This is a genomic window from Bacillus sp. OV166 (assembly GCF_900177675.1).
Taxonomy (GTDB): domain Bacteria; phylum Bacillota; class Bacilli; order Bacillales; family Cytobacillaceae; genus Neobacillus.
In genome coordinates this window covers 4,710,682-4,941,367 of sequence record NZ_FXWM01000001.1, presented here as the reverse complement: position 1 = coordinate 4,941,367, position 230,686 = coordinate 4,710,682, and the positions used below count along the sequence as shown (strand labels likewise).

General features: G+C 37.9%; 244 protein-coding genes, 1 other RNA gene and 1 riboswitch (2 of these 246 running past the window's edge). Of the genes, 202 read left to right on the top strand and 43 right to left on the bottom strand.

The genetic code is table 11. The features are described 5' to 3' along the window. The 22 genes from spoIIIAA to spo0A form a co-directional block, all read left to right on the top strand. Positions 1 to 838: the 3' portion of a stage III sporulation protein AA gene (gene spoIIIAA, locus CCK98_RS24270; RefSeq protein WP_088088929.1), read on the top strand. It extends 86 nt beyond the left edge of the window; the window shows 838 of its 924 coding nt (coding positions 87-924); its start codon lies off the left edge, out of view; it ends in the stop codon at positions 836 to 838. After that, the gene (gene spoIIIAB / locus CCK98_RS24265; protein WP_088088928.1) at positions 839 to 1,354 is read left to right on the top strand and encodes a stage III sporulation protein SpoIIIAB; all 516 of its coding nucleotides are present in this window, start codon (positions 839 to 841) and stop codon (positions 1,352 to 1,354) included. It abuts the gene before it with no gap. 11 nt (positions 1,355 to 1,365) lie between these two features. Next, the gene (gene spoIIIAC / locus CCK98_RS24260; RefSeq protein WP_066060661.1) at positions 1,366 to 1,569 is read left to right on the top strand and encodes a stage III sporulation protein AC; all 204 of its coding nucleotides are present in this window, start codon (positions 1,366 to 1,368) and stop codon (positions 1,567 to 1,569) included. Then, positions 1,526 to 1,975: a stage III sporulation protein AD gene (gene spoIIIAD / locus CCK98_RS24255; RefSeq protein WP_088088927.1), complete on the top strand. Its 450-nt coding sequence runs from the start codon at positions 1,526 to 1,528 to the stop codon at positions 1,973 to 1,975. Before spoIIIAC ends, spoIIIAD begins: the two co-directional genes overlap by 44 nt. Before the next feature lie 31 nt (positions 1,976 to 2,006). Next, a complete protein-coding gene (spoIIIAE, locus tag CCK98_RS24250; RefSeq protein WP_088088926.1) occupies positions 2,007 to 3,203 on the top strand; it encodes a stage III sporulation protein AE in 1,197 nt (398 codons plus the stop codon). An 11-nt stretch (positions 3,204 to 3,214) separates the two neighbouring features. Further along, positions 3,215 to 3,844 carry a stage III sporulation protein AF gene (gene spoIIIAF, locus CCK98_RS24245; RefSeq protein WP_088088925.1) on the top strand — a complete coding sequence of 210 codons (630 nt, stop codon included), beginning with the start codon at positions 3,215 to 3,217 and terminating at the stop codon, positions 3,842 to 3,844. Then, entirely contained in the window at positions 3,837 to 4,487 is a 651-nt protein-coding gene (gene spoIIIAG / locus CCK98_RS24240; protein WP_088088924.1) for a stage III sporulation protein AG, read from the top strand. The genes spoIIIAF and spoIIIAG overlap by 8 nt, the downstream gene beginning before the upstream one ends. Positions 4,488 to 4,502: 15 nt before the next feature. Beyond that, positions 4,503 to 5,054: a SpoIIIAH-like family protein gene (locus tag CCK98_RS24235; protein WP_088088923.1), complete on the top strand. Its 552-nt coding sequence runs from the start codon at positions 4,503 to 4,505 to the stop codon at positions 5,052 to 5,054. A gap of 250 nt (positions 5,055 to 5,304) precedes the next feature. Continuing rightward, on the top strand, positions 5,305 to 5,817 hold the full coding sequence (accB, locus tag CCK98_RS24230; RefSeq protein ID WP_088088922.1) for an acetyl-CoA carboxylase biotin carboxyl carrier protein: 513 nt from the start codon (positions 5,305 to 5,307) through the stop codon (positions 5,815 to 5,817). Positions 5,818 to 5,831: 14 nt separating this feature from the next. Then, the gene (gene accC, locus CCK98_RS24225) at positions 5,832 to 7,187 is read left to right on the top strand and encodes an acetyl-CoA carboxylase biotin carboxylase subunit (protein WP_088088921.1); all 1,356 of its coding nucleotides are present in this window, start codon (positions 5,832 to 5,834) and stop codon (positions 7,185 to 7,187) included. 18 nt (positions 7,188 to 7,205) lie between these two features. Beyond that, entirely contained in the window at positions 7,206 to 7,616 is a 411-nt protein-coding gene (locus CCK98_RS24220) for an Asp23/Gls24 family envelope stress response protein (protein ID WP_088088920.1), read from the top strand. 222 nt (positions 7,617 to 7,838) lie between these two features. Further along, positions 7,839 to 8,237: a transcription antitermination factor NusB gene (nusB, locus tag CCK98_RS24215; RefSeq protein WP_088088919.1), complete on the top strand. Its 399-nt coding sequence runs from the start codon at positions 7,839 to 7,841 to the stop codon at positions 8,235 to 8,237. A gap of 38 nt (positions 8,238 to 8,275) precedes the next feature. After that, positions 8,276 to 9,133, top strand: a complete 858-nt coding sequence (gene folD / locus CCK98_RS24210) for a bifunctional methylenetetrahydrofolate dehydrogenase/methenyltetrahydrofolate cyclohydrolase FolD (RefSeq protein WP_088088918.1) — start codon at positions 8,276 to 8,278, stop codon at positions 9,131 to 9,133. 106 nt (positions 9,134 to 9,239) lie between these two features. After that, positions 9,240 to 10,598 (top strand): exodeoxyribonuclease VII large subunit, encoded by a 1,359-nt coding sequence (gene xseA, locus CCK98_RS24205; protein WP_088088917.1) that lies wholly within the window; start codon positions 9,240 to 9,242, stop codon positions 10,596 to 10,598. After that, the gene (locus CCK98_RS24200; protein WP_088088916.1) at positions 10,588 to 10,821 is read left to right on the top strand and encodes an exodeoxyribonuclease VII small subunit; all 234 of its coding nucleotides are present in this window, start codon (positions 10,588 to 10,590) and stop codon (positions 10,819 to 10,821) included. The genes xseA and CCK98_RS24200 overlap by 11 nt, the downstream gene beginning before the upstream one ends. 3 nt (positions 10,822 to 10,824) lie before the next feature. Next, positions 10,825 to 11,718, top strand: coding sequence for a polyprenyl synthetase family protein (locus CCK98_RS24195; protein ID WP_088088915.1), 894 nt, complete (start codon positions 10,825 to 10,827; stop codon positions 11,716 to 11,718). 187 nt (positions 11,719 to 11,905) lie between these two features. Beyond that, positions 11,906 to 13,801, top strand: a complete 1,896-nt coding sequence (gene dxs, locus CCK98_RS24190; protein ID WP_088088914.1) for a 1-deoxy-D-xylulose-5-phosphate synthase — start codon at positions 11,906 to 11,908, stop codon at positions 13,799 to 13,801. A gap of 3 nt (positions 13,802 to 13,804) precedes the next feature. Beyond that, on the top strand, positions 13,805 to 14,644 hold the full coding sequence (locus CCK98_RS24185; protein WP_088088913.1) for a TlyA family RNA methyltransferase: 840 nt from the start codon (positions 13,805 to 13,807) through the stop codon (positions 14,642 to 14,644). Positions 14,645 to 14,794: 150 nt separating this feature from the next. Beyond that, positions 14,795 to 15,244 carry a transcriptional regulator AhrC/ArgR gene (ahrC, locus tag CCK98_RS24180; RefSeq protein ID WP_088088912.1) on the top strand — a complete coding sequence of 150 codons (450 nt, stop codon included), beginning with the start codon at positions 14,795 to 14,797 and terminating at the stop codon, positions 15,242 to 15,244. A 15-nt stretch (positions 15,245 to 15,259) separates the two neighbouring features. Beyond that, on the top strand, positions 15,260 to 16,969 hold the full coding sequence (gene recN / locus CCK98_RS24175; RefSeq protein WP_088088911.1) for a DNA repair protein RecN: 1,710 nt from the start codon (positions 15,260 to 15,262) through the stop codon (positions 16,967 to 16,969). A gap of 176 nt (positions 16,970 to 17,145) precedes the next feature. After that, entirely contained in the window at positions 17,146 to 18,435 is a 1,290-nt protein-coding gene (gene spoIVB / locus CCK98_RS24170; RefSeq protein ID WP_088088910.1) for a SpoIVB peptidase, read from the top strand. Positions 18,436 to 18,718: 283 nt separating this feature from the next. Next, a complete protein-coding gene (gene spo0A, locus CCK98_RS24165) occupies positions 18,719 to 19,510 on the top strand; it encodes a sporulation transcription factor Spo0A (RefSeq protein ID WP_088088909.1) in 792 nt (263 codons plus the stop codon). Between the two features lie 117 nt (positions 19,511 to 19,627). Here spo0A and CCK98_RS24160 read toward each other — a convergent pair whose 3' ends face one another. Then, complete coding sequence (locus tag CCK98_RS24160; RefSeq protein ID WP_088088908.1) at positions 19,628 to 19,768, bottom strand: YycC family protein; 141 nt, start codon at positions 19,766 to 19,768, stop codon at positions 19,628 to 19,630. Positions 19,769 to 19,806: 38 nt separating this feature from the next. Between CCK98_RS24160 and CCK98_RS24155 the strand changes: the two genes are divergently transcribed. Continuing rightward, positions 19,807 to 20,532: a glycerophosphodiester phosphodiesterase gene (locus CCK98_RS24155; RefSeq protein WP_088088907.1), complete on the top strand. Its 726-nt coding sequence runs from the start codon at positions 19,807 to 19,809 to the stop codon at positions 20,530 to 20,532. Between the two features lie 10 nt (positions 20,533 to 20,542). Here CCK98_RS24155 and CCK98_RS24150 read toward each other — a convergent pair whose 3' ends face one another. After that, complete coding sequence (locus CCK98_RS24150) at positions 20,543 to 20,782, bottom strand: DUF2627 domain-containing protein (protein WP_088088906.1); 240 nt, start codon at positions 20,780 to 20,782, stop codon at positions 20,543 to 20,545. A 185-nt stretch (positions 20,783 to 20,967) separates the two neighbouring features. Between CCK98_RS24150 and CCK98_RS24145 the strand changes: the two genes are divergently transcribed. The 19 genes from CCK98_RS24145 to CCK98_RS24055 all read left to right on the top strand — a co-directional run bounded on the left by CCK98_RS24145 (position 20,968) and on the right by CCK98_RS24055 (position 44,489). After that, entirely contained in the window at positions 20,968 to 23,043 is a 2,076-nt protein-coding gene (locus CCK98_RS24145; protein WP_088088905.1) for a sigma-54-dependent Fis family transcriptional regulator, read from the top strand. Between the two features lie 132 nt (positions 23,044 to 23,175). Beyond that, positions 23,176 to 24,087, top strand: a complete 912-nt coding sequence (gene yqiS, locus CCK98_RS24140; protein ID WP_088090537.1) for a phosphate butyryltransferase — start codon at positions 23,176 to 23,178, stop codon at positions 24,085 to 24,087. A 24-nt stretch (positions 24,088 to 24,111) separates the two neighbouring features. Then, positions 24,112 to 25,215 (top strand): branched-chain amino acid dehydrogenase, encoded by a 1,104-nt coding sequence (bcd, locus tag CCK98_RS24135; RefSeq protein ID WP_088088904.1) that lies wholly within the window; start codon positions 24,112 to 24,114, stop codon positions 25,213 to 25,215. Between the two features lie 223 nt (positions 25,216 to 25,438). After that, positions 25,439 to 26,542 (top strand): butyrate kinase, encoded by a 1,104-nt coding sequence (buk, locus tag CCK98_RS24130; protein WP_088088903.1) that lies wholly within the window; start codon positions 25,439 to 25,441, stop codon positions 26,540 to 26,542. A gap of 21 nt (positions 26,543 to 26,563) precedes the next feature. Further along, entirely contained in the window at positions 26,564 to 27,985 is a 1,422-nt protein-coding gene (gene lpdA / locus CCK98_RS24125) for a dihydrolipoyl dehydrogenase (protein ID WP_088088902.1), read from the top strand. Between the two features lie 183 nt (positions 27,986 to 28,168). Further along, positions 28,169 to 29,164: a thiamine pyrophosphate-dependent dehydrogenase E1 component subunit alpha gene (locus CCK98_RS24120; protein ID WP_088088901.1), complete on the top strand. Its 996-nt coding sequence runs from the start codon at positions 28,169 to 28,171 to the stop codon at positions 29,162 to 29,164. A gap of 12 nt (positions 29,165 to 29,176) precedes the next feature. Beyond that, positions 29,177 to 30,160 carry an alpha-ketoacid dehydrogenase subunit beta gene (locus CCK98_RS24115; RefSeq protein WP_088088900.1) on the top strand — a complete coding sequence of 328 codons (984 nt, stop codon included), beginning with the start codon at positions 29,177 to 29,179 and terminating at the stop codon, positions 30,158 to 30,160. A gap of 138 nt (positions 30,161 to 30,298) precedes the next feature. After that, the gene (locus CCK98_RS24110) at positions 30,299 to 31,597 is read left to right on the top strand and encodes a dihydrolipoamide acetyltransferase family protein (RefSeq protein WP_088088899.1); all 1,299 of its coding nucleotides are present in this window, start codon (positions 30,299 to 30,301) and stop codon (positions 31,595 to 31,597) included. A 129-nt stretch (positions 31,598 to 31,726) separates the two neighbouring features. Next, entirely contained in the window at positions 31,727 to 33,625 is a 1,899-nt protein-coding gene (locus CCK98_RS24105) for a methylmalonyl-CoA mutase subunit beta (protein ID WP_179195916.1), read from the top strand. Then, the gene (gene scpA, locus CCK98_RS24100) at positions 33,606 to 35,804 is read left to right on the top strand and encodes a methylmalonyl-CoA mutase (RefSeq protein WP_088088897.1); all 2,199 of its coding nucleotides are present in this window, start codon (positions 33,606 to 33,608) and stop codon (positions 35,802 to 35,804) included. Before CCK98_RS24105 ends, scpA begins: the two co-directional genes overlap by 20 nt. After that, entirely contained in the window at positions 35,804 to 36,928 is a 1,125-nt protein-coding gene (gene meaB, locus CCK98_RS24095) for a methylmalonyl Co-A mutase-associated GTPase MeaB (protein WP_088088896.1), read from the top strand. The genes scpA and meaB overlap by 1 nt, the downstream gene beginning before the upstream one ends. Before the next feature lie 84 nt (positions 36,929 to 37,012). Beyond that, positions 37,013 to 37,450 (top strand): BrxA/BrxB family bacilliredoxin, encoded by a 438-nt coding sequence (locus CCK98_RS24090; RefSeq protein WP_088088895.1) that lies wholly within the window; start codon positions 37,013 to 37,015, stop codon positions 37,448 to 37,450. 131 nt (positions 37,451 to 37,581) lie between these two features. After that, on the top strand, positions 37,582 to 38,754 hold the full coding sequence (locus tag CCK98_RS24085) for a M20 family metallopeptidase (protein ID WP_088088894.1): 1,173 nt from the start codon (positions 37,582 to 37,584) through the stop codon (positions 38,752 to 38,754). Positions 38,755 to 38,962: 208 nt separating this feature from the next. Further along, positions 38,963 to 39,739, top strand: coding sequence for an ABC transporter substrate-binding protein (locus CCK98_RS24080; RefSeq protein WP_088088893.1), 777 nt, complete (start codon positions 38,963 to 38,965; stop codon positions 39,737 to 39,739). A 62-nt stretch (positions 39,740 to 39,801) separates the two neighbouring features. Further along, positions 39,802 to 40,461, top strand: coding sequence for an amino acid ABC transporter permease (locus tag CCK98_RS24075; protein WP_088088892.1), 660 nt, complete (start codon positions 39,802 to 39,804; stop codon positions 40,459 to 40,461). After that, the gene (locus CCK98_RS24070; RefSeq protein WP_088088891.1) at positions 40,454 to 41,176 is read left to right on the top strand and encodes an amino acid ABC transporter ATP-binding protein; all 723 of its coding nucleotides are present in this window, start codon (positions 40,454 to 40,456) and stop codon (positions 41,174 to 41,176) included. The genes CCK98_RS24075 and CCK98_RS24070 overlap by 8 nt, the downstream gene beginning before the upstream one ends. Positions 41,177 to 41,287: 111 nt before the next feature. Then, positions 41,288 to 42,283: an aromatic acid exporter family protein gene (locus tag CCK98_RS24065; RefSeq protein ID WP_088088890.1), complete on the top strand. Its 996-nt coding sequence runs from the start codon at positions 41,288 to 41,290 to the stop codon at positions 42,281 to 42,283. A gap of 23 nt (positions 42,284 to 42,306) precedes the next feature. Beyond that, the gene (locus CCK98_RS24060; protein WP_088088889.1) at positions 42,307 to 42,819 is read left to right on the top strand and encodes a L,D-transpeptidase; all 513 of its coding nucleotides are present in this window, start codon (positions 42,307 to 42,309) and stop codon (positions 42,817 to 42,819) included. 308 nt (positions 42,820 to 43,127) lie between these two features. Further along, complete coding sequence (locus tag CCK98_RS24055) at positions 43,128 to 44,489, top strand: IS1182 family transposase (protein WP_088085959.1); 1,362 nt, start codon at positions 43,128 to 43,130, stop codon at positions 44,487 to 44,489. 139 nt (positions 44,490 to 44,628) lie between these two features. Here CCK98_RS24055 and prli42 read toward each other — a convergent pair whose 3' ends face one another. Further along, on the bottom strand, positions 44,629 to 44,727 hold the full coding sequence (prli42, locus tag CCK98_RS35620) for a stressosome-associated protein Prli42 (protein WP_179195915.1): 99 nt from the start codon (positions 44,725 to 44,727) through the stop codon (positions 44,629 to 44,631). Between the two features lie 161 nt (positions 44,728 to 44,888). Here prli42 and mce point away from each other — a divergent pair, with 161 nt between their 5' ends. From mce to CCK98_RS24035, 4 genes are all read left to right on the top strand, one after another. After that, a complete protein-coding gene (gene mce / locus CCK98_RS24050) occupies positions 44,889 to 45,302 on the top strand; it encodes a methylmalonyl-CoA epimerase (protein WP_088088888.1) in 414 nt (137 codons plus the stop codon). After that, entirely contained in the window at positions 45,303 to 46,853 is a 1,551-nt protein-coding gene (locus CCK98_RS24045; protein WP_088088887.1) for an acyl-CoA carboxylase subunit beta, read from the top strand. 225 nt (positions 46,854 to 47,078) lie between these two features. Further along, positions 47,079 to 48,200: a tripeptidase T gene (locus CCK98_RS24040; protein WP_088088886.1), complete on the top strand. Its 1,122-nt coding sequence runs from the start codon at positions 47,079 to 47,081 to the stop codon at positions 48,198 to 48,200. Between the two features lie 80 nt (positions 48,201 to 48,280). Next, a complete protein-coding gene (locus tag CCK98_RS24035; protein WP_088088885.1) occupies positions 48,281 to 49,558 on the top strand; it encodes a DNA polymerase IV in 1,278 nt (425 codons plus the stop codon). Positions 49,559 to 49,602: 44 nt separating this feature from the next. Here the strand turns inward: CCK98_RS24035 and zwf are convergent, their stop codons facing one another. Then, complete coding sequence (zwf, locus tag CCK98_RS24030; protein ID WP_088090536.1) at positions 49,603 to 51,072, bottom strand: glucose-6-phosphate dehydrogenase; 1,470 nt, start codon at positions 51,070 to 51,072, stop codon at positions 49,603 to 49,605. A 271-nt stretch (positions 51,073 to 51,343) separates the two neighbouring features. On the opposite strand from zwf, the gene rnz reads away from it, so the two are divergent. Continuing rightward, positions 51,344 to 52,270 (top strand): ribonuclease Z, encoded by a 927-nt coding sequence (gene rnz, locus CCK98_RS24025; RefSeq protein WP_088088884.1) that lies wholly within the window; start codon positions 51,344 to 51,346, stop codon positions 52,268 to 52,270. Positions 52,271 to 52,438: 168 nt separating this feature from the next. On the opposite strand, the gene namA is transcribed toward rnz, so the two are convergent. From namA to proC, 3 genes are all read right to left on the bottom strand, one after another. Beyond that, complete coding sequence (gene namA / locus CCK98_RS24020) at positions 52,439 to 53,455, bottom strand: NADPH dehydrogenase NamA (protein WP_088088883.1); 1,017 nt, start codon at positions 53,453 to 53,455, stop codon at positions 52,439 to 52,441. An 80-nt stretch (positions 53,456 to 53,535) separates the two neighbouring features. Beyond that, positions 53,536 to 54,675 carry a glycosyltransferase family 2 protein gene (locus CCK98_RS24015; protein ID WP_088088882.1) on the bottom strand — a complete coding sequence of 380 codons (1,140 nt, stop codon included), beginning with the start codon at positions 54,673 to 54,675 and terminating at the stop codon, positions 53,536 to 53,538. 59 nt (positions 54,676 to 54,734) lie between these two features. Beyond that, positions 54,735 to 55,580 (bottom strand): pyrroline-5-carboxylate reductase, encoded by an 846-nt coding sequence (gene proC / locus CCK98_RS24010; RefSeq protein WP_088088881.1) that lies wholly within the window; start codon positions 55,578 to 55,580, stop codon positions 54,735 to 54,737. A gap of 483 nt (positions 55,581 to 56,063) precedes the next feature. On the opposite strand from proC, the gene CCK98_RS24005 reads away from it, so the two are divergent. After that, positions 56,064 to 57,026, top strand: a complete 963-nt coding sequence (locus CCK98_RS24005) for an MBL fold metallo-hydrolase (RefSeq protein ID WP_088088880.1) — start codon at positions 56,064 to 56,066, stop codon at positions 57,024 to 57,026. Between the two features lie 30 nt (positions 57,027 to 57,056). Continuing rightward, entirely contained in the window at positions 57,057 to 57,854 is a 798-nt protein-coding gene (locus CCK98_RS24000; protein ID WP_088088879.1) for an SDR family oxidoreductase, read from the top strand. Positions 57,855 to 58,185: 331 nt separating this feature from the next. On the opposite strand, the gene CCK98_RS23995 is transcribed toward CCK98_RS24000, so the two are convergent. After that, complete coding sequence (locus tag CCK98_RS23995) at positions 58,186 to 58,377, bottom strand: YqzH family protein (RefSeq protein ID WP_088088878.1); 192 nt, start codon at positions 58,375 to 58,377, stop codon at positions 58,186 to 58,188. Between the two features lie 158 nt (positions 58,378 to 58,535). On the opposite strand from CCK98_RS23995, the gene CCK98_RS23990 reads away from it, so the two are divergent. The 3 genes from CCK98_RS23990 (at position 58,536) to CCK98_RS23980 (ending at position 60,625) form a co-directional block, all read left to right on the top strand. After that, the gene (locus tag CCK98_RS23990) at positions 58,536 to 59,795 is read left to right on the top strand and encodes a UV damage repair protein UvrX (RefSeq protein WP_088088877.1); all 1,260 of its coding nucleotides are present in this window, start codon (positions 58,536 to 58,538) and stop codon (positions 59,793 to 59,795) included. Positions 59,796 to 59,879: 84 nt separating this feature from the next. Then, on the top strand, positions 59,880 to 60,215 hold the full coding sequence (locus CCK98_RS23985) for a YolD-like family protein (protein WP_088088876.1): 336 nt from the start codon (positions 59,880 to 59,882) through the stop codon (positions 60,213 to 60,215). A gap of 77 nt (positions 60,216 to 60,292) precedes the next feature. After that, entirely contained in the window at positions 60,293 to 60,625 is a 333-nt protein-coding gene (locus tag CCK98_RS23980; RefSeq protein ID WP_088088875.1) for an iron-sulfur cluster biosynthesis family protein, read from the top strand. Between the two features lie 21 nt (positions 60,626 to 60,646). Here the strand turns inward: CCK98_RS23980 and CCK98_RS23975 are convergent, their stop codons facing one another. Together CCK98_RS23975 and CCK98_RS35615 are read right to left on the bottom strand one after the other, a co-directional pair. Beyond that, the gene (locus CCK98_RS23975) at positions 60,647 to 61,567 is read right to left on the bottom strand and encodes an alpha/beta hydrolase (RefSeq protein WP_088090535.1); all 921 of its coding nucleotides are present in this window, start codon (positions 61,565 to 61,567) and stop codon (positions 60,647 to 60,649) included. 133 nt (positions 61,568 to 61,700) lie between these two features. Next, the gene (locus CCK98_RS35615) at positions 61,701 to 61,841 is read right to left on the bottom strand and encodes a hypothetical protein (RefSeq protein ID WP_168244984.1); all 141 of its coding nucleotides are present in this window, start codon (positions 61,839 to 61,841) and stop codon (positions 61,701 to 61,703) included. Between the two features lie 360 nt (positions 61,842 to 62,201). On the opposite strand from CCK98_RS35615, the gene CCK98_RS23970 reads away from it, so the two are divergent. The 3 genes from CCK98_RS23970 to CCK98_RS23960 all read left to right on the top strand — a co-directional run bounded on the left by CCK98_RS23970 (position 62,202) and on the right by CCK98_RS23960 (position 63,953). Beyond that, positions 62,202 to 62,891: a CoA transferase subunit A gene (locus CCK98_RS23970; protein WP_088088874.1), complete on the top strand. Its 690-nt coding sequence runs from the start codon at positions 62,202 to 62,204 to the stop codon at positions 62,889 to 62,891. Positions 62,892 to 62,915: 24 nt separating this feature from the next. Then, positions 62,916 to 63,584 (top strand): 3-oxoacid CoA-transferase subunit B, encoded by a 669-nt coding sequence (locus CCK98_RS23965; protein WP_088088873.1) that lies wholly within the window; start codon positions 62,916 to 62,918, stop codon positions 63,582 to 63,584. Positions 63,585 to 63,698: 114 nt separating this feature from the next. After that, a complete protein-coding gene (locus tag CCK98_RS23960) occupies positions 63,699 to 63,953 on the top strand; it encodes a YqkE family protein (RefSeq protein ID WP_088088872.1) in 255 nt (84 codons plus the stop codon). Positions 63,954 to 63,991: 38 nt separating this feature from the next. Here CCK98_RS23960 and CCK98_RS23955 read toward each other — a convergent pair whose 3' ends face one another. Both CCK98_RS23955 and mciZ read right to left on the bottom strand, forming a co-directional pair. Further along, positions 63,992 to 64,903: an aldo/keto reductase gene (locus CCK98_RS23955; protein WP_088088871.1), complete on the bottom strand. Its 912-nt coding sequence runs from the start codon at positions 64,901 to 64,903 to the stop codon at positions 63,992 to 63,994. Positions 64,904 to 64,966: 63 nt separating this feature from the next. After that, positions 64,967 to 65,098 carry a Z-ring formation inhibitor MciZ gene (gene mciZ, locus CCK98_RS23950; RefSeq protein WP_088088870.1) on the bottom strand — a complete coding sequence of 44 codons (132 nt, stop codon included), beginning with the start codon at positions 65,096 to 65,098 and terminating at the stop codon, positions 64,967 to 64,969. Between the two features lie 71 nt (positions 65,099 to 65,169). Here mciZ and CCK98_RS23945 point away from each other — a divergent pair, with 71 nt between their 5' ends. The 19 genes from CCK98_RS23945 to lysA all read left to right on the top strand — a co-directional run bounded on the left by CCK98_RS23945 (position 65,170) and on the right by lysA (position 82,752). Beyond that, complete coding sequence (locus CCK98_RS23945) at positions 65,170 to 65,724, top strand: NUDIX hydrolase (protein WP_088088869.1); 555 nt, start codon at positions 65,170 to 65,172, stop codon at positions 65,722 to 65,724. Further along, complete coding sequence (locus CCK98_RS23940) at positions 65,721 to 66,884, top strand: endonuclease Q family protein (protein ID WP_088088868.1); 1,164 nt, start codon at positions 65,721 to 65,723, stop codon at positions 66,882 to 66,884. The genes CCK98_RS23945 and CCK98_RS23940 overlap by 4 nt, the downstream gene beginning before the upstream one ends. Positions 66,885 to 66,977: 93 nt before the next feature. Continuing rightward, positions 66,978 to 68,536 (top strand): IS3 family transposase gene (locus tag CCK98_RS23935; RefSeq protein WP_088087874.1). Its coding sequence is split into 2 segments (ribosomal slippage): positions 66,978 to 67,611 and positions 67,611 to 68,536, totalling 1,560 coding nucleotides; the frame shifts between segments, so codons are not numbered across the junction. Positions 68,537 to 68,689: 153 nt separating this feature from the next. Then, positions 68,690 to 69,337 carry a stage II sporulation protein M gene (gene spoIIM / locus CCK98_RS23930; RefSeq protein ID WP_088088867.1) on the top strand — a complete coding sequence of 216 codons (648 nt, stop codon included), beginning with the start codon at positions 68,690 to 68,692 and terminating at the stop codon, positions 69,335 to 69,337. Positions 69,338 to 69,455: 118 nt separating this feature from the next. Next, positions 69,456 to 69,920, top strand: a complete 465-nt coding sequence (locus CCK98_RS23925; RefSeq protein WP_088088866.1) for a Fur family transcriptional regulator — start codon at positions 69,456 to 69,458, stop codon at positions 69,918 to 69,920. Between the two features lie 318 nt (positions 69,921 to 70,238). Further along, positions 70,239 to 70,466: a YqzK family protein gene (locus tag CCK98_RS23920; RefSeq protein WP_088088865.1), complete on the top strand. Its 228-nt coding sequence runs from the start codon at positions 70,239 to 70,241 to the stop codon at positions 70,464 to 70,466. A gap of 5 nt (positions 70,467 to 70,471) precedes the next feature. After that, complete coding sequence (gene xerD, locus CCK98_RS23915) at positions 70,472 to 71,359, top strand: site-specific tyrosine recombinase XerD (RefSeq protein WP_088088864.1); 888 nt, start codon at positions 70,472 to 70,474, stop codon at positions 71,357 to 71,359. A gap of 221 nt (positions 71,360 to 71,580) precedes the next feature. After that, positions 71,581 to 72,777 carry a phosphopentomutase gene (gene deoB / locus CCK98_RS23910; protein ID WP_088088863.1) on the top strand — a complete coding sequence of 399 codons (1,197 nt, stop codon included), beginning with the start codon at positions 71,581 to 71,583 and terminating at the stop codon, positions 72,775 to 72,777. 2 nt (positions 72,778 to 72,779) lie between these two features. Then, complete coding sequence (locus CCK98_RS23905) at positions 72,780 to 73,598, top strand: purine-nucleoside phosphorylase (RefSeq protein ID WP_088088862.1); 819 nt, start codon at positions 72,780 to 72,782, stop codon at positions 73,596 to 73,598. 75 nt (positions 73,599 to 73,673) lie between these two features. After that, positions 73,674 to 74,978, top strand: a complete 1,305-nt coding sequence (locus tag CCK98_RS23900) for a pyrimidine-nucleoside phosphorylase (protein WP_088088861.1) — start codon at positions 73,674 to 73,676, stop codon at positions 74,976 to 74,978. Positions 74,979 to 75,122: 144 nt separating this feature from the next. Beyond that, positions 75,123 to 76,313: a D-alanyl-D-alanine carboxypeptidase family protein gene (locus CCK98_RS23895; RefSeq protein ID WP_088088860.1), complete on the top strand. Its 1,191-nt coding sequence runs from the start codon at positions 75,123 to 75,125 to the stop codon at positions 76,311 to 76,313. Between the two features lie 143 nt (positions 76,314 to 76,456). Further along, positions 76,457 to 76,807, top strand: coding sequence for an anti-sigma F factor antagonist (gene spoIIAA / locus CCK98_RS23890; protein ID WP_088088859.1), 351 nt, complete (start codon positions 76,457 to 76,459; stop codon positions 76,805 to 76,807). Beyond that, positions 76,808 to 77,248, top strand: coding sequence for an anti-sigma F factor (gene spoIIAB, locus CCK98_RS23885; RefSeq protein ID WP_088088858.1), 441 nt, complete (start codon positions 76,808 to 76,810; stop codon positions 77,246 to 77,248). It abuts the gene before it with no gap. Positions 77,249 to 77,260: 12 nt separating this feature from the next. After that, entirely contained in the window at positions 77,261 to 78,019 is a 759-nt protein-coding gene (gene sigF / locus CCK98_RS23880) for an RNA polymerase sporulation sigma factor SigF (protein WP_088088857.1), read from the top strand. 114 nt (positions 78,020 to 78,133) lie between these two features. Next, positions 78,134 to 78,754, top strand: a complete 621-nt coding sequence (locus tag CCK98_RS23875) for a stage V sporulation protein AA (protein ID WP_088090534.1) — start codon at positions 78,134 to 78,136, stop codon at positions 78,752 to 78,754. After that, a complete protein-coding gene (locus CCK98_RS23870; RefSeq protein WP_088088856.1) occupies positions 78,744 to 79,166 on the top strand; it encodes a stage V sporulation protein AB in 423 nt (140 codons plus the stop codon). Before CCK98_RS23875 ends, CCK98_RS23870 begins: the two co-directional genes overlap by 11 nt. 77 nt (positions 79,167 to 79,243) lie before the next feature. Further along, a complete protein-coding gene (locus tag CCK98_RS23865) occupies positions 79,244 to 79,813 on the top strand; it encodes a stage V sporulation protein AE (RefSeq protein WP_142292239.1) in 570 nt (189 codons plus the stop codon). After that, positions 79,800 to 81,290 (top strand): spore germination protein, encoded by a 1,491-nt coding sequence (locus CCK98_RS23860; protein WP_088088854.1) that lies wholly within the window; start codon positions 79,800 to 79,802, stop codon positions 81,288 to 81,290. Before CCK98_RS23865 ends, CCK98_RS23860 begins: the two co-directional genes overlap by 14 nt. A gap of 157 nt (positions 81,291 to 81,447) precedes the next feature. Beyond that, entirely contained in the window at positions 81,448 to 82,752 is a 1,305-nt protein-coding gene (gene lysA, locus CCK98_RS23855) for a diaminopimelate decarboxylase (protein ID WP_088088853.1), read from the top strand. Between the two features lie 45 nt (positions 82,753 to 82,797). Here the strand turns inward: lysA and CCK98_RS23850 are convergent, their stop codons facing one another. Further along, entirely contained in the window at positions 82,798 to 83,661 is an 864-nt protein-coding gene (locus tag CCK98_RS23850) for a DUF1002 domain-containing protein (protein WP_088088852.1), read from the bottom strand. 509 nt (positions 83,662 to 84,170) lie between these two features. Here CCK98_RS23850 and CCK98_RS23845 point away from each other — a divergent pair. After that, positions 84,171 to 84,521 (top strand): GNAT family N-acetyltransferase, encoded by a 351-nt coding sequence (locus tag CCK98_RS23845; RefSeq protein ID WP_088088851.1) that lies wholly within the window; start codon positions 84,171 to 84,173, stop codon positions 84,519 to 84,521. A gap of 31 nt (positions 84,522 to 84,552) precedes the next feature. On the opposite strand, the gene CCK98_RS23840 is transcribed toward CCK98_RS23845, so the two are convergent. After that, entirely contained in the window at positions 84,553 to 85,074 is a 522-nt protein-coding gene (locus CCK98_RS23840; protein WP_088088850.1) for a DUF309 domain-containing protein, read from the bottom strand. 184 nt (positions 85,075 to 85,258) lie between these two features. Further along, positions 85,259 to 85,351 carry a YjcZ family sporulation protein gene (locus CCK98_RS23835; protein WP_088088849.1) on the bottom strand — a complete coding sequence of 31 codons (93 nt, stop codon included), beginning with the start codon at positions 85,349 to 85,351 and terminating at the stop codon, positions 85,259 to 85,261. Positions 85,352 to 85,553: 202 nt separating this feature from the next. Between CCK98_RS23835 and CCK98_RS23830 the strand changes: the two genes are divergently transcribed. The 19 genes from CCK98_RS23830 to CCK98_RS23735 all read left to right on the top strand — a co-directional run bounded on the left by CCK98_RS23830 (position 85,554) and on the right by CCK98_RS23735 (position 104,459). Further along, positions 85,554 to 86,324: a segregation/condensation protein A gene (locus CCK98_RS23830; protein WP_088088848.1), complete on the top strand. Its 771-nt coding sequence runs from the start codon at positions 85,554 to 85,556 to the stop codon at positions 86,322 to 86,324. Continuing rightward, the gene (scpB, locus tag CCK98_RS23825) at positions 86,311 to 86,898 is read left to right on the top strand and encodes an SMC-Scp complex subunit ScpB (protein WP_088088847.1); all 588 of its coding nucleotides are present in this window, start codon (positions 86,311 to 86,313) and stop codon (positions 86,896 to 86,898) included. Before CCK98_RS23830 ends, scpB begins: the two co-directional genes overlap by 14 nt. 121 nt (positions 86,899 to 87,019) lie before the next feature. Further along, positions 87,020 to 87,439 (top strand): hypothetical protein, encoded by a 420-nt coding sequence (locus CCK98_RS23820; RefSeq protein WP_088088846.1) that lies wholly within the window; start codon positions 87,020 to 87,022, stop codon positions 87,437 to 87,439. Between the two features lie 39 nt (positions 87,440 to 87,478). Beyond that, entirely contained in the window at positions 87,479 to 87,967 is a 489-nt protein-coding gene (locus CCK98_RS23815) for a YpuI family protein (RefSeq protein ID WP_088088845.1), read from the top strand. A gap of 127 nt (positions 87,968 to 88,094) precedes the next feature. Beyond that, a complete protein-coding gene (locus tag CCK98_RS23810) occupies positions 88,095 to 88,985 on the top strand; it encodes a superoxide dismutase (RefSeq protein ID WP_088088844.1) in 891 nt (296 codons plus the stop codon). A 334-nt stretch (positions 88,986 to 89,319) separates the two neighbouring features. Beyond that, a complete protein-coding gene (locus tag CCK98_RS23800) occupies positions 89,320 to 90,465 on the top strand; it encodes a D-alanyl-D-alanine carboxypeptidase family protein (RefSeq protein ID WP_179195914.1) in 1,146 nt (381 codons plus the stop codon). Further along, entirely contained in the window at positions 90,458 to 91,045 is a 588-nt protein-coding gene (locus tag CCK98_RS23795) for a nucleoside recognition domain-containing protein (RefSeq protein ID WP_088088842.1), read from the top strand. The genes CCK98_RS23800 and CCK98_RS23795 overlap by 8 nt, the downstream gene beginning before the upstream one ends. A gap of 6 nt (positions 91,046 to 91,051) precedes the next feature. Then, positions 91,052 to 91,588, top strand: a complete 537-nt coding sequence (locus tag CCK98_RS23790) for a spore maturation protein (protein ID WP_088088841.1) — start codon at positions 91,052 to 91,054, stop codon at positions 91,586 to 91,588. 314 nt (positions 91,589 to 91,902) lie between these two features. Beyond that, complete coding sequence (locus CCK98_RS23785) at positions 91,903 to 93,264, top strand: IS1182 family transposase (RefSeq protein ID WP_088088840.1); 1,362 nt, start codon at positions 91,903 to 91,905, stop codon at positions 93,262 to 93,264. Between the two features lie 308 nt (positions 93,265 to 93,572). Further along, positions 93,573 to 94,310, top strand: a complete 738-nt coding sequence (rluB, locus tag CCK98_RS23780) for a 23S rRNA pseudouridine(2605) synthase RluB (protein ID WP_088088839.1) — start codon at positions 93,573 to 93,575, stop codon at positions 94,308 to 94,310. 98 nt (positions 94,311 to 94,408) lie between these two features. Beyond that, positions 94,409 to 94,933 carry a thiol-disulfide oxidoreductase ResA gene (gene resA, locus CCK98_RS23775; protein WP_088088838.1) on the top strand — a complete coding sequence of 175 codons (525 nt, stop codon included), beginning with the start codon at positions 94,409 to 94,411 and terminating at the stop codon, positions 94,931 to 94,933. Between the two features lie 19 nt (positions 94,934 to 94,952). After that, positions 94,953 to 96,587, top strand: coding sequence for a cytochrome c biogenesis protein ResB (locus CCK98_RS23770; RefSeq protein WP_088088837.1), 1,635 nt, complete (start codon positions 94,953 to 94,955; stop codon positions 96,585 to 96,587). Then, positions 96,588 to 97,772, top strand: coding sequence for a c-type cytochrome biogenesis protein CcsB (gene ccsB, locus CCK98_RS23765; RefSeq protein WP_088088836.1), 1,185 nt, complete (start codon positions 96,588 to 96,590; stop codon positions 97,770 to 97,772). It abuts the gene before it with no gap. Positions 97,773 to 97,950: 178 nt separating this feature from the next. Next, the gene (locus CCK98_RS23760) at positions 97,951 to 98,667 is read left to right on the top strand and encodes a response regulator transcription factor (protein WP_088088835.1); all 717 of its coding nucleotides are present in this window, start codon (positions 97,951 to 97,953) and stop codon (positions 98,665 to 98,667) included. Beyond that, a complete protein-coding gene (locus CCK98_RS23755) occupies positions 98,664 to 100,442 on the top strand; it encodes an ATP-binding protein (RefSeq protein WP_088088834.1) in 1,779 nt (592 codons plus the stop codon). The genes CCK98_RS23760 and CCK98_RS23755 overlap by 4 nt, the downstream gene beginning before the upstream one ends. Positions 100,443 to 100,819: 377 nt before the next feature. Further along, positions 100,820 to 101,371 (top strand): RNA polymerase sigma factor SigX, encoded by a 552-nt coding sequence (gene sigX / locus CCK98_RS23750; RefSeq protein WP_088088833.1) that lies wholly within the window; start codon positions 100,820 to 100,822, stop codon positions 101,369 to 101,371. Then, positions 101,346 to 102,521, top strand: coding sequence for a hypothetical protein (locus CCK98_RS23745; RefSeq protein ID WP_088088832.1), 1,176 nt, complete (start codon positions 101,346 to 101,348; stop codon positions 102,519 to 102,521). Before sigX ends, CCK98_RS23745 begins: the two co-directional genes overlap by 26 nt. Before the next feature lie 168 nt (positions 102,522 to 102,689). After that, the gene (locus CCK98_RS23740) at positions 102,690 to 103,445 is read left to right on the top strand and encodes a peptidoglycan DD-metalloendopeptidase family protein (RefSeq protein WP_256942452.1); all 756 of its coding nucleotides are present in this window, start codon (positions 102,690 to 102,692) and stop codon (positions 103,443 to 103,445) included. 131 nt (positions 103,446 to 103,576) lie between these two features. Further along, a riboswitch (FMN riboswitch) is annotated at positions 103,577 to 103,708 on the top strand. Positions 103,709 to 103,874: 166 nt separating this feature from the next. After that, positions 103,875 to 104,459, top strand: a complete 585-nt coding sequence (locus CCK98_RS23735) for an ECF transporter S component (protein WP_088088831.1) — start codon at positions 103,875 to 103,877, stop codon at positions 104,457 to 104,459. Positions 104,460 to 104,573: 114 nt separating this feature from the next. On the opposite strand, the gene CCK98_RS23730 is transcribed toward CCK98_RS23735, so the two are convergent. Further along, the gene (locus tag CCK98_RS23730) at positions 104,574 to 104,822 is read right to left on the bottom strand and encodes a ferredoxin (protein WP_024030326.1); all 249 of its coding nucleotides are present in this window, start codon (positions 104,820 to 104,822) and stop codon (positions 104,574 to 104,576) included. A 263-nt stretch (positions 104,823 to 105,085) separates the two neighbouring features. Between CCK98_RS23730 and CCK98_RS23725 the strand changes: the two genes are divergently transcribed. From CCK98_RS23725 to CCK98_RS23705, 5 genes are all read left to right on the top strand, one after another. Further along, positions 105,086 to 106,120, top strand: coding sequence for a helix-turn-helix domain-containing protein (locus tag CCK98_RS23725; protein WP_179195913.1), 1,035 nt, complete (start codon positions 105,086 to 105,088; stop codon positions 106,118 to 106,120). Next, positions 106,120 to 107,634, top strand: coding sequence for an ATP-dependent DNA helicase RecQ (locus CCK98_RS23720; protein ID WP_088088829.1), 1,515 nt, complete (start codon positions 106,120 to 106,122; stop codon positions 107,632 to 107,634). Before CCK98_RS23725 ends, CCK98_RS23720 begins: the two co-directional genes overlap by 1 nt. After that, a complete protein-coding gene (locus CCK98_RS23715; protein WP_088088828.1) occupies positions 107,631 to 108,218 on the top strand; it encodes a CPBP family intramembrane glutamic endopeptidase in 588 nt (195 codons plus the stop codon). The genes CCK98_RS23720 and CCK98_RS23715 overlap by 4 nt, the downstream gene beginning before the upstream one ends. Positions 108,219 to 108,232: 14 nt before the next feature. Next, positions 108,233 to 108,946, top strand: a complete 714-nt coding sequence (locus CCK98_RS23710) for a LysM peptidoglycan-binding domain-containing protein (protein ID WP_256942451.1) — start codon at positions 108,233 to 108,235, stop codon at positions 108,944 to 108,946. A 93-nt stretch (positions 108,947 to 109,039) separates the two neighbouring features. Further along, positions 109,040 to 109,495, top strand: coding sequence for a YpbF family protein (locus tag CCK98_RS23705; protein ID WP_088088827.1), 456 nt, complete (start codon positions 109,040 to 109,042; stop codon positions 109,493 to 109,495). 218 nt (positions 109,496 to 109,713) lie between these two features. Here the strand turns inward: CCK98_RS23705 and cotJC are convergent, their stop codons facing one another. From cotJC to CCK98_RS23690, 3 genes are read right to left on the bottom strand one after another with little or no spacing between them, the layout of a single operon-like run. Continuing rightward, positions 109,714 to 110,283, bottom strand: coding sequence for a spore coat protein CotJC (cotJC, locus tag CCK98_RS23700; protein WP_088088826.1), 570 nt, complete (start codon positions 110,281 to 110,283; stop codon positions 109,714 to 109,716). A gap of 21 nt (positions 110,284 to 110,304) precedes the next feature. After that, positions 110,305 to 110,565 carry a spore coat protein CotJB gene (locus CCK98_RS23695; RefSeq protein ID WP_088088825.1) on the bottom strand — a complete coding sequence of 87 codons (261 nt, stop codon included), beginning with the start codon at positions 110,563 to 110,565 and terminating at the stop codon, positions 110,305 to 110,307. Beyond that, positions 110,562 to 110,792, bottom strand: a complete 231-nt coding sequence (locus CCK98_RS23690) for a spore coat associated protein CotJA (protein WP_088088824.1) — start codon at positions 110,790 to 110,792, stop codon at positions 110,562 to 110,564. The genes CCK98_RS23695 and CCK98_RS23690 overlap by 4 nt, the downstream gene beginning before the upstream one ends. 148 nt (positions 110,793 to 110,940) lie before the next feature. Between CCK98_RS23690 and CCK98_RS23685 the strand changes: the two genes are divergently transcribed. The 15 genes from CCK98_RS23685 to fni all read left to right on the top strand — a co-directional run bounded on the left by CCK98_RS23685 (position 110,941) and on the right by fni (position 124,235). Further along, positions 110,941 to 111,417 (top strand): HPP family protein, encoded by a 477-nt coding sequence (locus CCK98_RS23685; protein WP_306298962.1) that lies wholly within the window; start codon positions 110,941 to 110,943, stop codon positions 111,415 to 111,417. Positions 111,418 to 111,630: 213 nt separating this feature from the next. Further along, a complete protein-coding gene (locus CCK98_RS23680) occupies positions 111,631 to 111,999 on the top strand; it encodes a hypothetical protein (RefSeq protein WP_088088823.1) in 369 nt (122 codons plus the stop codon). 24 nt (positions 112,000 to 112,023) lie between these two features. Continuing rightward, the gene (locus CCK98_RS23675; RefSeq protein WP_088088822.1) at positions 112,024 to 112,812 is read left to right on the top strand and encodes a metallophosphoesterase; all 789 of its coding nucleotides are present in this window, start codon (positions 112,024 to 112,026) and stop codon (positions 112,810 to 112,812) included. Between the two features lie 69 nt (positions 112,813 to 112,881). Next, the gene (locus tag CCK98_RS23670; RefSeq protein WP_088088821.1) at positions 112,882 to 113,463 is read left to right on the top strand and encodes a genetic competence negative regulator; all 582 of its coding nucleotides are present in this window, start codon (positions 112,882 to 112,884) and stop codon (positions 113,461 to 113,463) included. 241 nt (positions 113,464 to 113,704) lie between these two features. After that, positions 113,705 to 114,982, top strand: a complete 1,278-nt coding sequence (locus CCK98_RS23665; protein WP_088088820.1) for a Glu/Leu/Phe/Val dehydrogenase — start codon at positions 113,705 to 113,707, stop codon at positions 114,980 to 114,982. Positions 114,983 to 115,077: 95 nt separating this feature from the next. Next, positions 115,078 to 116,055, top strand: coding sequence for a YpdA family putative bacillithiol disulfide reductase (locus CCK98_RS23660; RefSeq protein WP_088088819.1), 978 nt, complete (start codon positions 115,078 to 115,080; stop codon positions 116,053 to 116,055). Positions 116,056 to 116,057: 2 nt separating this feature from the next. Then, the gene (locus CCK98_RS23655; protein ID WP_088088818.1) at positions 116,058 to 117,014 is read left to right on the top strand and encodes an asparaginase; all 957 of its coding nucleotides are present in this window, start codon (positions 116,058 to 116,060) and stop codon (positions 117,012 to 117,014) included. A gap of 114 nt (positions 117,015 to 117,128) precedes the next feature. Continuing rightward, entirely contained in the window at positions 117,129 to 117,818 is a 690-nt protein-coding gene (prsW, locus tag CCK98_RS23650) for a glutamic-type intramembrane protease PrsW (protein ID WP_088088817.1), read from the top strand. A gap of 146 nt (positions 117,819 to 117,964) precedes the next feature. Then, positions 117,965 to 118,822 (top strand): spore cortex-lytic enzyme, encoded by an 858-nt coding sequence (sleB, locus tag CCK98_RS23645; protein WP_373408546.1) that lies wholly within the window; start codon positions 117,965 to 117,967, stop codon positions 118,820 to 118,822. 14 nt (positions 118,823 to 118,836) lie between these two features. Further along, positions 118,837 to 120,186, top strand: coding sequence for a germination protein YpeB (gene ypeB / locus CCK98_RS23640; RefSeq protein WP_088088815.1), 1,350 nt, complete (start codon positions 118,837 to 118,839; stop codon positions 120,184 to 120,186). 79 nt (positions 120,187 to 120,265) lie between these two features. Beyond that, a complete protein-coding gene (locus tag CCK98_RS23635; RefSeq protein WP_088088814.1) occupies positions 120,266 to 120,445 on the top strand; it encodes a YpfB family protein in 180 nt (59 codons plus the stop codon). A 158-nt stretch (positions 120,446 to 120,603) separates the two neighbouring features. Then, entirely contained in the window at positions 120,604 to 121,278 is a 675-nt protein-coding gene (cmk, locus tag CCK98_RS23630) for a (d)CMP kinase (protein ID WP_088088813.1), read from the top strand. A gap of 2 nt (positions 121,279 to 121,280) precedes the next feature. Beyond that, positions 121,281 to 121,862, top strand: coding sequence for a 1-acyl-sn-glycerol-3-phosphate acyltransferase (locus CCK98_RS23625; RefSeq protein ID WP_088088812.1), 582 nt, complete (start codon positions 121,281 to 121,283; stop codon positions 121,860 to 121,862). A gap of 163 nt (positions 121,863 to 122,025) precedes the next feature. Beyond that, positions 122,026 to 123,165 carry a 30S ribosomal protein S1 gene (gene rpsA, locus CCK98_RS23620; protein WP_088088811.1) on the top strand — a complete coding sequence of 380 codons (1,140 nt, stop codon included), beginning with the start codon at positions 122,026 to 122,028 and terminating at the stop codon, positions 123,163 to 123,165. A gap of 11 nt (positions 123,166 to 123,176) precedes the next feature. Beyond that, on the top strand, positions 123,177 to 124,235 hold the full coding sequence (gene fni, locus CCK98_RS23615) for a type 2 isopentenyl-diphosphate Delta-isomerase (RefSeq protein ID WP_088088810.1): 1,059 nt from the start codon (positions 123,177 to 123,179) through the stop codon (positions 124,233 to 124,235). Positions 124,236 to 124,279: 44 nt separating this feature from the next. On the opposite strand, the gene CCK98_RS23610 is transcribed toward fni, so the two are convergent. Further along, positions 124,280 to 124,420 carry a YpzI family protein gene (locus CCK98_RS23610; RefSeq protein WP_088088809.1) on the bottom strand — a complete coding sequence of 47 codons (141 nt, stop codon included), beginning with the start codon at positions 124,418 to 124,420 and terminating at the stop codon, positions 124,280 to 124,282. A 108-nt stretch (positions 124,421 to 124,528) separates the two neighbouring features. Between CCK98_RS23610 and CCK98_RS23605 the strand changes: the two genes are divergently transcribed. From CCK98_RS23605 to ypjB, 28 genes are all read left to right on the top strand, one after another. Continuing rightward, positions 124,529 to 125,137: a hypothetical protein gene (locus CCK98_RS23605; protein ID WP_088088808.1), complete on the top strand. Its 609-nt coding sequence runs from the start codon at positions 124,529 to 124,531 to the stop codon at positions 125,135 to 125,137. 222 nt (positions 125,138 to 125,359) lie between these two features. After that, positions 125,360 to 126,670, top strand: a complete 1,311-nt coding sequence (der, locus tag CCK98_RS23600) for a ribosome biogenesis GTPase Der (RefSeq protein WP_088088807.1) — start codon at positions 125,360 to 125,362, stop codon at positions 126,668 to 126,670. A 24-nt stretch (positions 126,671 to 126,694) separates the two neighbouring features. Then, positions 126,695 to 127,750 (top strand): NAD(P)H-dependent glycerol-3-phosphate dehydrogenase, encoded by a 1,056-nt coding sequence (locus CCK98_RS23595; protein ID WP_088088806.1) that lies wholly within the window; start codon positions 126,695 to 126,697, stop codon positions 127,748 to 127,750. Positions 127,751 to 128,055: 305 nt separating this feature from the next. After that, a complete protein-coding gene (locus tag CCK98_RS23590; RefSeq protein WP_088088805.1) occupies positions 128,056 to 128,241 on the top strand; it encodes a DUF2768 domain-containing protein in 186 nt (61 codons plus the stop codon). A 34-nt stretch (positions 128,242 to 128,275) separates the two neighbouring features. Beyond that, positions 128,276 to 128,986 carry a hypothetical protein gene (locus CCK98_RS23585; RefSeq protein WP_088088804.1) on the top strand — a complete coding sequence of 237 codons (711 nt, stop codon included), beginning with the start codon at positions 128,276 to 128,278 and terminating at the stop codon, positions 128,984 to 128,986. Positions 128,987 to 129,272: 286 nt separating this feature from the next. Next, positions 129,273 to 130,751 carry a stage IV sporulation protein A gene (gene spoIVA, locus CCK98_RS23580; protein WP_088088803.1) on the top strand — a complete coding sequence of 493 codons (1,479 nt, stop codon included), beginning with the start codon at positions 129,273 to 129,275 and terminating at the stop codon, positions 130,749 to 130,751. Between the two features lie 394 nt (positions 130,752 to 131,145). Continuing rightward, positions 131,146 to 131,418, top strand: coding sequence for a non-specific DNA-binding protein Hbs (hbs, locus tag CCK98_RS23575; RefSeq protein ID WP_024030636.1), 273 nt, complete (start codon positions 131,146 to 131,148; stop codon positions 131,416 to 131,418). Positions 131,419 to 131,570: 152 nt separating this feature from the next. Beyond that, positions 131,571 to 132,137 carry a GTP cyclohydrolase I FolE gene (gene folE / locus CCK98_RS23570; RefSeq protein WP_088088802.1) on the top strand — a complete coding sequence of 189 codons (567 nt, stop codon included), beginning with the start codon at positions 131,571 to 131,573 and terminating at the stop codon, positions 132,135 to 132,137. A 32-nt stretch (positions 132,138 to 132,169) separates the two neighbouring features. After that, entirely contained in the window at positions 132,170 to 132,406 is a 237-nt protein-coding gene (gene mtrB / locus CCK98_RS23565; protein ID WP_088088801.1) for a trp RNA-binding attenuation protein MtrB, read from the top strand. A 212-nt stretch (positions 132,407 to 132,618) separates the two neighbouring features. Further along, positions 132,619 to 133,440: a heptaprenyl diphosphate synthase component 1 gene (locus CCK98_RS23560; RefSeq protein WP_256942450.1), complete on the top strand. Its 822-nt coding sequence runs from the start codon at positions 132,619 to 132,621 to the stop codon at positions 133,438 to 133,440. A gap of 7 nt (positions 133,441 to 133,447) precedes the next feature. Further along, positions 133,448 to 134,152, top strand: coding sequence for a demethylmenaquinone methyltransferase (locus CCK98_RS23555; protein WP_088088800.1), 705 nt, complete (start codon positions 133,448 to 133,450; stop codon positions 134,150 to 134,152). A 42-nt stretch (positions 134,153 to 134,194) separates the two neighbouring features. Continuing rightward, positions 134,195 to 135,157 (top strand): heptaprenyl diphosphate synthase component II, encoded by a 963-nt coding sequence (gene hepT / locus CCK98_RS23550; protein WP_088088799.1) that lies wholly within the window; start codon positions 134,195 to 134,197, stop codon positions 135,155 to 135,157. 99 nt (positions 135,158 to 135,256) lie between these two features. Continuing rightward, on the top strand, positions 135,257 to 135,703 hold the full coding sequence (gene ndk / locus CCK98_RS23545) for a nucleoside-diphosphate kinase (protein ID WP_088088798.1): 447 nt from the start codon (positions 135,257 to 135,259) through the stop codon (positions 135,701 to 135,703). Between the two features lie 176 nt (positions 135,704 to 135,879). After that, positions 135,880 to 137,052 (top strand): chorismate synthase, encoded by a 1,173-nt coding sequence (gene aroC / locus CCK98_RS23540; protein WP_088090529.1) that lies wholly within the window; start codon positions 135,880 to 135,882, stop codon positions 137,050 to 137,052. Then, positions 137,052 to 138,122 (top strand): 3-dehydroquinate synthase, encoded by a 1,071-nt coding sequence (aroB, locus tag CCK98_RS23535; RefSeq protein ID WP_088088797.1) that lies wholly within the window; start codon positions 137,052 to 137,054, stop codon positions 138,120 to 138,122. The genes aroC and aroB overlap by 1 nt, the downstream gene beginning before the upstream one ends. Positions 138,123 to 138,135: 13 nt before the next feature. Continuing rightward, positions 138,136 to 138,507 (top strand): chorismate mutase, encoded by a 372-nt coding sequence (aroH, locus tag CCK98_RS23530; protein ID WP_088088796.1) that lies wholly within the window; start codon positions 138,136 to 138,138, stop codon positions 138,505 to 138,507. 54 nt (positions 138,508 to 138,561) lie between these two features. Beyond that, positions 138,562 to 139,659 (top strand): histidinol-phosphate transaminase, encoded by a 1,098-nt coding sequence (gene hisC, locus CCK98_RS23525; RefSeq protein ID WP_088088795.1) that lies wholly within the window; start codon positions 138,562 to 138,564, stop codon positions 139,657 to 139,659. Between the two features lie 27 nt (positions 139,660 to 139,686). Then, positions 139,687 to 140,793 carry a prephenate dehydrogenase gene (locus CCK98_RS23520; protein ID WP_088088794.1) on the top strand — a complete coding sequence of 369 codons (1,107 nt, stop codon included), beginning with the start codon at positions 139,687 to 139,689 and terminating at the stop codon, positions 140,791 to 140,793. A 27-nt stretch (positions 140,794 to 140,820) separates the two neighbouring features. Beyond that, positions 140,821 to 142,110 (top strand): 3-phosphoshikimate 1-carboxyvinyltransferase, encoded by a 1,290-nt coding sequence (gene aroA, locus CCK98_RS23515; RefSeq protein ID WP_088088793.1) that lies wholly within the window; start codon positions 140,821 to 140,823, stop codon positions 142,108 to 142,110. A 140-nt stretch (positions 142,111 to 142,250) separates the two neighbouring features. Continuing rightward, positions 142,251 to 143,153, top strand: coding sequence for a hypothetical protein (locus tag CCK98_RS23510; RefSeq protein ID WP_088088792.1), 903 nt, complete (start codon positions 142,251 to 142,253; stop codon positions 143,151 to 143,153). 21 nt (positions 143,154 to 143,174) lie between these two features. Beyond that, a complete protein-coding gene (locus CCK98_RS23505; protein WP_088088791.1) occupies positions 143,175 to 144,440 on the top strand; it encodes a tetratricopeptide repeat protein in 1,266 nt (421 codons plus the stop codon). A 32-nt stretch (positions 144,441 to 144,472) separates the two neighbouring features. Continuing rightward, positions 144,473 to 145,039: a ReoY family proteolytic degradation factor gene (locus CCK98_RS23500; protein ID WP_088088790.1), complete on the top strand. Its 567-nt coding sequence runs from the start codon at positions 144,473 to 144,475 to the stop codon at positions 145,037 to 145,039. A 124-nt stretch (positions 145,040 to 145,163) separates the two neighbouring features. Next, complete coding sequence (locus tag CCK98_RS23495; protein WP_088088789.1) at positions 145,164 to 145,628, top strand: YpiF family protein; 465 nt, start codon at positions 145,164 to 145,166, stop codon at positions 145,626 to 145,628. 143 nt (positions 145,629 to 145,771) lie between these two features. After that, positions 145,772 to 146,278, top strand: coding sequence for a ubiquinol-cytochrome c reductase iron-sulfur subunit (locus CCK98_RS23490; protein ID WP_088088788.1), 507 nt, complete (start codon positions 145,772 to 145,774; stop codon positions 146,276 to 146,278). Positions 146,279 to 146,280: 2 nt separating this feature from the next. Continuing rightward, positions 146,281 to 146,955 (top strand): menaquinol-cytochrome c reductase cytochrome b subunit, encoded by a 675-nt coding sequence (gene qcrB / locus CCK98_RS23485; RefSeq protein WP_026563914.1) that lies wholly within the window; start codon positions 146,281 to 146,283, stop codon positions 146,953 to 146,955. A 63-nt stretch (positions 146,956 to 147,018) separates the two neighbouring features. Next, positions 147,019 to 147,792: a menaquinol-cytochrome c reductase cytochrome b/c subunit gene (locus tag CCK98_RS23480; protein ID WP_088088787.1), complete on the top strand. Its 774-nt coding sequence runs from the start codon at positions 147,019 to 147,021 to the stop codon at positions 147,790 to 147,792. 81 nt (positions 147,793 to 147,873) lie between these two features. Then, positions 147,874 to 148,467 (top strand): DUF1405 domain-containing protein, encoded by a 594-nt coding sequence (locus tag CCK98_RS23475; protein WP_088088786.1) that lies wholly within the window; start codon positions 147,874 to 147,876, stop codon positions 148,465 to 148,467. 66 nt (positions 148,468 to 148,533) lie between these two features. After that, positions 148,534 to 149,328 carry a sporulation protein YpjB gene (gene ypjB, locus CCK98_RS23470; RefSeq protein ID WP_251032678.1) on the top strand — a complete coding sequence of 265 codons (795 nt, stop codon included), beginning with the start codon at positions 148,534 to 148,536 and terminating at the stop codon, positions 149,326 to 149,328. A gap of 142 nt (positions 149,329 to 149,470) precedes the next feature. On the opposite strand, the gene CCK98_RS23465 is transcribed toward ypjB, so the two are convergent. Next, complete coding sequence (locus CCK98_RS23465) at positions 149,471 to 150,832, bottom strand: IS1182 family transposase (RefSeq protein WP_088085959.1); 1,362 nt, start codon at positions 150,830 to 150,832, stop codon at positions 149,471 to 149,473. Between the two features lie 307 nt (positions 150,833 to 151,139). Then, positions 151,140 to 152,012 carry a YitT family protein gene (locus CCK98_RS23460; protein WP_088088785.1) on the bottom strand — a complete coding sequence of 291 codons (873 nt, stop codon included), beginning with the start codon at positions 152,010 to 152,012 and terminating at the stop codon, positions 151,140 to 151,142. Positions 152,013 to 152,208: 196 nt separating this feature from the next. Here CCK98_RS23460 and CCK98_RS23455 point away from each other — a divergent pair, with 196 nt between their 5' ends. The 18 genes from CCK98_RS23455 (at position 152,209) to CCK98_RS23370 (ending at position 168,130) form a co-directional block, all read left to right on the top strand. Next, complete coding sequence (locus tag CCK98_RS23455) at positions 152,209 to 152,553, top strand: nucleotide pyrophosphohydrolase (RefSeq protein WP_088088784.1); 345 nt, start codon at positions 152,209 to 152,211, stop codon at positions 152,551 to 152,553. 5 nt (positions 152,554 to 152,558) lie between these two features. After that, the gene (gene dapB, locus CCK98_RS23450; protein WP_088088783.1) at positions 152,559 to 153,362 is read left to right on the top strand and encodes a 4-hydroxy-tetrahydrodipicolinate reductase; all 804 of its coding nucleotides are present in this window, start codon (positions 152,559 to 152,561) and stop codon (positions 153,360 to 153,362) included. An 11-nt stretch (positions 153,363 to 153,373) separates the two neighbouring features. Continuing rightward, entirely contained in the window at positions 153,374 to 153,790 is a 417-nt protein-coding gene (gene mgsA / locus CCK98_RS23445; RefSeq protein ID WP_088088782.1) for a methylglyoxal synthase, read from the top strand. After that, positions 153,783 to 154,493, top strand: coding sequence for a bacillithiol biosynthesis deacetylase BshB1 (gene bshB1, locus CCK98_RS23440; protein ID WP_088088781.1), 711 nt, complete (start codon positions 153,783 to 153,785; stop codon positions 154,491 to 154,493). Before mgsA ends, bshB1 begins: the two co-directional genes overlap by 8 nt. 2 nt (positions 154,494 to 154,495) lie before the next feature. Next, complete coding sequence (gene bshA / locus CCK98_RS23435; RefSeq protein ID WP_088088780.1) at positions 154,496 to 155,623, top strand: N-acetyl-alpha-D-glucosaminyl L-malate synthase BshA; 1,128 nt, start codon at positions 154,496 to 154,498, stop codon at positions 155,621 to 155,623. A gap of 11 nt (positions 155,624 to 155,634) precedes the next feature. Beyond that, positions 155,635 to 156,834: a CCA tRNA nucleotidyltransferase gene (locus CCK98_RS23430; RefSeq protein WP_088088779.1), complete on the top strand. Its 1,200-nt coding sequence runs from the start codon at positions 155,635 to 155,637 to the stop codon at positions 156,832 to 156,834. Then, complete coding sequence (locus CCK98_RS23425; RefSeq protein WP_088088778.1) at positions 156,819 to 157,796, top strand: biotin--[acetyl-CoA-carboxylase] ligase; 978 nt, start codon at positions 156,819 to 156,821, stop codon at positions 157,794 to 157,796. Before CCK98_RS23430 ends, CCK98_RS23425 begins: the two co-directional genes overlap by 16 nt. Before the next feature lie 242 nt (positions 157,797 to 158,038). Continuing rightward, the gene (gene panB / locus CCK98_RS23420) at positions 158,039 to 158,875 is read left to right on the top strand and encodes a 3-methyl-2-oxobutanoate hydroxymethyltransferase (protein ID WP_088088777.1); all 837 of its coding nucleotides are present in this window, start codon (positions 158,039 to 158,041) and stop codon (positions 158,873 to 158,875) included. Further along, positions 158,872 to 159,720, top strand: coding sequence for a pantoate--beta-alanine ligase (gene panC / locus CCK98_RS23415; RefSeq protein WP_088088776.1), 849 nt, complete (start codon positions 158,872 to 158,874; stop codon positions 159,718 to 159,720). The genes panB and panC overlap by 4 nt, the downstream gene beginning before the upstream one ends. A gap of 29 nt (positions 159,721 to 159,749) precedes the next feature. Further along, positions 159,750 to 160,133, top strand: coding sequence for an aspartate 1-decarboxylase (gene panD, locus CCK98_RS23410; RefSeq protein ID WP_088088775.1), 384 nt, complete (start codon positions 159,750 to 159,752; stop codon positions 160,131 to 160,133). A gap of 359 nt (positions 160,134 to 160,492) precedes the next feature. After that, a complete protein-coding gene (gene dinG / locus CCK98_RS23405) occupies positions 160,493 to 163,294 on the top strand; it encodes an ATP-dependent DNA helicase DinG (protein ID WP_088088774.1) in 2,802 nt (933 codons plus the stop codon). A gap of 78 nt (positions 163,295 to 163,372) precedes the next feature. After that, positions 163,373 to 164,227: an ATP-dependent DNA helicase gene (locus tag CCK98_RS23400; RefSeq protein WP_088088773.1), complete on the top strand. Its 855-nt coding sequence runs from the start codon at positions 163,373 to 163,375 to the stop codon at positions 164,225 to 164,227. A gap of 117 nt (positions 164,228 to 164,344) precedes the next feature. Beyond that, positions 164,345 to 164,515: a YpmA family protein gene (locus CCK98_RS23395; RefSeq protein ID WP_088088772.1), complete on the top strand. Its 171-nt coding sequence runs from the start codon at positions 164,345 to 164,347 to the stop codon at positions 164,513 to 164,515. Positions 164,516 to 164,530: 15 nt separating this feature from the next. Continuing rightward, positions 164,531 to 165,004, top strand: coding sequence for a DUF5590 domain-containing protein (locus CCK98_RS23390; RefSeq protein WP_088088771.1), 474 nt, complete (start codon positions 164,531 to 164,533; stop codon positions 165,002 to 165,004). Positions 165,005 to 165,037: 33 nt separating this feature from the next. Then, on the top strand, positions 165,038 to 166,234 hold the full coding sequence (locus CCK98_RS23385) for a pyridoxal phosphate-dependent aminotransferase (RefSeq protein ID WP_088090527.1): 1,197 nt from the start codon (positions 165,038 to 165,040) through the stop codon (positions 166,232 to 166,234). A gap of 115 nt (positions 166,235 to 166,349) precedes the next feature. After that, positions 166,350 to 167,051: a DnaD domain-containing protein gene (locus CCK98_RS23380; RefSeq protein ID WP_179195912.1), complete on the top strand. Its 702-nt coding sequence runs from the start codon at positions 166,350 to 166,352 to the stop codon at positions 167,049 to 167,051. Between the two features lie 61 nt (positions 167,052 to 167,112). Further along, the gene (nth, locus tag CCK98_RS23375) at positions 167,113 to 167,775 is read left to right on the top strand and encodes an endonuclease III (protein WP_088088770.1); all 663 of its coding nucleotides are present in this window, start codon (positions 167,113 to 167,115) and stop codon (positions 167,773 to 167,775) included. Continuing rightward, positions 167,768 to 168,130, top strand: coding sequence for a YpoC family protein (locus CCK98_RS23370; protein ID WP_088088769.1), 363 nt, complete (start codon positions 167,768 to 167,770; stop codon positions 168,128 to 168,130). Before nth ends, CCK98_RS23370 begins: the two co-directional genes overlap by 8 nt. Before the next feature lie 24 nt (positions 168,131 to 168,154). Here the strand turns inward: CCK98_RS23370 and CCK98_RS23365 are convergent, their stop codons facing one another. Both CCK98_RS23365 and recU read right to left on the bottom strand, forming a co-directional pair. Beyond that, entirely contained in the window at positions 168,155 to 170,806 is a 2,652-nt protein-coding gene (locus tag CCK98_RS23365; protein WP_088088768.1) for a transglycosylase domain-containing protein, read from the bottom strand. A 29-nt stretch (positions 170,807 to 170,835) separates the two neighbouring features. After that, positions 170,836 to 171,444, bottom strand: coding sequence for a Holliday junction resolvase RecU (gene recU / locus CCK98_RS23360; RefSeq protein ID WP_088088767.1), 609 nt, complete (start codon positions 171,442 to 171,444; stop codon positions 170,836 to 170,838). A 196-nt stretch (positions 171,445 to 171,640) separates the two neighbouring features. On the opposite strand from recU, the gene CCK98_RS23355 reads away from it, so the two are divergent. The 3 genes from CCK98_RS23355 to CCK98_RS23345 all read left to right on the top strand — a co-directional run bounded on the left by CCK98_RS23355 (position 171,641) and on the right by CCK98_RS23345 (position 173,771). Then, positions 171,641 to 172,618: a DUF2515 domain-containing protein gene (locus tag CCK98_RS23355; RefSeq protein WP_088088766.1), complete on the top strand. Its 978-nt coding sequence runs from the start codon at positions 171,641 to 171,643 to the stop codon at positions 172,616 to 172,618. Positions 172,619 to 172,969: 351 nt separating this feature from the next. Further along, on the top strand, positions 172,970 to 173,245 hold the full coding sequence (locus CCK98_RS23350) for a hypothetical protein (protein WP_088088765.1): 276 nt from the start codon (positions 172,970 to 172,972) through the stop codon (positions 173,243 to 173,245). Positions 173,246 to 173,414: 169 nt separating this feature from the next. Next, positions 173,415 to 173,771, top strand: coding sequence for a DUF1798 family protein (locus CCK98_RS23345; RefSeq protein WP_088088764.1), 357 nt, complete (start codon positions 173,415 to 173,417; stop codon positions 173,769 to 173,771). Between the two features lie 33 nt (positions 173,772 to 173,804). Here the strand turns inward: CCK98_RS23345 and yppF are convergent, their stop codons facing one another. After that, positions 173,805 to 174,014 (bottom strand): YppF family protein, encoded by a 210-nt coding sequence (yppF, locus tag CCK98_RS23340; protein WP_088088763.1) that lies wholly within the window; start codon positions 174,012 to 174,014, stop codon positions 173,805 to 173,807. A gap of 191 nt (positions 174,015 to 174,205) precedes the next feature. On the opposite strand from yppF, the gene CCK98_RS23335 reads away from it, so the two are divergent. Next, the gene (locus CCK98_RS23335; protein ID WP_088088762.1) at positions 174,206 to 174,769 is read left to right on the top strand and encodes a YppG family protein; all 564 of its coding nucleotides are present in this window, start codon (positions 174,206 to 174,208) and stop codon (positions 174,767 to 174,769) included. Between the two features lie 54 nt (positions 174,770 to 174,823). Here the strand turns inward: CCK98_RS23335 and CCK98_RS23330 are convergent, their stop codons facing one another. Beyond that, a complete protein-coding gene (locus tag CCK98_RS23330) occupies positions 174,824 to 175,306 on the bottom strand; it encodes an Hsp20/alpha crystallin family protein (RefSeq protein ID WP_088088761.1) in 483 nt (160 codons plus the stop codon). A 191-nt stretch (positions 175,307 to 175,497) separates the two neighbouring features. On the opposite strand from CCK98_RS23330, the gene hcp reads away from it, so the two are divergent. Beyond that, on the top strand, positions 175,498 to 176,796 hold the full coding sequence (gene hcp / locus CCK98_RS23325; RefSeq protein ID WP_088088760.1) for a hydroxylamine reductase: 1,299 nt from the start codon (positions 175,498 to 175,500) through the stop codon (positions 176,794 to 176,796). Between the two features lie 44 nt (positions 176,797 to 176,840). Here hcp and CCK98_RS23320 read toward each other — a convergent pair whose 3' ends face one another. Further along, positions 176,841 to 177,539, bottom strand: a complete 699-nt coding sequence (locus CCK98_RS23320; RefSeq protein WP_088088759.1) for a Crp/Fnr family transcriptional regulator — start codon at positions 177,537 to 177,539, stop codon at positions 176,841 to 176,843. A gap of 211 nt (positions 177,540 to 177,750) precedes the next feature. Between CCK98_RS23320 and CCK98_RS23315 the strand changes: the two genes are divergently transcribed. From CCK98_RS23315 to CCK98_RS23280, 8 genes are all read left to right on the top strand, one after another. Further along, positions 177,751 to 180,027, top strand: a complete 2,277-nt coding sequence (locus tag CCK98_RS23315; RefSeq protein ID WP_088088758.1) for a DEAD/DEAH box helicase — start codon at positions 177,751 to 177,753, stop codon at positions 180,025 to 180,027. A 17-nt stretch (positions 180,028 to 180,044) separates the two neighbouring features. Beyond that, positions 180,045 to 181,301 carry a ribonuclease H-like domain-containing protein gene (locus CCK98_RS23310; RefSeq protein WP_088088757.1) on the top strand — a complete coding sequence of 419 codons (1,257 nt, stop codon included), beginning with the start codon at positions 180,045 to 180,047 and terminating at the stop codon, positions 181,299 to 181,301. Positions 181,302 to 181,749: 448 nt separating this feature from the next. Beyond that, a complete protein-coding gene (locus CCK98_RS23305; RefSeq protein ID WP_088088756.1) occupies positions 181,750 to 182,244 on the top strand; it encodes a CotD family spore coat protein in 495 nt (164 codons plus the stop codon). Between the two features lie 130 nt (positions 182,245 to 182,374). Continuing rightward, positions 182,375 to 182,932 carry a DUF1273 domain-containing protein gene (locus tag CCK98_RS23300; protein ID WP_088088755.1) on the top strand — a complete coding sequence of 186 codons (558 nt, stop codon included), beginning with the start codon at positions 182,375 to 182,377 and terminating at the stop codon, positions 182,930 to 182,932. A 146-nt stretch (positions 182,933 to 183,078) separates the two neighbouring features. Beyond that, positions 183,079 to 183,381, top strand: a complete 303-nt coding sequence (gpsB, locus tag CCK98_RS23295; RefSeq protein WP_088088754.1) for a cell division regulator GpsB — start codon at positions 183,079 to 183,081, stop codon at positions 183,379 to 183,381. Between the two features lie 79 nt (positions 183,382 to 183,460). Further along, positions 183,461 to 183,866, top strand: an RNA gene (gene rnpB, locus CCK98_RS23290) — RNase P RNA component class B. Positions 183,867 to 184,038: 172 nt separating this feature from the next. Further along, positions 184,039 to 185,193, top strand: coding sequence for a class I SAM-dependent RNA methyltransferase (locus CCK98_RS23285; protein WP_088088753.1), 1,155 nt, complete (start codon positions 184,039 to 184,041; stop codon positions 185,191 to 185,193). A gap of 60 nt (positions 185,194 to 185,253) precedes the next feature. After that, entirely contained in the window at positions 185,254 to 187,176 is a 1,923-nt protein-coding gene (locus CCK98_RS23280) for an ATP-dependent DNA helicase (protein ID WP_088088752.1), read from the top strand. Positions 187,177 to 187,234: 58 nt separating this feature from the next. Here the strand turns inward: CCK98_RS23280 and CCK98_RS23275 are convergent, their stop codons facing one another. The 5 genes from CCK98_RS23275 to CCK98_RS23255 are packed head-to-tail and all read right to left on the bottom strand — an operon-like array spanning position 187,235 to position 190,007. Next, positions 187,235 to 187,534, bottom strand: coding sequence for a metal-sulfur cluster assembly factor (locus tag CCK98_RS23275; RefSeq protein ID WP_088088751.1), 300 nt, complete (start codon positions 187,532 to 187,534; stop codon positions 187,235 to 187,237). 13 nt (positions 187,535 to 187,547) lie between these two features. Further along, a complete protein-coding gene (locus CCK98_RS23270) occupies positions 187,548 to 188,792 on the bottom strand; it encodes a hypothetical protein (RefSeq protein ID WP_088088750.1) in 1,245 nt (414 codons plus the stop codon). A 14-nt stretch (positions 188,793 to 188,806) separates the two neighbouring features. Beyond that, on the bottom strand, positions 188,807 to 189,013 hold the full coding sequence (locus CCK98_RS23265; RefSeq protein ID WP_088088749.1) for a DUF2249 domain-containing protein: 207 nt from the start codon (positions 189,011 to 189,013) through the stop codon (positions 188,807 to 188,809). A gap of 21 nt (positions 189,014 to 189,034) precedes the next feature. Then, on the bottom strand, positions 189,035 to 189,268 hold the full coding sequence (locus CCK98_RS23260; protein WP_088088748.1) for a DUF2249 domain-containing protein: 234 nt from the start codon (positions 189,266 to 189,268) through the stop codon (positions 189,035 to 189,037). A 46-nt stretch (positions 189,269 to 189,314) separates the two neighbouring features. After that, a complete protein-coding gene (locus CCK98_RS23255) occupies positions 189,315 to 190,007 on the bottom strand; it encodes a Crp/Fnr family transcriptional regulator (RefSeq protein WP_088088747.1) in 693 nt (230 codons plus the stop codon). 225 nt (positions 190,008 to 190,232) lie between these two features. On the opposite strand from CCK98_RS23255, the gene CCK98_RS23250 reads away from it, so the two are divergent. Further along, positions 190,233 to 192,596, top strand: a complete 2,364-nt coding sequence (locus CCK98_RS23250; protein WP_088088746.1) for a nitric-oxide reductase large subunit — start codon at positions 190,233 to 190,235, stop codon at positions 192,594 to 192,596. Positions 192,597 to 192,614: 18 nt separating this feature from the next. On the opposite strand, the gene CCK98_RS35610 is transcribed toward CCK98_RS23250, so the two are convergent. Next, complete coding sequence (locus tag CCK98_RS35610; protein ID WP_179195911.1) at positions 192,615 to 192,767, bottom strand: hypothetical protein; 153 nt, start codon at positions 192,765 to 192,767, stop codon at positions 192,615 to 192,617. 117 nt (positions 192,768 to 192,884) lie between these two features. Here CCK98_RS35610 and CCK98_RS23245 point away from each other — a divergent pair, with 117 nt between their 5' ends. Next, positions 192,885 to 193,118, top strand: coding sequence for a DUF2249 domain-containing protein (locus tag CCK98_RS23245; protein WP_088088745.1), 234 nt, complete (start codon positions 192,885 to 192,887; stop codon positions 193,116 to 193,118). Between the two features lie 541 nt (positions 193,119 to 193,659). Beyond that, complete coding sequence (locus CCK98_RS23240) at positions 193,660 to 195,177, top strand: carboxypeptidase M32 (RefSeq protein WP_088088744.1); 1,518 nt, start codon at positions 193,660 to 193,662, stop codon at positions 195,175 to 195,177. Between the two features lie 224 nt (positions 195,178 to 195,401). Here the strand turns inward: CCK98_RS23240 and CCK98_RS23235 are convergent, their stop codons facing one another. The 3 genes from CCK98_RS23235 to CCK98_RS23225 are packed head-to-tail and all read right to left on the bottom strand — an operon-like array spanning position 195,402 to position 197,716. After that, positions 195,402 to 197,069: a b(o/a)3-type cytochrome-c oxidase subunit 1 gene (locus tag CCK98_RS23235; protein ID WP_088088743.1), complete on the bottom strand. Its 1,668-nt coding sequence runs from the start codon at positions 197,067 to 197,069 to the stop codon at positions 195,402 to 195,404. Then, entirely contained in the window at positions 197,069 to 197,545 is a 477-nt protein-coding gene (locus tag CCK98_RS23230; RefSeq protein ID WP_088088742.1) for a cytochrome c oxidase subunit II, read from the bottom strand. The genes CCK98_RS23235 and CCK98_RS23230 overlap by 1 nt, the downstream gene beginning before the upstream one ends. Positions 197,546 to 197,566: 21 nt before the next feature. Beyond that, a complete protein-coding gene (locus tag CCK98_RS23225) occupies positions 197,567 to 197,716 on the bottom strand; it encodes a cytochrome c oxidase subunit 2A (protein WP_088088741.1) in 150 nt (49 codons plus the stop codon). Positions 197,717 to 198,450: 734 nt separating this feature from the next. Here CCK98_RS23225 and CCK98_RS23220 point away from each other — a divergent pair. The 9 genes from CCK98_RS23220 to CCK98_RS23180 all read left to right on the top strand — a co-directional run bounded on the left by CCK98_RS23220 (position 198,451) and on the right by CCK98_RS23180 (position 209,869). Then, on the top strand, positions 198,451 to 199,539 hold the full coding sequence (locus CCK98_RS23220) for a type III polyketide synthase (protein ID WP_088088740.1): 1,089 nt from the start codon (positions 198,451 to 198,453) through the stop codon (positions 199,537 to 199,539). 1 nt (position 199,540) lies between these two features. Further along, positions 199,541 to 200,110 (top strand): isoprenylcysteine carboxyl methyltransferase family protein, encoded by a 570-nt coding sequence (locus CCK98_RS23215; protein ID WP_088088739.1) that lies wholly within the window; start codon positions 199,541 to 199,543, stop codon positions 200,108 to 200,110. A 29-nt stretch (positions 200,111 to 200,139) separates the two neighbouring features. Next, positions 200,140 to 200,298, top strand: coding sequence for a hypothetical protein (locus CCK98_RS35605; protein ID WP_179195910.1), 159 nt, complete (start codon positions 200,140 to 200,142; stop codon positions 200,296 to 200,298). A gap of 155 nt (positions 200,299 to 200,453) precedes the next feature. Further along, complete coding sequence (locus tag CCK98_RS23205) at positions 200,454 to 204,104, top strand: dynamin family protein (protein WP_088088737.1); 3,651 nt, start codon at positions 200,454 to 200,456, stop codon at positions 204,102 to 204,104. Between the two features lie 30 nt (positions 204,105 to 204,134). After that, positions 204,135 to 204,962 carry a sulfurtransferase gene (locus CCK98_RS23200; RefSeq protein ID WP_088088736.1) on the top strand — a complete coding sequence of 276 codons (828 nt, stop codon included), beginning with the start codon at positions 204,135 to 204,137 and terminating at the stop codon, positions 204,960 to 204,962. 71 nt (positions 204,963 to 205,033) lie between these two features. Then, on the top strand, positions 205,034 to 205,927 hold the full coding sequence (locus CCK98_RS23195) for a 5'-3' exonuclease H3TH domain-containing protein (protein ID WP_088088735.1): 894 nt from the start codon (positions 205,034 to 205,036) through the stop codon (positions 205,925 to 205,927). An 82-nt stretch (positions 205,928 to 206,009) separates the two neighbouring features. After that, positions 206,010 to 206,783 (top strand): serine/threonine-protein kinase, encoded by a 774-nt coding sequence (locus CCK98_RS23190; RefSeq protein WP_088088734.1) that lies wholly within the window; start codon positions 206,010 to 206,012, stop codon positions 206,781 to 206,783. A gap of 73 nt (positions 206,784 to 206,856) precedes the next feature. Next, positions 206,857 to 207,441: a hypothetical protein gene (locus CCK98_RS23185; RefSeq protein WP_088088733.1), complete on the top strand. Its 585-nt coding sequence runs from the start codon at positions 206,857 to 206,859 to the stop codon at positions 207,439 to 207,441. Between the two features lie 94 nt (positions 207,442 to 207,535). Then, positions 207,536 to 209,869 (top strand): YheC/YheD family protein, encoded by a 2,334-nt coding sequence (locus CCK98_RS23180; RefSeq protein WP_088088732.1) that lies wholly within the window; start codon positions 207,536 to 207,538, stop codon positions 209,867 to 209,869. 264 nt (positions 209,870 to 210,133) lie between these two features. Here the strand turns inward: CCK98_RS23180 and CCK98_RS23175 are convergent, their stop codons facing one another. Then, positions 210,134 to 210,640: a glycosyltransferase gene (locus CCK98_RS23175; RefSeq protein WP_088088731.1), complete on the bottom strand. Its 507-nt coding sequence runs from the start codon at positions 210,638 to 210,640 to the stop codon at positions 210,134 to 210,136. Positions 210,641 to 210,815: 175 nt separating this feature from the next. On the opposite strand from CCK98_RS23175, the gene CCK98_RS23170 reads away from it, so the two are divergent. Genes CCK98_RS23170 through CCK98_RS23160 form a run of 3 tightly spaced genes read left to right on the top strand, consistent with a single transcriptional unit; the run spans position 210,816 to position 214,185 of the window. Then, positions 210,816 to 211,901, top strand: coding sequence for a YheC/YheD family protein (locus tag CCK98_RS23170; RefSeq protein WP_088088730.1), 1,086 nt, complete (start codon positions 210,816 to 210,818; stop codon positions 211,899 to 211,901). Between the two features lie 24 nt (positions 211,902 to 211,925). Further along, on the top strand, positions 211,926 to 213,149 hold the full coding sequence (locus tag CCK98_RS23165; RefSeq protein ID WP_088088729.1) for an ATP-grasp domain-containing protein: 1,224 nt from the start codon (positions 211,926 to 211,928) through the stop codon (positions 213,147 to 213,149). A gap of 13 nt (positions 213,150 to 213,162) precedes the next feature. Then, entirely contained in the window at positions 213,163 to 214,185 is a 1,023-nt protein-coding gene (locus CCK98_RS23160; protein WP_179195909.1) for a YheC/YheD family protein, read from the top strand. A gap of 48 nt (positions 214,186 to 214,233) precedes the next feature. Here the strand turns inward: CCK98_RS23160 and sspL are convergent, their stop codons facing one another. Beyond that, the gene (gene sspL, locus CCK98_RS23155) at positions 214,234 to 214,371 is read right to left on the bottom strand and encodes a small, acid-soluble spore protein L (RefSeq protein ID WP_088088727.1); all 138 of its coding nucleotides are present in this window, start codon (positions 214,369 to 214,371) and stop codon (positions 214,234 to 214,236) included. 84 nt (positions 214,372 to 214,455) lie between these two features. Between sspL and CCK98_RS23150 the strand changes: the two genes are divergently transcribed. Then, positions 214,456 to 214,947 carry a divergent PAP2 family protein gene (locus tag CCK98_RS23150; protein ID WP_088088726.1) on the top strand — a complete coding sequence of 164 codons (492 nt, stop codon included), beginning with the start codon at positions 214,456 to 214,458 and terminating at the stop codon, positions 214,945 to 214,947. A gap of 28 nt (positions 214,948 to 214,975) precedes the next feature. Beyond that, on the top strand, positions 214,976 to 215,257 hold the full coding sequence (locus tag CCK98_RS23145; RefSeq protein ID WP_179195908.1) for a DUF6123 family protein: 282 nt from the start codon (positions 214,976 to 214,978) through the stop codon (positions 215,255 to 215,257). A 34-nt stretch (positions 215,258 to 215,291) separates the two neighbouring features. On the opposite strand, the gene CCK98_RS23140 is transcribed toward CCK98_RS23145, so the two are convergent. Then, positions 215,292 to 216,221, bottom strand: coding sequence for a DMT family transporter (locus CCK98_RS23140; protein ID WP_088088725.1), 930 nt, complete (start codon positions 216,219 to 216,221; stop codon positions 215,292 to 215,294). A gap of 6 nt (positions 216,222 to 216,227) precedes the next feature. Further along, entirely contained in the window at positions 216,228 to 216,635 is a 408-nt protein-coding gene (locus CCK98_RS23135) for a reverse transcriptase-like protein (protein ID WP_088088724.1), read from the bottom strand. Between the two features lie 201 nt (positions 216,636 to 216,836). Here CCK98_RS23135 and CCK98_RS23130 point away from each other — a divergent pair, with 201 nt between their 5' ends. Together CCK98_RS23130 and CCK98_RS23125 are read left to right on the top strand one after the other, a co-directional pair. Further along, entirely contained in the window at positions 216,837 to 217,493 is a 657-nt protein-coding gene (locus tag CCK98_RS23130; RefSeq protein ID WP_088088723.1) for a reverse transcriptase-like protein, read from the top strand. A 20-nt stretch (positions 217,494 to 217,513) separates the two neighbouring features. Continuing rightward, entirely contained in the window at positions 217,514 to 217,699 is a 186-nt protein-coding gene (locus CCK98_RS23125) for a zinc-finger domain-containing protein (RefSeq protein ID WP_088088722.1), read from the top strand. A gap of 74 nt (positions 217,700 to 217,773) precedes the next feature. Here CCK98_RS23125 and cspD read toward each other — a convergent pair whose 3' ends face one another. Further along, positions 217,774 to 217,974, bottom strand: coding sequence for a cold-shock protein CspD (cspD, locus tag CCK98_RS23120; RefSeq protein ID WP_026563856.1), 201 nt, complete (start codon positions 217,972 to 217,974; stop codon positions 217,774 to 217,776). Positions 217,975 to 218,248: 274 nt separating this feature from the next. On the opposite strand from cspD, the gene CCK98_RS23115 reads away from it, so the two are divergent. From CCK98_RS23115 to mntR, 3 genes are all read left to right on the top strand, one after another. After that, a complete protein-coding gene (locus CCK98_RS23115) occupies positions 218,249 to 218,533 on the top strand; it encodes a hypothetical protein (RefSeq protein WP_088088721.1) in 285 nt (94 codons plus the stop codon). A gap of 360 nt (positions 218,534 to 218,893) precedes the next feature. After that, positions 218,894 to 221,062: a DNA topoisomerase III gene (locus tag CCK98_RS23110; RefSeq protein ID WP_088088720.1), complete on the top strand. Its 2,169-nt coding sequence runs from the start codon at positions 218,894 to 218,896 to the stop codon at positions 221,060 to 221,062. 93 nt (positions 221,063 to 221,155) lie between these two features. Continuing rightward, complete coding sequence (gene mntR / locus CCK98_RS23105; protein ID WP_088088719.1) at positions 221,156 to 221,578, top strand: transcriptional regulator MntR; 423 nt, start codon at positions 221,156 to 221,158, stop codon at positions 221,576 to 221,578. 34 nt (positions 221,579 to 221,612) lie between these two features. Here the strand turns inward: mntR and CCK98_RS23100 are convergent, their stop codons facing one another. After that, positions 221,613 to 221,825: a DUF3892 domain-containing protein gene (locus tag CCK98_RS23100; protein ID WP_088088718.1), complete on the bottom strand. Its 213-nt coding sequence runs from the start codon at positions 221,823 to 221,825 to the stop codon at positions 221,613 to 221,615. Between the two features lie 128 nt (positions 221,826 to 221,953). Next, entirely contained in the window at positions 221,954 to 222,862 is a 909-nt protein-coding gene (metA, locus tag CCK98_RS23095) for a homoserine O-succinyltransferase (protein WP_088088717.1), read from the bottom strand. 240 nt (positions 222,863 to 223,102) lie between these two features. Here metA and CCK98_RS23090 point away from each other — a divergent pair, with 240 nt between their 5' ends. From CCK98_RS23090 to CCK98_RS23060, 7 genes are all read left to right on the top strand, one after another. After that, positions 223,103 to 224,791, top strand: a complete 1,689-nt coding sequence (locus CCK98_RS23090; protein ID WP_088088716.1) for a formate--tetrahydrofolate ligase — start codon at positions 223,103 to 223,105, stop codon at positions 224,789 to 224,791. Positions 224,792 to 224,890: 99 nt separating this feature from the next. Continuing rightward, a complete protein-coding gene (locus CCK98_RS23085) occupies positions 224,891 to 225,409 on the top strand; it encodes a hypothetical protein (RefSeq protein ID WP_088088715.1) in 519 nt (172 codons plus the stop codon). A 134-nt stretch (positions 225,410 to 225,543) separates the two neighbouring features. Then, positions 225,544 to 226,392, top strand: coding sequence for a DegV family protein (locus tag CCK98_RS23080; RefSeq protein ID WP_088088714.1), 849 nt, complete (start codon positions 225,544 to 225,546; stop codon positions 226,390 to 226,392). Positions 226,393 to 226,685: 293 nt separating this feature from the next. Next, positions 226,686 to 227,333, top strand: coding sequence for an HD domain-containing protein (locus tag CCK98_RS23075; RefSeq protein WP_088088713.1), 648 nt, complete (start codon positions 226,686 to 226,688; stop codon positions 227,331 to 227,333). Continuing rightward, positions 227,330 to 229,219 (top strand): ABC-F family ATP-binding cassette domain-containing protein, encoded by a 1,890-nt coding sequence (locus tag CCK98_RS23070; protein WP_088088712.1) that lies wholly within the window; start codon positions 227,330 to 227,332, stop codon positions 229,217 to 229,219. The genes CCK98_RS23075 and CCK98_RS23070 overlap by 4 nt, the downstream gene beginning before the upstream one ends. 107 nt (positions 229,220 to 229,326) lie before the next feature. Continuing rightward, on the top strand, positions 229,327 to 230,460 hold the full coding sequence (locus CCK98_RS23065; protein WP_088088711.1) for a conserved virulence factor C family protein: 1,134 nt from the start codon (positions 229,327 to 229,329) through the stop codon (positions 230,458 to 230,460). Between the two features lie 63 nt (positions 230,461 to 230,523). Further along, positions 230,524 to 230,686, top strand: the 5' portion of a protein-coding gene (locus CCK98_RS23060; RefSeq protein ID WP_088088710.1) for a BrxA/BrxB family bacilliredoxin. It continues 272 nt past the right edge of the window; the window shows 163 of its 435 coding nt (coding positions 1-163); its start codon is at positions 230,524 to 230,526; the stop codon falls past the right edge of the window.

Here is a 230,686-nt window from a genome sequence, read left to right as displayed (position 1 = left end):
AATCCGCATACGAATTAACCGACCGATTGAAATGACAATGAAAGGCGCACCCAGGTTTTTACCGTATATTGTCCAGCCTGATGATGCGTTTCACCTAATGAATAAAATAAGTCATTTCTCCATCTATACCCTCGAAGAGGAACTTAAGCAAGGATTTATAACTGTTTCCGGGGGCCATCGGATTGGGCTGGCTGGTAAGGTGATTCTTGAGGGTGGAAAGGTCAAGGCGATCAGGGACATTTCCTCTTTTAATATTCGGATAGCTAGGGAAAAGGTAGGGATAGCTGAACCAATTATCCCATATATCTATCAAGGAAATTGGATGCATACGATGGTGATTGGTCCGCCCCAAACTGGAAAAACAACATTACTGCGTGATATTGCAAGAATTGCATCCTCAGGTTACTTAGCAAGGGGCATACAGGCAAATAAGGTAGGGATTGTAGATGAACGAAGTGAAATTGCTGGATGTGTTAATGGGATACCGCAATTGACCTTTGGTGACCGTTTGGATGTGCTAGATGCCTGTCCGAAAGCTGAAGGAATGATGATGATGATTCGCTCGATGAGTCCAGATATTCTGGTTGTTGATGAAATAGGCCGGAAAGAAGACGCTGAAGCCATCCAAGAGGCTGTTCATGCGGGAATAAAGTTAATGATGACCACTCATGGGACGAGCATTGAAGAAGTTAGAAATAGACCATCTTTACGGACGATTCTTGATCAAAAAATTTTTCAACGTTTTGTTGTCCTTAGCAGGGCATCAGGACCAGGAACTATTACTCATATTTTAGATGGAAATGGTAAAGAAATGAATCAAAAAGTGAGAGTGACATAAATGATTAAGCTTATAGGCGCTGTATTCATAATTGTCGCAACAACATGGATCGGATTTGAGATTTCCAGACGTTTTAGTGAACGACCAAGGCAGCTCAGGGCATTAAGGACTGCACTACAATCACTTGAAGCAGAAATAATGTACGGTCATACGCCATTACATGAAGCAGCCAGAAGGTTAGCAGAACAGCTTTCAAAGCCGCTTTCAATCTTTTTTGAGTCCTTTTCCAAGAAATTAACGGACACCGAAACAACGGTAAGAGACGCTTGGGAAACGAGTTTAAGAGAAATATGGAATTCTACAGCATTAAAGCAGGGAGAATTTGAAATTATGAAGCAATTTGGGGAGACCCTGGGTCGACATGATCGTATGTCCCAGCAAAAACATATCATGCTGACACTAACACATCTTGAAAGAGAAGAGGCGGATGCAATTCAAGCCCAAGCAACATACGAAAAAATGATCAAGAGTCTCGGATTCTTATCAGGATTATTACTGATTATTTTATTATTTTAGGGGGAAATGCAATGGGGTTAGAAGTGGATATTATTTTTAAAATTGCTGGTGTGGGAATAGTTGTTGCCTTTTTGCATACCGTTCTTGACCAGGTGGGGAAAAAAGAATACGCACAGTGGGTAACGTTGTTTGGGTTTATCTATATATTATTTCAGGTAGCATCCATTGTGGATGATCTCTTCCAAAAAATTAAATCTGTATTTTTATATCAATAGAAGGGGGGTCCCTAAGATTGAAATCATAAAAATAGTTGGCATAGCTCTTGTAGCAACCTTTCTAGCTTTAATTGTGAAAGAACAAAAGCCGAATTTTGCATTCCTCTTAGTTGTCTTTGTAGGCTGTGTCATTTTCCTTTTTTTGGTGGGTAAAATTTATGAAATCATTCATATGCTTGAGAAACTGGCAGTGAATGCAAAAGTGAATATGGTTTATATCGAAACGATTTTAAAAATCATTGGAATTGCTTATATTGCAGAATTTGCCGCCCAGATTACAAAGGATGCTGGTCAGGGAGCACTCTCTTCTAAAATTGAATTAGCTGGAAAAATTATTATCCTTGCTATGGCGATTCCAATTCTAACTGTTTTGATTGAAACGATAATCAAACTTATTCCTAGTTGATGACAAACCTGAAAAAGAGGTGTAGATAGAATTGAAGCAGCGATTGCAGTTTATTCCTATTATAGTTCTTGTATTCTTTTTTTTATCCTTTACAGGTGTACAAGCTGCCGAAGAGACTAAAGACCCAAACCCTCTTTCACCGCAGGAGTTAGTTGATGCCCAGCTTAAATCCCTTGATATTACAGAACTCAAACAATTTTGGGAGGACATTACCTATAAATACGGGGGATTCCTTCCCGAAAGCCAGAAGGGGAGCTTGTATGACTTTGTTAGCGGCGAGAAGAAATTCTCTTTTAAACAATGGGGGCTGGGAATAGTAAAGTTTGCCTTTCAAGAGTTTGTTTCTAACGGGAAATTACTGGGGTCATTGATCATGCTAACCATCTTTAGTATGTTCCTTCAATCGATGCAGAATGCCTTCGAGAAAAGCGCGATTAGCAAGGTTGCATATTCAATCGTTTATATGGTCTTAGTCATAATTGCCCTGAATAGTTTCCATGTCGCCATCAGTTATACAAATGAAGCAATCGGATCGATGATCTCCTTTGTGCTAGCACTTGTTCCACTGTTACTCGCATTAATTGCAGCCTCTGGAGGTCTTATATCAGCAGCTTTCTTTCATCCGGTGATCTTGTTTTTAATGAATATAAGCGGTTTATTCATGCAGTATATTATCCTGCCTCTTCTGTTTCTAGCCACCTTGTTGAGTATTGTAAGCACGATGTCAGAACAGTATAAAGTGTCACAATTAGCTGCCCTGCTAAGAAACTGGAGCATTGGGTTAATGGGACTGTTCTTGACGGTGTTTCTAGGTGTTATATCAGTACAGGGAGCATCAGCAGCTGTAACAGATGGTGTTACGATTAGGACAGCGAAATTTGTAACCGGGAACTTTATACCTGTTATCGGCCGGATGTTTACAGATGCTACAGATACGGTGGTTAGTGCATCTGTCCTATTAAAAAATACAGTAGGCATTGCTGGTGTTGGTATCCTGCTTATCATTGTAGCCTTCCCAGCTATTAAAATCTTAATGATTGCCTTTATCTATAAATTCGCTGCCGCTATCTTGCAGCCATTAGGCGGCGGGCCAATCATTACCTGCTTAGATATTATTAGCAAGAGTGTCATTTATGTCTTTGCAGCTTTAGGAATCGTTTCACTGATGTTCTTTTTATGTATAACAGTTATAGTTGCGGCAGGAAACCTGACGATGATGATGAGATAGGGGGGATTCATATGGAATTTTTAATAGAGTGGGTAACGAATATTATTCTCTTTATCTTGTTAGCCACGGTAATTGATATGCTCCTCCCCAATTCAAGTATGCAAAAGTACACAAAAATGGTTACAGGACTCCTTTTAATTGCCATTATTCTTACCCCAATCTTTAAATTGATTTCCAAGGATTTTGAATCAGCAATGGGTTCGATCCCTTCATATCAAGCTTCTGGAGAAAAAAATATGAAAAATTCAATAGATTTAAAGAAAAAAGAAATACAAGCCCAACAACATGCATATATTTTAGAAGAAATGGCTGTCCAACTGAAAAAGGACGTGAAAGAGGAGTTGATGGAACAATACGGATTGGAGATAGCAAAAATTGATCTAGCTACAAATGAAGAAAGCGACCAAGCATTCCCAGACAACCTCCAAAAGGTTATGGTTCTTCTGAAGCAACCAGAAAATGAAGTGAAGACAGTCGAAGCGATCAAACAAGTCGAAATTAACACAGAAACACCTCTTCCATCTAAAAGCTCAACAGAAGAAGCTGAAAAAATTGCCGCTTTTCTTTCGCAAAAATGGAATGTGACCGAAAAAACAGTTGAAGTTTCGATTGAAGGGGGGATTAATAACCAAAATGAATAACAACCAGGGACCATTTTCATGGCTTAAAAAGGTGCTCAAAATAGAAGGTAAATCTGACAAGAAACCAGGGAAATACCAGTATATGCTTGTTGTTCTATGTATCGGTGCAGCGTTTATGCTTGTTGGCAATATTGTATTTAAAACAAATTCGAACTCAGCTGATACACCAGTTGCGACGAGTGAAAAAGTAGATTCGGAAGATGTACCGGCATTTGGTCTAAATAAGGGCTCAAGCAATAAGGCATTGGATAAATATGAAGAAAAATATGAAAATCAGCTTAAGAAAGCCCTTCAGGAAATGCTAGGGGTTAAAGATGTTACAGTTGTTGTCAATATTGATTCCAGTGATAAGAAAGTGCTTGAAAAAAATAGGGTTTCCAAATCACAAACGACTGAAGAAACAGATCGAGAAGGTGGGGAACGGAAAGTTGAGGAAGCCTCAATTGATGAACAACTAGTGATTATCCGTGAGGGTGAAAAAGAGGTTCCGATTGTAGTAGAAACGAAAAAACCTGAAATTCGCGGTGTCCTAGTGGTTGCGAAAGGCGCAGAGAATATACAAGTGAAAAAGTGGATTGTAGACGCAGTTACACGCGCTTTAGGTGTACCAAGTCACCGAGTTGCAGTCATGCCTAAAAAATAAAAGGGGTGTTTTCCTATGCTATTGAAAAAACAAACAGTTTGGTTATTAACGATGTTAAGTTTAGTAGTTGTATTATCTGTTTATTACATTACCTCTCCGGAACAGAAGAGTAATGATCTAGCTGCTGTTTCGCAAAAAGCGAAAGATCAAAATCAGGGTAAAACAAAAACGGAAGCTAAGGATGATAAAACAATTGTATCAACTGTTGCAGGTGATGAAGCGTTTGAAGAATTACGTATGAAGCTCGATGACCTAAGGAGCAAACAGCAAGAGGATTTAACGACGGAGCTGGCCTCCACAGATATTCCTGCGGTTGAGCGAAGTAAAGTAAAAGATCAAATGGACCAATTGAATCAAACGGCCAAAAAAGAAGAAATTCTTGAAACGTTAATTAAAACAATGGGCTATGAAGATGCATTAGTAAGAGCAGATGGTGAAAAAGTAAGAGTCACAGTTAAATCTAAGAAGAAACCTTCAGCAACTGAGGCCAATAAAATCATCTTACAGGTGAAAAAAGAAATTGGAGAAACCAATTATGTTGCAGTAGAATTCCAACCAACAAAATAAATGAAAACAAAAAAGGAAAGTCAACGACTTTCCTTTTTTGTTTTAATACCATGAAATAGGTTAAAATAATATGTTGAATGACAGCCAACTGTAAAAGTTCCCTTTTGTTAATAAAAATATTATGATAAGAGAGGAAGTATATGAGAGGGGAATTTCGATGGAGATAATTTCCATCATTGAACTTTCACTAGGTATTATCGTATAGTTATAGTAGTTAGTCATAATTTTGTAGTACGAGGGGTGTAACTCAATGTTAAAAGTACAAGAAATTCGCGAATTGATTAAATTAGTGGACCAATCAAGTATTGATGAATTTGTATATGAAAACGAAGGTTCAAAAATTAAAATGAAAAAAAATGGTGCAGTTACATATGTTTCACAAGTAAGTCCGGCTCCACAAGAAACTCAATTTGTATTACCAGCACAACCAGTCTTATCTACAGCAGCACCTTCCGTTCCTGTTCAGGAAGTAAACCAGGAAGTTCAAAAAGAAGAGACTGTTAAGCAAGCTGATACATCCAATCTTCATAAAATTGTTTCTCCAATGGTAGGGACTTTTTATGCTTCACCGACTCCAGACACTGACGCATATGTTAAACTGGGTTCTAATGTAACAACAGATTCGATTGTATGTATTGTGGAAGCTATGAAATTATTTAATGAAATTGAAGCTGAAATTAACGGCGAAATTGTTGAAATACTTGCTAAAAATGGACAATTAGTAGAATACGGACAGCCTTTATTTTTAGTAAAGCCTGAATAAGGAGCGATAACAGGATGATTAAAAAACTGTTAATTGCAAACAGAGGAGAAATTGCAGTTAGAATTATTCGAGCGTGCAGGGAAATGGGAATTGAATCTGTTGCCGTTTACTCGGAAGCGGATCGTGAAGCATTACATGTACAGCTCGCAGATGAAGCCTATTGCATTGGCCCTACTTCATCAAAAGACAGTTATTTAAATGTAACAAATCTAATTAGTGTGGCTAAGCTTACAGCTTGTGATGCCATTCACCCAGGGTATGGCTTTTTAGCCGAAAACGCAGATTTCGCAGAGCTTTGCCGCGAATGCAATATAACATTTGTGGGTCCAAGCCCAGAGGCCATTACAAGAATGGGTACTAAGGATATCGCAAGGGAGACTATGCGTGAAGCCGGGGTCCCAATTGTCCCAGGTTCAACTGGGATTATAAATGATATCGATGAGGCACTTGAACTTGTTAAAAAAATCCAATATCCAGTTATCATAAAAGCAACTGCTGGTGGAGGCGGCAAAGGGATTCGCGTTGCCAAGAACGAGCAGGAATTAATTAAAGGCATTAATATTACACAGCAGGAAGCCATGACAGCCTTTGGAAATCCTGGTGTTTACATTGAAAAATATATTGAGGATTTCCGTCATGTTGAAATTCAGGTCCTTGCTGACTCCTTTGGTAACACAATTCATTTAGGAGAAAGAGATTGCACAATCCAGCGAAGGCTGCAAAAGCTTCTTGAAGAATCACCATCACCAGCATTAGATGGGGAAATCCGAGAAGAAATGGGAAATGCAGCCGTAAAAGCTGCAAAAGCAGTTGATTATTCAGGTGCGGGAACGGTAGAATTTATATATGACTACCGCAATCGAAAGTTTTATTTTATGGAAATGAACACCAGAATTCAGGTGGAGCATCCTGTTACAGAAATGGTCACTGGAATCGATTTAATTAAAGAACAAATCCGGGTGGCTTCTGGAGAAAAGTTAAAGTTAAAACAACAGGATGTCACTTTTACAGGTTGGGCAATCGAATGTCGGATTAATGCCGAAAACCCAGAAAAGAATTTTCTTCCATCTGCAGGGAAAATCAACATGTACCTTCCACCTGGCGGGTTTGGCATACGTATTGATTCAGCAGCTTATCCAGGGTATACGATTCCGCCTTATTACGATTCTATGATTGCGAAGGTTATCGCATATGGGAACAGCAGGGAAGAGGCCATTTCAAGAATGAAACGTGCATTGAGTGAATTCGTTGTTGAAGGTATCCATACAACGATTCCGTTCCATTTAAAACTGCTAGATCATGAAAAGTTCGTCGAAGGCGGATTTAATACCAAATTCTTGGAATTGCATGATGTGATGAAGTCTGTTTAATATCTGGAGGTGTTATTAATGAGTGAGTTTAGTGTCTTGGAAATGGAACAAGGCAATAACGGACATGGGAAAATTGAAATTGCTCCTGAAGTGATTGAGGTTATTGCAGGCATTGCTGCTTCTGAGGTGGAAGGTGTAGCCTCGATGCGTGGTAATTTTGCAACAGGTGTGGTTGAGCGTTTAGGGAAGAAGAACCATGGTAAGGGCGTAAAAGTCGAATTAACAGAGTCAGGAATAAAAGTAGATGTCTATTGTATGATGAAGTTTGGAGTATCCATTCCTTCCGTTGCAGGAAAAGTGCAGGATAATATTCGTCAAGCATTGTTGAATATGACTGCCTTAGATGCTGAAGAAGTAAATATTCATGTGGTTGGGATACAATTTGAAAACCATAAGAATGAACCAGAGAGCATTGACACAGAGATCTAAAACTTGGAAACCAAAGGAGAAAATTCCTTTGGTTTTTCTTTATTTGCAAATAAGTCCTAAATAAAAGTGCTTACATATTGGAAAAATAACAACCTTAGAGTGCGAATCATTTTTAGTTATGCTATTATCGTTTATGTGCAACCTATTCGAATACTTATTTACTATTTATGTATGAAAAATAGACAAAAATTAATTAATATCTCTAAAGGAGTTAATTGTATAATGAAAAGAAGAACAGCAAGGGAAAAGGCATTACAGGCACTTTTTCAAATCGACATAAGCAACACTGAGCCATCAGCAGCGATTGAGCATGTATTGGAAGGAGAGGCGGGTGACGAGTACCTTTCTAAACTTGTTCTAGGGGTAGTCGAACAAAAAACCTTAATTGACAATTTAATCAGTGAAAATCTTGAAAAATGGTCCATAGAACGATTGGCAACGGTCGATCGAAATTTATTAAGAATAGCTACATACGAAATGAAGTTTTTCCGAAATGAAGTTCCGGAAAATGTTATTTTAGATGAAGCCATCGAAATAGCAAAAATATACGGTGATGACCAATCAAGTAAGTTTATTAATGGTGTTCTATCAAAGGTGAAACAAAAACTTCTTAACGATTAATTGATTGAACGCACTTAAGAACAAAAGGAGAAGTGAAAATGACGGCTACTATTATTGATGGAAAAGAAATTGCGGCAAAAAAAAGAATCGAAATCGCAGAAGAGGTTAGCAGAATAAAAAAACTTGGGGTAACTCCTGGATTAGCAGTTATTCTTGTTGGAAATAACCATGCTTCTCGGACATATGTAACAAATAAAGAAAAAGCCTGCCAAGAACTTGGGATGAACTCTGTTTTAATTGAAATGCCAGAGGGAGTTTCCGAAGAGGAATTACTTTCAAGAATTGAAGAATTAAATCAGGACGATCATATTCATGGCATTTTGGTTCAGCTGCCAATCCCCAAACACATTGACGAAAAAAAAGTAATTGAATCGATCTCCCCTAATAAGGATGTCGATGGGTTTCATCCGATTAATATCGGCAGGATGATGACAGGGCAGAATGCCTTCTTACCATGTACGCCGTACGGAATTATGGTGTTACTTGAAGAAACAGGTATCTCAATAGCAGGGAAGCATGTTGTCGTGGTTGGGAGAAGTAATATTGTCGGAAAGCCGGTCGGTCAATTATTTTTAAATCAACATGCAACTGTAACCTATTGTCATTCTAAAACTAAGGACCTAAAGTTCCATACAAACCAAGCGGATATCCTTATTGCTGCTGTTGGAATTCCGAATTTTATTACTGCGGAGCATGTAAAAGACGGTGCTGTCGTCATTGATGTTGGAATTAACCGTAATGAAGCCGGAAAGCTTTGCGGTGATGTAGCTTTTGCTGAGGTAAGCGAAAAAGCTGGATATATCACGCCTGTTCCAAAGGGAGTAGGACCGATGACCATTACCATGCTTATGTATAATACCTTAAAATCAGCTGCAGAAAGCCTAGACCGCAATTAAGTAGGAAATTGTCCTTATCTTTTATAAATATATAGAAGATAAGGACAGTTTTTCGCTAATCGAAGAGTTTTCATTTGACTATTGGTCGAATAAAAAGGAGTTACCTATGCAGGAACAAAGATATTTATCTGTGAATGCTTTAACCAAATACATAAAAAGAAAATTTGATGCGGATCCACATTTACGGGATGTTCACGTTAGAGGTGAAATTTCAAATTTCAAACAGCATTCGAGCGGTCATATGTATTTTACCTTAAAGGATGAAAAAGCCCGCATTCTTGCGGTTATGTTTTCGAGTCAGTCAAGGACAATGAAATTCACACCAGAAAATGGCATGAAAGTAATTGTTAGAGGTGAAATATCTGTTTATGAACCAAGTGGTCAATATCAAATATATATAAAAGAAATGCGGCCAGATGGTATAGGAGAATTGTTTTTAGCCTATGAACAGCTTAAACAAAGACTAGAATTAGAAGGATTATTTGCGATAGAAAATAAAAAGGCGATTCCTTTGTATCCCAAAACCGTTGGGGTGATTACCTCACCCACTGGAGCGGCGTTAAGGGATGTTATTACGACCATTAAAAGACGGTATCCCATCGCTAATATTCTTGTTTTTCCTGCCCTTGTACAGGGGGATCAAGCGGCTCCCTCTATTGCTAAGGCTATTGCTAAAGCAAATAGCATGAATGAAATTGATGTGCTAATCGTTGGACGCGGCGGGGGATCAATTGAGGAATTGTGGGCTTTTAATGAGGAACTCGTTGCCCGAGCGATATTTTCTTCAGACATCCCGATCATATCAGCCGTCGGACATGAAACCGACTTTACCATTGCTGATTTTGTAGCGGATTTACGCGCTCCGACCCCAACTGGTGCTGCAGAACTTGCCGTCCCACATATGGATGAGTTATTGGACAGGGTTTTACAGCGGCAAACTCGCCTTCTTCGGACGATGAAGGGTAAATTCCAGTTTGAAAAAGAACGATTAGCTCGTGTTCAGAAATCCTATGCCTTTCGCTATCCCCATCGATTATATGAACAAAAGCTGGAGCAGGTTGATAAACTAACGGAAATGCTGGTCCGCGGGACATCCAGGTTGTCCTTAATAAAAAAAGGGCAGCACGAAATTCTTTATAAACGCTTGCAGAGGAATCATCCGATTGAGGCATTACGAGAAGCACAAAAACGTTTAGACCTAACCAATAAAGAGATGAAACGTGCCATGCAGCAAGTACTTTCAAAAAAGCAAACAGAATTTGAAAGGATCCTTTCGACCTTAGGTGCGTTAAGCCCCTTGAAAATCATGGAACGTGGATATAGTTTAGCTTATTCGGAAGAAAACAGACTGATTAAAAGCATTAATCAAGTTAACATGAATGAGCGAGTTCAGATTCAATTAACGGATGGCAGTCTTTTCTGTAGAGTTGAGAATAGGAAGGAGAGCGAAAAACGTGACGAATGAAAAGAAAATTTCCTTTGAAGAGGCAATGACTAAATTGGAACGAATTGTGGATAAGCTTGAAGAAGGAGATGTACCGTTAGAAGAAGCGATCATCTTCTATAAAGAAGGTATGGAGCTGTCCAAACTTTGCCATGATAAATTAAAAAGTGTCGAAGAACAATTAACACAAATTATTACGGAGGACGGTCGGACGGAGAGTTTTACGATTGATGAGGAGGAATAAGACTTGGGAACCGGGTTACTAGATGTATTTGCACGAGAATATAAACTTCAGCTTGATTCGGAGCTTCGGACTCTGGTTAATAAGCTTGACGCCCCTCCTATTATTAAAGAATCAATGATCTATTCACTTGAAGCAGGAGGTAAACGAATTCGCCCCCTTTTATTATTCGCTACTCTAGAAGCATTTGGGGTAGACCCCAAAAATGGGCTTCTTGCTGCTTCGGCCATTGAGATGGTTCATACATATTCCCTAATCCACGACGATTTGCCAAGCATGGATAATGATGACCTTAGAAGAGGAAAACCCACAAATCATAAAGTTTTTGGTGATGCTATTGCGATTTTAGCAGGAGATGCTTTATTAACATATAGCTTTGAGGTAATCGGGAATATTCCATCTGAATTCGCTTCAGCAGATACAAAACTAAAATTAGTGATTGAGTTGGCAAAGGCTTCTGGAACGGAAGGAATGGTTGGCGGTCAAGTTGCAGATATGGAAGGAGAAGGGAAATCCTTAACTCTCGAAGAACTTGAGTATATACACATTCATAAAACGGGTAAGCTGCTCGGATTTAGCGTACTGGGAGGAGCAATAATGGCGGGTGCAAATCAGGAACAATTAAAAAATCTTTCCTCTTTCGCCCATCATCTAGGTCTCGCTTTTCAAATCCAAGATGATATTCTTGATTTGGTGGGGAATCAGCAATTGATTGGGAAACCTGTTGGTAGTGATACCTCCAATCATAAAAGTACGTATCCGCAGTTGTTATCGTTAGAAGGGGCAATTGCAGCCTTAAATAAACAAATAAACCTGTCGAAGCAATTTCTGGGTATGACAGGCTTGAATACGACCCTTTTGATGGAAATAACGGAATTAGTTGCTTCAAGAGACCATTAGAAAACGGTATTTGAGGCATTGAAATAAGTGTGTTATAATTGTTTTCATTGTAGAAATCGTTGTCAATGCCGTTATCACTCGCGTGTTAGCGGCTATTTTTTAATCAAAACTTAATTATTTAAATGTGTAATATAACACAATGGTAAAAAGAAGAATGCATAAAAGTATGAAAGTGAGTGGTCCAAACATGGATCTGTTATCAATAAAAGACCCAGCCTTTTTAAAAGGCATGTCGAAAATCGAATTAGAGGCTTTAAGTCAAGAAATTCGCACATTTTTGATTGAAAAGCTGTCTGTAACTGGAGGCCATATTGGACCGAATTTAGGTGTAGTCGAATTAACCATAGCCTTACATAAATGTTTTAACAGTCCTACAGATAAGATTATCTGGGATGTGGGACATCAATCTTATGTTCATAAAATATTAACGGGCAGAGCAAGTGAGTTTGATACTTTACGGCAATATAAAGGCTTATGCGGCTTCCCTAAACGGATTGAAAGCGAGCATGATGTTTGGGAAACAGGTCACAGTTCCACATCTCTTTCTGCGGCTATGGGAATGGCAATTGCTAGAGATTTAAAAAAGGAAAATTCATTTGTTATTCCAGTTATAGGCGACGGGGCTTTAACAGGTGGAATGGCGTTAGAAGCCTTAAATCATATTGGTCATGAGAAAAAAGATATGATTGTCATTTTAAATGATAATGAAATGTCAATCGCTCCTAATGTTGGTGCACTTCATAATATTCTTGGTCAATTGCGGACGGCTGGAAAGTATCAATGGGTGAAAGATGAGCTTGAAGTACTGTTGAAAAAAGTACCTGCAGTGGGCGGGAAATTAGCGGCAACCGCTGAAAGAGTGAAAGACAGCCTTAAATATTTATTTGTTTCCGGTATGTTTTTTGAAGAACTAGGATTTACCTATCTCGGCCCAATTGATGGTCATAATTTTGAAGCATTATTTGAGAACTTCAGCTATGCTAAAAAGACAGAAGGTCCGATTCTTCTTCATGTCATCACTAAAAAGGGAAAAGGCTATCAGCCGGCAGAAAGTGATAAAACAGGTACATGGCATGGAACTGGACCATATAAAATGGACACAGGTGCATTCGTAAAGCCGGTAAAAACACCGCCCCCTGCATGGAGCAGCCTTGTCAGTGAATCGGTTCGAAAGCTTGCCAGGACGGATGAAAGGATTGTGGCGATTACACCAGCTATGCCTGTTGGTTCTAAACTCGAAGGCTTTGCGAGTGAGTTCCCTGAGCGAATGTATGATGTAGGGATTGCAGAGCAGCATGCAGCGACAGTCGCTGCGGGATTAGCTACACAAAATATGAAGCCTTTTCTGGCGATCTACTCCACCTTTTTACAACGGGCTTATGATCAGGTGGTTCATGATATTTGCCGTCAAAACTTAAATGTCTTTATTGGAATCGACCGTGCTGGATTGGTGGGTGCGGATGGTGAAACCCATCAAGGAGTTTTTGATATTGCTTTTTTAAGGCATATCCCTAATATGGTGTTAATGATGCCAAAGGATGAAAATGAAGGTCAGCATATGGTTTACACCGCACTGAATTATAATGACGGTCCCATTGCCATGAGATTCCCGCGTGGGAATGGACTTGGTGTCCCATTGGATAAGGATTTTCAAGCCATTCCAATTGGGACGTGGGAGGTTCTTAAAGAGGGTGATGATGCGGCTATCCTAACCTTTGGAACCACCATTCCAATGGCCTTAGAAGCAGCTGAGGTGCTTGAAAAGAAGGGGATCTCCGTCAAAGTTGTTAATGCCCGGTTTATCAAGCCTTTGGATGAAAAAATGCTAACTCATCTACTTGTGAAAAATATGCCGATTCTTACCATTGAGGAAGCAGTTTTACAAGGGGGGTTTGGGAGTGCAGTTCTGGAGTACGCACAAACCCAAGGATTTTATCACGCGCACATCGACAGAATCGGAATCCCGGACCAATTTATTGAACATGGAGATGTTGACTCACTTCTTAAAGAAATTGGTTTAACGACGGAAGAAGTAATCAAACGGGTTTCTATACTAGCTAGAAAAAAACAACAAAGGGCTTAAAATATGAAAAATAAAGAACGGTTAGACGTTTTACTTGTAGAAAGAGGTTTAATTGAAACCAGAGAAAAAGCAAAACGAACGATTATGGCAGGGCTAGTTTATTCAAACGAAGAGCGGTTGGATAAACCAGGAGAAAAGGTGAAAACGGATATTCCACTTAGTATCAAAGGGAAGATCCTTCCGTATGTAAGCCGTGGTGGATTAAAGCTTGAAAAGGCTTTGAAGGTATTTGATGTGAGTGTTACAAACAAAGTATTGCTCGACATTGGATCTTCAACTGGCGGCTTTACCGATTGTGCATTACAGAACGGTGCAAAAATGTCCTATGCTTTGGATGTAGGCTATAATCAGCTTGCTTGGAAACTTAGACAGGATGAACGTGTCATAGTAATGGAGAGGACAAATTTCCGCTATGTTACACCTGCCGATTTAAATGGAGAGATGCCAAATTTCGCCACAATCGATGTATCGTTTATCTCCTTAACGTTGATATTACCTGTCTTAAAAACACTCTTAGTCCCTGGAAGTGACGTCATAGCACTAGTAAAACCGCAATTTGAGGCTGGACGTGAACAGGTTGGTAAAAAGGGGATCGTTCGTGATGAAAAAGTACATTTACAAGTAATTGATAAAATCATTAATTTTGCCTTTCAGCAAGGATACACAATAAAAAACTTATCCTTTTCACCAATCACTGGCGGGGATGGGAACATTGAGTACCTGCTCCATCTAAAATGGGAAGGGGAACGGGAAATTGGAGTTAATCAATTACTTGTCACCCCTATTGAAATTGTAAAGGAATCACACGTGGAATTTAAAACAAAACAAAATTCAGAAGGGTAGGCTGATGCTTATCCTTTTCTTCTTTTGGAATGAAAATTCCCCCTTTTTACACAAGAAAAAATGTACAAGCTTGTAAAAATCGGCTAACATGTGTATAAGAGCGTGTTAGTACATATTACTTAGATGTTTTAACTATTATGGGGTGAAACAATGAACAAGGGCCAACGCCATATTAAAATAAGAGAAATCATTGCTACTAATGATATCGAGACACAGGACGAGTTAGTGGATGAACTAAAGAGTGCTGGCTATAATGTAACACAAGCAACCGTTTCTAGGGATATTAAAGAATTACATCTTGTAAAGGTTCCATTAAGCGATGGACGTTATAAGTACAGCTTACCTGCTGACCAAAGATTTAATCCATTACAAAAGCTGAAAAGATCATTAATAGATGCGTTTGTACGGATTGATGCGGCAGGTCATTTGCTAGTCATGAAGTGCCTGCCAGGTAATGCCATGGCAATTGGCGCACTAATCGATAATCTCGATTGGGATGAAATATTAGGGACCATCTGTGGGGATGATACAATGTTAATCATTTGTCGAACTCCGGAAGATACTGAAGTTATTACAAACCGGTTCCTAGATATGCTTTAATTGGGGGAATGTTCCTTGTTAGCAGAATTATCAATTAAAAATTTCGCTATTATCGAAGCCTTATCTGTAACATTTACAAAGGGATTAACGGTTTTAACGGGTGAAACGGGTGCAGGTAAATCAATCATTATTGATGCTATTCATTTATTAGTTGGTGGCAGAGGGTCTGCAGAATTTGTTCGTCATGGAGAGGAAAAGGCGGAAATCGAAGGACTTTTTCAGATTGATGATAACAAACATCCGGTAATTGCTAAAGCTTTAGAATTCGGGATTGACATTGACGAAGGAACGGTTATCTTACGACGAGATATTGCCCAAACCGGTAAAAGTGTTTGCCGTGTGAATGGAAAGCTTGTGACAATTTCCATTCTCAGGGAAATCGGAGGAACACTCGTTGATATCCATGGTCAGCATGAGCATCAAGAGTTAATGGATGACTCAAGACACCTAACACTGCTAGATCAATTTGGAGCAGATGATATAGTACCTTCGCAAGGTGAATATCAGCAAGTATTTCGTCGTTATGAGCAAACCTTCCAAAAGTTAAAAGCATTAAGTGAAAATGATCAACAAACCGCCCATCGGTTAGATTTAATACAGTTTCAATTGGATGAAATTCAAAAGGCAAATTTAAAGCTCAATGAAGATGAAGATCTTTTTGAGGAAAAAAGAAAACTAACTAATTTCGAAAGAGTATTTGGAGCCATTCAGTCCAGCCATACAGCCTTGCAGGGAGAACAAAAAGGGCTGGATTGGATTAGTATGGTTATGGGACACCTAGAAGACGCTGCGGCACTTGATACGGCGTATAAAGACATCTACGAATCTGTCTCGAATAGCTACTACCAATTAGAAGATGCGGCGCGTGCTTTAAGAAATGAATTAGATATATTAGAGTTCGACCCGCACCGGTTACATGAAATCGAAGACCGGTTGAATGAAATTAATCAGCTCAAACGAAAATACGGAAAAACAATTCATGAAATATTAGAGTATGCTGCAAATATTGAAGAAGAAATTGAAACATTGCAAAATAAAGAAACACATATAAGCGAATTAGAAAAAGAATTAACTTCTGTAAAAAAAGACTTAATCCTTGAAGCGAAGCAGTTAACTGAAATTCGTCTTAAATGGGCTGATAAACTAACAAGGTTAATACATAAAGAATTAAAAGAATTGTATATGGCGAAAACTGTTTTTGAAATTCGTTTTGAATCAAATACCATTCAATTTACAAAAAACGGTGTAGACCATGTCGAATTTTTTATCTCAACTAACCCCGGAGAACCATTGAAGCCCTTATCAAAGGTTGCTTCTGGAGGGGAATTATCTAGAATTATGTTGGCATTAAAAAGTATTTTTTCCAAGCATCAAGGAGTAACATCTATTATTTTCGATGAGGTAGATACTGGTGTGAGCGGCAGGGTTGCCCAATCGATTGCGGAGAAAATCTATAAGGTGGCTGCCGAATCACAGGTTTTGTGTATTTCTCATCTGCCTCAAGTGGCAGCCATGGCTGATACTCATTTGTTTATTTCAAAGATCATAAAAGGGGGGAGAACGAAAACTTCTGTGACCCCGTTAGAGATTGATGAAAAAATTAATGAAATTGGCCGGATGATATCTGGAACAGAAATAACCGATCTCACTAAAAAACATGCAGAAGAATTATTACATTTAGCTGCAGAAAACAAAAAAAGTGGAAGTGCTTTGACAAGTCACTAAACTGAAACATTTGCCGTAAAAAGGCTAAAATTTCTATATTTTTAATAAAAATTGTAATGCTATCCATTTCGGGTAGCTTTTTTATGTAGAACCAAGTTATAAATGATTGTCAAGGAGGCAAAATTAAAGATGTAGCCATTTCAATGTAATGAAAAGAAGCGAGGAGAGTGAAGAATTTGAAGTTAGAAATAATTAGAAAGATTATTGGTGGAATTCTCCTTGTTTCATTAATTAGCCTTATTTTTTTTCAGCCTATACAGCAATACCTTGCGATACCTAAGATGATTACAGTTTTTGAAGGACAAGACTATAATTTTCAAAAGGCTGCCCCGGTATCAGCCGCTTTGGTTTCTCACAATTCAAATATTACACTTGATCAAGGAAAACATACGGTTTCAATGAAGGCAACTGAAAATGGAAAAAATGAAATGCTGTTAGAGTTTGCAGGGATTCCTATAAAAAAGGTTGACGTACGCGTCTTAAAGGATTTTAGAGTCATTCCAGGCGGCCAGTCAATCGGCGTAAAATTAAACACAGTCGGCGTTTTGGTTGTGGGCCACCATTTAATCAATACTATATCTGGAAAAAAATCTCCAGGTGAAATTGCAGGTATAAAAATTGGGGATATCATTACTGAAATTAACGGTAATAAAATTGAAAAAATGTCAGATGTAGCACCATTTGTACAAACCGCTGGACAAGAAGGAAAACCCCTCGATATGGTTATTAGTCGGGAAAGTGGAAAATTTACTACACAATTAACCCCATTAAAAGACAAAGGGGAAAATATTTATAAGCTTGGTTTATATATTAGAGATTCCGCTGCTGGAATTGGAACAATGACCTTTGTTCATCCACAATCTAAGAAATATGGTGCCCTTGGGCATGTAATATCAGACATGGATACAAAACAGCCAATTGTTGTTGAAGATGGACAAATTGTCCGGTCTACCGTAACTTCCATTGAAAAGGGAAGTAACGGAGACCCTGGTGAAAAACTTGCCCGCTTTTCTTCGGACCGAGAAATCGTTGGTAATATCCAAAAGAACAGCCCATTTGGTATTTTTGGTGAAATGGTAAAAGAATTAAAAAATGGTGTTATGGATAAACCACTTCCTATCGCATTATCACATCAAGTAAAAGAAGGACCTGCAAAGATATTAACGGTCGTTAATGATGACCAAGTAGAAGAATTTGATATCGAAATTGTCAGCACAATCCCGCAAAAGTTTCCAGCAACCAAAGGCATGGTAATAAAAGTAACGGACCCTAAGCTCCTTAAAAAAACAGGAGGTATTGTTCAAGGGATGAGCGGCAGCCCAATTATTCAAGATGGAAAACTAATTGGAGCAGTTACACATGTTTTTGTTAATGATCCAACCTCAGGATACGGGGTACACATTGAATGGATGTTAAATGAAGCTGGAATTAACATATATGAAATGCCAAAAAATAAAGCAAGTTAGGACATTGGAGCAAAATAGGAAAATCCCCCTATTTTGCTTTTTACATAAACATTTTTCGACAAAAAACATCCATATTTTAGAAATAACGCGTTTTACGTCGAAAAGGTGAGAAAAACAAAGATAAGATAAGATTTTATCACTATTTTAAGAAATATTAAAAAAATGAGAGGAATTTTTGTTGCATTGTCGAATTTCTAATTTAGAATAGAATTAGGAGAATACAACTGATTAGAAATGTTAGATGAAATAGATTTTATGATTTAAACCCGAGGAGGAACTAGAAGTGAAGAAAATTAAAGTTTGTGTCGTTGATGACAATAGGGAGCTAGTTGGATTATTAGAGGACTTTATTTCGTCCCAAGATGATATGGAAGTTGCAGGAATTGCTCATAATGGACAAGAGTGTCTAGAAATGTTATCGACAACCGACCCTGACGTTCTAGTTTTGGATATTATTATGCCGCATCTTGATGGTTTGGCTGTACTTGAGCGCCTCCGTGACCTTAAAAAAGGTGTACTTCCCAACGTCATTATGCTCACTGCCTTTGGTCAGGAAGATGTGACAAAAAAAGCAGTTGAACTTGGTGCTTCCTACTTTATTTTGAAACCATTTGATATGGAGAATTTAGGAAGCCATATTCGACAAGTTAGCGGAAATAACAATTCATTTACACGAAAATCAACATCAACAACTTATCGTTCTCAAACTGAGCAAAAACCTAAAAATTTGGATGCTAGTATTACAAGTATCATTCATGAAATTGGTGTCCCAGCACATATTAAAGGATATCTGTACTTACGTGAGGCCATTTCAATGGTATATAACGATATCGAACTTTTAGGGTCTATTACGAAAGTGTTGTATCCAGATATCGCCAAAAAATATAACACAACAGCGAGCCGTGTGGAAAGAGCGATCCGTCATGCTATTGAAGTGGCTTGGAGCCGGGGAAACATTGATTCCATTTCCTCGCTATTCGGATACACTGTCAGCATGTCTAAGGCAAAACCGACCAATTCTGAATTTATTGCCATGGTTGCGGATAAATTGAGGCTTGAACACAAGGCATCTTGAAATAATAATTAATTGTAAGCCTTCATCGAAAGAAATGAAGGCTATTTTTTTTCCGTAGGTTCTTTAAAAGTGGCTGTTGAATTCCGCTCTCAGGCGCCCCAATCAACATAGTGGAACTTAATTTTCCTTCTCTTTCTCCAATTCCATCAGTTTTTGGATGAGAATATGTTGGGGCATATGCATAATCTGTTCTATCGGCACATTTAACTTTTGGGAAAGCTTAATTGCTGTTTCTGTTGATAACTGTAATGGTTTCATTTGAAATTCCTCCAATTTGAAAGTTGGGAAGTGAAAATATGACTCAGATTTTTGCGCACCGTGGCTATTCGGCTTCTTTTGCAGAAAATACATTAGGAGCCTTTCGTGAAGCAGAAAAAGCAGGTGCAGACGGGTTAGAATTAGATGTTCAGTTAACAAAAGACGGCGAATTAGTTGTTATTCATGATGAAAAAGTCGACCGAACAACGAACGGGAATGGATTTGTAAAAGATTTCTTATATAAAGATCTTCGGAAATTGAATGCCAATCTAAAAAGCAAAAAAGAACCCATACCTGCATTAGCTGAAGTTCTTGAGTGGCTTACTTCCAATAGATTATTATGTAATATTGAATTAAAGAATGCGCTATTTCCCTATAAGGGAATGGAAGAAAAAGTAATTCAACTTGTTCGAAAATTTAATTTAATGGATCGGATTATTATTTCCTCTTTTAATCACTATAGTATTGTTTATAGTTACAGCCTAGCACCTGAAATTGAAATAGCCCCTCTTTTTCTTGAAGGCATCTACATGCCATGGATTTATTCCCAAGCGATCCGAGCAAAGGGGATCCATCCAAAATACTCAGTCATGTCTGATGATGTTATCATAAATACAATAAATAACGGGATTGCCGTACGGCCATATACTGTTAATAAAGAGATGGATATGCATCGCCTTTTTAATATTAATTGCACGGCGTTTATTACAGATGATCCAGTAAAAGCGTTAAAAATACGAAAACAATATGAAAAGAGACCGTAGTGGCCTCTTTTTATTTTGTATTTTTAAATCTTTTTTGAACCTTGCTTCTTTTTCGGTCTCGATGAAAGATAAAGCCTGCCACAAAACCTAGACCGCCGACAAAAAAGATAAGCCCAGCTAGAAATTGAATCAATAAATTAGGGAATGGGGCTTGTAAAATCCCGAATAACATATCACGCATTAATTTAATACCAACAGCGGCCAAAATTCCAGGAATCAATACTATGATGAGGGCAATTATTCGCTTCATAAATAAATCCTTCCAGTTTCAAAATTTACTGTAATATCATGTCATATTTAGATTATATCTCATCAAAATATTATTATATAGATAAAATTTGTCAAGGATTGTGATTGGTTATAAAATAGATATGAAAAAAGTTGCATATTTTTCTTAAGATGATATGAAAAAATTTTCTTAAAGGGGTAGAAAAAATGCAAAATGTCATGATTGTTGGTGCTGGAAAAGGTGGTACGGCAATCTTAAAAATTTTAAAAGAATCTGAAGTATTAAAAGTCAGTGTGGTAATTGATCGGAACATGGATGCACCGGGGGTTTTATTCGCTCAAGAAGAAGGGATAAAAACAGGGGAAGACTGGCGCCCATTTTTAGCAGAACCTATTGATATTATCATTGAAGTAACAGGAAATGATACTGTTTTCCATGAACTTAGAAAATCTAAAAGTCAAAATACCATTCTGATTCCAGGAACCGTTGCATTTCTGGTTGCAAAAATTATGCAAGAAAAAGAGGAGCTAATTGAAAAGCACAAAAATGAATCCTACCAGCAGGAACTAATCTTTAATGCTGCAAATGATGGAATGATCGTTATTGATAAGTATGGAAAGATCATTTTATTCAACAAACGGGCACAAGAAATCATGGGTGTAAAGAGTGAACAGGCAATTGGGAAATTTGTTGTTGATGTTATTCCAACAACAAGGCTGCCTCAAATTTTAGAAACAAGAAGAATTGAAGCAAACCAAGAAATGGTTCTGAGTAATGATAGAAAAATCATTACGACCCGTATTCCAATTATCGAGGAAAATGGGACTTTAATAGGTGCATTTGCTGTTTTTAAAGATATTACTGAGGTTGTTAATCTTGCTGAGGAACTTACGGACTTAAAGGAAATTCAAACCATGCTGCAAGCCATTATCCATTCTAGTGATGATGCAATATCTGTTGTGGATGAAAATGGCAGAGGCATTCTTATTAATCCAGCATACTCCCGTATTACTGGATTGTCCCATGATCAGATTATTGGTCAACCAGCTACAGCAGATATTTCTGAAGGGGAGAGTATGCACATGAAGGTGTTGCAAACCAGAAGAGCTGTACGCGGCGTTCCGATGAGAGTGGGGCCAAACAAACGAGAAGTAATCGTAAATGTGGCCCCGATTATCGTAAAAGGGAAATTAAAAGGCAGTGTTGGCGTTATTCATGATATGTCCGAAATAAAATCACTGAATAGAGAATTGAACCGCGCACGACAACTGATCCGCAAGCTTGAAGCGAAATATACCTTTGAGGATATAATTGCTCAATCTGATGAAATGATGCTCGCGATTGAACAAGCTAAACTAGGAGCGAAAACACCTGCAACCGTTCTCCTTAGGGGTGAATCAGGAACCGGGAAAGAATTGTTTGCCCATGCTATACATAATGCAAGCGACCGTAAATATAACAAATTTATTCGGGTCAATTGCGCAGCAATTTCGGAAACATTGTTAGAAAGTGAACTATTCGGCTATGAGGAAGGTGCTTTTTCTGGTGCAATGAGAGGAGGAAAAAGAGGCTTTTTCGAAGAAGCTAATAATGGGAGTATTTTTCTCGATGAAATTGGTGAACTTCCAGTGAATACGCAAGCAAAATTACTGAGAGTACTTCAAGAAAAAGAAATTATCCGAGTCGGTGGGACAAAGCCAATTTCCATTAATGTAAGAATTATTGCGGCAACTAATGTCAATTTAGAAAAGGGTATTGCTAAAGGCTCCTTTCGGGAAGACTTATATTATCGTTTAAATCGAATGCCAATCCATATCCCTCCATTAAGGAAGCGAAAAGAGGAAATTCCTCTTTTAAATGAGCGGCTTATTCAAAAAATAAGCCAGGATTATGGACGAAACGTTGAAGGAATCACACCGGCAGCGTTACACCAGTTAATGGACTATGACTGGCCAGGAAATGTTCGAGAATTAGAAAATATCCTTGGCAGAGCGATTATTTTTATGAATTATTATGAGCTCCTTATTGATGTTCATCATCTACCAGAGCTAAAAAATAAAAAAAGCACAAATGAACCTTCTTTAAGCTACAGTAATGATTCCTTTGTGATAGACCGTTCCTTATCAGATATGATGGATGAATATGAGACGAAAATTATTAAGCAGACACTTCTTCGCTTAAATGGAAATAAGACATTGACAGCGAAAACGCTGGGATTGTCTGTGAGGAATTTGTATTATAAGCTTGAAAAATACAACCTTGAAAAGAATAGCATGCAATAAATTTCATATTATGAAAAATGTTGCACACTTTAGAATGGAAAATAAAGCGTTTTCATAGTGGATTGGTTTGGCACGGAAATTGCATATTACATAATGGGAGTTGCAGTAAGAGGAGAAAGGGTTGATGACAACTTGTTGCTGGATTCACTAATTAACAAAGCAGCCCAAGTAAGTTCAAACACTGTTGCAGTTGCTGCTGCAGAAGATTTAGAAGTCATTGAAGCGGTTATAGCTGCATTAGACCGAAATATCGCCAATTTTATTCTATTTGGTGATGAAGAAAAAATAAATTCTATTATTGAATTAAAAAAACAGAAAACCATTAGCAATAATTATCTAAAAGTTATCAATGCCGATTCTAATGCTGCTGCTGCAGAATTAGCTGTGAAAGCAGTTTTTAACAAAGAAGCAAATGTCTTGATGAAAGGTAACATCCCAACCAATATTTTCTTAAAAGCTGTCTTGAATAAGGAATATGGACTTAGGACTGGGAATGTTTTATCACATATTGCTGCATTTGAGGTTCCTGGCTTCAATCGTTTTACGATTGTAACAGACGCTGCAATGAATATTGCTCCAGATTTAGAACAGAAAGCACAAATTATTAAAAACGCAGTTTCCCTTGCGAGGTCGATTGGAATAGAAATACCTAAAGTGGCCCCTATTGCTGCCGTGGAAGTAGTTAATCCGGCAATGCAGGCTACATTAGATGCAGCATTATTAACTGTGATGAATAAACGAGGACAAATATCTGATTGTATTGTAGATGGCCCGTTAGGTTTAGATAATGCCGTATCAACACTGGCTGCAGAACACAAAGGAATTCATAGTGAAGTGGCAGGAAATGCAGATATTTTATTAGTTCCAACTATCGAAGTAGGCAATGTATTATATAAATCATTAATATATTTCGCAAATGCAAAAGTCGGTGCGGTGATAGCCGGGGCAAAGGCACCAATTGTGTTAACGTCCAGAGCTGATTCTGCTGAAAGTAAGCTTTATTCTCTTGCACTGGCATTATGCTGTGCAACAACAAATAGATAGTCAATAATCGAGGAGGAATTTTACATGGAAATTTTCAAGTACTTAGAACAATACGATTATGAGCAAGTAGTATTCTGCCAGGATAAACAATCAGGATTAAAAGCAATTATTGCTATTCATGATACAACTTTAGGACCTGCTTTGGGTGGAACACGTATGTGGACATATGCATCTGAAGAAGCAGCAATAGAAGATGCACTACGCCTAGCAAAAGGAATGACTTATAAGAATGCTGCGGCAGGTTTAAATCTTGGTGGTGGTAAAACGGTTATCATCGGTGATCCTCGAAAAGATAAGAATGAAGAGATGTTCCGTGCATTCGGCCGTTACATCCAAGGCTTAAATGGCAGATATATTACAGCAGAAGATGTAGGCACAACAGTAGCTGACATGGATTTAATTCACGAAGAGACAGATTATGTGACGGGGATCTCTCCAGCATTTGGCTCATCAGGCAATCCTTCCCCTGTAACAGCATTCGGTGTTTATCGCGGAATGAAAGCAGCGGCGAAAGAGGCATTTGGATCTGATTCGCTTGAAGGAAAAGTAGTTGCCATTCAAGGTGTTGGAAATGTAGCCTATACACTTTGTGAATATTTGCATGAAGAAGGGGCTCAGCTCATTGTAACGGATATTAATAAAGAGGCTGTTAACCGTGCGGTAGAAGCATTTGGTGCACTTGCGGTAGACCCTGATGAAATTTATGGTGTAGAATGTGATATTTATGCGCCATGTGCTCTAGGAGCAACAATTAATGATGAAACGATTCCACAGCTAAAGGCAAAAGTTATTGCAGGTTCGGCAAACAATCAATTAAAAGATACCCGTCACGGTGATATCATCCATGAAATGGGAATTGTTTATGCTCCCGATTATGTTATTAATGCTGGCGGCGTAATCAATGTTGCTGATGAACTCTATGGTTACAACCAAGAACGGGCAATGAAAAAGGTTGAACAGCTCTATGCAACGATTGAAAAAGTAATCGCAATTTCAAAACGTGATGGTATTCCAACATACGTAGCAGCTAATCGGATGGCAGAAGAAAGAATTGCAAGGATTCGTAATTCAAGAAGCCAATTCCTGCAAAATGGCCACCATATCTTAAGTCATAGAATATCAAGATAAACAAGAAAAGCGGAAGCGCCCGTTTAGCGAAGTACACTAGCCGCGTGGCGCTGGAGCTAGACAGTTATCTAAATTCAAAGAGTTAAAATTTGGATTTACAAAAATAAATCCGCAGAGCGCTGAATGGGAATTCAGCGTCTTTGCCTTTCATAGGGCACTTATTGTTATATTAAATTACCATACGACTTCAATCATAAGAAATACAAATTGGAGGTCAAATACGTTGCAAGATAATGAATATCGGATTCTCGTCATCAACCCAGGCTCGACATCCACGAAAATTGGGGTTTTCGATAATGATATTTCCATTTTTGAAAAAACAATTCGTCATGATTCAGAGGATATAAACTCTTTTGCAAATATAATTGATCAATATGAATTTAGAAAATCGATAATTTTGGAAATACTGGATAATGAAGGGATAAATATTTCCAAACTGTCTGCAGTATGTGGCCGTGGAGGTTTGCTTAGACCCATTGAAGGTGGAACCTATGCCGTTAACGATGTGATGTTAGCGGATCTTCGGTCTGGTTATGCCGGACAGCATGCATCAAATCTTGGCGGAATCACTGCCTACGAAATCGCTTCTGGACTAAATATTCCCTCCTTCATCGTTGATCCTGTTGTTGTTGATGAGCTTGAACCACTAGCGAGAATTTCTGGATTTTCCTTAATTGAACGGAAAAGTATCTTTCATGCCTTGAATCAAAAAGCAGTCGCAAGAAGGGTAGCAAAGGAATTAGGGGAAAAATACAGTGACTTGAATTTAATTGTTACCCATATGGGTGGTGGGATTACCGTTGGTGTCCATAAACATGGTAAGGTAATTGATGTAAATAATGGTCTTCATGGGGATGGACCTTTTAGCCCTGAACGTGCTGGAACCGTTCCAGTTGGGGATTTAGTAGCACTTTGTTACTCGGGGCAATATTACCGTGAAGAAATAATGAAGATGCTTGTGGGCCAAGGTGGCCTTGTTGGCTACCTAGGAACTAATGATGCGGTAAAGGTAGAACAAAGAATAGCAGCTGGTGATGATGAGGCAAAGCTTGTATATGATGCAATGGCCTATCAAGTAGCAAAGGAAATTGGGGCTGCTAGTACTGTATTATCAGGAAAAGTAGATGCAATTATATTGACTGGAGGCCTTGCCTACGGAAAAGGATTTGTGAAATCTATCACCGATCGAATTAATTGGATTGCTGATGTTATTGTTCAGCCAGGGGAAAACGAACTTCAAGCCTTAGCTGAAGGAGCACTTCGAGTCTTACGAGGTGAAGAAGAGGAAAAAGTTTATCCAGGTAAATTTAAAACAGCTAAAATTTAAGGTACATGGGGAGGAAAGAAAATGGCACAAGAATATGATTTGGTCGTTCTTGGCGGGGGAACTGGTGGCTATGTAGCTGCCATTAGGGCCTCTCAGCTTGGATTGAAAACAGCTATTGTAGAAAAAGGAAAACTTGGCGGGACATGTTTACATAAAGGATGTATTCCAAGTAAAGCGCTCCTTAGAAGTGCGGAAGTTTATGCAACAACCAAACATAGTAAAGATTTTGGAGTTATCACAAGTGATGTAACGGTTGATTTTAGTTTAGTACAGGATCGGAAAAATAAAATAATTGATCAACTTCACAAAGGCGTTCAGCATTTAATGAAGCAGGGCAAAATCGATGTCTATGAGGGATTAGGCAGAATCTTGGGGCCATCCATCTTTTCACCGATGCCGGGTACAATTTCTGTTGAAATGAATAACGGGAAAGAAAATGAAATGCTGCTACCGAAAAATGTAATTGTTGCAACAGGTTCTAGACCGAGGACACTTCCAGGGCTTGAAATTGATGGAGAATATATAATGTCGTCTGATGAAGCATTGCAGTTAGAAACACTTCCAAGTTCCATCATTATTGTTGGTGGGGGTGTAATTGGAATTGAATGGGCGTCTATGTTATCTGATTTTGGTGTGACAGTAACGGTTATTGAGTATGCTGACCGCATTATTCCGACAGAAGACAAGGAAATCTCAAAAGAAATGCAGCGCTTAATGAAGAAAAAGGGAATTAAACTTGTTACAAGTGCAAAAGTGCTCCCAGAAACGTTGGTTAAGGATAATGGCGTGGCGATTTCTGCAGAAGTTAAAGGTGCTTTGAAAGAGTTTAAAGCAGAAAAAATTCTAGTTTCGGTTGGACGTCAAGCAAATACAGAAGGAATTGGGCTTGATAATACAGAAATACAAGTGGAGAAGGGTTTTATTTTAACAAATGAATTTTTTCAAACAAAAGAATCGCATATTTATGCGATTGGTGATGTGATTGGTGGATTACAACTGGCCCATGTTGCTTCACATGAAGGGATTGTAGCTGTTGAACATATCGCTGGGAAAGATCCTACTCCATTTGACTATAATTTAGTCTCTAGATGTATTTATAGTAATCCAGAAGTTTCAAGCGTCGGGATAACAGAAGATCAAGCAATAGAAAAAGGTCATAAAGTGAAAATTGGTAAGTTTTCTTTTCGTGCGATTGGGAAGGCACTTGTTTTTGGAGAATCTGATGGATTTGTAAAAATTGTTGCTGATGAGGAGTCCAATGATATTCTTGGGGTGCATATGATTGGTCCACATGTAACGGATATGATTACCGAGGCAGGGCTTGCGATGGTATTAGATGCGACACCTTGGGAAATTGCACATACAATTCATCCACACCCAACTTTGTCAGAGGCAATTGGTGAAGCTGCACTCGCAGTTGATGGGAAAGCAATCCATTCTTAAAAGAATTAATAAAAAACATTGTAAAGGTTTTTAGTGTCTAGCTGCAGCGCCTAGCCCCTCGAGGTCGCTTCGATCCTGTCGATGAATTCAAAAGAACGACTTCATCGGCAGGCTCTCCAGCGCTTGTCGGGGCTGATCAAGGCGCTTCCGCATTTCTATGAACAATTGGGAGGTAAGAACTAAATGACAGAAAAGCGTCATGATGCTTTAGGTTTAAGCGACGGAAAAGTATTGGAAATGTATGAAACTATGCTTTTAGCCCGCCGAATTGATGAACGGATGTGGTTATTGAACCGCGCTGGTAAAATACCATTTGTTATTTCTTGTCAAGGTCAAGAAGCAGCACAGGTGGGAGCGGCATTTGCACTAGATCGTGAAAAAGATTATGTTCTTCCATATTATCGTGATATGGGGGTAGTATTGGCTTTTGGTATGACTCCAAGGGAACTGATGCTATCCGGTTTTGCAAAAGCAGAAGACCCTAATTCTGGTAGTCGTCAAATGCCTGGCCATTTTGGCCAAAAGAAAAATCGGATTGTCACAGGTTCTTCGCCAGTTACAACTCAGGTACCACATGCAGTTGGAATTGCCCTTGCCGGGAAGATGGAAAGAAAAGACCTGGTTACGTTTGTAACATTTGGAGAGGGTTCCTCTAACCAAGGGGATTTCCATGAGGGGGCAAACTTTGCAGGTGTACATAAACTTCCAGTTATCTTCATGTGTGAAAATAACAAGTACGCGATCTCTGTCCCAATCGAAAAACAATTAGCGTGTGAAAAGGTTTCAGATCGTGCGATTGGATATGGTATGCCTGGCTTTACTGTTAATGGGAACGACCCATTAGAAGTTTATAAAGTCGTAAAGGAAGCAGCGGAGCGTGGCCGTCGTGGGGAAGGCCCTTCATTGATTGAAACCATATCGTATCGTCTAACTCCACACTCTTCTGATGATGACGACCGTTCCTACCGTGCTCCAGATGAGGTTGCAAAAGCCAAAACACAAGACCCAATTATAACTTTTGGGGCCTATTTAAAGGAAACTGGTGTCATGAATGATGAGTTGGAGAAGGAAATCAATGACCGCGTGATGAAGCAAGTGAATGAAGCGACTGACTATGCAGAAAATGCTCCGTATTCTGCACCGGAAGAAGCACTGAAATATGTTTATGCGGACTTGTAAGGGGGATGAAACATGGCGATAATTTCATATATTGATTCAATCACAATGGCAATGCGAGAAGAAATGGAACGAGATCCAAGGGTTTTTGTTCTTGGTGAAGATGTTGGCTTAAAAGGCGGTGTGTTTAAGGCGACGCAAGGATTGTATGAACAATTTGGGGAAGAGCGTGTCATTGATACACCTCTTGCCGAATCAGCAATTGCTGGGGTAGGAATCGGTGCAGCGATGTATGGCATGCGGCCGATTGCTGAAATGCAATTTGCCGACTTTATTATGCCGGCAGTTAATCAAATTATCTCGGAAGCTGCAAAAATCCGCTATCGCTCTAATAATGACTGGAGCTGTCCGATGGTTATTCGTGCACCATATGGCGGTGGTGTTCATGGTGCACTTTATCATTCCCAGTCAGTTGAAGCTATTTTTGCTAATCAGCCTGGATTGAAAATTGTGATGCCCTCCACACCTTACGATGCGAAGGGACTATTAAAAGCTGCCGTCCGTGACAATGATCCGGTATTATTCTTCGAACATAAACGGGCCTATCGATTAATCAAAGGTGAGGTCCCGACTGATGATTACACTCTTCCAATCGGAAAAGCGGATGTAAAGCGCCAGGGAGAAGATATTACTGTTATTACTTATGGTCTATGTGTTCATTTTGCCCTTCAAGCTGCTGAAAAATTAGCGAAGGATGGAATCTCAACACATATTCTTGATTTGAGGACTGTGTATCCACTTGATAAAGAAGCAATCATTGAAGCTGCATCGAAAACGGGTAAGGTCCTTCTTGTTACAGAAGACACAAAAGAAGGCAGCATTATTAGTGAAGTCTCTGCGATCATAGCTGAAAATTGCTTATTTGAATTAGATGCACCAATTATGCGCTTAGCTGGACCAGATGTACCGGCAATGCCGTATTCTCCAACAATGGAAAAATTCTTTATGGTAAATCCGGATAAAGTCGAAAAAGCCATGCGCGAATTAGCTGAGTATTAAACGAAAAGCGGAGGCACTTGTTCAGCCCCGACAGCTGCTTCCGGGCCTGACAGTGAAGTCGTTTTTTGACTTCATTGGCTGGACCGAAGCGACTCGAGGGGCTAGGCGCCGGAGCTGGACAATAGGAGGGTGTAAAAAGTGGTAATTGAACAAATTAAAATGCCTCAGTTAGGGGAAAGTGTAACCGAAGGCACGATTAGTAAATGGCTCGTATCCGTTGGCGATAAAGTAAATAAATACGACCCCCTAGCAGAGGTTATGACAGATAAGGTAAATGCAGAAGTTCCATCCTCCTTTACAGGTGTGGTTAAGGAGTTAATCGCTGAAGAAGGTGAAACCTTAGCAGTTGGTGAAATGATTTGCACGATTGAAATGGAAGGTGGAACTCCCCAGGAAACTGTGGCTTTGGTAACAAGCGATGCCGCTGCACAAAGCGTTGCAGTAAATGCAGAACCAGTGGATCAAGGAAACAAGGCCCGTTATTCACCTGCAGTTCTAAAAATTTCTCAAGAACATGGGATCGATTTAACAAAGGTGTCAGGCACCGGTGCTGGTGGGCGAATTACCAGAAAAGATCTATTAAAATTAATTGAATCAGGAAATATTCCAGTTGCAGAACAAAATGTTGAAATTAACAAAGAGCCAGCAGTTGTGGAAGCATCAACACAAGCAGCAACTCAGTCAGTTTCTACGCCTACAGCATCTGCACAAGCTGTCAATATTCCGGTTGCAGTTGGTGATATTGAAATCCCTGTGACAGGCATCCGCAAAGCGATTGCCGCTAATATGCTGCGCAGTAAACACGAAGCACCGCATGCCTGGACAATGATTGAAGTGGATGCAACTAATTTGGTGGAGTACCGCAACTCCCTCAAAGATGAATTTAAGAAAAAAGAAGGATTCAATTTAACTTTCTTCGCTTTCTTTGTCAAAGCCGTTGCGCAAGCTCTGAAAGAATTCCCGCAAATCAATTCAATGTGGGCGGGAGATAAAATCATCCAAAAGAAAGATATCAATATTTCGATAGCAGTAGCAACGGACGATGCTCTCTATGTTCCTGTCATTAAACAGGCAGATGAAAAGACAGTTAAGGGGATTGCACGTGAAATCTCTGAACTTGCTGTCAAAGTGAGAACTGGAAAGCTAAGATCAGAAGATATGCAAGGCGGAGCCTTCACCGTAAACAACACAGGTTCATTCGGCTCTGTTCAATCAATGGGTATCATCAATTATCCACAAGCAGCCATTTTGCAAGTGGAGTCCATCGTCAAGCGTCCAGTTGTCATGAATAATGGAATGATTGCTGTCCGTGATATGGTGAATTTATGTATGTCACTTGATCATAGAGTGTTGGACGGACTTGTTTGCGGCCGATTCCTACAACGCGTAAAAGAAATACTTGAAAATACATCAAAATCAACAACTTCGATTTACTAAACAAAACAACCGCTTCCATGCTTGGCAGCGGTTATTTTGTTTTTAATTGCTTGAATTGTGTTTGTACCATAAAATAGTACTTAGTAGAATTAATTGAATTTTATTTCAATTATGTATAATGGGAGGGGGATGAAAAGTTTGGAAAAAATAAAGAATCAGTCTTTTCCTTCAGGATCCACACATGAATGGAAAACTAAAGCAGAGCAATCTTTAAAAGGAAAAACGGTTGAATCCTTACAAACTACTACATATGAAAACATTATTTTGAAACCGCTTTATACCCATCAAGATGAGCGACCAGTACCTGATTTTCCAGGAGGTTCAGATTTTAGAAGAGGGACCTATCCGTTAGGTTACTTGACAAATGACTGGGTGGTCGCCCAACAACTCTCCTATCAAACCGCAGAAGAGTTGGAGCAGAAACTCAGACAATCATTTAATAAAGGCCAAACGGCTATTTCATTTAAAGTCTCAAAAGCTTTACTAGAAGTCGAAACAAACCTAGCAAAATTATTAGGAGAATCCTATTTCCAATATCCATTTTCAATTAACGCAAAAAGTTTACAAATTGCTTTTCTTTCGAAATTAGAAAGAATGGCGGAACAAGAAGGGGCTATCGACAAACTCCGAGGATATATTGGAGCTGATCCCGTCGCCATTTTCGCTGAAGAGGGATGTATTTCTGAGGAATTTTTCAATGATTGGGTTAAAAACATTGTCCACTCAAATGAAAAATTACCTAATGTGCGTACAATTCTAATAGATACTGCTCCATATCATAATGGTGGGGCGAGCGCTGTTCAAGAACTAGGGATTGCAATGGCTGAAGGGATATTTTACCTTGAAAACCTTCAGAATGCAGGCATGGAACTGGATGAAATCTTTGCAAAAATGATCTTCCAATTTTCGATTGGCAGCAATTTTTTTATGGAAATTGCAAAACTTCGTGCCGCTCGAGTCCTTTGGAATCGAATAAGTAATGTTTACGGATCTACTGATGATATGGGCAGGTTGCATATAGCTGCTGAAACTTCTTCTTTCACAAAAACAGTTAATGACCCGAATGTAAACCTTCTGCGTGCTGGAAATGAAGCCTTTGCGGCCGTGGTTGGGGGCATTCAATACTTGCATGTGCGACCCTTCGATGATCTCACAGGTGCCACTTCGTTTTCGGAAAGAATTGCTAGAAATGCGCAACTTCTTTTGAAGGAAGAAGCACATCTAACAAAAGTGATTGATCCTGCTGGAGGTTCTTGGTATGTAGAAGAACTAACCAATGACTTAGCTGAAAAAGCTTGGGGATTTTTTCAACAAATTGAAGCAAATGGTGGTATTCTAGAAACTTTAAAAACAAATTGGCTGCAGCAGGAGATTGCTGTTGTCTATGAAAAAAAGAATCAAGATGTTCAAACAAGAAAGAAAAGCATTGTTGGAACAAATGTCTACGCTAATCTGGATGAAATTGTTACGCATAAAAAAACTCAAACGAGAAATTCATATTTTACTAATATGGAAAACTCTTTAATAAAAATAGAGGCCATTCCGGATCTGAGATTGGCAGAACCATTTGAAGAATTGCGAAAAAAGGCAAAGGATCTCGAAGAAAAATTAGGCTCAAAGCCGACTGTAGGGATGATTTGTCTTGGTGGATTAAAGCAGCATAAAGCAAGACTTGATTTTATGAAGGGCTTTCTTGCAGCAGGCGGTTTGAAAGCAGCCGAAAGTAAGCCGATATTATCTTTAGAGGAAGCTAGACAATTTATTTTAGAAACGCCTGCCAAGTATTATTGCTTATGCGGTACGAATGAACAATATGAAATAATCGGTTATGGAATCCTGCCTTCTCTAAAAACGGAATTCCCTGAGTTGATTTTTTACTTAGCAGGCCTTCCAGAAAAAGAAGAACTGGACCGATGGAAGGATGCTGGTATTAAGCAGTTTATCCATATGAAAAGCAATTGCTACGAAACGCTTTCGTCAATCCTTAACGACCTGGAGGTGAGCAAGATTGAAGAAACAAAAGCCTGATTTTCAAAATATTTCTTTATTTGACAATCAAAGTTTTATGACCAAAGAAGAGTGGCAGCAAAAAGTACACAAAGAGATAAATACCTCCATTGATGATCTACTGTTCGAGACAAATGAACAAATCAGTTTAAAACCACTCTATACAAAAGAAGATCGTGAAGATCTTGAGCATATAGACAATCTGCCGGGACTCCCTCCTTATACAAGAGGGCCTTATCCAACGATGTATGTTAATCGGCCGTGGACAGTGAGACAATATGCAGGCTTTTCAACTGCAGAGGAAAGCAATGCCTTTTACCGCAGAAATTTAGCGATGGGGCAAAAGGGATTATCGGTTGCCTTTGATTTAGCCACCCACCGCGGCTATGACTCTGATCATCCACGTGTTGTCGGAGATGTCGGTAAAGCAGGGGTGGCCATTGATTCTATCCTTGATATGAAGACGTTATTTGAGGGGATACCTTTAGACCAAATGTCCGTTTCAATGACCATGAACGGGGCCGTTCTGCCCATTCTTGCTTTTTTCATCGTGACGGCTGAAGAACAAGGTGTAAGTCAAGAGAAGCTGGCGGGAACCATCCAAAATGACATTTTAAAGGAATATATGGTTCGTAATACTTATATTTACCCTCCGGAAATGTCAATGAAAATAATAGCTGATATTTTTGAATATACGTCAAAATACATGCCAAAGTTTAATAGTATTAGTATTTCGGGCTATCATATGCAGGAGGCTGGTGCACCAGCTGATTTAGAACTAGCTTATACACTAGCGGATGGTCTGGAATATGTACGCACGGGACTCAAGGCAGGAATTGAAATAGATTCATTTGCACCAAGATTATCCTTTTTTTGGGCAATTGGGATGAATTATTTCATGGAAGTAGCTAAAATGCGTGCCGCTCGATTGATTTGGGCAAAAATGATGAAATCTTTTCATCCTAAAAATGAAAAATCATTAGCGTTACGCACCCATTCGCAAACATCTGGCTGGAGTTTGACAGAGCAAGATCCTTTTAATAATGTTACACGCACATTAATTGAAGCACATGCTGCGGCAATGGGGCATACCCAATCCCTGCATACAAACGCCTTGGATGAAGCGATTGCACTGCCAACTGACTTTTCTGCTCGGATTGCTCGTAACACGCAATTGTTTTTGCAAGAAGAAACGGGGATTACAAATGTTATTGATCCGTGGGCAGGCTCCTATTACGTTGAAAAATTGACAGATGAATTGGTTAATAGAGCATGGACACATATTGAGGAGATTGAAGGTCTAGGTGGCATGGCTAAAGCCATTGAGACTGGGCTTCCAAAAATGAGAATTGAAGAGGCAGCCGCTAGAAGGCAAGCACAAATTGATTCTGGAAAAGAAGTCATCATTGGTGTCAACCGTTATCGCCTTGAGAAAGAAGAAGCAATTGATATTTTAGATATCGATAATACAGCGGTTCGGTTGAAACAAATTGAAAAATTAAATGTATTAAAAGCTAATCGTGATGACATAAAAGTGGAAGAAACGTTAACCGCCTTAACGAAAGCAGCGGAAACAGGTAAGTACAACCTCTTGGAGCTTGCTGTCAAGGCGGCAAGAGAGAGGGCAACTCTTGGGGAGATTTCCGATGCCATCGAAAAAGTAGCAAATCGACATAAAGCGGTCATCCATGCAATTAGCGGAGTATATAGTAAAGCTTTTAGTAATGAGGAACAAATTTTGATAGTAAAAGAAATGTCCGACGAATTCCTGAAGAATGAAGGTAGAAGACCAAGAATTCTGATTGCAAAAATGGGTCAGGACGGACATGACCGCGGGGCAAAGGTCATCGCCACTGCATTTGCTGATTTGGGATTTGATGTTGATATTGGTCCATTATTCCAAACACCAGAAGAAACGGCCTTGCAGGCAATTGAGAACGATGTCCATGTCATTGGTATGAGCTCGCTTGCTGCTGGGCACAAGACGCTATTGCCACAATTAGTAGCTGAACTGAAAAAACTAGGACGTGAAGATATCTTAGTGGTTATTGGTGGTGTTATTCCAGCACAAGATTACCAATTTTTATACGATAACGGAGCAGTGGCTATCTTTGGACCTGGGACAGTGATTCCGATAGCAGCGCAAAAAGTAATCAAAGCAATTTATCTTCAACTCGGTTATGAGGAAGTGGCAGACTAATGGCTGCAGATCAAAAACCTGAATGGAGCGATCCAAGAAAGCCCGAACTTTGCTCAAGTGTGGTAAGAAAGGGGGAGGAACTTGAAGGTCAAGCAACTTCTTTGCAAAAAAGTATTCGATTTAAAAAACGTAACTCTTCAGAACTAGAAGTTGAAGAATTATTTGACGGGGTACTAAAAGGAAACAGAGGCTTGCTTGCTCGTGCTATTACTCTTGTAGAAAGTAATGCAGAGCATCATTTCCAAAAATCACAAGAGTTACTGCAAAGATTGCTGCCTTTCAGCGGAAACTCGATAAGGGTTGGAATTACTGGGGTGCCTGGTGCTGGGAAAAGTACTTTTATCGAAGAGTTTGGAATGTATCTCTGCAGTTTGGGTCTAAAGGTGGCTGTATTAGCAATTGATCCAACCTCGAGTATCTCGGGTGGTAGTATTTTGGGAGATAAAACGCGTATGGAACAGTTAGCAAGGAATCCACGGGCGTTTATCCGTCCGTCACCATCGGCAGGAAAACTCGGTGGTGTTCATCGAAAAACAAGAGAATCGATGTTGCTTTGTGAGGCAGCGGGGTTTAATGTGATATTAATAGAAACGGTCGGCGTCGGACAAAGTGAATTTATCATCAGGGATATGGTCGACTTTTTTATGCTGCTGGTGCTGACTGGGGCGGGTGATGAACTGCAAGGCATGAAGAAAGGGATTCTGGAGCTTGCTGATGCGATAATTGTCCATAAAGCAGACGGGGATAATAAACAAAAGGCTGAATTGACAAGGAAAGATTATAATCGAATCCTTCACTTTCTGCAGCCAGCGACAAAAGGTTGGATTTCAAAAGCCCATACCTGTTCATCTTTGACTCAAGAAGGTATTGATAAGATATGGGAAGTTATTCAAGCTTTTGAATCGAGAGGAAAGTTCACTGGAGTCTTGGAAGATAGAAGGAATGCCCAATCAAGAGAATGGCTACATGCAATGATTACGGATCAGTTGCACTATCATTTTTATCATCATCCTGAGATTATGAACCAGCTGCCAAAATTAGAGAATGAAGTAATTGCAGGTGGAAAGACAGTCGCCTCTGCTGTGGAAAGTCTTTTTAAGACTTTTTTTCAAAAAAAAGAATAAGCTACCACAAGTATTGATATTTGATAATCAAACATTTTTACTGTTAATATGTAGATATAGTCTTAAATCTAAGGAGTGAATTTAATGAGCATGGATTTTAATTTTTTTATGAATGATGTTGTTAACCAGGCACGTCAAGAAATCGTGTCTGCCGGATATAAAGAGTTGAAAACACCTGCAGATGTTGAGGAAGCACTGGAGCAAAAAGGGACCACTTTAGTAATGATTAATTCTGTATGTGGTTGTGCGGGTGGAGTTGCACGTCCTGCAGCAGCACATGCCTTACATTTTGATAAGCGCCCGGATCACCTTGTCACTGTTTTTGCTGGACAGGATAAAGAAGCAACCGAAAAAGCAAGAAGTTATTTCACTGGCTATCCACCATCCTCCCCATCATTTGCCCTCTTAAAGGACGGCAAGATTATTACAATGGTTGAAAGACATCAAATCGAGGGTTTTGATCCAGCAACAGTCGTGTCAAAACTTCAAAAAGAATTTGATGAATATTGCGAAGAAGTTTAATATAAAAGCCGAATGAAGGAAGGGCCAAATCATCAATCGATTTGGCCTTTTGTTCTTGTCAAAATGATATTTTTAATGTATATTTATTAATTATTTTGTAATTTTAATCATACTAAAGGGGAGATTCTAGCATGAAGGATTTATTAAAAAATTATTTAGAAATCATTAAACATAGATTATGGGAGATAAGTGATTCTTTGTATCATCATCCTGAATTAGGGGATCAAGAATTTGAATCTAGCAAACAGTTAATAGAATTCCTTGAGGAACATAAATTTGTAGTTGAAAAAGGAACTGTTGGCCGAGCTACTGCCTTTAAAGCGGTATACGACTCTAAGAAGGAGGGACCAACGATTGCCTATTTATCGGAATATGATGCACTGCCTGAGGTTGGACATGGGTGCGGTCATAATCTGATTGGAACGATGAGTGCCGGGGCTGGAGCTCTCTTAAGTAAAGTGGCAGATGAAATTGGCGGACGTGTAGTTGTATTAGGAACACCTGCTGAAGAAACAAACGGTGCAAAAGTTCCAATGGCTGAACAAGGTATTTTTGATGATATTGATGCAGCTATGATTTTACACCCGGCTGATGAATCTTATGAGAGTGGTGATTCCTTAGCGATGGATGCGATTCAATTTGACTTCCGTGGCAGAACAAGTCATGCAGCAGCTTCTCCAGAGATGGGAATTAATGCACTGGATGCTGTTATACAATTATTTAATGGCATCAATGCACTTCGTCAACATGTGACTTCTGATGTGAGAATCCATGGGATTATTAAAGAAGGAGGAGTAGCAGCCAATATTGTCCCAGATAAAGCAGTAGCTCAGTTTTATGTTCGAGCTAAGGATCGAACCTATTTAAACGAGGTTGTTCAAAAGGTAATTAATATAGCAAAAGGTGCATCTTTAATGACAGGTGCAGAGGTTCATATTGAAAACTACGAATTGAGCTATGATAATATGGTTACCAATCAAGTATTATCTAAATTATTTACAGACAATCTCTTATCTACAGGTGTGAAGCAAGTTAAGAAAGCGAAAGATTCATATGGTTCCATTGATATGGGAAATGTAAGTCATGTTGTTCCTGCGATACATCCTTATATTGGTCTTGATTCGCCTGGACTAATCGCACATACAAGGGAATTTGCCGACTTAACCATCACTGACAATTCCCATCAGATTCTTTCTAAAGGGGCATTGGCCCTTGCCTTAACAGGATTTGACTTATTAACTAATAAAGATGAATTGGAAAAAATGAAAAATGAATTTAGGCAAACAGTAGTAGGCAATCATTAACATAATCTCAAAAAGGCATCTCTTCTCAAGGGGGTGCTTTTTATTTGCTTTTAATATTATTTTAATATATTAAAACGCAGAATTTTTTGAATATTTTTATATTAAAATAATATCTTTTCAAAACAAAATCTATGTGTTAATATTCGTTTTGTTGAATAAAAATTCAAATTAGCATAAGCAGATATTATTAAATATAGGAGGAGACATCATGAAAAAAACATTTTTATTTTTTACCATGATCTTAACATTAGTGGTGTTGGCTGCTTGCGGCCAAAGTAATAAGGACGGAGCAAATGGAGAAAAAACAGGAGATAACAAAGTTTTAACAATGGCTACATCAGCAGATTTTGCACCATTTGAATCAAGAGATCCATCAGGTAAGGTCGAGGGATTTGATATTGACTTAGCCAATGCTATTGCAAAAGAATTAGGTTATAAACTAGATATTAAAGACATGAAGTTTGATGGTTTAGTCGGGGCATTACAGGCTAAACGTGTGGACATGGTACTTGCTGGTATGTCAGCAACAGAAAAACGCAAACAAAATGTTGATTTTTCAACAGCTTATAACCATTCAGGTGAAATGTTTATCACACTTAAAGATTCTAAAATTAAAACTATCGATGATCTTAAAGGAAAGACGGTTGGAGTACAGTTAGGAACCATTCAAGAAGAGGGTGCCAAAACACTTCAAAAAAAGGTAGATTTTACGATTAAGCCGTTAGACAATGCAACAACTTTAATTCAAGAACTATTATCAAATCGTATCCAGGTTGCTTATATGGATAAATCAGTTGCAACAGGATATGTAAAGGAACAAGGTTTAGCTGGATTTGATGATCCAACAACAAGTTCTCCTGGAATGGCAGTTGCATTTCCAAAAGGCAGTGACTTAACTGATGATGTAAATAAGGTCCTAAAAGACATGGAGGAGAACGGAAAACTCCAAGAATTAAAGGACAAGTGGTTAAAAGACCAGCAATAAGCATAAAATGAATGGCAACTAGACTAATGACTCAAAGAAAATTATAAAGTGAGGTGTAAGGCATGAATTTGGACTTTAGCCAAATTGTGCCTTATATTCCTTTTATTTTAGAGGGAATATGGGTTACATTAAAATTTGTTATTATCTCAATTATTTTAGGTTTTATCCTCGGCACAATTTTAGCTTTGTTTAAAATTTCACGAAACAAAGCATTAAATTGGTTTGGTGATGCATATACATCTATTTTTCGTGGGACACCATTAATTTTACAATTAATGCTAATCTATTTTGCGATCCCGCAATTAACGGGGTATGACATCTCACCATTTTTATCATCAATCTTAGCTTTTGGCTTAAATTCATCCGCCTATGTTTCGGAAATTATCAGAGCCGGAATTCAAGCGGTTGATAAAGGTCAAACCGAAGCAGCACAAGCACTAGGTGTTCCTTATCGTCTCATGATGAAGGACCTAATCTTACCTCAAGCACTAAAAAATATCTTACCTGCATTGATGAATGAGTTTATTACCTTAACAAAAGAATCAGCAATCGTTTCTACGATTGGTTATCTAGATTTGATGCGTCGTGCGCAAGTTGTCGGAGCGGATACTTATCGTAATTTTGAACCATTAATCTTTGTTGGATTTATCTATTGGATCTTAGTAATGGTGCTGACTTTGGCAGGGAAACGGTTTGAACGGAGGCTGAAGTACAGTGATTAAAGTAGAAAACCTCTATAAACAATTTGGCAATAACGAAGTGTTAAAAAATATCTCAACCAATATTGATAGTGGGGAAGTAGTTTCGATTATTGGACCATCAGGATCTGGTAAATCCACTTTTTTACGCTGTTTAAATTTATTAGAGACACCAACGCAAGGGAAAGTTTGGATTAATAATCAAGAGATTACTGATAGCAAAACAAATATAATGAAAGTTCGTGAACAAATCGGTATGGTTTTTCAACACTTTTATTTATTTCCACATCTGTCGGTTTTGGAAAACTTAACCTATGCTCCGATGAAAGTAAAAGGGGAATCGCGAGAACTTGCTGAAAAAAAAGCGCGCGAATTGTTAGCTCGTGTGGGGCTTACCGAAAAAGAAAAAGCCTATCCGAATAATTTATCAGGTGGACAGAAGCAGCGTGTTGCCATAGCGCGTGCCCTTGCCATGGAACCGAAGTTAATGTTATTTGATGAGCCTACTTCAGCGCTTGACCCAGAAATGGTCAAGGAAGTACTCAATGTTATGAAGGACCTTGCTCATTCAGGAATGACTATGGCCATCGTAACACATGAAATGGGATTTGCTCGTGAGGTTTCCGACCGGATTATTTTCCTTGATGAAGGGGTATTACTAGAAGAAGGCTCTCCTAATGAATTTTTTAATAACCCTCGGACAAGCAGAGCAAAGGACTTTTTAGAGAAAGTATTGTAGTAGAATCAATCTTTATTATCAGGATTTCTTGCAAAAAATGCTTTAATAGGGATATGCTAAAGATGGTCTAATCGATCATCTTTTTATTTTTTCTATTTTGGGGAGATTACTATGAAATTTCGCATTGGCTACCGAACAATTAAAACAGCTGTTGGTACTGCTATTTCGATTTTAATTGCGCAGCAGCTTGGGCTGGATAATTTTGCTTCCGCTGGAATATTAACCATTTTATGTATTCAGGTGACGAAGCGGAGATCGCTCCGAACAGCAGGAGATCGATTTTTAGCCTGTGTATTAGCGATGCCGTTTTCGGCTATATTTTTTGAGGGAATCTCCTATCACCCAATTGTTATTGGGATCATGTTATTTTTCTTTATACCGACGATTGTGATGCTGAAAGCGCCGGATGGTATTGTGACAAGCAGTGTCATTATTTTACATATTTATATGGCGGAGAAAATCTCCCTGGCAATTTTTTTAAATGAACTTGGAGTGATCACGATTGGAATTGGCGTGGCACTACTGATTAATCTTTATATGCCGAGCGTTGATAAAAAATTAAAGGACTATCAAAGCGAAATTGAGGAGAATTTTAAAATCATTTTCTGTGAAATGGTATGTTATTTACGGACGGGAGATAGTAATTGGGATGGAAAAGAGATTACGGTTAGTGCTCGTTTACTAGATGAAGCGATAACGCTAGCTCTTCAGGATGTTGAAAACCATTTTTTACGAGATGACAATTTATATTTTCATTATTTTAAAATGCGAGGGAAGCAATTTGAAATTATCGAACGTATCTTACCGATTGTCACCTCCATTACGCGTACAGTAAAGCAAGGGCATATGGTAGCTGAGTTTCTGGAAGAACTTTCTGAGAATGTTCATCCTGGAAATACAGCTCATATTTATATTGAAAAATTAAGAGAAATGAAAAAGGAATTTGAGGAAATGGAGCTCCCAAAGACAAGAGAAGAATTTGAAACGAGAGCAGCCTTACTTCAACTAGTAAATGAAATGAATGACTATCTGATTATAAAAAGTTCGTTTAAAGGAATAAAAACTTCTTCAAAAGTGTATGAACAGAAAAAGATTGAAGCAAACTAGGAAAAAAAAGGCAGGTGGCTGCTTTGATAAAAATCTTATCGCCAATCCTGATTGCTTTTTTCATTTCACCATTTTGGCCGTTGGGGCCAAACCCTATGCCAGGCGATCCATTTGTTATTGTTAACAAAAGCAACAATGAAATGGCGTTTATTGATGAAAATAAAGTCCAAACAGTTGTAAGTGTCGGGACGGGTAAAACCCAAGAATTAACTCCGGAAGGTCTTTTCACTATCACGGTAAAGGCAAAAGAGCCTTATTTTCGAAAAGGGAATATTTCTGGAGGGGATCCTAAGAATCCACTAGGGGCCAGATGGATTGGCTTTGATGCGAAAGGAACAGATGGCAGAACCTATGGCATTCATGGGACAAATCAGCCTGCATCCATTGGGAAATACGTCTCTCAAGGCTGTATTCGCACACAGAATGAGGTCGTTACGTCTCTTTTTCCGTTAATTCCACTTGGAACAAAGGTATTAGTTATCTCTTCAAAAAAATCATTTGAGGCACTTGCCAAAGATAATGGGGCAATACAATAGGGAAAGGGACTGTTCAATTAGAACAGTCCCTCAGACTGTCGACAAATCCGAAAAACTTGGGTTTGCCGGCAGTCTTTTTTATGTCTTTGTTAAATTGTTTGTTGATTTGCGCTCCAGGCGCTTCGCTTTCCGCGGGCGTAGCGGGGAGCCTCCTCGGCGCTTAAGCGCCTGCGGGGTCTCCCCTGCTCCGTACTCCCGCAGGAGTCTTCGCGCCTTCCGCTCCAATCAACAAGTTTTAAAATCAATAATGACCTTTAAATCAGTCCTTTGTATAATTAAGATACAGACATATAGATGAGGTGGATGAAATGCTAACTAAAAATACACAGATGAATCGTGATCAAATAGAAATGATAGCTTTAGAACAAGTTGTACCCGCGAACCACTTGGTTCGTAAGATAGAAGCTGCTATTGATTTTTCATTTATCTATTCACTTGTTCAAGATATGTACTCATCTGAACGGGGACGTCCGAGTATTGACCCTGTGGTATTGATAAAGATGGCTTTCATTCAATATACCTTCGGTATTCGCTCTATGCGTCAAACCATTGCAGAAATCGAAACGAATATGGCATATCGTTGGTTTCTCGGCTTTGGTTTTTATGATAAGGTACCTCACTTTTCAACGTTTGGTAAAAACTACGAGCGACGCTTTAAGGATACTGATTTATTTGAACAGATATTCTATCGTATTTTAAAGGAAGCCTCAGAAAAGAAATTGATTAGTAGCGAGCACGTATTTATTGATTCTACACATGTTAAAGCTAGTGCAAATAAGCGTAAATTTGAAAAGAAAGTAGTTCGAAAGGAATCGAAGGTTTATGAAACACGTCTACAAGAAGAGATTAATAAAGACCGGGATGATCACGGAAAAAAGCCATTTCCTCCAGATAAATTTGAAAAAGAAGAATTAAAGGAAATTAAAGAAAGTACCACTGACCCAGAAAGTGGTTATTACGTAAAGGATGAGCGAACGAAACAGTTCGCATATTCATTTCATGCGGCTTCGGATCGAAATGGTTTTGTTTTGGGTGCAATTGTAACCCCGGGGAATATCCATGATAGCGTCATTTTCGAGCCACTACTTGAGAAGGTCATTGAAAAACACGGGAAACCTGAAGCTGTTGCTGCTGATGCTGGATACAAAACACCTGCTATTGCTCAATTCGTAATTGAAAATGATATGACTCCTGCATTACCATATACACGACCTCGTACGAAGGACGGTTATATGAAAAAACATGAGTATATTTATGATGAATACTACGATTGTTATATCTGTCCGCAAGGACAAATACTGAAATATGCAACGACGACGAAGAATGGAAAGCGTCAATACTTCTCTAATCCGTTTGAGTGCCAAAATTGTCCTTTACTTTCAGAATGCACGCAGAGTAAAGAACATAAAAAATTGATTGAGCGACATGTTTGGGAACATTACATAGAAGAAGCCGATCATCTTCGTCACACACAAGAAAATAAAAGCATTTACGCAAGACGTAAAGAAACGATTGAACGGGTCTTTGCGGATGCTAAGGAAAAGCATGGTATGCGTTGGACAACCTTAAGAGGCTTAAAAAAATTGTCCATGCAAGCGATGCTTACTTTTGCTGCCATGAACTTGAAAAAGATGGCCAGCTGGACGTGGAAAGGTCCAGAATTGGCGTAATAATAGTCAAAGGTAGGTCTAAATTTTGCTCTTATGAGCAAAAATCCAATAAAAAGGCATCCGAATGGGCTCATTCGAATGCCTTTTGTCTACAATCTGAGGGACTGTTCAATTAGAACAGTCCCTTCCTTTTGTATATTTATGATAGAAATGTACCAATTCCGATTAGGAGAGTTGAGGCAAGCATAGCGAATAACATTAAATAAACAATGATTTTTCTCGTTTTCTTACTTTTCATTATGGGTACCTCCTTAACATTTTGGTGCTTTATATCTATTGTACAAGGAAAATCAAAAATGAACAACGGAACAACTAAGTAATTTAGGAAGGATTTATGAACTTTTTCACGAATAAGATAATTGTCGAATTAAATTTAATTTTTAGAACAGAGGGATAATAATGATTAAGAAGGTCGACCATATTGGAATTGCCGTAAGATCACTTGAACATTCGCTTCCTTTCTATACTGATGTATTGAATCTACCATTGCTTGGAATTGAAGAGGTTGAAACTCAACTAGTAAGAGTGGCCTTTTTAGAGGCAGGAGGTACAAAACTCGAACTGCTTGAGCCTACGTCGGAAGAAAGTACCATTGCTAAATTTATCGAAAAACGCGGTGAGGGCATCCACCATGTTGCACTTGGTGTTGTATCGATTAAAGAAAGAATTAGCGAAATGAAAGAAAAAGGGATTCGAATGATAGATGATCAGCCAAGACCTGGTGCTGGAGGAGCAAACATTGCTTTTATGCATCCAAAATCAACATCTGGGGTTTTATTTGAACTCTGTGAGAAGAAGGGGATGAAGGGGTAAATGATAGACATCTTTGAAAAAATAAATGAGTTGTATGATAAACGTCGCGAGGTTGAACTCGGTGGCGGTGACGAGCGAATTGAGAAGCAGCATGAAAAAGGAAAATTGACGGCGAGAGAAAGAATCGATCTTTTGGTAGACAAAGGGACGTTTTTTGAATTAAATCCCTTTATTGAACACCGTACCAATGATTTTGGTCTCGATGAACAAAAGGGCCCAGGGGACGGGGTAGTGACTGGTTACGGGAAAGTAAATGGCCGGCCCATTTATCTTTTTTCGCAAGATTTTACAGTTTTTGGCGGTGCATTGGGTGAAATGCATGCCAAGAAGATTGCGAATGTGATGGATTTAGCAGCGAAAAATGGGGCACCTTTTATCGGTTTAAATGACTCTGGCGGAGCGCGTATTCAAGAAGGTGTCGTATCGTTAGATGGATACGGGCATATTTTTTACCGAAATGCCATTTATTCCGGTGTGATTCCGCAAATCTCAGTAATCTTAGGCCCGTGTGCAGGTGGTGCCGTCTATTCACCAGCAATTACTGATTTTGTGTTTATGGTCGAAAAAACGAGTCAAATGTTTATTACGGGTCCTAAGGTCATCGAAACAGTGACAGGGGAGAAAATATCAGCTGAAGAACTTGGCGGTGCAAATGTACATAGCTCCATTAGCGGGAATGCCCATTTTCATTCCGATTCGGAAGTAGAGGTGTTACAGAACGTCCGCAGGCTTTTGAGTTACCTACCACAGAATAATGAAGAGAAACCTCCAAGATCTGAGGTGCAGGAGGAAGAAGACTACCGTCCTGACTTACTGGAGGTTATTCCTTTCGATGCCGTTCGTCCATACGATGTCCGAAAAGTCATTGAGCAAGTTGTTGACGAGGACTCGTTCATGGAAATTCATAAGGACTTTGCTAGAAATATTGTCGTTGGCTTTGCACGTATCAAAGGTGAATCAGTAGGGCTTGTCTGTAATCAGCCTAGGGTCATGGCTGGCGGCTTAGATATTGATTCCTCTGATAAGGCGGCTCGGTTTATCCGGACCTGTGATTCTTTTAATATCCCTATCATAACGTTTGAAGATGTTACAGGCTTCTTCCCGGGAGTTAAACAGGAACACGGGGGAATCATTCGCCATGGAGCTAAAATATTATTTGCCTATTCCGAGGCGACAGTTCCTAAATTGACGGTTATTTTAAGAAAAGCATATGGCGGTGCCTATGTGGCGTTAAATAGTAAGTCTATTGGTGCTGACTTGGTATTTGCTTGGCCCAATGCAGAAATCGCTGTTATGGGTCCACAAGGGGCTGCCAATATCATTTTTGCCAAGGAAATTAATAATAGCGAAGATCCTGAACAGACCAGGCAGCAAAAAATCGATGAATACCGTGAAAAGTTTGCCAATCCTTATGTGGCGGCGAGCAGAGGCATGGTCGATGATGTCATCGACCCAAGAGAAACAAGATTGAAAATAGTGCAGGGATTAGAAATGCTTAGAAATAAAAAAGAGTCAAGACCTTACAAAAAACATGGGAATATTCCACTATAGTATAATTTGAAGTTGACGTCCTGCTCTTTCATTTGATGATATGAATAAGAAAGAGGTATACTGATATAAGAAAAGCGGAAGCGCCTTGTCCAGGGGCGACAAGCATAAGACGAGCCGGCGAGAAGGTTGCACTTTAACCTTCTTGACGGCTTGGCTTATGACCTCGAGCCCCTAGGGCGCTGGAGCTGGACAATTAGTGATTACATAACATGGAGGGTCAATATAATGGTTAATCAGGAACGTCTGTTGAATGAATTTTTAGAACTTGTGCAAATTGACTCAGAAACAAAATTCGAGACTGAAATTGCAAAGGTATTAAAACAAAAATTTACTGAGTTAGGTCTCGAGGTTTTTGAAGATGATACCACTGCTGTAACAGGCCATGGTGCAGGGAATCTAGTTTGCACGCTTGCGGCAACTAAAGAAGGTGTTGACCCGATTTATTTTACCTGTCATATGGATACTGTTACACCTGCTAAAGGTGTGAAACCATCGATTAAAGATGGTTATGTGGTTACAGATGGCACCACGATCTTAGGGGCAGATGATAAAACAGGTATTTCTGTCATGCTTGAAACCATTCGTCAATTAAAAGAACAAAATCTACCTCATGGTTTGATTCAATTTGTCATCACTGTCGGAGAAGAATCAGGTCTTGTAGGTGCAAAAGCACTTGATTCTTCATTGATGAAAGCAAAATTTGGCTACGCACTGGATAGTGATGGCTTAGTTGGTAACGTAGTTGTAGCTGCTCCCACACAAGCAAAGGTAAAAACAGTTATTTACGGTAAAACAGCTCATGCCGGTGTGGCTCCTGAAAAAGGAGTTTCCGCGATTACAATTGCCGCAAAATCGATTGCGAAGATGCCATTAGGAAGAATTGATCACGAAACCACAGCAAACATTGGCAGGTTTGAAGGCGGTCAGGCAACTAACATCGTTTGTGACCGTGTTGATATTTTAGCGGAGGCACGTTCGCTTATACCTGAAAAAATGCAGGCCCAAGTAAGCAAAATGAAGGATGCATTTGAAACAGTTGCAGCACAAATGGGCGGCAGAGCTGAGGTAGATGTGGAAATCATGTATCCAGGCTTTAAATTTGGCGAAGGCGATCATGTCGTAGAAGTGGCTCGCAAGGCCGCGGCAAAAATTGGGCGCAGCTGTGAACTACAGCATAGCGGCGGCGGCAGTGATGCCAACGTTTTTGCTGGGTTTAATATTCCAACGGTCAATCTTGCTGTCGGCTATGAAGAAATCCATACCACAAACGAACGCATGCCGGTTGAAGAATTGTATAAGCTTGCAGAAATGACTCTTGCGATTATCGATGAAGTGGCAAATCAATAATGTAGTTGTCAGGAGAACCTAACTGAGGGTTCTCCTTTTTGATATAATTAGGGAAGAAAAAGTAATAAGGAAGTGCCAGCATGAAGGAAATGTATCCGAAAAACGGAAAGGTCATTTTACATGTTGATATGAATAGCTTTTATGCGTCGGTTGAAATGGCCTACGATCCCAATCTGAAGGGTAAACCGCTCGCAATTGCTGGAAATGTCGAGGAGCGCAGAGGGATCATTGTCACCTGCAATTACGATGCAAGAAAATTTGGTGTGAAAACGACGATGCCGCTTTGGGAAGCGAGAAAACTTTGTCCGCAGTTAATCGTCATGAAACCTAATTTTGAGCGTTATCGGGCCGTTTCCATTGGTATGTTTGAAATTCTCAGGCACTATACAGAGTTTGTAGAGCCCGTCTCGATTGACGAGGGATATTTAGATATAACGGAAAGCTTTGAATACGGCAGCCCGATAGAAATTGCCGAAAGCATTCAGAAAAGGATTCTGGAACAACTAGATATACCTTGCAGCATAGGTATAGCTCCTAATAAATTTTTAGCAAAAACGGCTTCAGATATGAAAAAGCCAATGGGGATTACGATTCTTCGTAAGCGTGATATACCAAACGTTCTTTGGCCTTTGAACACGAACGAAATGCATGGTGTCGGGAAGAAGACAGCGGAAAAGTTGCAGACAATTGGGATTCACACCATTGGTGAATTAGCAAAAGGCAATGAGATTCAACTTAAAACGCTTCTAGGCATTAATGGCCTTCGATTAAAAGAAAGAGCCAATGGGATTGATCATCGCCCTGTTGATCCGGAATCGATTGAAGAATTTAAGAGTATCGGCAATTCAACGACACTGCCTAAGGATGTTAGTAATCAGCATGAACTTTTTCGTGTGTTAACATCATTAGCGGAAACGGTCTCTATCAGGCTGAAGAGAAAGAATGTCCTTGCCGGAACTCTTGGAATTACAATTCGCTATAAGGATCGAAAGACAATTACCAGAAGTAAAAAGCTACCCAACCCCATCAGTCATAAAGATGACATTTCTTCTTTTGCGCAGCAGATTTTTCTAAAAGCTTGGAATGGAGATGCTATTCGATTGTTAGGGATCACAGGCAATGATTTAGTGGATCATGATCATGCCTATAAACAGTTAGATTTATTTTCCTATGAAAAGGATGCGAAAAAAGAGCCGTTACTTAATACCTTATCTAGTCTTCGTGAAAAGTACGGGAAAAGTATCATTGAAAATGCAGGGTCGCACCAAATGGATGGTTCTCACAATATAGGGACTGAAACGAGCTTTAATAAAGATTTTCTGCGGACCTTTCCTAATAAAATTAATGATCTAGACTAAAAAGCACCACTTTGCTGTTATAACAAAGTGGTGCTTTTGATTATTCACTTACAAATATCAACGTCTAGATCTGTTACAGGCCACCAGAAGTAGCCGTCTTTTTCTAAGAGCTCATCCGCCTCTTTGGGACCCATTGTTCCTGACTGATAATTGGGGAAGTAATCAGCTTTCGTATTTTCCCAAACCGCTGAAATTTTATCAACAAAGCTCCAGGAATAGGCGACTTCATCCCAATGCGTGAAATTTGTAGCATCCCCTCGCATACAATCCAAAAGAAGTTTTTCATAGCCTTCAGGAGTGTTCATCGCATGGATACCAGTATTGGCGAAGCTAAGTTTTACTTCTTGCGCATCCAAATGTCCGCCCGCTTTCTTGGCGTTTAGGTGAAGGGTAATTCCCTCCTCTGGTTGAATATGAATCACAAGGAGGTTCGGATTTAAAATTTTGTCAGTTTGGTAATATAAATTCATTGGAATATCTTTAAATTGAACGACAATTTTTGTTGATTTTGTCGACATTCTTTTCCCGGTACGGATGTAAAAAGGAACACCAGCCCAGCGGAAATTATCGATCATAATTTTCCCTGCGACAAAGGTTTCTGTATTCGATTCTTTGTCCACCATCGGTTCATCACGATAGGCAGGAACCTGGACATCCTCAACCGTGCCCTCACCGTATTGTCCACGAACAAAATAATTATTTACTTGTTCCCCCTCAACGGTTCGAAGGGCTCGAAATACACGAACCTTTTCGGAACGGATTTCATCGGTTGTAAGGTTAATTGGTGGTTCCATTGCAAGCAAGGCTACCATTTGCATCATATGGTTTTGAAGCATATCTCTAAGGGCCCCGCTTGTTTCATAATAACGGCCGCGCTCTTCGACACCGAGTACTTCACTTGAGGTGATTTGAATATTCGAGATATAGCGGTTATTCCAAAGCGGTTCAAAAATAGCATTGGCGAAACGTATTACTTCGATGTTCCGGACCATTTCTTTGCCTAAATAGTGGTCGATACGATAAACTTCTTTTTCCTTAAACGCACTTCTAATTTGTTTATTAAGTTCGATTGCAGATGCTAAGTCATGTCCGAATGGCTTCTCAATCACAAGTCGTTTGTAGCCTTTTACGTCCGTCAGTTTATCTGATTTTAAATGCAAGGCGATGGTTCCGAAAAATTCTGGAGCCATAGCGAGATAAAAAATGCGATTCCCTTCTAATTGATAATTTCCATCAATCTCATCTGCTAAATTTTTTAATATTGCATATGAATTGGAATCAGCGACATCATGTGATTGATAGTAAAAATGGGAGATAAATTCATCAATCTTGTCTTTGTTTCCTAATGCAGATAATACGGAGTCTTTAACGGAATGTTGAAACTCATCGTTAGAAAGGGACCTTCTGGCCACCCCAATAACCGCAAATTTATTTAATTTGCCTTTCTCAAATAACCGGTAAAGGGAAGGAAACAACTTCCGTTTTGCTAAATCACCAGTCGCACCAAAAATCATAATTAATGAAGTCACGTTTCCAGTTTGCGTCAAAGTAAAAACCTCTTTTCTATTTATGTAAATTATAAAATCAACAAATATCACATTTCTTGATTTTATAGCATTCCGGTAGACTTCGCAAAAATAAAACATTCAAGTCTCGATTATTTTTCACATAATGGTCCGTGCTATTCACTTATTAATAAAAGGTCCCCTAGGGAGAAATTGATTTCTTTTTGTGCTATATTAACAATATTGGATAAAAGGAACGGATTGAGAGGAGCTATTATTAGTGGACATATTTTTCCTAGGAACAGGGGCGGGGATGCCGGCAAAACTCCGCAATGTGACGTCAATTGCACTGAAATTGTTAGAAGAGCGGGGGGCCGTTTGGTTATTTGATGCCGGTGAGGCGACCCAGCATCAAATTTTACATACATCGTTAAAACCTCGTAGAATTGAAAAAATCTTTATTACTCACCTTCATGGTGATCATATCTATGGTCTGCCTGGATTATTATCAAGCCGCTCTTTTCAAGGCGGAGAATCCGAGGTATCGGTTTATGGACCAAAAGGGATTAAGGACTATATTCATGTCAGCCTTTCATTAAGCCAGACCTATTTGAAATACCCGCTAACTGTTATTGAAATTGACGAGGGGATTCTTTTTGAAGATGAGCAGTTTACAGTGGAAGCCCTCAGGTTAGATCATGGCATCCCTTCATATGGGTATCGAATTGTCGAAAAGAATCGGCCTGGAACATTACTTGCTGATAAGCTAAAGGAAGCGGGAGTACAGCCAGGACCCATTTTTAGAAAAATTAAAAATGGTGAAACAGTTACCCTTGAAGACGGCAGGACAATTGATCCGAGTAAGTTTCTAGGTCCTGAACAGAAGGGGAGAATTGTCACGATTCTAGGGGACACACGGTACTGCGAAAATGCGATTTCATTGGCTGAAAATGCAGATATTTTGGTGCATGAAGCGACTTTTTCAGCGGATGAAGAAAAACTTGCCCACGACTATTTTCATTCAACCACACATCAGGCAGCAGAAGCTGCTAAGAGGGCCGGTTGCAAGCAACTGTGTCTAACCCATATAAGCTCCCGTTATGATCGAAATGCTTGGCGGGAATTGGTGGATGAGGCAAAGGAAGTTTTTCCGAATACAGATATAGCTGAGGATTTTAAAGAAATTAATATTCCTCTTCGAAATTAAATAGGGATATTCACTAATTTTTTTGATTCGCAAATAAAACCGGGTTTTTCGCAAATAAAATAGGACTTTGCGCAAATAAAATAGATGTATTCGCAAATAAAATAAATACCCTGCTGATGATAAACATAAGAAGAGGATGTCCATTTTAGTAGACACCCTCTTTTTGATTTATAACCAGCCGCGCTCGTATTGTTTGGGGCCCTCAATTGGAACCCCTAATTCTTTTGCTGCTGTCCGGGCCCAATATGGGTCGCGAAGTAATTCACGAGCTAGGAAGACTAAATCAGCTCTGTCATTTTGTAAAATTTCCTCGGCCTGGATTCCGGAAGTGATTAATCCTACCGCACCTGTTGAGATATCGGCGCCAGTCTTGATGGTCTCTGAGAATTTCACTTGATATCCAGGATAAACGTGAATATGGGCGGGTACAACGGCACCTGAGCTAACATCAATTAAATCAACACCTTGTTCTTTCATCCAATGGGCGAACGTGATGTAATCTTCAGCGGTTAATCCTTCTGCGTGGTAATCATGTGCAGATACTCTCACAAATAATGGGCCTTCCCAAACGGTTTTCACTGCATCAATCACTTCTCGGAGGATTCGGTAGCGGTTTTCAGCCGAACCGCCGTATCCATCGGTCCTTTTATTGGCAAGTGGTGAAAGGAATTCATTGATAAGATACCCATGAGCACCATGGATTTCAATCACATCGAAACCTGCTTTTGCTGCACGCTCCGCGCCTTTTTTAAATGCTACTACTGTTTCTTCAATATCCGTTTTGGACATTTCCTTTGGTGTTTTCATGTTTTCATTAAAAGCAAGTGCAGAAGGGGCAAGAATTTCACCTTCTAATACGGCTTTTCTGCCGGCATGAGCGAGTTGAATCCCAGTCTTGGCACCATGCTCCTTCATAAGACCAACAAGCTCAGAAAAGCCCTCTATATGCTCATCGCTCCAGATTCCTAAATCTCTAGGGGATATCCTGCCTTGAGGTGTTACTGATGTTGCTTCAACTATAATTAGACCAACCTGACCGACCGCCCTGCTTGTGTAGTGGGTCCGATGCCAGTTTTGAACATGGCCATCTTCATGACTGGAATACATGCACATCGGTGACATCACTATTCGATTTTTAAGTGTAACACCCTTTATTGTATAGGGTGAAAATAGTTTTACTGCCATTTCAGAAGCCTCCTGAATTCAATCTAAATTATCCTTTTCTAGTATAGCAAAAGGATCTTTTTAATGAAAAAATCAAGCTTCTAATCTTTTTCTCGCAGTTCACTTAACCGATAGGTGGTCCCCCTCCATACAATTCCTCCGCGCTTAAAGGTTAAGAGGCTCGCCCGAATAATCGAATAAATAAACAGTAAGGCAGTGATTGGAAAGACCAAAAACATCATAGGGGAGAATAAGGTTAATTTTTTTATGACAACCACATAAAGAATTCCGCAAAGAACAATATTTCCGAAGCTTAATAGGGCAACAGTTGTATTCCCTGAAAAAATCATCACAAAGGGCAGAACGTTGGTGATAAAAACCCCGAGGATCGCAAAGATCACCATGCTGATACGATAGTGCAATCCGGCAAATGTATTTTTCTCTAGTCCAACTAATGCTTCTTTTAAACTTCCATACCATTCCACTTCGATTAGATGAAGTGCAGTCACAATTCTTTGGCGGTAGCCTGCTTTTTTCATTTTCATCCCAAGTTGCAGGTCATCATCCGGCCGCATTTTTATCTTCTCATGTGTTCCAAACGATTCATAAGATTTTTTTAAAACAAGAATAAACGCACCAATCCCTGTTCCGATTTTTGATTTTGGGTTATTTGCCAACCAAGGACGTTTAAAATAAGAAAAACCAAACAGGAAAAAGGCAACAAATGATTTTAACCAAAATCGGTTAGCACTTAAGTTTGGTGCAGCGGTCAGATGGTCAAGCTTGTGTCTTTCAAAATAGTGGAGCGCTTTTGCGAAGGCTTGCTTTTCAAATTTTACGTCAGCATCGGTAAACAATAGCCATTTCCCTGAAGCTTGAAGTGCGCCCGTGTACAAGGCGTTATTCTTCCCAAGCCAGCCCTCAGGCAATTGATTAACATGGAGGACTTTTAGGCGCGGGTCTATTTTTGTTAATTCTTCCATGATGGTTCCAGTCATGTCAGTTGACCGATCATTGACAAGTATCCATTCCACATTTTTGTAGGTTTGCTCCAGCTGACTCAGGATACTTGCTTCGATTTGTTTTTCCTCATTACGGGCGGCAACTACTACAGATAATAGCGGCCCAAGCTCCATGCCTTCTTCTTTTTCCAGCGGATCTATTTTTCGTAAACCAATTAGTCCGTCTAAAAGAAAAATAGTCCAGACTAGCATACCTAAAGAAAATAAGATCGTTAGCATCCACGACACTTCCCTAGCCTTTTTTTACTAGTGTAATGTAAACAAGGCAAAAGTCCAATTTAGGAAGGTTGGTCTGCAGTCTGAAGCCTAGAACTTAATTCTTCCCCCATTTTTTTGGATTGCGCAGTTGCTGCTTTAATGCATGAAATAAATGCTTGCTGGACCCCGTGTTCTTCAAGAACTCTAATGCCAGCTTCTGTTGTTCCGCCTGGGCTTGTTACTTCCATACGCAGTTGAGTAGATGATTTGCTTGATTTTTTCACCATCTCTGCTGCCCCAAGTAATGTTTGGACAATTAGTTCACTGGCCATTTCTTTGTCTAGTCCTACTTCCACTGCACTTTTTTCCATGGCTTCGATAAGATAATAAATATAGGCTGGCCCACTTCCTGATAGCCCCGTAACGGCATCTAACTGCTCTTCTTCTACAAAAGAAGCCAAGCCAACTGTTCCAAACAAGTTCTTGGTTGTTTCTAACTGCTGCTCGGTAACACGTTGATTCACGGCAACAGCGGTGGCCGATTTTCCAACAGCAGCCGAAGTGTTTGGCATCGACCGTACAATCGCAAGTGGTAATTTTGCCAATGTTTCAATTGTCATCATGGAAACACCAGCTAAGACTGAGACGACGAGCATTTGTCCCGTTAAGTGTTCACGAATGGATTGGACGGCTGTCGCGACATCCTTTGGTTTCATTGCTAACATCACAATGTCCGCTTGATCAAACAGTTCATTCAAATTATAAGTCGTTCGAATACCATAACGAGTTTCTAAATTAGTTAATCTTTCTTGATTAGAATTGTTTGTAATCCAGATATTTTTTTTATTAATTAGCCCATTTTCAAGAATTCCTGAAATGAATGCTTCAGCCATCGATCCTGCACCAATAATTGCTATTTTTTCCATTAATATTCCTCCATTTCGATTCTTAAAAAAACAAAAAGACCCCTCATCCGTAAAGGACGAAAGGTCTAGCTTCCGTGGTACCACCTTCATTTACCCTTGCTTAAATTGCAAGAAGGGTTCACTCGACTCCGATAACGCCGGATATGCGTTAGGTTTTCCTAAGTGCTCCTAAGGTAGGTTCAATGATTAAGAGGGCGGTGAAGTCTTTCAGCCGTCGAACTTCACTCTCTTTCGCCATTTCTCATTTACTGGCCTTATTCATCGCTTTAACGAATCAAATTTTACTAGATTATGCAAGATAAACAACCCATCTGTCAATAGATAAATTTATTGAATTTTTTATTTTTTCTAAAAAATTATGCAGAAATAATGACAATTGGTTAAAAAGTCGCTACACTTTAGTATATATAATAAATGTCACATAATGTTCATATCTATATCGTTGAGTTCTTTATTCGACAATAATGTTAAGGGGATTTAGTAATGACAAAATGGAAAGACGGAATAGCCAAAATTACGATGCCGACTCCTTTTGCGGTCGGAGATGTCAATGTCTATTTGATTAAAGGCGAGCGATTAACGCTTGTAGATGCGGGCGTAAAAACGGAACAGTCCTGGATGTCACTGAAGGAGCAAATGGGGGATTTAGGCTTAAGTCCTGCTGATATTGAGCAGGTGATTCTAACACATCATCACCCCGATCATGTTGGGATGCTTGATTTTTTTCCGGATTCGTTAGAAGTATATGGTCATTATTTGAATGAACGATGGATTCACCAAACAGAAGCTTTTTTTCAAGAACAAGAGGAATTCTTCCGTGTGCATTTTCTAGAATTCGGGTTGCCCGAGGAATATTTTTCGTTACTTTCTAAGTTAAGAAAAACATTGAAATATTCATGTAACCGGTCACTAACTGGACATCTTGTTGAGGGAATGAGACCTCGTGGGCTAAGTGAGTGGCAGGTCATTGAAACACCGGGTCATGCTCAAAGTCAAATTGCGCTTTTCCGGGAAAAGGATGGAATTTTGATTGGCGGAGATTTAATCTTAGCGCACATTTCACCAAATCCATTGCTCGAGCCGCCAGCCCCTGGTGAAACAGAAAGGCCGAAACCGCAGTTGCAACATAATGACTCCATGAAGAAGCTGCTATTGTATCCGGTTCAATGTGTCTACACTGGTCACGGCGAGGAAGTCTACCAGTTAGCAGAGTTGATTGAAAAACGTTTGATACGCCAACACGAGCGGGCAATGACGGTTCATAGCTGGTTAAAAGAAGAGCAGCTCACCGTTTTTGAAATCTGTAAACGCCTGTTTCCGTCTGTTTATCAGCGCGAACTGATGCTGACAATTTCGGAAACCGTCGCACAACTTGACTATTTATCATCTATCGGGGAGATTATTAGTAAGAATACTAAGCCCGTGTTTTATCAAGCTAAGCAATAAGCATTGGGTCAACTCAGATGAGGTGTAGAAATGGTTAGGGAACATTTAAAAGGTAAAAATATCGTGATTACGGGTGCCTCCGGAGGAATCGGAGCGGAAATCGCCAAGCTTTGTGCGGCAAGCGGTGCCAATCTTGTTCTGCTTGCACGAAGCATTGGCAAGCTCGAGCAGCTGCAAACGGTACTACAGCAAAAGTATCAAGTAAAAGTGGATGTTTTCAAGCTGGATGTCTCGGATACAGCTCAGGTGCAGGAGGTTTTTCAACGGATTTTCGATAGAATCGGAGAGATTGATATCCTTGTCAATAATGCCGGCTTTGGAATTTTCCGGGAAGCCCATTTGGCAACAATAGATGAAATCAAGGGAATGTTTGAGGTCAATGTCGTCGGGCTTATGGCCTGCACAAGCATGGTGTTGCCGAAAATGCGGGAACGGCGTTTTGGTCATATTATCAATATTGCTTCACAGGCTGGTAAGATTGCCACGCCCAAATCGAGTGTCTATTCAGCCACTAAGCATGCCGTGCTTGGATACACAAACTCACTGCGAATGGAGCTTTCCGATTATAATGTACAAGTGACTTCGGTGAACCCTGGTCCAATTGCCACTGATTTTTTTAATATAGCCGATGAACAAGGCACGTATGTTAAAAATGTGCAGAGATTTATGCTCAAGCCCGAGTACGTCGCTCAGAAGATCGTTGACAGCATGCTGACGAAAACAAGGGAGATTAATTTGCCGCGCTGGATGAATATGGGAAGTGTTGTGTACGTCCTCTTCCCGCGGCTGTTTGAGCTCCTTGGCAAGCGTGCATTTAATCAGAAATAGTTTATAAGTTAATTAGGCCTCTTTTTTAGAGGCTTTTTGTTTTGCTGTCATCCTGTTAAAAACTCATAAACTGTATCATTTACAACCTCATATTTAAGTTTATTGAAGAAGAACTACGTTGGACGGCCTCTCTATTTAACGGTTGAATGGAAATTTTTGCCGATTTATTTCAAAGGTAATCATAACCATACTCTTTGTCTTGGCACTGATATCACGAAAAGAAAATTTTTCAGAATAGTATTGAACATATTGGTTTCTCCAACAATTAATCAAGAAAGTTTGGTCCATCACGACCGCACTGTGAATTTTTCACTAGTGCGGTTTTTTTGTATCACTCTGCTAAATACTCATATACCGTATCATTCACAATCTCGTATAAATCTGCAGTTGGTTCCTCTGCTTTCGTTTGAAGGATTTGATTGCTTAGCTTCTCCAAATCGTTGTCTCCAATAGGCATTGTCCCCGTCTCATAATACTGTTTAAAACAATTTTTGATCATCTTAGCCACCAATTTTTTATCCATAAACATGCACCTCACTATCCATTATACTATGTTTTCCTCGACTTCCATAAAAGAACGGTGTCAAAAAATTTCCATTGAACACGAACACATATTCGCTTATGATAATGAATATAATAAAAAGGAACGAATGTTCGATATTCTGATTGTGAGGGAATGCCATGGTGGATTACAGCGCACTGCCGCAAAATAAAATTTTATGTGTGGACATGAAGAGCTTTTATGCCAGCTGTTCAGCTGTTATGTGGGGCCTTGACCCTATGGAGTGTTATTTAGCGGTGGTTGGTCAAAAAGAGCGGCAGGGAAGTATCGTCCTTGCTGCTTCGCCGCGTATGAAAAAAGAATTTGGCATCAAAACGGGTTCCCGGATGTTTGAGATTCCACAAGACCCCAGGATTCAAATTGTTGAGCCAAAAATGGCAACGTATTTGCGGATTGCTACCGAAATTTCTCGTGTCTTTAACCGCTATGTTCCAAAAGAAGCGATTCATGTCTATAGCGTCGATGAAAGCTTTATTAAAGTCGATGGTGCCATTCATTTGTGGGGGGATGCTCACACGATTGCCAAAAAAATAAGGGATGATATTGAGCGGGAGTTTCAACTGCCGTGTGCCGTTGGAATTGGCCCTAACATGTTACTGGCAAAGCTATGTCTTGATCTTGATGCCAAGAAAAGCGGAGTGGCCGAGTGGACATATGAAGATGTTCAGACAAAGCTCTGGAATGTGTCACCGCTCAGGGAAATGTGGGGGATCGGCAGACGTGTCGAAAAAACATTAAATGGGATGGGTATTTTTACTGTCGGTCAGCTAGCCCGTTATGATTTAGAAAAGCTGGAAAAGAAATTTGGTATCATGGGAAACCAGCTTTATCATCATGCCTGGGGAGTTGACCTTTCTGATTTGGGTGCACCGCTTATCCAAGGACAAATCAGCTTTGGAAAAAGTCAAATTCTGTTAAGGGACTATAAAGAGGAAGCGGAAATTAAGACGGTCATTTTAGAAATGTGTGAGGAAGTAGCAAGGCGGGCAAGGACGCATCGAAAAGCAGGGAGAACGATAAGTCTCGGAGTCGGCTACAGCCAGGATGAATTTGGCGGCGGTTTTCATCGCTCTAGAAGCATTGGCCAGCCAACGAATGTGACGATGGAACTTTACCGTGTGTGTCTGGAATTATTTCATGAGCATTACACCGGGAAGACGGTACGACAGATTTCGATTGCCATCAGTAATATTGTTGATGACCGTGAGCTGCAGCTTGATCTTTTCGACATGGGTGCATATAAGAGGCGAGAGCTCGGCTATGTGGTGGATACGGTTCGCAGACGCTTTGGTTCAGGTTCCTTGTTGCGCGCGGTTTCATATACGGCTGCTGGAACGGCTAAGCATCGGGCTACACTTGTTGGTGGACATAAAAGATAAATGCGGAAGTGCCCGTTTAGCGGCGTTAAAACTAGACCGTAGTCAAATAATTAAGGCTGAATACTGAGAAAGAAGGAGAGGCGGATGATTCGCGACCGTGGAAGGATCAAATGGACGTCGATGATGCTTCCTGAGCATGTGAAATTGCTCAGGGATTGGGTGAAAGAAGATCGGTACGAACAGAAACGAGAAATGGATGAACAGCATCTGGAGCTCATGAACGGGATCTTGTCCGAAGCGATTGAATATGATCAGTACGTGACGATCACCCATTACCGGAATCGGAACTATGAAATCGTGATTGGCAAAATCCATTACTGGGATGAACTGACGCAAAGGCTTCATGTGATAGATCGCTTTGATGAGGTGCACCGGATTCCGATGGATGCTATTGCTGACATTCGGATGACGGAGATCTAAATCTATGAGCAAAGATGAATCAACCTCTCGTAACATGTGGTACAATCACCATATGCTAAATGAGAGGGGCAATAAACTTGGAGATAACTATTACTGCAGAGGCAGCTAACAAAATAAATGAGCGAATTGACGGTCGAGAAGGCTACTTAAAGCTAAAATACGATACAGACGGCTGTGGCTGTGCCGTAAACGGGGTAGTGGCTTTGTGGTTTATACCAGAATTAGATAATGATGATATAGCTATTGAAACAAATGACCGGACGGTTTATGCAGAAAAATCAAAAATGGTCTTTTTCGATGAGCAAATGAAAATTGACTTTTCTAAAGCGTGCAATTGCTTTCAACTAAAGAGTCCGCAACAAATCCTAAATGGCCGTATGAGCCTTATAATTAAAGAAAAAACAGACTGATCCATGATGGATAGTCTGTTTTTAGCTTGGCAATGGATGATCAACATATTTTTGTAAAAATTCATCAATCACCCGTTCGTAATCAGCACGGTTTTCATTAAAGGACTGGGCATGTCGGCCGTTAGCCGCTAAAAAAAGCATTTTAGGACCCTTTTTATGCTCAAATAAATCCTTTGTCATGGTAGGAAGGATAAAATCATCCTTTTGGCTGTGAATGAACAAAATCGGATGTTTGATATTTTCAATGACCGAAATTGGTGAAACATTTCGGATCGAATATTTGTCCCGAAGGCGTAAAAGGGCATCCCCAAGCGGTAGCAAAAGACCAGGGATGAGCTTGAAATCCTTTTTAATCAAATAAGCCAACTGCTCCTTAAAATCAGAAAATGGGCAATCGGCAATATAAAAATCTGCCCCATCCTCAAGGAGTCCAGCATATAACAGCATGGTAGCTGCGCCCATCGATTCGCCGTGAATTCCCAGTTCAAGTTGAGGTCCTTTTTCTTTTTTGAGCCAATCGACGACTGTCTTCAAATCAAATTTTTCATAATGACCAAAACTAGTTGTTTTGCCACCAGATTCCCCGTGACGACGATGGTCATAAATTAACGTATTAAACCCACGCTCTAAGAACATATTTGCATATTTAATGGAATTAATTTTCGTTTCGGTCACACCATGAGAAATAATGATATAGCGGTTGGTCTGGTGCGGTTCTACGAGCTGGGCTTTAATCGTGTATCCAAAAGGCGAAGAAATATCAACCTCCCGTTTTGGGAGAGAATCAAATTCATCGGGATTATACCGGCCAGCTTCTTTTTCACGCCTTAAAATTAATTCCTCATCCTTCTTTTTCATATACATGAGACGGTTTGTAAAATACAAACCAAGAGATAACCAGAAAAACAACAAGACAAACAAAGTTCGAAATGCCTTCCTCACCATTGGCACCTCCTGCAAGAATTAATATAACATATGTAAAACAAGTACCAAGCGCCCATAAATTAACCATTTTAATTTTAACACAAAGAAAACCGCTGACACCAATGAGCGGTTTCCGAGTTTACAGAATGATTTACTGCTCTGCGTTTTGTCTTTTGGTAGGATGAATGGCTTTTTCGATTTCTTCAGCGGCAATCACCCGCTTGCCTCCACCTGCTGTGTCTGCATAGTTTTTTCCCTTTTGGCTGGACCCTTTATCACGTTTTTGGCTCAAAATAATCAGCCTCCCTTCAAGCTAGTCTCAATTAATAAGATGCATTAGTAGAAGATTGATTATTCATGAAAAATTTAATTTAGACAGTTTGGCATGAAGACGGTAATAATAAATTGTTTTTTTGTCAGTAGGTACGAATAACCTCTCATTTTGCAGCCCATCAAGTGGGCCAACCTCGATAATTGAAACCTTTTTAGGTAAATTTAGGATTCATTTTCCCCCTCTGATAATCATACTTTCATTGTAGTGGGGTTAATTTTAAAAAAGCAAGAATAATAGAAATTTTGACAAAATAAGAGGATTTTCTGTGATTTTGAGAGAAATAGTAAAGGGAAAATGGGGATAAGGGGAGAAAACAGGATGAAAAAAATATGTACATCCTTCCAGGATGCAGTTGCCGGTATTCATGATGGGGCTACATTAATGGTTGGTGGGTTTGGTTTGTGCGGCATACCGGAAAACCTGATACTTGCATTGGCAGAAAAAGGCGTAAAGGATTTAACAGTTATTTCAAATAACTGCGGGATTGATGAGTGGGGTTTAGGACTTCTTTTAAATAATAAACAAATCAAGAAAATGATTGGCTCCTATGTCGGGGAGAATAAAGAGTTTGAGAGACAGGTATTAACAGGCGAACTCGAAGTAGAATTGACGCCTCAAGGCACATTGGCTGAAAAAATCAGGGCAGGTGGGGCTGGGATCCCAGCATTTTTTACACCTGCTGGGGTAGGAACACCGATTGCAGAGGGGAAAGAAACAAAGATTTTTAACGGGAGAGAATACCTTTTGGAAGAGGCACTAACTGCCGACTTTAGTCTTGTTAGGGCATGGAAGGGCGACAAAATGGGAAATCTCGTTTATCACAAAACAGCGCGAAACTTCAATCCGATGATTGCAGCTGCTGGAAAAGTAACGATTGCTGAAGTGGAAACACTTTATGAAATTGGCGAATTAGATGCTAATTTTATTCATACCCCTAGTATCTATGTACAAACAATTATCGAAGGAACACAGGAAAAACGGATTGAGAGATTGACAGTGAGAAAATAGTGTTGGGAGAAGGGAGAGAGCGCAATGGTGAATGAAATTGTCTCCGTTAGAGAGAGAATTGCGATAAGGGCTGAGAAGGAAATAGAAGACGGATTTTATGTAAATCTAGGCATAGGTATGCCAACTCTAGTTGCTAATTTTATGTCAGCAAATAAACAGGTTGTCTTGCAGTCTGAAAATGGTCTTCTTGGCATCGGACCCTATCCAGGTGCGGATGAGGTGGACCCAGATTTAATCAATGCCGGTAAAGAGACCGTTACGGCAATTAGTGGTGCAGCCTATTTCGATAGCGCCGAATCGTTTGCGATGATTCGCGGCGGGCATGTCAACTTAGCGATACTCGGTGGAATGGAAGTATCTGAAACAGGTGACTTAGCTAACTGGATGATCCCTGGAAAGATGATAAAAGGAATGGGTGGTGCGATGGACCTTGTCCACGGAGCACAAAAAATAATTGTTATCATGGAGCATGTAAATAAAAAGGGTGAATCAAAAATATTGAAACAATGTACGCTTCCCTTAACAGGTAAAGGGGTAGTTAATCGAATTATTACCGAGCGTGCGGTCATGGATGTAACGGATTCTGGGCTAAGGCTCGTGGAAGTTGCTAAAGGGTATACGATTGAGGATGTTGTCAATTCTACTGAAGCCACATTGTATGTGGACGAAAACGTGGTACTTGAAGCTTATTAAAATAACAAGTAAGAGCAGGCTGATTATGATTAAGCATAGCCTGCTTTTTTATATAGGCGATGCTTGGTGACATGGTATAATATAAATGAAATTTTGATGATGGAGGCGTTTTGAATGAAAAAGCAATCTAAACAAAAAAATCAATCGAAACCCAAAAAAGATGATTCAGCGGTAACGCTTGGCGATATGATCAACCCAAATTTATTCAAGCAACTAAAAGAACAACAAGAACAGCTTAGAGCAGCAGAAGAAAAAAGAAAAGAAGACGAAGAGGTAAGAAAGAGAGAAGAAAGACGATTAAAAGAAAAAAACAAATCATTTGCAGAACTATTAAATGAGAGCGGCATGAACTGGAAGGAGTTTAAATAAAAACAATATAAAAAGGAGGGCGTACGAACGCTCTCCTTTTAACGATGTTCTTTATAAATGCCAGCCTTCGTTAACTCTCTAATTACTGAAACTTCTTCCTCAGAAAGCGGCTGACTTCTGACCGCTTTCGCATTACTCCTAATTTGTTCAGGACTACTAGCCCCGGCAACAACAGAGGCTACAACAGGATGGGCCAGATTATACTGTAGGGCTATCTCTGTAAAAGAGCGTGTGGCTGCTACCTTTTCCTTTAACAACGGCAAGACGTCATTCAACTCGGTTAAGCTGTAGTCTTGATACCCCTTCTCAGTTACCTTCTCAAGCATTTTATCACTTAAAAGACCTTTTGCGAGCGGTCCGCGGGTCACAACGCTAAGCCCATGTTCCTCTAGCAGTGGCAAGGCTTCTTCCTCAGGGCGGCGGTCTAAAATACTGTATTGCATCATTACTGATACGATACTGGCCTTTTTAACATATTCCCTTATAACATTTGGTCGAATTGATGAAATGCCATAGTAGCGAATATAACCTTCAGCTTTTAATTCTTCAAACGCTTCAATAGTTTCATCAATTGGATCATTGATTGTCCCGCCGTGTAGCTGATAAAGATCGATATAGTCGGTACCCAGTCGGTTAAGACTTTGTTTGACTTCTTCCTTTATATAGGACTTCGAAGGGTCCCATGACCATCCCTTCTGATCTTGACTCCAGCGATTCCCAACCTTTGTTGCAATAATGACGTTTTCACGGACTTCCTTCAATGCTGTCCCAACTATTTTTTCATTTTCACCAAAATCATATAAATCGGCCGTATCGAAATAATTAATCCCCTCCTCAAGTGAGGCCTCAATAATTTTCCTTGCGGTTTTCTCCTCGGTTCCAATCGACATACAACCAAGCCCCAGTTCTGACACATATAAATCTGAATTTCCTAGTCTTCTCTTTTTCAAAAACTCACCCCGTCCTTTTCTACAATTTTATTAAAGAAAAGGACAGACTACAATCGAAAGACTTTATTTTTGATTCACCTTTTCAATCCATTCGGAAACGGTGAAATAATCTTTATTGTATTCTTTTAGTTTCTGAAGTATTTCCCATCCTTTTCCAACAAGAATGATTCCTTTATCATGAACGTACACCTTCATTCCATCCCCCTCCAAATAAAGTATGGTAAAATGTATGAGCAGATTAAAGGAATAGAACAGGAGTGACCCATATGAGCAATCTCGAAGAAAAAACACTTCATAGTGAAGAAATTTTCTCAGGAAAAGTAATCAGTCTTCATTTACAGGATGTACAGCTTCCGAACGGGAAACAATCGAAACGGGAGATCATTAAACATCCCGGGGCTGTCGCTATTTTAGCCATTACCGACAACAAGAAAGTAGTAATGGTTGAACAATACCGGAAAGCACTGGAACGAACCATTGTTGAAATTCCCGCCGGAAAGCTGGAAAAAGGGGAAGAGCCTGAGCTTTGTGCTCGCCGTGAACTGGAGGAAGAGACAGGCTATGAGTGCGAGAGCCTTGAATGGCTTACTTCTTTTTACACCTCGCCGGGATTTGCCGATGAAATCGTTCATGTCTATGTTGCGACAGGACTAAGCAAAAAAGAAAATGCAGCAGCACTTGATGAGGACGAGTTTGTTAATCTAGAGGAATTAACTCTGGAAGAAGCAGCTCAATATGTAAAAGAACAAAAAATATATGATGCTAAAACGATTTTTGCTGTTCAATACTTACAATTGCAAGAGGCGTTGAAAAATAAATGAATCGCTACTATGTAGATTTACATATACACATTGGACGTACCTGGACAGGGAAGCCGGTAAAAATCACCGGTGCCAAGTCTCTAACGTTTACGAATATCATTGAGCATGCACGACACGAAAAGGGACTTAATATGGTTGGGATCATCGATAGCCATTCGCCTGAAGTCATCCTTGAAATGGAAAGTCTTATCCAAAGTGGAGATGTAGTGGAACATCCGGACGGTGGGTTAGTGTTTGGTGATTTAACTGTTATTCCCGGTTCTGAATTGGAGATTTATGACGAACAATCTAACGGCCCAATCCACTTGCTTATGTTTTTTCCGAATCTTTCCGTGATGAGGGAGTTCTCATCCTGGCTGTCAGGTCACTTAAAAAATATTCAACTGAGCTCACAACGGATCTATGCAACGGGTCTTGTTTTGCAAAAAAAGGTAAAAGAATTAGGTGGAATCTTCATTCCTGCTCATGTTTTCACGCCTTTTAAAAGTTTATACGGGAAAGGTGTGAATCATTCACTTACTGAGGTATTGGACCCGGAATTGATTGACGCAATTGAGCTTGGATTAAGTTCTGATACGACTATGGCGGATCAAATAAAGGAATTACATGACTATACATTTGTTACGAATTCTGATGCCCATTCGCTTGCAAAAATAGCCCGTGAATACCAAGTCATTGCGATGAAGGAACCAACATTTTTAGAGTTGCAGAAAGCATTAAAGAAGGAAGATGGACGTAAAATTATAGCAAATTATGGTCTTGATCCATTGCTCGGTAAATACCATAAAACAGTTTGTGCAGAATGCCATCATCCTGCTGCTGATGAGGATCAAATATGTACGCAATGTGGAAATAAGAAAATTATTAAAGGTGTAGCTGACAGAATACTTGAACTGAAAACGGCTGAACAAGGTCCAGAAGACCGTCCGCCCTATATCCATCAAGTCCCGCTGGAGTTTATCCCTGGCTTAGGACCTCGCTTACTTGAGAAGCTGGTTGATCATTTTGGGAGTGAAATGGCGATTTTGCATGATGTACCATATGAAGGAATGAAAGAGGTTGTCCCGGAAAGAATCGCCGACCTTATCCTAAAAGCAAGAGCGGGTAAAGTAAATCTAGCAGCCGGCGGCGGTGGGAAATACGGAAAAATTTCAGACTAAAAAAAGATGAACCCCGGTAGCATTGATATGCTCCCCAATAGGTAGACAGATTAAAAAATAAAAAATCTGGCTACTTATTGGGGAGTATTTATTATGTCTAAAAGGTCCTATTCTGTAGAAGAAAAATTCGAGATATTGAAAGTGTTGGTGGATAATCAATATTCGATAAACGAAGTCGCATCAATTTATAAAGTACACCACTCCTCTATTTTGGAATGGAAACATAAATTTGATAAGTATGGGACGGACGGTCTAAAGGAGTCTTCCACTTGGAAAAGGTATTCTAAGGAACTAAAACTATCCGCCATAAGGGATTACCTTTCTGGTAAATATTCTTTACGAGAGATTACAAGAAGGTATGAAATATCGGATTTATCGGTCCTCAGGAAATGGATTAACAAGTATAATAGTCATAGTGAATTAAAGGATACGTCACACGGAAGGACGAGCTCTATGACTAAAGGAAGAAAAACCACTTTAGATGAACGGAAACAAATTGTTTATTATTGCTTGGAGAACGGTAAAGATTATCAAAAAGCAGCCGAGACCTATCAAGTTTCTTATCAACAAGTATATCAGTGGGTTAAAAAGCATGAAGATGGTGGAGACGAAGCGCTTAGGGATAAGCGAGGAAAGAATAAAGTAGAAGCAGAGCTTTCTCCAGAAGAGAAGGTTAAACTCGAGATGCGAAAGCTGGAAAAAGAAAATGAACGTTTACGTGCAGAGAACGAATTCTTAAAAAAGTTAGAGGAGATCGAAAGGAGGCGAAGATAAGTCAAATTCGATTTGAAGATAAGTATATCGCAATTCAAGAGCTACATCAGGAAGAAAATCTCGCTATTGTCTTACTCTGTGAGGTTGCAGGAATTGCACGATCTGCTTATTATAAGTGGCTAAATCGCACACCTTCTGTTCGTGAGATTCGAAATGAAGAAATTATAAAGGAAATGAAGTCTCTTCATGAGAAAGTTGATGGAATCTATGGATACCGTCAAATGACTTTAAATATGAATCGAAAATTCGAGGAGGACCTCAATCATAAGCGAATTTATAGACTAATGAAGATATCTGGCCTTGAAAGCGTCATTCGGAAAAAGAAGAAACGTTATAAGCCCTCAACTCCCCAACACGTTGCAGAAAATGTGCTCAATCGTGAGTTCACAGCGGAAAAACCGAATGAAAAATGGGTTACGGATGTCACCGAATTTAAATATGGCCAATCAAAAAAGGCTTATTTAAGTGCGATTCGTGATCTATATGATGGGTCGATTGTTAGCTATGTTTTAGGACATTCAAATAATAATAACCTTGTCTTTAAGACACTAGACCAAGCAATAACCCATTTAGATGGAGACAAACCACTTATTCATAGTGATCGAGGGTATCAATACACCTCTCATGGATTTAAACGAAAGTTAGATGCCGAAGAGATGACGCATAGTATGTCGCGGGTGGGTAGATGTATTGATAACGGGCCAATGGAATCTTTTTGGGGAACACTTAAATGTGAAAAGTATTATTTACATAAGTATGAGACATTCGAAGAACTTTCTATTGCGATAGACGATTACATTAAATTTTATAATTATGAAAGATATCAAAAACGACTAAACGGCCTTAGCCCTATGGAATATAGAGCTAAAGCCGCTTAGTGCATTTTTATTATTTCCACTGTCTACTTGACGGGGGGCAGTTCACATAAAGCTATCGGGTTTTATTATGTAATCTATTAAAATGTGGGAATAGATATACTAGACTGGCATACAATGTATTAACTGAACTGAGAATAGTAGGAGGATACGCAAATGAAAAAACGATTGTACCAGTCCGATGCCGCTAGTTATTTCCGTGAGCATTCCTCAATTTTTTTGTTTATTGTTGTCTTATTTTTAATGGGAGTAATCTTTGGGGCAATTGTTGTAAACAGTATGAGCATTACTCAGAAGGAAGATTTATTCTACTATTTATCACAATTTTTTGGCCAAGTCTCGAGCGGAAAAGAAGCAGAAGACAATGATTTATTCCTGCAAAGCCTTTTCCATAATAGTAAGTTTATTGGGCTTATGTGGATACTAGGAATTTCAATCATCGGTCTTCCAGTGATTCTTATTCTGTTATTTATTAAAGGAATGGTAGTTGGGTTTACCGTGGGTTTTCTTGTCAGTCAAATGGGCTGGCAGGGCTTTATGCTCGCATTTGTTTCGATTTTGCCTCAGAATCTGATTATTATTCCCGTATTTATAATGATGGCAGCATTATCAGTGATTTTCTCACTTCGAATGATCAAAAAGCAGTTTATGAAAAAATATGCCCAGCCAATCCTTCCTTTTTTTAAAAGTTATATTTTAACCTTGATAGTAGCGGTAATATTTATAACTGCAGCATCTGGGATAGAGGCCTATCTTTCGCCTTGGTTAATGAAAACCATCATTAGTTCAACCGTTTTAAAATAATTATTATATAATACTTAATATAGATTATTGTTTATTGCAGTTTATAATAATTTTATTTTGATTCTCAATTGTCATCTGTTATAATGAGAATTAACAGTGGCGAGGGAGGGACTTCAGGATGGAAACTAGAATTGAAAGAATTAAGAAACAGTTGCATTCAGCAAGCTATAAACTAACACCTCAGCGTGAGGCAACCGTTCGAGTTTTATTGGAAAATGAAGAGGATCATTTAAGTGCGGAAGATGTATACCTCCTCGTGAAAGAAAAATCGCCTGAAATTGGTTTAGCAACTGTTTATCGGACGTTGGAATTATTAACGGAATTAAAAATTGTTGATAAAATAAATTTTGGGGATGGGGTTTCTCGCTATGACCTTCGCCAGGAAGGTGCAGCCCATTTTCATCATCATCTTGTTTGTATTGAATGTGGTGCCGTTGATGAAATTCAAGAGGATTTACTTGAAGATGTAGAAGCAGTTGTGGAACGCAAATGGAATTTTAAAATAAAAGATCATCGCCTCACTTTTCATGGGATCTGTTACCGATGCCAGGATAAAGATAAAGAGGACGAAAAAGCGGATTAACCAAAGAAAGCTCCTTGTAAAAAGGGCTTTTTTCTTTTTGGCTGTGTTAAAGCTAAATGTAGATTTTACACACTCTGTTGATTGGAGCGGAATGCGCGAGACTCCTGCGGGAGTACGGGGCAGGGGAGACCCCACAGGCGCGTAGCGCCGAGGAGGCTCCCCGGAACGCCCGCGGAAAGCGAAGAGCATGGAGCGGAAATCAACAGACAAGTTTAACAGATTAAAAAAGAATTTCCCCTATATTACCAATGACTAGGTATAAAATTTATCTATTTTGGCATACATTTTACTAAATGATTGGAAATTGGGGGAAGCGGGATGATCTTATTTTTAAAAGCAGCATTAAAAACCTTAAAGGTCTTTATCATATTCACAGGGTGCACGATTCTTTTCTATTATGGTATTATGTTGGTGAATGAAGAATATCAAAATTATCATCGCTATGATGAACCGGAAGGAGCTGCGCTAAAAGTTTCGAACGCAGTGTATGAGGAGGATTCTTCCTTGTTAGATCGGCTGATGTTGTTTTATTTAAATGGGGAGTAAATGCGATGGACGAGCAAATAAAGGATTTTATGGATTATTTAACCGTTGAAAAAGGTTCAGCCAAAAACACAATTATGGCGTATGAGAGAGATTTAAAAAACTATCTTCATTATTTGATAAATGTCGAATCCGTCCATTCTTTAAATGATGTACAACGTGTACATATTGTCCACTTTTTAAGATTTCTAAAAGAACAGGGGAAATCCTCGAAAACATTGGCACGGCACATCGCCTCTGTCCGTGCATTTCATCAATTTTTATTAAGGGCCAAGGCAACAGATCAAGACCCATCTGTTCAAATAGAAACACCCAGACATGAAAGATCACTGCCCAATGTATTGAGTTTACAAGAAGTAGAAATCCTGCTGGACGCACCTAATACACAAGATCATTTTGGAATAAGGGACAAGGCTATGCTTGAACTGCTATATGCTACAGGTATCCGTGTTAGTGAACTAATAGGTCTTGAGATTGATAATATTCAGTTAACGATGGGGTTTGTTCGTTGTACCGGGAATAAAGAACGAATTATTCCCATTGGACGTGCTGCAGCTGATGCCATAAAACATTACCTGGAAGATGGGAGACATCGGTTTACATCCGCAAAGCAACAAGATCATGCTTTGTTTTTAAACCATCAAGGAAAGCAGCTAACACGCCAAGGGTTTTGGAAAATATTGAAAAAGCTCGCTAGAGAAGCCGGAATAGATAAAGAACTAACACCACATACCCTTCGCCATTCTTTTGCAACGCATTTGTTAGAAAATGGTGCTGATTTACGAGCAGTCCAAGAAATGTTAGGTCATGCAGATATCTCTACCACACAAATATATACACATGTTTCAAAAACAAAGTTAAAAGACGTATATAGTAAATTTCATCCTCGAGCTTAATAGAATGAGAGTTCTATAAAAATCATATAATTGTCAAAAAGCTGCCTGAAATTCGGTGGCTTTTTCCTTGTAATTTCTAAAACATTTAGTACAATAGAGATGTCAGACTTCTGACGAATAGATTTAGATTAGTTTATAATACTAAACAAAAGAGGGTAACCTATTCTTGTGTAATGTTAATATTTGCAAACGTTTTCTACGGAAAAAGGAGGAAGAATTGAATGGCTGCAAATACATATAAACGTATTTTTATTATCGTAATGGATTCGGTAGGTATCGGTGAAGCACCAGATGCTGAAAAATTTGGTGACAAGGGCGCAGATACTTTTGGTCATATTGCGGAAAGAATGAATGGTCTGAACATGCCAAATATGGGCAAGTTAGGCTTAAGTAATATCCGTGAAGTTAAAGGAATTGAAAAAGCAGAAAAACCGTTAGCGTATTATACAAAAATGATGGAGGCCTCTAACGGAAAAGATACCATGACAGGTCACTGGGAAATAATGGGTTTGAATATTCAAACCCCTTTCCGTGTATTCCCAGAGGGTTTTCCAGATGAGCTCCTCTCTGAATTAGAAAAACGAACAGGCAGAAAAATTATCGGCAATAAGCCTGCAAGTGGCACTGAGATCCTCGTGGAGTTGGGCGAAGAGCATATGAAGACCGGTGCATTGATTGTCTATACTTCTGCAGATTCTGTCCTTCAGATAGCTGCCCATGAAGAAATCATTCCCATTGAAGAGCAATATAAAATCTGCAAAATCGCTCGTGAATTGACTCTTGACGAGAAGTACATGGTTGGCCGTGTCATTGCTAGACCTTTCTTGGGAGAACCAGGAAATTTTAAACGTACTTCTAACCGTCACGACTATGCATTAAAACCATTTGATCGTACAGTTATGAGTGAATTAAAAGATGCTGGCTTCGATGTCATTGCGATCGGAAAAATTTCCGATATTTATGATGGAGAAGGTGTAACTCAATCACTTAGAACAGTTTCTAATATGGATGGAATGGATAAGTTAGTGGAAACATTGGATATGGATTTTACAGGTATTAGTTTTATAAATCTAGTTGACTTTGATGCCTTATACGGCCACCGCCGTGACCCAGAAGGCTATGGTAAAGCACTGGAAGAATATGATGCACGCCTGCCAGAAGTGTTTGCAAAAATGAAAGACGACGACCTATTAATGATTACTGCAGACCATGGAAATGACCCAGTTGCACCAGGTACGGACCATACACGTGAATACGTACCTTTACTTGTTTATTCAAAAGGCATGAACGGAGGGAAGGAACTCCCGATCAGAGAGACCTTTGCGGACCTTGGGGCAACTGTTGCTGAAAACTTCAATGTGAAACTACCTAACTTCGGAAAAAGTTTTTTAAATGAATTAAATTCAAAAGGGGTATAAAAATGAATGCTGAAAAAATTCAAAATGCTGCAGGATTTTTAAAACAAAAATATGAGAGTACGCCCAGAATTGGTCTTATTTTAGGATCTGGTCTTGGTGTCCTAGCGGATGAAATTGAGAACCATGTAAAAATTCCATATAATCAGATACCTGACTTCCCAATTTCTACAGTTGAAGGTCACGCTGGACAATTAGTGTTTGGTCTATTAAGTGGAGTAGAGGTTGTTGCCATGCAAGGAAGGTTCCATTTCTATGAAGGATATAGTATGGAAAAAGTAACTTTTCCCGTTCGCGTCATGAAGGAACTCGGGGTTGAGATGTTAATCGTAACCAATGCAGCGGGCGGAGTAAATGAAACCTTCTCTGCAGGTGATTTAATGATTATATCCGATCACATTAATAATATGGGCACAAATCCATTAATAGGACCGAATGATGCCAAGTTTGGTGTCCGTTTCCCTGATATGTCAGAGGCATATACGAAAGAATTACGTGCTGTGGCAAGGGAAATTGCCGACCGCTTAAATATCAAGGTGAAAGAGGGCGTCTATTTCGGAAATCCTGGGCCTGTTTATGAAACGCCTGCTGAAATTCGAATGGTGCGCACTTTGGGCGGAGATGCAGTCGGAATGTCGACTGTACCAGAAGTAATCGTTGCCCGTCACAGTGGTATGAAGGTTCTTGGAATTTCTTGTATTTCGAATATGGCGGCAGGAATTCTTGATCAACCACTTACCCATGATGAAGTTATTGAAACAACGGAAAGAGTGAAAGCTGATTTTCTTCAATATATAAAAGAAATTGTAAAAACGATCGCTTAATAAGAAAGCGGAAGCGCCCGGTTAGCGGCGTGATATAAATTCGTTATAAGAAAATTTCGTAAAGTGGTGATTATAATGAGAATGGTTGACTTAATAGAGAAGAAAAGAGATGGGCAGGAACTATCAACAGAAGAAATAAATTTTATTATTAAAGGATATACCGATGGGTCGATTCCAGATTACCAAGTTAGCGCCTTAACGATGGCTATTTTTTTCAAAGGGATGACGGAACAGGAAAGAGCCGATTTGACCATGGCCATGGTTGAATCAGGCGATCAAATTGATTTATCACAAATTGAGGGAATTAAAGTTGATAAACATTCTACTGGCGGTGTAGGCGACACAACCACCCTAGTTCTTGGACCTCTGGTTGCTGCACTTGGTGTACCTGTGGCAAAAATGTCGGGACGAGGCTTAGGCCATACCGGAGGAACAATTGATAAATTAGAAGCAGTAAAAGGCTTCCATGTTGAAATTGAAAATGAAGAATTTATCGACCTTGTTAATAAAAATAAGATTGCTGTTATTGGTCAAAGTGGAAATTTAACTCCTGCAGATAAAAAACTTTATGCTTTACGTGATGTGACAGCAACTGTTGATAGCATTCCACTAATCGCAAGTTCTATCATGAGTAAAAAGATAGCAGCGGGTGCAGATGCTATAGTTCTTGATGTCAAAACCGGCGCGGGTGCATTTATGAAGACACTTGATGATTCTCGGGAATTGGCAAGAGCAATGGTACGAATTGGGAACAATGTTGGCAGAAGAACAATGGCTGTTATTTCTGACATGAGTCAACCACTTGGTTTTGCGATTGGTAACGCGCTTGAAGTCAAAGAAGCGATTGATACTTTAAAGGGTGAAGGTCCTGAAGACTTAACAGAGCTTTGTTTAACCCTAGGCAGCCACATGGTTTACTTAGCTGAAAAGGCTAGCTCATTAGCAGAAGCACGCACCCTGCTTGAAGGTGTCATAAAGGACGGAACAGCACTTGAAAAATTAAAAGTATTTTTAAGCTCACAAGGTGGGGATGCATCAATTGTTGATGACCCTTCAAAAATGCCTCAAGCAAAGTATACCTTTGAACTTGAAGCCAAAGAAGATGGCTATGTATCCGAAATTGTTGCAGATGAGGTTGGTACAGCGGCGATGATCCTTGGAGCTGGACGAGCAACGAAGGAATCTGTTATTGATTTAGCAGTGGGCCTTGTCTTAAGAAAGAAAATCGGTGACCAAGTCAAAAAAGGCGAATCATTAGTAACGATTTACAGCAACTTCGAAAATGTAGAAGAAGTAAAAACAAAGCTTTATCATAATATTAAAATTTCAGCAACAAAAATAAACGCACCAATCCTTGTCCATGAAGAAATAACAGAATAAAAGAGGTTAAAGGGTGTCAGGCACCATGTGAAAAATTCACATGGTGCCTGACACCCTATTTTTATTTTCTCTATGAGGAAATAATTGTATAAAGTTATTAATTTTGGAAAAAATGGATGCTATAAAGAATGGAGGGTTATGCGAATGAAACGATTTGTCTCTGCGATAGTGACATTTTTTTTACTTACAAGTTTAATGAGTACATCTGCTTTTGCAGCTGAAGAAAAAAAGAATGCTGAAGAAAAGAAGAATGCTGATATCGTCAACAATGTAAAATCCGCTATTTTAATTGAACGTGATACCGGTAAAGTGCTTTATGAGAAAAACAGTAATGAAGAGCTTCCACCTGCAAGTATGACCAAAATTATGACGATGCTTTTAATTATGGAGTCAATCGATCAAGGAAAACTTACTTGGAATGAAAAAGTCAGAGCAAGTGAGTATGCTGCCTCGATGGGCGGTTCGCAAATTTTTCTTGAAGCTGGCGAAGAAATGACCACCAAGGAAATGTTAAGAGGAATTGCAATTGGTTCTGGAAATGATGCTTCTGTTGCTATGGCTGAGAGAATTGCAGGGTCAGAAGAAGCATTTGTTGACATGATGAATGATAAGGCCAAAGAACTTGGCTTAAAACATACTTACTTTAAAAATACGACGGGACTCCCGGTCAGTGGTCATTTCAGCACTGCAAGTGATATGGCTATTATGGCGAAAGAACTATTAAAATATGAAGACATTACGAAATTCACTGGGATGTATGAAGCATATCTTCGTGAAGATACAGACAAAAAATTCTGGCTTGTTAATACCAATAAATTGGTGCGCTTTTATCCTGGTGTGGACGGACTCAAAACCGGCTTTACTGCAGAAGCGAAGTACTGCTTAACAGCAACAGCACAAAAGAACGGCATGCGCGTAATTGCAGTTGTGTTTGGTGCGCCTACATCAAAGGAAAGAAATGCCCAAGTAACAAAAATGCTTAACTATGCCTTCAACCAATATCAAACACGCCCTATGTATAAACGTAACCAGACAATTGCCCAAGTGAGAATAAGCAAAGGACAGGAAAAGTCTGTGGAGGCTGTAACAAGTGAGCCAATTTCCTTGCTGACTAAAAAGGGCGAAAAAACAGGGGATGTAAAGCGTAAGGTGATTATCACTAAAAATCTTAATGCCCCAATTCATAAAGGTGATAAAGTAGGGACCATAAAGTTGATTAAGGATGGAGAAGTGTTTTTAGAAAGTCCTTTATTAGCAAATAAAAATGTAAAAGAAGCTGGATGGTGGACCCTATATAAACGTTCCTTCGGTATGTTTACAAAGGCAGGTAAATAACCGGCAATTCCGGTTTTCGGTGTCGAATTAACTAGATATGTCACTTCTTTTAGCGAAAAACGACTAGTTTTGTATTTGGAGAAGGATATTTACACCCGTAAAGAGAATTGACTCACTATACCAGATTAAGGAGGACGTGGATAGTGAGTCTTAATATTAATATGGAAACAAAACATGACGTTCTATGTATTCGTTTAAGCGGTGAATTAGATCACCACACCGCGGATGAACTTCGCGAAAAAGCGATTGCAGTTATTGAAAAAAATGATATTCGTCATATTGTCTTAAATCTGGAACATCTTTCATTTATGGACAGTTCAGGCTTAGGCGTTATATTAGGCAGATACAAACAAATTAAACAGGTGCACGGTGAAATGGTGGTTTGTGCAATTTCCCCTGCAATACAAAGATTATTCGATATGTCTGGTTTATTCAAAATCATAAAAATGGAACCGACAGAAGAATTTGCATTGCAAAGATTGGGGGTGGCCTGAGTGAAGAATGAAATGAATCTTCAATTCAGTGCATTAAGTCAAAATGAGTCCTTTGCCCGTGTAACTGTTGCAGCTTTTATAGCACAACTAGATCCTAATATGGATGAGTTGACAGAAATCAAAACAGTCGTGTCAGAAGCCGTGACCAATGCAATTATACATGGTTATGAAAATGACCCAAATGGAATTGTTTATATTCAAGTAATCATTGAAGATAGTTTAATTGATCTGACAATAAAAGATGTTGGAATGGGAATTGTAGATGTGGAAGAAGCTCGTCAGCCATTATTTACAACAAAGCCGGACTTAGAACGTTCCGGTATGGGTTTTACTATCATGGAGAATTTCATGGATGAGGTAGAGGTTCATTCACAGCCAGGTCGAGGAACCGAGGTTAGATTACGAAAGCATTTACAAAACCGCAAAATGCTTTGCAATTAAGGAGACTTGCCAATGGATGTGGAGGTTAAGAACAATAAAGGTCAAACATATTTAAAGGACCATGAAGTAAAAGAGCTCATCAAAAAGAGCCAAGACGGAGACCAAGTATCAAGGGATTTAATCGTTGAAAAGAATATGCGTCTGGTCTGGTCTGTTGTCCAACGGTTTCTTAATCGGGGCTATGACCCTGATGACCTATTCCAGATTGGTTGTATCGGATTATTAAAATCAGTTGATAAATTTGACCTTTCATATGATGTAAAGTTTTCGACATATGCAGTTCCAATGATTATTGGTGAAATCCAGCGATTTATCCGTGACGATGGAACCGTTAAGGTTAGCCGCTCACTGAAAGAAATGGGAAACAAAATCAGAAAAGCGAAGGATGATTTATCGAAAACGCTTGGAAGAATTCCGACCGTTAACGAGATATCAGCCCATCTTGAGCTGACACCGGAGGATGTAATTCTTGCTCAAGAAGCAAGCAGGACACCTTCTTCCATTCATGAAACCGTTTATGAAAATGACGGGGACCCGATTACATTACTTGACCAAATTGATGACGGTAATGATGGAAAATGGTTTGATAAAATTGCCTTAAAGGAAGCTATCCGTGAATTGGATGAACGTGAAAGACTTATTGTCTATTTAAGATATTATAAGGACCAAACACAATCTGAAGTCGCCCTTAGGCTCGGGATTTCTCAGGTACAAGTATCGCGACTTGAAAAAAAAATATTGCAGCAAATGAAAGGCCGTATGGATCTCTGATTCATACGGTTTTTCATTTGTTGAATAACTTTGGGAATTTTTGGATTTCATGAAAAAAATGCTTATTACTCATACTATTTATACGAGGAAATCATTGTGTGGGAAGTGAATGTTTTGGAAGAAACAATATACATCCGCATGCGGAATCGTGTCCAAACACCGCCTGAAGAAAAAGTATTGTTAAAGGATATTGCCCAAGTCATTGCCCCGGATGAAGTTCTTTCACATTTACAAACTATGATGATCCATCAATTAACAGATGCGGACCAGAATATAGTCATCATAGATGTCATGAAAGTAATCCACATATTAAAAAGAGAATTTGGAGAAATGGAAGTTCAAACCATTGGTCCTGCGCAGACCATCATTGAAGTTACGTATAAGAAAAAGAGAGTTTTCATTCCCTATTTTCTTTTAATATGGTTTCTCTTATTTTTTGGTTCTGCCATGGCGATCATGAATTTTCATGATGATGTAAGTATGAAGAGTGTCCAAGAAAAATTATATACCATTATTACTGGAAAAAAAGAAACAAAACCATTACTGTTTCAAATCCCCTATTCTATTGGTTTAGGCTTAGGAATGATACTATTTTTTAACCATGTTTTTAAGAAACGTATTAATGAAGAACCCAGTCCTCTAGAAGTAGAAATGTTTAATTACCAAATGGATTTAGATAATTACGTAATTATCCATGAAAATAAAGAAAGTATAAAAAAAATCAATGATGATTAGTATTTTAGCGATTATCTTTTTAGGTGTAGCAAGCGGACTGGCGGTAGGTTCTGGTTTTGTAGCTTTTCTTACGGTGCTCGGAGTTATCCCGAGACTAACACAACTTAGTAAAACAATGAAAATGATTCAACATTATGAATGGGCAGTATTCTTAGGAGCACTCACGGGGGTAGGAGCGAGCCTAAGGGACCCCGTTTTAAACATTCCTTCCTTCCCATTAATTTTTCTAGGATTGACCGGTGGGACTTTTTATGGAATGTTGGCTGCCGCTCTTACAGAGGTATTAAATGTCTTCCCCATTCTCGCCAAAAGAATCCGATTAGATGGAGAAATTACCATATTAATTATGGCCATCGTATTAGGGAAGATTTTTGGATCTATCTTCCAATGGGTTTATTTTGTTCATCATTAAAACTTTTGAAAACAGTCTAGCACTGGTGCTTAGCAGGCGCTTACGCTTTTCTGATGAAAGGACATCACAGAATGAGCATTCGGAGGCGTGTTATTTTAATAACTGATGGTGACGAATATGCAAAAAGGGCTGTAGAGCATGTTGCTAGAGAAATTGGCGGCAGGTGTATATCCAGTTCCCAAGGAAATCCGTCAACATTAACTGGACTTGAAATAGTCAAGTTAATAAAAAAGACTCCTCACGATCCTGTATTAGTGATGTTTGATGATAGTGGTATAGTTGGAGAAGGCGCAGGTGAAAATGCATTGAAATTTGTTGCTCAACATAAAGAAATTGAAGTTCTGGGCATCATTGCTGTCGCAGCAAAATCAAGACATGAAGAATGGGCTAGGGTGGACGTAAGCATCGATCGTGATGGGAATTTAACACCATATGGGGTAGATAAATTTGGTATACCAGAGCTTGAAATCGGGAGAATAAATGGTGACACTGTTTACTGCCTCGATGAATTGAAGGTACCTATCATCGTAGGCGTTGGGGATATTGGCAAAATGGCAAGACGTGACTCCTACAAGCAGGGTTCCCCGATAACGAAAAAAGCAGTGGAGCTTATACTTGAAAGGAGTGGCTTTCATGTCAAGAAGTAACGAACAAAAATGGCCAATCCCGGAATCGGTAAATGAAATAGAAAATTATATGAAACAACGGGTGGGCCTTGGGGTAAGCTTTGATTTTGGAGTAAGGAAATTAAAAGTCCTCAAAAAAGACGTCCATATTTACTATGTTAATGGGTTATGTGATACCAGTTACATTATTCAATTGATTAAAGAATTAGTAGAAATCAATTATCATGAAAAATTATCGACAGACCTCTTTAAGATTGTTGAAAATAGACTAGTTAATCAATCTGTTGAACAGATTAACCAGCTGGATATCATTGTCGACAAGGTTTTATCTGGATTGATTGTTGTTGTAATGGAAGGGGAAAATACTGCTTTTGCCATTGATGTTAGAAGCTATCCAGGCAGGCAGCCTCAAGAGCCCGATACAGAAAAGGTAGTTAGAGGATCACGTGATGGTTTTGTTGAAAATATTATTTTAAATACAGCTTTAACAAGACGAAGAATTCGAGATGAACGACTGCGCTTCGAAATGCTAAAGGTGGGCGAACGGTCCAAGTCAGATGTGGCTTTAGGTTACTTAGAAGATGTTGCAGATCCAGATATGATAAATATTATTCGTAAAGAAATAAAAGCAATTGAAACAGATGGAATTCCAATGGCTGATAAAACAATCGAAGAATTTATCTTGAAACAGGGTTGGAATCCATTTCCACTGGTAAGATATACGGAGCGTGCTGATATTGCAGCTACACATATTCTTGAAGGGCATGTTGTTATTTATGTCGACACTTCACCTAGTGTTATTATTGCTCCTACTACATTTTTCCATCACGTGCAGCATGCAGAGGAATTCCGTGAATCACCAGCAATGGGAACATTTGTGCGTTGGACGCGTTTTTTAGGGATATTGACATCTATTTTACTACTTCCATTATGGTTGTTGTTTGTATTGGAACCTTCATTATTACCTGAAAAGCTGTCGTTTATTGGACCGAATGAACAGACCAATATTCCCATTATCGTTCAAATATTTTTAGCGGATTTTGGGATTGAATTTTTACGGCTAGCAGCAATTCATACACCAACACCACTTTCTACAGCAATGGGTTTAATCGCATCAATATTGATTGGGCAAATTGCTATTAGTGTAGGTCTATTTGTTCCAGAGGTAATCTTGTACGTCGCCGTTTCGGGGATTGGCACTTTTACAACTCCTAGTTATGAATTAAGTGTAGCAAACAAAATTGGTCGATTAACACTGTTGATTCTTGTGTCATTCTTCCATTTGCCTGGATTTATCATTGGGGCTACGGTATTCTTTCTCTTCCTTGTTAAAATACGTGCCCTTAATACACCTTATTTATGGCCATTCCTACCTTTTGAGCCGAAAGGATTTTTGCAGATAATTGTCCGTAGAGCAATACCAGGCTCCATTCTCAGACCTAGTATTGTACATCCTAGAAACCGATACAGGCAGCAGCCTAAAGCGAACGAGAAATAATTGCACTTTTCTAGCAGTTATGCTAAAGTATTTTTAATTAAATAAAGGGATAAAGTGTGAAAATAGGCAGTATCTTTTGCAGATTCTGTCTATTTATTATTATCTTTTATGATTGTCCGCATAAACTATAGTGAGTGATTGAGAGAGAGGGAAGGGAATGTATTTTTACGGGACAACAGGGGTAAATAAAAATGGAAATTTAGAAATTGGCGGAGTTGATTCTGTTGAGTTGACTAAAGAATTTGGAACTCCCCTTTACGTATATGACGTCGCATTAATGCGCGAGAGGGCACGGTCCTTTAAGCGGGCATTTGAAGAACAAAATATTAAGGCACAAGTGGCCTATGCCAGTAAAGCTTTTTCAACCATTGCCATGATTCAGCTCGCCGAGGAAGAGGGGTTGTCACTCGACGTAGTATCCGGGGGTGAATTGTATACTGCGTTGGCTGCAGGATTCCCAGTCGAGAGAATTCATTTTCATGGAAATAATAAAAGTAGAGAAGAATTAGAAATGGCATTGGATCAGGAAATCGGCTGTATTGTTGTGGATAATTTTTCGGAACTTGCGCTATTAAAAGCAATTTCAATCGAAAAAAATGCACATGTAAATATCCTGCTAAGGGTAACTCCGGGAATCGAAGCCCATACACATGATTACATTTTAACTGGGCAGGAAGATTCGAAGTTTGGGTTCGATCTTCAAAATGGACAAGCGGAAGACGCATTAAAAATGGCGCTTGAAATTGAAAACTTTGAGGTACTTGGACTCCATTGCCATATTGGATCACAAATTTTTGAAACAACTGGCTTTTTATTAGCTGCAAAAAAGATTGTCGAAAAAATGGAAGCATGGAAAAAGGAACTTTCCTTTGAAGCAAAGGTTTTAAATTTGGGCGGGGGCTTCGGGATCCGCTATACAAAAGAAGATGAACCATTACAACCATTCCAATATGTGAGTGAAATTATACGGGAAGTAAAAAAGTTAACGGAGAACTACTCTTTAAAAATGCCGGAAATTTGGATAGAGCCAGGTCGTTCACTTGTTGGCGATGCAGGAATTACTCTTTATAAAGTGGGTTCGTCCAAAGAAGTACCTGGTGTTAGAAAGTATTTAGCGGTTGATGGCGGAATGAGTGACAATATTCGACCTGCACTCTATCAGGCGAAATATGAAGCTGTTCTTGCAAATAAGCCATTAACGAAAGCGAATAAAACTGTTTCAATCGCTGGGAAATGCTGTGAATCTGGAGATATGTTGATTTGGGATTTGCCGCTTCCAGAAACTGGAGAAGAGGATATTCTCGCAGTTTTTTGCACGGGTGCCTACGGCTATTCAATGTCAAATAACTATAATCGAATCCCGCGTCCGGCTGTCGTTTTTGTAGAAAATGGAACAGTAACACTTGTAGTAAAAAGAGAGACCTACGAAGACTTACTACGCCATGATTTGCCGCTGAAATAGAAAAAGCTGCCACTTCGTTTGAAGTGGCAGCTTTTTCTGATTCAGTTAGGAGAATATGGATTTAATGGCATCAATGAGCCAAATAAAAAATTGTTTAATTTTTTCTAAGAAACCTTGTCCTTCTTCTGATTGAAGAAATTTAGAAATACGATCTTTAGCTTTATTAAGTTGGTCGCTAACTTGGTTCCAATCAATGTTTAAATCTTTGAGCTTATTAAAAAAGTCCATTAATCGTTTCATTTCTTCATCAGTAAGTTTAACATTTAATTCATTTGCAGCTTGTTCAATAATATTTTGTAATTCTTCATCATTTTTTGGTTTATTCTTAGCAATTTCTTCTTTCACTTTCGCAATTAATGCAGCAGCGTTCTTATCACCAATGGATTCTCCTAGTTTAGCGGTTTCGACCATTTCCTGGTTTGCTGCTTGTTTTACTTCTTCAGGAATCGTTTCATCAGCAGATATTTCATAGGCTTTTATGATACCTGTAAGCGCGGCCGTTCCAGAAACCGTAATCGGGGATGTTATATAAATTTTTGCATCCTTAACACCCGCAGTGATAAGGGCATTGACATACATCTCGTCCGTAACCCAGTTAATATTTTTGGTTTCAACGGTAATCCCAGACCCCTTAGCTTGAATGGTTATAGCAGATGATGATATGGCCTTTGTGCCGATGTATGATTTTGATACGTATTTCCCTAAATATTGATGTTCCTCCTGATTCGATACAGTTACTATTTGTACATCATTTGGAGCACCCATTTCCGTTAATAGTTTATTCTTTTGCTCTTTTGTTAAATTTTCACCTAATGTAACAATCATGTCCCCTTCAGCTATATCAGCAAAAGTGGGGACTGGATTGATAAGTAGCAAACTTAACAATAAGTAAATAAGAATTTTCTTCATAGTTTCCTCCTCGTAACTCTAAAAGGTAGTAAAGAATTGTTGAGACTCTTTTATTAATTAATATAACCGAATCCAATAATAATAACGTAAATATCTACACGGAAGTTTCATAGATAGTTAATCTTAACAAAAAAAATACAAAATTTGTAAGCGGATATAAGCAGAATAGATTATTTTTGTAATTTAGTGTAGAATGGAAGTCATGTACAACATCTTCAAAACTTATTTTGGAGGAAGCTTTTCATGAAGAGAACTAACTGGGTGTTATTTAGTATTCTTATTGGCTTGTCCGTTCTATGGGGAATTATTTATTGGATTTTTATTGGACCCAGACACTAAGAATAATTTTATTGATGATTGACCATTTATTATGTATCATGGTGATTAATGAAACATAATAACTGCGACTACATATAATGAATAATGTTTAATATTGATTTTCTTGGTAAAAATATACTATTGTTAAACCAAATATTTTATCGGTTTATTTAATATAATGAGGGATCTAAATGTTAATTCGTTATAAAAGAACTTTCGAAAAAATTGCAATGGGTTTATTATCCTTTATGCCCAGCGAAAAAGACTTAAAAAAGCTCCAACAAACCATGAAGGAATATGAAACAGAAGAGCATTTGCAGCTTTTTCTTTGGAAAGAAGAAGATATAATAGGGCTTTTGGGTGTCTTGAATCACGATGATACCAATTCTATAGAAATCCTTCATATCTCCGTGAATCCTTCGCATCGTTTTCAGGGAATCGGTAAAAAAATGGTTAAAGCACTGAATGAAATGTATGCAGAAAAAGAAATTACTGCAAATGAAAATACAGCAGCTTTTATCGAAAAATGTGATTTTTGCTAGATTACATTCAAAAAAGCAGCGAATAATAAATTTATTCGCTGCTTTTCCGCGTCTTTAATGACCGAGTTCTTTCTTCTATTATACTGGATCTGTCACGTAATTTATGACGGTGGACAAGGGAGTTATTTGTAAGATCACTTTCATTTCCCCAAATAAACCCCTTTTGATCACATGCCTTTTTGGCAAATTCTAATAAGGCGGGGTCACAAATGGGTAAGGAAATGCTTCTGTATGATTCTCCTTTTTGTAATGCAGAAATCTGTCTATTTAACAAGTGGTAAAAATCCACTTTATTTAATCCGAGTTTTGTCAATGAATCCGATTGTAATTTAAGTATCATTATTGCTTTTCTTAATGTTCGTTCAGCACCGCTAAAATTACTTCGACGATGATGATAAGCAGATACTGACAATAAAATAAAACCGACCCAGACGGAATCCTTGTTTCTCGGATCGGTCTTTTTCCAGTAATCTTCAAGTAGTTCATGGCACTCGAAATAATCACGATCGCCATGAAAATGGGCTAAAAAATGTATATACTCGCTCGGGTACAAGCAATTCTCCCCCTTACAAAATGTTTAGTATAGTTTATCACAGTTAAATGGTTCCTTTATAATATTAGAATTTTACTTTTCAAAAAAAAAGCCCGTCAATATTGACGGGCAAGTAGTTCTAATTAATATTGGTAGCCGGAGCGAACAGTAATATGTGTAATCCTGAACAATTCCTAATGTTTAATTAATAGACCCAGGAAGCACCAACGATAATTAACAAGATAAATAGAACTACAATTAACGCAAATCCGGATCCGAATCCGTCTGACATATTCATTACCTCCTAAAAAATGTTTTGTTCTTTTCCTTGTCATCATATGTAGGATATTTGTCCATTGTTATGGGCAATCATCATGTTTTGATAATATTCCCTCGCCATGTTGATTTTTCTATTGGATAACCTTATTTAATCCTCTATACTATTAATATTCGAAGTGAATGATCAACGAACTTATTTTAAAGAATTTTGGTGAGTTATAATGCCATACCAGGTGAAAATCGATGCATTTGAAGGACCATTAGATTTGCTGCTCCATTTAATTAATGGTTTAGAAATTGATATATATGATATTCCGGTTGCCGAAATAACCGAGCAATACTTAATGTATATTAAGACAATGAATGAGCTCAAGCTCGATGTTGCAAGCGAGTTTTTAGTTATGGCTGCGACGTTGCTCGTAATTAAGAGTAAAATGCTTTTACCAAAGCATGAGGAAGTTCTCGATGTAGAGGATCCTGACTTGTTATTCGAAGAAGATCCAAGAGACGAACTTGTTGAGCGTTTAATAGAGTATCGAAAATATAAAGAAGCAGCCCATGACTTAAAATCCATGGAAGTGGAACGAGGGCTAATGTATACAAAGCCGCCAAGTGATCTTTCTGAGTTTGCGAAAGAGAAACAGCCGGAAAAAGAGGAGTTAAATGTTTCTCTGTATGATATGCTGGCTGCACTTCAAAAATTAATGCGACGAAAGAAACTTCAGCGTCCAATGGCAACGAAGATTACTCGTCAGGAAATATCTATTGAAACCAGAATGACAGAAATTATGGTGGAACTTAAGCAGCTTAAAGGACAAAAAAACTTTAATGAATTATTTCCCTATCCGGCTAAGGACCATATCGTCGTAACCTTTTTGGCCGTCTTGGAACTTATTAAAAGAAAAGAGATTGACGCCCAGCAACAAGAGAACTTTGGAGATATTTATGTTAAAGCCGTAAAGGAAGGGGCAGAAATGATTGGAAATCATTAACTGGAACAGTATCCTAGAAAGCCTGTTGTTTGCTGCAGGGGATGAAGGGCTTTCACTGAAACAGCTAGCAGAGGTTCTAGAAGTGAATGAACTTAAGGCAAGTGAAATCATTGAGGATCTGAAAAAAGAATATGAGCGGGACAACAAAAGGGGAATTATGATGGTCCAGCTTGCTGGTACCTATCAACTTGCAACAAAGAAAGAAAATGCAACTTATCTAAAGAAACTTGTTGATTCCCCCCATACTTCCACATTGTCACAGGCAGCGCTAGAAACATTGGCCATCATTGCCTATAAACAGCCAATCACTCGAGCTGAAATTGAGGAAATTCGCGGTGTGAAAACAGAAAGACCTTTGCATACACTAATGGCAAAAGCGTTAATAAAAGAAGTTGGCCGTGCAGAGGGTACTGGAAGAGCCTACTTATATGGAACAACGAAAGAGTTTCTGGACTACTTTGGTCTGAAAAGTATTGAAGAACTACCCCAGCTTCCCGAAAAGGCAGAAGATGAATTTATTCAGGAAGAGGCAGATCTATTTTTTGAAAAATTTCAGGAGACGATTAATTCTTAATTTTCCAATACTTACTTAATTTTATGATAAAATAAACGTAGGTTAATTATTCAATTCTTTCACGACATGTTAAAAAGATATTTACATGTGATATTGTCATTGGCCAAGGAGTGGGATTAATTTGTTAATTAAAGAGTGTAAAGGCTTTGAATTAGAAAAGGAACAATCAAATACTTCTGAGGACTATTTTAACAGAAGCATCGTTACTTTTTCTGAAGATGGTGAGGAAAAAACGCTGCACGTTTTATATGTTAGGTATTTCGATGAATTCTTCCATGAATTCACTCCGTACAAGCAAGACCCGATTATGGTTCAGGATAACAATGAGGTTTCGTTTAAAGACATCGTAGCACTTGTATGTCTCTTGAAAAATCCAGGCCTGCGCAGCCGAAAACGACTTTATATTAATTCAAAGCAGGAATTTGCTTCTTATTTTCAAGATATCAATTATAATAAATTACCTGAAATTTTTCTTTCTCTTAACCAAAAGAAAGAATATGAGCTTCGTTCTCCGCTAGAGTTCATTATGCAGCCAAAATAAGCAATGTTTACGAAGTAAAAATAATTTAGGGGGTTAACAATGGGCAATACATTGGTAAAAACACAATTAAATGATGTAAAGAATTTTTTAGGGAAGTCAATTTTAACATTAGAGGATTTTTTAAATGAAGCAACGCTTTCGCAATTAGACTTGGAAAATGAAGAAGATCGTAATTATAATAAATTAATCTTTGCAAATTTACGGAAATTAATTGTTTATAGTGAAGAAGGTTTAGATGCGTGCTCCGTAATTTTGCAAGGCAGTCCTTTTCAAAAAGCAGCAGCAGAAAAAACTCTTTATAAAATTTATCATCAGTGTATTGAAGAGTTTTTCTCACCGAAGAATGATGCCTGGTTCGAAGACAGCAGGTCAGCTTACACGGGAAGAAACTCTATCAAGTTTTATCGAAACATTTCTGACAGTATTGTACAGTTGGTCAAAAGTTTAGAAGGTGATTTTCAAAGGATTAGGGAAGAACTAGAGTATTATGAAACAGATTATCGAACAAAAATGATCCAATCAAAATAAGATTATCATTGAAAGGGCGGTCCTATTATTAGGGCGGCCTTTTATCATGTTCTTTTCTTGCTCTCACCCTCATACCATCTAGGTAGGCTACTTATAAAGCATCCTATTGTCAGGAAGAAGGGATAGAATGGATCGTTTTAGTCGTTATGTAAACGAACTGTTTGAGTGGAATGAGCAAATGAAACAGTTTCTTCAATCAGAAAAGGAGGGAGGAAATTCTGATTTATGGGAACATCTTGATAATTTCACTGAATTAATCGAAAACACAGGCAGACAATTATCAAATGAAGAGCTACTCAGCCTTCAAGCAAAGGCTGAGCATATCCATGAGCAAATGGAAGATTATTTTAAAAGAAAACAAGAAGGCGGAGTCATTTGGGTGGCAGAAAAAGTTGTACCCGCTGGGGGCCATACACTCCCTGACCTTCCCTACCCCTATAATGCACTAGAACCATATATTTCAGAGGAAATCATGAAGCTTCATCATGATAAGCATCACAGAGCATATGTTGATGGATTAAATAAAGCAGAAATTAATCTTAAAAAAGCAAGGGAAACTAACGATTTTTCATTAATTAAACATTGGTCACGAGAGCTTGCCTTTCATGGGTCTGGACATTATCTTCATACAATTTTTTGGAAAAACATGAGCCCCAATGGCGGGGATCATCCAAAAGGATTGTTAAAAGGTGAAATTGAGAAATACTTTGGAAGTTTTGCGGCGTTTAAAAAGCAATTTTCTGAAGCGGCTAAGCAAGTAGAAGGAGTAGGCTGGGCCATATTAGTTTGGTCTCCACGAGCAAGGCATTTAGAGATACTGCAATCTGAACGACATATGCTATTGACCCAGTGGGATACCATTCCACTCTTAGTATTAGATGTTTGGGAGCATGCTTATTATCTTCAGTATAAAAACAAAAGGCCGGATTATGTCGACAATTGGTGGAACTTAGTAAATTGGCATGATGTAGAAATGCGGTTTGAAAAAGCAGCGGACATCAAATGGACAGCATTTTAACTTGGCTGTTGATTTCCGCTCCAGGCGCGTGCGGTTCGCGGGCGGTCCCGGGGAGCCTCCTCCGCGCTAAGCGCCTGTGGGGTCTCCCCTGCCCCGTCCTCCCGCAGGAGTCTTCGCGCCTTCCGCTACAATCAACGTAGGCTTTAAATCAATAATGACCTTTAACATGGTCAAAAAGAAAAGCAGACGAAATTGTCGTCTGCTTTTCTTTTTCTTCAGCAAATTGTCATAACAAGCCTCGTCCTGCATAAACTTGTACAAGAAAAATGAAATGCAGAAGTGCCTTCTTTGGCACTGAAGCGAGATAACTTTACAAGGGGACGAGGTTAATCTAATGAGAATGATTTGGAAGCTAGTTATGTTTTCCCTCATAGTCTCAATATTCATTGCTAACATTCCTCAAAAGGTGGATGCTTCAGTTTCCGTAAGTGCAGCAAGTGCGGTTTTGATAGAGCAGAAATCAGGTCGTATCCTTTATGAGAAAGATGCCAACACAAAAAGAAGAATCGCAAGTATAACGAAGATAATGACTGCGAAACTAGCAATCGAATCGGGGAAAATGAATCAATATGTAAAAGTTAGCGAACAAGCGACTCGTGCAGAAGGATCGTCAGTCTATTTAAAGCCAGGCGAAAAAATTAAGCTTAAGGACCTAGTATATGGGTTGATGCTAAGGTCCGGAAATGACACGGCTGTAGCAATCGCCGAGTACGTTGGGGGAAGTGTAGAGGGATTTTCCTATTTAATGAATCTAAAGGCAAAGGAAATCGGGATGTTAAATACCCATTTTGCCAATCCACATGGACTTGATGACCGTGAAGACCATTACTCAACAGCCTATGACATGGCCGTGTTAATGCGCTATGCCATGCAGGATAAAACCTTTAAGAAAATCTCTGGTACAAAGGTATATAGAGCACCAAACCCCACAGAAGATTGGGACCGTGTCTGGAAAAATAAAAACCGCTTGCTAACAAAGTATAAATATACAACCGGTGGGAAAACAGGTTATACCAAACGAGCCAAAAGGACATTGGTAACAACTGCAACAAAAGGAGATATGAGCCTAATTGCAGTAACCTTGAACGGACCAGACGATTGGAATGATCATATTTCCATGTATGAGATTGGATTTAAAGGGTTTGATATGGCTGAAGTATTACCTGAGGGTAAAATTGAGGATGTAAAAAATAAGTATTATAAGAATCATTTATACGTAAAGAAATCAATTGTTTATCCTGTAAAGAGCGAGGAAATGGACTTATTTTCTATTAAATATAAGTTGAATAAGCCTGCCAAAAAATTTGATAATGACAAGAAGAATGAAGAAATTGTTGGAAAGGCAGCAGTTTACTTAGATGGAAGAGTTGTTCAAGAAACTCCGATTTACTATCAGAAGGTGCCCGAGCAGAAAAAAAGGTTGTTGGATTTTGTAAAGGAAATTTTTCTTATCTTTATTGGTGTAAAGTCCAATGGTTAATTATATCTGGGTGTTTATGACTGTTGTTGGGTTTATTTTCGCGCTATTCAATGGGACAATGGCTGAAGTGAATAAAGCAATATTTGATGGTGCGAAAGAAGCGGTGACCCTTTGTATTGGACTTATCAGCGTTCTCGTCTTTTGGCTTGGAATGATGCGGATTGCGGAGGAGTCCGGCCTTTTAGAACGCCTATCTAAACTGTTTCGACCGCTTGTCAGACGATTATTTCCTGAAGTACCTGTAAGCCATCCAGCAATGGGCTATATTTTATCAAATATGATTTCAAATATGTTCGGATTGGGAAATGCAGCTACTCCTCTTGGTATTAAAGCGATGGAAGAACTAAAAAAGTTAAATGGGGGAAAGGATTCAGCGAGCAGATCCATGGTTACCTTTTTAGCAATTAATACTGCAAGTATTACCATTATTCCAACAACTGTCATTGCGATTAGAATGAATTATCATTCTGCATCTCCTACTGAGATAGTCGTTCCAACGATTATAGCAACCATTATCTCTGCGATAGGTGCAATCTTAATTGACCGTTATTTCTATTATCGCAGAAGCAGAAAAGGATGAAAAAACATGGAGATGATATCGGTTATTTCGTTAACATTTATCCCCTTACTAATTGGGTTTATTCTATTATATGGTACCTTCAAACGCGTCCCAACCTATGAAAGTTTTGTTGAAGGTGGAAAAGAAGGAATTAAGATTGCCTTTTCAATTATTCCCTTCCTTGTTGGTATGCTTGTGGCCATTTCAATTTTTCGCGCGTCCGGTGCATTAGACGCTTTAATGAATTGGATTCGACCGATGATGAAATCAATTGGAGTACCCGCGGAAATAGTGCCTTTATTGATTATCAGGCCTATTTCTGGAAATGCTGCACTGGGAATGACAAGTGATTTAATTGGCGTTTATGGGCCAGACTCATTTATTGGCCGACTGGCTTCTGTTTTGCAAGGGAGTACAGACACAACCTTTTATGTTTTAACCGTCTATTTCGGAGCAGTTGGAATAAAAAAAATGGGGGATGCCCTAAAAGTAGGTCTACTTGCCGACGTAGTCGGAATTATCGCTGCAATTGTAGTAGTTTCGATGTTTTTTGGAACAAAATAATATAAAATGAATGAGCATGTTCAATTTGAACATGCTACAGACTGTCGACAAATCCGAAAAACTTGGGTTTGCCGGCAGTCTTTTTTATGTCTTTGTTAAATTGTTTGTTGATTTGCGCTCCAGGCGCTTCGCTTTCCGCGGGCGTAGCGGGGAGCCTCCTCGGCGCTTAAGCGCCTGCGGGGTCTCCCCTGCTCCGTACTCCCGCAGGAGTCTTCGCGCCTTCCGCTCCAATCAACAAGTTTTAAAATCAATAATGACCTTTAAATCAGTCCTTTGTATAATTAAGATACAGACATATAGATGAGGTGGATGAAATGCTAACTAAAAATACACAGATGAATCGTGATCAAATAGAAATGATAGCTTTAGAACAAGTTGTACCCGCGAACCACTTGGTTCGTAAGATAGAAGCTGCTATTGATTTTTCATTTATCTATTCACTTGTTCAAGATATGTACTCATCTGAACGGGGACGTCCGAGTATTGACCCTGTGGTATTGATAAAGATGGCTTTCATTCAATATACCTTCGGTATTCGCTCTATGCGTCAAACCATTGCAGAAATCGAAACGAATATGGCATATCGTTGGTTTCTCGGCTTTGGTTTTTATGATAAGGTACCTCACTTTTCAACGTTTGGTAAAAACTACGAGCGACGCTTTAAGGATACTGATTTATTTGAACAGATATTCTATCGTATTTTAAAGGAAGCCTCAGAAAAGAAATTGATTAGTAGCGAGCACGTATTTATTGATTCTACACATGTTAAAGCTAGTGCAAATAAGCGTAAATTTGAAAAGAAAGTAGTTCGAAAGGAATCGAAGGCTTATGAAACACGTCTACAAGAAGAGATTAATAAAGACCGGGATGATCACGGAAAAAAGCCATTTCCTCCAGATAAATTTGAAAAAGAAGAATTAAAGGAAATTAAAGAAAGTACCACTGACCCAGAAAGTGGTTATTACGTAAAGGATGAGCGAACGAAACAGTTCGCATATTCATTTCATGCGGCTTCGGATCGAAATGGTTTTGTTTTGGGTGCAATTGTAACCCCGGGGAATATCCATGATAGCGTCATTTTCGAGCCACTACTTGAGAAGGTCATTGAAAAACACGGGAAACCTGAAGCTGTTGCTGCTGATGCTGGATACAAAACACCTGCTATTGCTCAATTCGTAATTGAAAATGATATGACTCCTGCATTACCATATACACGACCTCGTACGAAGGACGGTTATATGAAAAAACATGAGTATATTTATGATGAATACTACGATTGTTATATCTGTCCGCAAGGACAAATACTGAAATATGCAACGACGACGAAGAATGGAAAGCGTCAATACTTCTCTAATCCGTTTGAGTGCCAAAATTGTCCTTTACTTTCAGAATGCACGCAGAGTAAAGAACATAAAAAATTGATTGAGCGACATGTTTGGGAACATTACATAGAAGAAGCCGATCATCTTCGTCACACACAAGAAAATAAAAGCATTTACGCAAGACGTAAAGAAACGATTGAACGGGTCTTTGCGGATGCTAAGGAAAAGCATGGTATGCGTTGGACAACCTTAAGAGGCTTAAAAAAATTGTCCATGCAAGCGATGCTTACTTTTGCTGCCATGAACTTGAAAAAGATGGCCAGCTGGACGTGGAAAGGTCCAGAATTGGCGTAATAATAGTCAAAGGTAGGTCTAAATTTTGCTCTTATGAGCAAAAATCCAATAAAAAGGCATCCGAATGGGCTCATTCGAATGCCTTTTGTCTACAATCTGGAGCATGTTCAATTTGAACATGCTATTTTAATATTTTTCTGTAATAATACCCGTGACTTTGAAAAGTGAAGAAATTATGTCATAATTCATTAGGATAGGTTTCTGTGTTCGTTACCCTAGTAATAAGGAAATTACTATTTCTGAAAAGGAAACCAATGGCTCTATGGAGCCATCTTATTTTTTATACAGATAAATTCGAGGTGGAATGAATGGAAAGATTGCAAAAAGTAATTGCTCGAGCGGGCATTGCTTCAAGAAGGAAATCTGAGGACTTAATTAAAGAAGGGCGTGTAAAGGTTAACGGAAAGGTTGTTACAGAGCTTGGTCTGAAGGTATCTTCATCTGATAAGGTAGAGGTAAATGAAATACAGATTGAGAAAGAAGAACCTGTTTATTTCCTTTTATATAAACCAAGAGGAGTTATTTCAAGTGTGAACGACGAGAAGGGCAGAAAGGTAGTGACGGATTTCTTTCCGCATTTAAAAGAAAGGATTTATCCCGTTGGACGCCTTGATTATGATACATCAGGATTATTAGTGTTAACGAATGATGGAGAATTTGCTAATTTACTCATGCATCCGAAAAGTGAAATAGACAAAGTTTATGTTGCAAAAATAAAAGGCATTCCCTCAAAGGAAAATCTAAGGAAGCTTGAAAAAGGAATCCGTCTAGAAGATGGAAAAACAGCTCCAGCTAGAGTGAAATTGCTCTCAGCAGATAATAAAAAACAATCGGCCATTGTTGAAATAACCATCCATGAAGGTAGAAATCGTCAAGTTAGAAGGATGTTTGAAGCAATTGGTCATGATGTATTGAAATTAAAGCGTGAACGATATGCCTTCTTAACACTAAATGGTTTAAAAACGGGCGATGCAAGAGAGCTAACCCCACATGAAGTAAAGCAGCTAAGGGCACTAGGGTTAGGCTCAACCAAAAAAAATTCATAAAACCGTCACAAATGCTATTCTTCATTTACACTGTATTTGTGTTGTAAAATGCTATAATTAGACAAACTGTGTCATGTGATTTACTGGAGGGGAATTAATTGAAAAAGCGGCGATTAGTTGTAAGAACTATCATACTACTTTTACTAGGGGCTGCCGTTGTTTATACGCTATATGCTAATTTTACAAAAGATAATAAACAAAAAGTGGCGGTTGATAGCTTAGCTCCTGATTTTGCATTAGTTGATATGCAAGGAAATAAACATCAGCTTTCCGATTATCGCGGCCAAGGGGTTTTCTTAAATTTCTGGGGAACATGGTGCCCGCCTTGTAAAAAGGAAATGCCGTATATTAATAATCAGTATCATCAGTATAAGGACAAAGGGGTACAAGTTTTAACAGTAGATATTCAAGAATCTAAACTTGCAGTTAATCAATTTGCTGACCGACTTAAGCTGGATTTTCCGATTATGATTGATACAGATAAGGATGTAATGAATACTTATGGTATTGATCCGCTGCCAGCTACATTTTTGATTGATAAGAATGGCAAGGTCGTTAAATATTATACGGGTGAGTTAACAGAAGAGAAAATTAGGGAATTTATGGAGAAAATAAAACCTTAGGTTGTTGGGAGTTTTTTCAATGAAAGATGTTAAATGTGAATGCGGGCATGTAAATCCACATGGAACTGTTTTATGTGAGGCATGCGGAAAAGTGCTGGATGAGAAAATAAACCCTGCAGAACTTCTCGATATGCGCTATGAAGGAAGTGCAAGACGTTCACAAACATATAATAAAACATTTATTGATAAAATATGGAACTTTTTTTCATCAGTGAAGGTTGGCGTTTGGCTGATTATTATTACCTTAATTGCTTCATCACTTGGTACGATTTTGCCGCAGGAAATGTATATAGACTTGCCTGCAGATGTTTATTACGAGCAGGAATATGGTTGGGTTGGTAAATTATATTACCAATTAGGTTTTAATAATTTATATGGTTCCTGGTGGTATTTATTATTAATTGCGATGATCGGTATATCCTTGGTCATTTGTAGTCTCGATCGGGTAGTGCCATTATATAAGGCCCTTAAGGCCCAAAGGGTTACAAGACACGAAGGTTTTTTAAAACGTCAGCGCATTTTTGGTGTGAACGAAAGTACAGATGAAAATGATCTTACGATAATTAAGAAGCATTTAATGGCAAGACGTTACCATGTCCGCGAAGAAAATGGAGATATCTTAGCTGAAAAAGGGCGTTTTTCTCGCTGGGGTCCGTATGTAAACCATGTTGGATTAATTATTTTCTTACTCGGCGGGATGCTGCGCTTTATTCCTGGAATGTATGTTAATGAGAACCTTTGGGTCAGGGAGGGAGAAACAGCTCTTGTTCCTGAGACAGAAGGACAGTTCTATCTCCAAAATAACAAATTCATTTTAGAACACTATGATAAAAATAAAGACAAAACATTTGAAAAGGCTATTAATATGGCTGGAGATGTTGTGAAAAATTATCAATCGAATGTTGTTCTTTATAAGCGTGTTGGAAATAATCTACCTGGCGAGAAACCAAAGCTCAAGAAAGTAACCGAATATAAGGTAAGAGTAAATCTCCCTCTCACCTTTGAAGGTTATTCTGTCTTCCAAGCTTCATTCCGAAATGAACTCAATACGATGTCATTTTCATTAACAAATAAAAATACGAAAAAAGCCATTAACGATCTTAAAATTGATCTTACAGATCCGAAGATGAAGTATGATCTTGGTAATGGGTATTCTGTTGAAATTCTAAACTACTTTCCAGATTTCGAATTTGCGGAAAATGGGGAGCCAACAACAAAATCACGAGTTCCAAACAACCCTGCCTTTGTCTTCCGGATGGTATCCCCTGAAAAGCCAAAAGGGGAAACAAGTTTCGTTGCCATCAAGCAAACCATCGAGCCATTTGGGGCTAATCAATATAAAATGGCATTTAAAGGAATCGAAACAAAGAATGTTTCAGGATTTATTGTTCGGAAGGATTCAACATTATGGGCAATTATATTAGGTGGAATCATATTTATGATTGGCGTCATGCAAGGAGCCTATTGGAATCACCGTCGAATTTGGATTCAAAACAAAAATGGACAAATTTGGATTGCAGCGCATACAAACAAAAATTGGTATGGACTAAAAAAAGAAATGGAAACAGTTTTGACAGATACGAAACTTGAAATGCCAGACGATCAAGTTCAAAGGGAAGATACTGATAAACCTAAGGATAAGGAGAGTGTCTAGTTGGCAACGATTAGTAGTAATTTATTATTTATTTCTTTTATACTATATTTAGTTGCAACCCTGTTTTTCGGAGGGTCTATTAAATCCAAGAAGCAAGCGAATGAAAAGGAAGGAACCAACATATGGGGAAAGATTGCTGTACTGTTAACAATTGTTGGTTTTGTTTCGCAACTGGGTTACTTTATCACTAGATGGATTGCTGCGGGTCACGCTCCAGTTAGTAACATGTTTGAGTTCACGACATTCTTCGGAATGGCGCTTGTAGGTGCATTTATTGTCATTTATTTTATTTATCGAACAACCTTACTAGGATTATTTACAATGCCTGTCGCCCTATTGGTTATCGCTTATGCAAGTATGTTTCCAAAGGATATTACGCCATTAATACCCGCATTACAAAGTTATTGGCTGCATATTCACGTAACTACTGCGGCGATTGGGGAAGCTATTCTATCGATTAGCTTTGCGGCAGGGCTTATTTATCTCGTAAAGGCAATTGATCAAACAAAATCCAACAAACAAACCTTTTGGCTTGAAATGGTCATGTTTTCATTAGTTGCCGTACTTGGTTTCGTTGCCGTATCTTCACTATTTTCAGGGTTGGGTTACCATGAGAAATTTAATTGGGTTGATAAACATGATAACCAGGCTATTGTTGAATATACGATGCCTGCCATTTCCGGTCCGCATGAAGGAGACTTACTAACAAAAGATGGATTTAAGCCTTTGTTCGAGGTACCAGCTTTTATTAATGCCAAAAAATTAAATACAGTCATTTGGTCATTAATGGCGGGACTCGTTATTTATGGCTTAATTAGATTAATATTACGAAAACGAATTGCTGCAGCACTAAAACCGCTAGTTAAAAACATTAAACTAGACTTTGTTGACGAAATTAGCTATCGCTCTGTATTAATCGGTTTCCCAGTATTTACTCTGGGTGCACTCATTTTTGCAATGATATGGGCACAAATGGCTTGGTCACGATTTTGGGGATGGGACCCAAAAGAAGTTTGGGCTTTAATAACATTTCTATTCTATGCAGCATTTTTACATCTTCGCCTTTCAAAAGGGTGGCATGGCGAAAAATCTGCATGGTTAGCAGTACTTGGTTTTGTGATTATTATGTTTAACCTTGTTGCAGTCAATCTCGTTATTGCTGGCTTACATTCCTATGCGGGTTGAGCATTCACAATAGGTAAAATTTTATAGCCTTCACTTTCAAAAAGTGAAGGCTTTTTATTAAATTTTCAAGTGTAGCTATCGTTGTCAAATTATTGACACTTTTTATAGGAGAATTAGCACGAAAATATGGCATAAAACAATAGCGTTTTGTAAAATAAACTCCATGGGGGGATTAATAATGGAAAAAGACGTGAAAATTTTAGTTGTAGATGATGAGGAAAGAATTCGCCGTTTATTAAAAATGTACTTAGAGCGTGAAGACTATACAATTGATGAAGCAGAAGATGGAACCGAGGCGTTAGCAAAAGCGTTTGCTAATGACTATGATGTCATTCTTCTTGACCTAATGATGCCAGGGAAAGACGGAATTGAAGTTTGTCGTGAATTAAGAGAAAAGAAGGCAACACCGGTAATCATGCTTACTGCTAAAGGGGAAGAAATTAATCGAGTCCAAGGCTTTGAAGTGGGCACTGATGACTATATAGTCAAACCATTTAGTCCGAGAGAAGTTGTCCTGCGTGTCAAAGCCTTGTTAAGAAGGTCTTCACAAACAAGTTACCTGCAAACGGAAACGACAACGAAAGACGTCATTGTATTCCCACACTTAACCATTGATAATGACGCACATAGGGTAGCAGCAGATGGTAAAGAAGTAAGTTTAACGCCAAAAGAATATGAATTGCTCTATTTCTTAGCGAAGGCACCAGATAAGGTTTTTGACCGTGAACAGTTACTAAAAGAAGTTTGGCATTATGAATTTTTCGGGGATCTACGTACAGTTGATACGCACGTAAAGCGTCTTCGTGAAAAATTAAACAAGGTATCTGAACAAGCTGCAAGAATGATTGTTACAGTTTGGGGCGTAGGCTATAAATTTGAGGTTATTAATGAATGACATTATTAAGAAGTGTTGTAGGAAAGCTATGGTTAACGATCCTTTTATTAGTATCTTTTGTGCTATTCATCTTAACAATCATGCTTCTCGAATTTTTCCAAAACTACAATACTCTTGAGATGAAAAAGGATTTGACCAATACAGCTGAGAAAATTGCAAATGTTTTAGAAAAACATCCTAATGAAAAATTACCACTTGGATTAGAGATATCCTGGGAAATTATTGATAATGTCAACAATGTAGTAATTGTTAAAAATGAGAGTGAAATCTATTACTCTCCAAACACGAATCTTTCAAATAGGTTATCCTATACTGATATTAAAAATGACCCGACATTATCACAAGTATTAAAAAAAGATAGGACTGTTGAAAAGATTTCCACCCTTTCCTTTAATGAAGAAAAAAAGGAAGCTAAGTATTCAATTATTGGTGTACCTTTGCATTTGCCCGGGGAAGAAAAAAGTGCCGTTTTTATTTATCAATCATTAGAAGTAATGCAAGAAACAACCCATGAAACAACTAAATTTATTTTACTTGTTGCGGGTGTAGCTATTATCCTTACAACTATTTTTGCCTTCTTTTTGTCCACAAGAATTGCAGCTCCGTTAAGAAAGATGAGAGAAGCAGCCTTTGAAGTGGCCAGAGGGAAATTCGATACAAAAGTACCCATCCTTACACATGATGAAATTGGGGAACTAGCAACTGCATTTAATCAAATGGGAAGACAATTAAAATTCAATATGAGTGCACTTAGCCAAGAAAAAGAGCAATTATCGAGTATCCTAAGCAGTATGGCAGATGGTGTTATTACCTTTAATCGGGATGGGGCGATTCTAATCACCAATCCTCCAGCAGACCGCTTTCTTCAATATTGGTATTATGAAATGGGTGGAATTAGTACGGATTCCGAAGCCATACCACCAGAGATAATGGATCTATTTCAGCAAGCAGTCGATACTGAAGCAGAACAAATGGGTGAAATTTCATTCCAAGGCAGACATTGGGTCATTCTAGTTAGTCCATTATATAGTAACCGTTTTATTCGCGGTGCAGTAGCCGTTCTGCGGGATATGACCGAGGAAAGACAGTTAGATAAAATGAGACAAGACTTTATTGCAAACGTTTCTCATGAGCTTAGAACGCCAATATCGATGTTGCAGGGCTATAGTGAGGCAATCGTTGATGATATTGCTGAATCCCAAGAAGAGAAAAAGGAAATGGCAAAAGTCATTTATGATGAATCCTTGCGTATGGGCCGGCTTGTCAATGAATTGCTAGATTTAGCCCGAATGGAAGCAGGACATCTTCAATTAACAATGGAGGAAACTAATATCTCTTCTTTTATCAATCGAATTATCCACAAGTTCCAGGGATTAGCTAAAGAAAATGGAATTCAATTATTTGCAGAGATAGATAATGAAATCACCTCCATTTCCTTTGATCCTGATCGAATCGAACAGGTTCTCACAAATTTAATTGATAATGCCATTAGACATACACCTAAAGGCGGTTCTGTTAAATTAAGTGTGACTTCAGAAGATAAGGGCGTAAGGATTAGAGTTAAAGATTCTGGGGCGGGTATTCCTGACGAAGATTTACCTTTTGTGTTTGAACGGTTTTATAAGGCTGATAAAGCTCGAACGAGAGGAAGAGCAGGAACAGGACTTGGACTAGCCATAGCTAAAAATATTATGGATGCACATCGTGGTCATATTTCTGTTCAGAGTAAACTCGGTCAAGGAACGACATTTTCCTTTTTAGTGCCTCGAAAATAGTAAAATGAACAAGTATTTTGCCGATTGTTCTTGATTCACGAGGAACACTTAAAAGCGAAAGCGACCGTTTAGCGCACGACAGGATTGGAACCGCTCCGCATGAGATAAAGGAAACACGAAGAGTGCTAGCGATTCGATGTTGACTTATCGCAAGGAGGAGAGGGCCAATCCACTAGTCGCTGGTCGCTGCAGCTAGATAAACTTAAAAGCGAAAGCGACCGAGCTCATCCATTTACAGGATGAGTTTTTTGTATCAAATTTTTGGGAAATGGATTCCAATTTATACCTTCCTTTTTGTCACAAAAAAGTCTATATTTATAAGGTGAAACTTTTTATACATATAAATCGACTAATATTATGAACGGGGAGGGGAATTGATGGACTCCGTTTTCGATGAACTTTACCAAAAATATCATCATGACGTTTTTCAATTTCTATTTTATATGGTCAGGAACAAAGAACATGCCGAGGATCTTGTCCAAGAAGTCTATATAAGAGTCTTTAAATCTTATCGCCGTTTTGAAGGGAAAAGCAGTGAGAAAACCTGGTTGTTTTCGATTGCAAGAAATGTAGCCATTGACTTCTTCCGAAAACAAAAGGGATGGAAAGAGCGTTTACTCGAAAAATTTGATTGGTCCACCAATCAGCTGAAAGATGGATATCCTATACCAGAAGAAATCACGGTACAAAAGGAAGAAATCAGGTGGGTTTACAACTGTCTAGACTATTGCACAATGGATCAAAGAGCTGTTATTATTCTGCGATATATTCAAGATTTATCGATTGCTGAAACAGCCCAAGCATTAGGATGGACAGAAAGCAAGGTGAAAACGACACAGCACCGTTCGTTAAAGGTATTGAAGAAACATATGGAAATGTCTTATCAGAAGGAGGTAGCGGCTAGTGAAAAAGTCAGAGTGGAGCGATAAGCAGCTCGAAGAACTATTAAGGCAAATGCCCAAAATACAAGATGATCGCAATCCTCGTGACATTTATCAGAATCTTTCTATAAAAAAGACAAAAATAAAACAATGGCTCCTGCCTGGCCTCGCTACTGCATGTGCATTGCTCATTTTCTTCATCTTAGTTCCTAAATTAATGGTCGGAACCCAATACTCAGAGGATAAAGCAAGTCAAAAAAATGCTTCATCTGGGCAGGAAATGCAAACAGCGGATGAAGATTCCTCCATTGCTTTGAAAAAAGAAGATGACAATTTAAAAGCAAAGACCTTTTCTGCAGCTGAGAATAATGAACTTTTGAAAACAGCAGTCTATGATGATGATGTAGACAATGGAAGGGTCTTAACTTATTGGATTCCAGATCCACAAGCGCAAATACTTGTTCCAGTTTCCACTATAGTAAATGATTCAAATGACAAATCATGGCTAACTATATTTAATGAAAACATGGTGAGTTTAAAGGAAGAAGAATGGGGTTTAAGCGAATTTTATCCACTTAATGCTACGCTTAGGCTTGATAATAAAAATAAAGCTGTTTTGGTTGATGTGCCGTCAACCCATCAGTACGGCCAAGGATCAACAACAGAAACAAATTTTATGAATGTATTACAAAAAGATATTTCTTCTAACAGTCATATAAAAAAAATCCAATTTTCAACAAATGGTGAGCCTGGAATAGAACTAGGGAATCTTGGCAGGAAAGAGCAAATTGAAGTTGTCCAAAAGAAGAATCATGCCTTCTTCTTTTATTTTTCTAAAGATAGTGAAATCCCCTACTTAGTTCCATCAGTAAAGACGTATACTGATATTAATAGGGCTTTGGAGGCAATGAAGAATGATCAGCCCTTATTAGGGTTAAAAAGTTCACTTTTTCCAGCTCTGCCGATTAAGGATGCATCCATTAAAGAAAAAACTTTATTTGTTACAATAGATGAAAATTCGAGTCTACGAGAAGACCAAGTTACGATTAACGCTTATGAGTCCTTGTTATTAACAGCTAAAGAATTTGGTTTAGAAAAAGTCATTATAAAAAATCCGCCTATAAAAAAAATCGGAACATTTAACCTATTAAAGGAAAACAAAGTCCCACGTGCTCCGAACCTACGGACGCTTCAATAATTAATTCTCAATCAACCCCAAGTGGTTGATTTTTTTTATCATGAATAAAATAACTATAATCTCCAAATTATAACAAGTATGTCTAATCGCTCCTCCACAAAGGAACATGTTCTAAAGGTGAAACAACTAACATATTGTGTGGAGGAGGAAAAGAACTAAGGAGGTTGAATGAAGAAAATGCGAGACTACATAAAAAGGGTTCTTATTGCCCTAATTATGGCGCTATGTGTCAGTTTGTTATTTTTTGGTGGAATACATTCCGAAGCAAGTATGAAGGATGAGAAAGAGATAAAGGATGGGTGGATATGGCCTGCAGACGGTATTATTTCTGATACATATGGAACGAGAATGGGTAAACATAAGGGAATTGATATTGCTGGAAAATTGAACACCCCTGTTCTTGCCGTCGATGATGGTCAAGTAGTTAAATCCTATTATTCGAATACATATGGAAATGTAGTATTTATAAAACATCCAAGTCATTTTGTTACTGTCTATGCCCATTTAAACAAGCGAACTGTATTAGAAGGTCAAAGTATTAAGCAGGGAACCGTTATAGGGAAAATGGGGAGAACAGGACAAGCTACTGGGACCCATCTTCATTTTGAAACCCACCAGCATGAGTGGAGATATGATAAGAAATATGCATTGGATCCAGAAAAGTTCTTAGGAAAAGCGGACACAGGCGAGAATGTACAGGGTGGAATAGCTGGAATCAATGATGATGTATTAGAAGCAAGCTCCCATGTAAAACTTGAAAAGGAAGACAAAACAGAGAAAGGACAAAAGCAATATATCGTCAAACAAGGCGACACATTGTACTCCATTTCGAAGAAAAGAAATATGACGGTAACACGTATTAAACAACTTAACCATCTGTCCTCGGATCTTATCAAACCTAAGCAAGTATTAAATGTAAATTGAGATAATAATCCACCCGTAGACCCACGTGTCTGCGGGTTTTGTTGTAGAAGTTACAAATGCGTTAAAACGTAAACCTTTTACTTAACAAAAAATGCAGGAAGCAGTATAATTATATTTGTAATTAAATATCGATCTATCTTCGGGGCAGGGTGAAATTCCCGATCGGCGGTATTTGAGTGAAACTCATAAGCCCGCGAGCCGTTTTGGCAGGATTTGGTGTGATTCCAAAGCCGACAGTATAGTCTGGATGGGAGAAGATGGAGGTTCTGCAGACGTTCAAAAAATTTATGTTTAATGAACGTTTATTAAGCGTGCCTTTGTAAACTCCCTCAAGTATATTTTCTTGAGGGAGTTTTTATTTACTTAGGACTCGACTGTTTGCTGAACCTCTCTTCCTAAACGCGATGGATCAAAAAAGGAGAGAGGAAGATGAAGAAGATGAAGAAACAGAGGAAAATGAACGTAAGGGCATATGTGTCAATTGGAATGTTGAGTAGTATTGCATTTCTGTTAATGCTAATACAATTTCCATTGCCTTTATTCCCAAATTTCTTGTTTGTCGATTTCAGCGACATCCCAGCATTAATTGCCACATTGATTTTTGGACCAATTGCAGGAATATTAGTTGAGTTTTTTAAAAATGTCCTTAATTATATTCAGACAGGAAGTTTTACAGGAATACCTGTTGGCCATATAGCCAATTTTGCTGCTGGCATTGTGTTTATCCTGCCAACATATTTCGTATATAATAGACTCAAAACTAGAAAAGGTATGACATTAGCGTTAATTGCCGGGACAGCTATAATGGCGGTAATGATGAGTATATTAAATTACTTCTTCATTTTACCGGCTTACACTGCTCTTATGGGATTCCCTGATATGCGTAATTTGGTAGTCCCTGCTATCTTGCCTTTTAACTTAATAAAAGGTGTTATGATGTCATCCATCTTTATGCTTCTGTTCATTCGGATGCAGGCATGGATTAATAAGAACACAACAATTAAAAGCGTCTAATAAATAAAAACAGCAGGATGGACTTATTCCTCCTGTTGTTTTTTTGTAAAAAATTAAAACCTCTCACCTTAAAAAGGAGAGAGGCAGTAGCTTAACAATTGTTTTACCTAAATATTATTCAAATTTAGTTGGATTGCCATCAAAAGCTTCGTCAGCTACCTTAATGGAATCAGTAGGACAGCCTTCAAAAGCATCCATCATATCATCGATTAATACATCTGGAATTTCAACAATTCCTTCATTATCATCAAGAGTTACAAATGCAATGCCTTCATCATCATAATCATAAATATCTGGTGCTGCTGCGCCGCAAGCCCCACATGCAATGCAAGTTTCCTTATCCACAATTGTGTACTTTGCCATGAAAAAAAACCTCCCAGTAATATAAACAAAATTATTCTTACACATTTTCCATTATCAAATTGAAAACGGATAACTCATATCTATTGTAAAACTGTATCGATAACTTTTCAATAGAAAAATACCCATATTCCTGTAGTTTATATGGTTGAATTTCTAATTCTTACACATTTTTGGACAACAATCCACTTAATTTCATGGTAGAATAAAGAAGAAAAATGGATATTTTGTCGATAATGTATGAAAAATGGTGGGGGACTCATATAATGCAAATTGAATCCATTATTCTATATAGTGTCAAACAATTAAACAGGGAACGGACGATTTACTCCGTCTATCACCTGTTGAATGGAAAAAAATCATCACAAACTATCCAAGACGCCCACCTATTTTCATTAAAAAATTTTTTTGGGATTTATGAGCAATTAACAAGGGACTCCTTTGATGAAATATATCAATCAATGGTAGAAAAAAATTGGTTATTAAATAAAGGGGAACAACGATTCGATGTAACGACCTCTGGAATGACACTTCTAGAAAACAAACCATTGCCCAAATATATAAATGGCTGGACCTTTCATCAAATAACCTCTCTATTTTGGGAAAGATTGTCCCTACTAATTCAGGTAGTATCCAATCTTGCTTTTGGGGAATCAAGATATATACCCATTCAAAAAAACAAAGACGTCCATATCTGGTTAAAATCTACTCTAAAGGTTATCACCGTACCTAGGATGGAGATAGGGACTACTGTCTATTCAGAGTTAAATGAATGTTTTAATACAGTGAAAGACATGGACCCATCACTTTTAGTGTTTCGGTTAACTGGTTTTCAGCAGATTGGATTAACCCCTCTACAAGTAGCAAAAAAGCTGAATTTGGATTTTCACGATTATCAGATTGGGTTTACTAATGCCCTTCATTACTTGATTCAAAAAATAATGGAAGACGGTAATCAGTTTAAAATCTTACCTTATCTTATCCATGATCTAATGCAAGATGATGAATTAACCCTTTCCTCAAGGAAAACACAGTCATTATTATTACAAGGATATAGCCTTGATATGATTGCAAATCTCAGACACTTAAAATTAAGTACAATAGAAGATCATCTTGTTGAATTAGCCTTAAATGTAAAGGATTTTTCCATTGATACCTACGTCGATAGTGAGTTACAAAATAAGATTTTGGAAGTTTCGCGGCAAAAAGTAACCAAACAGCTAAAAGTGATACGAGAAGAAGTAGATACTGCTACTTATTTTCAAATTAGGTTAGTATTAGCGAAATATGGTGATAGATAATGGAATTAGAAAAGGTTTTAAAAAAACATTTTGGTTATCAAACGTTTAAGACTGGACAAAAAGAGGTAATCACCTCGATTCTTGCTGGGCAGCATACACTGGCCATGCTCCCAACTGGAACTGGAAAATCCCTGTGTTACCAACTTCCTGGGATTATTTTAGAGGGGCAAATTTTAATTATTTCTCCTCTTCTATCATTAATGCAGGATCAAGTGGAACAATTTAAAAGATTTGGTGAAAAGAGAGTCATTGCTTTAAACTCTTTTCTTTCGGGAGAGGAAAGAAATAGGGCCCTACATCATTTAAGTCAATATAAATTTATCTTCATATCACCTGAAATGTTGAGAGTTCCCTATATCCTTCGTAAACTTCAAGAGCTTACGATTGCATTGTTTGTTGTAGATGAAGCCCATTGTATTTCCCAATGGGGCTTTGATTTTCGCCCGGATTATTCAAAACTAGGTGAGATTCGAAAGAAATTCGGTAATCCACTAACGCTTGCACTGACAGCGACAGCTACAATAAAGGTACGACAGGACATTGTTGCTTCACTTGATTTAGAGGAAATAGTAAAAATAGAATCGACCATAGACCGACCCAATATCGGCTTTTATGTAAAAGAACTATTTGATTACCGCGATAAACAAGCCAGTGTCCTCGAGTTTGTTGCCAAATTGAAAAAACCGGGAATTATTTATTTTTCAAGTAAAAAAGCTGCCGAACAGATGGCGAACTTACTAACAGAAAAAGGAATCTGTCTGTCTATGGCCTATCATGGCGGATTGGATCAAAATACAAGAATACTGATTCAACAACAGTTTATCTATGGGCAATTAGATGTAATATGTGCTACGAGTGCTTTTGGCATGGGTATTAATAAAGAAAATATCCGTTTTATTATTCACTATCACATGCCAATGCAAATAGAATCTTTTCTACAGGAAATCGGAAGGGCAGGTCGTGATGGCGAACCGAGTATTGCCATCCTTTTATATTCGCCAGGGGATGAACAGCTTCCAATCCAGCTTGCAGAGAATGAATTGCCATCTGAACAGCAAATAGACTGGTTGTTTAAAAAGGTAGAACATGACCATCTTCTGAAGGATGGAAAGATCAATCTAAATACGAAACTAATGGAGCTTGGCGGTTTTACCGATATTCAATGGAGGATTGTTGAGGACTTTGTAAATAATTCATTTCTAGAAATGACTAGCCTTGAAAAATTACAATGCACTATTAATGATTTTGTTAAGGAAAGATTATCCATTAAGAAAAATAATATTTATTGCATGAAAAAATGGATTGAAACCAATTTTTGCAGACGTGAATATATTTTACATTATTTTGATGAAATATTGTCTAACAAGCTAAATCCATGCTGCGACATTTGCGGGCTTCAAATAAATGATTATCAAACTAATAATTCTAATCATTTTCCTTCAGTAAAAACAAATGAAAAAAACTGGAACGACTATCTTGCTAAAATTCTAATCAATTGTGAGTTGAGGGAATGAAAAAAAAGTATTTTGAATTAATTAATGGATTAACGGATAAAGATTTGCTTTTTCACCTTTACATGACACAGGGAATTCTCTGTGCGATCTCATTGATATTAGGATTTATATTTTTTGACCATTTCTCCTATTTGGATAATATTTCTTTGAATGACTTTCATATTATATCAATCGGTCTCCCTGCCGGTATTACAGTGGTTATGGCCGATATTCTTTTTATGAAATCGCTGCCTTCGTCCTTTTATGATGATGGCGGTTTGAATGAAAGAATATTTAAAAATAGAAATTTGTTTCACATCTTTATCATTGCCCTTTTAGTAGCTTTTAGTGAAGAATTATTGTTTAGAGGGATCATTCAAACAAAAGTAGGCCTCATTTTAGCAAGTATTATTTTTGCAATCATCCACTATCGATACCTTTTTAATTGGTTTTTGTTTGTAAATATTGTTGTATTAAGCTTTTTTATTGGTTTAATATTTCAGTGGACAGACAATTTAGCAGTCACAATTGTTATGCATTTTGTCATTGATTTTTTATTAGGAGTCTATATAAAATTTAAACAACCAATCAGAGAAGATGAATAGGGAGGAGTAGCTCCATGAATAATGAAGAACCATTCAGGGACCAAGCGGAAAGATTAAAACAGCGAATAGAAAAAATTAATGAAAAAGTCGAAGACATGGAAGTTTTGCCTCCACGGGAGCAGATACATCGTCCAAAGAAGAAAAAAACAAAATGGAAGCTAAAATATCCACTTATTCGTCTATTAGTTTTGTTCTTTATCCTCCTGCCTATAATCATATTTAGTGTAATCTCTTACCGTGACGGTGCTAAAAAAATAAATGGGGTTGAAAAATCATCAGAAGAAACAGTAGGGTATGAAACGATTAATTTGGAAAATTCTAAAGATGACGAGGAAACCCAAGAAAATCCCGATGAAACGAAGGAAGCAATTTCTGAAGCTAACGATTCTGAAGAACCTAGCGTAGAATCTAACGCCGGAGTAGAACAGACTGAAACGGCTGTGGATACATCTGTTCAACCCGAGAGTACAAATGAAAACAAAACGGATTCTCAGGTATCAGATATTAATGGTGAAAAAGAAAAAGAGTCAGAAACTAGCGTAGTATCGACAGAACCAGAAGCTAGTAAAATCATTTCTCATACGGTTAAACCAAATGAAAACCTTTATAGGATAGCAATGACGTATTATCAATCCCCAAAGGGAATGGATATTATTATGGAGGCAAACCATCTAACGAGTAACCAACTAAATGCAGGGCAGGTTTTGAAAATACCAATAAACAATTAACCGATCCAAAAGTGATCGGTTTTTTTTTAATAGAAAAACATAATAGAAGGGACAAGTTCATATGTATATACAGAGAAATGGAGTGTGATAAAAATGGATTCTCCAATCCAATTACTTGAAAATACTGATCAGGCAACCAAGCAGGCTCTTGAAAATGTAAGAAAACGAAAAGAAAAATTTGACCGTTTTAAAAAGCGGCATATTCTTTCAATTTGGGCCACAATTATTTTAGCAGCTAGTTTCTTAACCTATTTGTATATCACAGTTGCCAGTATTTATTCCTATTCCTTTGCTGCGATGTTTTCGGCGTTTGTAAATGACTCCAATAATTTGACATTGTTGGTTTTTTGTGTCGGAATGTACGGTACAATGAATTTACTGAAAGCAAAAAAAGACAAAGCAGAAAAGGAATATCATGAATTAAGATGTGAAATTGTCGATCGCAGTAAGGATTATTGGAAAAAAGAAGAAGAATGGAAATCACGTCACATTGTTTTTGAAATGATGAAAACTAAATATGACATAAACCTATATCATGAAAAAAAATAAGAAGCAGAACTAAACTGCTTCTTATTTTTATCGAGATAACTAAGTATAAGATTTTGAACTTAGATTACTGTCTAGCTCCAGCGCCCAGCGTCTAGTGGACTTCGCTCTTCTCCCTACGATAAGTCAACATCGGATCGCTAGCGCTCTCCGTGTTTCCTTTATCTCAGTCGAAGCGCTCCAGTCCATACGCCGCTAAACGGGCGCTTCCGCTTTTCTTATTAGAATATAGTCTTTTTACCACGTTCGTCTTTTAATATTTCCACAGCTTCCCGGAAGCGTTGCGAATGGATGATTTCCCGTTCACGTAAGAAGCGCAGACTATCATTGATATCAGGATCATCACTTATGTTAATCAACCACTGGTAGGTAGCCCTTGCCTTTTCTTCTGCTGCAATATCTTCATATAAATCTGCAATTGGATCACCCTTAGCGGTTATATAAGTAGCTGTAAATGGGACTCCTGCGGCATTATGGTAGTATAATGCACTATCATGGTCAGCATAATGTGCTCCCAATCCTGCTGCTTTCATTTGCTCAGGCGTGGCGTCTTTCGTTAATTTGTAGACCATTGTAGCAATCATTTCGAGGTGGGCGAACTCTTCTGTACCGATATCTGTTAGAAGACCAATTACCTTATCTGGAATTGTGTATCGTTGGTTTAAGTATCGGAGTGCAGCAGCAAGTTCGCCGTCGGCACCCCCATATTGCTCAATTAAATATTTTGCTAATGTTGGATTACAAGTACTGACTCGAACTGGGTACTGTAATTTTTTCTCATAAACCCACATTGAGCTCTTCCCTCCCTTTAATTAAACTTGCCACGGCCATGGGGTATCTTTCCAGTTCCATGGATATCCGGAGTAGCTATTTCCAAATTGAAGCAATGGACCAAATTGGCTTTCAAATGCCTTTTTGATACGTTTACGTTCTTTTGCGTAATGATTGAATTGATTGATTGCCTCTAGGTCATCAGGATGGGTATCTAAATATAATGTGAGTTCTACTAAAACAAAGTCAACCGTTTGAAGCTGCTCCATTATTTGATAATATTCGGCAGGGACCTGTGTCATGTTGGCAGGCCCCCTTTTGCTTTCTCGAACGAATTGTACCAAGGATCATAGAAGTCCTTCCAAAGCGTGCCAGCTCTCAGTGCTTCTTGCGGCGAAAATTGTGGAAGATTAGGTGGTTGAAAGCCCATATATAAATGTGGCGGAGTTGAGTAAGTTTTTTCAAGTATTGGCTTGCAAGGGTCAAACGGACTCGCATAAGGATGATAGGATTTAAAGTGTGTATTCATTTTAGCCCTCCCTTTATTCAACATCATTTAATAATATGAATTTTTCGTTTTTCTATGACATTTATCTTATTAAAATATAGAGGGGTTTATCTAAGGATTGTCGAAGTATAATAGATAATACAGATAATCAATTTTGAGGTGATGGGAATTGTTTGTTAAAAATATTATGATTCCAAAGCATGAATGTTTTACTGCACAGGAAAATACGACACTGAAAGAGGCCTTGGAAAGATTAGAAAAACATCAAATTGATGGACTACCGGTTTTAAATGGAGATAAGTATGTAGGGGTTGCGACGAGATATTGTATTTATGAAAGTTTCTTTCATTCTGATAAACAAAAGGATGAGTACTTAACCTCAACTTTTGTAAAAGATATTGCTACACATCAAGATAAGTTTTTAGAGGGTAGAGAACTATTCGAGAAAACTCTTCTTGATTTAAAGGATTTTCCTTTATTGTCTGTTGTTGATGAAAACAAAAATTTCCTTGGAGTGGTTACTCGTTCGGATGTAATCAGTTCATTTGAGAGTGCATTTGGTGTAAATCGCCCAGGAGTAAGGATTGCCTTTACATCAGTTGAAACTGAAGGTCGGATTGCTCGTCTGTCTGAAATTGCCCATTAATTCCATGAACATATTATTTCTCTTGTTACTTTTGATGAAACTGATAAACTTGTCCGAAGAATTGTAATGAAGATTGAAAAGAAGAACAATATTGACAAATTCACAAAGAGGCTGGAAGAACATGGGTTCAGAATTTTAAGTATCGAAGAGGACCAATAACTGAATTAGGTAATATTTTCAATCCTTCTCATACATTGTATGGGAGGGATTTTTATGTATAAAAAAGTATTGACGGATTTGGTTATTTTTCTAAGTGGATATCTGCTCATTAAATGGATTACGATTCCTCATCCATTTGTCCTTTCTGAGTTCTTTATAGGGCTTGTAATAAATCCATTAAAATTTTTTGTAGCTTCAGTGGTTTTTTTTATTGGATTTCTCGTTACCGGAAAAGTTATTCGTGAGCTGTTACATAGGACAAGAAAAATAGGGCAGAAACGAGAAAAATTAGATATGAATCTTTTCTTGGAATATCTCTTCCTTTTTATTATTTTTTTCCTTCTTTTTAATATGGGATGGGAGCAAACCCTTGTCTTTTTTAGTTTAAGTCTTTTTTATGGTATGATTTCCATTGAACTTTAAGTTAAGAAATGGGGAAAAGGAAATATGGTTATTAGTTTAGTTGTCCTGTTCATCGGTGGTGGATGTCTTCTTATATATATGTTACGTGAAGCATTTTTAAATAAAGTAATAGAACATGAATTATCTTTTTCAGACTTTCCTAAATCTCTAGGCAGTGTTTCGATCTTTTTTATTTCGGATATTCATAGGAGAAAGATATCTGATAAAATTATTAACCCTGTTAAGGGGAAGGCAGATATAGTTGTAATCGGCGGAGATTTAACAGAAAAAGGGGTTCCTTTTGAGAAAGTTAAAGCAAACTTGTTGAAACTAAAGCAAATTGGTCCTGTCTACTTTGTATGGGGAAACAATGATTATGAAGTAGATTATCATAAATTAGATGCCATCCTCCTGGAGTTAGGTATTAAAGTATTAGATAACACCGCTGTGACTTTTGAATCAGCCCAAGGTGAAAAATTTTGTTTACTTGGTGTAGATGATTTAAAGCAAGACCGAGATCGTCTGGATTTAGCCTTACTAGATGCAGAAGAGAAAAGTTTTAAAATTCTAGCAAGCCATTATCCTGATATTACAAATAAGATTCTTTCTGAACATGAAATTCGCTTAGTGTTATGTGGTCATACACACGGGGGGCAAATTCATATTTTAGGATATAGTCCACATGAAAGAGGGAAAATAAAAAAATTAGATAATACCATTCTTCTTATTAGTAATGGTTATGGTACCACGACCATCCCTTTAAGGTTGGGGGCACCTGCTGAATGTCACTTGATTACACTTAAGTGGAATTCTGATATGGAAGGAAAAATATAGACAATTCACCAACAGGACCCCAGGGCATACACTGAAAACAAGAGTTATGTCACGGCAGGGGGCAAAATCATGCGCTTAGAACGCTTAACGGCCAATAAAATAAAAATTTTTCTAACCTCTGATGATTTATTTGACAGGGGACTCTCCAAAGAAGATATTTGGAAAGACTCAATAAAATGGAATCAGCTTTTTCATGATATGGTGGAAGAGGCAAGTGAGGAATTTGACGTTGATATTCAAGGTTCTGTGGCGGTAGAGGTGTTCTCCCTCCAGGCTCAGGGGATGATATTGATCATTACCGTTGATGAAGCAATTGAAGATGAGGAAATTCTATACGATGGATTTATTGAAATGCAAGTAAGGATGGAAGGTTTTGAGGACCTATTGTATGAGTTTGATGATTTTGAGGATATAATTGGTCTTTCAAAAAGACTGTCCACTGTCAATATTTTTGGTGGAAGCCTATATGCAATGCATAACCGCTATTATTTATTAATGAATAATTTAGAAACTGAAAATAATATTAAGGCTGCTTGTGTTTTATCTGAATTTGGTAATGCTTCTATTCTAAGTCCGTACGTTTTAGCTGAGTATGGGAAACGAATAATCGAAAATAATGCGGTGGAAACTATTCTTCAATATTTCAAGTAATTTAGCTACTTTTTAAGAAAGTAAGTTAGAGAAGGGCAACCACCGCCCTTCCAATCATTAAAAGTTATTAAGATATAATTTGTAGCCATTGCAATTTTAGAAATCCTTTAAAAATGCAGTTGGCAACGTTTACATAATGGTTCAGGTAGTTGTTTTTTTCACTTGCATAAATCAATTAAAGGTGTATACTTGTGTCTGAAAGCTGACAACATTCGTAGCATTTTTTTAGGGAGGATTACAAATGGTAGCCGATAAAGATAATGAAAAGACTAATCAAGAGGAAAAGCATGATGTGTTGAAATCGACACAAACCGTTATACATAAAGCCCTTGAAAAGTTAGGTTATCCTGAAGAGGTATACGAGCTCTTAAAAGAGCCATTACGTTTAATGACAGTTAAAATTCCAATTAGAATGGATGACGGTTCCATAAAAATATTTACTGGTTACCGTGCCCAGCATAATGATGCTGTGGGGCCAACAAAGGGTGGGATTCGTTTCCATCCAGGTGTGACAGAAACGGAAGTGAAAGCCCTTTCAATCTGGATGAGCTTAAAATGTGGGATTGTCGATCTTCCGTATGGCGGTGGTAAAGGCGGTATTGTCTGCGACCCTCGTGATATGTCCTTTAGAGAGCTTGAAAGATTAAGCCGGGGATACGTAAGAGCAATCAGTCAAATTGTTGGACCAACTAAAGACATTCCAGCTCCTGATGTGTTTACCAATTCGCAAATCATGGCTTGGATGATGGATGAATATAGCCGAATTGATGAATTTAATTCACCAGGTTTTATTACGGGTAAACCGCTTGTTCTTGGTGGGTCACATGGACGTGAGTCTGCAACGGCAAAAGGAGTAACAATCTGTATCCAAGAGGCTGCTAAAAAGAAGGGTATTCAAATTGAGGGTGCAAGGGTTGTTATTCAAGGTTTTGGTAATGCTGGAAGCTTTTTATCTAAATTCATGCACGATGCAGGTGCAAAAGTAATTGGAATTTCTGATGCATACGGAGCTTTGCATGATCCAAATGGTTTGGATATTGATTATCTATTAGATAGACGAGATAGCTTTGGAACGGTTACAAAATTATTTAATAACACTATTACAAATAAGGAATTGCTAGAACTTGAATGCGATATTCTTGTTCCTGCTGCAATAGAAAATCAAATTACTGAAGAAAACGCTCATAATATTCGTGCAAGTATCGTGGTAGAGGCGGCAAATGGTCCAACTACACTAGAGGCGACAGAGATTTTAACAGAACGAGGAGTTCTCCTTGTCCCGGATGTATTAGCATCTGCCGGTGGTGTAACCGTTTCTTATTTCGAATGGGTTCAAAATAACCAAGGTTACTATTGGTCTGAGGAAGAAGTAGAAGAAAAACTGGAAAAGGTAATGATAAAATCCTTTAACAATATTTATGACACTGCCCAAACACGCCGTGTCGATATGCGACTTGCTGCATATATGGTTGGAGTTAGAAAAATGGCAGAGGCAAGCCGTTTTAGAGGCTGGATTTAAAACTTAACCATTGAAACATAGTGAAAAAACTCCTATCATAGACGATAGGAGTTTTTTTGTTATCCTGAATGATTGTTTTAAGGGGTGTACTTATTATGCAAATAGAAGATATCATTATTGTTGGCGGTGGCCCATGTGGTTTAGCAGCGGCGATCGCAGTTCAGGATATAGGGAAAAAACCACTTATTATTGAAAAAGGAAATGTGGTGAATTCAATTTATCACTACCCTACACATCAAACATTTTTTAGTACAGCAGAAAAATTAGAAATTGGCGAAGTACCCTTTATTACAGAACATTATAAGCCTAAAAGGAATCAGGCGCTTGTTTATTATCGAGAAGTTGCCAAACGGAAACAGTTACGAATAAATGCGTTTGAAAAAGTTACTCGTGTATCAAAACAAGGTGAGCTGTTTCATGTTTATACCAATAAAAATACTTATTGTGCCCGCTATGTAATCATAGCAACCGGTTATTATGATCATCCCAATTATATGGAGGTACCTGGTGAAAATTTATCCAAGGTATTTCACTATTTTAAAGAAGCCCATCCATTTTATGATAAAGATGTTTGTGTGATTGGTGGGAAAAATTCTAGTGTTGACGCTGCAATAGAACTTGTGAAGGCTGGAGCAAGAGTGACAGTTTTATATCGTGGTGAAAAATACTCTCCAAGTATAAAGCCATGGATTCTTCCTGAATTTGAAGCGTTGGTCCGGGCGGGAACCATTTTGATGGAATTTAACGCTACCCTAAAAGAAATAACGGAAAATCAAGTTGTATATATAAAAGACCATAACGAAAATGTGATAAGCAATGATTTTGTATTTGCAATGACAGGCTACCATCCAGATCATCAATTTTTACGGAACATGGGTGTTAAAATAGATGGGGAATCAGGGCGACCCTTCTTTAATGCAGATACAATGGAGACAAATATTGAGGGAATATATATAGCAGGTGTAATTGCGGCAGGAAATAACGCAAATGAAATATTCATTGAAAATGGCAGGTTCCACGGTGGGGAAATTGCTTGCTCAATCCTAGAAAAAGATGCAAAAAGGGTGACATAATGATGAAAAAAGTTGTCTTATTAACAACAGGTGGAACAATAGCAAGCAAGCCAAATAAAGATTCAGGAAAATTAGCCTCAGGTGCGTTAACTGGTGAAGAGCTCGCTAGTATGTGTAATTTACCAAAGGACATTGAAGTCGTTATTGAATCTGTTTTTCAAAAAGCTAGTATTCATATCACATTTGATGATTTAATTTTATTAAAAAACAAAATTGAGGACTATTTTAAGGATGAAGATGTTTCAGGCGTGGTTGTCACACATGGAACGGATACAATGGAAGAAACATCCTATTTTCTTGATTTAACAATTAAAGACCCAAGAACTGTTGTCGTTACAGGTTCCCAGCGCTCGCCAGAGGATTTAGGCAGCGATGTATATATAAATTTGCGTCATGCCATTTATTGTGCTTGTTCTCATGATTTAAGGGATGCTGGCACCGTGGTCGTTTTTAATGAACGAATATTTGCTGCAAGATATGTAAAAAAAGAACATGCATCCAATATCCAGGGTTTCAATGCATTTGGATTTGGCTATCTTGGCATTATTGATAACGATCAAGTTCATGTTTTTCAAAAACCAATCAAAAGAGAGTATTTTGAAATAGAATCATCTATTCCTCAAGTCGAAATCATTAAATGCTATATTGGAGCTGATGGGAAATTTATTAAGGCAGCTCGAGAGGCGGGGATTGCTGGGATTGTCCTAGAAGGAGTGGGACGTGGTCAGGTTGCCCCTAAAATGATGGCAGAAATTGAAAAAGCTATTGGAGCGGGAATTAAACTGGTTGTCACTACTAGCGCAGAAGAGGGTTCAGTATACACAACCTATGATTATGAAGGAAGTGCCTTTGATCTTTTTAATAAGGGAGTTATTCTAGGGAGTGACAACGACTCCAAAAAAGCAAGAATTAAATTGGCTGTAGCCCTTGCTAGCAATTTGAAGGAAATTAAATTTTAAGCTAACCAAATGTCAAACGGTTGAAGTCGGCTTAATAAATGGAATGAATCTTTCATTTTCTTTATAGAGAATACATGATACGATTAAGAAAATGGATTGGAAAAGAGGTTCATCATGCTGGGAATATTATCCGCCGGAATTGCCCCCGGACTGGCCTTACTTAGTTATTTTTATTTAAAAGATGAATATGACTCAGAGCCAATATCCTTCGTTCTAAGGACATTTATGTACGGAGCCCTTCTTGTGTTTCCAATCATGTTTATCCAGCATGTACTTGAAACAGAACATATAATTAAATCTGATCTTTTCAATGCATTTCTTAGCTCAGGTCTATTTGAAGAGTTTTTCAAATGGTTTATCCTCTTTTATGTTGTCTATCAGCATGTAGAGTTTGATGAACCCTTTGATGGAATTGTCTATGGAGTAGCTGTTTCACTTGGTTTTGCTACAATAGAAAATGTCTTCTATTTAATAGCTAATGGAATCGAACATGCGGTAACACGTGCATTATTACCTGTTTCAAGTCACGCTCTATTTGGTGTAATTATGGGCTTTTATATTGGGAAAGCAAAGTTTACAGAAGGGAATAAAGCTAAATGGGTTATATTTTCCCTTCTCTTACCATTTCTTCTCCACGGTGCATACGATTTTATCTTAATTTCCCAAGAAAATTGGCTCTTTATTATTTTTCCTTTTATGATTTTTCTTTGGTGGTTTGGACTAAGGAAAGTGAAAAAAGCTAAAATATTAAGTGCCAATCATATGAAAAAACAATATGCTGTCCAAAAAAACCTTCACTTGTAAGGGTTTTTTTATTTATTCTCATTAAGATGGAATAAAAACACCATTTAAACAAAAAATAGGTTTACTGATAAAAGATTTACAATGGGGGTTAATATTCCATGATAAAGAAAAAAAACCTGCTAAAATTCTCCATATTAATTTTTCTTATGTTTGGGACATCTTCATTTATTGAAAGCAAGGAGGTCAGAGCTTTCTCTAATCAGATTATCCAAAAAGGTGCGGTCGGTGATGATGTCATTGAACTGCAATCCAGGCTCCAGTATCTTGGATTTTTCAATGGGAAGATTGATGGGGTATTCGGATGGAGTACGTATTGGGCGTTAAGAAATTTTCAATATGAATTTGGGCTGCCAATTGATGGATTGGCGGGGTGGCCAACAAAATTAAAACTAGCCAAAGCAAGCAAATACAATGAACAGTTTGTAAAAAAGCAAATAAACTCAGGTAACAAATTTACACATTACGGTGGGGTAGATGAAAGTAAACAAAGTGTCCCTAATCCAGCAAACAAAGCACCAGCAAAACAAACACCCCAAAAAACAGCTCCACCAAAAAATACAGCTCCACCAAAAAATACAGGTCAAAAAAACACTTTACCAAATAAAGGGACACCCAAAAAGCCAACAGCTGCTAACATACCAAATGGTTATTCACAAAATGATATCCAATTGATGGCTAATGCCGTTTATGGAGAATCAAGGGGCGAACCTTATACAGGTCAAGTTGCTGTTGCAGCTGTTATTCTCAATAGGGTAAATAGTTCAACATTTCCTAATACAGTTTCAGGAGTAATTTTTGAGCCTGGTGCTTTCACGGCCGTTGCTGATGGGCAAATTTGGCTAACACCAAATGAAAATGCTAAGAAGGCCGTAGTAGATGCAATCAATGGTTGGGATCCAACTGGAGAGGCATTATACTATTTTAACCCAGATACTGCTACTAGCGGCTGGATATGGGGACGACCTCAAATAAAACGAATCGGGAAACATATTTTTTGCAAGTAGAGAGGTGAATAGAATTGATTAGAGGAATATTAATAGGTGTTCTCGCTGTAGGTGTCGCAGGAACAGCCTATTGGGGCTACCAAGAACATCAGGAAAAAAATGCAATATTATTAAATGCAGAAAATACTTATCAACGAGCATTCCATGATCTTTCCTATCAAGTGGATTTATTACACGATAAGATTGGAACAACCCTTGCAATGAATTCAAGGCAATCCTTGTCTCCATCGTTAATTGAGGTATGGAGGATTACTTCAGAAGCACATAGTGATGTAGGACAACTGCCGTTAACATTACTACCTTTTAACAAGACGGAGGAATTCTTGGCTAAAATTGGAAACTTCAGCTATCGAACCGCTGTTAGAGATTTAGACAAGGAACCATTGTCAAAGGATGAATACAACACTTTAAAGGTACTTTATAAGCAATCTGGTGATATTCAGGATGACCTTCGAAATGTACAGCATATGGTACTAAAAAATAACCTTCGCTGGATGGATGTTGAACTTGCCCTGGCTTCTGGCAAGGAATCTACGGATAATACGATAATTGACGGCTTTAAATCTGTAGAAAAGACAGTGACAGGATATGAAGAATCGGACTTGGGCCCAACTTTTGTAAATATGCAAAAAAAGGATGAAAATTTTCAAAAAATCAAAGGAAAAACGATTTCCAAGCAAGAAGCAATTAAGATCGCCAAAAAGTACATGAAAATTGATGGGAATTCCGAAGTGAAAGTTACTGAAAATGGAAAAGGTTCCAATTATGGTTTTTATAGTGTTTCCATAAAAAATAAGAAAACCGGTGATGAAGGCAGTATGGACATTACCAAAAAAGCGGGACATCCCATTTGGTTTATTAACCATCGAGATGTAAAAAAACAAGTTCTCAGTTTAAATGATGCTGATAATAAGGCGGCAACTTTTCTAAAAGAAACAGGTTTTAAAGATTTAGAGATATTTGAAAGCACACAATATGACAATATCGGTGTTTTCAATTTTGTTTCAAAAATAAATGGTATTAGAATTTACCCTGAATCGATTAAAGTTAAAGTTGCTTTGGACAATGGCGATATTATTGGTGTATCCGCTGAGGAGTATTTAAAATCTTTTCAGACAAGGAAAATAGAAAAACCTGCTATTTCTTTAGAACAAGCTCGTGCAAAGGTGAATCCTAACTTTAAAGTAATGGAAGACCGGCAGGCCATTATTATAAATGACCTTAACGAAGAAGTGCTTTGTTATGAATTCCTTGGGACAATCGATGATGACACCTATCGTATTTTTATTAATGCAAAAAGCGGTGTAGAAGAAGATGTTGAAAAATTGAAGAATGCTGAGGAGGTATATGAAGACGTGATATAAGGAAAAGCAATTGCTTTTCCTTATATTTTTTTCAAATAACTCCAATAATAAATATATATTGATTTGTGGAGTGGATGTTATGAAAAAGGTAGAAAGAGTTTTAATTAAAGTTGTCATCATACAGTTTATTTTTCTATTTTTTGCACAGTTATTTTTTCACCAGTTGGATGTCTTTCCTCAAGTAAAACAATTAACAAAATACGAAGGGGTAAATGAAAATACATATACTGATATTCTTGAAACCTTCCAGGGAAAATGAGAAAGCAGGCCTGCCTGCTTTCTTTGGATTGAACATAATTATAATTGTCATTAAATTTCATTTTTATAGTCGTAAAAAAAAGAGGCATTGATATATCTTGTGGTAAAATAAATAGTAGACAACATCTGAGATAATCATGATGGCAAATAGGAGGATTTATGGAAAAAAAAATATCAATCGCAATAGACGGCCCTGCTGCAGCCGGTAAGAGTACAGTTGCAAAAATTGTAGCAGAAAAACTTTCTTATATTTATATCGATACTGGTGCTATGTACCGGGCATTAACATATAAGGCAATAGTTAATCAGCTAAATTTAGAAAATGAAGATTCATTATTAGAGACATTATTATCTACGGATATTAAATTGCTGCCTTCTGAGAGTGGGCAATTAGTATATCTAGACGATCGAGATGTGACAGATGAAATTCGTTTTGCTGAAGTAACTAATTCGACTTCATATGTTGCTAAACATCAGAAGGTCCGTGAAGAAATGGTCAGAAGACAACAAGCTTTTGCCTCTGAAGGCGGAGTTGTAATGGATGGTAGGGACATCGGGACACATGTATTGCCAGGTGCAGAGGTAAAAGTATTCTTACTTGCTAGTGTCGAGGAAAGAGCTGAGAGGCGTCATATTGAAAATGTCCAAAAAGGATTTCCATCCGACTTAGAAAAGTTGAAAGAAGAAATTGCTCGTAGAGATAAAATCGACTCAGAGAGAGAAATAGCACCACTGAAAAAAGCTGATGATGCAATTGAAATTGATACAACCTCTTTGACAATTCCTGATGTTGTTGAAAAAATAATGACGTTGGTGCACGAAAGGATTGGATAAGTGTGACGTTTTATGCGTTTGCAAGGTCAGTTGTATATGGAGTTTTTAAGCCATGGTACAGGATTGAAGCCATCGGACGTGAACATTTCCCGAAAGAGGGCGGGGTTCTTCTTTGTTCTAATCATATCCATAATTTCGATCCTATGGTTGTAGGAATCATGGCACCACGACCTATTCACTATATGGCAAAAGAAGAGATTTTTTCCGTTCCTGTATTAGGTAATATTGTTAGGAAATGCAATGCATTTCCGGTTAAAAGGGGATTTAACGATCGTGAAGCACTTAGAACAGGTTTAAAGCTTTTAAAGGATGGTCATGTTTTCGGCCTTTTTCCAGAGGGAACAAGGAGTAAGACTGGGGAAATAGGAAAAGGACTTTCCGGAGCAGGATTTTTTGCTCTAAGATCAACAGCAGCGGTTGTACCTTGTGCTATTATTGGACCGTATAGAAGTTTCCGAAAATTAAAGGTCGTCTATGGACAACCCATTGACCTGGAAGAAATGAGAAAAGAGAAAGCTTCAGCAGAACAAGTTACTGAATTAATTATGTCAAAGATTGAAAAACTTAAAAAAGAACATCAATAGGTTCTGCTTGACAAAAAAGACTATTTGTAAGAAGTTAATGGAAAGAGTTTTTTTTTGAAAATTCACTGCTTTTAGGTTTGTTTTATATATGTTGTATGCTGCGTGGCATCCACCAGTTCATATATAGAATTTTTAGGAGTAAATGGATTAAGGAGGAATACATATGTCGGAAGAATTAAATCAAGTAGAAGTGAGAAACTTTGAAATCGGGGATAAAGTGACAGGACAAGTTACTAAAGTAGAAGAAAAGCAGGTGCTCGTTAATATCCAAGGCAGCAAAATTGATGGAATCATCCCAATCAGTGAACTTTCAAGCCTGCATATTGAAAAAGCATCAGATGCAGTCGCAGATGGTGATGAATTAGAATTAGAAGTTTTAAAAGTAGAGGAAGAAGCGATCATCCTTTCCAAAAGGAAAGTAGATGCAGAAAAAGCATGGGAGAGTTTAGAAAAACAATTCCAAAGTGGAGAAGTTTTTGAAGCTGAGGTTAAAGACGTCGTAAAAGGCGGCCTTGTTGTTGATCTCGGAGTTCGTGGTTTTGTACCAGCATCCCTCGTCGAAGCTCATTTTGTAGAAGATTTCAGCGATTATAAAGGCCGTATCCTAACCTTTAAAATTGTAGAACTTGATAAGGAAAAGAATCGCTTAATTCTTTCTCATCGAGCTGTTGTAGAACAAGAAAAAGGTAAACAAAAACAAAATCGCCTAACTGCAGTTCAAGTTGGCCAAATTATTGATGGTACAGTCCAAAGAATCACTGATTTTGGGGCATTCGTAGATATTGGCGGCATTGACGGTCTTGTTCATATTTCCCAATTATCTTATGAGCACATCGATAAGCCTTCTGATGTGGTTCATGAAGGGCAACAAGTACAGGTTAAGGTATTGAGTGTTGATCGTGATAATGAAAGGATTTCTTTATCGATTAAAGAAACACTTCCTGGACCTTGGTCAAATATTTCCGAGAAAGCACCAAAAGGAACCGTCTTAAAAGGAAAAGTGAAAAGATTGGTTTCTTATGGAGCTTTTGTCGAAGTATTTCCAGGTGTTGAAGGGCTGGTTCATATCTCTCAAATTGCCCATAAACACATCGGTACACCACATGAAGTATTGAAAGAGGGACAGGAAGTAGACGTCAAAGTTCTTGAGGCAAATGAGTCAGATCAACGTTTATCCTTAAGCATTAAAGAACTTCTTGAAAAAGAGTATGAGGAAAACCATGACTATGAACTTCCTGAAGAGTCAAAAGGCTTTCAGCTTGGAGAAGTTATTGGAGATAAATTAAAGAATCTAGGAAAATAATGGTGATTTAAGTGTCTAGATCTGAACGAAAATGGGACCACATTCGTTATGCCCTTGATAATAGGAAACATCATGCTTCAGCTTTCAATGATATAAAATTTATTCACCAGGGATTACCGAATATCGGTGTGTTCGATGTTGGATTAGACCATGAATTTGGCGGACTTTATTTAAGTTCGCCAATTTTTATCAATGCCATGACCGGTGGTGGTGGTGAAAAAACTTATCGTATCAATAAAGAGCTGGCAATAGTAGCTAAAAATACCGGTTTAACAATGGCCGTTGGGTCACAAATGGCTGCATTAAAAGATAAAACTCAAAAATACACCTATGAAATTGTCCGTAAAGAGAATCCCAAAGGTGTTATTATTGCAAATTTAGGAAGTGAAGCCTCACCAGACGACGCGAAAGCTGCTATCGAGATGGTTGAAGCAAATGCACTGCAAATACACTTAAATGTAATTCAAGAATTAACTATGCCAGAGGGAGATCGGGATTTTTCTGGTGCACTTAAAAGAATTGAATCCATTGTTAAAGAGCTAACAGTCCCTGTTATTGTGAAAGAAGTTGGTTTCGGTATGGCAAAGGAAACTGTTCATTCACTTTCGTCAATTGGCGTTAAAGTGGTTGATGTGGGCGGCTCTGGGGGAACAAATTTTGCTGAAATTGAAAATAAGCGCAGGGAAAAATCTCTGTCTTTTTTTAATCAATGGGGAATCCCGACGGGTGTATCTATTCTTGAAGCAACGTCAGTTTCTAATCATCTATCCATCATTGGCTCGGGGGGATTTATGTCAGCGCATGATATTGCAAAAGGAATAGCGATAGGAGCAGATGCGGTTGGCATGGCAGGTTATTTCTTGAAAATTCTTGTTAAAGATGGGATAGAATCTTTACAGAAAGAAATCGAAACCCTTCATGAGGAATTAAAAATGATTATGACTGCTTTAGGTACAAAGACTGTTTCAGATTTAAAAAATGCACCACTAATAATATCTGGCGAAACCTATCATTGGTTAAATCAAAGAGGCATAGATACAAAACAATATGCAAAGCGTTCCATTAATTAAAAGCTCCCGCAACCGCGGGAGCTTTTTGTAGTTATTTTCTACAGTTATTTTTTTCCGTCGTTTAATCCCCGTGCCTCTTCCGGGCTTGATAGCTTAGTAGCACTTGGGTAGTGCAAAGCCTGATCACGATCTGACTCCACTCTTCTGCTTTCGCGTAACTTTTTTTCTTGTCGGTCTTTTCCCATTCCTACACACCTCCTCTTAATAAGATGATTCACACAGGAAATATTATTCAAGGAAGTATGAAACTACATAAAGATTACCAATAATGAAAATAATAGGAGGTGTATGAGTTGGAAGGGTTAATCTTTTATTGGAGCTGTTGGGCCTTTTGGATTTACTTAACATTTATTTTAGAAAAACAAAACCCATTTCGAGTTAAACTTGCTGCTATCGTTTTAATTGCACTAATATTATCTAATATTCAATTTATGGTCGGTGAATTTGAAATACAAGCAAGTGGATTATTTATTTTAGGTATCTGTTATTTATTCATAAGCCAGGAAAAACGAGGAGGAATAATTTACTTTTTTATTTGTTCATTCATAATAACAATCGCATATGTAACCTTCCATTTATTTGAGATATTTGATCCAATTTGGATCGTTTTTAAGAAGGAATGGATGATGGGTATAGCATTGTGGTATTTAGCCATACTATTGCAAAAAACTTTAAAAGGGAGATTGATCATAATTTTTGCAGGTGGTATGCAGGGAGAGATTTTATATGCCTATATATTAAATAAATTCCAATTTCCCTATTTGATTGGGGAATTTGCCTATTTAGATGTTTGTTCGTTAACGGCACTTTTGCTTGCAGGATGGAGTACATTGGAAAACGCAGGAACAATATTGCAAAATCATTTTCATTTCTTTGAAAAAGGAAAGCAAAAATCCTCGTAATTTAGAATCTTGTCAAGCTTCCCCATTGCGGGAAAGGAGTATCATTGATAATATAATATAGTTAGGCCCTTCTAGATGACAGAAGGGTTTCTTTACTTAATAAGAACTATAGGGAATTATCCCGCCTTATCGGGAAGTAAGACCCCCACTGAAGGAAGTTTCACTCTATGCTAACATACTAAATTGTATTTGATTATAGAAAAGAAAGGATGGCGATTGTAATTGGTTAAACCTGTTATTGCCATAGTAGGACGGCCCAACGTAGGAAAATCAACTATTTTTAATCGAATTGTCGGTGAACGTATTTCCATTGTTGAGGACATTCCAGGAGTTACAAGAGATCGTATTTATAGTTCAGGTGAGTGGTTAACACATGACTTTAACGTTATTGATACTGGAGGTATAGATATTGGTGACGAACCTTTTTTAGAGCAAATCCGCCAGCAAGCGGAAGTGGCGATTGATGAGGCTGATGTTATTATCTTCTTAACAAATGGACGAGAAGGGGTAACAGCAGCTGATGAAGAAGTGGCAAAAATATTATATAAGTCTAAAAAACCGGTTGTATTAGCTGTAAATAAAATAGATAATCCTGAAATGCGTGAAGATATCTATGATTTTTATTCATTAGGGTTTGGTGAGCCGATTCCAATTTCAGGGGCACATGGACTAGGGTTAGGTGACTTATTGGATGAGGCAGCAAGACATTTTCCAAAAAACAAGCCTATTGAATATGGTGAAGATGTAGTCAAATTTTCCTTAATTGGGCGGCCAAATGTAGGGAAATCCTCATTGGTAAATGCTATATTAGGCGAAGAACGTGTAATCGTAAGTGATATTGCTGGTACAACTCGTGATGCAGTCGATTCTCCATATACATTTAATGGGGGAAAATATGTCATAATTGATACAGCAGGAATTAGGAAAAAAGGGAAGGTATATGAGAGTACAGAAAAATATAGTGTCCTCCGTGCACTAAGGGCAATTGAACGTTCTGACGTTGTTCTTGTTGTCATTAACGCCGAAGAAGGAATCATTGAACAGGACAAAAAGATAGCTGGGTATGCACATGAAGCCGGCAGGGCTATCGTTATTGTTGTAAATAAGTGGGACGCTATTGAAAAAGATGAGAAGACCATGAAGGAACTTGAGCACAAGATCAGGGAACATTTCTTATTTCTTAGTTATGCTCCAATTGTATTTTTATCCGCAAAAACAAAAAAACGAATTCATACACTTCTACCAATGATCAACACTGCTAGTGAAAACCACTCGATGAGGGTTGAAACAAGTGTGCTTAATGATGTCATCATGGATGCAGTAGCAATGAATCCAACCCCAACAGACAATGGCAGACGCTTAAAATTATATTATACAACCCAAGTGGCTGTTAAACCGCCGACCTTTGTTGTGTTTGTAAACGAACCTGAATTATTGCACTTTTCCTATGAACGCTTCCTAGAGAACAGAATTAGAGATGCTTTTGGATTTGAAGGAACTCCTATCAAAATTTTTGCAAGAGAAAGAAAATAAAAGATAAGGTGGGTGTGATTTAAATTGAATGCTACTAAAACTGCAATAGCTGTTATCGGAGCAGGAAGCTGGGGAACCGCATTGGCAATGGTTCTTGCAGACAATGGACATGAAGTCCGTCTTTGGAGCCATAACGAGGTTCAGGTGAAAGAAATTAATGAAGAGCACACAAATAAGAAATATTTGCCTGAGATCGTTCTTTCAGAATTAATTGTGGGGTATGCTTCATTAAGTGATACATTAGCGGGAGTGGATACAATTATATTAGCTGTTCCCACGAAAGCAATACGTGAGGTAATTGGAAAAATTCGTGCCGTCCAAGCTGGTCCGATTTTGATCGCACACGTAAGTAAAGGAATCGAACCTGATTCATTAATGCGTATATCAGAAATAATAAGAGAAGAAATGCCCAAAGAATTGCTAAAAGATGTAGTTGTTCTGTCTGGTCCTAGTCATGCTGAAGAAGTAAGCCTTCGTCACCCAACAACGGTAACCGTTACTTCAGAAAATATGGCTGCTGCAGAAAAAGTACAGGATTTATTCATCAACAACAATTTTCGAGTGTATACGAATTCAGATATCATCGGTGTTGAAATAGGTGGTGCATTAAAAAATATTATTGCACTTGCAGCGGGTATTACAGATGGGCTTGGCTATGGTGATAATGCAAAAGCAGCCTTAATGACACGAGGATTAGCTGAAATTGCTCGTCTAGGTACCAAAATGGGAGCCAATCCATTAACTTTTTCAGGCCTAGCTGGAATAGGTGATTTAATTGTTACATGTACAAGCGTCCATTCAAGGAACTGGAGAGCGGGAAACCTCTTAGGTAAAGGGAAAACCCTTAATGAAGTTTTGGATAACATGGGGATGGTTGTAGAGGGTGTGAGAACCACCAAAGCGGCTTATCAGTTAGCGAAAAAGTATGATGTAAACATGCCAATTACCTTTGCGCTATATGATGTCTTATTTAACGGGAAGAACGCAATAGACGCTGTAGATGTATTAATGGCACGTGGAAAGACCCACGAAATGGAAGATTTGGTTAATGTTTTAGATGAAAGGAAAATTGAAGACTAAAAAATGTCTCAAATGGAATTAAATAGGGGCGGGCAGTGTTACTGGTCATGAATATTTTTATTAATAAATAGGCGTTCTAAAGAGGCGCTTTGTGTCTAGATTGCATACAATGCATCGAAGCAACCTGGTAGTTTGACGCTGGAGTATGGGTTATTTAGTCTTTAAAGCTGAAGTAAAGAATTCGCCCCTCTTTACTTCAGTTTTTTTTTGGAGAGGAAGAGAACATGAAAGTTTTTAGTTTAAAATTTTTCTAGAAAAGTTATAGCTTGTGATATAATTAATTTTCGAAAAAGGGGGAGTTTAGTGTGTCACCAGCAATGTTTAAAATGTGGGTGTCGATTGCTGGAATGGGGTTTATGTTCCTTGCGATTATGACAATTTATTTCAGCAGATATAAGTTAAAAGGAGTATTTCGAATTATTACAGCAATTATCGCTTACTTATTAATGATTGTTTCTGGACTAACGCTTCTTATTGTTTTCTTAACATAATCGGGGTTAAATACATAAATAAAGTGGTGATCAAATGAAATGGAATGTGCTCGGTTGTTTTCTAGCTTTAACCGCTTTTTTACTGGCAGGATGCATGTATCCTCAAGAGGAATTAGCGAAGAATCAAACTCCTTATCAAGATCAAATCCAAGCTGTTCAAACCGCTGTGGATGCCTTTAGAGAGGAAAATAGCGGAATCCTTCCAATAAAAACAAAAGAAGCAGAAACGCCGATTTATCAGAAGTATCCAATTGAATTTAAAAAAATCACTCCAAAATATATCGCGGAGCCACCAGGAAATGCTTATGAAAATGGGGGGGTCTTCCAATATGTACTTGTAGATGTGGAGACCAAGCCGACTGTAAAATTATTTGATTTAAGAATAACAGATGTGATACGAGATATTAAATTACGAATTAAAACAAAAGGGTATCCACCATATAAAAAGCAAATTGCTAAAAATGTTTTTTCCCTTGATTTTAAACAGCTAGGATATAAAAAAGATCCTTTCATTGTCAGTCCGTTTTCTAATCAAAATTTATCTTTTGTCATAACTGGGAGTGCAGAAGTATATGTAGATTATCGTCCGGATTTATACCAAGCAATGAAAAAAACGGACGAGAAGGTAAAATCAGGGGAGGATATTCGCTCAATTTTAGTGAATGATTCAATGTTTGTGCCTGCCTATTCCTTGCCGTATACATGGGATTCTAAGACGAAAGAACCAGTATTTTTAGAAGAATAATGTGCTTATTCTTATATTTAGTCATAACCCTTTTCCTATGAAATATATTGTAGGAGAAGGGTTTTTTTTGCTAATGCCAAAGAAAAACATATATTGAAACCCTCCATTATATCAAATGTTCAGACACTACAGATACAAGAGAACCTAGTGAATTTTTAATAAGGGGGTAAAAAAGTTTTCGAAAAGTGTCATAACACTATAGGACAACATCATAAACATATACTGTCCAAAAATACCTAAAATGGATGTTTAATCCCACTTTACTCTATGATCGGGAGGGGATCACTTGGAAAAGGTTGATATTTTTAAAGATATTGCCGAAAGAACAGGCGGTGATATTTATTTAGGGGTAGTAGGAGCAGTACGGACTGGAAAATCTACATTTATTAAAAAATTTATGGAGCTGGTCGTGTTACCGAATATAAACAGTGAAGCTGAGAGGTCACGGGCACTGGATGAACTGCCTCAAAGCGCTGCAGGAAAAACAATTATGACAACTGAACCGAAATTCGTGCCTAATCAAGCAGCAACTGTCCATGTTGATGATGGATTAAATGTCAATATTAGGCTAGTTGATTGTGTTGGTTATACAGTGCCAGGTGCTAAAGGCTATGAGGATGAAAATGGACCAAGAATGATTACTACCCCATGGTATGAGGAACCAATTCCTTTCCATGAAGCTGCTGAAATTGGCACTAGGAAAGTCATTCAGGAGCATTCCACTATTGGTGTGGTTGTTACAACGGATGGGACAATAGGTGAGATTCCAAGAAGTAACTATATTGAGGCAGAAGAAAGAGTTATTAACGAACTGAAGGAAGTTGGCAAACCGTTCATCATGGTTGTTAACAGTGCGCAGCCCTACCATCCAAGCACTGAAACGCTAAGATCGAGTTTAGCAGAAAAATATGATATCCCGGTAATTGCCATGAGTGTTGAAAGTATGCGCGACAGCGATGTTCTGAATGTCCTTCGTGAAGCACTTTACGAGTTCCCTGTACTTGAAGTCAATGTGAATTTGCCAAGCTGGGTTATGGTTCTAAGAGAAAACCATTGGCTTCGTGAAAGCTATCAAGATGCTGTCAAGGAAACTGTAAAAGATATCAAGAGATTAAGAGATGTTGATCGAGTTGTCCAACATTTTAGTGAGTTTGAATTTATTGAAAGAGCTGGATTAGCAGGAATTGAAATGGGCTCAGGGATTGCTGAAATTGATTTAATTGCCCCAGATGAATTGTATGATGATATATTAAAAGAAATCGTTGGGGTAGAAATCCGCGGGAAAGATCATCTGCTCGAATTAATGCAGGATTTTGCCCATGCCAAAGCAGAGTATGATCACATTGCTGATGCCTTAAAAATGGTGAAACAAACGGGTTACGGAATTGCCTCACCAACACTTTCTGATATGAGTCTTGAAGAGCCGGAAATTATTCGTCAAGGTGCCCGGTTTGGCGTAAGGCTTCGTGCAGTAGCACCATCGATTCATATGATCAAAGTGGATGTAGAATCTGAATTCGCCCCAATTATTGGTACGGAAAAACAAAGTGAGGAGCTTGTAAGATACTTAATGCAGGATTTCGAAGATGACCCGTTATCCATTTGGAATTCAGACATCTTTGGCCGCAGCTTAAGCTCCATTGTTCGTGAGGGGATCCAAGCAAAGCTGAGCTTAATGCCAGAAAATGCAAGATATAAACTTAAAGAAACGTTAGAGAGAATTATCAACGAAGGCTCAGGCGGCTTAATTGCCATTATTCTATAGACTCTGACTCCTAATCGGGGTCTTTTTTTTGTGGAAATGAGAGTGAAGTATTTTTGGTTTCATGGACATTAGTGAGAAAAATCTACCAAAATGGGCAAAATATGTAGAATTTTGTTGAACAAAAGAAAAGATTACCATTATTTAATGAAATCTTCTTGATATGCTGAATTGATTATGATAATCTTTAAACTGAATTACGTTATAGTGTTTGAACCCTTATTTCATAAGGGTTTTCCTTTAAAAAATAGATTTGAGTTACCAATTTAGTTATTTATGGTTACTTTGGTAATAAAACCGAGCTATGACGTATAGAAATCAGAAAAATTGTTTAGAAATGTAGATAAGTAATCTTATTTACGAATCTTGATAATTTCTTTGGGAGGAGGTGAATGGCATGAACAAGACAGAACTTATTAATGCAGTTGCTGAAGCAAGCGAGCTTTCAAAAAAGGACGCTACTAAAGCAGTTGATGCTGTTTTTGATGCGATTTTAGATGCTTTAAAAAATGGTGATAAAGTACAATTAATCGGTTTTGGAAACTTTGAAGTACGTGAGCGTGCAGCTCGTAAAGGTCGTAACCCTCAAACAGGTGAGGAAATCGAAATCGCTGCTAGCAAAGTTCCAGCTTTTAAACCAGGTAAAGCGCTTAAAGACGCAGTAAAATAATTACATAAATTTATTGCTAGAGGCGAATGCTTAAGTAAAAAGGTCATGGTAAAGTCCATGGCCTTTTTTCTACTTTTTTGCTTGAACTAAAAAGATTGTGCTAATATGTATTTGTCATATATACTTGACTGAACAATAGGGGGAATTTTAATATGTCACAAGTGAATCGTGCCCAAATTGAAGAAGCGGTACGTTTAATATTAGAAGCAATCGGTGAAGACCCAAACCGTGAAGGACTGCTTGATACACCTAAACGGGTAGCAAAAATGTATGAAGAAGTTTTTAGTGGATTAAATGAGGATCCGAAGAAGCATTTTGAAACCATCTTTAGTGAAGATCACGAAGAATTGGTATTGGTTAAAGATATCCCTTTTTATTCTATGTGTGAACACCATCTCGTTCCTTTCTTTGGTAAAGCACATGTAGCCTACATCCCAAAAAATGGTCGTGTTACTGGATTGAGTAAATTGGCAAGAGCTGTAGAAGCCGTAGCAAAAAGACCTCAACTCCAAGAACGGATTACTTCCACGATTGCTGAAAGCATGATGGAAAAATTAGAACCGCACGGAGTGATGGTGGTTGTCGAAGCAGAGCATATGTGTATGACCATGCGCGGTGTAAAAAAGCCAGGGTCTAAAACAGTAACCACTGCAGTCCGCGGTGTTCTAGCTGACGATGCGATTGCTCGGGCTGAAGTGCTATCTTTAATAAAATATTAGGCTAATTTTCCTAAAGTATTTGAGGTGATCATATGGAAAAACGCTATCCACAAAATAGTGAGTATGTAGTTATTAAAGCGATTGATGATGGTGTTAGTGTTATCGGCTTAACAAGGGGCACAGATACAAAATTTCATCATTCTGAGAAGCTGGATAAAGGAGAAGTGCTTATTGCTCAATTTACTGAGCATACTTCTGCTATTAAAATCAGGGGAAATGCGAAAATTCTTACTCATCTGGGTGAAGTAGAAAGTGAATTGAAAAAATAAATAATCAGTTCGAATCACATTGTTTTCATCTTATTTCATATGAGCGTAAATGATTATTTTGTGAATTTCTGCCTAAAGAAAACCTTTTATGATATAATGGTGTCTGCCTTGTTTTTAGAGAATGGTTAGGCTTTTCTTTATTAAACGGCATGAATTTTACTATGCAAATAGGAAATAAGAATACATAAAGACATTACTTCGGGGAAGCAAGGGTGATTAAATTGCTGGACATTCGACAAAAATTCACAAATATTAGAGAGCAGGTCGAAAAAAGAGTTTGTGACACATACTTGCTTAATTATATTGAAATTCCGATTATTGACGAAGATAAACTGCTTCTTCTAGTCTCAATAATGGATCGCCTCGAATTGTCATACAGTGATATGCAGAACTACGCCTTGTCAACAATGTTAATTCAAATTGCCCTTGATACCCATGAACATATTACAGATGCATCTGTAGAGGAAAAAAATCGTCAATTAACCGTTCTAGCAGGCGATTATTTTAGTGGCTTATATTATAAGCTTCTAGCAGATTCGGAAGATATAATGATGATCAAGGCACTTTCTAGAGGAATTAAAGAAGTCAATGAAAATAAAATTTCTGTATATCAAAATGAAATTTTAGACATAGAAGAGCTAATGACAAGTATTGGGATGATTGAAAGTTCCTTACTTACCCATCTTTCCGAATATTTTAAAGTGGATTTATGGAATGATTTTCTAGAAAACCTGCTTTTATTTAAACGTTTACTTCATGAAAAACGTCAATTTTTACAAACAGGAAGTTCCGTATTGTTCGAAGCCCTAAAAACAATTGTTTTCCCAATCAATAATAATAAGGCGAAAGAGTTGTCTAGGGAACAGCAAAATCACTTATTTCTGTGTTGCGACCATCATCTTGAAAGGTCAAAAGAAGTTATTGAAAAGGGATTAGAACAGTTGCCATACTTAAATGAATTACTTGAGAAAAGGATTTTATCAATCTTAAGCCAATACCAGCCAAATGCAAAAACTTTTGTGGAAGAAGGGTAATAAAAACATGCAGGAATCGAAAGAACAGCGAGTTCACAATGTGTTTGAAAAGATATCTGATAACTACGATAAAATGAATTCTGTTATCAGTTTTCAACAGCACATCAAGTGGCGGAAAGACACGATGAAAAAAATGAATGTGCAGCCTGGTTCAAAAGCTCTCGATGTTTGCTGTGGTACTGCTGATTGGACAATAGCCTTAGCAGAAGCGGTTGGTCCTACAGGTGGAGTTACTGGATTGGATTTTAGCCAAAACATGCTCAATGTGGGTATTGATAAGGTTAAAGAACTCGGGTTAAAACAGGTCAAGTTAGTACATGGGAATGCAATGGAACTCCCTTTTCCAGATAATAGTTTTGATTATGTAACGATTGGCTTTGGTTTAAGGAATGTCCCTGATTACCTGCAAGTTTTAAAAGAAATGCACCGAGTAGTAAAGCCAGGTGGAATCGCTGTCTGTCTAGAGACATCACAACCTACACTAATTGGCTATAAACAGCTCTATTATTTTTATTTTCGCTTTATTATGCCGATGTTTGGTAAATTGCTTGCAAAAAGCTATCGAGAGTATGCATGGCTTCACGAGTCAGCACGTGATTTTCCAGGGATGAGGGAGCTTGCTAAAATGTTTGAGCAAGCCGGCTTCAAAGATGTGAAATACAAACCATATAGCGGCGGTGCTGCAGCTGTACATATTGGTAAAAAAAATTAATTTATTGAACTCGAAGACAGGATGAAAAGCTGGTGAATTTAAATGAAATTAAAAATGATGTATTCATTTTTAAATTCGGATATTAACTTGATTGAAAAAAAGTTAGAAGAGACTATAAAGGCAGATTCCCTTCTGCTTAGACAGGCTTCTATGCATACATTACAAGCCGGCGGGAAAAGAATTCGTCCTGTTTTTGTTTTGCTTGCAGGAAAATTTGGTAAATATGATATCCATGTGATGAAGAATGTTGCTGTTGCGCTTGAATTAATTCATATGGCATCGCTTGTCCATGATGATGTGATCGATGATGCTGATCTTCGCCGTGGCCAGCCTACCGTGAAATCCAAATGGGATAACAAAATTGCCATGTATACAGGTGACTTTGTTTTTGCTCTTGCGATCGAATTGATGACTAATATCGAAAATCCCGAAGCCCATAAAATTTTAGCCAATACGATTGTTGAAGTGTCAGTAGGTGAAATTCAACAAATTAAAGATAAATATCGCTTTAATCAAAATCTGCGAGATTATCTCCGCAGAATTAAGAGGAAAACTGCCCTGTTAATTGCAGTTAGCTGCCAATTAGGAGCTATAGCTGCAGAGGTTGAAGAATCCATCCATAAAAAACTTTATCGGTTCGGGTATTACGTCGGAATGTCTTACCAAATAATTGATGATATTTTAGACTTTACCTCAACTGAGAAGGAACTTGGGAAGCCTGCTGGCGGAGACCTAGTACAGGGGAATGTTACTGCCCCAGCTCTTTACGCAATGGAAAATGATGAAATCCGTAATGAAATAGAAAAGGTCAATGAGGAAATGGATGCTCATGAAATAACAAAGATTATTTCGTTAATTAAGCAATCAGGAGCAATCGAAAAATCATTCGCACTAAGCGATCTTTACTTACAAAAAGCTTTAGCAGAACTAGAGGGGATACCTGCGAATAAAGCCAAAAAAACCCTAAATGATATTGCAAAGGTTATTGGGAAACGAAAATTCTAAACACCTTGTTAAATTTTCGAAAAAATGATAATATTTTTCATGGATTGTATCTTAAATACAATCAATATACATAATAATTAATTTTTAGGAGTGGAATTCATGGAAAAAACATTTTTAATGGTAAAGCCCGATGGTGTACAGCGTAACCTAATTGGAGAAATCGTCGCACGTTTTGAAAGAAAGGGCTTTCAATTGGTTGGAGCAAAGTTAATGAGCATTCCCAATGAACTAGCTGAAGAACATTATGGTGAGCACAAGGAGCGTCCTTTCTTCGGTGAATTAGTAGATTTCATCACTTCTGGTCCTGTTTTTGCAATGGTCTGGCAAGGTGAAAATGTCATCGCTACTGCCCGTCAAATGATGGGTGCTACCAATCCAAAAGATGCTGCAACAGGTACTATTCGCGGTGATTTTGGTTTAACTGTTGGTAAAAATGTTATTCATGGCTCAGATTCACTTGCGAGTGCAGAGCGTGAAATTGGTTTATTTTTTAAAGATTCTGGTGTTGTAGAATACAATAAACTAGTTAACGAATGGATATATTAATTAAATAAGAAGAGGCACTTGTATAGCAATTTACAAGTGCCTTTTTTGTTTAGAAAAATAAATTTTGAATAAATTTATTCTCTTTTATCTGAATAGTTATACTATGTTTATTGGGCGCTATATGGTATATTGATAAAAAAATTCTTTAATGAGTTGAAGGGGGAAAGAGTATGGGGATGAGATACTTAACAGCAGGAGAATCCCATGGGCCGCAATTAACAACAATTTTAGAAGGCCTCCCTGCTGGAATGCCATTATTATTAGAAGATATAAATGAGGAATTATCCAGACGCCAAAAAGGATATGGCCGTGGAAGAAGAATGCAAATTGAAAAGGATACAGCCCAAATCGTTTCGGGAGTCCGTCACGGCTACACTCTTGGCTCTCCAATAGCATTAGTAGTTCAAAACAATGACTGGAAGCATTGGACGAAGATTATGGGAGCGGAGCCCCTAGATGAAGGCCAGGAGGATGAAGTTAAACGTAAAGTAACTCGTGCCCGTCCTGGTCATGCGGATTTAAATGGTGCGATTAAATATGGACATAGGGATATGAGAAATGTCCTTGAACGCTCTTCTGCCCGTGAGACAACTGTTAGAGTCGCTGCAGGTGCTGTTGCCAAGAAACTTTTATCATTGGTAGGAGTTGAACTAGTTTCACATGTCGTTGAAATCGGTGGAATAAAAGCTAATGCTGATCATTCTCTTACTTTTGATGCATTAAAGGACAAGACAGAAAATTCTCCTGTACGATGTGCTGACCCTAATGTGGAAAAGGATATGATGGCTGCTATTGATGAAGCGAAGAAAAATGGTGATTCGATCGGCGGAGTCGTGGAAGTGATTGCGAAAGGTATGCCAGCTGGAGTTGGGAGTTACGTGCACTATGATCGTAAATTGGATGGAAAATTAGCTGCTGCCATTATGAGTATAAATGCGTTTAAGGGTGTAGAAATTGGCATTGGTTTTGAGGCCGCTAGCAAACCGGGAAGCGAAGTCCATGATGAGATAGCTTGGGATCAAGAAAAAGGTTATTACCGCAAGACCAACAGACTGGGTGGCTTTGAAGGTGGAATGACGACTGGCATGCCAATTGTTGTCAGAGGTGTGATGAAACCAATCCCCACATTATATAAACCACTGATGAGCGTAGATATTGATACTAAGGAGCCATTTGCTGCGAGTGTTGAACGCTCAGACAGTTGTGCTGTACCTGCTGCTGCAGTTGTTGCAGAGAATGTTGTTGCATGGGAACTTGCAAACGCCCTGATTGAACAATTTTACAGCGACCGCTTTGATGCTTTTGCTACTGAAATAAAAAGGCAGAGAGAATATGCGAGGGAGTTTTAATGGAAATCATTCAAATCCAAACAGCGTCAAAAAACTATAATGTATTTGTGGGGGAAGGTGTAAGTCAGGAGCTTGGCCCTTTTTTAGAGAATCATTTTGAGGGTCTAACCAGAATATTAATTATTACAGATGAAACAGTTGCTAAGCTGCATCTAGAAAAATTATTGTTTGAGCTTAAATCGTTTGATCCCGTAATTTTTACTGCCCCTAGTGGCGAAAAGGCAAAAACCTTTGAAGTTTATTATTCTGCGCTTTCAACTGCTCTTGAAAACCGACTTGACCGCAAATCTGTTATTCTTTCATTTGGCGGCGGTGCAGTAGGAGATTTGTCAGGATTTGTTGCCGCCTCTTTTATGAGAGGTATACCTTTTATTCAAGTCCCAACTACCATATTAGCTCATGATAGTGCTGTTGGCGGAAAGGTAGCGATCAATCATCCACTCGGGAAAAATATGATAGGAGCCTTTCATCAGCCAGAAGCCGTCTTTTATGATTTAGAATTTTTAAAAACACTTCCTGCTCATGAAATTCGTTCGGGATTTGCAGAGGTTATTAAACATGCACTTATTGATGATTCCGATTTTTTTAATTGGCTGAAAGAAAATGTGGAAGACCTTCAAACCTTACCAATGGAGTTGTTATCGGAATCCCTAATCAAAGGGATAAAGGTAAAAGGTAAAATAGTCAGTCAGGATGAAAAAGAAACTGGAATTCGGGCTTACTTGAATTTAGGTCATACGTTAGGTCATGCTATTGAATCAGAAATGGGTTATGGGAATTTTACTCATGGGGAAGCAGTAATGGTAGGGATGATTTTTGCATTAAAGGTAAGTAAAAAATTACTAGGGCTTTCATTCGATTTAGAAGAATTCACCAACTGGATTGAAGGACTTGGGTATGCATCGAAAATACCTGAAAATCTATCTCATGAAAATTTAATTAATAAAATGAAGCAGGATAAAAAATCTGTTAGGCATTCGATTCGTTTTGTATTACTCGAACAATTGGGTCAGCCAGTCCTAAAGGAAATATCAGAAACAGTTTTATTTGAAGAGTTAAAAAGTTCTTAAAGGGGGTCTTGTCTTGATAAGAGGGATGAGGGGAGCAATCACAGTTAATCTGAACACAGAGGAAGCAATTATTACTGCCACAGAAGAACTGCTGGAGAAGATAATTGAGGAAAACCATATCCAACCTGAATTAGTTGCATCTGTTTTCATTTCAACAACAGAGGATATTAATGCAGTATTCCCGGCAAAGGCATTGCGTAAATTTGAGGGGTGGACTTACGTACCTGTCATGTGTATGCAAGAAATGCCTGTTCCAGATTCCTTGAAAATGTGTGTTAGAATCATGATGCATGTAAATACAACACAATCTCAAGAAGAAATTAACCATGTATACTTAAAAGGGGCTAAAGTCCTTAGACCCGACCTAAGCAATAGTTTAGCGTAATGGGAGGTTCTTTTTGGAAGATAGAATAAGTCTACAAGAATGGAGTGTATAAATATGAGATGGAAAGAGCAGTTATTAACACTGACTCCCTATCAACCAGGAAAATCAATAGAGGCAGTAAAGAAGCAATATAAACTCGACCAAATTGTAAAGCTAGCATCAAATGAAAATCCTTTTGGATGTTCAGAACAGGTGTTGACCGCTCTTCAATCGAATCAAACAAGTTTAGCGATTTACCCTGATGGGTACGCTACAAATTTAAGAGAGACACTTGCTTCATTTTTACAGGTTGACGAGGATGAATTAATATTCGGTAATGGTTCAGATAATCTTATCCAAATAATTTCTAGGGCACTTTTACATCCGAACGCCAATTCAATTATGGCGACACCTACCTTTTCACAATATAAGCATAATGCTGTTATTGAAGGGGCAGTTAGTAAGGAAGTGCCGCTACTAAACGGAGAACATGATTTAGAGGCAATGCTTGCAGCTATTGATGAACAGACCAATGTTATTTGGCTATGCAGCCCTAATAACCCTACCGGTACATATATACCAGAAAATAAATTAATCGCTTTTCTAGAAAAAGTTCCATCAGATATTCTGGTTGTATTGGACGAAGCCTATTATGAATATGTTGTTGCTGATGATTACTATGATTCCGTTAACCTGGCTCGTAAGTATGAAAATTTAATTGTCCTAAGAACTTTTTCTAAAATATATGGACTTGCTGCCTTGAGAATTGGATATGGGGTTGCCAATCGCTCGATTATAAAAGCGCTTGAACCTGCGAGGGAGCCGTTTAATGTTAATTCTTTAGGTCAATTAGCAGCATCTGCAGCAATCAAGGACCAGGAATTTATAAAAGTCTGCAAAGAAAAAAATAGGCAGGGGCTTGAACAGTTTTATCAATTCTGTGGTGAGAATCAACTTGATTTTTATCCATCACAAACTAACTTTATTTTAATTGATTGTAAAATGGATGGTGATCAGGTTTTCCAACATTTATTGGAGAGAGGATATATCGTCCGTTCCGGAAAAGCTCTTGGTTTTCCAACCGGTGTTAGAATTACAGTAGGCTCCTATGAACAAAATGTCGGGGTCCTAAAAGCACTTGGAGAATCCTTAGCTATTAGTAAAACAGAGTAGTGCTTTGTTGTTTAGGGGGAGTTATCATTGAAAGGCCGTGTATTTGTAATTGGCTTAGGATTAATTGGCGGTTCTCTAGCCCTTTGTATAAAAAAGGAGCATGAGGATGTAACTATTGTAGGATTTGATATTAATAGTGAACAAGCAAGGCTTGCAAAAATGCTTGGGGTCATTGATGAAATAGCTGAAGATATTTACAGTGGTGCAATTGACGCTAATTTAATTATTATTTCTGCACCTGTAAATGAAACAGAGGAAATTATTCAGTTCCTTGCGGGCCTCCCTCTCCATCCAGAGGTAATCGTGACAGATACAGGTAGTACAAAAAGCAAGATTGTCGGAAGTGCCAAGAGCCTAAAGGACCGAGGAATCACCTTTATTGGCGGGCATCCAATGGCGGGCTCCCATAAAAGTGGTGTATCTGCTGCCAAAGAAATATTATTTGAAAATGCCTTTTACCTGTTAACACCGCAAGAACATGTAGAAAATAAAAAGGTAGAATTATTAAAAGCATGGTTATATGGCACCAATGCCAAGTTTTTAACTATTACTCCAGAAAACCATGATTATCTCACAGGAATTGTCAGTCATTTTCCCCATATCATTGCTGCCTCTATTGTTCGCCAAACTGAAAAACTAGCAGAAGCAGAAAGTCTTATTCCACGACTAGCAGCTGGCGGATTTAGGGATATAACTAGGATTGCTTCGAGCAGCCCAAAGATGTGGAAGGATATTCTCCTGCACAACCGTGAAATCTTAATTGAATTACTCGATCAATGGCAAGAAGAAATGAATGGGGTTAAAACATTACTTGAAAATGAAAATAGTTCTGCAATTTACGACTATTTTCAGCAAGCAAAACAATTTCGTGATGGCTTGCCACTGAAAGAAAAAGGTGCGATTCCGGCATTTTATGATTTATTTGTCGATATTCCAGATTACCCGGGTGTGATTTCGGAAATTACTGGCTATTTAGCAAAGGAAGAAATTAGCATAACAAATATTCGGATTCTAGAAACACGAGAAGATATTAATGGAGTCTTAGTGATTAGTTTTCAAACCGAAGAGGATCGGCAAAATGCTGAACGCTGTATTGGCAGTTATTCCAACTATGCAACATCTATTGGTTCCTAAAATGATATGAATAAAAGGTGATTTTTCATGACGTCATTAAAACTTAAAACTAACATAAATGGTTTAAATGGTAAGATAACAATTCCAGGGGATAAATCGATTTCGCATAGATCTGTTATGTTTGGTTCGATCGCATATGGTGAAACCAAGGTAACTAATTTCCTGCCTGGAGAAGATTGCTTAAGTACAATTTCATGCTTTCGAAAACTCGGAGTTACTATTGAGGAATCTGATAATCAACTTCGCATTATTGGAAAAGGTTTTGAGGGATTAACTGAACCGACTGAAGTACTGGATGTTGGTAATTCAGGAACAACGATCCGTTTATTAATGGGTATTTTGGCAGGAAGACCTTTTTTCTCATCTCTTGTGGGCGATGAGTCGATTGGAAAAAGGCCAATGACCAGGGTTACGAACCCATTATCAGAAATAGGCGCAAGAATAGATGGGCGAAAAGATGGTTCCTTCACTCCGATTTCCATCCGTGGTGGTGGGCTAAAACCTGTAAACTACCACCTTCCAGTTGCTAGTGCACAGGTAAAATCTGCGCTTATTCTTGCGGGACTGCAAGCAGAAGGACAAAGTATTATTATTGAGCCAGAGGAAACTCGCGACCATACTGAAAGAATGATCAAAAAATTTGGTGGAGAAATCCATAAGGATAACCAAAAGATTATGGTTAAGGGTGGTCAAAAGCTGACAGCAACGTCGATTCATGTACCTGGGGATATATCGTCTGCAGCGTTCTTTCTTGTCGCTGGTGCTGTTATTCCTGACAGTGAAGTTGTTCTGAAAAATGTTGGCCTAAACCCTACCAGAACGGGCATTATCGAGGTAATGAAAAAGATGGGCGCAGACTTGGAGATTGTTCAAAATGAGGAAACCTCTTTTGAACCATTTGGTGACCTCATTATAAAGACATCCAGTCTCAAAGGTACAGTCATTGAAGGTGACTTAATTCCAAAATTAATTGATGAAATACCAATTATTGCCCTTTTAGCAACACAAGCTGAAGGGACGACCATTATTAAAGATGCTGAGGAATTAAAAGTTAAGGAAACAAACCGAATAGATACAGTGGTTAATGAGTTGAAAAAATTAGGTGCTAAAATCGAAGCGACTGAAGATGGAATGATTATATACGGAAAATCCGTATTAAGCGGCGGAACGGTTTCAAGTCATGGCGATCATCGGATTGGGATGATGCTGGCAATAGCAGCACTCATATGTGAAAATGAAGCAGAACTAGTGAATCCCGAAGCAATTTCAGTTTCTTATCCTAACTTCTTTGCTCATTTAAACAGTCTCATTAAGTAAAGCTGCGTTTTAATGCAGCTTTTTTTTATTTTTAAATGAATTTGATTTTGTTAGAATGTCATAGTTTTTTGATTTTTCGCATAGCTTGTCATAAGGAAATAAAGTGAAAGCTTACAAAGAAAAAAATAAGGTGGTGGACGATGTATATCATTGAAAATGCCAATCTCCTTAAAGACAAGCAGTTGAAAATATGTTCGCTATTAATTAGTAAAAATCGTATAGCTAAAATTGATTCGCATTTTAGTCATTATAGACTGATAAAAATGAATGCTGGTCCATTTATCATGACCCCGTCATATGTCCTTTTTAATTCAAATATCCCACAAATTAAATCCTTTCAAGAATTAAAAAGGTGTCTGATTAAGGAATTTATGTTGAAAGGATGCACCACCTTATTTACCTATGTTAATGTTTCCTATGAAAATGAATTAACCACTAAAATTACCGAACTAAAAACGGCTCTATTAAGTAGTCCTATTGACTATTTAATAGGGGTAAGAGTACCGATTCGATTGTTAACACAATCGTTTATTAGGAAATGTAAGAAGGAAAAAATACCAGCTATTTTTGTTGACCTGCAAAACTTTGATGAATTAGAAAAAATACCTTGGGGCTGGATTAAAGAAGCCATGTTTCCGTTCAACAGTCCTTTAATTCCAATAATTTCTTCCGTCCAGAAGAAGGAAGTGAAGACAGTTTTGTCGAAATGGAAAGGTATCATGAAAAGAGAAAATATCCCTGCACTATACGAAGAAATAGAAGAAAATTACCCATTGACTATTACTGTATTAAATAAAATCGGTTTATACCCTCAAAAAGCTAGTTTAATGAGTGGTACTGAGGTAAGTTATAATCTATACACAAAAATAAATGAGATCAAGAATATTGATGAAGTGAATTTATTTCATTATCATGGTGATAGACTCGTAGTGACTGTTCACAAGGGGACGGTTCAACGTGCAGGTGATAACGTGATATTTAAACCTGGTAATGGAGAATATGTTAGGGTGCAAACCCCATCTTATTTTTCTCTGTCAATCTAGGAGAACGAGAGGTAAGTGTCAATGGAAAGAGTAAATAAAATTATTAACATGTTAGAAAACGGCCAACATAATGATGCTTTAAATGAATATAATGTTGTATTAAAAAGTGGAATGCCAGATGAGAAATTCCTTCTAGGAGAAGAAATGTATCAATATGGTTTCCTTGATGAGGCAAAGGCATTAGTTGAAAATTTGTTAGAGATATTCCCTGAGGAAGGTGAGCTCCTTGTTCTGCTAGGTGAAATATTAGTCGAGGCTGGGGAAGATGAAGAAGCGATACTTGTCCTTGAAAAGATATCAGAACATGATGCAAATTTTGGACAATCATTACTCTTGTTAGCCGATCTTTATCAAGTTCAGGGTTTATATGAAGTTTGTGAACGAAAGCTTCTAAAAGCAAAGGAGATATTGCCAGATGAAGTTATCATAGATTTTGCATTAGGTGAACTATACAGTGAACAAGGTGAAATATCAAAGGCAATGGATGCGTATGAAAAGGTTTTAAAAGAAGTAAATGAAATAGCTGGAGTGAATATTGACCAACGAATTGCAGACCTTTTAAGTGCATCTGGAATGTTTGAGGAATCCCTGGTTTATTACGAGAAGGCAATTAATGAAAAATTAGAGATTAACACGTTATTCGGATACGCTTTTACAGCTCTTCAGGCTGGATATAATCGAACTGCTATAGAAAAATTCATTGAATTAAAAGCGCTAGATCCTGAATATCATTCACTTTATTTACATCTTGCGTTAGCTTATGAACGGGAGGAAGAGCTTGAGAATAGTTTACTCACGATTCAAGAAGGCATAAAACAAGATGAATTTAATAAAGAGTTATTTTTCTTTGGTGGGAAAATTGCCATCAAGTTAGGAAAAGTGGAGGAAGGAGAAAAATATTTTCGTGAGGCACTTGCCCTAGATCCAGGATTTACAGAAGCTGCACTAACATTAAATAAGCTCTTTTTCCTCCAAGAAAGATATGAGGATGTCATTGAGTTAATTGCTCAACTTGACATTAAGGAAGATGAAGAACCCCAGCTCTTATGGGATTCTGCACTTAGCTTTCATAATTTAGAAAAATTTTCTTACGCATTAGACAAATATGAAAGTGCATATACTTTTTTTAAGAAAAATGAAACATTTTTACATGATTACGGTTATTTTTTAATTGAAGAAGGAAAAACCGACCGCGCTGCCGAAATTTTTAAACAACTGCTTAATGAAGATTCAACAAACGTCGAGTATTTGGATTTACTTGAACGTCTTACAGGGTTGAAAGATTAAAAAAGCTGATTCTGCAGAGGAGGGAAACTATCATGGCAACCCCTGTTTCTGTCAACGAGAAGAAGGACTTTATTCGCTGGTTTCTAAATCATTATCAATTAAAGAGAAGAGAATGCGTATGGATCCTCAACTATCTTATGAGCCACGATCAACTGATGGAAAAGGTTCATTTCGTTGAGCAAGCACAGTATTGTCCGAGAGGTTTGATTATGTCTACACATTGTGTGGATAAAGTTCCGTTTCGATTCTATAAAGAAAATGTGATGACGACGGACGCAGAAAAATCCTTTCACGATATTCGTTTAAATCGAGACGAGGATATTTTTATCCAATTAAACTTTCATGCTGCCAATCAGGCGCACCAGTATGCTGCTGTACTAGAAGAAAATTTATACGTTCCTAAACATCTGCAAGTAAATGAAAAGGATGGAATCGTTGCAGAACAATTACTGCAGCACAGCATCGAACACTTTCAACGTGAGAAAATTCTTCAATTGATTGACGAGTCACTAGATAAACACGATCGCAAAGCATTCCTAAACTTAACACAAAAATTGAATAATTTGACAATGACTGAACAAAAAGGAAGTTTGCGATAAGCAGCTTCCTTTTGTTTGTTTTTTTCTTTCATAAGATTTTTACTAAATATTCCTCTTTATCTTTTATTGTTAATGTGGAAAATGATATTATATTAATAGTGAAATTAAAGGTTGGTGCAAAGATATGAAGTGGATACCTCATGATATTGAGACGTATTTGAATGCCAAAGAGTATGTGGACACAGCTGTTGTTCCGTTAATTTCAGTTTCCATAGGGGGGGAGATAAAGCAGTCAGCGGCAGCAGCAGAGTTTATCACTTTATTAACAGGGTATTTAGAAAGGCAATTTACGGGAAGATTAATATTAATCCCGCCATTTACATATCTAAATTCCAAAAATGGTGAAAGTACCTTAAGTGATTTGAAGGATTGGGAGGCTAGCCTAGCAAAGGGGGAGTTTAAACATATTTTTTACATAACATCAGAAATAGAGTGGAGAGCACGGGAAAAAGAACTACATGGCACGGTAATTTGGCTTCCATCAATCCCGCTTGAGCATATGAATGATTCGCAAAAAATAGGAGTTATTGATAGTCAAGTTAAGCAGCTCTTAGTTCTCTTTACGCAAAAATGGCATGAAAATCAGTAAAACCAACGATAATATATGTTTTTAAAATAGTATGATATTGACCTAACATGAAGATTGATATATCATTGTTATGTCCTAGTTTTATATGTGTTAAATTATTGTCCGATGGACTTAACTTCGTGAATAGAGGGGGGGATATAAGCATGAGTAAGCAACGCGTTTCAAGACGTCAATTTTTAAGTTACACCCTAACAGGGGTAGGCGGCTTCATGGCGGCTGGTATGCTAATGCCAATGGTAAGATTTGCAGTTGATCCTGTTTTAAAGGTTGAAGAAGGCGGCGATTTTGTTGCTACAAAGCAAAAGGTATCTGATTTAACAAAAGATCCAGTTAAAGTTGACTTTACCTTTAAACAAAAGGATGCCTGGTATGAGTCAGAAGTAACGAATATTGCCTGGGTTTATAAGGATGATGCGGGGAAAATTGTAGCCCTTTCGCCTACTTGTAAACATTTGGGTTGTACTGTTAACTGGAATACTGACAAGGAACATCCAGGTCAATTCTTCTGTCCGTGCCATTATGGCCGCTACGAGAAAAACGGTAAAAACATTCCAGGAACACCGCCATTAGCACCACTTGATGTATATCCATTCAAGGAAAAAGATGGTTATCTTTATCTCGGTAAAGCTCAACCACGGAAGGAGGCGTAACTATGTTAAACAAAATTTACGACTGGGTAGATGAACGTTTAGATATTACGCCTTTGTGGCGCGATATCGCAGACCATGAAGTACCTGAGCATGTTAATCCAGCGCATCACTTTTCAGCGTTTGTATATTGCTTTGGAGGTCTTACTTTCTTCGTAACCGTAATTCAAATTCTTTCTGGTATGTTTCTAACCATGTACTATGTACCAGATATTAAAAACGCATGGGAATCTGTTTATTATCTTCAAAATGAAGTTGCTTTTGGACAAATTGTACGTGGAATGCATCACTGGGGTGCAAGTTTAGTACTTGTAATGATGTTTTTACATACTCTACGCGTCTTTTTCCAAGGTGCCTATAAAAAACCTCGTGAATTGAACTGGGTTGTCGGGGTACTTATTTTCTTCGTCATGCTTGGCTTAGGTTTTACAGGGTACCTATTACCTTGGGATATGAAAGCGTTATTCGCTACTAAAGTAGGTCTGCAGATTGCCGAAGCGACACCATTCATCGGTACTCAAGTTAAGGTTTTACTTGCTGGTCATGAACACATTGTTGGTGCTCAAACATTAACCCGCTTCTTTGCAATTCATGTATTCTTCCTGCCTGGTGCATTGCTTGGACTAATGGGAGCTCACTTCTTAATGATTCGTAAACAAGGTATTTCCGGACCACTATAAAACGGTTTTATTTTAATCGCAGTTTATTTCTATTAACTACGGAAAAAGGAGGGGGATTGCTCGATGCATCGCGGTAAAGGTTTAAAGTTCGTTGGTGATTCACGTGTTTTAGCACCTTCAGAACGAAAAAAAATGATTCCGAAAGATTACTCTGAATACCCTGGTAAAACAGAGGCGTTTTGGCCTAACTTCCTTTTGAAAGAATGGATGGTAGGAGCAGTATTTCTTATCGGCTTTTTATGTTTAACAGTTGCCCATCCGGCTCCGCTTGAAAGGATAGCGGACCCAACTGATACTGGGTACATTCCATTACCTGACTGGTATTTCTTGTTCTTGTATCAATTATTGAAATATACATTTGCATCTGGACCGTATACAGTTATCGGTGCAATGATTATACCAGGACTTGCTTTTGGAGGGTTATTATTAGCTCCGTTCCTCGATTCTGGTCCGGAACGACGTCCAATGAAGCGTCCGATTGCAACTGCAGCTATGCTATTGGCACTAGCTGCCACCGTATATTTAACTTGGCAATCTGTTGCGACACATGATTGGGCAGCTGCTGAACGCCAAGGTAAAATTGTTGCAAAAGTAGATATTGATAAATCAAGTGCCGGCTATAAAATAGCTAGTGCCAATACATGTATTACCTGTCATGGTGAAAACCTTTCAGGCGGTGCTGGTGCACCCGCACTAGTCGGTACAGGCTTAAAACCAGAAGAAATTGCAAAGATTGCCAAAGAAGGTAAAGGCGGTAAAATGCCAGCCGGAATCTTCAAAGGGACTGACGAAGAACTTAAAACGCTTTCTGAATTTATCTCTGGCCTTGGTAAGTAATAATCGAATGATAAAAAGCTGACGAAAGATCGTCAGCTTTTTTCTTCATGATAAAAAAACAAACATAAAAGGAGAGTTTTTGTGCGTTGGATCTATCCTCTCTTGGCAAATCGATCGATTATGAAGCTGTTATTGATTGTTAATATTGCCGGAACAATATATGGGTACTACTGGTATGGGTGGCAGCTAAAGGAGACACCTGCAATTTTTCTCCTGTTTGTTCCTGACAGCCCGACAGCTAGTTTATTTTTTGTTTTTGTTCTAATTGCATTTCTATTGCGGAAAAATTGGCCCTTAATAGAGGCGCTAGCAATTGTCACTCTCTTTAAATATGGAATTTGGGCAGTAGTAATGAATATCCTAGTCTATTTTGTTCAAGGGGAACTAGATGCGGTTGGCTATATGTTAATCTTGTCCCATTTCGCAATGGCTGTTCAAGGTATTTTATATGCTCCATTTTACAGATTTAAATGGTGGCATTTAATTCTAACAGCTATTTGGACACTACATAATGATGTTATTGATTATGTTTTTTTCATGTTGCCAAGCTATCATATGCTAGATCGCTATACACCACAAATTGGCTATTTTACTTTCTGGCTTTCGATTCTTTCGATTGGTCTAGCCTATTATTTTTCAATTCGTCCTAAAAGTTACAAACTTGAAATAAAATAATCCCAGATGGTCTAACCTTGTCCACCCCTACATACATTTTATTAGTAATGAAAGGGGGGACAAGGATTGAGAAACAAATGGTTTTTTTTCTTTGCAATTATCATGATGCTTACTCCCATAACTGTAAATGCAGAACAACAATCGCCTATGGAGAAGCTTGATGATATATCAGATGAAGCTCTCCAAATGGTGAAGTTTCATAGATATGAAGATGCTAAAAGACTGCTTGATTATTTTTCGGATCAATTCACAAGCATTACCGGTAATGAACCGTCGCTAACAATGGATGAGGTAAGAATAATTAATACCTCACATGATGAAGCAGTGGAAGCAGCAGTTAGTTCCAACATGAAATATGAGGAACGAATAAATAAATTAGTCAAATTTCGTCTTGTCATTGATGCCATTGCAACAAGTCACCAACCATTATGGATTGAAATGGAAGATCAAATAATGACAGCTTTTCATCAAGCAAAAGATGCGGCAATTAAGGGTGATTCAGGGCACTTTCATTCAAACTTTAATTCCTTTTTATCCTTGTATAACGTGATCTATCCGAGTATGAAAATTGATGTGTCTGTAGAAAATGTTCAAAGACTAGACGCACGGATAGATTTTATTAATGAATACCGTTCCCAAGTTGTAAATGATTCTAAAAGCCAACAGGAGTTGGAAAAACTTGATACGGACTTAGTTAATCTTTTTTCTAACATGGAAGAGGATGAGGCAGATCCAAACATTTGGTGGGTTATTATTTCGACAGGAAGCATTATTATCATGACATTATCCTATGTTGGCTGGAGAAAGTATCAAGGTGACAAGAATATGAAAAAAGACCGTTCGAGAGATTTAAAGGATTGATCTAAGAGTTAAAAAAAGCAATGTCCAAAAGTGGACATTGCTTCAGATTGTAGACAAAAGGCATTCGAATGAGCCCATTCGGATGCCTTTTTATTGGATTTTTGCTCATAAGAGCAAAATTTAGACCTACCTTTGACTATTATTACGCCAATTCTGGACCTTTCCACGTCCAGCTGGCCATCTTTTTCAAGTTCATGGCAGCAAAAGTAAGCATCGCTTGCATGGACAATTTTTTTAAGCCTCTTAAGGTTGTCCAACGCATACCATGCTTTTCCTTAGCATCCGCAAAGACCCGTTCAATCGTTTCTTTACGTCTTGCGTAAATGCTTTTATTTTCTTGTGTGTGACGAAGATGATCGGCTTCTTCTATGTAATGTTCCCAAACATGTCGCTCAATCAATTTTTTATGTTCTTTACTCTGCGTGCATTCTGAAAGTAAAGGACAATTTTGGCACTCAAACGGATTAGAGAAGTATTGACGCTTTCCATTCTTCGTCGTCGTTGCATATTTCAGTATTTGTCCTTGCGGACAGATATAACAATCGTAGTATTCATCATAAATATACTCATGTTTTTTCATATAACCGTCCTTCGTACGAGGTCGTGTATATGGTAATGCAGGAGTCATATCATTTTCAATTACGAATTGAGCAATAGCAGGTGTTTTGTATCCAGCATCAGCAGCAACAGCTTCAGGTTTCCCGTGTTTTTCAATGACCTTCTCAAGTAGTGGCTCGAAAATGACGCTATCATGGATATTCCCCGGGGTTACAATTGCACCCAAAACAAAACCATTTCGATCCGAAGCCGCATGAAATGAATATGCGAACTGTTTCGTTCGCTCATCCTTTACGTAATAACCACTTTCTGGGTCAGTGGTACTTTCTTTAATTTCCTTTAATTCTTCTTTTTCAAATTTATCTGGAGGAAATGGCTTTTTTCCGTGATCATCCCGGTCTTTATTAATCTCTTCTTGTAGACGTGTTTCATAAACCTTCGATTCCTTTCGAACTACTTTCTTTTCAAATTTACGCTTATTTGCACTAGCTTTAACATGTGTAGAATCAATAAATACGTGCTCGCTACTAATCAATTTCTTTTCTGAGGCTTCCTTTAAAATACGATAGAATATCTGTTCAAATAAATCAGTATCCTTAAAGCGTCGCTCGTAGTTTTTACCAAACGTTGAAAAGTGAGGTACCTTATCATAAAAACCAAAGCCGAGAAACCAACGATATGCCATATTCGTTTCGATTTCTGCAATGGTTTGACGCATAGAGCGAATACCGAAGGTATATTGAATGAAAGCCATCTTTATCAATACCACAGGGTCAATACTCGGACGTCCCCGTTCAGATGAGTACATATCTTGAACAAGTGAATAGATAAATGAAAAATCAATAGCAGCTTCTATCTTACGAACCAAGTGGTTCGCGGGTACAACTTGTTCTAAAGCTATCATTTCTATTTGATCACGATTCATCTGTGTATTTTTAGTTAGCATTTCATCCACCTCATCTATATGTCTGTATCTTAATTATACAAAGGACTGATTTAAAGGTCATTATTGATTTTAAAACTTGTTGATTGGAGCGGAAGGCGCGAAGACTCCTGCGGGAGTACGGAGCAGGGGAGACCCCGCAGGCGCTTAAGCGCCGAGGAGGCTCCCCGCTACGCCCGCGGAAAGCGAAGCGCCTGGAGCGCAAATCAACAAACAATTTAACAAAGACATAAAAAAGACTGCCGGCAAACCCAAGTTTTTCGGATTTGTCGACAGTCTGAAGCAATGTCCAAAAGTGGACATTGCTTTTTTAGTCTACTAAAGGCATTTTATTTTCATCGAGTGTGAAACCTTCTCCATGGACATCATGGACAATCGTGATGGAGACAAATGCATGGGGATCAACGGAAGTAATTACATTTTTTAAACGGACTATTTCATTTTTTGCGACAACACAATATAAGACTTCACGCTCACTTTTAGTGTAAGAGCCGTATCCCTTTAGGACTGTTACTCCTCGGTCCATTTCTTCCATAATCTTAGCGGCAATTTGCTCGTTCTTTTCCGAAATAATCATAGCTCCTCGCGCTGAATAAGCACCTTCTAACATGAAATCAATTACTCTAGCGCCAATAAACACAGCTACGAGTGTGTACATTGCTTGTTTATAATTTAAGTATGTTACCAAAGATAAAGCGATAACACATGCATCAAACAAGAACATTGTTTTTCCCATATTCCAGCCTGCATATTTTTGGACAAGCCTAGCAATAATATCGACTCCACCTGTAGTTCCTCCATAACGGAAGATCACGCCTAAACCAATGCCTGTAAAAACTCCTGCAAATAAGGTAGCTAATGTTAAATCACTTTGAAGTGGCATATCAATGGAATAGCGTTGAAATATCCATAAAAAAATGGACACCCCGACTGTCCCTATTATGGTATATAAAAATGTATTACGACCTAACAATTTCCACCCAATAAAAAAAAGTGGAATATTTAAGAATAGGTTTGAATAGGATGGATCCCATTTAAACAAGAAATAAAATAGGAGTGCGATGCCTGTGAAGCCGCCTTCTGCCAGTTTGTTTTGCATATTAAAATTGACAAGGCCAAACGACATTATCGCTGCTCCCAGTAGGATAAATAATATGTTTTTTACTTTAAGACCATGTAGCATTAATAACCCCCCTCTACCATAAATTCTCTTATATGGCGGTTTTTATTATATCGAATAAAAAATGTTAGAGCAATGAGTAGAGAAAAAGAGGGTAATATATATGAAAACATTTGTAAATCGGCGTTAATTTAGCTAACATAAACAATAGAATAAGGATATGAACATAATTATCAGTCTTATTGATGAGGTGAAATACATGGCCAAAGAAAAGACGATGAAAGACCTTCAGGTAGAAGTAGATTTGTACATTAGTCAATTTAAAGAGGGGTATTTCAGTCCGCTTGCGATGCTAGCAAGACTTACAGAGGAACTAGGGGAATTTGCTAGAGAAGTAAACCATTATTATGGTGAGAAACCCAAAAAAACAAGTGAAACTGAAAAAGCCATCGAAGAAGAACTTGGTGATCTTTTATTTGTATTAATTTGTTTTGCTAACTCTTTAAATATCAGCTTAGAAGATGCACATAATTATGTAATGGAAAAATTTAAGACAAGAGACCAAAATCGGTGGACAAGAATTAATGAAGAAAAAATGGAGTGAACTTTATGGAACAAATTAAAATTATCATCGCTGGTCCCCGCGGCCGAATGGGCAGTGAAGCAGTGAAGTTAGTAACGAATATTGATCATTTTGAACTTTTAGCTGTTGTGGATCATAAATATGATGGAATGATGCTTAGCGACTTGGAAGGCTTTCATTCAATACATAACGTACCCGTTTATGCAAATATCGAAACATGCCTGCAAAATGTCCATGCGGATGTCTTGATTGATCTAACCACACCTGAGGTGGGCATGCATCACGCAAAAACTGCACTTACAAACAATGTTCGACCGGTGGTTGGAACAACAGGTTTTACTACAAGCGATTTAGAGGAATTAGAACATATTTGTCATGAGAAAAAACTAGGATGTATTATTGCTCCGAATTTTGCCATTGGTGCTGTGTTAATGATGAAATTCTCACAAATGGCTGCGAAATATTTTAACGATATAGAAATTATTGAATTGCATCACGATCAAAAACTGGATGCTCCTTCAGGAACAGCTGTAAAAACAGCAGAAATGATTTCTGCAGTTCGTGAGGAAAAAAATCAGGGGCACCCAAATGAAAAAGAAACGATTCAAGGTGCGCGGGGTGCAACGTTCGATGGAATGCATATTCACTCGGTACGCTTACCTGGACTTGTTGCCCACCAACAGGTGTTATTTGGATCTGATGGTCAGACTCTAACAATAAGGCATGATTCATACCATCGCGGCTCTTTTATGTCGGGTGTAAAAGTGGCAGTAGAATCTGTAATGACACATAATACTTTTGTTTATGGACTAGAAAATATTTTAGAATAGGGAGTAAATATATGAATATTGCCTTAATAGCTCATGATAAAAAGAAAAATGATTTGGTTCAATTCGCGACTGCTTATCAAAATATATTTTCGAAGCATACATTATTCGCGACTGGGACAACTGGACAGCGAATTAGTGAGGCAACGGGTCTAAGTATAACTCGTTTTCAATCTGGACCCCTTGGTGGTGACCAGCAAATCGGAGCATTGATTGCCCAAAATAAAATGGATGCTGTTTTCTTCTTCCGTGACCCATTAACATCACAGCCACATGAACCAGATGTAACAGCATTGGTTAGACTATGTGATGTATACTCGATTCCACTTGCTACTAATATGGGAACTGCAGAATTATTAATAAGAGGCCTAGAACTGGGGCTTATTGAGTGGAGAAATCTAAATAAAGAGAATGGTGGAATCAATGATTAATCAGCACCTTCATGTCCTTGCTTTTGGAGCACATGCGGACGATGTCGAGATTGGCATGGCTGGAACGATTGCTAAATTGACCTCCCAAGGGAAACAAGTTGGTATCTGTGACTTAACAGATGCCGACCTTTCTTCAAATGGGAATGTACCCCTAAGAAAAGAGGAGGCGGCAAAGGCTGCAGGGATACTAAACGTCTCTATGCGTACATCATTCGGTTTTCCAGATAGAGGATTATTTCTTAAAGACGAATACATAAGAGAGATTGCAAGGATTATTAGAACATACAAGCCTCAGATTGTGTTTGCACCTTATTTTGAAGACCGCCATCCTGACCATGGTCATTGTGCTAGTTTAGTGGAGGAAGCTGTTTTTTCATCTGCCATAAGAAAATATGTAACAGAAGGTAATGAACCTGCACATCGGGTGGAAAGAGTTTATTTTTATATGATTAATGGTTTTCATAAACCAGATTTCACCATTGATATTACTCAATATATGGATAAAAAACTCCAAGCATTGAGGGAGTACAAAAGCCAATTCGAGCAAACAGAAGAAAGCTATAGTACTCCGCTTGTAAATGGTTATATTGAAACAGTTGAGTCAAGGGAAAGAATGTTTGGTAAGTTGGTTGGTGTTACATTTGCTGAAGGGTTCAAAACGAAAGTTCCAATCCTTTTGAATCGTGATTTGATAGGAGAATAAACATGAGGAAACTTAAAATTGGTATTACTTGCTATCCGACAGTAGGTGGTTCAGGTGTAGTAGCGACGGAATTAGGGAAAATGCTCGCTGAAAAGGGACATGAAATTCATTTCATCTCATCAAGTATTCCATTTAGATTAAATAAAATGTACCATAATATCTATTATCATCAGGTTGAAGTGAATCAATATTCTGTATTTCAGTACCCACCTTACGATATTGCCTTAGCAAGTAAAATGGCGGAAGTGGCTAATCGGGAAAAATTAGATCTGCTCCACGTCCACTATGCTATTCCTCACGCTGTATGTGCAATACTAGCAAAGCAAATGAGCCATCGAGATATTAAAATTGTCACGACATTACATGGTACCGATATAACGGTTTTGGGTTATGATCCTTCTTTGACAGATGCGATTAAATTTGGAATTGAAAAATCGGATGTGGTAACAGCAGTTTCCAAAGCTCTAGTGGACCAGACCTATGAGTTGATCAATCCAGATAAACAAATTGAAACAGTGTATAACTTTATTGATGACCGCATTTATAAAAAAAGTGATGCACGTGCTTTAAAGTCAGAATTTGAAATAAAAGAAGATGAAAAAGTAATTATTCACGTTTCCAATTTCCGTCCGGTAAAACGGGTACAAGATGTAGTAAAGTCCTTTGCAAAGATTGCATCTGTAATGCCAGCTAAGCTACTATTGGTCGGTGATGGCCCTGAAATGACCATCATCTGTAAACTTGTCAGAGAGTTTGGACTAGAAGATCAAGTCATTTTCTTAGGTAAACAAGAGAGCCTGGAGGAATTGTATTCCATCAGTGATTTAATGCTGTTATTATCGGAAAAGGAAAGCTTTGGACTTGTTGCATTAGAGGCAATGGCATGTGGAGTTCCTTGTGTCGGTACGAATGTTGGTGGTGTACCAGAAGTTATTAATCATGGAATGAATGGATTTATTTGTGAAGTAGGCGACATCGACGATATCTCTAATAAGTCATTAGCAATTTTAGTTGATCAGAACCTTCATCAGCAATTTTCCAAACAATCTGTGGAGACAGCAAAAACTAAATTTAAGGCTGACCAAATTGTTGAACAATATGAACAAATATATTTTAATTTACTGAATTAAGGTGAAGTAAAATGATTGACCCATTTTTAGCAGCAAGTCCTGTATTAAAAAAGCTGGAGGATGCTGGCTTTGAAGCCTATTTTGTTGGTGGCTCCGTTAGAGATTATCTGTTAAAACGAGAGATTAATGACGTTGATATTGCAACAAGCGCAACCCCCGAAGAAGTGAAAAGGATTTTTCCGAAAACAGTGGATATTGGAATCGAACATGGAACAGTTCTCGTTCTTGTTAATAATGGAGGGTATGAAATTACCACCTTTAGAACCGAATCAGACTATCAAGATTATCGAAGACCCAAAAAGGTTACCTTTATCCGCAACTTAAAAGAGGATTTACAGCGCAGAGATTTTACAATGAATGCTATCGCGATGGACAGAAATAGAAAATTAATTGACCCATTTAATGGATTTATAGCCATTCAAGATAGAATAATTCAAACAGTTGGAAGTCCGAATGACCGCTTCCAAGAAGACGCCTTAAGAATGATGAGAGCAGTAAGGTTTGTAAGTCAACTCTCTTTTCAAATCGAAAGAGGTACGGTTCAAGCATTAGCAAAGCTTGTTCACTTGCTTGATAACATTGCTGTAGAAAGAAAAAGGGCGGAGTTTGAGAAACTCTTAATTGGTAAAAATAAGACTAAAGCGTTGAGTATTCTCCTTGAAGCAAATATTTATTCTTATTTACCGGGTTTGAAGGGAAAAAAGCAGCAATTAGAGGAGTTACGTAGTTTTAACAGTGGGAATCTTAATAAAAGTGAAATGTGGTCACTTTTAATTTTCTGTATAAATTTAAAAGAAAAAGAGATAGAGTTATTTTTAAAAGAGTGGCGGCTTGCACTTAAGGAAATAAGAGAGATTCAACAAGTTGTACATTTCCTTACAAAAAGACTTGAACAAGATTGGTCCATATATGACTTATACTCTGCTGGTCATGATCATATCCTATCAACGGAAAAGCTCTACCATGTTATTAATGGGATCAACGAAGTTCAATCGATTGAACATTGGATTAAGCTGTATGAAACCCTGCCGATAAAAGACCGTTCAGAAATGAATGTGACTGGAAATGACGTAATGGATTGGTTCAATAAAAGAGGTGGACCATGGCTTAAGGAGACGCTTTTAACCATCGAAGAAAATATCCTAGCCGGAAATCTAGATAACGACAAAGAAAAGATCAAGGAGTGGCTAATGAAGTGCAATCAGAAATAAGAAAAGAATTACTTGATGCCTTTACAACTGCAGGTGACACCTTTTTATCAGGGCAGCATCTAGCAGAACTCATTGGCTGCTCAAGGACGGCAGTATGGAAGCATATTGAGGAATTAAGGAAGGAAGGATTTGAATTAGAAGCCGTTAGAAACAAAGGTTACCGGATTCTAAAAACTCCTGAAAAAGTGACTGCAGATGAGGTAAGGCTTGGCTTAACCACAAACTTTATAGGGAGAAATATCCATTATGTAGAAAGTGTGGAGTCTACCCAAAAGCTTGCCCATCACTTTGCTTCAGAAGATGCTCCTGAAGGCACGGTCATCATCGCTGAAGAGCAGTTGTCAGGCAGGGGTAGAATGGCCCGAAAATGGCATTCGCCAAAATATACAGGTATATGGATGAGTATGATTATACGTCCGAATATACCCCTAAGCAATGCGCCACAATTGACATTGCTCGCAGCAGTTGCGATTGTTCAAGCCATTGAAGAAATGACAGACCTTATTCCCGAAATAAAATGGCCGAATGATATTCTTATTAACGGAAAGAAAGTAACGGGAATTTTAACGGAATTACAAGCGGAGGCCGACCTTATTCATTCAATTATCATTGGAATTGGTATAAATGTGAATCAGAAGAAAGAAGATTTCCCGTTAGAACTTCAAGAAATAGCTACTTCCCTATTTATCGAGGATGGAGAAACTGTCTCGAGAGCAGAGTTAATTAGATCTATTTTCAAACACTTTGAAAAATTATATACGCTGTATCTAGAACAAGGATTTCTTCCAATAAAGCTTTTATGGGAGGGTTATGCCGGCAGTATCGGTAAATACATAAAAGCTAGAACACTTACGAATACGATTGAAGGAAAAGCACTAGGAATAACCAATGATGGAGTGCTGCAGTTAGAAGATTTGACCGGTACGATTCATCATATCTATTCTGCGGATATTGAGTTTTAAAAGCTTGAACTTTTCGTAGAATTTGTTATAATTCTATCCAATGGGCAGTATCCACTGAGAACTGCACCTTTATGAAACTAACAATTAAAAAGGTTTCTGCCTAGATCCGTGTAGCGGACCGGGACAGAGGGATGAAGCATGTTAAAAGTGTAACTGGGATCCTCTGCCTTCAGAAGGATCTTTTTTATTTGCTCTTTTAAAATCTTTTTATCTCCTCTCCCATATAAAAGGAGGGAAAATTGATGAAGCAAACAACAGATTTCTTGAAAATGAAGGAAAATAATGAAAAAATCGTTATGTTAACCGCGTATGATTACCCTTCGGCTAAGCAAGCTGAAGAGGGCGGAGTTGACGTTATATTGGTGGGAGACTCTCTTGGGATGGTAGTCCTTGGTTATGACTCAACCATACCAGTAACGCTTGACGACATGATCCATCATACAAAAGCTGTAAAACGTGGAGCAAAAGATACCTTTATTCTCGCTGATATGCCGTTTCTAACTTACCATTTATCCGTTCGGGATACATTATTAAATGCTGCCAGACTAATACAAGAAACGGGTGCACATGCGGTTAAACTAGAAGGTGCAGATGATGTTATTGAAAAAATTACTGCTTTAACTAGAGCCGGTATTCCTGTTTGTGCCCATTTGGGGTTAACCCCTCAATCTGTAGGTGTATTAGGTGGATACAAAGTGCAAGGGAAAGATGCCCAAGCAGCAAGGAAATTGCTCCAAGATGCAAAGAAATGCGAAGAAGCCGGTGCCTTTGCTATCGTTCTTGAATGTGTCCCAAAACAACTGGCAGAGGAAGTTACCCAAATGATTTCTATTCCAGTTATTGGTATTGGAGCCGGAGTTGCGGTCGATGGTCAAGTTCTCGTTTATCATGATATTCTAGGCTATGGCGTAAATCGTGTACCGAAGTTCGTCAAACAATATCATGCTGTCAATCCATTTATCATTGAATCAATTCAAGCTTATGCAGCTGACGTTAAAAATGAACGGTTTCCTGAAGAAAAACATTCTTTCACAATGAAGGAACAGGAACTGAAAGGGCTTTATGGAGGTACGAAATGAAAGTTATCACAACTATTATGGAAATGCAGTCAATCATAAATAAGCATAAGCTCTCAGAAAAGTCGATTGGCTTTGTACCAACGATGGGATTTCTGCATGAAGGTCATTTAACACTTTTAAATAAAGCAAGACAAGATAATGATATCGTTGTCCTAAGCATTTTTGTTAACCCATTACAGTTTGGACCAAAAGAGGATTATGCTGAATACCCGCGTGATTTTGATCGTGATCGCGCCTTGGCTGAAAGTGAAATGGTCGATTTTCTCTTCCATCCATCCGTTGAGGAAATGTATCCAAACGAACCTTCAGTTAAAGTTAACGTCCGTGATCGCACGGATGTTTTATGTGGGAAATCCCGCCCAGGCCATTTTGATGGCGTTGCTACAGTAATAACAAAGCTCTTTAACATTATCATGCCAACAAGAGCTTATTTTGGAAAAAAAGATGCCCAGCAGGTGGCAGTTCTTGAGGGGTTAGTTTCTGATTTTAATATTCCTGTGGAACTTATTGCAGTCGATATCGTTCGTGAAAATGACGGACTTGCTAAGAGTTCTCGGAATGTTAATCTTCTGCCAAAGGAAAGACAAGAAGCTCCTGTACTGTATCACAGCCTTCAAGCTGCAGTGGCAGCAATTAATGAAGGTGAGCGGAATCCAGCGAAATTAATTAGTATGATTAGTGAAATGATTACCAATGAATCAATGGGTACAATTGATTATGTCCAAATCTACTCCTATCCACAATTAAAGCAACTGGAAAAATTAGAGGGTACAATTATTATTGCACTGGCTGTAAAATTTACGAAGGTACGATTAATAGACAATTACATTACGAATATAGATTGATAGAAAAAAGAGAACGGGGGAGGAATATAATGTTTCGCAACATGATGAACGGAAAAATCCATCGAGCAACTGTTACAGAGGCTAATCTAAATTATGTAGGTAGTATCACGATTGATGAAGACTTATTAGATGCAGTTGGAATGATTGCAAATGAAAAGGTGCAAATTGTTAACAATAACAATGGTGCGCGTCTTGAGACCTATATAATTCCTGGCGAGAGAGGCAGTGGTGTCATTTGTTTAAATGGTGCAGCTGCCCGCTTGGTTCAAAAAGGTGATATCGTTATTATCATTTCCTACGCCCTTATTGCTGAAGAAAAGGTAGCAGCACATAAACCAAAAGTAGCGATCATGGATGAAGACAATCGGGTTAAAGAACTAATCAATGCAGAACCAGCCCTAACCATCATGTAATCCCCAATTTCGGGGATTTTTCTTTTTTATGGACAGTTTAATATAATAAATATACGCTTAGTTAAAGCTCTTAGTTAATTTGGCACCCTGTTGATTGGCGAGGAAGGCGCGAGACTCCTGCGGGAATACGGGGCAAGGGAGACCCCGCAGTCGCTTAAGCGACGAGGAGGCTCCCCGATCCCGCCCGCGGAAAGCGAAGCGCCTGGAGCGGAAATCAACAGGCAAGTTTAACATAACCTAAATATAAAAAAGATCGTAAAGATAATGGTAGAATGGGAAGCATCCTAGTATTGTTTACTTTTTCTTTTGAAGATAATGTGATACCGTTTTAATGAACGAAGGTTTGGGGTGTTAATGAAATGATAAATAAATTCGTCGTAATTGATTTGGAAACAACGGGAAACATTCCAAAAAAGGGTGATAAAATCATCCAATTTGCTGCTGTGGTCATTGAAAATGGAAAAATCACAGAAAAATTTTCGTCATTAATAAATCCGAAAAAATCCATTCCAATATTTATTGAAGAATTGACCGGCTTAAATGATGACATGGTGAAGGATGCTCCTCTATTTTCGGAAATAGCAGAAAAGGTCATGACTTTACTGGATGGGGCTTATTTTGTTGCACATAATGTTTTATTTGACTTGTCTTTTCTTCAGGAAGAATTAATCCAATCAGGTCAGGAAGGGTTCTTTGGCCCTGTTCTTGATACGGTGGAAATGGCAAGAATACTTTATCCGACAGCTGATGGTTATAAGTTATCGGATTTAGCAGAGAAAGAAAATCTTAATCATGATCGCCCCCACCAAGCTGATAGTGATGCACAGGTAACTGCTGAGCTTTTCTTAATTCTTTTAGATCGTTTGACATCCTTACCTAGAGTAACGCTAAAACAGCTTGCACATCTTTCTGGCGGTCTCAAAAGTGATCTACAACAGTTTCTTGATGAAATACTCGTAAACAAAGATGACACGATTGAACAATTTTCGGAGTCGTTCGAGATTTTTAAGGGGATAGCCTTAAAAAGGCTTCCTGAGCAGTCAGGAAAGATGAATAAAGGTAAAGAATATCAATATCCTGCAAGTGAGGATGAAAAAACCGAGTTAGTAAAACAAGCCTTTGCAGCCTTTGAGAAGAGGACAGGCCAATTTACCATGATGGATACTGTGTATCAATCCTTTCAAAATGAAAACCATACATTGATTGAAGCTGGAACCGGTGTCGGAAAATCACTTGGGTACCTGCTGCCGATTGCCTACTTTTCAAGGCAAAAAGAGCTTCCTATTGTAGTGAGCACGCATACCATTCAGTTACAAGAACAAATACTAAAAAATGAAATCCCAATCTTAGATAAAATTTTGCCCTTTAAGCTTAATTCTGTGCTCCTCAAGGGGAGGAATCATTATATTAGTTTAGAAAAGTTTAATCAGACACTAGCAGATGATAATGATAATTACGATACAGGGTTAACCAAAATGCAAATTCTTGTTTGGCTGATTGAAACAGAAACAGGGGATCGGGATGAGTTAAACCTATCAAGCGGCGGGCAAATATTCTGGAATAAAATTAAGAACGAACCCGCTATGTTTATGCAGAACCAAGCTTGGCAAGAAAGAGATTTTTATTTGAAGGCCAAAAGAAATGTGCAAACTGCCGATATTATTATTACCAATCACTCTTTGCTATTAAGTGATATTAAAGGAGAAGGCACAATTTTGCCCGATTTTTCTTTCGCTATCATTGATGAAGGACATCATTTTGAAAAAGTAGCAAGTCAGTTTTTTGGTCATACATTAGATTACTTATCCACCCGGCTCTTATTGGGGCAATTTGGTGTTTTAGAACAAAAACAGCTTTTTTATGAATTGGAGAAGCTAGTTGCTTCTGTACCAAGGAAACCTGAGGTGATGACACCTGCAACTAAGTTAAATCAAATAAATGTTGACCTTGCTTTTGAAACAGACGAATTTTTTCAATTGATTGCTATTTTTGCAAAAGCCAAGCTTACAAATAAAAGAGGAATTAACCGTGCCAAGGTGCGCTTTTCTCTTCAAGACGAGGTAAAAGAAAAAAAGGCACTTGTACACAGTGCAGAAAGGTTTGCCTTTTTACTTAAGGATCTTCATTCAGTCATTATTGAACGACTCGAATGGATCAAAAGGGAAAGTAATTCGTTAACACGTTCCCAAGAAAATAAAATGGAAGAAATTCAATCCTTTCTAAATGATCTATCGGAATTAAGGGACACGGTTATTCATTCCTTTATTAAAAAAACGAACGATGTCAAATGGATTGAAATAGATATTCGTTCACCGCAAAATGTTACAACCTTTATAGCTCAGCCAGCATCTGTGGCCGACCAACTAAATGCACAATTTTTTCAACTTAAAAAAGCGGTAGTGATCACTTCTGCTACTTTGACTGTGAATAAATCATTTGACTATATCATGAAGGAAATTGGACTTGATCCAGTTTCAACGATACAGTTGAACATTCCTTCGCCATTTGAATATAATCAACAGGTTCAACTCTTAATACCAGAAGACCTACCAGAAATAAACACGGTATCGTTAGAAGATTATGTCATATCAATTACTGAGCATATCATCACAATTGCAGAGGCAACAAAAGGAAGAATGCTGCTTCTATTTACCGCCTATGATATGCTAAAGAAAACTTATGAACTAATTAAAGAAAGTGGTTTTTTGCATGACTATGCAATGATTGCCCAAGGGATAACTAGTGGCAGCCGAACTAGGCTTACTAGAAATTTCCAGAGGTATGATAAGGCATTATTGCTAGGGACAAGTAGTTTCTGGGAAGGGGTAGATATACCTGGTGAGGACTTATCCTGCCTTGTAATTGTTAGGCTCCCATTTAGCCCCCCTGATGAACCTTTAACAGAGGCAAAATGTCAGTTAATCGAAAAACGCGGGGGTAATGCTTTTTCTGAATACTCACTACCAGAAGCGGTCCTTAGATTTAAACAAGGATTTGGTCGTTTAATTCGTACGGAAAATGACCGTGGAATTATTGTGGTTTTTGATAAAAGAATTGTAACGACCAAGTATGGGAAGGCCTTTTTGGAATCAATTCCCAATGTTCCCATAAAAAAGGGTAAGATGGATGATTTAGCTGAAATTATTGACTCTTGGTTATAATAAATCAGTTGGACCAATTATTTAATATACTGGATAATATTTGGTAAAAAACACATCCTATATTATGGGAGGTGTGTCATGAGAACCTTACTATTAATAATGGCCATATTCATTCAATCGACACTCATGGTAGAGGCATCAAAGACGACTACTTTAAATAATATTGAAAACATTGATTTAAATATTAAGGATCATGAAGTTGCTGTTACTTTTTTAGGCCTGTCAGAAGGTGATTCAACCCTTATTCAAGGCTCAAATGGTGAAAATATCTTGGTAAATGCCGGTGGGAAAAAGACAGATGCAGAATTGGAAGGATGGCTTTATCTTTACGATGTGAAGGAAATTTCGAAGCTAATTCTTACAAAGAACGAACTAGAGCTTTCAGAAAAACAAATGAATAGGCTAATAACGAAGTATAGTATTAAAGAAATTATTACAACACTGGAGTTATCTACCCAAATAACAAATAAACTAAGATTACCAAATAAACCTGCAGTCGTCACCTGGGGTGAGGGCACAAAAAAAACCATTCTTCCGGAATTGACTGCAGTGGTCGAATTTGTTGGAAATGAACCCAATGAGGGCATGGATTTGACACTAGATTTTTTTAATCACCGCATTTTCCTTATGACTTCATTTACACCACATGCGGAGGAAACCTTGATGAAGAAGAATTTGGAGAATATTAATGTTTTTAAGATTCCTAATTGTGCAATGGATGACTCTTTATCTGAAAAATTAATCCAGTATTTAAATCCGCAAATTTCGATTCTATTTGCACCAGGAGAAGAGGAGCATGACCCTGACATTCTTGTCGATCTCCATGAAACTTGGTCAGAAATCTATACTACCAAAAAACATGGTACCGTCACGATAAAATTCACCGATTCAAACTATGAAGTAATAACGATCCCTGTTGAAGAGGATAACTAAGAAAAAATTAGAAAAATTCATATAATCACTGACCCGCTTTTTGCTTCCACCTGTTATAATAATGGTTGAGATTTATCAATTATTGTAGAGAAATAGGCAAATATTGGAGGAAAAGGGATGGAAAGTAAAATTGAAGTGTTATCAACAGTAAAAATCCAGCACAGTCCGGATTTGTATAAAATTGTTGATGCCCTTAATCGAACCTTGAAGCAAAAAGATCTTATGTTTGGACTGGCACTTGATCAAGAAGATAAAAATACAGCGATTTTTACCATTTATCGTACATAAAGAAGTGAGTGCTTAATGAAAAAGTGGATTATATTTATAGTAATATTTATAGTAGTGATTTTTGGTTTATTAATAAAAGTGTATTTCACATCTGTGGATCCTGTTAAAGCTGCAGAGAAAAAAGCGGTTGCACTAGCCAACAAGGAAATATCTATAAAAGAAGTTGAGGATTTTCATATATATAATGGCATAGAAACTGTTAATGTCATTGAGGGAAAAAATAAAAAAGGTGAAAAAATCATCGTTTGGATTCCTGAAAAAAGTAAAAAAGTTTACGTGAAAAAAGCAAAGGATGGGTTATCGAAAGAAGAAGCCATTCAGAAACTTTTACAAGAAAAAAGTCCTAAAAAGGTTATTTCAGTGCGACTTGGCATGGAAAAAAATATCCCCTTGTGGGAAATATATTATCGTTCTAATAATAATTTAATAAATTATTACTATGTTCACTTTGACACAGGTGAATGGCTAAAGAAAATCGAAAACCTATAGATGTGATGGAGAATGGAGGAAATATTTATGGTAATGGAATTAGCAAATCGAGTGAAGGCACTTACACCTTCAACAACATTAGCAATTACTGCAAAAGCAAAGGAATTAAAGGAACAAGGGGAAGACGTTATCGGTTTGGGAGCAGGTGAACCTGACTTTAATACTCCACAATATATTTTAGATGCTGCGTCACAATCCATGAATGAAGGGCATACGAAGTATACCCCATCAGCAGGCTTACCTGCATTAAAAAAAGCAATTATTAAGAAATTTGAAGCGGACCAAGGGTTAACATATAAACTGAATGAAATCATTGTAGGAAATGGAGCTAAACACGTTCTTTATACATTATTTCAAGTCCTATTAAATGATGGTGATGAGGTTATAATCCCTACTCCATATTGGGTCAGCTATCCAGAGCAAGTCAAATTAGCAGGCGGCGTTCCTGTGTATATCGAAGGATTAGAGCAAAATCAATTTAAAGTAACCCCAGAACAATTAAAGAGCGCCATTACGAAAAATACAAAAGCTGTTATAATAAATTCACCTAGCAATCCAACGGGTGTGTTGTATACAGCAGAAGAACTTTATGAGTTAGGCAAAGTTTGTCTTGAGGAAAATATTCTCATTGTTTCAGATGAAATTTATGAAAAGCTAGTTTATGGGGAAAATAAACATGTTTCGATCGCACAACTTTCTCCTGAACTTAAAGACCAAACCATTGTAATTAATGGTGTTTCTAAATCACATTCGATGACAGGTTGGAGAATCGGGTACGCGGGTGGAAATAAAGTAATTATTGAGGCGATGACAAACCTCGCAAGCCATAGTACATCTAATCCGACAACTACAGCCCAGTATGCAGCAATCGCTGCTTACAATGGCTCTCAACAGCCAGTAGAAGATATGCGCCAGGCATTTGAAAAAAGATTAACAATTATTTTTGATAAACTAGTAGCGATTCCCGGTGTAACATGTGTGAAACCGCAAGGAGCATTTTACCTTTATCCAAATGTAAAGAAAGCTGCTGAATTGACAGGATATCAAAATGTTGATGCTTTTGTTGAAGCCTTGCTGGTCGATGCTAAGGTCGCTGTTATCCCTGGTTCAGGATTTGGGACTCCTGATAACATTCGACTTTCCTATGCAACTTCTTTAGAATTATTGGAAAAAGCAGTGGAGAGAATCCACCAATTTGTTACATCCAAATCAAGCATTGTCAATAATTAAAAGCGTAAAAGTCTGCTAAGGTCTGCAGGCTTTTTGCTTTTAGTTACCAAAGATGGATGCCTAAATCTCTTACTCCGATAATTTGTTCATGGTATACTTAACTGGAGGTGTCCAAATGATGAAAACAAACTTTTTAGCATGGATTCAAGAAGGTAATATCACCGTTCCAACATTATTATTTTCTGAATACCGCAGTCTAAATTTAAATGAATATGAACTAGTTCTTTTATTAAATATACTAACCTTTTTAGAAAAGGGGCATGAATTTCCTACACCAGATGAGTTATCGGCACGAATGACGATATCCATTTCGGAATGTAATGAAATGCTTAGAAGGTTGATCCAAAGAGGTTTTATCGAAATTACCGATGAATATACGAACGAAGGCATCCGATATGAAAAGTATTCTGTCATCCCTTTATGGGAAAGACTTGTCGAACATTTCTTGAAAAATAATAAAGATAACAAGGAAATTGATAAGAAGGCTGACGAAACCGACCTTTATACTTGTTTTGAGAAGGAATTTGGCCGACCGTTATCTCCATTTGAATGTGAATCCCTAGCCATGTGGATGGATGATGATCATCACGACCCAATTATTATCAAAGCAGCCTTACGGGAAGCTGTAATGTCTGGAAAATTAAACTTCCGGTATATTGATAGAATTCTTTTTGAGTGGAAGAAAAATGGGATAAAAACGATAGAGCAAGCGAAAACCCATGGACTTAAATTTCGTCAAAAGCAAACACCTAAAGGAACTGTGAAGGGTGAAACACATCAACCGACTGTGCCCTTTTACAATTGGTTAGAACAATAGTCTTGATTAACGAGGGAATTATCTCTCGTTTTATTCATTTTAATAGTAGTAGGTGATTGTAATGTTGAATAATACCCAAATCCGTTATTGCCTTGATCAAATGGGTGTGATGTTTCCAGAGGCACACTGTGAATTAAATCATTCAAATCCATTCGAACTAGTCATTGCTGTGGCCTTATCGGCACAATGTACCGATGTGCTCGTAAATAAAGTGACTAAATCGTTATTTGAAAAATACAAAACACCTGAGGATTATCTTGAGGTTTCACTAGAAGAATTACAAAACGACATTCGTTCGATTGGCCTTTACCGAAATAAAGCTAAAAACATTCAAAGCCTTTCCCGAATGGTATTAGAAGAGTATAAAGGTGAAATCCCAATGGATCGTGATGAGTTAACAAAGCTGCCTGGTGTGGGCAGGAAAACAGCAAATGTAGTTGTGTCCGTTGCTTTTAATGTACCTGCTATAGCAGTAGATACTCACGTTGAAAGAGTGAGTAAGCGTCTAGGGATTTGCCGATGGAAGGATTCTGTACTCGAAGTGGAAAAAACATTAATGAGGAAGATTCCAAAAGACGAATGGTCAGTTACACATCATCGCTTGATATTTTTCGGCCGCTATCATTGTAAAGCCCAAAATCCACAATGTCCAAGCTGCCCACTAGTAGAGCTATGTAGGGAGGGCAAAAAGCGGATGAAAGGTCAGGTTTCTATCAATGGATAAAAAGGTTGAGAACATTTCCAACCTACTGAAGGAATGGGAAAATAGTAAGGTCCAACTCGAAGCTTTATTTCGTGAACGAGATTATGAAAATGCAAAAGTGCTGATGGAAAAGGGAATTCTAATTTTTATTCAGTTCTTGGCTTGGTCAAATGAAGTGCCTGCAACTCTGGATGAACCTTTTAACTCTAATAAATTTGAGTTTAAACCTGTTAATGTGGAAGAACGGTTAGTGTTTATCATGTCTAGACCTAATCTATATCATTCCTATCGCCAGTTATCAGAGTTAATGGTGGAGCAAGAAAAGCTGTATTCGAAAAGAAGTATACTAAAAAAAGCGTCTAAACCTAAAGGTTAGACGCTTTTTTACTATTCATTTTAGTTAGGGTAATGTTGTAGATGTACCTGAATTTGCTCCATCTACTGTCCCATTGTCGACTGGGGTATCTGGTGGAGTAGTAACGCCGTCATCTTGGTTGTCAGTTCCTGTGCCATTACCCGTACCGTTACCATCGCCAGTACCAGGACCAGGACCAGTACCGTTGCCATTCCCAGTACCAGTACCATTTCCATTGCCGTTACCGGTCCCATTCCCATTCCCATTGTTTCCATTGCCGTTACCGTTACCAGGATTTGTACCATTGCCAGGATTGGTATTACCTGGGTTTTCTTCTTGAATAGGTAGTGGTATGTCAATAGATGCCGTTGCTGGGTCACTTGTTCGATCACCACTGATTGCTACAATCGTGAAAGAATATTTAGTACCAGGTACCGCAGGTATGCTTAAAGATGTTCCTGCTTGATTATATTGCTTTTGACCAGTCCCGCTATTTACCGTTACAGAGAAAGTAACATTTGCATTGTTGGAATTATTGTAATCCCATGTTAAGTTAATATTTTTATTTACTTCATCATATTTGGCATTTAGTTTTTTTGGAGCATTCAGCTTGTCATACCTTTGGGAGACACGCTTAGGTGCATGTCCCTTCACAGCATACTCAGTAATAACTTGACTTCCAGGGGTATATTTACTTGCCAATACCGGCGGCATCGAGCCTCTTTCAATACTTACACTTTGAACGCTGTTTGGCATTGTAAAGTCAGGTGTATCTATATCCTTTGATACATGTTCCATTAAGTTTTTAAAAATTAATTGGGCTAAACGTTGATTATTTCCGACCGCGTTGATGGGTGTACTTCGGTTTTTGTATCCTGTCCAAATAGACGCAGTGTAATTAGTTGTATATCCAGTAAACCAGGCATCAGGAACGGACCTGCTGCTCGGAATACCCCATTTTTGTATTTCCTCATCAGTATAATTCGTTGTACCGGTTTTACCGGCGATTGGAAGTCCGGGAACTTTCGCCCTTGTTCCTGTCCCAGGAGATAAGAGGACACTTTTTAACATATCGGTAATCATAAAAGCGGTCGAATCTTTCATTACCACTTTTGGTTCAGGTTCCGTGCTAATAAAGGTTCCATCACGCAACTTGATTTTTCTAATAGCATGTGGTTTTGTATAAATGCCATTATTGCCAAAGGCGCTATAGGCACCAGCCATTTCAAGTGGGGAAACCCCCGTTTTAAAGCCGCCAATTGCGTAGGATTCAAAAATTTCTTTTAAAGGAATACCTAAACCAATTGCAAAGTCTTTGGCTTTATCAAGACCAACTTGCTGTAGAGCCTGAACCGCTGGTGAGTTTCGTGATAATTGCAGTGCAGTTCTAATCGTCATCGGTCCTTTATAGCTTTGGTCCCAGTTCCCAAACTTTTTCCCGGATGAATAGGTTATTGGTTTATCCTCAATCATTTCAAAAGTTCCCCAATTTAAATATTCAATCGCGGGAGCATAATCAAGCACAGGCTTGATTGTTGAACCTGGTTGACGTTGTGTATCGATGGCATAGTTAAACCCACGTTTTACTTTTTGGTTCCTTCCGCCTCCAATTGCCCGAATTTCTCCAGTTTTTGTATCAAGGAGAGCAACCCCAGCTTGGAATTCATCATCTGGATAATCAATAATGTCTGATTTATTAAGAATGTCTTCTACATATGATTGCGCATCTGGATCCAGAGTCGTATGGATCGTTAAACCATCTGTAAAGATATCAAAATCAGACGTTTCTTTCACTTCATCAATAACAGCATCAACAAAGGAATCAAATGGTTTTTCTTTTACTTGACGCTGCTTTTCATTTAATACAGTTGATTTAACAGAAACCTTTTTCGCATCTTCCATTTCTTGTTTTGAAATATAACCATGCTGATGCATTAATGTTAAGACGATATTTCGTCGCTTTTCAGCTAAATCTGGATGATCAAAAGGATTATAATTATTAGGACTTTGCGGCATCCCAGCAATTTGGGCAGCCTCTGATAATGATAAATCTTTTAATTCTTTTCCATAAAAGATTTTTGCTGCAGTTGCAATACCATGGCTATTTTCAGAAACATAAACCTTATTTACATACATCTCGAAAATCTGGTGTTTAGTATATTGCTGTTCAAGCTGATAAGAGAGCCAGGCTTCTTCGACTTTTCGCTTTAAGGTTTTTTCAGGAGTTAAAAATGAGTTTTTAACCACTTGTTGTGTGATGGTACTGGCACCTTCAGAACCAAATCCATGTTGGATATTAGCTAACACAGCACCGCCTAATCTAATCGGGTCAATACCATGGTGTTTGTAGAAACGGTAATCCTCGGTTGCCAAAATGGCATTTTCAACTACTTGTGGTATGTCTTTGTAATTTACATATTCCCGATTAACTGCACCTACTTCAGTAATCAACTTGTCATCTTTATCTAAAATCTTCGAAGGGATTGGATCTTTTAATAATTTTGGGTCAAGTACGGGAGCATCCTTTACTAAGTAGGCGAAAGTCCCCACTCCCGAAAGTATTCCAATAATACCAAGGGCCACTAATGTTAGAAAAATTTTCTTTATTAATCCACCGGATTTTTTCTTGGTTTTTGGTTTACCTTTGGTTTGGAGTTTCTTTCGGCGCTCCTCTCTTGATTGGTACTGTTCTGACATGGTAATATTCCTTCCTTTCGAGCCTTCTCTCAATTATGAAACTTATCTATAATTTTAATATAGTCAATTCGCGGTTGAAAACCAAGTGGGATCTGATGTCCTTGTTGTTCCACTTCCTCTTTGGTTATCGATTTTCTGCCGCCATTATTCATTCGTTTCCAAAATGTTAACAAGTGTTTTGCTTCGAGTAAAAAAACCTGCTCATATCTTGTAAAACGAAGGATAACAAAACAAATACCTCCTTGATCCAGTACTTCTTCCATATGCTGTATCTGGTGTTGATGGAAATTCTTTAATGGAAAAGAGGAAGGGTTCTGTGTTTCTTTAGCTTCGAAATCAATATACTTTCCTTTATAAACACCATTATAATCCGTGGTGGAGGCTAGTTTGAAATATGCCTCTTTAATTACAGCAGCACTACGGTTCGGATAATCAACCTGGACAATTTGGACCGGCGTTGGTTTTTTATGAATAACAGCTACTTTTCTCGCACGGTAATATTCATTTGTCTCATTTAAGTCTTCCTCAAGTGTCATTCCTCTGTTACTATAAGAGCCATTTTTCTTTTTTTTATTGATATTTTCTGTGTTCTGTTCTCTTGGTACATACCTTTTTCCGTTTGGATAGTTAAAGTTCACGTTTTACACCTCTCAAACTCTTCCTTATCATATCAAATCTTGACGAGAAAGGGGTGTATAAAATACATTTGCATACACACTCTAATAACAATTGTACTGAGAATGCTAAATTTATACATGATGCATTTTTCATAAAAGGATTTAAACTCAATCATAGTACTAATAATCTATTAAAAAAACTTAAGGGAAGATGAATATGAATCATCTTACAATACAGGAACGAACAATCATTCGTCAAATTCAAGATGAAACCAATAAAAAAAATGTCGATAATATCTCAAGGACTGAAGCATACTTTTCTTTTTTTAAAAAACATCCAGATATCATTTGGTCTTTCTTAGCAAGCATGGTATCTAGGAATGGGGGGTGGAATATGTGTGACCTCCAAGGGTCAATATTTCCTCAATTACTAACGGACTTGACGAGAAAGCAGCTTTTCCTTACCTATGAGCGGGCAAATTGGTTGATTTTCCATGATGTCTATCCACAGCTATTGGTCTACCAATATTCGACGAAATTAAATCGAAAAATGTTTCATTTACTCCCTTATTTTCATGTTTCTACGTTTATCCAAAAAGAATGGTTTCGATATTGGAAAGAAAATGATAAGAACAGACTAACCACTTCATTAATCATAAATGAACAAAATGTCATTCAAACACCGGTTATTGATCACCCTCTATATAAGAAAAAGGTTTTCCAATCGAAGCTTTTTTCTTTTCAAGATTGGTTTCATTTCAGTTGTGTACTATTTCCAACCTGTGGGGGAGAAGTATATGGGGCAAGTGCAAATGGTTTCAAATCACTTTCAAAAAGAATCAACTTGGGTAAAAGACTAGCTAGCATACTTTTTCATCCACGGCTATTTCCATATTTTTATGAATTCGCTGAAAAAACGCCGCATACTGGTTCAAGAAATGATTATGAACAATATTTTAAAATAAAAACTGGCCTGAAAACCCCGATTTTGCGAGTGAGCTTCCCAGTTATAAAGCATAATCAACATAAATATGAGGATTGGAGTATGCAACGCAGAGTATCCCCCACCTGGTTGCATCTTCCCGCACGACATCGTCACCCCATTCACCTTACTGATTGGTACTTTGCTAAATCAAACCAACTTCAATTAATGTTGGCCCTCCAAAAGACCTTGCAGCTAAAAAAATGGAAATAAAAAAGCAAGGGAAGTGTCCCTTGCTCTTTGGTTAGTTGTTATTCGGCAGGTCGATTTTCTCCCACAAGCTTTTTATCACCGTAGCCTGTTTTTGTTGCTGCATCTGATTGAACTGTTTGCTGCTTTTTGTTTTGTTTATTATTTTTTGACATTAAAAAACACCTCCAACAATAGCTTGTGCGCTTTTTTATTTTTTCATGCAGGGTTTAATCGATGTCGAATTACATGGGGGAAAATGCCATTTTCCCACTACCTTTGACGAATAGCTTCTAGTTTTGTCAGGGTAGAAGGAAGCCGAAAAAAGAAAGAGAATAATTATACTTAATAGAAAATGCTGGGAGGGTTTAATAGATGAATAAGCCATTGTCCGATAAGGAAAAGTTGATTTCAATGCTGTCAGAAATATACGATCAATTAGAAGAATTGGAAGTGGTGCTTGGAGCATCCTTCTCAGACCTGCGCAAAAGTTTAGACAAGAAAGAGCAGGCTAAGTTAATCGTATCAAAACAAAAACTAATGGGACTTGAACGGAGTATTGATAAAGTAAACTCCATTTCTAATTTAGAGATTGCCTGTGCCAATCCAAATCATGTGTCTAGAGCCTTACAACTTGAATTGGGCTATTAATTGCCTATAAAATAATAGTAACGATTAAAGTAGCATAAAGATCTTTGCTACTTTTTATTTTTTAGGCTATGTTAAAGCTTATTGCTGATTTTGGCACAAGTTGATTGGAGCGGAAATCAACAGCCAAGAATAACAGAGCCATTTTTTAAAGAAAGGGTTTATTAAAAAGATGTCTGAAGAAATTATCCAATTAACGGAAAAACTTTTAGCTTATAATAGTTTATTCATGAAGTACTATCTAGAGGGAAGGGAGTCAGGGCTCAAGCATGATTTTCATGAAGTGATTAAGCCATTTGCAAATGAAGTTAAGGAAATAAATGACCAATGGAAACATGCCATGAAGAAATGGCTGTCTGAAACGGACCATAAACATCTTCATTTAAAGCAAATCGACACGACATCTGAACATATTGACCAGTTGTCAATTCAATCCTTTTTCCCGGAAACTAGCAAAACGAGATTTTTAAATGCAAATCGTACAGTTGAATTTTTCCTCTTGGAAATATTAAAAGAGATTAAAAAATAGAAAAGAGATGCAGCTGCATCTCTTTAATTATTATTAAGAATGTTCGATGAGGGAGTTTACATTATCCGTTTCAGGTATTACCGCGCCTTGTTTTTCAAGTTCACGGACAAGAAGACGATATTCTTTAATGTTAATATCGTTTTGAATATACGCTTTCTTAGCAAAATCCATTAATGTATTAACATCATCTGGTGTATAATCCCGACTTTGAATAAATTTGCTTTTTAATTCGCGAATGTCCATATCTATTAGCTCCTCCTTCATCCTTTTTTCTATCGTATCACGAAAATAAGGGATTCCTAGTTTTTAAAATATTTAAACTTCAGACAAAATTCTCGTCATTTTGACATTATAATTCTTTTTCAAAAGAATCACCTTTCCTCTCTCTCCTTCATAATGTGTAGTAGATAAAAAAGCGGAGGAGATGTTTGCCCATGTTTGGCAAAAAAAGGCCGGCTAATTACCTCAATTATGAATACTCGGGGCAAATGATGCAGCAAGGTCCAGTTGGTCAGATCAGGAATCAGCAGCTTTTTAATAGTAATCAACCCTTCCATTACCAAGCTCAGCCCCAAAACTATGATTGGACCGCTTATCAACAACCCAATCAACAAATTCCTTATTACCCGCCAGTGTACCAGCAATATGGGCAAAACTATCAACCTGGCTACGTTTCTCAAAATACGCCATACAATAGCCAGCCCATTTCGCAAAAGGATTCGCAATTCCTATTCCAGAACCCTTTACAGCCACAGGATGAAATAGTTCAAAAACCACAGTATATGCCCATGAATGGTTATCCAGTGATGAACCCTTATCCTAAGCAAAGTGCAACCCCAAAACAGCCAGGAGGAGTCCAAACGTTTATGAATTCCTTCAAGTCCCAAGATGGATCGGTGGATATAAATAAAATGGTGAATACAGCAGGTCAAATGATGAATGCTGTTAACCAAGTATCATCACTTGTAAAGGGATTTGGTGGAATATTTAAAGCGTAATAAAAAAGACGGCTTTTTTACTAGCCGTCTTTTCATATGGAAGGGAAATGGAATTTAGTCTTCGATATCAATAATTTTCCCCTTTTCCTGTGGAATGCGGATTTTTAATAAACCATCACGATAGGATGCTTTCACTTTCTCTTCATTAATCGTATGCGGAAGTGAAACCGTTCTTGATGATTTTTGGCGTAAGTATTTACGTCGATATAAATGATTGATTTCGTCTTCCTCGGTTTCAAGTTCGTTATTTTCTACAGAAATAGTTAAATAATTTCCAGAAATGTTTAAATGAATTTGCTCTCTTTTTATCCCTGGCAGTTCTGCAGAGATGATGTATTCCCCACCTGTTTCAATCGTGTCAACATGAAAGCTCGATCCAGATGGAAATGGACTTTTAAAAAAATCATCGATTGATTGTAGAAAGCCTTTGATTGGTTTTTCATTGAAAAAGTCGTTCATCGATTTCATTAACTCGCCAAAAGCTTCTGTTTTCGGCTTTTTAGGGTCATTCTTATCACTCGGTACCTTAGATGACATTAAGTTCCCCTCGCTTTCCAATATTTCACTCGCTATTATATGCTGGATAAACTGGGTAGGTGCCGTCATCGTATGGCAATAATTTTATGAACGATTTATTACAGTTGCTTTAAATGTGATGTAAATCACATTAAATTTTTAGGGCGATTAGTATAGTAAAGCAGAAATAAAATCGAAAGTGAGGAACTAAAATGTTCTGTTATCAATGTGAACAAACTCCATCTGGCGGCTGTAATGTCATCGGTGTGTGTGGTAAGGATGAAACCATTGCTAGCTTACAAGACACGATTATTTTTGCATTAAAAGGAATTGCGGCCTATCGAACCCATGCTAATCAATTAGGATATACAGATCCTTTTGTCGATGCCACCACTCATGAAGCCCTTTATATGACTTTAACGAATTCAAATTTTAATGTTCAAGAACATATCGACATGGCGATGAAAGTTGGCCAATCAGCAGTCCGCGTAATGGAAATGCTAGATGAAGCTCATACAAAGCGTTTAGGCATCCCTGAGCCAATCCGGGTCAGCCAAAACAAAATTGAAGGAAAATGTATTATTGTTACAGGTCACAACTTATTTGCTTTAGAGGAACTATTAAAGCAAACAGAGGGAAAGGGTATCAATATCTATACGCACTCTGAAATGCTACCTGCACACGGCTATCCAGCATTGAAGAAATATACTCATCTAAAAGGGAATATCGGAAAAGCTTGGTACGACCAGCGACGACTTTTTGAAAATTTCCCTGGTGCGATTCTAGCAACGACCAACTGTGTAATGCCAATTAAAGGGTCATATGCAGACAGGATGTATACATATGAAGTAGCAGGTCTTGAAAATGTAGAGAAAATTATTAATGATGATTTTACACCATTAATTAACCGAGCTTTAGAGCTTCCTGAAGCAGCAATTGAATCCGAAGAAACATTGTTAACAGGGTTCCATCATGAAACGGTTCTAGGCTTAGCACCTGAAGTAATTGATGCAGTCAAAGCCGGTAAAATCAAGCGTTTCTTTGTTATCGCAGGCTGTGATGCACCGGGCCCTGGCGGAAATTATTATCGTGAACTTGCCACTTCACTACCGCCTGAGACTGTTATATTAACAACCTCTTGTGGGAAATTCCGCTTTAATGACGTGGATTATGGTGTGGTTCCGGGAACTAATATTCCACGGTATATAGATTTAGGTCAATGCAATAACTCTGGATCAACTGTTAAGATTGCTTTAGCACTTGCAGATGTATTTGGATGTGAAGTGAATGAACTTCCAGTCAGCATCGTGTTATCTTGGTTTGAACAAAAAGCAGTTGCTATTTTGCTTGGTTTATTTAGCTTAGGGATCCAGGATATCCGCATTGGCCCGAAGCCGCCTGAATTTATCTCTGAGGGGGTATTACAGGTCCTTCAGGACACCTTTAATCTAAAATTGATTGGAACAGCTAAAGAAGACATGGAAGATATGCTACAGGTCTCAATTATATAAGTATAATAAAACCGCAGCATAGATTTGCTGCGGTTTTTAGTGTTTTAGATTAGATTAATTTCTTCCATGAGAATTTCAACATCTACGATCATGTTGCCTTCTTCATCTACTTCTATTAATTCATCTTTTTTCATTTTTGTTAGCGTCCTGCTTATGGTTTCTCTTGTCGTGCCGATCATATTGGCAAGATCCTTATTCGTGAATTCAGATTTTAATAGGATCGTACCATCTTCTTGTTCTTTACCATGCTTCTGGGCGAGCCGAATCAGTAGTTTAATAATTTGTTCGTATGTGTTATTGAGAATCTGTTCTTCTAAACGATTTTGCAAATCAACGATTTTTTCTCCTAATACTTTAAAAACTTTAATACATAGTTCTGGGTTTTCAATCAGTACAGTTTCAAATTTTGAAATTGGAACAGCAATAAGTGTTGAGGACTCAAGTACTTCTGCATAGGCTGGGTAATCGCCTTTTCTGAAAAACCCTACATGGGGAAACATCTCACCTTTTTTAGCAATGGCGACGATTTGTTCTTTGCCATTAATGTCACTTTTATAAATTTTAATTTTTCCGTCATTAATAAAATAGACATTTTCAAGCGGGTCACCTTGGAGAAACACATGACTATGTTTTTTCCATTCCCTAGCAATAGCAATGTCAGAGATTTTTGTTATTTCAAAATCATTTAATTCACGAAAAAGGGTAAAATCAGCGAGCACCCTTTTAATTTCTTCAATTTTCATCCAATCACCTTCAAATATAGATTCCGTTACTATCTATTGTAACAAAAATTCTAGTAATAGTTTAATGTTATTGATATTTATTGTTTAAGTAGAATTTAAAGTTATTCTTACCATTGGAAAAAAATACTAGGTATTTAAAAAATAAAAAAGTCGTTTTTTCTTTTGTTACGAACGTTCATTCGTTAAAATAGAAGTAATGAGGTGAGGAAGCATGAGGCTAAGAAAAAGCCTGCAAGAAATTTTGTCAGACTTAAAAATAAATGATCAATTTAAGGAAAATATCGTTACATGGCACACCATCGAGGAAAAGCCGGCCCAAACAGTCCCGATGCCAAGAGACCTTCATCCGATTTTAAAGTCTGCTCTAAAGAGCAAGGGAATTGAACAACTTTATACACATCAAAAATCGGCCTATGAAAAAATTATTGAGGGAAAAAGTATCGTCGCTGTTACCCCTACAGCTTCAGGAAAGACCCTGTGCTATAATCTTCCAGTTTTGCAATCGATTCTATCTAATCCAAGTACACGGGCTCTTTATATGTTTCCTACGAAAGCACTCGCACAGGACCAAAAGAGTGAAATCAATGAGATAATTCAAGCAGCGGGTGTAGATATAAACAGCTACACGTATGATGGGGATACACCTGCAAATATTCGTCAAAGAGTGAGACAAGCGGGGCATGTGGTTATTACTAATCCAGATATGCTCCATTCAGCCATCCTGCCACATCATACCAAATGGGTTTCTTTGTTTGAAAACCTTAAATTTGTTGTCATCGATGAACTTCATACCTATCGAGGTGTTTTTGGCAGTCATGTGGCCAATGTGATTAGAAGATTAAAACGTATTTGTAAGTATTATGGGAGTAACCCTGTATTTATTTGCACGTCAGCAACCATTGCTAATCCACTTGAACTCGCAGAGACCCTAACAGAAGAAAAGATGAACCTGATTGATAATAATGGGGCCCCTAGTGGTACAAAGCATTTTCTATTCTATAATCCACCTATTGTAAACAAACCATTAAACATTAGAAGAAGTGCCACACTTGAGGTTCGGAAAATTGCGGGTGAACTTTTAAAAAATAAAATTCAAACTATCGTTTTTGCGAGAAGCAGAGTTAGAGTTGAAATCATTTTGACCTATTTGCAGGAATTAGTGAAGAATCAGTTGGGAGCAAAATCCATAATGGGCTATCGGGGCGGGTATCTCCCAACCGAACGAAGGAAGATTGAAAAAGGGCTTCGTTCAGGTGATATATACGGTGTGGTCAGTACGAATGCTCTTGAACTAGGAGTGGATATTGGGCAGTTGCAAGTGTGTATCATGACAGGCTACCCTGGTACGATATCCAGCGCATGGCAGCAGGCTGGAAGAGCGGGAAGAAGGCATGGAGAAGCCCTAGTCATTATGGTAGCAAGCTCCAGTCCCCTAGATCAATACATCATCCAGAATCCGGATTACTTTTTTAACAATAGCCCTGAAACAGCAAGGATTAATCCTGATAATTTAATTATTTTAATCGATCATATGAAATGTGCTGCCTATGAACTCCCTTTTAAAGCGGGTGAGCATTTTGGAAGTGTAGAAACAGAGGAACTACTAGAATATTTAACAGAAGAACGTGTCCTTTATCATAATGGCGGGAAATGGTATTGGATGAATGATTCTTTTCCAGCACATAACATTAGTTTAAGGTCTGCATCACAAGAGAACGTGATTATCGTTGATCAGTCAGATGTTGCGAATGTAAAAGTAATTGGCGAAATGGACCGTTTTTCAGCGATGACGCTTCTCCATGATGAAGCAATTTATTTACATCAAGGGACTCAATTCCAGGTAGAAAAGCTTGATTGGGAAGAGAAAAAGGCGTTCGTTAGGGAAGTCGATGTAGACTATTATACTGATGCCAATCTAGCGGTTCAATTAAAAGTACTGGAAGTAGACAAACTTGAATCAAAAGATGATGCTGAATTCGGTTATGGGGATGTTAGTGTAAGGGCGATGGCCACAATTTTTAAGAAAATTAAATTCGAAACCCACGAAAATATAGGATCTGGACCGATCCAATTACCGGAAGAGGAGCTTCATACAAATGCGGCCTGGATTTCCTTAAACCAGCCGATATCAGAAATGGGCCATGAGCGACTCGAACAGGGTCTTGTCGGGACTGCGCATGCACTAAACCATATAGCTCCCTTATTCGTAATGGCCGACCCTCAGGATATTCATGTCATTCCGCAAGTAAAGGCAGACCATAACGAAAAGCCAACCATTTTCTTTTATGATCGCTACCCAGGTGGGATAGGATTAAGCGAGAAAATACACACAGGTATGTCGGAAGTATTTGAGGAAACAAAGAAAATGATTACTCGCTGTCAATGCGGATTTGGCTGCCCTTCATGTATTGGTACAGACACCGTTAGTGATACAGCAAAAAATGATACCTTAAAAATTATTGAAGCCTTTTTAAAACCCTCAATATAGGAGAAGGAAGATTAGCGATGTCGTTAAAAAATAAATTAAATCGTTTAAAACCACATCTTTCTGTTGGCGTTCAATCTGAAAAAATTAGTACTCCTCCTTTAGCGGTTAACATTGAGGTTCCTTTCAAGGAACAATGGGAGCAAGAAAACGTTTTTCCATATTTTATGGATCAAAATTACTGTTTAATCAGAGAAGTGAAATATCCACTCTCATATCAGCATGGTCATTACTGTTTTCGTGATTTTCTAACCGCAGTAGATATATGGAACAAACAGCCCGTAAATCATCCTTTATCAGCAGAAGGGCATCAAGCGGAAGAATTATTCTTTTTTGATACTGAAACGACTGGACTTGGCGGTGGGGTCGGAAACACGATTTTTTTACTCGGCTATGCGAGCATTTCTGGTGATTCCCTTATCTTAAGACAACATATTTTACCGAATCCGGGGGCAGAGGTCCCTTTATATCAAAGCTTTCTAGAAAAAGTGAATTATAAAACGCTGGTTACTTATAATGGGAAGTCATTTGATTGGCCGCAGGTAAAAACAAGGCATACGCTCGTAAGAGAACATGTGCCAAAGCTGCCGCAGTTTGGGCATTTCGATTTATTTCATGCGGCTAGAAGGCTATGGAAGCATAAATTAGACCGTTTAAAGTTAGCTGTTGTGGAGAAAGAGGTCCTTGGCGTAGAAAGGGTAGATGACATTCCTGGCTTTTTGGCTCCGATGATTTACTTTGAGTTTATTGATAGTAAACAGCCTAATGGAATGCTTGGTATTCTAAAACATAATGAAATTGATATTTTATCGCTTGTTACCTTGTATACACATATAACCTTTCAACTATGTGGAACAGATACTTCTCAAACCAGACCCGAGTCCTTTGAGGTAGGGCGCTGGTTTGCTTCATTAGGAGAACAAAATGAAGCAGAAAAAGTTTTGACCAAGCTTGCAAATGGAAGTGATTTTACTTCCTATCAAGCAAAGCATGCTTTAGCTATACAACATAAAAAAGAACGCGACTGGGAAAAAGCACGGAAATTGTTTTCGGATGTTGTTGATTCGGGTGATAAACCAATGATGTTAGATGCATGCCTGGAGCTAGCCAAGATCCATGAACATAGGCTAAAAGATTATCAACTTGCGTTGGATTATTGTCATAAGGCAATTATGATCGTATCCCAATTTGAAAAACCACCTAAAATTACAGATCAAAAAAGCTTAGAACAACTCAAATTTCGTCATAGCCGGATAGAGCGAAAAAATGCAAAATAACCGGTCTGACTATTGTTTTTTGTAAAGTTCATCTAATTGCCACAAAATCAGTGAAAATTAATTTAAAAAACCAGCATTTCCATATTGTTTATCATAGTTGAAAGAGGTAAAATTTGAAATTGGATTGAGAAAAAAAACGACTAACAAAACATTTGGAGCTGGTAACATGTATAAAGCGATTTTATTCTTATTTTTTATTGTCGTTTGTTTGACTGCAGTTATTTTTACGAGTTTAAAAGATAGCTTTTATTCTTTTTTATAAATGAAACATATGTCTAGGGTGGGCAGCCCTTTTTTGAGCAAAACTAGGCATATCTGAACATATATAAATATTGAAAACATAGCAATGAACGTATTAAACCAAAAAAATAGGTATTTTCATTAGTACAAGAGTAATCCCTTCAACATAGGCTGTAATGTAAACAACTATTTGAAGGGAGACTATTATATGTATCTTGGAACTAATTTTATGCCGCCAGTCATTCATCCGACTAAACAAATTGTGAACCATACGTTTTCAACAACAGTGGTTCCCCATATTCACCCTGTCCACACAACAACGGTGAATCACCATATGTATCAACATAAACATTACTGCCCGCATACAGCATCGTGTGCTGAGGATTGTTGCAATCAGCATATTGATTGCTGTAACCCATGTGCACCAACCGCCATGCCAGTAGCTATGCCAGCAGCTAATGCTTTACCAAATGTACCCCCAGGAATGGGAGGCCCAGGCTTTGGACCAGGAGGCCCAGGGTTTGGCCCAGGAGGCCCAGGGTTTGGCCCAGGAGGCCCAGGCTTTGGCCCAGGAGGCCCAGGCTTTGGACCAGGGGGCCCAGGGTTTGGCCCAGGAGGCCCAGGTTTCGGACCAGGAGGCCCAGGTTTCGGACCAGGAGGCCCAGGCTTTGCACCAGGACCATTCATGGGTCCTAGACGTTAATTGAAATAATGTATTTTGCAGGGGCTTTTTAGCCCTTGTTTTTTAATTTTTATTTACTAATATGATATGCTTGTTTCATTCAAATGTTTGTCCATTTTAAAAAAAATTCTTGGTGAGGAGAACGTTCTATATGAAAGTTCTAGCCATTTCAGGTTATAAACCCTATGAATTAGGAATTTTTAAAAATGACCATCCATCTGTATTATTTCTCAAGGCTGCAATTAAAAAATCACTCATCCCAATGATAGACGAAGGACTAGAGTGGGTGCTGATAAGTGGCCAATTAGGTGTGGAACTGTGGGCAGCTGAGGTTGTATTTGAATTGAAAATGGAATTTCCAAATCTAAAACTAGCAGTAATAACGCCATTTTTAGATCAGCAAGCGTCTTGGAAGGAAAATAATCAGGAATGGTATGAGTCAGTTTTAGCACAAGCTGATTTCATTGATTCTGTTACGAAAAAGGGATATGAAAAACCGTGGCAATTTAGGCTGAAAAATCAATTTTTTATAGAAAAAAGTGAGGGACTCCTCCTCCTTTACGATCAGGAAAGAGATGGGAGCCCAAAATACCTATATGAAATGGCACTTGAATACCAAAAAAAACATCTATATCCGATTGAGCTGATTACATTTTATGATTTGCAAATGATTGTCGAAGAAGAACAAATGAAACTCGCTGACTTTTAACCTTATTAGTCATTTTTTTAAGTACAAATCCATATATTGAAATGATTTATCAAATCATAAATTTAACAAAACAAATGAAAATTGACAAAACTACATATTTTTGAAAAAATAATAGGTAGTGATTGGCGAATACTGAGGTGAATTGAATGCTGTCAGATAAAGTGAAATTAACAGCTAAGGATATTTTAGAAAAAGAGTTTAAGACTGGCGTACGCGGCTATAAACAAGAAGACGTTGATAAGTTTTTGGATTTAATCATTAAAGATTATGCAACATTTCATCAGGAGGTTGAAGATCTTCAACAGGAAAATCTTCGGCTTCGGAAACAGCTTGAAGAAACTTCAAAAAGACAGCCCGCAGCACAGCCTGCAGGTACCACAAATTTTGATATCTTGAAGCGATTATCCAATCTTGAAAAACATGTTTTTGGTAACAAGCTCTACGATTAACAGAATGTATTACAATTTCCTAGAAATAACCATTGAATTACCAGCGTGAAATACATATAATAAATTGTATTCATTAATAACGTTCGGGTAATCGCTGTGAGAAGCATTTGCATTCTTGCAGAGGAAAGTCCATGCTCGCACGAGCTGAGATGCTCGTAGTGTTCGTGCCTAGTGAATTCATAAGCTAGGGCAGCTGGGGCTAGCATCCAGTTGACGGCCGGGAAAATACCTAAGTCCTTTTGGGGATATGGTATGAATACCTATAAAAGTGCCACAGTGACGTAGCCTTTCCAGAAATGGAAAGGGTGGAACGGGTAAACCCCACGAGCGAGAAACCCAAATAATGGTAGGGGCACTTTCTCTTAGGAATTGAACAAGGAGAAGGACAGGTTCAAATCTGAACCTGTAGATAGATGATTACCACCTAAGTACGAGACACACCCGTGTCGTTTGGAGTACACTGGTACAGAACATGGCTTACAGAACGTTATTAATGGGAAAGTATGCTGGATATTAAATGGCTCTCCTGATAAGGAGAGCTTTTTATTATTAATAGACATATTGCATTCGTTGTCGACTTTTTGTCAATAATGAAAGCGAATTAAGATTATTTTTATTAAACATAAACATACATACAAATGAATTAAGGGTGAAAAAATGGGAAATTATCAATTAATAGCTACGGCGGCAATGGGACTTGAAGCTTTAGTTGCCAAAGAAGTACGATCATTAGGATATGACTGTGAAGTTGAAAATGGCAAAGTCACCTACACTGGTGATGAATATGCGATAGCCCGCAGTAATTTATGGCTCCGAACAGCGGACAGAATTAAGATCAAGGTCGGAGAATTTAAGGCTTATACCTTTGATGAATTATTCGAGAAAACCAAGGCACTCCCGTGGGAAAAATTCTTACCTGAAGACGCGGAATTTCCTGTGGTTGGTAAATCTGTAAAGTCAAAGCTCTTTAGTGTTTCTGATTGCCAGGCAATTGTTAAAAAAGCAGTGGTAGAACGAATGAAACAACATTATAAACGAAGTACCTGGTTTGAGGAAACCGGTGCTTATTTTCGCATCGAAGTGGCACTATTAAAAGATGTTGCTACAATCACCATTGACACTAGTGGTCAAGGGCTTCATAAACGCGGCTATCGTCTCGATCAGGGGGAGGCACCCCTAAAGGAAACACTTGCTGCTGCACTTGTCTTACTTACCAATTGGAAGGCAGACCGTCCTTTTATGGATCCTTTCTGCGGCTCAGGGACAATTCCCATTGAAGCGGCGATGATAGGGCAAAATATCGCTCCAGGTTTTAACAGAGAATTTGTTTCTGAGCGTTGGAATTGGTTTTCTTCAAAGATTTGGGAGGACGCTAGAAATGAAGCAGAGGACCTTGCAAATTATGATCAACCATTAGACATATTAGGCACTGATATCGACCATAGAATGGTGAAAATTGCCCAAGAAAACGCCTTTGAAGCCGGATTCGCTGACTTAATTCATTTCAAGCAAATGCAGGTTAAAGATATTTCTACCAATAAACAGTATGGTGTCATAGTCGGAAATCCACCTTATGGTGAAAGACTTGGGGATAAAAAAGCGGTCGAACACATGTATAAAGAAATGGGTGAAGCATTCAATGCGCTTGATACATGGTCAATTTATATCCTGACTTCTAATGAACAGTTCGAACAATTTTATGGAAAGCCAGCGACAAGGAAGAGAAAGCTATTTAATGGCTTTATTCGTACTGACCTTTATCAATATTGGGGAAAGAAACCTCCTCGTCAAAATGAACTGAATCTAGAATAATCAATCGATTAATATACTTATGTTTGTGGTAACACATGAAAGTTTTTTGGGGAGGGTACTATGCAAAAACGCATGCCATTTGACATTGCAAAAACTGAGTCCTTTTATGATAAATTAGGTGAATGGATTGGTGACTTATTTTATGATGTTTTGCCTGAAGCTGGATTCGAACTAAGAGATGAACAGATATATATGGCTTTTCAACTTGAAAATGCCTACAAAGATAAAAAAGTAATGTTTGCTGAAGCAGGCGTTGGAACGGGAAAAACCATCGTATATTTGCTTTATGCGATAATGTATGCACGCTATACCAATCGTCCGGCTGTTATTGCTTGTGCGGATGAGACTTTAATTGAGCAGTTGGTTAAAAAAGAGGGAGATATCGCAAAGTTGGAGAAAATTCTTGGCCTGGATATCGATGTCCGTTTGGCAAAATCGCGAGATCAATACCTTTGTTTAAAAAAGCTAGACCTGACCAGGAATACTGATTTTTCAGATGAGATTTCAGATATTTATGAAAAACTGCCTGATTTTGTTCATTCTGTTGGCTCCATGCAAACATTTGAAAAATATGGTGACAGAAGAGATTATCCAGCTTTATCAGATGAAAAATGGAGTGAAGTTAATTGGGATGCTGTCCAAGATTGTTTTTCTTGTGAAAAGCGTCATCGCTGTGGGCTGACTTTGCACCGTGATTATTATCGACATTCAGAGGATTTAATTATCTGTTCCCATGATTTTTATATGGAGCATATCTGGACAAAGGAATCAAGAAAGCGAGAAGGGCAGCTTCCGCTTTTACCTGAACATTCTTCCGTTGTTTTTGATGAAGGACACCTGCTTGAATATGCAGCGCAAAAAGCATTGAGCTACCGGTTTACTGATTATACATTAGAAACCCTGCTCAATAGGTTAATGGAAAATGAAGTACGTGAGAAGACCTTGTATACGATTGATGAGGCTTTATTAGATAACGAGGCATTTTTTGATGCGATTTCACAATTCTCCTCTCTTTCACAAGGTTCTGAAAAACAAATGATTACGAAGCATCCATTAGTTTTAAAAACATGCAGAAAGTTACTTTCAACCCTTCAAGGATTAGAGGAGGAATTAGTGTTTGAAAGTGAGTTATATGTCATTAATGAGTACGATCTGAAAATTGTCGAGGAATATTTGGAGCAAATCACCTATTCGTTATCACTTTTTCTTCAGGAATTAAACGGAATCACTTGGTTCGAGGAAAAAGGGGGAGAACGCACACTGGTTATTATGCCTAAAATGGTCGAGGAAGTAATGCGGGAAGAAGTTTTCACTCAGAAAAAGCCGTTTATTTTCTCATCTGCGACGCTAGCAAATCAAAAGTCGTTCGACTATATTGCTTCTAGTATCGGGGTTGATGACTACTTATCTTTTTCAGTGACATCTCCTTTTGATTATGATGATAGGATGGAGCTTTACCTTCCAAAATTTAAAGATGCTGATATTGAAGGGAAATTAGAATATATTTTAGAGGAAATTCGCAAATCAGAGGGACGCGCATTAGTTCTTTTAAATAATAAAGAGGAATTGGCTCAACTAAAGAAAAAGCTATCAGGAGCAGTCCCGTATCCAGTTTATTTTGAAGGCGATGAAGAAATAAGCACACTTGTTTCTAAATTTCAGAATGAAGAACATGCGATACTTTGTTCACTTCATCTATGGGAAGGTCTTGATATTCCGGGAAGATCACTTGAAAATGTCTTGATATTTTCACTTCCTTTTCCACCTAATGATCCTGTCTTTACCGCAAAAAAGGCCGGTGTAGATAACCCATTTACGGAAGTTGACTTGCCGTATATGCTTCTCCGCTTACGTCAAGGCGTTGGCCGCTTGATCAGGAGTGAAAAGGATCAAGGAACGGTTCATATTTTAGTTGATGAAGATATCGACACAAATGTCTTACAGAAAATTAAAGAAGTATTGCCAACAGAGGCTAAAGATTGATATTCATGAAGAATAAACAAAGCGGAAGGACCTATTAAAGGCTCTTCCGCTTTGTATTTTATCTACCTAATAATCGTAGGCCTTCAGCTGTCATTTTGTCTGGTGACCAGGCTGGCTCCCAGACAAGATTTACTTCAACTTTTTTAGTTTCATCCATTCCTTCCACACAATAACGTACCCCGCTGGTTATGCTGTCATGGAGTGGGCAGCCGGGTGTTGTTAACGTCATGGTAATAGTAACATCAGTGGTTTCTGTTACCTCTACATTATAAATTAAGCCTAGGTCAACGACATTTATATTTAATTCAGGATCGTAAACACTCTTTAACTCAGTTAGGATCTTTTCTTTTATATTCATCATAAACACCTCACTATTTTTTTAATACGCTTAGGATATTAATTGCAATGATAATAAAAACAATCGAAAGTACGGACTGACCAACATTAAAGAGAATAGCAATATGAAAAGCTAGAGCACAAAAAACTATCAGTATAGCGACAATAAATAAAGAAAATAACGGAATAACCATTTTTTCATTCATCATCTCTTTTAATGAAGGGACCTTATTTTTCCCGATTTCCTTACTGTATTTGTAAGTCCACCAAAGGAATGGAACTATTTTATATAAATAACTAACAATACTTAAGACAATCCAAAGTAATAAATAGGCATAGATAAGCGGGCCAGTAAAAGTGTTAACATCATGATTCCAAAGCATTATAAAAGCTGCAAAATGAATGACATTTCCAAACCCAATAGCCACTAGTGCAATCGTAAAAGGTTTATCTAATGTTTTCTTCAATCTTTTTTTGATGATTATTCTAATATGCCAGCTGAAAATGGAAAATCCTATTAAAAGCAGCAAGAAACCAATTTTCAAAAGGGTATTGTTATTAGTAAAGAAGGAAACCAGCGATACAACAAGACCTGAAAGATAAAAAACATAAACATATTTAGCCTGAATCATCGGAAAACCATGAGTTAGCGAAAACATAGGCACCATCTTATATGAAAATCCAAAAATTAACAATGTAAACCAACCAGTAACTCCCATTAATAAATGGGCTTTAAAAATCGATTGATAATATTCACCGGCAAATCCTGTTTTTAAGCAATAAATCAATGTAATCCCTAAAGAAATCGTAATAAATAAACAAACAAGGGACGAACCGACGAAAGCTGTAAGAATAGTTGGTTTTGCTTGTTTTTTTAGTGTCAAAAACATTTGGAATAAAAACATTAAGATGCCGAGTAAAGTAAGGACACCAGGAATCATTGCATTTTGTGGTGACCAATATAACATCGCTGAAAATGAAGTTATACCGATCGCAGTAAGAAAAAATTGTATAAAACCAAATCTTTCATTCCATATTTTAGTTAGGAATGCAACAGGTACAAGCTGATACATCGCTCCCATTGCTGCCATTAATGCCCAGCCTAGAATTAATAAATGGGCTGTTGCCCAAATTACTGGGATTCTAAAGCTCCCATCCGCCATCAATTGACCATTTACTAAAAGAAGAATTTGTGAAAACACCAAGGCAATTAAACTAAACAAGATAAATGAAAATGGAAGCATAATATTCGTTTCACTTCCCATATTTTGAGGAAGCATGACATTTCACCCTCTTACCGGAAGATTTCAATTTTAAAACTTCCGTCATTTTGTTGTTCTGTACGCTGCTGATAGCCTAATTCTTCTAATTGCTCATAAAGGAACATCGGCCTGCGGTCATTAATTATTGTCAAAACCTCATTTTTCCCAAGGGTTTCCAAGGCGGCTAAGGTTCTCATCATTGGCTGTGGCGGTTCTAAACCTCGATTATCCAAAATCATGAATATTCACCCCTTCTTCCATTAAGCTTTCTTTGTAAAAGTTACTTTCCAATGTTTACTCTCAATTTCTTCTTCTTCATGAGTAAAGCCTTTTGCTTTTAATACCGCGAAAAGTGGTACTGGTTTAAAGGGGGCATGAAGGATAAATATATCATTATCCTTTACTTCCTTAATAGCCTCTATTATTTTTTGAAAGGGTTCAATTTTATTCTTTAAATCCTCGCGTACATCAAGTTCGATAATTCGTTGTTCCATCGTAGTTACAACTCCTCTTATATTTTATAAATCCAAGCCTGCTAAATTAATAGAATAATTCCCGCTGAAGGGCTTCCCTGTCAATTAGGTAAAAACCATCCTCATCCAAGGCAACATAGTCTTTCTTTTTCACATGATTGATCGTCCTACTGACAGTTTCTCTTGAAGTGCCAATCATATTGGCTAATTCGCGATTGGTGAACTGCGTTGTTAGCTTATAGCGCTCGCCAACCATCTCGCCATTTGATTTACAGAGCCAAATAAGTAGTAATATTATTTGTTCAAAAGTGTTATGGAGAACTTGTGCTTCTAATCTTCCCTGCAAATCTACTATTTTTTCTCCTAATACTTTGAATAACTTGATGCAAAGCTCTGGATAGGAAATAAGTATTTCTTCAAACTTATCTATGGGAATAACAATCAGATTTGTATCTTCCATCACTTCCGCATGAGCTGGGAAATTTCCTTTTCTGAAAAATCCTGCATGTGGAAACATTTCACCAGGTTCAAGCACGGATATTAGTTGTTCTTTCCCTGATTGGTCTGTTTTACAGATCTTTATTTTTCCACTATGAATAAAGAAAACTCGGTCAAGTGGATCGTCCTGCATAAAAATATACCTCTTATGTTTATAAAAACGAGTTTGTGCAATCTTCACGATGGGCTCTAATTCTTCTGCCGATAATTCTTTGAAGATTGGGACCTCAGACAATCTTTTTACTATGTCCTCTTGCTTCATTAACATCACCTTCGTATTAGTAATTCTGTTTGACTAAATTGTAGCAGTGTTTTCACTGTAATTATGTGACCTCCGTCATAGATAACTAGTTTTTATGAAAATAATTCTCAGTCGGAACTGTGGTGTGGGAAATATCACAGGAGTACGATGAGTTGCTTCACTGTGTGACGGTCTTGTGAAAGTTACAATACGATTTGTGAGAAAATATGAAAGGGTGAATTTGGAATGGAAATACAACGGGGAACACCAACCAAAAAAGTGGTGAAGACGAATAAAAATGCAATGCTTAAATCAATATTAGTTATAACCATTTTACTGAGCTTCACGGTATTACTAGGAGGTGGCTATTGGATCTTTAAGGAGCAGGCACCAAGACCTGTAGAGGTTACCAATGAAAAGGGTGACGTTTTATTTACAAAAGATACAATTATGGGCGGACAGGCCGTTTTTCAAAAGTACGGTTTAATGGATTATGGTACCGTTTTAGGTCACGGTTCTTATATGGGTCCCGATTATACAGCGGAAGCTTTAAAGCTCTATACTGAAGGAATGCAAGATTTTAAAGCAAATGATGAATTCGGTAAAGATTATGCTTCATTAAATGAAGATCAAAAATCCGTTATAAAAAATAAAGTAATAAAAGAAATGCGTAAAAATCGTTATGATAGCAAAAGCGATACAATGAAACTAACAAATGCTCAAGTGTTTGGACTTGAAAAAGTAAGAGAGTACTATAAAAAGATATTTACTAAAGGCGACGGTTGGGGGTTAAAGGCAAACCTTATTAAAGAAGGGGATATGCCAAAAGACGATCGAGCTTATGTTGCAAAAGGGGATCAAATCACCCAAATATCTGATTTCTTTTTCTGGACTGCGTGGCTTTCAAGTACAGTCCGCGAAGGTGATAAAATCACGTATACTAATAATTGGCCTTACTATGAAGACGCAGGAAACCAATTATCCTTTTCTGCTATTTGGTGGAGCGGTGCTAGCATAACATTATTTGTATTAATGGTTGGAGTTATCCTATTTATTTTCTACCGTTATCAATTTGGTATGCAGGAAGCCTATAAAGAAGGTAATTTCCCACGAATTGATTTACGGAAAGTGCCGGTGACGAGCTCTCAGGTGAAAACAGGAAAATACTTCGTCATTGTGGCAGCATTATTCTTTGTCCAGTGTATGTTTGGGGCGTTACTAGCTCACTATTATATCGAACCTGATAGTTTCTTCGGTATGAAGTGGATTCACGATATTCTTCCATTTAATATTACAAAAGGTTACCACCTACAGCTTGCTATCTTCTGGATCGCTACGGCATGGCTTGGAATGGGAATATATGTAGCGCCGCTAGTTGGAGGTTATGAGCCTAAGAAACAAGGTTTATTAGTAGATATTTTATTCTGGGCACTGGTTGTCCTTGTTGTCGGAAGTATGGTCGGAGAATGGCTAGGTGCAAATGGCTACTTAGGAAACAACTGGTTCTTATTCGGTCATACTGGCTGGGAGTACATTGAGCTTGGACGTATCTGGCAGATTATTTTGATTGTCGGTATGCTAATTTGGCTGTTTATCGTTTATAGAGGTGTCAGGGCTGGTCTGAAGAGAGAGAATGATAAAGGCGGACTTATTCATCTGTTATTCTACTCAGCCATCGCGGTGCCAGCATTCTATATATTTGCCTTGTTTATCAACCCAGGTACAAGCTTCACATTTGCAGATTACTGGCGCTGGTGGATTATTCACTTATGGGTAGAAGGTATTTTTGAGGTTTTTGCGGTTGTTGTTATTGGTTTCTTATTGGTTCAACTCGGTCTTGTAACGAAAAAATCTACAGTAAGACAACTTTATTTCCAATTGATCCTGCTCTTGGGCAGTGGGGTAATTGGAATCGGTCACCACTACTACTATAATGGTTCAGCAGAAGTTTGGCTGGCTCTTGGAGCAGTATTCTCAGCATTAGAAGTAATTCCGTTAACATTGTTAATCCTTGAAGCATATGAGCAATATAAGATGATGCGTGAGGGTGGGGTAGATTTCCCATACAAAGGAACGTTCTGGTTCTTAATCTCTGTTGCTATTTGGAACTTAGTTGGCGCAGGTGTGCTTGGATTCTTAATTAACTTACCGGCAGTCAGCTATTTTGAACACGGACAATTCTTAACACCTGCTCACGGTCATGGATCCATGATGGGTGTGTACGGAATGTTTGCATGTGCAGTATTACTTTACTCATTGAGAAACATTGTAAAACCAGAGGCATGGAATGATAAGTGGATTAAATTTAGCTGTATCATGTTAAACGTTGGACTTGCAGGAATGGTTTTCCTATCCTTGCTTCCTGTTGGTTTCATTCAAATCAAAGAAGCTTTTAATCATGGTTATGCTGCTTCTCGTTCAGCATCATTCCTACAAAAGGATATTGTTGAAACATTATTAACATGGCGTGCGGTGCCTGACACCATTTTCTTAATCGGAGTGGTAGTATTATTGTTATTCTGTATTAAAGCAATCTTTAATTTACGGAAGCCAACCCACAAAGAAGGAGAAAAACTCCCTGTTAAAGATCTTTCAATTGACGAGGATTAATAGAAAAATCCGCAAAGGTCAGCTTTGCGGATTTTCTTTGTTCAAAATCAATATTTCGTGGCATTCAAAACAATAAATCTCTTTCTCCTCGGTATGGATACCGTTAAAAAAGCCATCTAAGCAATAAATTTCTTTACTGCAGCACTTACACTTTCCAATTAGTTCCTTCATTGGTCATACCCCCTGTATTAACAAAATCATCTTATTGGTGTGATACCACTCACTAAGTTTTAGACCAAGTTTCCTTATAATAAAAAGGAAGTTAACAAACTAATGGGAGTGAAAATAATGCAAACTTACGCAAAAGTCATTAATGTTCCAGATTTTCCACCACGTGAAAAACATCCAACAATCTTTGGCGGATTTGACGGTTTAGTATCAGGTGAGACAATGATGATTGTAAATGACCATGACCCTAGACCACTATTATATCAATTCATGATGGAAAGACATGAGCAATTCTCTTGGGAGTACCTTGAGGAAGGTCCTGAAACATGGAGAGTAGCCATTGCTAAGAAGTAATCGTTGAAAAAAGTGACTTCTTAACAATCCCAGTTGTTTAACCATTTGGTAGTGCTTTATTTAGTTATTTTCCATCTAGCATCCTCTTTTCCCTATAAATTTATTTTACAACAGAAATTCTTTCTGTTGTCAGGCAGTCGAGAAACTTTCGGCAGCCTATTATTTTCTACAATAACTTTAACAATTCACCGCGTTAATTTGTTATGATATATAGACTTTGCAACATGTCTGTTGATTTGCGCTCCAGGCACTTCGCTTTCCGCGGGCGTGCCGGGGAGCCTCCTCGGCGCTGAAGCGCCTGCGGGGTCTCCCCTGCCCCGTAATCCCGCAGGAGTCTACGTGCCCTCCGCGCAAATCAACAGGCCCATTAGCAGGTACAATGAATAATTAAATGCTGAGAATAAAAAATTGCCGAGAAAAATACCCTTTCTGACAACAGAACTTCTTTCTGTTGTTTTTTTATTAACTTGTGAACAGTATTTTGCATACTTTTCAGAATAATGTGTTAAAATTTAATGGGAATTAAAAGGGGGGGATTGCATTGAAGTATGAACTATTAGAAAAAGAATTTCTAGATTATGTGAAAAAGATGTCTGCCTACAACGAAGCACTTGGATTAGTTTATTGGGATCTAAGAACTGGGGCCCCGAAGCAAGGGGTGGAACAACGGTCCGAAGTAATTGGGATGTTATCGTCCGAAGTATTTAAAATGTCTACTTCTGAAGAGATGGCAGCATACATAGCTAATTTATCAAAACAATCACTGTCAGAAAAGACACGCAAAATCCTCGAAGAATGTAAAAAAGAATATGAAAGAAATAAAAAAATCCCAGCTGAAGAATACAAGGAATTTGTGATTCTCCAGTCAAAGGCAGAGAGTGTGTGGGAGGAAGCGAAGGAAAATTCGGATTTTGCCTTATTTAGTCCTTACTTAGAAAAGCTTGTCGCGATGACAAAAAAGTTTATCACATATTGGGGTCATGAAGTTAATAAATATGATGTGTTATTAGATATGTACGAACCTGGCATCACAATGAAAGTTTTAGATCAAGTATTTGGTGAATTAAGAGATAAAATAGTTCCTTTGGTTAAACAAATTTCAAAATCTCCACATAAACCAAAAACGGATTTTCTATATGAAAAATTTCCAAAGGAAAAACAACGTGAATTTAGTTTGAAGATCCTTGGCAAAATAGGTTATAACTTTCAAGCAGGAAGACTGGATGAAACCGTTCATCCTTTTGCAATTGGGTTAAATCCTGGCGATGTCCGCGTTACCACCAAATATGACGAAAACGACTTTCGGACAGCAGTTTTTGGCACGATTCATGAAGGCGGTCATGCTTTATATGAACAGAATGTTTCTAAAGACTTGATTGGGACTCCTCTTTGTTCAGGAACATCAACTGGAATTCACGAATCTCAGTCTCTTTTTTATGAGAACATCCTTGGACGAAGTTTACCATTTTGGAAAAATAACTACGATCTTTTAAAAGAATATGCAAATGGTCAATTTGACCAAGTGGAAATTGAAGAATTCTATCGCGCTATAAACGAATCTAAACCGTCATTCATTAGAATTGAAGCAGATGAATTAACATACCCGCTCCATGTTATTATCCGCTATGAAATTGAAAAAGGCTTATTCAATGATGAGATCGATGTAAAGGATTTACCGACTATTTGGAATGACAAGTACGAAGAATACTTAGGAATTTGCCCTGAAAATGATGCACAGGGAGTTCTTCAAGATGTCCATTGGGCAGGAGGCAGCTTTGGTTATTTCCCATCTTATGCCTTAGGCTACATGTATGCAGCACAATTTAAGCATAAAATGATGGATGATCTTCCGAACTTTGATCAATTAGCCGAAGACGGTACCATTTTGCCGATAAAAGAATGGCTGACCGAAAATATCCACCAATATGGAAAAATGAAAAAACCGCTTGAAATCTTACAGGATGTTACAGGAGAGGGCCTAAATCCTAAATATTTAATTGATTATCTTTATGAGAAATATAGAAAGATTTATTTGTTAAATGAAAAAGGCTCATTGTGATTAAAGCAATGTAACAATGAAACAAAAGGGCTTCAATCGATGAGATTGAAGCCTTTTTCTTACAAGATAAGAAAATATAAGTTTTTGAACTTAGATAACTGTCTAGCTCCAGCGCCTAGGGGCTCGGGATCATAAGCCAATCCGTCCTGAAGGTTAAAAAGCAACCTTCACGCCGGCTCGTCTTATGCCTGTCGCCCCTAAACAAGGCGCTTCCGCTTTTCTTATTACCATTTACTCCAAGTCTGAAATCCTTTTGAACCTGGAGGGGCATTTTGAATAATATCGATAAACGGAATCGTGTAAGCAAAAAGAATAAGGGCTGCTGCAATTCCAAGCCACAGTTTCCAGTTTTCAAATACCATTGGTGCTTTTTCATCAAGATTTTCTGCAACAACAACAGGGAATTCCTCTTCCCCTTTTGGAGCAAAGAAGGCAAGATTGATAAATATGATAATAACCAGAATAATCCCTAGGAATAAAATGGTCCCGCCAACTGCTTGAGCGATTTGATAAGGAATCCATTCTGCTGCTTGCTTTGCCCCGCCGTAGGTAGAGAAAGCGGAACGTCTTGGACCGCCAAGTAGACCTTGAAAGTGCATTGCACCTGACATGAATGCCATTCCAATAAACCAAACCCATGCTTGGATTATTCCTAATTTATTCATTGCTTTTGTCAATTTACGTCCAGTTAAATGTGGTACCAACCAATAGGAGATCCCAAAGAACGTTAATACAACCGAAGTTGCAGCAGTTAAATGGAAGTGTCCTGTCACCCAAATAGTATTATGAACTACCTGGTCCATTTGATTGGATGCATTGATAATACCACCAGCTCCAGCAGGAATAAATGATGCCATACCAATAAATGGAACTGTGAAACGAGCATCTCCCCATGGCAGAACCTTAAACCAGCCAAACAGGCCTTTTGCTCCTTTTGAGCGACCATATCTCTCGAAGGTTGCGAAAAGAGAGAAGGCAGTCATTAACGATGGAATAATAACCATGAATGTTAGGATAACCTGTAAGTACTTCCAGGCAGGGTCAATACCTGGCTCTGTTAATTGATGGTGAAAACCAACCGGAATCGAGAATAGCAGGAACAAAATAAATGACAAACGTGCTAATGAATCAGAGAAAATTTTCCCACCAATAATTTTCGGGATAATCGCATACCAACACATATATGCAGGCAATAACCAGAAATAAACAAGTGGATGCCCAAAATACCAGAATAAAGTCCGACTTACTAACACATCAACAGTATCAACTAATCCAAGCGACCAAGGAAGTAATTGGAACAATACGGTTGCTGCAACTCCAAGAGTAGCAATAATCCACATGACTGTATTTATAACAGCCATAAAGCTTAATAACGGACTTGGCTGTCCGGGATTATTCTTCCTCCATTTTGCATAGGTCATGATTTGTGAAGCACCATCAATCCAGCTTCCTATAACGACGAAGGTTAAGCCTAAGTAAAATATCCAATGGGCTTTAAGAGGTGCATAAAAAGTGTAAAGTACGGATGCTTCCTTAAGTAAAACCATGGTAGCTGCCATTAAGGTACCGACTAACATGATCCAAAAACCGATCCAGCCAGTGCGGCGGGCAGCATTTGAATGACCGCCAGTGGTTCTGCTTACGGCAGCATACTGAAATCCCATAATAAAAAATGTCGTTAAAACCAATCCCATTAAAACACCATGGACGGTTAAGATTTGGTAGTAATCAATACCCCATGGAAGCTCCCATTTACCGGAACGGACAAGGGTTTGTAAAAGCCCCATTAAACCACCAAGTGCAAGTGCAGAGAAGGCAACAAAAAAGTGGGCCATTGAAAGCTTTGCATCACGAGGATCAACTTTTACTTTTGCTGCTGTCGAGTTAGCCATTATTTTACCACCTCAATCATCGAACTCATTAAATGGTGACCAGCACCACAATATTCATTACAAACAATTAAATATTCACCAGCTTTATCAAACGTGGTTGTATATTCGCTGACATAACCAGGTTCAAGCATCATGTTAATATTTGTGCCAGCTACTTCAAACCCGTGGACAACATCTTTGGTTGTAGCAATAACTTTTACCTTTGCCCCAACTGGTACTTCCACTTTCACTGGATTATAGGAGAACGCTGCAGCTACATATACTAATTCATAGTCCCAATCCTTACCTTCAACCTTATGTAATCCTGGTTTATCAAATGGTTTTGTTTGATCGACCTTATCCACATTAATCGTAGTTAAACAACTTGGCGGCTTGTTGCCAAGATAGAATGCGCTTACACCCACAACTGTCAAAAATACTACCAGTGCACTAATTCCGAAAGTTAGCCAAATCTTCTCGAACTTATGCATATGCATAATTCTTTCCCCCTTCAATTATTAAAAGCGTTCAACAAATAGGTAATAGACACTTACCCAAGTGACAACAATAAAAGCTCCCAATAAGAAAACGGACGCTAATGTCCCTTTAAGAGAAGAGCTGTCTTCTATTTCTGTTTTTTGGTTTGTTTTAAGTTCCGCATTCGCCATCCCCCTGCACTCCCTTCAGAGTAGTTAAAATAAATGATTAGTTCTCTTTCATAATACAAAACAATTGTGAAGAAAAAATAACAAAATTAGCAGTTCACAAAATGTTCATTCCTTAGATATCTACTATGTTAATATTATAAAATTGATGTAACAGTGATTTATATCACAATTGCCAGGGGGTATTTGTGACTAAAATGTGAACTATCACACTTTACCTGTGATAAAAGTAATTGAATAATCATTCACACACGAAATTAACCACCCTTTTTGAAATGAATGTCACACTTTGGAATCCTATAAATATGATATTAAGAAATTCATATTTTCCTTCAGAAAAGAGTGTGTTTTTGTGGAAAAATATTATTGTGATAATTGCCGCCTTTTGTATGACCAGGTAGAAATCTGTAAAATCTGCGGAACATTAGTAAAAAATAAAATTAAAATTGAAGTTCAAAAACAACCCGATAAAAAATAAGGTGAAAAAACATTAATAAGCATTTTTCTTGCTGTTTATTTAGAAATTCGGAACTGGAAATCATTAGTTAATGAATGAAATCAATATCCATTATATAATTTAAGAGCACAGCAACAACCTTCAAAACGTTTGCTTCCCAGAGTGGAAACTTTTGGTTTCCTCTTTATATAGGGAAGCTTTTTTTTTGCTTTCTGAAACTCTTGAATAAAAACCTTTAAACTGGAAAAAATACCCTTACATAGATTGAAGGAGAAAAAACATGCCTACAATTATTTCAGTTGCAGAGGTTACTCCCCCTTTTGAAGTTAATCAAAATCAAGCTTTGGAGTTTGCACGAGAGCTTTTCTCAGATTCCTTTAAGGATATTGAAAGACTTTTACGAGCTTTTCAAAATGGACAAATTGAAAAAAGACATTTTGTTAAAAATCTCGATTGGTTTAAAGAAGAACATACTTTTGAAGAAAAAAATTCTGCATATATTGAATCTGCGGTGACACTTGGAAAAGAAGCAATCGAGAAGTGTTTAAATAATAAGGATTACTTAAAGCGAAATATTAATTATCAAGAAATTGATATCATTTTTTTTATCTCAACCACGGGGATGGCCACACCTAGTATCGAAGCGAGAATCATGAATCTCCTCCCGTTTAATTCACACACAAAGAGGGTGCCTATTTGGGGACTTGGCTGTGCAGGCGGTGCTGCTGGTCTATCGAGAGCCTATGAATATTGTCTTGCCTTTCCAAAAGCAAAGGCCCTAGTACTCTCAGTTGAGCTTTGCAGCCTAACGTTTCAGCGCAACGATCTTTCGAAAAGTAATTTAATCGGAACTTCTTTGTTTGCCGATGGTGTAGCCTGTGCCTTGGTTTGCGGTGATGATTCATACTTTTCAGATTTCAGGAAGAAGCCGACATCCCCCTCCATCATTGCTACACAGTCCACTCTTATGCCGAACTCTTTAGATGTAATGGGCTGGGCTATTAAGAGCACGGGGCTGTTTGTCGTATTTTCTCGGGATATCCCCCAGATCATAGAGGAGTGGTTAAAGCCGAATGTAAGTGGATTTTTAGGTGAACATCAAATCAACCTTGAACAAATAGACTATTTTATTGCTCATCCGGGTGGAAAAAAAGTGATAGATGCCTATGTAAAATCATTAGAGTTACCTCCATCCATGACTGACGTTTCACTTGAAGTGTTAAAACAATTTGGGAATATGTCTTCAACAACGATATTTTATGTGCTGAAACGTTACATGGAGATGGATATTCCTCAGGATGCTTTAGGACTTGGTACCGCGCTTGGACCTGGTTTCAGTTCCGAACTGCTTTTATTTAGGTGGGAGTAAAATGAAAGATATTATCTCATTTCTGATATTAGTAGGATTCATCGGCCTTCAGCGGATTGTTGAGCTAAGAATAGCAAAAAGCAATGAAAAGTGGATGAAGAAACGTGGGGCCATTGAATTTGGCGAAAAGCATTATCGTTATATGGTGACGATGCATGCACTGTTTTTTATTTTCTTAAGTTGTGAAAAAATTTTCATGAATTTGGGTCTATCTCCTTTATGGGGCATCCTAATAATTGTTTTTCTTATAGCCCAGCTATTTAGAATATGGGCGATCGCGTCATTAGGAAGGTTTTGGAATACAAAAATTATTGTCTTAAGAAATGCGAATGTGATTAGAAAGGGACCATACCGTTTTATCAGACATCCCAATTATTTAGTTGTTGCGGTTGAACTGGCTGTTATTCCATTGTTGTTCAACGCTTATTTTACAGCTAGTTTATTTACGATATTATATATCATCGTGCTTAGGATTCGTATACCTGAGGAGGAAAAGGCGCTTAGGGAGCTGACGGAATATGAAGGGACATTTCAGGATTGTAATCGTTTTCTACCTAAAGTTGTTAAATAATTGTGACAGTTAAAAATGGGCTATTGAAAATGATTATCACCTATGTTAAACTTTGGTTATCGATGAAAATCATTCTCAATGAAGGTCTGATAAGGAAGGTGTTACAAATGACTTTTGCTTTAGTTGGTGGAACGGTTATTATTTATGCATATGTCATGAAGCACGTCTTAAAAAACGTTACACATTAAATTAATAGTGTATTTTGGGAGCCAGGGTCTTACACCTTGGCTTTTGTCGTTTTTGGAAAAAATTTGTTTTATGTAAAAGAAGTGTCAAGATAGGAAAAGTTTGAATTATCGTATAAAATAAAAAATATTACAAAGTTGCTAAGGGGAATAAGTAAATGGTGAAAATAGCCCATCAAGAAGAAGTCATCCAAACACTAAAAACTAAAATCGTTTCAGTATTTGAATATATAAACGAACAAGAAGATTATGAAAATGCGGAAAAAATAAAACAACTAGCAAAGAAGCTGAAGAACAAAGAGTTTATGATTGCATTTTGTGGTCATTTCTCTGCAGGGAAATCGACAATGATCAATCAACTCGTTGGAGAGAATTTACTTCCATCTAGTCCAATTCCGACAAGTGCAAACTTAGTGAAAGTAAAAGCTGGAGAAGAATATGCAAAGGTCTTTTTCAAAAATGAAAAGCCTCGCATCTATTTAGCTCCGTATGATTATGAATTAGTTAAAAATTATTGCAAAGACGGCGATCAAATTGAAGAAATTGAAATTAGTCACAGTCACTCAGGCTTACCTGATAATACGGTAATCATGGATACACCTGGTATTGATTCTGCTGATGATGCCCACCGGATTGCAACCGAATCAGCAATTCATCTTGCCGATATCGTTCTATATGTCATGGATTTTAACCACGTCCAAGCAGAGTTGAATTTTTTATTTACAAAGGAATTAACCCAAGCTGGAAAAGAAGTTTATTTAGTAATTAACCAAATTGATAAACACAAGGATGAAGAATTGAGCTTCGATGAGTTTCAAAACAGTGTGGTTGATTCGTTTGCATCGTGGGGAGTGAAACCAGCAAGAATTTTTTATACTTCTTTGAAAAATAAAAACCATGCCTTCAATGAATTCAATGATCTTCAGAAATTTATTACAGAAAAATTGGCCTCTAAAGACCAATTATTAATACCATCGGTTTTTCATTCCTTAAAAAAAATTACCCAAGATCATATTGCTCAATTAAGGAAATTAGATGAGCGTGAGCTAAGACCTATCGTTGAGGTTTTGAATGAATTAACTGAGGACGAAATAAGTGAATTATCTAATAGTTCTCGAGAAATGGAAGGAAACCTCCGGACTTTAAAAGAGGGGGTAATCGGAACAGAGAAGGAATTTGATCATCAAATTGCCCAAATACTAAAAAACGCATACCTCATGCCATTTCAAACCAGAGAGTTAGCGGAGAGTTATTTGGAATCATGTCAACCGGAATTCAAAGTTGGATTCATATTTTCCAAGCAAAAGACGTTGGATGAGAAGAATGTGAGGCTTGAACGCTTTCATCATGATATTTATGATAAAACAAAATCTCAGCTCGAGTGGCACGTACGCGAATATTTACTACGCACCTTAAAGGAAATGGGTCTTGACGGGGGAGATTTACAGGGCTTGGCGCAGTCTTATTCAATCGATGTGCAGGCAAACCTTTTATCCGATACTGTTAAAACTGGGGCACGAGTATCAGGAGAATATGTCTTACATTACACAGAAGACGTGGCTAATGAAATTAAAAAAATCGCACGACAAAAACTGGCTATTTTTAAGGAAGAGTTCCTAAAAGCATTAAAGCAACAAACAGCTAAATTAATTGGACAGTATGAACAGGAACTAAGCAAAAACGATCGATACCTAAATGCCTTGTCAGAACTAGAAAAGGTTAAGCAGAATGCTAAGTTGAAGGAAACAAAGATCGAAGAGTTATTAACACAAGATGATATTTTACAAGAAGATATTTATCATCTTTTTAGTCAGGACGAAGAACAATATGAAGTGGTCAAAACACAGCTAAGGCCTGAAAACGGAAGTAGCAACAAGAAGAACGATTTGAAAGGCAAAGTGATTGAGGGTGCGAAAAATGATCCAAAGGTACTTCCATCAGGCAATCATTTGGAGAGAACCGTCGAACGTCTATTAAAGACTTCATCCTTAATTAAAGACCTCCCTGGTTTTTATAAGCTTTCTAAAGAATTATCCGAAAAAGCGGAAAGACTCGAAAACAAGGGATTTACCGTAGCATTATTTGGAGCATTTAGTGCAGGCAAATCTTCTTTTGCCAATGCACTTATGGGTGCTAAGATCCTGCCTGTTTCACCAAATCCAACGACTGCAGCCATTAACAAAATTAAACCTGTTACGGAAAGACATCCGCATGGCACCGTGCTTGTTAAGTTTAAGGAAGCATCAGCCATGCTTGAAGATGTAAATCGCTCATTAAGGGTTTTTGAACTCCAAGCAGATGATTTTGATGGTGCGGTCAAAAAAATTGACCAGGTTATGCTTCAAAAACAGCAAGAAGGCGGTGTCTTGGAGAAGACACATATTGCTTTCTTACAGGCATTTACTAAAGGTTATCAATCATTTGGTAATTCTTTGGGAATCGTTCTTGAAACAGACTTAAGTGAATTTACCGATTTCGTTGCTAATGAGGAAAAATCCTGCTTCGTAGAATGGATTGAGCTCTACTACGAATGCGAGTTAACTAATAAAGGAATTACTCTGGTTGATACACCAGGAGCGGATTCTATCAATGCCCGCCATACAGGTGTCGCTTTTGATTACATTAAAAATTCGGATGCATGTTTTTTTGTTACCTATTACAATCATGCATTTTCGAAAGCAGATCGTGAATTTTTAATCCAGCTTGGACGTGTAAAGGAATCCTTTCAAATGGATAAAATGTTCTTTATTATTAATGCCATTGATCTTGCTGAGAATGAAGAAGAAAAGGAAACCGTTATTGAATATGTCGAGGAGCAGCTTAGCAAATATGGAATAAGAAATCCTCATCTCTATCCTGTATCAAGCTTGCTGGCATTAAAAGAAAAGGAGATTTCAAATCCTATTTCGCATTCTGGAATGGCTAACTTTGAGCAGGCCTTTTATCATTTTATTACTAATGAACTAACGGAAATGGCTATTTCCTCTGCAGAAAAAGAAATAACCCGGGTTCATGATTTAATTGATAAACTTATCAAAAGTTCACAGGAAGACCAAACTGTAAAAGAGAGAAAACGCGGGACTATTGAAAAACAAAAAGCAGTTATCTTAGTGTCATTGAAAAACCAAACGATTGAAAACTTGCAAAATCGTTTGTACCAGGAAGCAGAAGAGTTAGTTTATTACATTAAACAAAGAGTCTTCCTCCGCTTTGGAGATTTCTTTAGGGAGTCATTTAATCCCGCCATACTAAAGGATGATGGTCGTCATTTGAAAAAAGTATTACTAGCTGCACTGGATGAATTTCTCGAAAGTCTAGGCTTTGATTTTGCTCAGGAATTGCGAGCAACGACAGTCCGCCTGGAAAGATTTGCCCAAAAGCAATTGGCTGATTACCAATCAGGTCTCATCCGAAATTTACAAGAAATCAATCAAGACCTTTCCTTTTCAGCATTTGAAGTGAAGCATCAACAAGCAATCGAATTTCCTATCGCTTTTAAAGATATGAATAAACAATTATTTTCTAAAGCCTTGTCGTACTTTAAAAATCCAAAATCATTTTTTGAAAAAAATGAAAAAAAATTCATGAGTGATGAACTGTATCAAGTGCTGAATTTGCCTGCGGATGAATATCTATCGCATGGAGCTCACCGTTTAAAAACACATTATTCAGATGAAATAACAAAGGAATTCAATCGCCTATTAGAACAAATGAACGAACAAGTAAATGATTTTTATTTGAGTTATCTTTCAGCCTTAGATGGCGGAATTTCTATTGAATATTTAAGGGAAATACAAAAAAACTTATAAAGTATTAATCAATGACGAGGAGGAAGCTGCGTGAAATTTGTTAAAGACAAAGAATGGTTATTGAAAAGCTTAACCGAGAGCAATATAAGGGTTGTCGATTGCCGGTTTTCATTAGCTGAACCAGAAAAAGGGAGACAGGAATATTTAAAAGGTCATTTACCTAGCGCAGTTTTCTTTGATTTAGAAAAAGATTTATCAAATCCAGTTCAAGTCCATGGCGGACGGCATCCTTTGCCTAGACTTGAGGAATTTATCATGAAACTTGAGAAAGAGGGGATTAATGAAAACACAGTCGTTGTCGCCTATGATACCGGTGAAGGGGCGTATGCAGCCCGCTTTTGGTGGCTGCTTCAATACCTTGGTCATGAAAATGTTTATGTACTTGATGAGGGATTTAATGGATGGGCAGCAGCAAATTATCCAGTAACAAAAGATATTCCTGCATTTGAAAAGGTAAAATTCCATTACAACCTAAAGCCGGAATTACTAGCAACTACCGAAGAAGTAAAAGAAGTAGTCGAAAAACAGCTGGAAAACAAGATATTAATCGATTCAAGGGAATCAAAAAGATATCTAGGGCTAGAAGAACCGATTGATAAAAAAGCCGGGCATATCCCTGGTGCCATAAATAAGCCGTGGATGGAGGGGATTCGTGGCGGGCGATATAAACAAGCTGAGGAACAGAGACAAAGGTTTTCAGATATCGAACCTAATATGGATATTATTGTTTACTGTGGATCTGGGGTCACGGCCACACCTAATTACCTGGCATTAAAGGAGGCTGGTTTTAATAAAGTAAAGCTTTATGTTGGAAGCTTTAGTGATTGGATCTCTTATGCTGATCATAAAATAGAATAATCTTTCAGGCCAACTTATGTTATAATGGATAGCGTGTTGTTTTTAAACGACACCAAATAAGGAGGTCCAATATGACTAATCAGAAGCCTTCACTTATGCTTGTTGATGGAATGGCGTTGCTATTCCGAGCTTTTTACGCTACGGCAGTTACAGGACAATTTATGATAAATTCAAATGGAACACCGACCAATGGAATTCATGGCTTTGTTAAGCATTTATTCACGGCAGTTTCATCATTTAAACCTTCCCATCTCGCTGTTTGTTGGGATATGGGTAGTAAGACCTTTCGTACTGAATTATTCTCAGATTATAAAGGTAATCGCGGTGAAGCTCCGATAGAGCTTATCCCACAATTTGATTTAGTAAAAGAAGTGGTTGCTTCCTTTGATATCCCCAATATTGGATTAGCAGGCTATGAAGCAGATGACTGCATTGGAACAATCGCTAATCAATCAAAGGACTTTGCCCATGTGTCCATCCTAACCGGTGACCAGGATATGCTGCAACTGCTTGATGATAGTATTTCTGTTATTTTGTTGAAAAAAGGTTATGGAAATTACCTGGTTCATACACCAGATTCCTTCTTTGAAGAAAAAGGAATTACTCCTCGGCAGATGATTGATTTAAAAGCCCTCATGGGGGACCCTAGTGATAATTATCCTGGTGTAAAAGGAATAGGAGAGAAGACAGCTCTTAAGCTCTTACAGGAGTTTGAACATATTGAGGGCATAATCTCTAATTTAGATCGATTATCAAAGTCAAATAAGACTAAAATTGAGCAGGATTTAGACATGCTCCATTTGTCGAGACTGCTTGCCGAAATAAAATGCGATGTTCCAGTGAGCTGTTCATTGGATGATGCAGGACTTCGTATTGAAAAAGAAAAAGCATTGAATAAGTTAATGGAATTAGAACTTCGTGGATTGCAACGGCTCTTGCCAATAGACGAAGCGTATGTTTCCTGAAAAAATAAGGTTGTCCACTAGAGACAACCTTATTTTTTTATGGATAAACATACAGGAATTCTTGTCTTACTAATAATAAGATATAAAAAACAGGGGTCACAAAGGGGGAGCTACATTCGAAAAGTATACACTGGATCATCAAACTATTGGTAAGGGTGCGACAAGCCTTGTCTTTTTTGGTCTGAATCAACGAAATGAAAGGGTAGTAATAAAAAAGGTTGATAGCAGAAGAGAAGCAGAACAAGAGAGCGATATACTAAGAAGCTTACCGGTTCATAAACATATCATCACCTGTCTAGATTTTTTTGTGGATGAACATAAAGGGTATATTGTTTTAGAATATCACGAAGGGGGAAGGCTTGGGCATTACAAAAAAGGGATCATCCATGATCAAGAATTAGCCGTTCAAATAACAATTAACATCCTTAAAGGGTTAAAGGTGATCCACCAACATGGCATTCTCCATTGCGATATTACTCCACATAACATTTTAATTTGTAATGATGACCCCCAAACAGTAAAAATCATCGATTTCGGCTCTGCTGTCCGCACCAATGACTCTGGTGAATACATTGGAAATCATCGAGGGGCAACGAGATGGTATCGACCACCGGAACTTAAGAAACAAAATCATTTCTTTACTGCTAATATAAACTACTGCTCAGATATATATAGTGCTGCATGTGTATGCTTGTACCTGTTAACTGGTTTTGCACCGTATCGAAAAAAACAGGCGTGCAAACAGATTCCCAATCAGAAATTACAAAAGGTTCTGAGAAAAGCAACAAGAAAGTATAAACTCAAACGGTATCAATCGGCACAAGAATTTATTGATGCACTTCTACCATTTTCATAAAAAGTAGTCTCTGGATATGCTTTAACAAGAAGCACAACACAATAATAATTTCCAATAAAGGAGATAATGCAAGTTGAATGATTTTACCCAAATTGTCGTTACGCCGGGAAAACCAGTTCAGGTTCAAGCCAATCCAACCGACTATCCACTCATTGGAAAAGGATTACAAGGTGCAGTGTTTAAACTATCCGAAGAACGCTGTGTGAAAATTTATTCAAAACAAATATATTGCCTTCGAGAAAAGCAGGTACTACAACAAACCGGTGAAAAAACAGCTATTTTACCAAAGGTTTATGAAACGGGAGAAAATTATATTATTATGGAATACCTTACTGGACCTTCCTTACAAGAATTTCTTGAAAAATCCAAGACAATTTCCGAGGATTTAACAATTGAAATTATCAATGTAATAAAAGAACTCAGAAGTTTACAGTTTATGAGAATTGATTTCTCCTTGCGACACTCAATCTATGATAAGAATGGAAAGTTGAAAATCATAGATCTTTTTAATTCTTTTAAAATTCAAAGGTCGTTTCCAAAACGACTTTTCAAAGACTTAAAACAATTGGGTTTATTGGTAACGTTTTTAGACCATGTAAATAATCAAGAGCCTTACCTCTTTGAACAATGGAAGAAATCGTTGAAAATAAAAGACTAATATCAGCGTGTTACTCCCATATGCCTATACAGTTTCATAGAATCATGAATAGAAATATTATAAATGACCTGAAATGATTGAAGGTGACTGAGTAATGGATGAAAAGTCTATTGGAATTATTTTAACTATGCGGCAATGGAATAGGCTGGCCCAAGAGGAATTAAACGATGATGATTCCTATGTTTTACAATATGCAAAAGCGGGCGATGAGTTAAATTTTGACGTACTATTTATTAATATCGAAGGATTGCTTGTAAACGAGCGTAAGGGAAATGCAATTATGATAAAGGATGAGGAGATCGTTTTACTAGGTTTCGTTGATATTCCGTCAATAATCTATAATCCCACAAATTATCATCGTAAGAAAAACAATCGGACAATCTTTAAACTTGCACAGCAAACAGGTGTAACTCTCATAAATGAAAAGAATAATATTAAGAATAAGCATTTCCTAGAATTGATAGCAACACATCCTGAACTAAAGGATATTAATTTAATAGCGGAAAATCAAATTCCGACTTCATTTAGTTTTTACGTTTTAGGGCAAAAAGATTGTCAACATCAATGGACGACTCCGATTATTTATGCCAAGAATAATGACCAAGTGTTAACCTTTAAGGAAGCCTATCTGCTACTTACCGGTGATTACCAAATGCAAGAAGAGACACAAGAATACCTTTATGAAGTAAGCCATCGAATTTTAGAAATTATTCACTATTATTATCCAAGAATTTATGAAATTGGTCTTCAATTTGTGGGGATGGAAACTGGTGAAATTCGAATTCATTCCACTTGTCCTATCCTTACCATTGTGAAAGACATAAGTTATAGCAACAAAAAAGTAGCGGGTAGGATTCTTAGGTGGCCGATTGATCTAGCAAAAGAAATCAGGGAATTGAAAAACGATGATAAGACATTGCAAACGTATAGTGGAGAAACTGAGGCAACCGTTCATGTAAGCAGTGGAGAATTACACGACAATAATATTACGCCGTTTATCAGGAAATCAAGTCAGCTTTTTGAGAATGTTTGGGTGAAATTTAAAGTTTTTCAAGACCATGAAATGAAAATGAAATTATCTAACCGAATTACAGAAAGCTGGAGGGAACAACCTGAATTTGTAAAATTTGGGGTAAATGAGCAGCCATGTCACTTTGTAAATTATGAAGACGCAATTCCGCTAAGACATAATTCCTTTCAAAATCCCATAGAGCTTTTTGTTTCCGACACGCTAGTAGAATCCATGCATCTTCCTGTTGACCTAGTTTATCAAATCCAATTTTCAGAGAGAAAGGCAATTATCGGTCCAACAATTGGCTTACTATTGGGTGAAAAAAATCACTTTTATCATTTGGATTATATGGAGAAATTCAATGACCGTTTTGGTGAATTTCATCGCTATGGCGGAGTAACGATCGCCTTTTCAGCAAGGTCAGTCGATTGGGAAAAGAGAATTGCATATGGGATGATCTATGACCCAGTAAAAAAACATTGGCGCTATGATTCTACTCCGATTCCCTCTACCATATACCGTAGAAATTTCCATCAAAAGAAAGATAATATTAGACAACTAGTGGATATAACCAATAATAATTTATTTAACTCCTACCACTTTAAAAAATCGGATCTATATTTATTAAAAAATACCCCAGAAATTAAACAACACTTACCTGCAACTTTCCTTTTAAATAACATGGAAGAATTAATTGACTTTTTAATAGAAAATAAGAAAATTATTTTAAAGCCTGTTAGCTTATCAAGAGGACGCGGAATTTTCATACTAGAATTAAATGACGAAACAGAAGGTTTTAGTTTATACGATTATCGGAATATGACAAAGGTACAACACAGATTGAAGGATAAAGAAGGTTTACAAGTATTATTAAAGGAGTTTGGAATTTTTAAACAGGAGTATTTATTTCAAACCTACATTCCGCTTTTAAAGGTAAATAATCGAGCCCTTGATGTCAGGGTTGTGATGCAGAAATATAACAAAGGGAAGTGGCAATGCACTGGAATTGAATGCAGGGTTGCTCGAGAAGATGAGGATCTAACTAATATTGCTCGGGGTGGAGAAGCGATGACGTTAGAAACAGTTATCAAGAAGACTTCCCAGGGCCTCAGCTATTCGCTTGTTTATCGGAATATAGTAAACCTTTGTCAAAGATTTTGCCGCATCATGGATCAAAGAAATGAACATTTCTCCGAATTTGGTATAGATATTGCCTTAGATGAAGTTGGCTTCCCGTGGATTCTTGAAGCAAATATATATCCTAGCTTCAAAGGCTTTAAGAAATTGGATTATGATAAGTATTTAAAAATTCGTAATCAACCAATGTTTTATGCAGTTCAAATTCAAGGGTTTCAAATTCTTGATGAAGATGCATTTGGAAATACTCTTCACTTCCAAGAAAGAGCATATTTATAGTCCTTCACGTCCCTTTTGATTCATCCAAAAAGGGACGTTCTATTATTTTTCAGATACAATTTGGTTATACAATTGGAGGATACGGTTAGCACTATTTTCCCATGTGAAATTTTCCTTCACTCGATCTATACTGTTAAGACCTAACCTTTTAATTCTTTTGGGATTGTTTAAGAGCTGAATAACACAATTGGATAGTTCCACTTCAATGTTTTGTGTATTGATCAAATACCCCGTCCTGCGATTGAAATTGTCTTATATCCACACCTATATAATTTTTACAATGACTTTATTTGCCTCACAACTGGTTTGAAAAATTAAATAGTTTTTAAGAAAATGGCTGTTAACAATGATCTTATCAGCTTGATGAAGACAACTAATTAACTTTTCCTTTTCAATATGTGGACTTGAAATAAACATCGTCGAGTGTAGTGACAACCAAATTGGAACTTTTTGAAACTTTTTCCTAATGATAGGAATATATTTAGGGCGATTTTCAATTTGGATGATATCAGGATTGAGTTTAGATAACTTAGTAATAACCTTTGTGAGATACCTTGTCCAATTTTGATAAGGAAACCGGATAAAAGAAATATTTCCTTGTTTTTCAGTAGAGGCCATTCCTTTAGCCCTTTTTCCAAATATCGTAAAATCAACATCGTTTTGAAGAATGTTTGTTTGCATTTCTACAACTGTTTCTACTGAACTTGAACGGGAGCATGGTATTGGGAAGGAACCAGGGGTAATAAAGGCTACCTTTGGTTTAGATCTCATGAAGCAAAACACCTCTTAGATTAATGTAAGTTAGTGTATTCACGTATTTAATGAATGTTTCAAATTAATTTGGGTTTTTATCTCTCCAAATACATAACTTTTGCATTTAATAGTAAGAAAGCAGTTTATTTATGTTAACTGAACCTAAACCTTATAAATAAGGCGGGGAAATAGCTTGGAACAGCAATATATTGGAATTATAATCAGCTCGCAATTATATAGAGAACTTGACCGCGGAAAACAACCAGAAATCCTGGCTTTCTATGAGGAAGGGGGGAATATAAATAATTTAATTCCTGTGTATCTTCGTTTGGAGGAGTTACTGCCTGGCGAACCAGAGATAACGGGTTATGTGATGAATAGTAACGGTGTGTATCTGAAGAACACTATTCCTAAACCATTGGTGATTCATAATAGAGGGTATCATTGTTCGAAGGATGCAAAGAAACAGATTAAAATGTTACTAGCTGAAGGCTTAATCATTTTTAATGAATGGAATCAATATGGGAAATACAAAACTCATAAGTTATTAATGGAATGTGTAGATATTAGACCACATCTCCCAGAAACCGTTCGCTTCAATCTTGGTAATATGGTCGAAATGATGGGAAAACATAGCGAGTTAATCATAAAACCAAGCAATGGTACATTTGGAAAACGTAACATGAGAGCTACACGCCTTAACGATACAGAGTGCTTGTTAATCTATCCCCAAAATGACTTGTGGCTGGAAGAAATGCTCCCTGCGGAACAATTACCATTGAAAATAAAATCTTTGGTAACAAGCGGGATGTATATAATCCAAGAGAGAATTCAACTTGCAGAATATAATAATAATCCATTTGACGTTCGGGTAACCGTCCAACGAAATGGGTTTGGAGAATGGCAAGTGACAGGGATGGTGGGGAAAGTAGCAAAAACAGGGCACTTCGTTACAAATGTTGCTAGTGGTGGTGCTAGCGTTGTTTTTGAAGATATTCTTAGAAACCTCCCACACCTTAATGAAAGACAGGTAGTCGCCGACGTTGAACGTTTATCCTTAAGGGTTGCCAAACATTTGGGTGATCAAACTCCTAACTTTGCAGATATTGGACTTGATGTTGGAATTACAATGGATGGTTTTCCAATGTTTATTGAATGTAATGCCCGAGATCTAAGGTTAGCATTTCGTAATGCTTTAATGTTCGAAACATGGCGGGAAACCTACATCACCCCAATATGCTATGGGAAATATTTGTTGACTAAAAGAAATGGCCAATAAAAAACAAAGAGGAAGTAGGTTGGTATGCAAACAATTGTCTTTATTGGAAGTAACAAATCAGGAACGAGCCGAGAAGCTCTGAGTATTTCAACAACTATGGGTTATTATACTGTTTTGTTAACGAACAGAAGAGAATTTATAAAGCAAGAGAAAGAATTCCCTGAAGTTCATCAGATGGTATATGTCGAAAATTTAATGGATAAGGAGAAGATTTTTTCAATAATTAATAACCTTGAAGAAGATAGAAAACAAATCTGTGCTGTTATTAGTTTCATTGATCCATTTGTCTCTTTTGCGGCGCGAATCTCGAAAAAATTAGGACTTTTTCAAATGTCCACGGATGCTTTGGAAATCATAGAAGAGAAAACTCGGTTTCGTGAGCACCTTAAAACGCTGCCTGTTTCACCAAAGTTTACTATTTTTCAAAGAGAAAAGTCTATTCAACAATTTGTCGAGGAAAATCAACGTCAGTTACCACTTATATTAAAGTCCCCCATATCTAATGGGTCAAAGGACGTATTACTGGTTGAAACCTACTCTGAGTTAAAAGAAGGATTGGACTACTTAAATAAAAAATTCCCTTCTATTCCGGTATTAATTGAAGAATACTTGATTGGAACGCAATACCTAATCGAAGTTATCGTTAAGGAGGGGCAGATATCTATTGTGGCGGTAATTGAACAAGAGGTCTTAAATGGTGATCGCTTTATTATTAATGGGTATTGTTATCCGGCCGTAGTAGAAAATGAGACTTTAGAGGAATTACAAATTGCCGTTGAAAGTATTATTCAAGCACTTGAATTAGAAAATGGTACTTGTCATTTAGAAATGAGGCTTATTGAAGGGAAGTGGAAGTTAATAGAAATAAATCCAAGAATGTCTGGAGGTGCAATGAATAGAATTATTCAAGAGGGTACAGGAATCAATTTAATTAAAGAAACACTTAAACTTTACTTAGGGCAAGACCCTTATCTAGAAGCAACGAAAAGGACACATGTCTATGCAAAATTTCTCACTGTTAGTTCACGGGGCCGACTCATAAAAGTGACCGGAAAAACTAAAGCCTTAAATTATGATGGTGTAAAGGAAGTTTATGTGAAACCAAGAAAAGGGGCGATCTTAACAAAGCCGTATTCACTCGGTGATCGCTATGCCTATGTGATTGCCAGCGCTGATACACCTGAACAGGCCAAGGAGATTGCATTAATAGCTTCGAAGGAAATCAAGTTTTACTTAGAGCCATTTTAAGGATGTGATGATTTTGAAGTCGATTGGGATGCTTCACTATCGAAAAAATCCGCGAGAAGTTAAAAAAGCATATCCCTTTGCTGCTGTCGCAAAAATGGAAGGAATCCCCTTTTTTTATTTTTCGTACAACAATGTTGATTTTAATCATTTGAAAATTAATGGCTGGGTGTATCAACATGGTGAATGGGCACAAAAAGTTATCGACTTTCCAACAGTCATCATTAACAGCTGCAACCCTAAATCTAAAAGAGAATCCGCCATTTTGAAAAAATTAAAGGAATATGCTATTTTTACAAGTTATCCTGTTGGAAATAAGTTCAAAGTGTACAAAAAAATCTTTAATGCGAAAGAATTCTCCAGTTATTTGATTCCTTCCACAAAATTAAATCATCCACAAAAATTTATCTCTTTTTGCCAGGAACATTCTCGAGTTGTAATCAAACCATTAACCGGTAATCAAGGTAAAAAAATATTATTTATCGAAAAACTTAATGAAAAGCAACTGTTCAAATTAACCGACGGTCAGAAAGTTAGCGTACTTAATCAAAAGGAAATGGAGGTTCTAATTGAAGGGCTGGTCCTTGAGAAAAAATATTTGCTTCAGCCTTTTATTGAATGTAAAACAAAAGCCGGATTAACCTATGATTTTCGCTTGCATGTTCAAAAAAATGGACGCGGTTTTTGGGAAATTACCTTAATTTATCCCAGGATCAGCGGTAACGCCCAATTGATTAGCAATATTAGCAGCGGAGGGTACCGCGGTGACTTAGAAACTTTTCTTTTAGATGAATTTGAGGAAGAGTCAGATCGAATAAAAACAGTTCTAGAGCAATTTGCATTAACATTTTCTGCTCATTTCGACACATTATACGAACATTCCTTTGATGAACTGGGTATTGATGTTGGAATGGATCAACTGCAAAGGCTATGGTTATTTGAAGTCAATTGGAGGCCAGGTTGTAAGCATAGGGAATTTGAAGTGGCCAGGCGGCTTATTCCATATTGCACCTATCTTGCGAATAGGCAAAAGCTTTAAATAGAACTAGCTGTCTCGACAAGGGACAGCCAGTTTTTATGTTTGCGTCTATTTAGTGTTTTTTTTCTTTGCTGCATTTTCTAGTTTACTTTTTGGTTCTTCAGCGAACTCCGCATCTTGACCATATCCTTGAGGATTAACCCCTGGAGCTTTGACACCTCGATTAGTTTGACCATTTTTACCCATCTATGTTCACCTCCCACTTTTTTAGTATTTCCATGTGGAATAATAAAACACGGGCTTTCGAACAATATTAGCAGGGGTGATATGATGAACAAGGGTGTTTATTTAGCACTTTTCAGCATGGGACTAGCACAAGGGATGAAAATTCCTATTCATTATTATAAAAAGAAAGAATGGCGTCCAGAGCTGTTTTTTGGTACCGGTGGGATGCCTAGCTCACATTCAGCTGGGGTTTCTACATTAACAACATACATTGCAATGCAGCGTGGACTGCCAACCTTTGATTTTGCCCTTTCACTGATTTACGGATTAATTGTCATGTATGATGCGCAAGGGGTAAGAAGGCAAACTGGGGAGCTTACCTTAAAGGTAAATTCAATGAATGAATTAATTGAAAAAATTCATAAAGAGGAAAGTGTTGAATTTAAACAGGACTCTCCAAAAAAGCTAAAAGAAATGTTAGGCCATGAGCCTGAAGAAGTTGTAGGAGGGGCAATTCTAGGTGTTTTGGTGGGAGTCATAGGTCACCTATGTACAAAAAAGAATAGAAAATTATCAAAATTTAAGTTAAGATTCTAAGGGATGTTCACAGTTTGTTGGGAGAGGGATGGCAAAGTTATTGGGAACAGTCGAAGATTATTTGCACCACTTGGAAGGAAAAGGATTTCAATTCCAAGAGGATGCAATTGGCTTTATATTTTTTGGGAAACACTACACAAATGCTTCTGATGAAATGAGTATTACAGCCATTGAACTGACATTAAAAGCGCAAAAAAGTTTTGATGGCAGTTTTTATGTATCGTTACTGGAAACATTAATTTCGAACAGGATCAACTCAAGGAAAGAGGCCATTAGATTCGTTAAAGAAAAGGAACTGTTAGCGATATAATTAGATTAACTCCCTTCACTAAAAGGGAGTTTTTTTATGAGACCTTATCCTCTAGGGATTTTGTTTTTCTTAGTAAAGGGATTTTGTTTGTTGGCATTTCAGCAAAAATCATTCCTGCAAAAATGAGGCAGCACCCAACTAAGGCACTATAGGAAAGTCGTTCATTTGCCCAATAAAAACCTGTAATCGCGGCAAATACCGGCTCCATTGCAAAAATTAACGCAACTCGAGTTGCAGAGGTGTATTTTTGAAAATTTGTTTGAATCATAAATGCCAGCGCTGTTGCAAATATGCTTGTAATGACAAGGGCAGCCAGAACATCTTGCTTGAGTAATATATGTGGATTAAATGACTTTTTCCAATCTTCAAATAGGAAAGAGGATAAAATCGATAATATCGCGACTGTTGAAATTTGAATGACTGTTAACAGCAAGGTTGGATATTTATTACTAAACTTACCTGTATAGATGATCTGAAGCGCGAAACTGATGGCGCAAATGAAAACGAAACCATCACCTCTATTTAATGAAGTAACATCAGTCATCGTCAATAGGAATAAGCCAATGGTCGCAGTTAACACGCCCAAGACAGCATTCCGGTTCGGAAACTGCTTTAATAACATCATTGAAAATATTGGAACAAGGACAACATTTAACCCTGTAATAAAGCCGGCTTTGGAAGAGGTTGTATATAACAGGCCGATTGTTTGGGTAGCATAACCAAGGAAAAGCCAAAATCCGATAAATACACCTGATAAAAGCAGCTTTAAATTCAATTGTTTTAACTGTTTTTTTTCAAATATCACAAGGCAGAAAATCAATAAAATCGCTGCCGCCAGAAAGCGAATGCTATTAAAGGAAAACGGTTCAAGAAAATCAATTGCATTTTGGACTAACACAAAAGTGCTACCCCAGATGATCGTTACAAGGAGCAAACTTAAATCGGCAAAAATAGGTTTTTTCATGATGTATCATTGCTCCTCGGGAATATTTTTTCTTATTGCCTGCCTTGCTAGTTCATCCGCCGCCTTATTTTCAGCACTTGGGATCCATTTCATAAAAAATAATTGAAACTTCTTTGATAAGTGTAATGCCTGTTCAAATAATGGTAAGTATAGTTTGTTTTTTACAAATTCCTTTTCTATTGCATTGTTAACTAATTGAGAGTCGGTCCGAAAAGACACAACGGAATTTTCAAATCCCTTTTCTAAACATATTTCCAAAGCCTTAATAAATGCATGATATTCTGCTTCATGATTCGTCATTTTTCCTAATGGAATTGAATATTTTTCTGTAATGCCGTTTCCTTTAATAAATATCCCGGCACCACTTGGTCCAGGGTTTCCGGCACTAGCCCCGTCAATATAAACCTCAATCAATTCTGTTTCCTCCATAAACGTAATAGTGAAAGTTTATCATATTTCTTTTAAGTCAGAAAATATTTATTCTTATAACTACTATGAAGAAGTGGGTATGATAAGAATATATATCAGAATAGGTTAGAATGATGTGGTCGATATAGTGGCATGGAATATGTTATTTAAAAAGCCCTTGAATTCTTTTTAGAAAGGTTGAGGACATTGAACTATAGGTTAGAGTGGATGTATAAAATAAAAAGTAATGAAAAGGTACAATTTTCCTCTGAAATGGTATCAGGTGAAACGGCTATACAAATTGGTGAAGAGCTTGAAATGACTGGGAAAGTATCTGATTTGTTTTTTTATGATGAAAAGGGAACATCATGGATCTTAAAGGAAATGAAAAAGTTGATGACCGAAATTGAAGATGATCCTCATGAAATAACTGTTTACTTTGATGGAGGGTTTCAAAAGGAAACAAATCAAGCAGGTCTTGGGGCTGTAATCTTTTTTAAGCAGGGAAAGAAGAAATACCGTATCCGAGCCAATGAACGGATTGATGAATTGGAAACAAATAATGAAGCAGAGTATGCTGCTTTTTATTATGCACTAAATATTTTAGAGGATTTAGGAGTTCATCATTTATCTTGTGAATTTAAAGGTGACTCCCAAGTGGTTTTAAAACAGCTGGAAGGGGATTGGCCTTGTTATGAAGATACGCTTAATAGCTGGCTTGACAGAATTGAGGAAAAAATTAAAACGCTTGGTTTAGTCCCTAAATATACGTCCATTGCTAGAAAAGATAACAAAGAAGCAGATAAATTGGCGACACAAGCATTAGAGGGAAAAGAAATTTTTGCAAAAACATTGATTCTTTAGGAAATGGGTGTGAAACTCTTGTGAAGGACTTAAACAAAAGGCAATTATTGGTTCATGTAGAATCCTTAATGATTCAATACTGTGAAGGCTGCTTTTTACACCAGCATTTGAAAAAAGAAGGTGGGCGGAGAGCAGCACATCGGTTTTGCATTTCAAAGTGTACAGTGGGAGAACAACTTCAGGAGTATGGGAAGAAACTGAGTTGAAAATTCACCTAAGTCCTGTTAGCGCCTATAAAAAAGGCTGACGAAAACGTCAGCCCTTGATTGATTATTTTAGATTATAGTTTTACAACGTTAGCTGCTTGTGGACCACGGTTTCCTTCAACGATTTCAAAAGAAACTTCTTGGCCTTCTTCTAAAGATTTGAAGCCTTCGCCAGTGATAGCGCTGAAGTGTACGAATACATCGTCGCCGCCTTCTACTTCAATAAAACCAAAACCTTTTTCATTGTTAAACCATTTTACTTTACCGTTTTGCATTTACTTCTTCCTCCTAAGCCTTTCAAGCCACCCTTATTGGTGCCAAAGATAAATATTATCATGCAGCCACTTGCTATGCATATATAGTTACATGATGCTTTAAATATACAATAATGAGAATTTACAGTCAAGGAATGACTTGTCTCTTACATTGGAATTATGGTAGTTTCTATGAAAATATTTAAGTGTCTGATTTTGTCCGTACCCCTAACATGAAAATTACCTCTGCAACATATCTTAAATTAATCAATTTATTTACAGAGGCGGGGATAGGATGTACCGATTTTCCATTGAAGGTGATGAATGGATATTAAGATTTTCACCCCAAGTTTATATTGATTCTGATGAAAAGCAGACCATTTTATTTGCACTGCTCCATATGGGATTAGACCTAGATAATTATTCACATGGAAATGCCTTTATCATTTTTACAAAGAAAATTGGTGCAATTGTGTTCAATGTGGAGAGAATTCCATCCTTAATTTTAACAGTTTCGAATATTATCCCCGAGGGTAATTGGTATAGTCAGGATCTTCCTTCAATAAAGCCGTTGAGTTAACAATAGCAAGCATTATGGGTGATCATTTGATCACTCTTTTTTATTATTTAGTCTATTTGTCAAATAACAGACAAAATACTAAGGTGATTTCGTGACGTAGTCTGCTATTTTAATAGTAAGAACCTTGAGAGTAATTCTAAAAATAATTATTATCATTATTACCACTGTACTTAGAAATTGAATGAATCTACAATTACTGAAAAGTGAAGAATGATACAGTCGATTATATTGTCTCGATCGACCACTATCATAAAATTGTAGAGGAAATTAGTGGATATGGTGATTATTTAGTCTTTACGTACACAGGATTTAATGGGTAAAATGGATTTCGGGATGCTTTGTAAAAAGGGAGCAATCATAATGAAATTAATTATTGCCGAAAAGCCGGATCAAGGGTCAACCTTAGCATCAATCTTTAAACATAAAAAACAAAATGGTTTTATCGAAATTTATCCAAATGATATTTTTCCTAAGGGAGCCTATGTGACTTGGGCAATTGGTCATGTATGCCAATTAGTCTCGCCCGAAAAATATCAGCAAGGCTGGAAAAAATGGTCGTTAGATAATTTACCAATTATCCCTGAACAGTTTGAATACGAAGTAACGAAAGATAAGACAAAACAATTTGCAGTCATCAAAAAGTTAGTGTCTGATTCTAATGTGACTGAAATTATTCATGCAGGTGATGCGGGGCGCGAAGGTGAACTGATTATCCGCAATATCCTCAGGTTAACAAAATGTCACAAACCCATGAAAAGGCTGTGGATCTCGTCGTTAACAGCTAATAGCATTAGAGAGGGTTTTAAAAAGCTGTTGGACGAGCAAGAAACACGGAGTTTATTTTTTGAAGCCTACACAAGGGCTTGTGCTGACTGGGTGGTTGGTATGAATGCTTCACGTTTGTATAGCTTACTTTTACAAAAACAAGGATTTTCTGATGTCTTTTCAGTTGGTAGAGTACAAACACCAACCTTAGCACTTATTGTTAAAAGAGAAATAGAAATAGAGAACTTTAAGTCGGAACCCTTTTGGGAGGTTCTCGCACATTTTTTAATGAATGGAAAAAAATATACTGGAAAATGGCAGAACGATGGGGAAACCCGAGTGAATACAAAAGAGTTAGCCGAAAAAGTTGCTGCTTTTTGCAAGGATAAACCTGCCGAAGTCAGCGAGGTTCTATCAGAAAGGAAAGAGTTCTTTCCTCCACTCTTGTATAATCTTTCCGCCCTCCAAGCCGAGGCAAATAAACGCTTTAAATTCTCACCGAAGAAAACTCTCGATGTAATGCAAAAGCTCTATCAAAAGGGAAATGTCTCGTACCCTCGTTCAGATTCACGGTACGTTACAAAAGAAGAAGCGAATACTTTCCCGGAAGTCTTAAACAAATTAAGTCATATTAAAGATTACGAAAGTTTCTTCCCGTTACCATTTGCTTCGATTTCAGAAAACAAACGCTATGTGAATGAAAAGAAGGTCACAGACCACTATGCGATTATTCCGACGGAACAAATCCCAAATGTGGAGCGGCTCACCCCAGATGAGAAAAAAATCTACGATTTAGTTGTAACAAGTTTGATCGCCGCACACTACAATAAGGCCATAGCTGAATATACTACTGTGACAACATTGGTGGATGGAAGGGCAACGTTTATCTCGAAAGGGAAGGTTCAAATTGAAGAAGGCTGGCGTAAAGTACTGAATCCAAAAGATAACGAAGATGAACCTGCACTACCAATGCTAGCAGAAGGTGAGCAGGGTCGGTCGGATAAAGTGGAAGTTAAAGAAAGCAAAACTCAGCCGCCAAAACGCTATACTGAAGGTCAATTGATTACGTTAATGAAAACGGCCGGTAAGCATATAGATGATAAAGAACTCGAAAAAATTCTGACAAAGACCGAGGGCCTTGGAACAGAAGCAACCAGAGCAGGCATCATTACAATGCTAAAGGACCGTCTATATATTGAGGTTACTAAGAATTTAGTTTATGCTACAGCGAAAGCCAAAATCCTCATTGAGGCCATTGGGAAAGAAATTTTAGCTTCACCTGAAATGACCGCAAAGTGGGAGCAGAAACTAAAGGAAATATCTGAGGGGTCTGCTGCACCAAAGCAATTTATGGAGCAAACAAAGAAGATGGTCATTCATTTAATTTCGTCAAGTATTGGTCAAGCTACTAACTGGTCTTTCTCGGAGGAGATTCGCGAAAATTTTGCACCTGGGAAGCAAAAAGGGAGGAAGCAGACTTTTACCAAGCTGGGTCCTTGTAAAAAATGTGATGGTTCAGTCGTAGATAAAGGCAGCTTTTACGGTTGTTCAAATTACCAAAAAAATCAATGCGATTTCACTATTTCAAAGAAAATATTAGGTAAGAATATTACTCAGAAGAACCTAAAGCTGCTTTTATCAGAAGGAAAAACCGAGCTGATTGAAGGTTTTACCAATAAAGAAAAAACCTTTAATGCCAGGCTTTTTATAGACCAAACTGAAAAAAAGGTAAAATTTTTATTCGAAGAAACGGCAGCAAAATAAAGAAATGTTAATTTATATATGTGATAAAGTGCCTTGTCACTATTTTTTTTATATAGTAAACTTTTAGTTGAGTAATTTTTTGGAGGGTATGGGATGCCAACACCAAGTATGGAAGATTATATTGAACAAATATATATATTGATTGAAGAAAAAGGATACGCTCGAGTCTCAGATATTGCTGAAGCGCTGTCAGTACATCCCTCCTCAGTAACGAAAATGGTGCAAAAACTTGATAAAGATGAATATTTAGTCTACGAAAAATATAGAGGACTTGTGTTAACAGCCAAGGGGAAAAAGATTGGCAAGCGCCTGGTCTTCAGACATGATTTATTAGAACAGTTCCTCAAAATCATCGGTGTAAAAAATGAAAATATATATAACGATGTCGAAGGGATTGAACACCATTTAAGCTGGGATTCAATTGATCGAATTGGTGACTTGGTTCAGTTTTTTGAAGAAGACCAAAAGCGTATTGAGGCATTAAATGAAATACAAAAACAGAATGAAAGTGAGTAATAAAGAAGCACCTAGCAGCAATTGCTAGGTGCTTTTAATATAAATCTGGGTATTGATCAAAAGATTGGTCGCTCTCTGGGATTAAAGACATTCTACCATGCTCTTCCTCAATAGCCTGAACCCCTTGAATTAAACCATTTTCTGCCTCTAGTATTGCCTTTCGATAAGAAATGATTCGTCCCTCAGAAGTGACAAAGTTGATAATTTCCCCAAAGGAATTACGGTGAAGTGCCACAATTGATTCCATGAAAATTCTCCTCTTAAGATAATTATTAAAAGCAATACCTTGCTTTTTTCCTATATTCTTTCTATTTTTACAAATAATAAACAAACAATTATAATAAAAAAACATCGGAATTTACCCGATGCTTAGTGTTAACCCCAAAAAAAAGGGGTCTCCTGGTATACATAATAATTAAGCCAGTTTGAAAAGAATAAATGACCATGAGAACGCCAGCGATTAATTGGAGGCTGGGTTGGATCATTGTTTGGAAAATAGTTCTCCGGTATATGGATTTCAAGACCTTTATTCAAGTCTCTTTCATACTCTTGGGCCAGCGAATCTGATTCATACTCCAAATGTCCGGTAATCATGACATGCTTTCTATCCCGAGAGGCAATTAATAAGGCACCTGCATCTTCAGAGGCGGCTAATAGTGTTAATTCTGGATTCTTGTTAATTGCTTCAATCGATACATCAGTATAGCGAGAATGGGGAGCATAAAACTGGTCGTCAAACCCGCGTAGCAAAGTGTCATTAGGTTCGAAAATCCGGTGAGGATAAATACCTGAGCATTTTCGCTGTAACTCAAATTTACCAATCCGATAATGGTAGTTAAGAGCAGCCTGCGCACCCCAGCAAATATGTAATGTCGAAGTGACATTTTGATTGGCCCAATCCATAATCTCAGTTAATTCCGACCAATATTTAACTTGATCAAATTCTAATAGCTCTACTGGGGCACCAGTAATAATCATCCCATCAAATTTTAAGTTTTTCACTTGGGAAAAGGTGGTGTAAAACTGTTCGAGATGCTGTTTACTCGTATGGGTGGATTCATAGGAGTTAGTTTTTAGAAAATTGACATTTACTTGTAAAGGCGAGTTTCCTAATAATCTTAAAAGCTGTGTTTCTGCTTTTTCTTTTTCGGGCATTAAATTCAGAATAAGGATATTTAATGGTCTGATGTCCTGAGCAATAGCACGTTCATTATCCATAATGAAAATATTTTCGTGTTCGAGAATTTCCCTCGCTGGAAGGAGTTTTGGAATGTTAATTGGCAAGTGATCAGCCCCTTTTTCAGGTTAATTAGGATTATTTCTAAATACTACATCCATTTATATAACTACCTACGATAAGGAGTCAATGAATATTTTAAATATTTGATATTTATATTATAAACATTATTGTAAATTCAGAAAAGTATTAATTAATTTGTCATAATTAATTATCGGATTGAAAGCGCTTATTTGATACAATGAAACCGTAAGTCCAATTCTAAATGCTGAATGCGGGGGATAAAGGTGGTATTGAAAACTGAAGTGAAATCAGACATTGATATTGCACAAGAATCAAAGATGAAGCCAATTGTTGAAATCGCCGAAAAAATTGGTTTAGAAGAGGATGATCTAGAACTTTTTGGTAAATACAAAGCTAAAATCTCAAATGAAGCTCTTGCTAAACTCAAAACGAAGGATAGCGGAAAAATTATCCTTGTCACTTCCATTAATCCAACACCAGCAGGCGAAGGTAAATCGACTGTGACAGTTGGACTGGCAGATGCTTTTAATCGGTTAGGTAAAAAAACGATGATCGCAATCAGAGAGCCTTCATTAGGTCCAACTATGGGTATTAAGGGTGGGGCGACTGGCGGTGGATACTCGCAAGTCCTGCCAATGGAAGACATCAACTTACATTTTACTGGAGATTTGCATGCGATTACGACTGCAAATAATGCCCTCGCAGCGTTAATCGATAATCATCTCCAACAAGGAAATGAACTTAACGTAGATCAACGGAGAATAGTCTGGAAACGGTCCCTTGATTTAAATGACCGTGCATTAAGAAAAGTTATTATCGGTCTTGGTGGGCCCCTTCAAGGTGTTCCAAGGGAAGATGGCTTTGACATTACGGTCGCTTCGGAAATTATGGCGGTTTTATGTTTAGCAACAGATCTAAAGGATTTAAAATTACGATTATCACGGATGGTTGTTGCCTATAATTATCATAAGGAGCCGGTAACGGTCGGTGACTTAGGTGTGGAAGGCGCATTAACGTTATTGTTAAAAGATGCGGTCAAACCAAATCTTGTTCAGACGATTGAACATACGCCAGCTCTTATTCACGGCGGTCCGTTTGCAAATATTGCCCATGGGTGTAATAGCGTCATAGCAACTAAAGCTGCGGCTCAGTTAGCGGATTATGTTATCACTGAAGCTGGCTTTGGAGCAGATTTAGGTGCAGAAAAGTTTTTACATATTAAATCAAGAAGTGCGAGGATCCAACCAGAAGCAGTTGTTATTGTTGCGACTATTCGTGCCTTAAAAATGCATGGGGGAGTAGCAAAAAGTGAGTTAGCAAAAGAGAATATTCCTTCACTAACACTTGGTTTTGCAAATCTAAAAAAACACATCGAGACAATCAATAGCTTTGGATTACCAGTAGTTGTTGCAGTTAACAAATTCATCACTGATACAGAACTTGAAGTAACAACATTACTTGGATGGTGTGAAAGAGAGAATGTTCCAGTTGCCTTAACAGAAGTGTGGGAAAAAGGCGGAGCAGGAGGTATCGATCTAGCTGAAACACTATTGGCTGTCATTGACAAGAATGAAAACAATTTTAAGCCTTTATACGACCTATCTGATCCGATTGAACAGAAAGTTAGAACTATTGTCCAAAAGGTTTATGGTGGAAAAGATGTAGAATTTTCTTCAAAGGCTAAAAAACAATTGATTGATTTTGAAAAATTCGGCTGGTCTAATTTAGCTGTTTGTATGGCGAAATCTCAATATTCCTTGTCTGATGATCCTGGAAAGTTAGGTAGACCGACGGATTTCAGCGTGACGGTCAGGGAGTTTAAACCTTCGATTGGAGCAGGATTTATCGTCGCGTTAACTGGAGATGTTATGACCATGCCAGGCCTCCCGAAAAAACCTGCTGCCTTAAATATGGATGTGGATGAAAACGGGAATGCAGTTGGGCTTTTCTAATTCAATAAAGAAAGTAATAAAATTTGAACTTAGATAACTGTCTAGCGCAAGCGGCCGAGCGGGCGCTTGCGCTTTTCTTAAGAGGAGAGTAGATGGGATATGTTTGATCCGACAGCCTTTGATAACATGAAAGTGGTGATTGAAGGTGCTCTTTATGATTTAGATATTATCGGTGAGATTGTTATTACAGACCGAAACGATTTAATCAACATGGCTAAGATGTCTCGGAAATTTGATGTATCATTCCGTTTACCTAAAAGCAGTGTAATAGCGAATATTGAAATGGCATCAAACCTGGTTAATCTAGCAGCAGAGCTTTTACCGGCCTTACAATCAGAACAGAAGGCAGGGTGTCATTTAAGGCTCCAATTTTTAATTGAACATAATGACATGGAAATAGACTTTCAAGCGGTTGAAAACATCCTACTAAACGTATGGGGGCCCACGAGAAAGATAACTCAAATTGTTCAGTATCCACCACTTGAAATCAAACGAAAGCATACTCATGTGATTAATGTTGATTTTGATCGATTGATTCGGGAAGACCAAGTGGATGATTTGGTTGAAATGACTGAGTTTATCATGACAACTCTTAAGCAACTGAACAGGGAATTTTAGCAATATGAAGCGAAACCAGCTTTTTATCCAAAGCTGGTTTTAATTAGGTTTTTAAAATATTTACAATATTCAAGTTTTTATGTACGATTAATTTACATATCTGTTCATTTTTTTATAAAAAAGGGGAGATGACGTTGGTCAAAACGGCTTGGGTCACAGATAGTACAGCCTATTTAGACGAAGAATTAAAAAATCATCCAGATTTATATACCATTCCATTAACGATTTTACTTGATGGTGAGGAATTTTCTGATGGGATTGACTTAACCCCTGCTCAATTATTCGAAAGATTAAAGGAACTTAAATATCCACCTAAAACATCACAACCTTCCATTGGAGCTTTTCAAGCATTATACGAACAACTGTCTAAGGATTACGACCAAGTTGTTGCCGTTCTTTTATCAGGAAAATTAAGTGGCACGGTATCCTCGAGTGAGCAAGCTGCAATGCTTGTTGAGATTCCAGTAACCACCATTGATTCCAATATCCTAACCTATCCAATGACGGCTTTACTTAAAGAAGGAATAAGGCTTCTTGAAGCAGGCGCTAGTCTTGAATCAGTAATCAGTCAACTCGAAAGAATTAAGAAAACCAACGAGACCTATGTTCTTGTTGGCAGTTTAGAACAGCTCCACCGAAGCGGCAGAATGTCAGGCTTGAAATTCTTTCTCGGCAGCATGCTTAACGTTAAACCAATTATTTCGATCGAAGATGGTGCGCTGAGTGTGAAAGAAAAAGCAAGAAGTGAGAAAAAGGCGAAGGAAAAAATATTGGATTACTTAAGGTCATCCTACGAGCAGCATCATTTTAAAGAGGTATATATTTTATTTGGTTTGCACGAGGGTCACGCAGCTATTTGGATGGATGAATTAAGAAAGGAATTTCCTCAACTAGAAATCAACTGTTGTCCATTAGGAGCGGTAATCGGCGTGCATGCGGGTGAAAATACCCTTGGCATCAGTTGGCATAATGAGTTGAAATAACTTACTCCCAAACTGAGCATACTAAAATTGCATTAAATCTTAGATGAGAGGGAGATGCGCCATTAGTAAGCAAGGGAGACAAAATCCGAACCAAACGAGAGAACAAATTGAAAAGCAAGACAAACGAAATGATATTGAACTCGGAAGCGAGTTTCAAATTGGTAATAGCAAGTCGCAAAGTCAGAAAAAAAGTGGACGCCAAGCAAACAAAAAATAATCCCGAACATTCGGGGTTATTTTTTGTTTGTTTTTCATGTTAAAATAGCAAGGATAAAGGTAGGTGCTTTCAAGCAATGAAGAATCCGATAATTGTGCTAACAGAAGAATTTGTCCGTAATGAATTGGCTGAAGATGCGACAGGCCATGATTGGTTCCATGTCGACCGCGTTCGACGGAATGCCTTACATATTTGCAGGGAAGAAAAGATAGGAGAGGTGTTCATTATTGAAATGGCTGCATTACTCCATGACATCCCAGATGAAAAGTTGAATGAAAGTATCGAAAAAGGTGAAGAAAAACTGGAAACCTTTTTGCAAACCATTCCGCTAACAGATAATGAAAAAAAACATATAAAACAAATTATCGCAACGATTTCCTATAAAGGCGGCATAAACAGTGAGCTCTCAACGATTGAAGCCAAAATCGTCCAGGATGCAGACCGATTAGATGCGATTGGAGCCATCGGGATTGCGAGGGCGTTTGCCTATGGCGGTAAAAAAGGACAACCAATTTATAACCCCGGCATTAAGGTTCGAAACGAAATGAGCTTAGAAGAGTATAGAAAAGGTAAATCAACAAGTATTCACCACTTTTATGAAAAGTTGCTTAAATTAAAAGATTTACTAAATACAGAGTCTGCCCGAGAAATGGCAGAAAGCCGTCAACAAATGATGGAAACATTTTTAGAACAATTTTACCAAGAATGGGATGGACAAGAATGAAAATGCTCACAGGAGAAAATGTTTCGAAAACGTATGGGGAAAAACAGCTATTTAACAATATCTCGTTCACGATTAAAGAAAAAGAGCGTGTGGGATTAATCGGGATCAACGGGACCGGTAAATCATCATTATTAAAAATTATTGCAGGACTGGATACTCCTGACGAAGGAAAAATCATCACAAGTAAAGACTATTCCATTACATTTTTAGACCAACAGCCGGAGTTAGACGGTGACAAAACGGTCCTTGAACAAGTCTTCCATGGCGATGCTCCCATCCTAAAACTAATGCGTGCTTATGAAAAAACTTTATTAGAACTGAATCTTTCTCCAAATGACACAAAAGTCCAAGAAGACCTTTTTGAACTACAAAAGCAAATGGATGCTTTAAATGCCTGGGATGCCAGTACCAATGCAAAGTCGATTTTAATGAAATTAGGGATTGAGGAATTTACAAAAAGAATCAGTGAACTTTCGGGCGGACAGAAAAAGCGCGTCGCATTAGCTCAAGTATTAATTGCCGAGCCGGATTTACTTATTTTAGACGAACCTACGAACCATCTCGATTTTGATTCGGTAAAATGGTTAGAGGATTATTTAAGTAGATACAATGGCTCGATCTTGCTTGTCACCCATGATCGCTACTTTTTAGATCGGGTTGCGAATCGGATGTTTGAGCTCGATAGTGGTCAATTATACAGTTATAAAGGGAACTATGCCGCCTTTTTAGAAGCAAAAGCGATTCGTGAAGAAAATGAGGCAGCTACCTTTGAAAAAAGTAAGAATCTGTTCCGCAGGGAGCTCGAATGGATTAGGCGTGGTGCAAAAGCCAGGTCTACAAAACAAAAGGCGAGGATTCAACGATTTGATGAGCTCGATGAAAAGGTTTCGAGTGGGAAGTCATCTTCTGAAAAGATGGATATCTCGTTAAATGGCAGTCGGCTTGGCAAGCAGGTATTTGAACTAAAGGATGCTTCCAAGCGATACGGAGCAAAAACGATTTTATATCATTTTGATTTACTTGTGAAGCCGGGGGATCGGATAGGTATTATCGGGAAAAACGGAACCGGGAAATCAACCTTATTAAATATCCTCGCAAAACATATCCCCCTTGATGAGGGTGAGTTTATCATGGGGCAAACGGTAAAAATCGCTTATTATACACAGGAAAGTGAAGATATGGATGAAAATAAGCGGATGATTGAATACATTAAAGAGACAGCCGAGATTGTCGAAACATCGGACGGGAAAACGATCTCTGCTGCTCAAATGCTTGAACGCTTTCTATTTCCTCCATTTTCGCACGGTACCCCGATTCGAAAACTATCGGGCGGGGAAAAACGACGTTTATATTTGTTGAAAATATTGATGACTGCACCAAATGTGTTATTGTTGGACGAACCAACCAATGATCTCGATACCCAGACTCTGACGGTTCTTGAAGATTATTTGGAAGATTTCCCGGGAGTGGTAATCACAGTTTCTCATGACCGCTATTTCTTAGATAAGGTGGCTGAACAGCTTCTCGTCCTACAAGGGGAAGGTACAATAGATTCATTCTTTGGGAATTATACAGAGTATCTTGAGAAGGAATCAGCCCTTGAAGCACAAAAAACAGTCGCTGTTTCGGCCAAGCCAACTAAACCGGTTGAGAAAGAAAAAAAGAAAAAAATGACCTATTTAGAGAAAAAAGAATGGGAATCAATTGATGAAGACATTGCGAAAACAGAGACCCGTATTGAAGAAATAGGTGTTGAAATGGCGAAAACAGGCAGTGATTTTACGAAAGCACAGGATTTGATGAAGCAGGAAACCGAATTAAACGAAAAGCTTGAGTACTTAATCGAACGCTGGTCATATCTGGCAGAGCTGGCTGAAAAGGAATAAGAGTGCGTCCATGGACGTACTCTATTTTTCTTCAAGCATATCCAGTGATTGAAACTTATCCAATATGATAAACTTGAAAAAGAAATCATAAGAATTAGGTGATCTTGTTGAAAATTAAGGCGATTGAACCAACGCCAAGTCCGAATACAATGAAAATTAATTTAGATGAAGAACTTCCTATGGGGAAAAGCCATAATTATAAAAAAGAAACAGCAACAGATGCGCCAGCCGTTGTCCAATCCATCCTTCAAATTGAAGGCATCAAAGGCGTGTACCATGTCGCAGACTTTCTTGCTGTCGAGCGGAATGCAAGATATGATTGGAAGGAATTATTACCTCAAGTTCGCCAGGCATTTGGAGAAAAAGCGAATGAAACTGCAAACACTGCAAAATTAGTTGAACATTTTGGGGAAATTAAGGTTGAAATCCAAATGTTTAAGGATATTCCACTCCAAGTAAAGCTTACCGATGGCGTAACTGAAAGACGGTTTGGATTGCCGGAACACTTTTTAAAAGCAAGAGAAAGTGCACAGCTTCCTGAAGAGAACTATATCTACTTGCGAAAGTGGCAAAATCAGGGCGTCCGCTATGGAGATTTTGACCAAATTGGCAAGGAGGTAGTCGATGAACTCATTGCCGCGTATCCACTGGAACGATTAGAAGAATTAGTTACAAATGCTCAATCAGCAGAATCTACTTCAGAACCAAAAATTAATCTGTCTCGCAAAAAGGTAGCATTGGAAGATTTACAGAATCCCGATTGGCAGATTCGCTATCAACTCCTCGAGCAAATGGATGATCCGGAACTAGAGGATTTACCCGTGCTTGAAAAAGCATTATCTGATGAAAAGGCTTCGATTCGAAGGCTTGCAACAGTGTACCTCGGCATGATCAAAGAAAATGAGGTACTTCCGCTTTTATACCAGGCACTGAAAGATAAAACTGTGACCGTTCGAAGAACCGCGGGAGATTGTCTATCAGATTTAGGGTTTCCAGAAGCAGCCGACGAGATGATGGAAGCATTGCAGGATAAGAGCAAGTTAGTTCGCTGGCGGGCAGCGATGTTTTTATATGAAGCAGGCGATGAAAAGGCCCTTCCAGCGTTAAAAGCTGCCGAAAATGATTCGGAATTTGAAGTCAGTTTGCAAATAAAAATGGCGATTGAAAGAATTGAAGGCGGTGAAGCAGCTAAAGGTTCTGTTTGGAAGCAAATGACCGAAGCAAGGAAAGCGACCGAATAAAATTGCAAAGAGCTAATAGATTAGGTATTCTAAAATGGATGAACCGAAACGGAGTGATTTAAAATGTCAAATGCTTATGATGAATATATGAAACAAATGGTTTTACCAATGCGCGAAGAATTAATAAGAGCTGGCTTCGAAGAGCTACCTACTGCTCAAGATGTAGAACAATTTTTGGAAAATGTCAGCGGAACCACGCTTGTTGTCGTAAATTCTGTGTGCGGAT

What these genes read in the sequence shown, in the direction of transcription:
- spoIIIAB (WP_088088928.1), top strand. Translation starts at nt 839, where the DNA reads ATGATTAAGCTTATAGGCGCTGTATTCATAATTGTCGCAACAACATGG.
- spoIIIAC (WP_066060661.1), top strand. Translation starts at nt 1,366, where the DNA reads ATGGGGTTAGAAGTGGATATTATTTTTAAAATTGCTGGTGTGGGAATA.
- spoIIIAD (WP_088088927.1), top strand. Translation starts at nt 1,526, where the DNA reads ATGATCTCTTCCAAAAAATTAAATCTGTATTTTTATATCAATAGAAGG.
- spoIIIAF (WP_088088925.1), top strand. Translation starts at nt 3,215, where the DNA reads ATGGAATTTTTAATAGAGTGGGTAACGAATATTATTCTCTTTATCTTG.
- spoIIIAG (WP_088088924.1), top strand. Translation starts at nt 3,837, where the DNA reads ATGAATAACAACCAGGGACCATTTTCATGGCTTAAAAAGGTGCTCAAA.
- CCK98_RS24235 (WP_088088923.1), top strand. Translation starts at nt 4,503, where the DNA reads ATGCTATTGAAAAAACAAACAGTTTGGTTATTAACGATGTTAAGTTTA.
- accB (WP_088088922.1), top strand. Translation starts at nt 5,305, where the DNA reads ATGTTAAAAGTACAAGAAATTCGCGAATTGATTAAATTAGTGGACCAA.
- accC (WP_088088921.1), top strand. Translation starts at nt 5,832, where the DNA reads ATGATTAAAAAACTGTTAATTGCAAACAGAGGAGAAATTGCAGTTAGA.
- CCK98_RS24220 (WP_088088920.1), top strand. Translation starts at nt 7,206, where the DNA reads ATGAGTGAGTTTAGTGTCTTGGAAATGGAACAAGGCAATAACGGACAT.
- nusB (WP_088088919.1), top strand. Translation starts at nt 7,839, where the DNA reads ATGAAAAGAAGAACAGCAAGGGAAAAGGCATTACAGGCACTTTTTCAA.
- folD (WP_088088918.1), top strand. Translation starts at nt 8,276, where the DNA reads ATGACGGCTACTATTATTGATGGAAAAGAAATTGCGGCAAAAAAAAGA.
- xseA (WP_088088917.1), top strand. Translation starts at nt 9,240, where the DNA reads ATGCAGGAACAAAGATATTTATCTGTGAATGCTTTAACCAAATACATA.
- dxs (WP_088088914.1), top strand. Translation starts at nt 11,906, where the DNA reads ATGGATCTGTTATCAATAAAAGACCCAGCCTTTTTAAAAGGCATGTCG.
- CCK98_RS24185 (WP_088088913.1), top strand. Translation starts at nt 13,805, where the DNA reads ATGAAAAATAAAGAACGGTTAGACGTTTTACTTGTAGAAAGAGGTTTA.
- ahrC (WP_088088912.1), top strand. Translation starts at nt 14,795, where the DNA reads ATGAACAAGGGCCAACGCCATATTAAAATAAGAGAAATCATTGCTACT.
- CCK98_RS24160 (WP_088088908.1), bottom strand. Translation starts at nt 19,768, where the DNA reads ATGAAACCATTACAGTTATCAACAGAAACAGCAATTAAGCTTTCCCAA.
- CCK98_RS24155 (WP_088088907.1), top strand. Translation starts at nt 19,807, where the DNA reads ATGACTCAGATTTTTGCGCACCGTGGCTATTCGGCTTCTTTTGCAGAA.
- CCK98_RS24150 (WP_088088906.1), bottom strand. Translation starts at nt 20,782, where the DNA reads ATGAAGCGAATAATTGCCCTCATCATAGTATTGATTCCTGGAATTTTG.
- CCK98_RS24145 (WP_088088905.1), top strand. Translation starts at nt 20,968, where the DNA reads ATGCAAAATGTCATGATTGTTGGTGCTGGAAAAGGTGGTACGGCAATC.
- bcd (WP_088088904.1), top strand. Translation starts at nt 24,112, where the DNA reads ATGGAAATTTTCAAGTACTTAGAACAATACGATTATGAGCAAGTAGTA.
- lpdA (WP_088088902.1), top strand. Translation starts at nt 26,564, where the DNA reads ATGGCACAAGAATATGATTTGGTCGTTCTTGGCGGGGGAACTGGTGGC.
- CCK98_RS24120 (WP_088088901.1), top strand. Translation starts at nt 28,169, where the DNA reads ATGACAGAAAAGCGTCATGATGCTTTAGGTTTAAGCGACGGAAAAGTA.
- CCK98_RS24115 (WP_088088900.1), top strand. Translation starts at nt 29,177, where the DNA reads ATGGCGATAATTTCATATATTGATTCAATCACAATGGCAATGCGAGAA.
- CCK98_RS24105 (WP_179195916.1), top strand. Translation starts at nt 31,727, where the DNA reads ATGAAAAGTTTGGAAAAAATAAAGAATCAGTCTTTTCCTTCAGGATCC.
- meaB (WP_088088896.1), top strand. Translation starts at nt 35,804, where the DNA reads ATGGCTGCAGATCAAAAACCTGAATGGAGCGATCCAAGAAAGCCCGAA.
- CCK98_RS24090 (WP_088088895.1), top strand. Translation starts at nt 37,013, where the DNA reads ATGAGCATGGATTTTAATTTTTTTATGAATGATGTTGTTAACCAGGCA.
- CCK98_RS24085 (WP_088088894.1), top strand. Translation starts at nt 37,582, where the DNA reads ATGAAGGATTTATTAAAAAATTATTTAGAAATCATTAAACATAGATTA.
- CCK98_RS24080 (WP_088088893.1), top strand. Translation starts at nt 38,963, where the DNA reads ATGAAAAAAACATTTTTATTTTTTACCATGATCTTAACATTAGTGGTG.
- CCK98_RS24075 (WP_088088892.1), top strand. Translation starts at nt 39,802, where the DNA reads ATGAATTTGGACTTTAGCCAAATTGTGCCTTATATTCCTTTTATTTTA.
- CCK98_RS24065 (WP_088088890.1), top strand. Translation starts at nt 41,288, where the DNA reads ATGAAATTTCGCATTGGCTACCGAACAATTAAAACAGCTGTTGGTACT.
- CCK98_RS24055 (WP_088085959.1), top strand. Translation starts at nt 43,128, where the DNA reads ATGCTAACTAAAAATACACAGATGAATCGTGATCAAATAGAAATGATA.
- prli42 (WP_179195915.1), bottom strand. Translation starts at nt 44,727, where the DNA reads ATGAAAAGTAAGAAAACGAGAAAAATCATTGTTTATTTAATGTTATTC.
- mce (WP_088088888.1), top strand. Translation starts at nt 44,889, where the DNA reads ATGATTAAGAAGGTCGACCATATTGGAATTGCCGTAAGATCACTTGAA.
- CCK98_RS24045 (WP_088088887.1), top strand. Translation starts at nt 45,303, where the DNA reads ATGATAGACATCTTTGAAAAAATAAATGAGTTGTATGATAAACGTCGC.
- CCK98_RS24040 (WP_088088886.1), top strand. Translation starts at nt 47,079, where the DNA reads ATGGTTAATCAGGAACGTCTGTTGAATGAATTTTTAGAACTTGTGCAA.
- CCK98_RS24035 (WP_088088885.1), top strand. Translation starts at nt 48,281, where the DNA reads ATGAAGGAAATGTATCCGAAAAACGGAAAGGTCATTTTACATGTTGAT.
- zwf (WP_088090536.1), bottom strand. Translation starts at nt 51,072, where the DNA reads ATGATTTTTGGTGCGACTGGTGATTTAGCAAAACGGAAGTTGTTTCCT.
- namA (WP_088088883.1), bottom strand. Translation starts at nt 53,455, where the DNA reads ATGGCAGTAAAACTATTTTCACCCTATACAATAAAGGGTGTTACACTT.
- CCK98_RS24015 (WP_088088882.1), bottom strand. Translation starts at nt 54,675, where the DNA reads ATGCTAACGATCTTATTTTCTTTAGGTATGCTAGTCTGGACTATTTTT.
- proC (WP_088088881.1), bottom strand. Translation starts at nt 55,580, where the DNA reads ATGGAAAAAATAGCAATTATTGGTGCAGGATCGATGGCTGAAGCATTC.
- CCK98_RS24005 (WP_088088880.1), top strand. Translation starts at nt 56,064, where the DNA reads ATGACAAAATGGAAAGACGGAATAGCCAAAATTACGATGCCGACTCCT.
- CCK98_RS24000 (WP_088088879.1), top strand. Translation starts at nt 57,057, where the DNA reads ATGGTTAGGGAACATTTAAAAGGTAAAAATATCGTGATTACGGGTGCC.
- CCK98_RS23995 (WP_088088878.1), bottom strand. Translation starts at nt 58,377, where the DNA reads ATGGATAAAAAATTGGTGGCTAAGATGATCAAAAATTGTTTTAAACAG.
- CCK98_RS23990 (WP_088088877.1), top strand. Translation starts at nt 58,536, where the DNA reads ATGGTGGATTACAGCGCACTGCCGCAAAATAAAATTTTATGTGTGGAC.
- CCK98_RS23985 (WP_088088876.1), top strand. Translation starts at nt 59,880, where the DNA reads ATGATTCGCGACCGTGGAAGGATCAAATGGACGTCGATGATGCTTCCT.
- CCK98_RS23970 (WP_088088874.1), top strand. Translation starts at nt 62,202, where the DNA reads ATGAAAAAAATATGTACATCCTTCCAGGATGCAGTTGCCGGTATTCAT.
- CCK98_RS23965 (WP_088088873.1), top strand. Translation starts at nt 62,916, where the DNA reads ATGGTGAATGAAATTGTCTCCGTTAGAGAGAGAATTGCGATAAGGGCT.
- CCK98_RS23960 (WP_088088872.1), top strand. Translation starts at nt 63,699, where the DNA reads ATGAAAAAGCAATCTAAACAAAAAAATCAATCGAAACCCAAAAAAGAT.
- mciZ (WP_088088870.1), bottom strand. Translation starts at nt 65,098, where the DNA reads ATGAAGGTGTACGTTCATGATAAAGGAATCATTCTTGTTGGAAAAGGA.
- CCK98_RS23945 (WP_088088869.1), top strand. Translation starts at nt 65,170, where the DNA reads ATGAGCAATCTCGAAGAAAAAACACTTCATAGTGAAGAAATTTTCTCA.
- CCK98_RS23940 (WP_088088868.1), top strand. Translation starts at nt 65,721, where the DNA reads ATGAATCGCTACTATGTAGATTTACATATACACATTGGACGTACCTGG.
- spoIIM (WP_088088867.1), top strand. Translation starts at nt 68,690, where the DNA reads ATGAAAAAACGATTGTACCAGTCCGATGCCGCTAGTTATTTCCGTGAG.
- CCK98_RS23925 (WP_088088866.1), top strand. Translation starts at nt 69,456, where the DNA reads ATGGAAACTAGAATTGAAAGAATTAAGAAACAGTTGCATTCAGCAAGC.
- CCK98_RS23920 (WP_088088865.1), top strand. Translation starts at nt 70,239, where the DNA reads ATGATCTTATTTTTAAAAGCAGCATTAAAAACCTTAAAGGTCTTTATC.
- xerD (WP_088088864.1), top strand. Translation starts at nt 70,472, where the DNA reads ATGGACGAGCAAATAAAGGATTTTATGGATTATTTAACCGTTGAAAAA.
- deoB (WP_088088863.1), top strand. Translation starts at nt 71,581, where the DNA reads ATGGCTGCAAATACATATAAACGTATTTTTATTATCGTAATGGATTCG.
- CCK98_RS23905 (WP_088088862.1), top strand. Translation starts at nt 72,780, where the DNA reads ATGAATGCTGAAAAAATTCAAAATGCTGCAGGATTTTTAAAACAAAAA.
- CCK98_RS23900 (WP_088088861.1), top strand. Translation starts at nt 73,674, where the DNA reads ATGAGAATGGTTGACTTAATAGAGAAGAAAAGAGATGGGCAGGAACTA.
- CCK98_RS23895 (WP_088088860.1), top strand. Translation starts at nt 75,123, where the DNA reads ATGAAACGATTTGTCTCTGCGATAGTGACATTTTTTTTACTTACAAGT.
- sigF (WP_088088857.1), top strand. Translation starts at nt 77,261, where the DNA reads ATGGATGTGGAGGTTAAGAACAATAAAGGTCAAACATATTTAAAGGAC.
- CCK98_RS23870 (WP_088088856.1), top strand. Translation starts at nt 78,744, where the DNA reads ATGATGATTAGTATTTTAGCGATTATCTTTTTAGGTGTAGCAAGCGGA.
- CCK98_RS23860 (WP_088088854.1), top strand. Translation starts at nt 79,800, where the DNA reads ATGTCAAGAAGTAACGAACAAAAATGGCCAATCCCGGAATCGGTAAAT.
- lysA (WP_088088853.1), top strand. Translation starts at nt 81,448, where the DNA reads ATGTATTTTTACGGGACAACAGGGGTAAATAAAAATGGAAATTTAGAA.
- CCK98_RS23850 (WP_088088852.1), bottom strand. Translation starts at nt 83,661, where the DNA reads ATGAAGAAAATTCTTATTTACTTATTGTTAAGTTTGCTACTTATCAAT.
- CCK98_RS23845 (WP_088088851.1), top strand. Translation starts at nt 84,171, where the DNA reads ATGTTAATTCGTTATAAAAGAACTTTCGAAAAAATTGCAATGGGTTTA.
- CCK98_RS23835 (WP_088088849.1), bottom strand. Translation starts at nt 85,351, where the DNA reads ATGAATATGTCAGACGGATTCGGATCCGGATTTGCGTTAATTGTAGTT.
- CCK98_RS23830 (WP_088088848.1), top strand. Translation starts at nt 85,554, where the DNA reads ATGCCATACCAGGTGAAAATCGATGCATTTGAAGGACCATTAGATTTG.
- CCK98_RS23815 (WP_088088845.1), top strand. Translation starts at nt 87,479, where the DNA reads ATGGGCAATACATTGGTAAAAACACAATTAAATGATGTAAAGAATTTT.
- CCK98_RS23810 (WP_088088844.1), top strand. Translation starts at nt 88,095, where the DNA reads ATGGATCGTTTTAGTCGTTATGTAAACGAACTGTTTGAGTGGAATGAG.
- CCK98_RS23800 (WP_179195914.1), top strand. Translation starts at nt 89,320, where the DNA reads ATGAGAATGATTTGGAAGCTAGTTATGTTTTCCCTCATAGTCTCAATA.
- CCK98_RS23795 (WP_088088842.1), top strand. Translation starts at nt 90,458, where the DNA reads ATGGTTAATTATATCTGGGTGTTTATGACTGTTGTTGGGTTTATTTTC.
- CCK98_RS23790 (WP_088088841.1), top strand. Translation starts at nt 91,052, where the DNA reads ATGGAGATGATATCGGTTATTTCGTTAACATTTATCCCCTTACTAATT.
- CCK98_RS23785 (WP_088088840.1), top strand. Translation starts at nt 91,903, where the DNA reads ATGCTAACTAAAAATACACAGATGAATCGTGATCAAATAGAAATGATA.
- rluB (WP_088088839.1), top strand. Translation starts at nt 93,573, where the DNA reads ATGGAAAGATTGCAAAAAGTAATTGCTCGAGCGGGCATTGCTTCAAGA.
- CCK98_RS23770 (WP_088088837.1), top strand. Translation starts at nt 94,953, where the DNA reads ATGAAAGATGTTAAATGTGAATGCGGGCATGTAAATCCACATGGAACT.
- CCK98_RS23760 (WP_088088835.1), top strand. Translation starts at nt 97,951, where the DNA reads ATGGAAAAAGACGTGAAAATTTTAGTTGTAGATGATGAGGAAAGAATT.
- CCK98_RS23755 (WP_088088834.1), top strand. Translation starts at nt 98,664, where the DNA reads ATGACATTATTAAGAAGTGTTGTAGGAAAGCTATGGTTAACGATCCTT.
- sigX (WP_088088833.1), top strand. Translation starts at nt 100,820, where the DNA reads ATGGACTCCGTTTTCGATGAACTTTACCAAAAATATCATCATGACGTT.
- CCK98_RS23740 (WP_256942452.1), top strand. Translation starts at nt 102,690, where the DNA reads ATGAAGAAAATGCGAGACTACATAAAAAGGGTTCTTATTGCCCTAATT.
- CCK98_RS23735 (WP_088088831.1), top strand. Translation starts at nt 103,875, where the DNA reads ATGAAGAAGATGAAGAAACAGAGGAAAATGAACGTAAGGGCATATGTG.
- CCK98_RS23730 (WP_024030326.1), bottom strand. Translation starts at nt 104,822, where the DNA reads ATGGCAAAGTACACAATTGTGGATAAGGAAACTTGCATTGCATGTGGG.
- CCK98_RS23725 (WP_179195913.1), top strand. Translation starts at nt 105,086, where the DNA reads ATGCAAATTGAATCCATTATTCTATATAGTGTCAAACAATTAAACAGG.
- CCK98_RS23720 (WP_088088829.1), top strand. Translation starts at nt 106,120, where the DNA reads ATGGAATTAGAAAAGGTTTTAAAAAAACATTTTGGTTATCAAACGTTT.
- CCK98_RS23715 (WP_088088828.1), top strand. Translation starts at nt 107,631, where the DNA reads ATGAAAAAAAAGTATTTTGAATTAATTAATGGATTAACGGATAAAGAT.
- CCK98_RS23710 (WP_256942451.1), top strand. Translation starts at nt 108,233, where the DNA reads ATGAATAATGAAGAACCATTCAGGGACCAAGCGGAAAGATTAAAACAG.
- CCK98_RS23705 (WP_088088827.1), top strand. Translation starts at nt 109,040, where the DNA reads ATGGATTCTCCAATCCAATTACTTGAAAATACTGATCAGGCAACCAAG.
- cotJC (WP_088088826.1), bottom strand. Translation starts at nt 110,283, where the DNA reads ATGTGGGTTTATGAGAAAAAATTACAGTACCCAGTTCGAGTCAGTACT.
- CCK98_RS23695 (WP_088088825.1), bottom strand. Translation starts at nt 110,565, where the DNA reads ATGACACAGGTCCCTGCCGAATATTATCAAATAATGGAGCAGCTTCAA.
- CCK98_RS23690 (WP_088088824.1), bottom strand. Translation starts at nt 110,792, where the DNA reads ATGAATACACACTTTAAATCCTATCATCCTTATGCGAGTCCGTTTGAC.
- CCK98_RS23680 (WP_088088823.1), top strand. Translation starts at nt 111,631, where the DNA reads ATGTATAAAAAAGTATTGACGGATTTGGTTATTTTTCTAAGTGGATAT.
- CCK98_RS23675 (WP_088088822.1), top strand. Translation starts at nt 112,024, where the DNA reads ATGGTTATTAGTTTAGTTGTCCTGTTCATCGGTGGTGGATGTCTTCTT.
- CCK98_RS23670 (WP_088088821.1), top strand. Translation starts at nt 112,882, where the DNA reads ATGCGCTTAGAACGCTTAACGGCCAATAAAATAAAAATTTTTCTAACC.
- CCK98_RS23665 (WP_088088820.1), top strand. Translation starts at nt 113,705, where the DNA reads ATGGTAGCCGATAAAGATAATGAAAAGACTAATCAAGAGGAAAAGCAT.
- CCK98_RS23660 (WP_088088819.1), top strand. Translation starts at nt 115,078, where the DNA reads ATGCAAATAGAAGATATCATTATTGTTGGCGGTGGCCCATGTGGTTTA.
- CCK98_RS23655 (WP_088088818.1), top strand. Translation starts at nt 116,058, where the DNA reads ATGAAAAAAGTTGTCTTATTAACAACAGGTGGAACAATAGCAAGCAAG.
- prsW (WP_088088817.1), top strand. Translation starts at nt 117,129, where the DNA reads ATGCTGGGAATATTATCCGCCGGAATTGCCCCCGGACTGGCCTTACTT.
- sleB (WP_373408546.1), top strand. Translation starts at nt 117,965, where the DNA reads ATGTTTGGGACATCTTCATTTATTGAAAGCAAGGAGGTCAGAGCTTTC.
- CCK98_RS23635 (WP_088088814.1), top strand. Translation starts at nt 120,266, where the DNA reads ATGAAAAAGGTAGAAAGAGTTTTAATTAAAGTTGTCATCATACAGTTT.
- cmk (WP_088088813.1), top strand. Translation starts at nt 120,604, where the DNA reads ATGGAAAAAAAAATATCAATCGCAATAGACGGCCCTGCTGCAGCCGGT.
- rpsA (WP_088088811.1), top strand. Translation starts at nt 122,026, where the DNA reads ATGTCGGAAGAATTAAATCAAGTAGAAGTGAGAAACTTTGAAATCGGG.
- CCK98_RS23610 (WP_088088809.1), bottom strand. Translation starts at nt 124,420, where the DNA reads ATGGGAAAAGACCGACAAGAAAAAAAGTTACGCGAAAGCAGAAGAGTG.
- CCK98_RS23585 (WP_088088804.1), top strand. Translation starts at nt 128,276, where the DNA reads ATGAAATGGAATGTGCTCGGTTGTTTTCTAGCTTTAACCGCTTTTTTA.
- hbs (WP_024030636.1), top strand. Translation starts at nt 131,146, where the DNA reads ATGAACAAGACAGAACTTATTAATGCAGTTGCTGAAGCAAGCGAGCTT.
- folE (WP_088088802.1), top strand. Translation starts at nt 131,571, where the DNA reads ATGTCACAAGTGAATCGTGCCCAAATTGAAGAAGCGGTACGTTTAATA.
- mtrB (WP_088088801.1), top strand. Translation starts at nt 132,170, where the DNA reads ATGGAAAAACGCTATCCACAAAATAGTGAGTATGTAGTTATTAAAGCG.
- CCK98_RS23555 (WP_088088800.1), top strand. Translation starts at nt 133,448, where the DNA reads ATGCAGGAATCGAAAGAACAGCGAGTTCACAATGTGTTTGAAAAGATA.
- hepT (WP_088088799.1), top strand. Translation starts at nt 134,195, where the DNA reads ATGAAATTAAAAATGATGTATTCATTTTTAAATTCGGATATTAACTTG.
- ndk (WP_088088798.1), top strand. Translation starts at nt 135,257, where the DNA reads ATGGAAAAAACATTTTTAATGGTAAAGCCCGATGGTGTACAGCGTAAC.
- aroC (WP_088090529.1), top strand. Translation starts at nt 135,880, where the DNA reads ATGAGATACTTAACAGCAGGAGAATCCCATGGGCCGCAATTAACAACA.
- aroB (WP_088088797.1), top strand. Translation starts at nt 137,052, where the DNA reads ATGGAAATCATTCAAATCCAAACAGCGTCAAAAAACTATAATGTATTT.
- hisC (WP_088088795.1), top strand. Translation starts at nt 138,562, where the DNA reads ATGAGATGGAAAGAGCAGTTATTAACACTGACTCCCTATCAACCAGGA.
- aroA (WP_088088793.1), top strand. Translation starts at nt 140,821, where the DNA reads ATGACGTCATTAAAACTTAAAACTAACATAAATGGTTTAAATGGTAAG.
- CCK98_RS23510 (WP_088088792.1), top strand. Translation starts at nt 142,251, where the DNA reads ATGTATATCATTGAAAATGCCAATCTCCTTAAAGACAAGCAGTTGAAA.
- CCK98_RS23505 (WP_088088791.1), top strand. Translation starts at nt 143,175, where the DNA reads ATGGAAAGAGTAAATAAAATTATTAACATGTTAGAAAACGGCCAACAT.
- CCK98_RS23500 (WP_088088790.1), top strand. Translation starts at nt 144,473, where the DNA reads ATGGCAACCCCTGTTTCTGTCAACGAGAAGAAGGACTTTATTCGCTGG.
- CCK98_RS23495 (WP_088088789.1), top strand. Translation starts at nt 145,164, where the DNA reads ATGAAGTGGATACCTCATGATATTGAGACGTATTTGAATGCCAAAGAG.
- CCK98_RS23490 (WP_088088788.1), top strand. Translation starts at nt 145,772, where the DNA reads ATGAGTAAGCAACGCGTTTCAAGACGTCAATTTTTAAGTTACACCCTA.
- qcrB (WP_026563914.1), top strand. Translation starts at nt 146,281, where the DNA reads ATGTTAAACAAAATTTACGACTGGGTAGATGAACGTTTAGATATTACG.
- CCK98_RS23480 (WP_088088787.1), top strand. Translation starts at nt 147,019, where the DNA reads ATGCATCGCGGTAAAGGTTTAAAGTTCGTTGGTGATTCACGTGTTTTA.
- CCK98_RS23465 (WP_088085959.1), bottom strand. Translation starts at nt 150,832, where the DNA reads ATGCTAACTAAAAATACACAGATGAATCGTGATCAAATAGAAATGATA.
- CCK98_RS23460 (WP_088088785.1), bottom strand. Translation starts at nt 152,012, where the DNA reads ATGCTACATGGTCTTAAAGTAAAAAACATATTATTTATCCTACTGGGA.
- CCK98_RS23455 (WP_088088784.1), top strand. Translation starts at nt 152,209, where the DNA reads ATGGCCAAAGAAAAGACGATGAAAGACCTTCAGGTAGAAGTAGATTTG.
- dapB (WP_088088783.1), top strand. Translation starts at nt 152,559, where the DNA reads ATGGAACAAATTAAAATTATCATCGCTGGTCCCCGCGGCCGAATGGGC.
- mgsA (WP_088088782.1), top strand. Translation starts at nt 153,374, where the DNA reads ATGAATATTGCCTTAATAGCTCATGATAAAAAGAAAAATGATTTGGTT.
- bshB1 (WP_088088781.1), top strand. Translation starts at nt 153,783, where the DNA reads ATGATTAATCAGCACCTTCATGTCCTTGCTTTTGGAGCACATGCGGAC.
- bshA (WP_088088780.1), top strand. Translation starts at nt 154,496, where the DNA reads ATGAGGAAACTTAAAATTGGTATTACTTGCTATCCGACAGTAGGTGGT.
- CCK98_RS23430 (WP_088088779.1), top strand. Translation starts at nt 155,635, where the DNA reads ATGATTGACCCATTTTTAGCAGCAAGTCCTGTATTAAAAAAGCTGGAG.
- panB (WP_088088777.1), top strand. Translation starts at nt 158,039, where the DNA reads ATGAAGCAAACAACAGATTTCTTGAAAATGAAGGAAAATAATGAAAAA.
- panC (WP_088088776.1), top strand. Translation starts at nt 158,872, where the DNA reads ATGAAAGTTATCACAACTATTATGGAAATGCAGTCAATCATAAATAAG.
- panD (WP_088088775.1), top strand. Translation starts at nt 159,750, where the DNA reads ATGTTTCGCAACATGATGAACGGAAAAATCCATCGAGCAACTGTTACA.
- dinG (WP_088088774.1), top strand. Translation starts at nt 160,493, where the DNA reads ATGATAAATAAATTCGTCGTAATTGATTTGGAAACAACGGGAAACATT.
- CCK98_RS23400 (WP_088088773.1), top strand. Translation starts at nt 163,373, where the DNA reads ATGAGAACCTTACTATTAATAATGGCCATATTCATTCAATCGACACTC.
- CCK98_RS23395 (WP_088088772.1), top strand. Translation starts at nt 164,345, where the DNA reads ATGGAAAGTAAAATTGAAGTGTTATCAACAGTAAAAATCCAGCACAGT.
- CCK98_RS23390 (WP_088088771.1), top strand. Translation starts at nt 164,531, where the DNA reads ATGAAAAAGTGGATTATATTTATAGTAATATTTATAGTAGTGATTTTT.
- CCK98_RS23385 (WP_088090527.1), top strand. Translation starts at nt 165,038, where the DNA reads ATGGAATTAGCAAATCGAGTGAAGGCACTTACACCTTCAACAACATTA.
- CCK98_RS23380 (WP_179195912.1), top strand. Translation starts at nt 166,350, where the DNA reads ATGATGAAAACAAACTTTTTAGCATGGATTCAAGAAGGTAATATCACC.
- nth (WP_088088770.1), top strand. Translation starts at nt 167,113, where the DNA reads ATGTTGAATAATACCCAAATCCGTTATTGCCTTGATCAAATGGGTGTG.
- CCK98_RS23370 (WP_088088769.1), top strand. Translation starts at nt 167,768, where the DNA reads ATGGATAAAAAGGTTGAGAACATTTCCAACCTACTGAAGGAATGGGAA.
- CCK98_RS23365 (WP_088088768.1), bottom strand. Translation starts at nt 170,806, where the DNA reads ATGTCAGAACAGTACCAATCAAGAGAGGAGCGCCGAAAGAAACTCCAA.
- CCK98_RS23355 (WP_088088766.1), top strand. Translation starts at nt 171,641, where the DNA reads ATGAATCATCTTACAATACAGGAACGAACAATCATTCGTCAAATTCAA.
- CCK98_RS23350 (WP_088088765.1), top strand. Translation starts at nt 172,970, where the DNA reads ATGAATAAGCCATTGTCCGATAAGGAAAAGTTGATTTCAATGCTGTCA.
- CCK98_RS23345 (WP_088088764.1), top strand. Translation starts at nt 173,415, where the DNA reads ATGTCTGAAGAAATTATCCAATTAACGGAAAAACTTTTAGCTTATAAT.
- yppF (WP_088088763.1), bottom strand. Translation starts at nt 174,014, where the DNA reads ATGGACATTCGCGAATTAAAAAGCAAATTTATTCAAAGTCGGGATTAT.
- CCK98_RS23335 (WP_088088762.1), top strand. Translation starts at nt 174,206, where the DNA reads ATGTTTGGCAAAAAAAGGCCGGCTAATTACCTCAATTATGAATACTCG.
- CCK98_RS23330 (WP_088088761.1), bottom strand. Translation starts at nt 175,306, where the DNA reads ATGTCATCTAAGGTACCGAGTGATAAGAATGACCCTAAAAAGCCGAAA.
- hcp (WP_088088760.1), top strand. Translation starts at nt 175,498, where the DNA reads ATGTTCTGTTATCAATGTGAACAAACTCCATCTGGCGGCTGTAATGTC.
- CCK98_RS23320 (WP_088088759.1), bottom strand. Translation starts at nt 177,539, where the DNA reads ATGAAAATTGAAGAAATTAAAAGGGTGCTCGCTGATTTTACCCTTTTT.
- CCK98_RS23315 (WP_088088758.1), top strand. Translation starts at nt 177,751, where the DNA reads ATGAGGCTAAGAAAAAGCCTGCAAGAAATTTTGTCAGACTTAAAAATA.
- CCK98_RS23310 (WP_088088757.1), top strand. Translation starts at nt 180,045, where the DNA reads ATGTCGTTAAAAAATAAATTAAATCGTTTAAAACCACATCTTTCTGTT.
- CCK98_RS23305 (WP_088088756.1), top strand. Translation starts at nt 181,750, where the DNA reads ATGTATCTTGGAACTAATTTTATGCCGCCAGTCATTCATCCGACTAAA.
- CCK98_RS23300 (WP_088088755.1), top strand. Translation starts at nt 182,375, where the DNA reads ATGAAAGTTCTAGCCATTTCAGGTTATAAACCCTATGAATTAGGAATT.
- gpsB (WP_088088754.1), top strand. Translation starts at nt 183,079, where the DNA reads ATGCTGTCAGATAAAGTGAAATTAACAGCTAAGGATATTTTAGAAAAA.
- CCK98_RS23285 (WP_088088753.1), top strand. Translation starts at nt 184,039, where the DNA reads ATGGGAAATTATCAATTAATAGCTACGGCGGCAATGGGACTTGAAGCT.
- CCK98_RS23280 (WP_088088752.1), top strand. Translation starts at nt 185,254, where the DNA reads ATGCAAAAACGCATGCCATTTGACATTGCAAAAACTGAGTCCTTTTAT.
- CCK98_RS23275 (WP_088088751.1), bottom strand. Translation starts at nt 187,534, where the DNA reads ATGAATATAAAAGAAAAGATCCTAACTGAGTTAAAGAGTGTTTACGAT.
- CCK98_RS23270 (WP_088088750.1), bottom strand. Translation starts at nt 188,792, where the DNA reads ATGCTTCCTCAAAATATGGGAAGTGAAACGAATATTATGCTTCCATTT.
- CCK98_RS23265 (WP_088088749.1), bottom strand. Translation starts at nt 189,013, where the DNA reads ATGATTTTGGATAATCGAGGTTTAGAACCGCCACAGCCAATGATGAGA.
- CCK98_RS23260 (WP_088088748.1), bottom strand. Translation starts at nt 189,268, where the DNA reads ATGGAACAACGAATTATCGAACTTGATGTACGCGAGGATTTAAAGAAT.
- CCK98_RS23255 (WP_088088747.1), bottom strand. Translation starts at nt 190,007, where the DNA reads ATGAAGCAAGAGGACATAGTAAAAAGATTGTCTGAGGTCCCAATCTTC.
- CCK98_RS23250 (WP_088088746.1), top strand. Translation starts at nt 190,233, where the DNA reads ATGGAAATACAACGGGGAACACCAACCAAAAAAGTGGTGAAGACGAAT.
- CCK98_RS35610 (WP_179195911.1), bottom strand. Translation starts at nt 192,767, where the DNA reads ATGAAGGAACTAATTGGAAAGTGTAAGTGCTGCAGTAAAGAAATTTAT.
- CCK98_RS23245 (WP_088088745.1), top strand. Translation starts at nt 192,885, where the DNA reads ATGCAAACTTACGCAAAAGTCATTAATGTTCCAGATTTTCCACCACGT.
- CCK98_RS23235 (WP_088088743.1), bottom strand. Translation starts at nt 197,069, where the DNA reads ATGGCTAACTCGACAGCAGCAAAAGTAAAAGTTGATCCTCGTGATGCA.
- CCK98_RS23230 (WP_088088742.1), bottom strand. Translation starts at nt 197,545, where the DNA reads ATGCATATGCATAAGTTCGAGAAGATTTGGCTAACTTTCGGAATTAGT.
- CCK98_RS23225 (WP_088088741.1), bottom strand. Translation starts at nt 197,716, where the DNA reads ATGGCGAATGCGGAACTTAAAACAAACCAAAAAACAGAAATAGAAGAC.
- CCK98_RS23220 (WP_088088740.1), top strand. Translation starts at nt 198,451, where the DNA reads ATGCCTACAATTATTTCAGTTGCAGAGGTTACTCCCCCTTTTGAAGTT.
- CCK98_RS23215 (WP_088088739.1), top strand. Translation starts at nt 199,541, where the DNA reads ATGAAAGATATTATCTCATTTCTGATATTAGTAGGATTCATCGGCCTT.
- CCK98_RS35605 (WP_179195910.1), top strand. Translation starts at nt 200,140, where the DNA reads ATGATTATCACCTATGTTAAACTTTGGTTATCGATGAAAATCATTCTC.
- CCK98_RS23205 (WP_088088737.1), top strand. Translation starts at nt 200,454, where the DNA reads ATGGTGAAAATAGCCCATCAAGAAGAAGTCATCCAAACACTAAAAACT.
- CCK98_RS23195 (WP_088088735.1), top strand. Translation starts at nt 205,034, where the DNA reads ATGACTAATCAGAAGCCTTCACTTATGCTTGTTGATGGAATGGCGTTG.
- CCK98_RS23180 (WP_088088732.1), top strand. Translation starts at nt 207,536, where the DNA reads ATGGATGAAAAGTCTATTGGAATTATTTTAACTATGCGGCAATGGAAT.
- CCK98_RS23175 (WP_088088731.1), bottom strand. Translation starts at nt 210,640, where the DNA reads ATGAGATCTAAACCAAAGGTAGCCTTTATTACCCCTGGTTCCTTCCCA.
- CCK98_RS23165 (WP_088088729.1), top strand. Translation starts at nt 211,926, where the DNA reads ATGCAAACAATTGTCTTTATTGGAAGTAACAAATCAGGAACGAGCCGA.
- sspL (WP_088088727.1), bottom strand. Translation starts at nt 214,371, where the DNA reads ATGGGTAAAAATGGTCAAACTAATCGAGGTGTCAAAGCTCCAGGGGTT.
- CCK98_RS23150 (WP_088088726.1), top strand. Translation starts at nt 214,456, where the DNA reads ATGAACAAGGGTGTTTATTTAGCACTTTTCAGCATGGGACTAGCACAA.
- CCK98_RS23145 (WP_179195908.1), top strand. Translation starts at nt 214,976, where the DNA reads ATGGCAAAGTTATTGGGAACAGTCGAAGATTATTTGCACCACTTGGAA.
- CCK98_RS23140 (WP_088088725.1), bottom strand. Translation starts at nt 216,221, where the DNA reads ATGAAAAAACCTATTTTTGCCGATTTAAGTTTGCTCCTTGTAACGATC.
- cspD (WP_026563856.1), bottom strand. Translation starts at nt 217,974, where the DNA reads ATGCAAAACGGTAAAGTAAAATGGTTTAACAATGAAAAAGGTTTTGGT.
- CCK98_RS23115 (WP_088088721.1), top strand. Translation starts at nt 218,249, where the DNA reads ATGTACCGATTTTCCATTGAAGGTGATGAATGGATATTAAGATTTTCA.
- CCK98_RS23110 (WP_088088720.1), top strand. Translation starts at nt 218,894, where the DNA reads ATGAAATTAATTATTGCCGAAAAGCCGGATCAAGGGTCAACCTTAGCA.
- mntR (WP_088088719.1), top strand. Translation starts at nt 221,156, where the DNA reads ATGCCAACACCAAGTATGGAAGATTATATTGAACAAATATATATATTG.
- CCK98_RS23100 (WP_088088718.1), bottom strand. Translation starts at nt 221,825, where the DNA reads ATGGAATCAATTGTGGCACTTCACCGTAATTCCTTTGGGGAAATTATC.
- CCK98_RS23085 (WP_088088715.1), top strand. Translation starts at nt 224,891, where the DNA reads ATGTTTGATCCGACAGCCTTTGATAACATGAAAGTGGTGATTGAAGGT.
- CCK98_RS23075 (WP_088088713.1), top strand. Translation starts at nt 226,686, where the DNA reads ATGAAGAATCCGATAATTGTGCTAACAGAAGAATTTGTCCGTAATGAA.
- CCK98_RS23070 (WP_088088712.1), top strand. Translation starts at nt 227,330, where the DNA reads ATGAAAATGCTCACAGGAGAAAATGTTTCGAAAACGTATGGGGAAAAA.